Below are 204,048 nucleotides of genomic sequence, written 5' to 3' on the forward strand. Positions count from 1 at the left end.
CGCGCATTCCAAGCTGCGCGATTTCCGGAGCACGCTGTGGCGCTATCGCCGAAAATGCGCCTACAACAACGCCAATCGAACCAAAGTTAGCAAACCCGCACAGCGCAAACGAAATAATCGCAATGGTCTTCACATCCAGTGCCCCGCCAGTTTGCAAATACGGCGAGAAGTTGAGATAGGCGACAAACTCGTTGATTGCCAGCTTTTGACCAATCAGGCTACCTGCCAGCGTCGCATCGCTCCAGTCCACGCCCATAATCCACGCCAGCGGGGCTAACACATAGCCAAAGATCCCTTCTAGGGTGGCATGACCAAAACCAAACCAACCACCAATTCCGCCGATAATGCCGTTAATCAGCGCGATAATGGCAACAAATGCCATTACTACCGTCGCCACGCCTGCGGCAATTTTCAGCCCGGTCATCGCCCCGCTCGCCGCTGCTTCGATGATGCTTTTCGGCGGCGTTTCGGTAAATGAAAGGTTCTCAAAGGTGACGCGTGATTCTTCAGTTGCCGGACTCAGCATACGCGCGAACAAAATACCGCCAGGGATTGCCATCAACGATGCCGCCAGCAAATAGTCAATCGGAACGCCCATTCCAGCGTAACCAATCATCATTGAGCCAGCAATCGAGGCCATCCCGCTACAAATAGCGGTAAACAGCTCATTGCGATTCAGCCGGTCAATAAACGGTTTGACGATCGCCGGGATCTCGTTTTGCCCGAGGAAAATCGTCGTTACTGCGACAAATGACTCGATCTTACTGATGTTCAGCGCTTTCTGGAAAATACCGCCAAGGATGCGGATCAACAGCCCCATCACGCCAATGTAGTAGAGTAGACTGATCAGCGCGGTCACAAAAATGATGGCCGGGAGCACCCGAAAGGCGAAGATAAACCCGGCTCCGTCAAACAGCACATCCATTTTTGGCCCGACCAGGGAGCCAAAGATAAATGCACTACCCGCGTCACTGTATGACATCACCTTGTGGACACCGAGCGCGGCCTGTTCAACCAGCCATTTCCCCGGAGGGAAATAGAGCATAATGCCGCCGATTGCAATTTGCAGCACCAGTGCTGCCCCGACCGTACGCAGACTAATACGCTTTTTATTTACTGACAGCAGAAACGCGATAGTCAGTAATACCACCATACCCACAACACTTCTCATTATATCCATAATGAAATTCCCTTCATGCCAGGAAACCCGGCGTTACCGCCAGGTTTTGGTAGGTTTGATATTCGCGGGCGACCGCATTCTGCCCGGAAAATTTGGTCAGGCGAGGCGTTGATACTCCTTCGCAATTTCACAAGCCAGTACCGCGTTGTTGAACACCAGCTGAATATTTGATTTCAGGCTGTCACCACCGGTCAGCTCCGCAACGCGCGCCAGCAGGAACGGCGTACTCTCTTTGCCCACAACACCCTGCTCTTCCGCTTCTTTTACCGCCCGATCGATTGCCGCATTAATTTTCTCTTCAGCCATCGCAAACTGCTCTGGGATTGGGTTTGCAACAACCAGACCGCCATCGAGACCTGTCTGCCATTTCACCGCCATGGCACGGGCAATCTCTTTTGCGCTGTCCAAACGAATACTGACCTCAAACGGACTGGTTCGGCAGAAAAATGCCGGCAACGCGTTGGTCTGATATCCAATTAACGGCACGCCAAAGGTTTCTAAATATTCGGTCGTTAAACCGAGATCAAGAATAGATTTCGCGCCGGCACAAATTACCGTGACATTGGTATGCGCCAGTTCTTGCAGATCCGCGGAAATATCAAAGGTATGTTCAGCACCACGATGAACACCACCAATCCCGCCCGTTGCAAATACTTTAATTCCAGCCAGGGAGGCAATAATCATGGTTGAGGCAACTGTCGTCGCACCATTTTTTCCTGCAGCAACCACAAATGGTAAATCACGACGACTGACTTTAGTAACGCTATGTCCCTCTCTCCCAAGCAACTCAATTTCATCTTTGCTTAAACCAACTTTCATTACCCCGCCAATAATGGCAATGGTCGCAGGAACTGCCCCATGTTTACGAATAGTTTCTTCGACTTCAATAGCGGTCTGGGCATTCTGCGGAAATGGCATACCATGAGAAATAATGGTTGATTCGAGGGCAACAATCGGTTTTTTACCGTTTAATGCTTCCTGTACTTCTGGAGATATTTGTAATAATTCAGAGGAAAGAGTTAATTCAGACATTCTGTGTTCTCCACGATTGAGATAACATTCGCAACAGACAAATCAGGGTTATTGGTATATTCACAGGCTAACGCCATTGATGAACAACCCTGCGCAAATCGAACCGAATCAATAAAGGGCATGCCGTCTACCCAGCAGGAAGCCAGTCCCGCCATCATCGCATCGCCAGCCCCGGTAACATTAATGACGTGAGTTTTAATCGGCAGCGACCAACCGCAATCCCCCGCAATATCACTGTAATAAACTCCATCACCGCCCATACTGAGCACCAGGCGATTTAAGCCGCGATCGTGAAACCAGGCGGCAACTTTGCCAACATCATCACGCCCGGAAAGCGCAATACCGCTCAGCGTTTCGGCTTCAAGCCGGTTAGGTTTGAGGGTGTGAATTTGTCCAAGCCGCTCACGAATTTTGACGCACTTCCATGCCGATACCGGGTCGACAAACACCGGAACATCTCCGGCATTTTCCAGTACCCATGCCAGGGCATCTTCGCTGATATTGCAATCGGCGACGATAACTTTCGCCTGCCGAATAAAATCATGCTGCTGCGATAAAAAACCCGGTGAAATATGTTCAGTGATACTCATATCATTAATGGCAACCAGCATTTCACCGGTGTTATCAAGCAGAGATAAATAACTCGATGTATTCTCTCCGGGAACGATAAGACACTTATCAACATGTACTCCGGATAGATTAGTTTGCGCCAATAACGATTGACCATAAAAATCATTACCAACCGCAGTCAGTAACCACGAATTTTTACCCAGCAGCGCGAGATTATGTGCAATGTTGCGTCCAACTCCGCCGGGGGTGAATTTTATCTTTCCTGGATTCGAATCCGCATAATTTAGAGAAGCATGCGAATACCCAGCAACATCCATATTGGCAGAGCCAATAGTTACTATGTATTCCTTTTCACGCATAGCACGTCCCCTGGCAATTATCTTGCCACTAATGAGTTCGTTAAGAATAACCACCGCCACACACAAAATTATTAGAGCATATGTTCAATATCGAACATGTGTTTATAGTAAGCAGGTTTTTGACAAAGTAAACCCATCTGCAAGATCTAAAACCAATAGATATGAACAGAATCACAATTTTTTATAGATACAGTTTGTAAGGGAGAGAGGAAATGAGAGGCAGTACACAAATTAAGCAGACTAAAAAGTATAACTCCGGCATAACCGGAGATTTTTCAGATGCGCCTGGCAAGCTGGCGCGTCTCAGGTAAGCGAAACCAGGTCCTCTGGCATATGGTTGTACAAAATACGCCAGAAATGTTCAGCCGTTTTATTCAATCGCGTGTCCATCCGGTAAATATAGGCCTGAATTGGCACCATCAGCTCAGGTGTCTCCAGACGCACCAGACGCTTATCGCGCAGCTCGTTGACAATCGACCACGCTGGTAGCCAAGCGATGCCATGCCCATCCAGCGCCATGTTTTTCAACAACTCACTCATCGAAGACATAAACAACGTACGTGCTGAAATGCCGCCTACTTCCGCCAACTGACGGTTTACCAATCTTCCCATGTAGGATGTGCTGGTATAGTTCAGAATCGGCGCCTGCGGCTGATAGATATCAAACAACGCGTTCCCCTGACCATCGGTGGCACAGACGGGATAAAGCTCAGACTCAAAAACCTTCAAGCCACAGAAAGGTGACTGCATTAAATCTTCATCACGAAACGAGATAATAAAATCACTTTTCCCCTCGCGCAGGGTATTCACCGCTTGCACCACATCAATCGCCTCGACGTGCCAGACAAATTCTTCCCCCCAGGCCGCCATTGAATGCACTAACCGGGGCAACATGGTCAGCGACAAAGAATGCGCTGCCGCGATTTTTATATTGGGTACCCCAAGCAGATTGTGACCACTGAGTTCGTCCAGATTACATTCCAGCTGTTGTAGCAGGCTACGCGTTTGCGAATGGAATAACTTACCCTCCTCCGTGAGTTGTAGCGGTGTCGTCGTGCGATCAAACAGCTGCACCCCCACGGCTGATTCGAGCGCTTTGATCCTCCGGCTAAATGCCGGCTGAGATATATTGCGCTCCTCCGCAGCCTGGGAAAAATGACGGCATGCCTCCAGCGTCAGAAAATCATATAACCATTTTGTCTCAATATTTTTCATACCTGTCACACGGATGTTTAAATATGTTGATGAGCCTAAAAACATCATGCCTGAAGAATTCCAGAGATGATATTGACGATCAGCCCACGATGATTCGTTTTTTGCATCAAACCTTCGTTTTTGACATTAACATGTCAGCGTCACCCTTCAGCCACAACCCTACTCTGCTTGCAGAACTTCAGGCTTGCCACGCTATCCTAACCCCATAGGATGGCGTAAAAAACTACAGTCATGCAGTTTTTGCATTAAGACAAACATTATTGCATTTCTCCTCGCAACGCTCTGCTGTTAAACATTAGGGCAAGACAAAACACAGCCTGAATATTATTTAACGGTGAAATGAGGTATATATCGTGAAAGGTTTAATTGGCGTTCTTGGTGGTATGGGACCTGCTGCAACCGTCGATCTATTTAATAAATTCGTCACATTTACCGCAGCGCAACGCGATCAGGAACATATCCCATTAATTATTTCATCTATTCCTGATATACCAGACCGAACTGACGCATTAATGCGTCATGGTAATTCCCCTCTTCCGGCCATGCGCGATTATATGCATAAACTCGAAGATGCTGGCGCAGAGTGTATTGTGATCCCGTGTAATACCGCCCACTTTTGGTTTAAAGAGTTAAAAGAATCCTGTCATACAGAGTTGCTCAGTATTGTGGAGACAACCCTGAGTGAGGTTAGAAACTGCGGAAAATCGCGCATCGGATTGCTTGCCACCAACGCCACGTTGTACATGGGTCTCTACCAAAAAGGGATAGAATCTCTGGGGTTAACCTGCGTCAGCCCTGATTCCTCCAGCCAGGAAAAAGTAATGGAAAGCATTTATTGCCTGAAAGCTGGCGATGTTAAGCAAGCACAAAAATTAATGAATGAACAGGCTGAAGCACTTTTCTCACGCGGCGCGGAAGTCATCGTTCTGGGATGTACTGAAGTTCCCGTAATCCTTGCTGAAGCTATCAAGAAATCACCAGCCAAATATATTGATTCAACCGGTTCGTTAGTTCGTGCCGGAATCAAGTGGTATGAAAAACGCGTTGGAAAAAGCCACCTGCTGGCGCAATAAAAAAACAACCATTTAATCATCACATTTAATAAAAGCCATTCTTATAGCAAATTATTATCTGGCGGAGGCCATTATGCTTTGGTTGGAAATTATCGTAGTATTGGGCGCAATATTTTTCGGTATCCGCCTCGGCGGAATTGGTATCGGTTTATGCGGTGGGCTGGGGCTGGCTATTTTAACCCTGGGATTTGATCTAAAAATTGGCTCACCGCCTGTGGACGTCATTCTTATTATTATGACGGTGGTTGTGGCGGCATCAGCGCTACAGGCAGCCGGAGGCATGGATTATCTGGTACGCATTGCCGGCAATTTTATGCGTCGTAATCCTAAATATATCAATGTCATTGCACCGATTATCACCTGGTCGATGACCATAATGGCGGGAACAGGTTTCATTGTATTTTCAACCCTGCCGGTGATTGCAGAAGTTGCGAAAGAGTCGGGTATCCGCCCTTCTCGTACGCTCGCTGGTTCCGTAGTGGCATCCCAGGTAGCGATATCCGGCTCGCCGATCAGCGCCGCAATGGCCGCAATGCTGACCATCATGGAAGGTAACGGCATCAGCTTTATCCAGGTTATGGCCGTATGTCTGCCAGCCTCGTTTGTTGCCGCGATGGTTGGCGCATTCATCGCTTCGCGCCAGGGATGTGAGCTTGAAGACGATGAGGTCTATCTGGAACGCCTGCAGAAAGGGCTGGTGCGTAAATACGAAGGGCAAAACAGTATCACGCCGGGTGCAAGGCTTTCCGTCGCCCTGTTTATGCTGGCCACGGTGCTCATCGTTATTCTTGCCGCATTCCCTCAGTTACGTCCGGGGTTTGACGCTGGCAACCCAATGAATACGCGGGATATCATTATTATCTGCATGCTGGCTGCCGCTTGCCTGATGGTGGTGCTGTGCAAAACATCTACAGATGCCATTGTCCTGACGTCCACTTTTCGCGCCGGGATGAGTTCGCTGGCAGTCATTCTCGGTATTGTTACGCTGGGAACCACATTCATTGACGCGCACTTAGCGGAGATTAAGGACATCGCGGGGAATATTCTGCAGGCCTACCCGATGCTGTTGGCTCTGGTGTTATTTGGCACCTGCGCGCTGCTCTATTCGCAGGGGGCCACCACGCCGTTGATTATCCCGCTTGCCGTCGCACTTGGCGTTCCCACCTGGGCTATTCTGGCTTCCTATGTGGCTGTGACCGGCGTATTTGTTCTACCAACGTACCCGACCTCACTGGCGGCGATGGAGTTCGACACCACCGGGACAACGCGCGTAGGTAAGTATGTCTTAAACCACCCGTTTATGTTGCCGGGACTGGGTGGGATAGTCGCTGGCGTTGCTTTTGGTTTCATCATCGCGCCAATGATTGCCTGAGCCGTCTTATTCAGGGGCGCGACAGAGATATCGCCCCTGAATGATTCTCTACTCATCTGCCCCGACTCACCACATCAATACCGTCTTACCTTTATCTATTTGCTTCACATCGCTGCTTTTAATCACGCGGTGATAGCCATAGGCGTCAGCATATTTTGTCAGTCCTGTCTCGGGGTCTTGCTCAGGCTTGCCTTGCGTCTCTATTGTTGAACCTGACGTTGTTGTCATCACCCAGGTAGTTGAACACCCCGTCAGCAGCAGCGTAGCGAGTGACAGAACAGCAAAAATGGGCGCTTTTTTCATATTCGATTTCCGTGACCAGTTTGATTTAAAGGCACTTTATCGAATTTGCTTAAGGCAGGATGGATTATTGTGGCGATGCTGCAACGGTAAGGGTTAATGCATAAAAAAGGGCAGAGATTTCTCTGCCCTGGATTTCAGTTCTTAATCAGGCCGCCTTTGCCACAACCTCTGCTTCCGGGCGCTTCAGCACCGCGTAGGAGAGACCGGCGACCAGCGTACCGGCAATAATGGCCAGCAGATAGCCAACCACCGGCGTAATTGCGCCAGGGATTAACAGCACAAACAGACCGCCGTGTGGCGCCATCAGCTTCGCACCTACCGCCATGGAGAGAGCACCGGTAATCGCGCCGCCAACGATACAGCAAGGCAGAACGCGCATTGGGTCACGCGCGGCAAATGGGATTGCGCCTTCGGTGATAAAGCACAGACCCAGCACCAGCGCAGCTTTACCGCCCTCCTGCTGGGCTTTGTCGAACTTACGACGTGCAACCAGCGTTGCCAGACCCAGCGCCAGCGGAGGTACCATCCCCGCAGCCATAATGGCAGCCATCGGCGCATAAGTTTGCGTACTCAGCAGACCTACACCGAAAGCATACGCCGCTTTGTTAACCGGGCCGCCCATATCGGTACACATCATGCCGCCAAGAATCGCACCGAGCAGTACCGCATTCGCCGTACCCATGGTTTGCAGCCAGTGGGTCAGACCTTCCAGAATGCCCGCTACCGGTTTACCGATCAGGTAGATCATGGCCAGGCCCACCACCAGGCTTGAAAGCAGTGGAATGATCAGAATCGGTTTCAGCGCTTCCATGCTCTGCGGGAGTTTCAGCCTGGTACTAATGAGCTTCGCCACATAACCGGCAAGAAAACCGGCAATAATCCCGCCAATAAAGCCAGAACCAGTGCTCACTGCCAGCATACCGCCGATAAGACCTGGCGTCAGACCCGGACGGTCAGCAATGGAAAATGCAATATAACCCGCCAGAACCGGCACCATCAACGCAAAGGCTGAACCACCGCCAATCTGCATCAGCGCCGCCGCCAGCGTGCCCTGCTCTTTAAACGCTTCAATACCAAAGGCGAATGAGAGCGCAATACACAGACCGCCAGCGACCACCATCGGCAGCATATAAGACACACCCGTCAGCAGGTGACGATACGCGCCAGCGCTCTCTTTCTTACCTTCGGTTGCCGCAGACTGCGCCTTGCCGGTTGGCTGATACGGCGTAGCTTCTTCCAGCGCTTTGTCCAGCTCCTGCTTCGTTTTCTTCAGCGCCAGGCCAGTAGACGTGCGGTACATTGGTTTTCCGGCAAACTTAGCCAGATCAACTTCAATGTCAGCCGCCACAATCACCAGATCCGCTTGAGCTACCTCTTCCGGGGTAATGGCATTGCCTGCCCCGACCGAGCCACGGGTTTCAACCTTCACCCACCAGCCACGTTTTTTCGCTTCTGTTTCAATAGCTTCAGCAGCCATAAACGTATGGGCAACGCCGGTCGGACACGCCGTCACCGCCACCACACGTTTTGGACCACTGCTGGCCACAGGCGCTGTCGCAACCGGGGCGCTGTAAGGTTTTGCATGGCCTTTCGCTTCGCTGAGGAAGAGTTCAGGATGCGCAACCGCACGACCGATATCGCCGAGCCAGACTTTTTTGCCGTTCAGCGAGCTGTCGGCAGGAAGCGTGTCGCCCAGAACAATCGCCAGTTCTGCATCATTCGGATTATCAATAATTTCCAGATGCGCTTTTTGCGCCGCCGCTCCAAGCAGGGTTTTCGCCATGTAAGCGCGAGCCTGGCCGAGATTAGCGTCAATAATCAGCAGCGTTTTCATTATGCCTCTCCTGCTGTCAGTTAAACGGTTTTAAGTCGACACGCGCCATCATTGCGGCCAACTGAGGACGATCGGTAATGCCCACGTTACTTTGGCTTACCGCCAGGGCGGCAACAGCCGTCGCCAGACGCAGGGTATGTTCGCTGGACTCACGCATCAGCAGGCCGTAAATCAGACCGCCAACCATTGAATCACCTGCGCCTACGGTGCTTACCACCTCAACTGACGGCGGTTTAGCAATCCACTCACCCGAAGCGTTAACCCACAGCGCGCCTTCCGCACCGAGTGAAATCACCACATGAGCAATACCCTGCTCGCGCAGCGCATGCGCCGCATCAATCACATCTTTCATTTCAGGCAGTTTACGACCCGCCCAGATTTCCAGTTCACGACGGTTTGGCTTCACCAGCCACGGCGCCGCCTTCAGACCTGCCACCAACGCTTCACGACTACTATCAAAGATAATGCACGGACACTGACTGCGCAGACGCGTCATCCAGTCGGTGAAAGCTTCCGGGCTCACGCCGGTCGGCAAACTACCGCTAACGCACACCATGTCGAACTGGCCCAGCCAGCTCAGCGAATCGTTCACAAAGCGTTCCCAGTCAGCAGGGGTAACTTCAAAGCCGGAGAAATTGAAGTCGGTGACTTCACCGTCTTTTTCGGTCAGCTTGACGTTGATACGGGTACGCCCTTGTACAACCTGAAAGCGGTTGGCAATGCCCAGCTCGCTGAACAACTGCTGAAAACCATCCTGGTTGTCTTTACCCAGGAAACCGCCCACCGTGACATCGATACCTAAATCTTTCAGGACTTTAGCGACATTAATCCCTTTCCCCGCCGCATGCAGGCCGGTGGTTTTCACCAGATTCACTTCGCCGCGTTCAATTTCAGGGCAGAAACCCACCAGGTCGTAGGCCGGGTTAAGGGTGATAGTAGCAACACGTCTGCTCATTACGCGCCCTCCCCAAGACCTGCCGCGATGGCTTCGCCAATCGCTTTCAGCGCCTGTTCAGCATCCTCGCCCTGGGCGGTAAAGCGCAGGTGATGTCCTTTTTTCACGCCTAATGCCACAACTTTCATCAGACTGCGTCCATTTGCCGGTTTGCCGGTTCCATCAAGATTTGTCACGGTAATTTCACTGTTAAATTGTTTAATCGTATTCACCAGCATGGTGCCCGGACGGGCGTGCAAACCATGCTCATTGCGCACAACAAATTCGGCGCTCAGTACATCATCAGTTAAGGCGTCATCGCTGGTCAGCAGCGCCAGTACCGTTGCCGCATCCGCTTTCAACAAACGGTCAGCTTTATTGTTCAGCAGCAGATCGCCAAGGCGCTTCAGTACTGCAACCGGTTGATCGTCATTCATCGCGACAGTCACCAGCAGGGCTGCCACTTCCCCCTGGACATCAAACGCCGTTTCTGCCCGACTGACCGCAACGGCACTGCGCACGTTGCCTTCAGCACAGTCATTCAGCCAGATACCCTGACCGAGATTCATCGGCTGCTCATTGATGGCTCTGGCGACAAATGCGGCATCAACCGCGCCGACCTCTTTCAGCCGCGCGGCGTTGAGCGCCTGCAGCGTAACCAGCGAGCTGGCAACGACGTCCAGCGACAGCGTTTCGTTATCAAGCTTTAATTGTTCGCTCTGCTTTTCGCCCATCAGCAACGCGCGTAGCTCTTCCGCCGTGGTCGCTGATTTCAGCTGTTCAGCAACGGAGTCATCACTCAACACATGCGTCAGCTGACGCAGTAAACCGAGGTGCTCATCAGAGCTGGCGGCAATACCTATCGCCACATACGCGACCTGCCCTTCGCCCCAGGTCACGCCCTGCGGGAACTGAAACACCTGCACACCGGTTTTCAGCACCCGATCGCGCGTGTCCGTCGTCCCGTGAGGAATAGCAATACCGTTGCCAAGAAACGTGGACGTTTGTTGTTCACGCGCCAGCATGCCATCGACGTAGCCTTCCGTAACGTTACCCGCCTGCACTAAGGCCGCGGCAACCTGGCGAATAGCCTCTTCTTTATTCCCGGCCTGTTCGCCCGGGTGAATATCCTGAACAGATAACTGGAACATGGTTCTCCTCTCCCGCTGAATTGAAACGATTCAGCCAACATGAGAAAAAAGGCGTCACCTGACTCCATCAGTTATGGCAAGATGACGCTGAAACGTTTCAAGAAGTCTTGATCTTTTTTCTTCAGCACACAAGTAAAGTTGACAAATTACTTGCTGAATTTAGAGATAACGCACATTTTCTCCTGGGGAGAGATAAAATTGCTGAAGCAAAAATGGCATCAGCGTGTCAGATTCAGCAACATCAGCAAACAGCATTCTTTGACTGAAATGCTATTTTGATTTTTGATGCCGATTTTGATTTGGCTACCTGTTTATTTTCTGGCAAGCAGCGTAAACTCCGCGTCTCTTCACATCATTGATATCAAAACATGCATAACACCCCCGTAGCCGCCACACCTAAGGCGTTCGATTTAACGTCTGCGGCGTTCCTGCTTGTCGCATTTCTGACGGGTATCGCCGGCGCTTTGCAGACACCAACGCTGAGTCTTTTTCTGACCGATGAAGTCCATGCCCGTCCCGGTATGGTCGGGTTCTTTTTTACCGGCAGCGCAGTAATCGGTATCCTGGTGAGTCAGTTTCTGGCCGGGCGATCGGATAAAAAAGGCGACCGCAAAAACCTGATTGTCTTCTGTTGTGTGCTGGGCATGCTGGCCTGCGTGCTGTTTGCCTGGAACCGCAACTATTTTATTTTGCTGTTTGTCGGCGTCTTCCTCAGCAGCTTTGGTTCGACCGCCAACCCGCAAATGTTTGCTCTCGCCCGCGAGCATGCCGACCGTACAGGCCGGGAAGCGGTCATGTTCAGCTCAATTTTACGTGCGCAGGTATCGCTGGCCTGGGTAATTGGCCCGCCGCTGGCCTACGCACTGGCAATGGGATTTAGCTTCACGGTGATGTACCTCAGCGCGGCGGTTGCTTTTATTGTCTGCGGCGCAATGGTTTGGCTGTTCTTACCGTCGATGAGTAAAAATGTGCCTCTCGCCACTGGCGTGGTGGAGGCGCCACGGCGCAATCGTCGCGACACGCTGCTCCTTTTTGTTATCTGCACATTAATGTGGGGGACCAATAGCCTCTATATCATTAATATGCCGCTGTTTATTATCAATGAACTGCATCTGCCGGAAAAACTGGCGGGTATCATGATGGGAACCGCTGCCGGGCTGGAAATCCCGACCATGTTGATTGCCGGATACTTTGCGAAGCGTCTGGGCAAGCGACTGTTGATGCGAATTGCCGTCGTCGCCGGCTTTTTCTTTTATGCCGGTATGCTGTTGGCCCACTCTCCGGCGGTATTGCTTGGTTTACAGCTGCTGAACGCGATTTATATCGGCATCCTTGGCGGGATTGGCATGCTCTATTTCCAGGATTTGATGCCAGGACAAGCAGGTTCAGCCACGACCCTTTATACGAATACCATTCGCGTAGGCTGGATTATTGCCGGATCGTTGGCCGGTATTGCCGCTGAAATCTGGAATTATCACGCAGTGTTCTGGTTTGCGCTGGTGATGATCGTCGCCACCGTCGTGTGCCTGGCGCGCATAAAAGATGTTTAAGGCGCGGTCAGCGATTCAAGCTCAATAAGATACAGCATGGCCTGGTGCGTCGTCTTCCCACACATTTCCGCACTGGGCTGCAAACCGGCACATACTTTTGGCCGCAGCGGCGAAGCGAAAATTTTACAGCGCAATGATTCATCCAACTGAACGCATGGCGTATTAGCGGGCTTGCCATCAGGCATACCGGGGATGGGACTGGAGATTGAAGGCGCGGTGCAGCATGCACCACAATCCGGACGGCATTCCATACAGTATTCTCTTTATCGTGAACCATCGGATTGGGCGAGAAGCGCACAGTAACACCTTTTTTGCACCAGCAAAAGCATCAATTCCACTTGCCTGAATGCCCCGGCGCGAGTAGTTTTACGCGATATTTTAGACACTCCTCACTACAGGATTTTTTCGATGCCAAGAGCGAACGAAATTAAAAAAGGTATGGTACTGAATTACAACGGCAAGCTGCTGATTGTAAAAGATATTGATATTCAATCGCCAACCGCACGTGGTGCCGCCACGCTGTACAAAATGCGTTTTTCTGATGTCCGTACCGGCCTGAAAGTTGAAGAGCGTTTCAAGGGCGATGATATCGTTGATACTGTCACCCTGAGCCGTCGTGGCGTTGATTTTTCCTACGTCGATGGCAATGAATATGTCTTTATGGATAAAGAAGACTATACCCCGTATACCTTCACCAAAGACCAGATTGAAGAAGAACTGTTGTTCATGCCGGAAGGCGGAATGCCGGACATGCAGGTTCTGACCTGGGACGGCCAACTGCTGGCGCTGGAACTGCCGCAAACGGTAGACCTGGAGATTGTTGAAACAGCGCCGGGCATTAAAGGGGCATCAGCAAGTGCGCGTAACAAACCTGCGACCCTGACTACCGGTCTGGTGATCCTGGTTCCTGAGTATCTGAGTGCGGGCGAAAAAATCCGTATTCATATCGAAGAACGTCGCTATATGGGCCGGGCAGACTAATTTTCTGCTCCTCATTGACGAAAAGGGACAGCGCAGGCTGTAAGGCTGATCAGTAAAGCATGTATGGTGAACATGTGATTCTTGCTCAGGGTTCCGTTCACCTCAATGGTGTCATTTCTCTGAAGCGCTGATGCCCGTGAACGTGCAAGGAAGGCTCACCGCCGCCTCCCTTGCAACCCAGGCTCCCGGCGGGAAAATCGTCGCTACGCGAGCTATTCATCTTATTCCGCCTGCCTGTCGGGTCGTCAGCCGTCAACGCCTCATCGATTTTCAGCCGGACCGGAGTCATCGCTTCAACGCTCTGACTTCCAGTTAAATCTGTTTTGCTGTTTAAACAAAAAACGCAAATGGTCAGGTGTGGGCTGGTCCGGCTGAAAATTGCCGACGTGTTTCCGTAAGGCAGGGAGAGCCAGCATGGATGCTGGCTCAGGGCGCGCTTTGCAAGGACGCTACCTCGCGCCCGGCCCGGTAGCCTGAAGGAAAAAGCGGAGGGAACCACGAAGTGGCAATTTTCCCGCCGGGAGCCGGGATTGTAAAGGGCGTGGCGGAGAGCGCCCTTTACACGTTCACGGGTATCGGTGCTTCAGAGAAACGATGAACATGAGGTGAACGGAACGCTTTCTCCGAGATAGCATGTTCTTTACCTCCGCCAGTACAGGTTGATACTTTCTGAAACTGAGGCGCTGACTGGCTGGCATTACAGCACCAGCTGTCCCTTTTCATTTTCAGCGCTGGCTGCTGAGATAAAAATCATCCATTAACAGCGATTCCAGATACTGTTCATCCTCGCGCATAAAACTCACTATCAGGTTGACTGCCTGCGGGTAAAACCCCTGTTCATCTCGCGCCAGGCAGGCATCGCGTAGCAATGGCGCCCAGCACATCATATGGTGATGCAAAAAGTAATACTGTGCAGATACCGCCTCCTCTTTAGCAACCATCTTCGCCATCAATGCCAGTTGAATGGCGATATGATCGGATGGCTCATTTTCCCGCGCGGCCAGACCGTGTTCGATCAGCAGCACATTCATTTGCTGACGTTCTGCTGACGCGGTCGTATGCGGATAGTGCCCGGCATAGGGAGAAACTCCGCCAGGCGGTGCCAGCAGAAACAGCGAGGCAAAATCCGCGGCGAGTTCCAGCTGTCGGGAATCACGACGCAAAACCCGGGTCAGACTACGCTCAAAATGCTTAACCTTGCCAGACAATCCAGGAATCACCGCCAGTGAAATAATCCACGCCCGATTATCGCCGTTTTCAAGGCTGGCAAGTTGCTTTTCGTCCAGCTCACGGAATAGCAATTGCGAGAACCACTGGTACATGTCCGCCCGCTGCTGATGTATTTGGTTATGCTGCACTTCCCCCCTCCTCTTTTACTGTCTCCGGGCCACCGAATGCCGTTACCTGTGGGGCTTTCTGCTGATAACGTTCGACCTCCACCAGCACGGTATGCGCTGAAGGGCCTTGTGCCAGCTGTGAAGTACCAATATCGGCGCTCAGGACATTCGGGTCGCCATAGGTGCATAACGTCCCGGCTTTTCCACCTTCCTGCGGGGAATACCACGCCCCTTCATGAATGCGGATTACGCCTGGAGTGAAATCAGGGCTAATCACCACCCCAGCCAGCACCTGACCGCGGTCGTTGAAGACGCGTGCAATATCACCTGCTTTCAGGCCACGGGCGGCGGCATCCTGCGCGCTGATATAAAGTGGTTCTCTTCCGGCAACCGCATAGGTGTTGCGAAACGCCTCGCTTGAGCACAGCTGAGAGTGCAGACGTTTATCCGGATGGCAGGATTGCAGATGCAGCGGGTATTTATTTTTTTTAGCGGAATGATTACGTTCAAACGGTTCCATCCATACCGGATGACCCGGACAGTCCTCGTAGGCAAAGCCAGCAATGGTTTTACTGTAGATTTCAATCAGACCTGAAGGCGTTCCCAGAGGATTGAGGTCTGGCTGGTCGCGAAACTCACCGTGACGCACCCACGGCAGTCCGGCCGGATATTCAATATATCCTTCACCCTGCCAGAATGTCGCAAAGTCTGGTAAAGAGACGCCGAGCGACGCACCCATCTTCACGCCTTCGTCATAGAGCGCTTGTATCCACTGCATTTCGTCACGGTTCTCGCGGTACACCGCTTCTTTGTCAAAGCGCTTACATAATCCGGCAAAAACGTCAAAATCATGCCGGGCTTCATATTGCGGTTTAACGATCTGATGCAGCGCCATCAGCCCTTTATTCGAATGCGTACCAAACTGTTCAATATCGTTGCGTTCAAAACGGGTAGTCACGGGCAGGACGATATCGGCAAATCGACACGACGCGGTCCATTGATGATCCAATACCACCACGGTTTCCAGCTTCTTCCACGCCTCGATCATGCGATTACGATCCTGCTGCGCATGGAATGGATTCGCCGCGCTGTAGATCGCCATTTTGATATCAGGCCAGGTTAACGTTTCGCCGTTAAAGGCAACCTTTTTGCCCGGCTCAAGCAGACAGTCAACGATGCGTGAGGTGGGGATATGCTCCGATGCGCCGCGAAAATCCGCTTTATACTTCGCCGGTGGAGGATTCGCGATCCCTCCCAGCCCGGAGAGTACAGGTCCGGCGGATGTCACCGTACCACCGCCGTTGTAATGCCAGCCAAACCCTACGCCCCCGCCCGGCAAGCCAATTTGCCCAACCATACTGGCCAGCACCACCAGCATCCAGGGATACTGTTCGCCATGATGCATGCGTTGTACGCACCAACCGCCCATAAATTGGGTCCGGCCTTTGACCAGCAGGCGGGCGAAATCACGGATCTGCTCCGCCGTCAGGCCACAGATTTCCGCTGCCCATTCGGCATTTTTCGGCTGCTTATCACTCTCCCCAAGCAGATACGGTAAAAACTGCTCAAAACCGACGGTGTAATCGTTGATAAACGCCGTGTCATACAGTTTTTCTTCATACAGCGTATGAGCGAGTGCCAACATTAGCGCGACATCGGTTTGAGGCCGAAGCGTCAGTTGTTCGCAGCCAAGATAGTTTTGCGATTTGCTACGCACTGGATCGACGCTGATAACACGCATTTTACCCTGCGCAACCGCCTCTTTAATTTGTTGCCAATAGCCAAACGCATCGTGATCGGGGACCAGGAACTCGATCTGCAGGTTCTTGATCGGATCGCAACCCCACAGCACGATGGTGTTACTGTTCTGGATAACCAGGGGCAGCGACGTTTGCTGCTCATAAACTTCCAGCGAACCAATCACATGCGGCAAGATAACCTGCGCAGCGGCCGCAGAGTAGTCGCCGACGGTCGTCACATAGCTACCATGCAGGCCAAGTCCTCTGTCCATCGCCCCGCCCGCTTTATGGTATTTTCCCACCATTTGCCAGTCGGCCAGCCCGGTAAATACCCCCGATGAGCCGTAGGTTTTTTGGACCCGTTCCAGCTCTTCGTAAAACAGATCCAGCGCCTGATCCCAGCTTACCCGCACAAAACGATTATCTCCGCGCTGGCTGCGATCCGATTTCTCACGCTTGCGTAACCAGTCCAGACGAACCATTGGATAACGCACCCGCGACGGGTTATAGACCACTTCACGCACCGCGTTCAGCATATCGCAAGGGTATTTGTCATGTTTGAAAGGCCGGGTTTCCAGCCACTCGCCGTTGACCACTTTGGCTTCAAAAGCGCCATAATGCGAACCGGATTGAATCCACTTTTCGGGGTTTTCTCCCGCCGCCCATACTTTTGAGATCAGCGGATTCGGTGCCAGAGCACTGGCTGCGCCCACCGCCAACATACCGCTCAGAAAACGGCGGCGAGACGGGTTAAAATCATGAATATCCATACATTTTCCTTAATTTTTGTTAGATTCAGACACATCGCTGGCATGGGTCTGGAGGTATTTCAACAACGTACGTTCTTCCACCGGATTAAGTCGGTAATAGGTGGACATCGCTTTCAATCCGGCGATCCAGCCGTTGGCGGTATATCGGGTCGTAGGAGGAGTGCTATGACAGGCACTACAGGTGGATTGCAGCATTTGATCCGAATATTCCCAGATCGGTGCAATATCGCTGATAAGCCCCTGGGCAGAGGTCCAGGCGGTCACGCTCACCTGCTGCCATTGCTGATGTGAGTCAGGATCGACCTGAGTTTGCAGCACTTTGACGTTAGCCATCAGAGAGTCATCCAGCACGGCCGAGAACACACGCTTACCCATATACTGGGTTATCACCCGCCCGCGTCCTTTGCTTTCACGCCAGCCCGTCAGTTCAAGCTGCACGTTGCTGCCCTCTTTTTGCAGCACTTTGACCTCGGTGGCAGGAAATAACAGCGCTTTACCTGCGGGGCTTCCGGCCGTTGCCGTCAGTGCTTTTTCGCTTAACGAGAACAGCGTGCTCGCATTCGATAAAGACGCTCCCTGCTGCTGCAACTGCTTATAGCGATCGCGGAAACCGCTGCTCATATCGGGTTTGTGATGGGCAATACCTTTATGGCAATCAATACAGTTGCTGTCTTTTGCCGCCGCCGAGGTCATTTGCGCCGCCGCATTCGCAGATTGTTTGCCGTGATCCATCGCCTCATAGCTGTGGCAAGATTTACATGCCGCCGAATTGTTAGCGCTCATTCGCGCCCACTCTCGCTGGGCCAATTCTGCTCGTTTTGCGGCAAATTTTTCCGGGGTATCAATCGAAGGAGAGATAAAGGTGTGGTAGAGGTCGTTTAAGGCTTCCGTTTTACGAACCAGCGTCGGGACGATCCCTGGCGGAATATGACAATCCTTACACTCAGCACGTACGCCAGAAGCATTGCGAAAATGCACGCTGGTTTTATATTCCTCTCCTGGTGTACGCATCGAGTGACACGATAAACAAAATTCGGTGGTACTGGTGTAATGAACGCCTTGCCACGTTCCCCAAATTGTCAGGGCCATTGCTACTGCCCCGACGAATGCGCACCACAGTGCGTTCTTTTTTATCCACGACATGCTTGCCTCCATTTTTTTAATAGCGACACGCTAAGCGATCATAAAAATCAAAAATAGAGACAGCAAAAGCAGCTTATAGGAACAGCATCTACTCTATGAGGTGCATCAAAGCGGAAAGAAGAGAAGCTCGTAATATAGTGCGTATATATACATAAGGAATTTCTCATGCTAACACTGACTCTCGATCGAGAAAGCCGTACCCCGCTGCAATTGCAGATATTTCAATTTTATTTCCAGGCCATTCAGCACGGTGATTTGCTTTGTGGAGATAAACTTCCCTCTATTCGCGAGCAGGCGCAGGTATTAAACGTTGCCAAAATAACGGTCGTGATGGCCTATGATAAGCTCATGGCCGCGGGATTAATTAAGAGTCGACAAGGTATCGGCTACGAGGTCATCTTCACCACACCTGTACGCACAACGCCAGCAATCGTGCCCGTCGCGCAGGGTTCCCCGCCGATGAAACCTAAAGCGGCTGGGATCCCCACCGATGTTTATGTAGAGCCTGGACGAGAGTGCTATTGTCAAATGAGCGTTCCCGATCCCAATGCTTTTCCCTGGTCAAGCTGGCGCAAATGGAATAACGCCCCCAGCATCCTCAAGGAACAATTATTTACCCGATATCATTCACCAAATGGATTATTTTCACTGCGTGAACAATTGGTCAGATATCTTAATTTATCTCGCGGTATTAATACTCGAGCAGAGAACATCATTATTACTAACGGGATTCAGGAAGGACTATCACTGCTCACTCAACTCTTTATTAACCATCATACTTTCAGTCAGCAAGAAAAGTGCCATATTGTAACCGAGTCCCCTTGTTATTCGGGTGCCTGGCATCTGTTTAATTATTACGGCGCAGACATTACGCCAATTGCCGTCGATAACCACGGACTGCAAACAGATAATTTACCGGAATATGCCACCCAGCTTTGTTATGTTACTCCAGCGCATCAGTATCCGCTGGGTAGCGTCCTGTCACAGGAGCGGCGTCAGGCATTATTAACATGGGCGCAGCGCGTCGGCGCTTACATTATTGAAGACGATTACGATGCCGTTTTTACCTATGGAGAAAATCCCCTTCCCGCGCTGAAAGCCATGGATTATCACAACCGGGTTATCTATATGGGGACATTTTCCAAAACACTGGGACCAGGAGGACGTCTTGGCTATCTGATTTGCCCTGACGAACTGCTTCCGGCCGTACAGAATATGAAAGCGCTCAACAACAACGGGAGCCAGTGGTTGTTGCAGCAATTTTTGGCCGAATTAATGCAAAATCAGGTGTTTTATACGCATATCAGCAAGCTGGCCTGCAATTATGCGGCACGTCTTACGCTATTACGCGACGGCCTGTCCGCGTTGTTTCCGGAAGGGAAAATCGCTGGTGCAACGGCAGGTCTGCACCTCTCTTTACGCATTGCCTGGTCCCCCGAAACTATCGCCAGGCTGCAACAACGCTGCCTGCTGGCCGGGATTCGTTTTGATACCCTGCCAGATATAGAGAATGGATCAGAATCCGCATGGCGTAAGGAGAACAGCGATGGAGTCATGTTTTTTGGTTTTGGTGGATTGCAGATACAGCAGATAAAAAGAGTCCTGGCAGTACTGGAACATGCGCTATCGCAGCCTTGATGGATTACAGGGATCGAGCCTGCCGCTCAATCCCTGTTGTTCGCCTTACAGCAGATCGCGAAACTGCGTTTGTTTCAGCGCCAGCTCAACGCCACGGACTTCCGCCAGGCCTTTCAGACGACCAATCGCAGAGTAGCCCGGGTTGGTTTTCTTATGCAAATCATCAAGCATCTGGTGCCCGTGATCGGGGCGCATCGGGATTGGACGTAGATCGCCCGCCTGTTTACGACGCTGCTCTTCGCTCAGAATCGCCGCCACCACCGATACCATATCCACATCACCCTGCAAATGCGCACCTTCGTGGAAGGTTTTCGGGTTATCTTCACGGCAAGTTGAACGCAGATGCGTGAAGTGAATACGATCGCCAAAAGTTTCAATCATTTTCACCAGATCGTTATCGGCGCGTACGCCGTAGGAGCCGGTGCACATGGTGAAACCGTTATTGATGCTGTCGACGGTGTCTTTCAGCCACTGCATATCTTCAATGGTCGAAACGATGCGCGGCAGGCCGAGGATCGGACGCGGCGGATCGTCCGGGTGCACGGCAAGACGGACGCCGACTTCTTCTGCCACTGGCACTATCGCCCGCAGGAATACCGCCATATTATTGCGCAAATCGTCTTTACTGATGCCGTCATATTCAGCAAGGCGCGCACGGAACTGATCCAGGGTATATCCCTCTTCGGCACCGGGCAGACCTGCAATAATATTGCGCGTCAGTTTTTCAATATCGGCTTCGCTCATGGCATTGAAATAGTCCAGCGCCTGGCGTTGTTCTTCCGGGGTGTAATCTGCTTTGGCCCCAGAACGTTTGAGGATATGCAGCTCAAAGGCAGCAAAAGCGATCTGGTCAAAACGCAGCGCTTTGGAGCCGTCCGGCAACTGATATTCGAGGTCAGTACGCGTCCAGTCGAGGATCGGCATGAAGTTATAGCACACGGTATCGATGCCGCAGGTCGCCAGATTACGGATACTCTGCTGATAGTTAGCAATCCACGTTTGATACTGACCAGAGTGCGTTTTGATATCTTCGTGGACGGGGATACTTTCCACCACTGACCAGGTCAGCCCTTTTTCAGCCAGAATAGCCTGCCGCTTTTTAATCTCTTCTACCGGCCAGACTTCACCGTTGGCAATGTGGTGCAAGGCGGTCACAACACCCGTTGCGCCAGCCTGACGCACATCATCAAGCGATACTGGATCGTTAGGTCCGTACCAACGCCAGGTTTGTTCCATTGTTTCACCTCACAAGTTGTTATACCAAATTAAACTCACTTAATGACGACTACCATACAGGCATCTGGGCGAGGATCAACGAATCCGCGATGATTGGTTGATCCAGCTCACATTCCCCGGATAAATGAGGCACACCAATTCAATTTGCTGTCATATAACTTTATACTGCCATTGTTAATTAATGGTTAATCAGGTGTATTAAATGAAAACTATTGCCTCAGCGCCGCTCGCGAAAAATGTCATGATGCCGCAGTATGATCGCCAACAATTAAAAACGCAGATTGTGCATTTTGGTTTCGGTGCTTTTCACCGCGCCCATCAGGCATTACTGACCGACCGGGTACTGAATGCACAGGGTGGGGACTGGGGAATTTGCGAAATAAGTCTATTCAGCGGCGATAGGCTAATGAGTCAGCTTCGCGAGCAGGATCATTTATTTACCGTGTTAGAAAAAGGGGCGAATGGTAACCAACCGATTGTTATTGGCTCCGTCAAAGAATGCCTGAACGCCACGCTGGATTCACTGGCGGCCATTATCGAAAAATTCTGTGAACCTCAGGTGGCGATTGTCTCGTTAACCATTACGGAAAAAGGCTACTGCATCGATCCGGCAACAGGCTCGCTGGATCTTTCTCATCCACGCATTGTTCATGATCTACAGACTCCGGCTGAACCACACTCCGCACCCGGTATTATTGTTGAAGCGCTGCACCGCCGACGTGAACGCGGGCTGCAGCCTTTTACCGTCCTCTCCTGCGATAATATCCCGGACAATGGCCATGTGGTAAAAAACGCCGTACTGGGAATGGCGGAGAAACGCTCACTTGAGCTGGCACACTGGATCCAGGAACATGTCAGCTTCCCGGGTACCATGGTGGACAGGATTGTTCCTGCCGCTACCGAAGAGTCACTGGCTGAAATCGCCCGCGAGCTGGGAGTGGCCGATCCCTGCGCAATCAGCTGTGAGCCCTTTATCCAGTGGGTGATTGAAGACAATTTTGTGTGTGGTCGTCCGCAGTGGGAAACCGCCGGCGTACAAATGGTTGAAAACGTTCTGCCGTGGGAACAAATGAAACTGCGGATGCTGAACGGTAGTCATTCGTTTCTCGCGTATCTCGGCTATCTGGCCGGGTTTCAGCACATCAGCGACTGCATGCAGGACAGCGCATTTCGTGAAGCCGCCTACCGCCTGATGCTCAATGAACAGGCACCTACGCTGCAAATCACCGATGTTGATTTAGACCAGTATGCCGCTAACCTGCTGGAGCGCTTTGCCAACCCGGCGCTGAAGCATAAAACCTGGCAAATCGCAATGGATGGTAGCCAAAAATTACCCCAGCGTATGCTGGAAGGGATCCGCGTACATTTAGCACGGCGCAGCGAGTGGCCGCTGCTGGCGCTTGGCGTCGCAGGCTGGATGCGTTACGTGAGCGGAGTGGATGATTCAGGTGCGGCCATTGATATTCGCGATCCATTGAGCGAGAAAATCAGCGCGCTTGTGGAGCAGAGTACAGACTCAGAACGCGTCAGCGCCCTGCTTTCTCTGCATGAGATTTTCGCCACCGATCTCGTACAGAATCCGCAGTTTGTTGCGGCTATTCGGCTCGCCTGGCAACGTATTGCCCAATATGGTGCGCATCAGGCTGTCATTGAGACGTTAAAAAGTTAACGATTTCTGCCATTAATCAGGACGAAGCGCGTCTTCGTCCTCTCACCCCTTCTCTTTTTCCCCGTTTTTCGCCAGGATTGTTAAATGCCATTACGGCAATTTATGATTCTGGAGTAAATGTGACTAAAACCAATCTCATCACCGGTTTTCTCGGCAGTGGCAAAACCACCTCTATTCTTCATTTATTGGCAAACAAAGATCCCGCAGAGAAGTGGGCCGTACTGGTCAATGAGTTTGGCGAAGTAGGTATTGATGGCGCCCTGTTAGCCGACAGCGGCGCATTGCTGAAAGAGATCCCCGGCGGCTGTATGTGCTGTGTTAACGGCCTGCCAATGCAGGTTGGCCTCAATACGTTGTTGCGTCAGGGAAAACCCGACCGACTGCTCATTGAACCTACCGGCCTCGGACATCCCAAACAGATTCTGGATTTACTCACCGCGCCGGTTTACGAACCGTGGATTGATTTGCGCGCGACCCTTTGTATTCTTGATCCTCGCCAGCTACTGGATGAAAAAAGCGTCGCCAATGACAATTTCCGCGATCAGCTGGCTGCCGCCGATATCATCGTCGCCAACAAAGCCGACCGCGCCACATCGGAAAGCGAAAACGCCCTGCAAACCTGGTGGCAGCACTACGGCGGCAATCGCCAGCTGGTTCATGCCGACCATGGAAATATTGCTGGCCAATTACTGGATTTGCCCCGACTAAACCTGGCGCAGCTTCCCGCAAGCGCTGAGCACGCCCATAGTCATGCTGACAAAAAAGGGCTGGCGGCGTTAAGCTTGCCCGCACAACAGCGCTGGCGTCGCAGCCTGAACAGCGGTCAGGGTCATCAGGCCTGCGGCTGGATTTTTGACGCCGATACGGTGTTCGATACCATCGGCCTGCTGGAATGGTCGCGCCTTGCCCCTGTAGGGCGTGTAAAAGGAGTCATGCGTATAAAAGAGGGTCTGGTGCGCATTAACCGTCAGGGAGAGGACTGGCATATTGAGACGCAAAACGTCGCTCCGCCGGATAGCCGTATTGAACTCATCTCCGATACTGACACCGACTGGAATACGTTACAGAGCGCATTGTTGAGACTTCGTTTAGACGGTAGCGCGTAAGGTTGCCTTCGTTTTATAGCAATGGTAAACGACGATGAAAACCCGATACCCTCTTATTATACTGCTCAATATTGCAGGTATAGCGCTGTTTCTGTCCTGGTATATTCCCGCCGGGCACGGGTTCTGGTCCTCACTGGATACGGGCGTTTTCCGTTTCTTCAACCAGAAGCTGGTTGAAAGCCCGCTGTTCCTGTGGATTGTTGCGATCACTAATAACCGGGCATTTGATGGCTGCTCGTTGTTGGCGATGGGCGCACTGATGCTGCACTTTTGGCTGAAGGATACGACGGAAGGTCGTCGGCGTATTGTGGCTATAGGTCTGGTGATGCTGCTCACCGCAGTGGTATTAAATCAGTTGGGCCAGGCGCTTATTCCGGTTAAACGCGCCAGTCCTACGCTGATGCTGGATAATATTCATCGCGTCAGCGAACTGCTGCATATTCCAACCAAAGATGCCTCCAGAGACAGTTTTCCTGGCGATCACGGCATGATGCTGCTTATTTTTTCCGCATTTATGCTGCGTTATTTCGGAAAAGTTGCAGGTATAATCGGCCTTATTATCGCTGTGGTTTTTGCCTTTCCGCGTGTAATGATCGGCGCTCACTGGCTCACCGATATCGTGGTCGGCTCCATGACGGTTGTGCTGATTGGTTTGCCCTGGTGGCTAATGACGCCATTAAGCGATCGTCTGGTCACGCTGTTTGTGAATTATCTGCCCGGCAAAAACAAACAATTTTCAAACAAATAACGCAAAATAATTAACATCATCAGGGATACTTCTGATTCCCTGATGATGCCGACCAATATTCCATCATTCTGATTGTCATTCTCCTGTCATCTTATTCATGTTTAGAATGAATGACTTGCGTATTTTTTGCGCTAATTGTTCTTAATTTAGCCAATGCCGTTTATTCACTTTCTGTATCAATTTTTCTTATAAGAAATCACATAAAATCTCTCGCAATGACTGGGGCGATCGGGTAACCTCGAACTCGTTTTGCCTCGCGGGACAATTATTCCCTTTCTGAATAAATTTGTGCGTTCTGCCACAGATTTGACCTTAAGGAATTGTCTCATCGTGCGATGGTAATTAGTCTCGTCACGTTTGGCATTTTTTATAACGATATTTATCGTTAAGGACTTCAAGGGAAAACAAACAAAATGGTCAAATCTCAACCGATTTTGAGATATATCTTGCGGGGCATACCCGCGATAGCAGTTGCGGTTCTGCTTTCCGCATGTAGTACCACGAACACCGCCAGGAATATGCATTCTGAGACGCATGCTGTGGGCAATGGAGATAACTCTTCACTGCAAGCCTCTCAGGATGAATTTGAAAATATGGTCCGTAATATCGATGTTAAATCACGTATTATGGATCAGTATGCTGACTGGAAAGGCGTGCGTTACCGCCTTGGCGGCAGCACCAAAAAAGGTATTGATTGCTCCAGCTTCGTACAGCGTACGTTCCGTGAGCAGTTTGGTTTAGAGCTTCCGCGCTCAACCTACGAACAACAGGAAACAGGTAAATCCGTTTCGCGTACTAATCTGCGCACAGGCGATCTGGTTCTGTTCCGCGCTGGCTCCACAGGCCGTCACGTCGGTATCTATATCGGCAACAACCAGTTTGTTCATGCCTCGACCAGCAGTGGCGTTATCATTTCCAGCATGAACGAGCCTTACTGGAAAAAACGTTACAACGAAGCGCGCCGGGTTCTGAGCCGCAGTTAATTTCGTTTGGCAGCTATCCCTTGGCTATCCTGATGAGACATATTGAAAAGCACTGCTACGGCGGTGCTTTTTTTTTGTGTTGCCTTGAGACTAAGAAAAATCTCACATGGTGAGTCATTTCAGGTTATATTCATACAGAATAAGCGGTTAAATCAGGTAAAATAAGGATCTATGTTCAGACGCTCCTCTTCATCCGGTCGGAAAATCCTGCTTTCCTGTATGATAACGGGGCTTATCGTCGCAATCCTTGTGAGTACCCTGCAATTTTTGGTCACCTGGCATAAACGAGAGGTTAAGTACGAAACGCTGCTTGCCGATATCCAGAATTATGTCAGTAGTTACTTTGCAGATCTCAAAACCACCACCGATGCGCTTCAACCCCTGCTGGAAAAGAACTGCCAGCAAGTCGCTGCAAAACTTACCTCCAGTGCGGCTTTTAACCTCAACGTTCGTGCTTTTTTGTTGGTAAAAGACGGTATTGCTTTTTGCTCCTCCGCAACAGGCGCAATGAACGCCCCCATTTTGTCGCTGATCCCCAAGCTGAATATCAACAAAGATGTTGATGTGGAAATACTTTCCGGTACGCCCATGATGCCGGATAAACCCGCGATAATGATTTGGCACCGCAATCACTCACTCCATAACAGCGGCGTATTTTCTTCACTGAATATCAACCTGGCCCCCTATCTGCTTTATACCGCCCGCGAAGATAATTTTAATGGTATTGCCGTTATTGCTGGCGACACGGCTATTTCAACATTTTCATCCCGAATTATGGACGTCTCTGCGCTACCTAACACGCCATGGCGCCAGGCGACGCTTAAAGAGGTGCCGCTGAAGATTCGTTTGTATGCGCAAGAGTGGACGTACAACGACATCTGGTACGCGATTATGTTGGGATGTATGGCCGGGATTATCACCGGGGTTCTCCTCTGGTATTACATCTTCACTATCCGGTTACGCCCTGGTAAAGATATCCTCCACGCCATCAAACATAATCAATTTTATGTGGTGTACCAGCCCGTCGTAGAGATGCAAACGCTGGAGGTAAAAGGTGTTGAGGTGTTATTACGTTGGCATCATCCATCAACGGGTGAGATCCCCCCGGATGCCTTCATTCATTACGCAGAATCGCAGAAAATGATTGTCCCGCTGACCCAACATCTCTTTAAGTTGATAGCGCAGGACGCCCCGACGCTGCAAAAAGTGTTTCCTGCCGGCGCCAAACTGGGGATTAACATCGCACCAACGCACCTGCACGGCGAGAGTTTTAAAGATGACATTCGACGGCTGCGCGCCTCGCTTCCCGCGAACCATTTTCAGTTAGTGCTGGAAATCACTGAACGCGATATGCTCAATCAACACGAGGCGACACAGCTATTTGAATGGCTACACTCTGTTGGCTTTGAAATTGCTATTGATGATTTCGGCACCGGTCATAGCGCGCTTATCTATCTGGAACGCTTCACCGTTGACTACCTGAAAATCGATCGCGGGTTTATTAACGCCATCGGCACAGAAACCCTGACCTCTCCGGTTCTGGACGCCGTGTTGACACTCTCTAAGCGTCTTAATATGCTGACGGTTGCTGAAGGGGTAGAAACACCTGAGCAAGCTCGTTGGCTGCGCGATCGTGGAGTACATTTTTTCCAGGGATACTGGGTTAGCCGACCGTTAAAGCTTGCTGATTTCGTGCGTTGGATGGCGCAGCCCAATAAGCCAACGTGGTGATCGCAGTTTGCGATTCATATACTCTTACTCGCCGCCACACCCCTTATCTCTCAGGCATGATGCCCGTCGGGTTGTGACAGGAAAAGGAAAGCGCTTTTATATGATCCCTCGCCTACTGCTGCTGTTTATCGCCCTCATCGGGTTTAGCGTTCAGGCGCAATCCATCAAAGAAAGCTATGCGTTTGCCGTACTGGGCGAACCGAAGTACGCGTTTAACTTTAACCACTTTGATTACGTTAACCCAGCCGCTCCCAAAGGCGGGCAAATCACCCTCTCCGCGATTGGTACGTTCGATAACTTCAACCGCTATGCAATGCGTGGCAACCCCGGCGCGCGTACAGAAACGCTATACGATACGCTATTTACCACCTCTGACGACGAGCCTGGCAGCTATTACCCGCTCATTGCCGACAGCGCGCGCTATGCTGACGACTATTCCTGGGTAGAAATCGCTATTAATCCGCGGGCGCGTTTTCATGATGGATCCCCCATTACCGCCAGCGATGTCGCCTTTACCTTTCACAAATTTATGACTGAAGGCGTGCCGCAGTTTCGCCTCGTCTACAAAGGCACAACGGTAAAAGCCATTGCACCGTTAACCGTACGTATTGAATTAGCCAAACCGGGCAAAGAGGATATGCTCAGCCTGTTTTCATTACCCGTGATGCCTGAGAAATACTGGAAGGATCATAAACTCAGCGATCCCTTATCTTCCCCACCGCTTGCCAGTGGCCCGTACCGTATCACCCAGTGGAAAATGGGCCAGTATATTGTCTATTCGCGTGTCAAAGATTATTGGGCCGCGAACCTGCCCGTTAACCGCGGACGCTGGAACTTTGATACCATCCGCTACGATTACTATCTTGATGACAACGTCGCCTTTGAAGCGTTTAAAGCCGGTGCGTTTGATCTGCGTCTGGAGAACGATGCCAAAAACTGGGCGACACGTTATACCGGCAAAAATTTCGCAAATCATTACATCATCAAAGATGAGCAGAAAAACGAATCCGCACAGGATACGCGTTGGCTGGCCTTTAATATTCAGCGTCCGGTATTCAGCGATCGACGCGTACGTGAAGCCATCACGTTGGCCTTTGACTTTGAATGGATGAATAAAGCCCTGTTCTATAACGCCTGGAGCCGGACAAACAGCTATTTTCAGAATACCGAGTATGCCGCAAAAAATTACCCCGATGCGGATGAACTGGTGATCCTCGCGCCATTGAAAAAAGATCTCCCCCCTGAGGTCTTCAGCCAAATTTATCAGCCGCCGAAATCAACAGGTGATGGTTACGATCGGGACAACTTATTGAAAGCCAATACCTTACTGGAACAGGCTGGCTGGATACTAAAGGGACAGCAGCGCGTGAACAGCGCCAGCGGTAAACCTCTGAGCTTCGAACTGTTGCTCCCGGCGGGCAGTAACAGCCAGTGGGTACTGCCGTTCCAGCACAACCTGCAGCGCTTAGGCATCACCATGAACATCCGCCAGGTTGATAATTCGCAAATCACGAACCGTCTGCGCAGTCGCGACTATGACATGATGCCGAGGTTGTATCGCGCGATGCCGTGGCCGAGTTCAGACCTGCAAATTCTGTGGGCCTCTGAATACATTGACTCCAGCTACAATGCGCCCGGCGTGCAAAGCCCGGTGATTGATAAATTGATCAATCAAATCATCGCGGCGCAAGGTGATAAAGCCAAACTGATCCCGCTGGGACGGGCGCTGGACAGGGTATTAACCTGGAACTACTACATGTTGCCAATGTGGTACATGGCCGAGGATCGTATCGCCTGGTGGGATAAATTTTCACATCCTGCTATTCGCCCAATTTACACCATCGGCCTCGATAACTGGTGGTATGACGTCAACAAAGCTGCGAAGCTACCCGCAGCCAGACGGCAGGGAGAGTAAATGGGCGCTTATCTGATTCGACGTCTGCTACTGGTGATCCCGACGCTCTGGGCCATCATCACCATTAACTTTTTTATCGTGCAAATTGCCCCAGGCGGTCCCGTTGAGCAGGCCGTCGCCGCTATTGAGTTCGGGCAAAGTGGAGCCTTACCCGGCGCGGGCAGCGAAGGCGTTCGCGCCAGCCACGCGCAAACCGGCGTGGGTAACATCAGCGACAGCAATTATCGCGGAGGCCGCGGTCTTGACCCGGAAGTGATTGCAGAAATCACCCGCCGCTACGGGTTCGATAAGCCTATTCATGAGCGTTACTTCAAAATGCTCTGGGACTACATTCGTTTCGATTTCGGCGACAGCCTGTTCCGTAGCGCTTCGGTGCTGACGCTTATAAAAGACAGCCTGCCCGTTTCCGTCACGCTGGGGCTGTGGAGCACACTCATCATCTATCTGGTGTCGATACCGCTAGGTATCCGCAAAGCGGTTCACAATGGCAGTCGATTTGATGTGTGGAGCAGTGCATTCATTATTATTGGCTATGCCATCCCGGCCTTTCTGTTTGCGATTTTGCTGATCGTCTTTTTTGCCGGGGGAAGCTATTACGATCTGTTCCCGCTACGCGGGCTGGTTTCCGCTAATTTTGACGCTCTCCCCTGGTATCAAAAGATCACCGACTATCTCTGGCATATTACCCTGCCGGTGCTGGCGACGGTGGTTGGCGGGTTTGCCGCGCTGACCATGTTGACCAAAAACTCATTTCTGGATGAAGTCCGCAAACAGTATGTCGTCACCGCGCGCGCCAAAGGAGTAAGCGAGAAAAACATTCTATGGAAACATGTGTTTCGCAACGCGATGTTACTGGTGATAGCAGGTTTCCCGGCAACGTTTATCAGCATGTTTTTTACCGGCTCGCTGCTGATTGAAGTCATGTTCTCGCTTAACGGACTGGGGTTACTGGGGTATGAATCCACCGTATCACGCGACTACCCGGTGATGTTTGGCACGCTCTATATCTTCACCCTGATCGGACTGCTGCTGAATATTCTCAGTGATATCAGCTATACGCTGGTCGATCCCCGTATTGATTTTGAGGGACGCTAATGTCGCGATTAAGCCCCGTCAATCAAGCCCGCTGGGCGCGTTTTCGCCATAACCGCCGCGGCTACTGGTCGCTGTGGATTTTTCTGGTGTTGTTTGGCCTTAGCCTGTGTTCCGAACTGATTGCCAACGATAAGCCGCTGCTGGTGCGCTATGACAGCAGTTGGTATTTCCCTCTGTTCAAAAACTACAGTGAAAGCGACTTCGGCGGACCGCTGGCGACCAAAGCTGATTATCAGGATCCCTGGCTACAGCAACGCCTGGAAAACCAGGGCTGGATCCTGTGGGCACCAATCCGCTTTGGGGCCACCAGCATTAACTTTGCCACCGATAAGCCCTTCCCTTCCCCGCCTTCGGCACAAAACTGGCTGGGCACTGACGCCAATGGCGGTGACGTGCTGGCGCGGATCCTCTACGGCACACGTATTTCTGTCCTGTTTGGATTAATGCTAACCCTGTGCTCCAGCGTGATGGGCATCATGGCAGGTGCTATTCAGGGCTATTATGGCGGCAAGGTGGACCTGTGGGGACAGCGATTTATTGAGGTTTGGTCTGGTATGCCGACGCTGTTTCTAATCATTCTGCTGTCGAGCGTGGTTCAGCCCAACTTCTGGTGGCTGCTGGGCATTACCGTGCTGTTTGGCTGGATGAGTCTGGTTGGCGTGGTACGTGCGGAATTTTTACGTACCCGAAACTTTGATTACATTCGTGCCGCGCAGGCGCTCGGCGTCAGCGATCGCAGTATTATTCTGCGTCATATGCTACCCAACGCGATGGTCGCCGCCCTGACTTTTTTACCGTTTATATTATGCGCCTCGATCACTACCCTGACCTCGCTGGATTTTCTCGGATTCGGCTTACCGCTTGGCTCGCCATCGTTGGGAGAACTCCTGTTACAAGGTAAAAATAACCTGCAGGCGCCGTGGCTTGGGATCACTGCGTTCATCTCCGTTGCCCTGCTTTTATCGCTACTGATCTTTATTGGTGAAGCGGTACGCGACGCGTTTGATCCCAATAAGGCGATTTAAAATGACACAACCTCTGTTAGCTATTGAGAATTTATCGGTAGGTTTTCGCCAACAAGAGACCGTGCGCACCGTGGTCAACACTCTCTCATTGCGGGTTGATGCCGGGCAAACGCTGGCGCTGGTGGGCGAATCTGGCTCAGGGAAAAGTGTGACCGCGCTTTCTATTCTGCGCTTATTACCGTCCCCTCCCGCGGTTTATCTTGCCGGTGATATTCGTTTCCATGGTGAATCATTGCTTCACGCCAACGAGCAGACGCTTCGCAGCGTACGAGGGAACAAAATCGCCATGATTTTCCAGGAGCCGATGGTGTCACTAAACCCGCTTCACAACCTGGAAAAACAGCTTTACGAGGTGCTGTCGCTGCATCGGGGAATGCGTCGCGAGGCCGCCCGAGCAGAGATTCTGACCTGTCTGGACCGCGTCGGGATCCGTCAGGCGGCCAAACGTCTCGCAGATTACCCGCACCAGTTGTCTGGCGGTGAGCGCCAACGTGTAATGATCGCCATGGCGCTGTTAACGCGGCCAGAACTGCTGATTGCCGATGAACCCACCACCGCGCTGGATGTCTCCGTCCAGGCACAGATCCTGCAATTGTTACGGGAGTTACAGCGAGAGCTGAATATGGGATTACTGTTCATCACCCATAACCTCAGCATTGTGAAAAAGCTGGCCGATACCGTGGCGGTCATGCAAAACGGTCTGTGCGTAGAGCAAAATCGTGCCGCACAGCTGCTCTCTGCGCCCTCGCATCCGTACACGCAGAAATTGTTAAACAGCGAACCTTCCGGTGACCCGGTCCCCTTACCTATAGGGCAAGCTCCCTTGCTGGAAGTGGAAAAACTCCGCGTCGCCTTCCCTATCCGCAAAGGCATTCTGAAGCGCGTAGTAGACCATAACGTCGTGGTTAACGACGTCAGTTTTTCCCTGCGGCCCGGTGAAACGCTGGGGCTGGTCGGTGAGTCAGGTTCCGGAAAAAGCACCACCGGACTGGCGCTACTGAGGCTAATCACATCGCAGGGGAGTATTGTGTTCGATGGCCAGGCGTTGCATACCTTAAATCGTCGCCAACTGTTACCCGTACGTCACCGCATTCAGGTGGTATTTCAGGATCCTAACTCCTCGCTAAACCCACGCTTAAGCGTGCTACAAATTATTGAGGAGGGACTACGCGTTCATCAACCGACACTTACTGCCGAACAACGTGAAGCGCAGGTGAAAGCGGTAATGACAGAAGTGGGGCTGGATAGCGAAACGCGGCATCGTTATCCCGCAGAGTTTTCCGGTGGTCAACGTCAACGCATAGCCATTGCCCGGGCGTTGATTCTAAAACCTTCGCTGATCATTCTGGATGAGCCGACATCCTCACTCGACAGGACCGTACAGGCGCAAATCCTGATGTTGTTAAAGTCCTTACAGGAAAAGCATCGTCTGGCCTATATTTTTATCAGCCATGATTTGCATGTCGTACGCGCGTTATGCCATCAGGTTATTGTGCTAAGGCAGGGAGAAGTTGTAGAACAGGGGCAATGCGAGCACGTATTCAACGCGCCACAACAGGCCTATACGCGTCAGCTGCTCGCGCTAAGCTGACGCTCAAAACGGATTGTTATTTGAAAAAGGTTCTGCAATTGCTACGCCGAAATTTTTCAGTCTGCAGGTCGCAGCAAACTCATCCTGACGATTCACAAACAGGCACGGCTCCCCTTCGCATTCCAGCACGGAACAAGGAACCTCAATATCACTGAGGGCCTGGCTGAGTTTATGCATAACTGACCACGCGCTATCACCATCCGGGCTGAGCAATTTGAGCGCCACCAGGCTGTTCTCATTGCTCTGGCCGTTCTGCGGAATCGGTTCAACTTTCGAACCTGCGAAACCCACCGACCAACGATAGCACTGCGGCAGACGATGAACGATTGAGAGTTGTAATGTCATCACTTTCTTTCCCTGGAAGCACAATCACTTCACAATTATTTTACATCAATATTAACACATCATTGACAAAACGTCTTTAAACAGTTGGTAAACGTTTACACCCATGTCCATATGCTACTTTCCGAACCAGGTATTTAAATTTATTCAATGGTTCTGGCAAATTTCCGGGCTATATGTACTCGTTTCTGCGATCTAACTCAACCTTTTTAACTACAATGATGTGACTTTTTACATAAATTGATTTTACATAAAATAAACATAAGCAGGAGAATTGATAGATTTGCGGTTGATATACATCAACTCTGGAGGCCTTATGACCTCCATGTTGTGTATTAGATCACCGTTTTTTAGCGCGACTGGCGTAGAGATAGAAGAGAATAGAGCTGGTGGCGCAAAACGCTATCGACCAAATCATCGGCCAGGCCGAGTTAAAGGTCGCCAGTGACAACAGTGCCCCAACAATAGCGCCAATGCCAAAGCGGAACGTCCCCGCCAAAGATGATGCCGTTCCCGCCATATGCGGGAATTCATCCAGGATGACCGCCATCGCGTTAGATGACACCATCGACACGCAGCCGACAAATGCCGCCACGCCCACCACCAGCGCCCAAAAACCTACCCCGAACAGCGCACTGAAAACCATCCAGCCCGCCATCACAAACTGGATCCACAGCCCTGCACGGAACATATTCAATGCCCCTACCCGACGGACAAAGCGGCTGTTGATAATGGTCATCACGAACAGGAAAACAATATTCAGCGCGAAGTAGTAACCGAAATGCTGCGGTGAAACATGGTTAATCTCGATGTAGACAAAAGGCCCGGCGCTAAGGAAAGAAAACATGCCGGCAAAGCTGAACCCGCTGGCCAGCATATAGCTCAGTACGCGCTTATGACGAAACAGCGAGGCAAAGTTGCCCAGAGTCGTGCGCAAGCGAAATGGCTGGCGACGCTCTACGGGCAACGTTTCTTTGATCAGCGTAAAGATCATCACTGAAGCCAGAATAGCCGCCACAGCGAGGATCCAAAAGATATAGTGCCAGCTCAGCCATACCAGCACCCAGCCGCCCACAATGGGCGCCAGCAATGGCGCTATTGTGGTGACCAACATGACGAATGACATCATGCGCGAGAACTCTTCCTTCGGATAGATGTCGCGCATCAGGGCGTTGATAACCACGCTCGCTGCCGCAGCCGCCAGACCATGGAAGAAACGCATTATGATCAGTTGATCGATAGTTTGCGCCAGCGCACAGGCAACTGCCGCCGCCGCAAACACCAGCGTTCCGCCCAGTATTACCGGTTTACGCCCAATGCTGTCTGCCATTGGACCATACAGCAACTGCCCCACCGCAAAACCTAAAATATAGGTACTGAGGGTCATCTGCGCGCTACCGGCAGGCACCCCAAACTGCTCAGAGATAACAGGCAGCGCCGGAAGATACATATCAATCGACAACGGCATCAGCATGGCTAACAAGCCAAGGATAAAGACAATGGCAATTGACGAGTTCTGCCGGGTGGTCACATTTAGCTCCTGAGATTAACGCGGGGTTAAGTTAACGCTGGCAATTTCTTCTTCAGTTAATGGACGGTATTCACCTGGCTCAAGATCATCATCGAGCTTAATGGCGCCGATCCGTTCACGGTGCAGTTCTACAACGTGGTTCCCCACGGCGGCAAACATGCGTTTCACCTGATGATAGCGTCCTTCGCTGATGGTCAATCGCACCTGAGTTGGCGTAATGACCTCCAGCACGGCCGGCTTTGTCAGGTCTTTTTCGTTATGCAGTTGTACACCACGGGCAAACTGCTCGGCGGTATCATCCGCCACCGGCGATTCCAGTGTCACCAGATAGGTTTTCTCACAATGGTGACGTGGTGAAGTGATGCGATGCGACCACTGACCGTCATCGGTCATCAGCACCAGTCCGGTGGTGTCGATATCCAGACGCCCTGCCGCATGTAATTTGTGGGCGACGGGTTCATCAAGGAAATAAAGAACCGTCGGGTGATCCGGGTCATCCGTTGAACAAACATAGCCCTGAGGCTTATTCAGCATAAAATAGCGCGGGCCATTTTGTTGAATCAGGGAATTGCCGTCATATTCGACGTCATGTTCTGGCAGCAGCTTAAAGGCGCTATTTCTGACGATTTCACCGTCGACGGTAACGCGGTTAGCACGGATCTCACGCCCGGCAATAGCGCGGCTGACGCCGAGTTGCTGAGCGATAAATTTATCAAGTCGCATGAGTGTGATTTTTGCCTGTAAAAATACGAGAATCGGGTTTGCGCCCGAAAAGTGGGACTGTTATCCGCCCAGTATAGCGGTGTTACACCATCCCTCAAGGGAAATGATTCATGGCATACTATTCATTGTTACTGTTTACCTTAGTGAGCCCATGATTTTTACTCTTCGTCCGTACCAAAAAGAAGCCGTGGACGCCACGCTCAACCATTTTCGCCACCACCGCACACCGGCAGTTATCGTCCTGCCAACTGGCGCAGGCAAAAGCCTGGTGATAGCGGAACTGGCCCGCGTGGCGCGTGGTCGCGTGCTGGTACTGGCACACGTCAAAGAGCTGGTCGCGCAAAACCACGCCAAATATTGCGCGTTGGGGCTGGAGGCAGATATTTTTGCCGCCGGGCTGAAGCGTAAAGAGAGCCACGGGAAAGTGGTATTCGGCAGCGTACAGTCGGTGGCGCGCAATCTGGACGCCTTTCAGGGAGAGTTTTCCCTGCTTATCGTCGATGAATGCCACCGCATCAGTGATGATGAAGAGAGTCAGTATCAGCAAATCCTCACTCACCTGACCAACGTCAATCCCCACTTACGCCTGCTCGGGCTTACCGCCACGCCTTTTCGTCTGGGTAAAGGCTGGATTTACCACTTTCATTATCACGGAATGGTGCGCGGCGATGAAAAAGCGCTGTTTCGCGACTGCATTTATGAATTACCGCTGCGTTACATGATTAAACACGGCTATCTGACGCCGCCGGAACGCCTCGACATGCCGGTCGTGCAGTATGACTTCAGCCGTCTGCAGGCGCAGAGTAACGGCCTGTTCAGCGAGGCGGACCTTAATCGGGAATTAAAGAAGCAGCAGCGAATCACGCCGCATATCATCAGCCAGATTGTCGAGTTTGCCCAGTCGCGCAAAGGGGTGATGATTTTCGCCGCCACCGTTGAACACGCCAAAGAAATTCTGGGCCTGCTGCCTGCTGACGATGCCGCGCTTATCACCGGAGATACGCCAGGCGCGGAGCGTGACGTGCTGATTGAAGAGTTCAAAGCCCAGCGTTTTCGCTTTCTGGTGAATGTGTCGGTCCTGACTACCGGCTTCGATGCCCCGCACGTCGACCTTATCGCTATTCTACGCCCGACTGAATCAGTCAGCCTGTACCAACAAATTGTTGGTCGAGGACTGCGCCTGGCCCCAGGTAAAACCGACTGTCTGATCCTCGATTACGCGGGCAATCCCCACGATCTGTACGCCCCGGAAGTGGGCGCGCCGAAGGGAAAAAGCGACAACGTGCCGGTGCAGGTGTTCTGTCCTGCCTGCGGATTTGCCAACACCTTTTGGGGCAAAACAACGGCTGACGGTACGCTGATTGAACATTTTGGTCGCCGCTGCCAGGGATGGTTTGAAGATGATGACGGCCATCGCGAACAGTGCGACTTTCGTTTCCGTTTTAAAAATTGCCCGCAGTGCAACGCGGAAAATGACATTGCTGCCCGCCGCTGTCGTGAATGCGATACGGTGCTGGTCGATCCGGATGACATGCTAAAAGCGGCGTTGAGGCTAAAAGATGCGCTGGTCCTGCGCTGTAGCGGGATGGTGTTACAAAATGGCCAGGATGAGAAAGGCGAATGGCTAAAAATCACCTATTACGATGAAGACGGGGCCGACGTCAGCGAACGTTTTCGTCTACACACTCCTGCGCAGCGTACAGCATTCGAACAACTGTTTATTCGCCCACACACCCGAACTCCCGGTATTCCCTTACGCTGGATAACCGCCACCGATATCCTCGCCCAGCAGGCGCTATTGCGCCATCCTGATTTCGTGGTTGCGCGTATGAAAGGTCAGTACTGGCAGGTGCGTGAAAAGGTCTTCGATTATGAAGGTCGCTTTCGCCGGGCACATGAATTACGCGGTTAATTGTACTTTTGATTGATGTACCAGCCGTTTGAGTATAGAATCTCGCCCGCTTTTGCATACGCAAAGCAGATCACTTACCTGTTGCTGGGTCGCCTGTAGCAGGAATTATTAAAGAGAGATTTAAATGTTTACTATCAACGCTGAAGTACGTAAAGAGCAGGGTAAGGGTGCGAGCCGCCGCCTGCGTGCCGCTAACAAGTTCCCGGCAATCATCTACGGTGGCGCAGAAGCCCCGATTGCTATCGAACTGGATCACGATGCAGTTATGAACATGCAAGCTAAAGCTGAATTCTACAGCGAAGTTCTGACCATCGTTGTTGACGGTAAAGAAGTTAAAGTTAAAGCTCAGGCTGTACAGCGTCACGCTTTCAAGCCGAAGCTGACTCACATCGACTTCGTTCGCGCGTAATCGCCTGGAAGTTGAAGAAAACCCCGCCTCGGCGGGGTTTTTTTATGGGATTCTGTTGGCGCTAAAGATAGATCACGCAGGCCGGCTAAGGCGTTTCCTCCCCCACCCGGCAAACGGTTTTATTTCCCGCCCGATGTGCGGCGCTGGAGCTGGTCGCGCAGGTTCGGCGGCGTACCTTTGATGGTTAACGTGTCCGTCGCCGGATCCCAGAAAATACGCTCGCCCAGCAGCATGGCGTCAAAATTAATGGTTAACCCACCGCCGCTGCCGGCAAATTTGGTTAACTGGCGCAGCGTACTGCGATCCGCCGGGAAGCTCTCTTCCAGCTCATACCCTTTATCAGCAGCGAATTCGCTGAAGCTGACTTCACTGACGCCGGAAAGCTCTTTAGACAGCGACTCCAGCTCAATCTCTTCACCGGCCTGTAGCTGCTCGTTGCAGTAGCTGTAGACCTGCTGACGCACATTCTGGCGCTCGGCTTTATCCAGTTGCGCCTCATTGGTGAAGTCATCGACCGCCTGCAGCAGACCGCGGTTTTGCGCTTTGGCGTTCAGACCTTCGCTGGCGCCGAGAAAGTCCATGAAGAAATCGGCGACTTTGCGCCCTACCCGCCCTTTCAGGAACGTCAGATAGCGTGTGGACTCCGGATTGGTTTCCCACTCGGTTAAATCAATTCGCGCCACGATGTCCGCATGATTGATATCCAGATAGTGCGTCGGGTTGATATCCAGATTTTCATTGACGCGCATGCTGCTTAAATTGTTCAGCACGGCAACCAGCAGATACTCTACCGCCAGATAGCGGTAATGGCAGAACAGGACAATACCACCATCGGCAAAAGGATATTTCGCCAGCTCGTCCCGCAAACGCCCTGTCGCGGCACGGCTAAAAGCCAGAAAATCCTCTTCGCCCTGACGCTGTAAACGCAGCGTTTGCGCCAGCTCGCTCTCTTCGCTGAACAGGCCATAGGCTTTATTCTTGGCGCTATACACCCGATGCAGTTCAGCCATCATATCGACAACGGTCGCTGTCGGTTCCAGTAATGAATCGCGCAAGACCAGCTCAAGGTTTTGCTCATCACGTTTGATAAGCTGGTGCAGGGCAATCTGGTTGATATCCAGACTCATGATAAACTCTCCTTTTAGACCGGGCGGTATTCAACCACCTGCCGGGCAGTGACGCAATAGAAGATAAAAAAGCAGAAAAAAAACTGTCCGTACGGTAATATGTTGCCCTTTCATGAACAGACTGATTTCGATTTATGCCACAAATTTCCCGCTATAGTGACGAACACGTTGAACAACTGCTGAATGAGATGCTCAACGTACTGGAAAAACATAAGGCGCCGACCGATCTTTCCCTGATGGTACTGGGAAACATGGTGACTAACCTTATCAATACAAGCATCGCACCGGCCCAGCGCCAGGCGATTGCCAACTCTTTTGCCCGCGCATTGCAGTCTTCGGTAAACGACGACCAAGCGCATTAAGAGCCTGCTCCGGGGAAACGAACAACAGTTTATGGTAACTCATCGTCAGCGCTACCGTGAGAAAGTCTCCCAGATGGTTAGCTGGGGGCACTGGTTTGCTTTGTTCAACATTCTGTTGGCCATGGTACTCGGTAGCCGTTACCTGTTTGTCGCCGACTGGCCGACTACGCTTGCAGGGCGCGTTTATTCCTACCTGAGCGTTGTCGGGCATTTTAGCTTCCTGGTGTTTGCCACCTATCTGCTGATCCTGTTTCCCCTGACGTTTATCGTCATGTCCCAGAGGCTGATGCGATTCTTATCAGCTATCCTGGCGACGGCGGGCATGACGCTGTTGTTAATCGACAGCGAAGTTTTTACCCGCTTCCACCTGCACCTCAACCCGATCGTCTGGGAACTGGTCATTAACCCTGACCAGAATGAAGCGGCGCGTGACTGGCAACTGATGTTTATCAGCGTGCCGGTTATTCTGTTAATCGAAATGCTGTTTGCGACCTGGAGCTGGCAAAAGCTGCGCAGCCTGACGCGTCGTCGCCATTTTGCGAAACCCTTAGCAGCATTCTTCTTCGTTTCCTTTATCGCCTCGCATGTGGTGTACATCTGGGCAGACGCCAATTTCTATCGCCCTATTACCATGCAACGCGCGAACCTGCCGCTCTCCTACCCGATGACGGCGCGTAAGTTTCTGGAAAAACACGGTCTGTTGGATGCGCAAGAATATCAACGCCGCCTGATCGAGCAGGGAAACCCGGAAGCAGTTTCCGTACAATACCCGCTCAGCGACCTGCGCTACCGCGATATGGGAACCGGCCAGAACGTTCTGCTGATTACCGTAGACGGCCTGAACTACTCCCGTTTTGAAAAACAGATGCCAGCGCTGGCTGAATTCGCTGGGCAGAATATCTCCTTTACGCGTCACATGAGCACAGGCAACACCACAGATAACGGGATTTTTGGCCTGTTCTATGGCGTGTCCCCAAGCTACATGGACGGTATTTTGTCGACCCGAACGCCTGCGGCGCTGATCTCTGCACTGAACCAGCAGGGGTATCAGTTGGGGCTATTCTCCTCGGATGGCTTTACCAGCCCGCTTTATCGCCAGGCGCTACTGTCAGATTTCTCTATGCCGAGCGTGCAAACGCAGTCTGACGAGCAAACCGCAAGTCAGTGGATTAACTGGTTAGGCCGCTACGCACAGGAAGATAACCGCTGGTTCTCCTGGGTCTCCTTTAACGGAACGAACCTGGATGACAGCAACCAGAAGAACTTTGCCAAACGCTACGCCAATGCCGCTCAGGATGTGGATGCCAACATTAACCGGATCCTTAGCGCCCTGCGCGACTCCGGTAAACTGAACAACACGGTGGTGATTATTACTGCTGGTCGGGGCGTGCCGCTGACTCAGGAAGAGAACAGCTTTGCGTGGTCGCGCGGCCATCTGCAGGTTCCTCTGATTATTCACTGGCCGGGAACACCTGCTCAGCGCATCAATAGCCTGACCGATCATACAGACCTGATGACGACGCTTATGCAACGTCTGCTCCACGTCAGTACGCCAGCTAACGAGTACTCGCAGGGCCAGGATTTGTTTAATGCAACCCGCCGCCATTACTGGGTTACCGCCGCCGACGGCAGCACGCTGGCGATTACCACGCCAGAGATGACGCTGGTGCTTAACAACAACGGTAATTATCAGACGTATGATTTACACGGTGAGAAGATAAAAGATCAGAAACCGCAGCTGAGCCTGCTGCTGCAAGTTCTGACGGATGAGAAGCGATTCATTGCTAACTGATTAATTATAAATCAGTTAGCAAGCCATCCTCTTGCATTCGCGGTGGAAAGCAGTAGTATTATCAGCCATAGCGTCGGCACGTAGCGCAGCCTGGTAGCGCACCGTCATGGGGTGTCGGGGGTCGGAGGTTCAAATCCTCTCGTGCCGACCAAAAATCCTCAAAAAAAACCAACCCTTGTGGTTGGTTTTTTTATGCCTGCGATTCAATGTTCCGCGCCACCACGGCTTTCAGCACAGGTTTTACTACTTACCCATGCACAAATTGGGGTAAAATTTACCCTCTCATCAGCGCGATGAACCTGGACGATTGATGCGCTGAAAACAATAATGATACTAATAAAACTCAGGAGAATAGTATGCCTGAAGCAACGCCTTTTCGGGTGCTGATTGTCGACGACCACCCACTGATGCGGCGGGGAATTAGTCAATTATTGCAACTGGATCCCGCATTTAACGTGGTGGCTGAAGCAGGTGACGGCGCAAGTGCGATCGATCTGGCAAACCGTCTGGACCTTGACGTGATCCTGTTGGATCTCAATATGAAGGGTATGAGTGGGCTGGATACCCTGAATGCGCTGCGTCGGGACGGCGTTACCGCACAAATTATCATTCTGACCGTTTCGGATGCCGCCAGCGATGTATACGCCTTAATTGACGCGGGTGCGGATGGTTATTTGCTCAAAGACAGCGATCCTGAAGTCCTGCTGGAGGCCATTCGCAGCGGAGCCAAAGGCGGTAAAGCGTTTAGTACACGCGTCAGTGAATATCTGCGCGAACGCGACCTGTTCGGCGCACAAGAAGATCCGTTCAGCATTCTCACCGAACGCGAGCTGGATGTGTTACACGAACTGGCTCAGGGGCTGTCGAATAAACAGATTGCTTCGGTATTAAATATTTCCGAACAGACGGTGAAGGTGCATATTCGCAACCTGCTGCGCAAACTCAATGTGCGCTCTCGCGTTGCTGCCACTATTCTGTTTTTGCAAACGCGCGGAATGCAGTAATCAATGAGATGCCGGATGGCGACGCAGCAACGTCTTATCCGGCCTACAAAGCCCGCATAGGCCCGAAAGCAACACGCCTTCGGGCAATCTGGACTCTTACTTCTCCTGCGGCGTTAGCTGCTCCATCGCCTGTTTAATACTGCGTTCTATTACCGCCCGACGGGTATCGTTAGCGGGCAATAATTTCAGCATCATCTCCCACGCCGCAACCGCTTCGCCAAAGCGCTGCTGTTCGAAAGCGTTAAAAGCATACATGCTCAATACGCGCACGTTAGCATGCTCGCCTCTGATCAGCTGGCGCAACAACTCCCCTCCCCGACGGTTATCATCAGGATCGGAAGAACGGGTCAATGCTTCCGCATAACCCAGCGCCGCATCGCTGTTGTTAGGATCCAGTCGATAGGCATTGGCATAGGCTTCAGTAGCCGTACTGGCGTTACCGAGTACCATGCCAATACGTCCGAGCATGATCCAGCCTTCGACGTTTCCGGCATCGGCCTGTAAGCGAGTGCGCAGCCCCAGCGCCAGACGCGTCATGTCTTCTTCATTCAACGGGTCGGCTTTCGGATCCAATGCCCGCTCCAGCAGCGCTGGAGCCTGAGCGGTTGCCTGCTGCCAGACCTGCACCTGTTTATAGTTCCCGGTTTGATAATAGCTCACCACGCCAACCACCAGCGCCACCACGATGCCGGGCACAAAGAGTCCGAATCCACCGCGCTTGCCATCCGGGATAATGTCTTCAGGAAACTCTTCTTGTTTCACCCGCACGCGTCGGCGAGTACGGGCGAAAATAATCCAGCCCCCGAGACCAATCGCTACCACAGGCATCACCCACAGCAGCACGGTCAGCGGAGTTAACGGCGGATCGTAAGTGACGAAGTTGCCGTAGCGCGCCACCATGTAGTCAACAATCTCTTTCTGGCTTTTGCCTTCCTGCATCAGTTCGTACACTTTCTGACGCAGGTCGGTGGCGATCATTGAGTTAGAGTCGGCAATGCTGTTGTTCTGACATTTAGGACAACGCAGTTGCTCGGTAAGCTGGCGGAACTGCTGCTCCTGCGCTTCATCCTTAAACTGCATTACGTCGATAGTCGCAAGCGCGGATCCCGAGATAACCAGCATCAGCAGGCCCAATAAAAATCTCATTGCGCAGCCTCCTTACTGTACTTGTCCCACAACGGTTTGATCTCGCTTTCCCACACCCGGGCATTCAGATCGCCGGCATGGCGATAGCGAATAATACCTTTCCCGTCGATCAGGAACGTCTCCGGTGCGCCGTACACGCCAAGATCGAGGCCGAGCATACCGTCGCCGTCAAACAGACTTAATGAGTAAGGATTGCCCAGCTCTTTCAGCCAGACAATGGCTTTCTGACGATCGTCTTTATAGTTCAGGCCCACTACCCGCACGCCTTGCGCAGACAGTTGATTCAGATACTGATGCTCGGCGCGACAGGTCGGACACCAGGTCGCCCAGACGTTCAGCAACACTGGCTTCCCCTGCGTCAGCACATCGGCCTGATAATGCTGCCCCGGGTTTTCCAGCGATTCCAGGCGGAACGTCGGAACAGGTTTGCCGATCAACGCCGACTCCAGATTAGTAGGGTCGTCTCCTTGCGCGTTACGCGCTAACTGCCACAGTAGCGCCGCTGCAATGATGAGAAAAATAATAAACGGTATTAACAGTGCGTTGCGCTTCATACAGCCTCCGACGCATTTTTTTGCACCGCGACACGCGGGCGCGTGCGCTGGCGATAGCGTGGATCAAACAGGCAGAACACCCCGCCCAGCGCCATCAGCAACCCTCCGGCCCAAATCCAGCGAATAAACGGTTTGTAATACAAACGTACAGCCCATGCGCCGTTATCCAGCTCTTCACCCAGCGCAGCATACAGATCGCGCGTAAGCCCGCCGTCAATCGCCGCTTCGGTCATCATCGAACTGGTGCTGTTATAGAAGCGTTTCTCCGCATGCAGCGTGGCTTCCGGTTTACCATCACGCGTGACGCCAATAATGGCGACCCCGCCCCGGTAGTTTGGTCCGGTAATGTCTTTTACTTCACGGAAGGTGAACTGATAGTTATGGATACTGACGCTATCGCCCGCTTTCATGCGCACATCGCGTTCCACGCTGTAATTCTGGCTAAAGGCAATACCAACAATGGTAATCGCCAGCCCAACGTGACCTGATACCATCCCCCAGTAGCTTGGCGTCAGCTTTGTTCCACGAGAAATGCGCAGGTACGCTTCGGACATGGCCAGCACAAATATCCAGCACGCCATCGCCAGCCCCACCACCGTCATGGCGGCAATGCGATCCTCAAACAGCCACGGCAGCAGCAGCGACAGAATAAGCGTGGTGACAAACGCGATGATCAGTAACGTTTTCAGTTTACGTGGTCGGTCACGGCCCCAGCGCACTAATGGCCCAATGCCCAGCAGCAGCGCAAACGGCGCCATCAGCCAGGTGAACATGGTATTGAAGAACGGCTCGCCAATCGAAATACTGCCCAGCCCAAGCTGTTTGTGCACCAGCGGCAGCAGCGTGCCCAGTAACACCACCAGCATAGCGGCGATCAGCAGGACGTTGTTGCCCAACAGCAGCGATTCACGCGACCACAGCGCGTTGTTTACCCGCGAGCGAACCTTATGCCCACGCACTGCAAACAGCAGCAGGGAACCGCCAATCACCAGCACCATGAAGGCCAGTATAAACATCCCTCGCGACGGGTCTGAGGCGAAAGCATGCACCGAAACCAGTACGCCGGAGCGTACCAGGAAAGTACCCAACAGGCACAGCGAGAAGGCGCTGATTGACAGCAGCAGGGTCCAGGCTTTGAAGCTGGCGCGCTGTTCGGTTACCGACAGCGAGTGCATCAGGGCTGTGCCCACCAGCCATGGCATAAAGGAGGCGTTCTCAACCGGATCCCAGAACCACCAGCCGCCCCAGCCCAGCTCGTAATAGGCCCAGGCCGAACCGAGGACAATCCCCAGCGTCAGAAACACCCACGCCGCCAGCGTCCATGGACGCGAAAAGCGAGCGAAGGTGCTGTCCAGACGCCCGCTCATCAACGCGGCGATCGCAAACGCAAAAGCCACCGAGAAACCGACATACCCCATGTACAGCAACGGCGGATGGAAAATCAGTCCCGGATCCTGCAACAGCGGGTTGAGGTCGCGCCCTTCGATAGGGAAGTTGGGCAACGTACGGGCAAACGGATTAGAGGTAAACAGGATAAACAGCAGGAAGCCGACGCTGACCATCCCCATCACCGCCAACACGCGGGCGACGATATCCAGCGGCATGCGCTGGCTGAACACTGCGACGGCGAACGTCCAGCCGCTCATCAGCAACACCCACAGCAGCAGCGAGCCTTCATGCGCGCCCCAGGTCGCCGCGACCCGATACCAGACCGGAAGTTGGGTATTGGAGTTACTGGCGACGTAGGTCACGGTAAAGTCGTTAACCACAAAGGCATTAACCAGAATCAGGAACGCCCCCATCACGCAGATAAACAAGACCCAGGCAAAGGGCCGTGCTGAGGCCATCATCCGCACGTCGCCGCGCGCCACGCCCCACAGCGGATAGACCGACAGCAGTAATGCAACGCCAAGCGCAAGGCACAACAGCGCATTGCCAATTTCAGGCATCATGACGTTTTATCCTTATAAACACTTTCCGGGCGACGGTGGTTTTCCTGCATCGCTTTTTCGACTTCCGGCGGCGTGTAATTTTCATCATGTTTGGCAAGAACCTCTTTAGCCTGCACATGATTTCCCTTGTCCAGCTCGCCCTGAACGACGACGCCCTGCCCCTCACGGAACAGGTCCGGCAAAATGCCTTCATAGGTCACATCCACCACACCTTCGGCGTCATAGATGCTGAAATTTACTTTTAGCGATTGCGGATCGCGCTTCACGCTGCCCGGCATCACCATCCCACCCACGCGCAGACGTTGACCGACTTCAGGCATCTGCTGCGTTTCACGCTTACCGTAGAGTATCTCTCCCGGGGTGTAGAACAGATCGATATTGGAACGCAGCGCGTAGAGCACCAGCGAAATGGTCAACGCCAGACCTGCCAGTACCGCGCAGGCTATCCATAGCCGATTTTTACGTCGAATATTCACGCCGCCTCCCGTTGTACTTGCGCTGCGCGCATGCGCGCTTCCCTCGCCCGCTGCTGAGCCACACCGCGTAAAATTGCGCGATGCTGTAACGCAGAATGCAGCACCAGCACCAACAGCGGAATAACGCTCATGGCGACAGCCAGCCAGACATACAAGGCGTAACCGCCCATCGCGAAAAAATCACTCCATGATGCAAATGCAGGGGTCATTGGCGGCCTCTTTTTAAGATCAGTTCGCTCACCCACGGGCGGCGTTTTTCCATCATCAAAATCAGGTTACGCATGCGCATTAGCGCCAGCGTGACGAACAGCAACAGGTAGCCGACAATCGCCAGACGCAGCGGAGCGCGCATTGCCGGATCGATGCTCTGCTGCATACGGGTTGACCCCTGATGCAGCGTATTCCACCACTCGACCGAGTAGTGAATAATCGGTAAGTTGACCACGCCAATCAGCACCAGAATACCGGCGGCACGCCCTGCCAGGCGGCGATCATCAAACGCATGCCATAGCGCAATCGCGCCAACGTAGAGAAACAGCAGCACCAGTTCTGAGGTGAGTCGAGCATCCCAGACCCACCAGGTTCCCCACATCGGTTTGCCCCATGCGGACCCCGTCACCAGCGCAATAAAGGTAAACACTGCACCAATCGGCGCCATCGCAGCCAGCGCCAGATTAGCCATTTTCATCTGCCAGACCAGGCCGATAAACGCCGCAACAGCCATCGAGGCATAAATTCCCATCGACCAGATTGCCGCCGGAACGTGCAGATAAATGATGCGATAGCTCTGTCCCTGCTGATAATCAGCCGGCGCGAAGCCAAAGCCCCAGACCCATCCCGTTATGAGTACCACCGCGCTGGCAATCGCCAGCCACGGAATAAACCAGCCGCAGATCTGATAGAGCCGAGGGGGCATCGCCAATTGATGAAGTGTTTTCCACATAGTTCAGTCACCAGACTCCATTAATTAATATCCGTTTTGCCGGAGTACCTTGCCCGGCCTGCAAATCCTGTCCGCATTACTGCACGCTAATCCGTAACGCCGCAGCCGTGGCAAACGGGCTTAACGTGGCGCTGCCTACCAGCAACGCCCCCAGAATCGCCATGTACCCTTCAACCGGTAGGTGCATGGAAGCCGCATCCATCGCGGCGGTCGCAAAAATCAGTAGTGGTATGGTAAGCGGGAGAACCAGCACGCTTAACAGCACACCGCCGCGCTTTAAGCCCACCGTCAAACCCACACCCGGCGCGCCGAGAAAACCCAGCGTCGGCGTACCGAGCAGCAAGGTCAGCGCCATAATTTTCCAGCCGTACATATCCATGCCCAGCAGTAATGCCACCAGCGGCGAGAGGATTAACAGCGGCAAACCAGTTACGACCCAGTGCGCCATCACTTTCGCCAGCACGACCGCCGGAAGCGGCAGCGGCAGCAGCATCAGTTGCTCAAGGCTGCCGTCCTGTAAGTCATCACGAAACAAGCGCTCCAGCGCCAGCAATGACGCCAGCAGCGCCGCAACCCAGATGATGCCCGGCGCAATACGCGCCAGCAGCTGTGGCTCCGGCCCAATGCTCAGAGGGAACAGCGTGATAACAATCAGGAAGAACCATAAAGGATTGACGATTTCCGCACTATGACGAAACGCAACTCGCAGTTCTAAACGGAAGATTCGCCACATCATTGCGCTGCCCTCTCGCTGGTCAGCGCAATACGTCGCACTTTACTGGTCTCAACATTAAGCGGCTGGTGGGTGGTAAGAATAACAATACCGCCCTGCTCCGTGTGCTGTGCCATACGCTGAGTCAGTCGCTCAACGCCGTTCACATCAATGGCGGTAAAGGGTTCATCGAGGATCCACAGCCGGGCGCGGGTCAGCCACAAACGGGCCAGCGCCACGCGCCGCTGTTGTCCGGCGGAGAGCTGATTCACCGGAATATCTTCGTATCCGGCAAGTCCCGCCTGCGCCAGCGCGTCCAGACACTGTGCGATATCACCGTCGTGATGGAAAAAACGCAGGTTCTCCAACGCCGAAAGCCGGGTTTTTATCCCCGGCTGATGTCCGATCCACAGCAATTGCTGATGGTAGCTGTCCCGCACGTGATGCAGGGGTTGTTCTTGCCAGCAAACCTCCCCTGCGTCGGGACGCGCCAGCCCGGTAAGCAACCGCAGCAGAGTGGTTTTCCCCGCGCCGTTGCTGCCGGTAATTTGTACCCATTCCCCTGCGTTGACGCGAAATGACAGATCGCTGAACAGTATTCTGTCATCCCGCTCGCAAAGTAATTCTCTGGCTTCAAGCATACCTGGTTATCTACATCCTGTTAAAAGCCCGGTTTGACTTCGCGCATATCAGGCAGTTTGTGCGCTATCCCTTTATGACAGTCAATACAGGTTTGCCCGTCTTTCACGGCCTGGTCGTGCATTTTGGCCGCAACGCCTTTCTGGGCGGTTAAATCCATAAACTCGAAGTTGTGACAGTTGCGACACTCTTGCGAGTTATTGTCTTTCATACGCCGCCACTCATTTTGCGCCATCGTCAGACGATGGTCTTCAAATTTTTGCGGTGTATCTATTAACCCCAATGCTTTCGCGTACAGCTCTTTACTGGCCTTGATCTTACGGATCATTTTCGGGCCCCACTCATGCGGGACGTGGCAATCAGGGCAAGTCGCACGCACACCACTGCGGTTGTTGTAGTGTACGGTTTCCATGTATTCCTGGTACACCGTATTGCGCATTTCGTGACAGCTAATGCAGAACTCTTCCGTATTGGCCTTTTCCATACCGGTATTAAAGCCGCCCCAGAAAATAATGCCGCCCACAAAGCCGATTAACAACAGCGTGCCGAGCGCCAGACGGCTGGGGCGACGCCACCATTGCCAGACGCGCTTAATCCAGCCTGGTTTACGGTTAGAATTTTCCATAATGACCTCTTATTTCCCGTAACCTTTCGAGGGGGTGAAGGTATTTTCAACAATCGGCGCAGCGTCAGCCTGCGGGACGTGACATTGCAGACAGAAATAACGACGCGGCGCGACTTCAGCCAATACCTTGCCATCGCTGTCCATAAAGTGCGTCGGACTGATGCGCGGCGCGCCGGTAGTGCGATAGCTTTCCACACCGTGGCATTGCAGACAGCGGTTAGTATTGGTCGTCACCTGATACCCTTCAACGCTGTGCGGAACCATTGGCGGTTGATTCACATAGTTCAGCGGCATACGCTCCTGCTCTTTCGGCATGCGAATCGCCCCTTCCTGTGTCCCTGAGACTTCCGGTGACTGGCTTAGGTCCACTCCGTTTGCAGCCCAAACGGCCCCACTGACGACCAGGGCAAGCAGGGCCGTCCATTGACTCAGCTTTTTAATCAGGTCATGGCTTTTCATGATTTCGCTCCCGAACTCCATCGTGTTGTTATTGTAAAAACATCCTCAGAACAGACATCCACGCAGCGACCGCAGGCCATGCAATCGCGACTGGTTACCTGCACCGGGCTTTGCTCATCCAGCACCGGCGCACGTAGCACATGCGGTTCCGGGCAAACATGAAAACAATCCATACAGCGGTTACATCTGTTACGTTCTTTTGCCGAAACGGTTAATGCACCTTTACTTCCCACTACGCTATACAGTGCGCCCAGTGGACAGAGATGCCCGCACCAGCCATGCTCAACGACCAGTAGATCAAATAAAAACAGTGCCAGAATCAGCAGTGCACCACTGCCAAATCCCATTACCAGACTCCGTCCGAGCAGAGAGACGGGATTTATCCATTCCCACAGCAGCGTACCGGTCAAGGCGGAACCGACCAGGATAACCACCAGCAGGACGTACCGTATATAGCGCGGCAGGGTCGCGGACTGATTCAGGTCAAACCTTCTGCGTAACCAACTGGCTAAATCGGTGACCGGGTTCATCGGACAAACCCAGCTGCAAAACAGACGCTTACCCGCAAGGGCATACAGCACCGTGATGACGACCGCCCCCGTTAACGCAACCGTTGCCGGCAGGTGTCCGCTGGCCAGGCTTTGCAGCGTAATCAGCGGATCGGTGAATGGGACGGTATCCAACAGCAGACTGCCACTGTAGTTGCCATGCAGGATCCACACGCCAAGCCACGGGCCGCTGAGGAACATCGCCAGTATCAAAAACTGACTCAAACGACGCAGCAGCAGCCAGCGATGACTCTTCCACCATCCTTTTTTTGCCTGCGCTTCACGCCCGGCATCACGTTTACGATTTGCCATTGTTCCCCTCCAGCCAACCGAAGCGGTAATGGTGTCCTAACTCCCCTTTCGCCAGCGACAGCGGCAGCACTTTTATTGCTGGCTGTTCCAGTACGCAGACTTTTTCGCATTTCCCACAGCCGGTACAGGCATCGCTGTGCACGGTCGGAATAAACCGCGCATGCTTGCCGGTACGCATATTACGGTCCAGCTCAAGGGTGATAGCCTCATCGATTTTCGGGCACTCGCGGTAACAAACATCGCAGCGTAACCCTTGGTAGTTGAGGCAGTTTTCGTGATCCAGCAGTACCGCCAGCCCCATACGCGAATCGTCAATGGATTCAATTTCCCTGTCCAACGCGCCGCTGGGGCAGACTTTGGCACACGGAATGTCCTCACACATTTCGCAAGGAATATCGCGGGCGACAAAATAGGGCGTACCTGCTGCCAGCCCGGAGGCCAGCGTCGCCAGCTTCAGCGTGTCATATGGGCATGCCTGAACGCACTGACCGCAGCGCACACAGGCGCTGGCGAATGCCTCCTCGCTCAGTGCGCCTGGCGGGCGTAACCGCACGCCAGTTGCACGTGCGGTTTGTTGTTGCAACCCCAGCGCCACGCCAACGACGGCCAGCCCGCCCGCCGCGCGAACCATATCGCGCAGAAAACGGCGGCGGCCATTTTGGGGTTTTGCTGACCGGGACATAACGCGTTACACCTTCGCCAGTTTCACGGCGCACTTCTTGAAATCCGTCTCTTTGGAGAGCGGATCCGTCGCATCCAGCGTCAGATTATTCACCAGCTGTGCGGCATCGAAGAACGGCATGTATACCAGCCCCTGCGGCGGACGGTTACGCCCGCGCGTTTCAACAATCGAGATAACTTCACCACGGCGGGAAACCACTTTGACTTTATCGCCACGGCGCAGATCGCGCGCTTTTGCATCCAGCGGGTGGATAAACAGCACCGCTTCCGGGAAGGCGCGGTGCAGTTCAGGCACACGACGCGTCATGCTGCCGGTATGCCAGTGCTCCAGCACACGTCCGGTGGAGAGCCACAGGTCATACTCTTTATCCGGCGCTTCAGCGGCAGGTTCAAATGGCAGCGCGAAGATAACCGCTTTACCGTCCGGCTTACCGTAGAACTTGTAGCTTTCCCCCGCTTTCACGTACGGGTCGTTGCCTTCGCTGTAGCGCCACTGAGTCTCTTTGCCCTCAACGACCGGCCAGCGTAAACCGCGCGCTTTATGGTAATCGTCAAACGGTGCGAGATCGTGTCCGTGGCCACGGCCAAACCAGGCATACTCTTCGAACAGCCCTTTTTGCAGATAGAAGCCCAGCTCGCGGGATTCATCGTTGAGCTGATCTTCAGCCAGTTCAGCGACCGGGAATTTGGTCACGGCTGGCGTGGCAAACAGCACGTCATACAGCGTTTTACCGCGCAGTTCCGGTTTTTGTGCCAGCAGCTCTTCCGGCCATACTTCTTCTGTTTTGAAGCGACGAGAGAATTGCACCAGTTGCCACAGATCCGATTTCGATTCGCCCGGCGCTTTAATTTGCTGACGCCAGAACTGAGTGCGTCGTTCCGCGTTACCGTAGGCACCTTCTTTCTCTACCCACATTGCGGTCGGTAGGATCAGGTCGGCTGACAGGGCGCTGACCGTCGGGTACGGATCGGAAACGATGATGAAATTGCGCGGATCGCGCCAGCCCGGCATACGTTCTTCGTTGATGTTCGGACCGGCCTGCATGTTGTTGGTACACATCGTCCAGTAGACATTGAGTTTGCCATCTTTCAGCGCACGGTCTTGCGCCACAGCGTGCAGCCCGATTTTTGCCGGAATAGTCCCGGTCGGGATATTCCAGTGCTTCTCGCAGATATCGCGGTGTTTTTCGTTGGTGACCACCATGTCCGCAGGCAGACGGTGGGAGAACGTCCCGACTTCACGCGCGGTGCCGCACGCTGAAGGCTGGCCGGTCAGAGAGAACGGGCCACAGCCTGGCTGAGAAATTTTACCGGTCAGCAGGTGCAGGTTATAGACCAGGTTGTTGGCCCACACGCCACGGGTATGCTGGTTAAAGCCCATCGTCCAGTAGGAGATGACCTTTTTCTTCGGATCGGCATACAGCTGCGCCAACTGTTCCAGTTGATCTTTCGGTACGCCAGTCATTTCGGCGGTTTTATCCAGCGTGTACTCAGCAACGAAGGCTTTGTAATCTTCAAAGCTCATCGGTTCAGAAGCATCGGAACCTGGATTCTTCGCCGCTTTTTCCAGCGGATGGGTTGGACGCAGACCGTAGCCGATGTCCGTCACGCCTTTACGCAGGTTAACGTGCTTGCTAAAGAAATCCTGGTTGATCGCATTGTTTTGAATGATGTAGTTTGCGATGTAGTTGAGGATCACCAGATCGGTTTGCGGCGTGAAGACCATACCGTTATCCGCCAGCTCAAAGCTACGATGCTGGAAGGTGGAGAGCACCGCGACGGTAACATTCGGATCGGACAGACGACGGTTGGTGATGCGCGACCACAGAATTGGGTGCATCTCCGCCATATTCGCGCCCCACAAGACGAAAGCATCGGCATGCTCAATATCGTCATAGCAGCCCATCGGCTCATCCATACCGAAGGTACGCATAAAACCGACCACCGCTGACGCCATGCAGTGACGGGCGTTCGGGTCGATGTTATTAGAACGGAAGCCGGCTTTAAACAATTTGGCGGCAGCGTAACCTTCCCAAATCGTCCACTGACCCGAGCCGAACATGCCGATAGACTCTGGGCCTTTCTCTTTCATCGACGTTTTGAATTTCTCTTCCATCACGTCAAAGGCCTGATCCCAGCTAATCGGAGTGAATTCGCCTTCTTTGTGATACTTACCGTCCTTCATGCGCAGCATCGGCTGTGTTAAACGGTCTTTTCCGTACATGATTTTCGGCAGGAAGTAACCTTTGATGCAGTTAAGTCCACGGTTAACCGGCGCATCCGGGTCACCCTGGCATGCCACAACACGCCCTTGCTGCGTCCCGACCAATACGCCACAGCCCGTTCCGCAGAAACGGCACGGGGCTTTGTCCCATTTGATGGCTTCTTGCTGACCGACTACCGCGCGGGCTACGCCCGGCACGCTTAACCCGGCAGCCGCCGCAGCGGCCGCAACGGCGTTAGCTTTCATAAAGCTACGACGACTGAGTTTCATGGTGTTTCCTCACCTTGCTCATCCTGCTGGTGATAAACCAGCGACACCGCCAGCACGCCCGCAACGTTGCGCACTGACTCAATAGTTTTCATTAGCGTTTCACTTTGCTCTGCTTCCACCACCACAATGAGCTGGCCGCTTTCCACATCGCTAAGTGCAACTTCGCAACCCGGAAACGAACGCAACTGCGTGGCGATATCATTGATATGCTGACTTTTGGCCTGAACGACCAGGCTGCAGACCTGCCAGTTACTGTCCATGGTTGTACTCCGCATTAATGGCTGATACCGGGCAAATAGCGACACACGCGCCGCATCCGTTACAGGCCTGATTGTCGAGCTGTGGCTGATAAATACCGGACAGCGTGGGGCGAAAGGTTATGGCCGTGGGTTCACAGCTATCCTGACAGCGATGACACTCAACTGACTGGTGTGCGAGACAGTTTTCCCCGATCGTAAAACTCAGATCCCAGGCCCTGGTGTGGCGCGGAAGAAAAAGTGATTCGGGACAGGCTTCTGCGCAGGCATAACAAAAGCTGCACTCGCCGTGTTTGAAATTTACGCTCGGATAACCACCCTGGCCTCGCTGCAGGATGTCGGTTTCACACGCCTGGATGCAGGCGTCACAACGAAGGCAATGGGCCAGAAAGTGAGAATCTTCCTTGCTCCACGGCGGACGGATCCCTGCGTTGGCGTTACGCCAACTGCCTGTCAACATACCTCGACGGGATAAATCAACCATGACATTGTCCTTCCATAATGACGCTCTCCCCCGGCGGGTTGAACGACATAAAAAACTGCACTATTTATGAGTAGTTATTTTTAGTCGTAAGATATTTCAGGATGTGTAAGAGGAGCATACCCCGATCGGGGTAAATGCTGTTGCCGGATCAAAAGAGTGTTGAGTTGACGGGAAAAAATGCGCTTTTGCTCACATTTCAATGGGTTGTATAATGAAATACACAACGAAGAAGGCGACAAGAGAATAATCTTATAATTAAGATAGTTCTTAGAATATATCGCTACATTGATTATAAACCCCTTCCAAATACACTTTAAATATAAGTAAATCCAGATTAATAGATAACACAAATATGTTAACCTGCTCCAGGTTCGTTCATAAGACAGAAGAAAGGAAACACTGTGAACAATAAGATGAAGACAATTGTCCCTGCCGTACTTTTCGCCGCCTTTGCCAGCACCTCTGCCTGGGCTGCCAGTAACGATACCGGTGCTCAGCCGCTGGAAAAAGTCGCCCCTTATCCTAAAGCGGAAAAGGGTATGAAGCGCCAGGTTATCCAGCTTACCCCTGAGAAAGATGAATCTACTCTGAAAGTAGAACTGCTGATCGGACAAACGCTGGAAGTTGACTGTAACCAGCACCGCCTGGGTGGAGAGCTGGACAGTAAAACGCTGGAAGGTTGGGGATACGACTACTATGTTTTCGACAAAGTCACCTCTCCGGTTTCAACCATGATGGCCTGCCCGGACGGCAAGAAAGAGAAGAAATTTATTACCGCGTATCTGGGTGATGACGGTATGCTGCGCTACAACAGCAAGCTGCCGATTGTGGTCTACACCCCGGAAAACGTGGAAGTGAAATACCGAATCTGGAAAGCGGAAGAGAAGATTCAGGACGCAGTCGCGCGATAAGTGAGAATGTGCCGGATGGCGGCGTACCGCCGTATCCGACCTACAGACGCATGAACCATGCCGGATAAGCGCAGCGCTTATCCGGCATTTTATTTACAGCGCGATATCCGCCACAGCTTTCTGCTCAGGCTGCGGTTGAGCCTGAGGTTTCAACTGCGGTTTTGGCGCTTCATCGGCAACCTGCGGCTTGTCGTATTTCAGACCCAGAACTTCGCTGGTGTATTGCAGCTCTTGTTCAGTTGCTTCAACGTTTCCGTTCAGCTTAGTACCATAAGACGGAATAATCGTTTTCAGCTTCGCCTGCCACTCAGGGCTGGCGACTTTATCTTTAAACACTTTTTCCATCAGATGTAGCATGATCGGTGCCGCGGTTGATGCACCAGGCGAAGCGCCCAGCAGCGCAGCAATCGTACCTTCTTTATCGCTGACGACTTCGGTTCCCAGACGGAGAACGCCGCCCTTCTCTGCATCACTTTTAATGATCTGCACACGCTGACCCGCCTGCCATAAACGCCAGTCTTCTTTCTTCGCCTGCGGATAGTACTCTTGCAGTGCGGCAAAACGGTCGTCATCGCTCAGCATCACCTGGCTTACCAGATATTTCACCAGATCGAAGTTATCCAGGCCTACGTTGACCATCGGCATAAAGTTCGACGTCGTGGTCGAGCTGAGCAGATCCCACAACGAACCGTTTTTCAGGAACTTGGTGGAGAATGTCGCGAATGGCCCAAACAGCACGACACGTTTGCCATCCAGGATACGGGTATCGATGTGCGGTACGGACATCGGCGGCGCGCCCACAGACGCCTGACCATACACTTTCGCCAGGTGACGATTCACTACGTCCGGGTTTTCCGCCACCAGGAACTGGCCGCCAACCGGGAATCCGGCATAGCCTTTCGCTTCTGGAATGTTGGTTTCCTGCAACAGCTTCAGCGCAGCGCCACCGGCACCGATAAAGACAAACTTCGCCTTGATATCATGTTCCGCTTCGTTGTTTTTCAGATCGGCGACCGTAACGGTCCAGCTATTGTCTGCATTACGCTTAAAGCCTCGCACTTCGGTGCTCAGTTGCAGCGCAAAGTTGGGCTTTTTCTGCAACGAGGCAATCAGTTGGCGCGTGATTTCACCATAGTTAACGTCAGTACCAATCTCGGTGCGCGTTGCCGCGACTTTCTGTTTCGGATCGCGACCTTCCATGACCAGCGGTGCCCACTCTTTAATCTGCGCGTGATCTTCGGAATAACGCATACCACGGAATAAAGTGCTCTGCTGCAGGGCGGTGTAACGGGCGCGCAGGAAATTCACGTTCTCGTCGCCCCAGACAAAACTCATATGCGGGACGGTAGTGATAAATGAGCGCGGTTCATGCATCACGCCATTATTGACCTGATAAGCCCAAAACTGACGGGAAATCTGGAAGGCTTCGTTGATTTCGACTGCCTTTTCTATGCTGATGCTACCGTCGGCCTTTTTAGGCGTGTAGTTCAGCTCCATCAGTGCGGAGTGGCCGGTTCCGGCGTTGTTCCAGCCGTTCGAACTTTCCTGAGCGACGCCATCCAGTCGCTCAACCATGGTCATTGACCATTGCGGCTCCAGCTCCTGTAAATAGGTTCCCAGCGTGGCGCTCATGATGCCGCCGCCAATCAACAGTACATCCGTTTCCTGCTCTTCCGCCGCTTTCGCTTTTGCCGCCATCGAGACAACATTCAGCCCAACGGCCATGGTGAAGAGCATGGCAGTCACTTTTTTCATAATGTTAATGCCTTACTTTTAGTATCGCTTTTTTGCTTTTAATGCAGGTGAAAATCGAGCGGCACCAACGGTAACACTTAAGTAAAAATAATTAAATATTGTTTATAAATTATATTTTAATTTTAAAAATGTTATTAATACGTTGATAATTTATACGGTTATTGACAATCACGTCTGGAAACCTGCCCGCCAGACGCGTACTATGCTGCGCTTTGCTATTCACCGCACGGATGCCTGTCGGTCTGCTGTTATCAGGCCCTTTCTGACCTGAGAGTTACTATGTCTGCAAAACACTCCTCCCCTGCGGTGACAGAACAGGGCACCCGCGCCGTACTGCGACAACCCCGCCTGCTGGTACGTGAAACACTGGCGGGGGTGGTAACCGCCCTGGCGCTGATCCCGGAAGTGATCTCTTTTTCCGTTATTGCGGGCGTCGACCCTAAAGTCAGCCTGATAGCTTCCGTCGTGTTGTGCCTGGCAATGTCTTTTTTAGGTGGTCGTCCGGCAATGGTTACGGCTGCTGCAGGATCGGTTGCGCTGGTGATTGGTCCGATGGTGCATCAACACGGCGTGCAGTACATTCTGCCTGCAGTGGTGCTGGCCGGGATGATTCAGATCCTGTTTGGTGTATTGGGAATGGCGCGTCTGATGCGATTCATTCCTACAGCCGTCATGACCGGCTTTGTCAACGCCTTGGGCATTTTGATTTTCTTTGCTCAGGTCCCACATTTTTGGGGTAAAAGCCCACTAATCTGGGGACTGTTTGTCCTGACACTGCTGATTGTGCTGTGGGTTCCACGGTTTATTAAAACAATCCCCGCGCCGCTTATCGCCATCGTGCTGCTGACGGTATTTACTGTAAGCAGCGGACAACTGCTACCAACCGTCGGTGACGAAGGTTCAATGAGCGGCGGCCTGCCGGGATTAACGCAGCTACTCGTCCCACTCAACCTGCACACTCTGGCGATTATCTGGCCCTGCGCGTTGAGCATCGCTTTTGTTGGTTTGATGGAGTCATTGTTAACCGCCCGTCTGGTGGATGATCTGACGGTGACACAGTCGAATAAGAATCGAGAGAGCGCGGGACTGGGGATAGCCAATATTCTGGCCGGATTTTATGGTGGCATTGCCGGATGCGCGATGATTGGTCAAACCATCGTTAACGTCGAGATGGGCAAAGGACGCAGCCGCGTTTCGACGATTGCCGCCGGACTTGTGTTGCTGCTGTTAGTCACCGCATTGAGCGAAGTCATGGCGAAAATACCCATGTCGGTGCTGGCGGGAATTATGGTGATTGTGGCGGTGAAAACCTTCAGTTGGCAGAGTATCCAGCCCGCGACACTGACGAAAATCCCCGTTACTGAAACGCTGGTTATGCTGATAACTGTCGGCGCAACGGTCACTACCGGCAACCTGGCGATTGGCGTGGTTGCCGGGGTGATGACGATGCTCATCCTGCCGCGCATCGTGAGACGCAAACCCGCGGCTACATCAGAAACAGGGTTGCCAGGCCGAGAAAAATAAAGAAACCGCCGGTATCGGTGATGGCCGTAATCATGACGCTTGAGCCGACCGCCGGGTCGCGCCCGAGCTTCACCATGGTCATGGGAATAATCACCCCCATCAACGCCGCCATCAGCAGATTAAGCATCATCGCCAGGGTCATCACGCCGCCGAGCGCCATATCATCGTACAGCCACCAGGTAATGCCGCCCATAATCCCACCCCAGACGAGGCCATTTACCAGCGCCACGCCCATCTCACGCAGGATCAAAAACGTCAGGTTTCCCGGCTGAATATTTTGTAGCGCCAGCGCACGAACGATCATGGTGATAGTTTGATTTCCGGTATTGCCGCCGATCCCTGCCACAATCGGCATCAGCGAGGCCAGTGCCACCAGTTGCGAAATCGTATGTTCAAAGCCATCAATGACCCGCGAGGCGATAAAGGCGGTACAGAGATTAATGGCCAACCATGCCCAGCGGGTTTTTACCGCCTTGGTCACGGGAGCAAACACATCCTCTTCGGCGCTTAAGCCCCCCATTCGACGCAGATCGGTATCGGTCTCTTCGTATACCACATCAACGATCTCATCGATGGTCAAACGACCCATCAACTTACCGGCAGGATCAACCACCGCGGCACTGACCAGGTTGTCACGTTCGAACGTACGCGCGGCGTTTTCGGCAATGTCTTCCGGGGAAAAGGTGAGCGGGTCATCTTCCATCACCTCGCTGACTTTACGCTGCACATCATTGAGCAGGATACAGGTTAGCGTCAGTTCGCCGACCAGCACCTTATTGCGATCGGTCACGAAAAGTTTATCGGTGTTTTCCGGCATCCTGCCCAGCCGCCGTAAATAGCGCTGCACCACTTCCAGCGTCACGTCCGGGCGCACGGTGATGACTTCGAACTCCATAATCGCACCGACGCGATTCTTCTCGTAGTGCAGCACCTGGCGCACGCGCGCCCGCTCCTCTGCGGGTAACGTTGCCAGCAGACGGCCTGTGAGGTTACGCGGTAGATGCTGGACCAGGTAAATCTGTTCGTCGATATCAAGATATTGCAACGCATCCAGCAGCTCGCGGTCGCTCATCTCATCAATCAGGTCGTCCCAGACGTTTTCTGACGCCTCAAGCAGGACGTTACCGCGCTTTTCATTTTCGACCAGCCGCCACAGGGCGTGGCGCTCTTCAGAAGGTAATGCTTCGAGGGTATCGGCCAGATCCGGCGGCGGCAGATGCGCCACCAGCGCCCCTACCTCAGCAATATCGTCGGCTAAGGTACCGACGTCATATTGCTCAGCCAGGGTAAGCTTGCCCAACAGCGTGGAAATAATGGCTTTATCAGTGGTCAGCAACCAGATGAGGCGCGCACGCTCTTCATCACGCAGTCTGGCGCTGTTTTTGTTGAATGCGGACATTAATCATAAATCCATGATATGAAATATCATTAATCATGATGCCGATTTATGTAAATAACAATAAACGCAACCGCCGGGCGGATAAAAAACCGGCGGTTGCTGGGATTACGCAGTACGAGCGACGGCATCTCGCGAGGCGGCGTCACGCTCATCGCCCACGAGTTCACTTAACTGTCCGTTACGCATCTCCAACAGACGATCGGCGTGAATAAAATAGTGATCGTCATGGCTAATAGCGAAGATGGTTTTACCCATTTCCTGCATCAGCGGCAATAACACCTGATAGAACTCACGGCGGAAGTGCGGGTCCTGATCGGCAGCCCATTCATCCAGCAGAATAATGTCGCGCTCCTCCGCCAGCGCCAGCAGCAGCGCCACGCGTTTTTTCTGCCCTTTCGACAGCTTGAGATTGAGAATACGCCCATCGTTCAGCTCAAGCTTGTGACCCATCTTCAGATGTTCCAGCCACTTCGCCACCAGCGCCGGATCGGCCTCTTTACCTTCCGGACCGAGCAGTTTGTCGAACAGCCAGACGTCGGTAAACACGGCGGAGAACAGCTTGCGATAGTCCTCTGGTTTTTCGACAGCAACCGCTTTGCCGTCGAGCAGGATCTCGCCTGACTGCGGCTGATACAACCCGGTGAGTAACATAGCCAGTGTGGATTTCCCGCTACCATTGCCGCCAATCAGGAAGATCAGTTCCCCGCGACGAATAGTCAGATTTACCGGCCCGACAGAGAACGCATTATCCTGATAGTGGAAAACCACGTTACGTAATTCCAACGTTTGCCAGTCCGGAAACGCGGTTGGGCGCGGGAATTCGGCCTTAAAGGGCGCCAGTGAGAACTTATTCAGCTTGTTGAAAGCGACCTGTGCAGTGAGCAGCGTCGGCAATGCGCCAACAGCAGAAAGCAGTGGCGTACGCAGGAATAACAGCGTCAGCGAATAGGTCGCCGCCACGGCGGTATCCGCCCAGCCCAGACTGTTAGCCATCCAGAACACCAGACCAATGGCGCCCAGCATCATAATGTTCGACCAGTTCACCGCGCTGAGGTGGAAGGTATCGGCGCGGATAATATGGTGACGATACTCTTTGGCATCCGGGACGTATAACTGATTAAAGATATGCTCGGCGCGCTCGCGGTTGAGCGTCAACTCTTTGCGCCCTTCCAACACCGTCTGGTAATCATTGTACAATTTGTCTTCTGTTTCGCGCAGGGTCGCCATATGTTTATATACCCGCGCAACCAGCACAAATCCGCCCCAGATGGTGATTGCCACCCAGATTGCCGTCACCAGCAGCATTTTGGTTGATAGCATCGCCAGATACGCCGCCGACCCGATGGTCAGGATAATCCCCTGCACCAGCTCAGGCAGACGGACAAAAGCGATGGTGATGTTGCGGATATCGCTGGTTAAACCGGCCAGCAACGAGGCGCTGCCAAGCTGTTCGATACGCTCGACGTGGGTGTCCAGAATACGCTTGATAAATTCACTACGCAGGCGGTAAACAAAGTGGTGTCCCAGCGTGGTTAACGCCAGCTGTGAGCCGAGGGTGACAACCATCAACAGCAGCAGCAGGCCAAGAAACTCCGGTAGCACCATCAACGTGGTGTCGACCGTTTCAATCAGGCGCTGGTTAATAAACGCAATCAAACCAATTCCCAACGCAGCGCTGGCGAGGCTGAGCGCCATGACGCTGATAAATGGCCAGCGATACTGCCGCCAGACAAGAAGTAAAAGTTCCATGCAAACAACCCGGACAAGTAATAACAGCCCGCAGTTTAAACATCTCTTTGCCGACAGCAATAATAATTCTTATTTTTATTCTTTTTTACCAGCCTGGCGAAACGTCAGATTGTAACGACAGTCACCGGTTAACGGATGATACCCTGTCTTAAGTGGCTGGATCCCATGATAAAACAACCGTGAGTTCCCACCCCATACCACGACATCGCCATGCTCCAGCAGTAAACGTTTTAAAGGGTCATTACGGCGCAAACCGCCAAACTGAAAGATGGCTGGTAACCCCAGCGAGACAGAAACGATAGGCGCCCGCAGGTCAGGTTCGTCTTTATCCTGATGTAATGACAGTTTCGCCCCTGGCGTGTAGCGGTTAATCAGGCAGGCATCGGGTTGAAAATCAGCATAGCCCGCTGCGGTTGACGCCAACTGGCACAGGTCCGCGAAAGTATCCGGCATCGGCGGCCAGGGCGTACCGGATAGCGGGTCAAACGGTGAATAAAGGTAGCCATGTTGATCCGTCGTCCAGCCCAAATGACCGCAGTTGGTCATCGCCACCGACATCGTGTAACCGCCGGGCGTCACCATCTGGCGAAACGGCGACTGTCTGGCGACAGCCGCGATCGCCTGCAGTAAAGACGGTGCGGACTCAAAGGCAAAACGTCGCAAAATTACCGCGCCGGATGCCAGCGGTTCTTGCCAGGGTTTCTCATCCGCAAAGAGATCAAGCATTACGTTTCCTCCCCAGTGGTTTCTCGTTGCAGTAACTGCGCTTTGCGCGTAATACCCCAGCGGTAGCCCGAAAGCGCACCATCATTGCGGATCACCCGGTGACACGGGATGACAATCGCCAGTTTGTTAGCTCCGCAGGCGCTGGCCACTGCGCGTACCGCTTTCGGTTTGCCGATGGCGCTGGCTAACTGCTGGTAGCTAACCGTCTTACCACATGGGATTGCGCGCAGCGCTTGCCACACCTGCAGCTGGAATGCGGTCCCGCGAATATCCAGCGGCAGAGACAACGACGTATTGCGCGTATTAATCACGGCGATGACTTCACGCACATGCTGCTGGAAATCGGCATCGGCTGCTTCATCCTGAGCGGCGGGAAACAGCTCATGCAGTTCCGCAACCAATGTAGCATCATCATCACCCAACAAGATCGCGCAGATACCGCGTTCGCTTTCCGCCACCAGGCAACGACCCAGGGCGCAATCTGCCAGGGTATAGCGCACAGAAACGTTGTCGCCGCCTTTGCGAAATTGCCTGGCGGTCATCCCTAGTGCCTGATCCGCTTGCCGGTAATAGCTGCTGCTGTCGGGGAATCCGGCGTTCAGAATCGCCTGGGTTACTGGTGCCCCTTTTGCCAGGGCATCGCGCAGACGACGAGCGCGCCAGGACTGCTGCCACGCTTTCGGGGTCATGCCCGTCGTGGCTTTAAACAAGCGGTGTAAATGATACGGGCTCATCGCCACCTGCTGCGCCAGGTCATCCAACGTGAGAGGCGACTCCTGCTCCAGCAACTGACAGGCGTGGGCTATTTTGTCCAGCCGATGCTGCTGCGCACTGTCTTTATCCGGCTGGCAGCGTTTACAGGGCCGAAACCCGGCGGCCTGCGCCTGCTCGGCATCAGCAAAGAAACTGACATTTTTGCGCAGCGCATGCTTCGCCCGACAGGACGGACGGCAGAAAATACCGGTGGTGTGGACGGCGAAAACAAACTGACCGTCGGCGTCAGCATCACGATCCACAACAGACTGCCAGCGGTCATCATCAGTTATGCGTAAACGACTTTTCATTATGGACTCCTTTGTTAAGCATAGCGCTTAGCCTCAGTGTGTCCTGATAGCCAGGTATAAAAACCCGCAATCTTGCTTTTTAATTTTTTTCGCTGAGCAGAAAGCTTTTAAACTGCGGCGACATCCAGGTTTTAAACCCTTGCCCCTCTTTCACAATCATATACACCGCCAGCCCTTCACGACGCACCACTTCTTTGGCCTTTTCCGGGCCGAGCACCATCAAACCGGTATCCCAGCCGTCAGCCTCCAGCGCCGTAGGGGCTATCACCGTCACAGACACCAGATTATGTTCGATCGGACGACCAGTTTGCGGATCGATAACATGCGACAGGCGTTTACCGTCCAGCTCGTAATAGTTACGGTAGCTACCGGAGGTGCTGATGCCGTGCCCGTTAATGTCGACAACCGCTTGCACCGCGTTTTCACGATCGGTGGGTTTCTGGATCGCCACCCGCCATGGATGTCCTTCCGCATTCATACCACGACTGTTTAGCGCACCGCCAACGGAAACCAGATAACGGGCGATCCCCTCTTGCTCCATCAGTCGCGCCAGATGATCGGCGGCATAACCTTCACCAACGGTAGACAGATCCACATACAGATCCGGCAAGTCTTTTTGCAGGTAGTTGCGTTGCGCCTCATTCACTACCTTCAGATGTGAAAGTCCGGTTTGCGCTTTTGCGGCATCAATTTGCGCCTGAGTGGGAATGTGCACGGGTTGCTGATCCGGACCGAAACCCCACAGGTTGACCAACGGTCCCACGGTGATATCCATCGCCCCATCGGTTTTCGCGCCAATTCTCAGCGCCGACGTGACGATATCCGCCATAGCGTCATTGACCGGCCACGGCGACAGGCTTTTCGACAGATTAAAGCGCATCAGGGCAGAATCATTTTTATAGGTTGAAAGAAGCTGATCGTCAGCATCAAGCTGAGTCTGGATCTTCTCCTGCAACTCCCTGGCGCGTTTGGCATCCACGCCCACCGCGCTGACCCGCCAGAAGGTGCCCATCGTTTTACCTTCCAGAACGGTGGCGGATTGTGTGGTCTGAGCCGGTTTCGGGGCCTCATCGCACCCGACAAAAAAGATCGTCACAGCCAGCAGCGCTGCGCGATAAAAATTCATTTCCATACGTAATTATCCTCATGCGAACGGGCGCAAGAGTACACCAAAAATCGTTGTTTGTACGGCGAAAAAAAAGCATTAAAAAAGGCCCCGCAGGGCCTTTTAACAACATGAACGCAGATTAGAACTGGTAAACCAGGCCCAGTGCTACGATGTCATCGGTAGAGATACCGGCACGTTGGGTGAAGTTATTGTCATCCAGCAGGTTGATTTTGTAATCAACATAGGTGGACATGTTTTTGTTGAAGTAGTAGGTTGCGCCAACATCAACATATTTCACGATGTCCTGGTCACCATAACCATTGTTCAGGTCTTTACCTTTAGACTGCAGGTAAGCCACGGATGGACGCAGACCGAAGTCGAACTGGTACTGCGCAACGGCTTCGAAGTTCTGCGCTTTGTTAGCCCAGCCCAGGTTACCCGCACGCGTTGCGTTGTAGGTCTGGGTGTACTGTGCTGCCAGGTACACATTGTTCGCATCGTATTTCAGACCACCAGTGTAAGTTTCAGCACGATCGCCAGTACCGAAGTTCAGCTTGTTCTGCTCGTCAGTACGTTTAGAGCTGGTGACTGCAGTACCCAGGGAGAAGCCTTCACCGATATCATAAGTGATAGATCCGCCAACGCCGTCGCCGTTCTGATTCAGTGCATCACGACCGTTGCCGGTCACACCAGTCATACCTTCACCTTCCGGGCTACCGTTTTTACCCTGGTACTGAATGGCAAAGTTCAGGCCATCAACCAGACCGAAGAAATCGGTGTTACGGTAGGTCGCGAAGCCGTTACCACGCTGCTGCATGAAGTTGTCCGCACCATAGGTGTCGCCGCCGAATTCCGGCAGAACGTCGGTCCAGGACGTTACGTCGTAAACCACGCCGTAGTTACGACCGTAGTCGAAAGAACCTGCATCAGCGAATTTCAGACCAGCAAACGCCACACGGGTCCAGGCGTTGTTTTCGTTTTCAGAGGAGTTACCCTGAATCTGGTATTCCCACTGGCCGTAACCGGTCAGTTGGTCGTTAACCTGGGTTTCGCCTTTGAAGCCGATACGCATATAGGTCTGATCACCATCTTTAGAAGAGTCATCAGAGAAATAGTGCAGACCATCGACTTTACCGTACAGGTCTAATTTGTTGCCGTCTTTGTTGTAAATTTCAGCCGCATTTGCTGCGCCTGCTACCAGCAGAGCCGGTACCAGGAGGGACAGTACTTTAACTTTCATGTTATTAACCCTCTGTTATATGCCTTTATTGCTTTTTTATGCCACTGCTCACTGGCTAACCCTCATTAACCAGTCGGCAACTTCATTCTCCGCAAAAACACAGAATAATCCAACACGAATATGATACTAATACTTTAAAGATGTTTCATTTATCTATGTAGATGTTTCAAAATATTAACAAAAGGGAACTTTTTTTAATTAAGAAAATGGAGAGAATAAGCACAAATAGTCAAGAACTATTACAAAATACATATAAATCAATTAATTAAACAAAACACAACCATAGCACTGAATGATAAAAAAAAATCTTCACTCGCAACTAAAATAGACTCGCTATCATCATTAACTTTATTTATTACCGTCATTCATTCATGAATGTCTGTTTACCCCTATTTCAACCGAATGCTCTGCGTTCGGTTTTTTTTTACTCTTCTTTACACAAAGCTGACTGTTCTGTGCTACCGATGAACAACTATCACGTCTATTAACCATCCCGTCACGTTGAGATCAGAAATAAACCTTATTATTAATTTCTTGTTATTTAATGCTAAATGTATACATTCACTACAAAATATTTGTACCCGCTATTCTTCGCTGTACATCTTTGCATCATCGGGGGTTACAGCAAAATGCGGCGCAGACAATGCAAACTCTGTCGCATGCTCCAGGTATGGCAATTCATACATTACCCTTTATACTGCCCCTTCATGTTTCGCGTCGTTTAACAGGTCATAAACACGAATGAGTCAGTCTGACACAACGGCTTCTACCCGATTCTCTCTCCTACCGGGAAATATTACCCGTTACTTCTTATTACTGATCGTGGTGCTGTTGGTGATGATGGGCGTCATGGTCCAGAGCGCCGTCAATACCTGGCTAAAGGATAAGAGCTATCAGATTGTCGATATCACCCATGCCATTCATAAAAGGGTCGATACCTGGCGATACGTGACCTGGCAAATTTATGACAATATTGCTGCCACGCCCAGCTCGCCTGGCGCAGAAGGGCTGCAGGAAACTCGCCTGAAACAAGATGTCTACTATCTTGAAAAACCTCGCAGAAAAACCGAGGCGCTGATTTTCGGCTCGCATGACAGCTCTACGCTGGAGATGACCCAACGAATCTCAACCTATCTGGATACGCTATGGGGCGCGGAAAATATTCCATGGTCAATGTATTACCTCAATGGTCAGGACAATAGCCTGATCCTTATCTCAACATTGCCGCTGAAAGATCTGACTTCCGGCTTTAAGGAATCGACAATCGGTAATATTGTCGACTCCCGACGCGCTGAAATGCTGCAGCAGGCCAATGCGCTGGATGAGCGCGAAAGCTTCTCGTCGCTGCGCCGTCTGGTCTGGCAAAACGGACATTACTTCACGCTGCGCACGACCTTTAATCAGCCGGGACATCTGGCAACGGTTGTCGCCTTTGACCTGCCGATTAATGACCTGATCCCTGCCGGCATGCCGCTGGACAGTTTCCATCTGGTCCCTGATGCCAGTTCAACGACTGAACACGTCAATGAAAAAGAGTCGCCTGACAGCGTCAGTATTAGCTTCAACAACAGTAAAATTGAGATCTCATCGGCGCTGGACTCAACGGATATGCGGCTGGTCTGGCAGGTTCCGTTTGGCTCATTGTTACTTGATACGCTGCAAAACATTCTTCTGCCGCTGTTACTGAACATCGCGTTGCTGGCTCTGGCGCTGTTTGGTTATACCACCTTTCGTCACCTCCCTGCCCGTTCAACCGAAGTGGCGCCAAATCTTGCGGCAAATAATGAACTGCGGATCCTGCGTGCGATCAATGAAGAGATTGTTTCCCTGCTGCCGCTGGGATTACTGGTGCACGATCAAGAAGCCAACCGCACGGTAATTAGCAATAAAATTGCCGACCACCTGCTGCCGCATTTAAATCTGCAAAACATTACCAATATGGCGGAGCAGCATCAGGGCGTCATTCAGGCCACTATCAATAATGAGCTATATGAAATCAGGCTATTTCGCAGCCAGATCTCATCGCGAACCCAGATCTTTATCATTCGTGACCAGGACCGTGAAGTACTGGTTAATAAAAAGTTGAAGCAAGCGCAACGGCTGTATGAGAAAAACCAACAGGCTCGCGCAGCCTTTATGCAGAATATTGGTAATGCGCTGAAAGCCCCGGCTAAAACACTGGCTGCTAATGCCGCCGCGCTCAATACCCCCGACAGCCAAAAACTGGCCAATCAGGCTGACGTTTTGGTTCGCATGGTGGATGAAATCCAGTTGGCTAACTTGCTGGAAAGCGACGCCTGGAAAGGTGAATCAACGCTGTTTTCCGTACAGGCGTTGATTGACGACGTGGTCCCGGAGGTGTTGCCGGCCATTAAGCGTAAAGGGCTGCAGCTACTGATTAAAAATCACCTTAGCGCTCATGACGAACGCCGTGGCGACCGCGATGCCCTACGTCGTATTTTGCTGCTGCTGATTCAATATGCGGTAACCACCACGCAGATTGGTAAAATCACGCTGGAAGTCGACCAGGATGAATCGGAGGCTGAACGTCTGACCTTCCGCATTCTGGATACCGGGGAAGGCGTCACGTTACAGGAAGTTGATAACCTGCATTTCCCATTCATTAATGACACACAAGGCGATCGTTATGGCAAAGCCAACCCGTTGACGTTTTGGCTGTGCGATCAGTTAGCCCGTAAGCTGGGTGGACACCTGAACATTAAAGCGCGGGAAGAGCTTGGAACACGTTATATAGTCCATGTTAAAATGCCACTGCACGATCAACATGCTGATAGTGAAGAGCGCCTGTTAGATGACGTCTGCGTAATGGTTGATGTGACCTCTAATGACGTACGGAGCATCGTATTACGTCAACTGGAAAACTGGGGAGCAACCTGCATCACGCCCGACGAACGGTTGAATAGTCAAGAATATGATCTCTTTTTAACAGATAATCCGTCTAATCTTACTGCCTCGGGCTTGCTTTTAAGCGATGATGAGTCTGGCGTACGGAAAATTGGCCCCGGTCAGCTGCGCGTCAACTTTAATATGAGCAATGCTATGCAGGAAGCTGTCCTCGAGCTGATAGAAGAGCAGTTGGCACAAGAAGAGCTCCAGGAGCTCCCCCTCGGCGGAGATGAAAACGCCGAACTTCATGCCAGCGGTTACTATGCACTCTTTGTAGACACAGTACCGGATGATGTTAAGAGGTTGTATACTGAGGCAGCAATCAGTGATTTCGCTGCGTTAGCCCAAACGGCTCATCGCCTGAAAGGCGTGTTTGCCATGCTTAATCTGGTACCCGGCAAGCAGTTATGTGAAGCGCTGGAACATCTTATTCAAGAGAAAGATGCTCCAGGTATAGAAAAATACATCAGCGACATTGACGCATACGTCAAGAGCTTGCTGTAGCAAGGTAGCCCAATACATGAACACTATGAACGTAATTATTGCCGATGACCACCCGATTGTACTGTTCGGTATTCGTAAATCACTTGAACAGATCGAGTGGGTAAATGTTGTCGGCGAATTTGAAGACTCCACAGCACTGATCAACAATTTGCCTAAGTTAGATGCTCATGTGTTGATTACCGACCTCTCCATGCCGGGAGATAAATACGGTGATGGGATCACGTTAATTAAATACATCAAGCGCCATTTCCCGAGCCTGTCGATTATTGTTCTGACCATGAACAATAACCCGGCCATCCTGAGCGCGGTACTGGATCTCGATATTGAAGGGATTGTCCTGAAGCAAGGCGCGCCAACAGACCTGCCGAAAGCGCTGGCCGCGCTGCAAAAAGGGAAGAAATTTACTCCGGAAAGCGTTTCTCGTCTGCTGGAGAAAATCAGCGCCAGTGGCTATGGCGACAAACGCCTGTCACCGAAAGAGAGTGAAGTTCTGCGTCTGTTTGCCGAAGGTTTTCTGGTTACGGAAATTGCCAAAAAGCTCAACCGCAGTATTAAAACCATCAGCAGCCAGAAAAAATCGGCGATGATGAAACTCGGTGTGGAAAACGATATCGCGCTGTTAAATTACCTCTCTTCCGTGACGCTGAGTCCTTCAGATAAAGAGTAAGTCACTGCCGATGGCACTGCGTTTATCAGACCTACGAACAACTTGTTTCGTAGGTCTGATAAGAGATCTCTTATCCCCGCGCATTCCTCACTCTTTCCGCATAGACCGTCAGAGTTTGCTTCAATACATCCAATGTCACTGGCTTGGAAAGACAGCTATCCATACCGGATTCCAGACAACGCTGCTTCTCTTCAGCCAGCGCGTTTGCCGTCACGCCCACAACCGGCAACGTTAAACCTAACTGGCGGATGCGCTGAGTCAGGCGATAACCATCCATATTTGGCATGTTGACGTCGCTCAGCACGATGTCGATATGGTTTTTACTCAGTACATTGAGCGCATCGACACCGTCATTCGCCGTTTTACACTGATATCCCAACGATCCCAGTTGATCGGCCAGTAAACGCCGGTTGATAGGATGATCGTCGACCACCAGTATCATCATGTCATCATTGGTCGCGCCGACTTTATCCGGGGCGGGGAGCGCCGTGGAGAGTTCTTCACTCCCCAGATCAACGCTGTAAATATGCGCCAGCAACGCGGGCAGTTCGTGCGGCGACGCCACGCTGTGCACCCACTCCCCTAGCCCCCTTTCCAACGGAATCCCAATATGTCGACGGCAGAAAATCACCGCGGCACGTCCTTGCCACGCCTGTTCCAGCACATCGTCGGCAACCAACAAGTCATCAGCGTCCGGGTGCTGCCCCTCATAACGCAGCACCGTCACCCCGTTACGCGTCAGACTGGATTCGACAAAGCGATACAGCGATGCGTTACGCACCGCCAGCCAGCAACGGGTGCCAGCCAGTCCTTCTACGCCTTTTTTCTGCGGATACTGGGCGCCATAAAGAGGAATACGGAGCGTAAACTGGCTGCCCATTCCCGGTTCTGAATCAACGGAAATATCGCCATCCATCATGCTGATCAGTTTTTCACAGATAGCCAAACCGAGCCCGGTTCCCTGGAAATTACGCTGTACGCCAGTGCCCACCTGGAAGAAAGGATCGAACAAACGGACCACTTCTTTGGCGGGGATCCCCACCCCGGTATCACGCACACGGATACTGAGGTAATCACCGTCACACTGCACATGCAGCACAATGCAGCCGGTATCGGTAAACTTGATCGCGTTACTCAGCAGATTGGAGATCACCTGCTGTAAACGCATAGGATCGCCATTCAACGCGACGGGCACATCCGGGTCGATAAAACAGTACAATCCCAACTGCTTACGCACCACCAGCGGCAGATAGTTTGCCGTAATATGGCTCATCACTTCACGCGGTGAGAACTCGCGCGGTTCAATCTTCAACTGTTCAGATTCAATTTTCGAGAAATCGAGAATATCGCTGATAATTTTCAACAGCAGGCTGGAAGAGTTATTCATCGCCGTCACCAGGCGATCCACCCCGTTGGGTAACTCTTTGGTTTGCAACAAATCGAGGTTACCGATAATGCCATACAGCGGCGTGCGCAGCTCATGGCTCACTGTCGCAAGGAACATCGATTTGGACTGACTCGCCTGTTCCGCCGCCTGGGCCATCTCCTGCAACGACTCTTCCATTTTAACGCGCGCGCTGACGTCAACCAGGACGCAAATTGCCACGTTTTCATTGCGATAGCGCGAATGCACAAAGCTGATTTGAAGATTGGTATTGTTACTGGTCAGCACATCGACAAAATTGACCTGCTGGCCGCAGATGATTTGCGTTAACCGTTGCCGGTCTTCATGCGTCAGCATATTCAGATAGGTATGCGCCAGTTCATTACTCAGGATGTTAATGCCATCCAGCGTGCGCAAAATACAAATCCCCACCGGCGCGGAAGCCACGATTTTACGGTTAAATTGCTCGTGTTCCTCCAGGCGCTGAGCATCGCTTTCCGCAGGAATAAAAATGCGCCGCTCATACATACGCGTGAGCATAAATAATGCCGCGCCGACCAGCACATTCAGCAGGATAGCGTTCAGGATCATCATGCGGATCCGCTCCAGCACCAGATCCACCGGAACAGAGTACACAATGCTCAGCGATGACGGCGGCAGATTTTTCTTCAGCACCAGATCGCGAAAACCCGGCGTATAGCCAAACCAGGAACGCTCCTGCATCCAGCGTGGTTCAGCCTTAATATTCCCCTCAGGGCCGGTGAGCGAAATCAGCGCATGGCCATTTTCATCGAGAATGGTCACCCCCATCGGCAAACTGCCCGGCGTGAAGAAGTTCTCCATGCGAATAGGTTGTTCCACGCCCAGCAGCGCCTGCAGACGGTTGGCAAGATAAACCGGCGTCAGCGCATAGAAATAGCCCACTCCAGGACGCGGCCCCTGGCTAATCCAGAACAGGTTATTACCGTTTTCATCCTGCGGCGCATTGCGATACTTAATAATACGCTCATGCAGCGCTTTCAGGGCCTGGTCACGTTCGACGGGCATCTCACGCAGACCAAAATTCGCCATACAGAGATTATCGCTGCCGATCAGGAATACGCGATTCAAATCATAGGCTGCAGAAAAATTGTCGCGCCAGTAGCGCATAAACCACGCCAGCGACTCCAGAGAACCTCGCCAGGCGTTGCCCATCACCGAACAGTCGGAGTCGGCAAACAGCGGCTCAAAGTTAGGTACGACGGTTTTGTCATCCCGCGCCCGCAGCGACATCACGCCGTTTTCCGCCGTTAAGCGATTCTCAGCAATATATTTCAGCTCTTTGATAACATCTGATGTGCGCTGGATATAACGCTGGGCCTGATCGGAGCTGAGGTTAAGCTCCTGATGGATCTCAGACTCTCTCTGGTGCAGCGCGTTCACAATGTAGAACACGGAGGCAAAAGCGATCAGACACCAGATCAGGAGCGCCAACGCTCTGAACAGGTAGCGTGAGACTTTTAGGGTTGAATGAACGGAAGCAAGGTATTTCAAAGGGGCGAAGCTCCGCCTCAGGGCATTAATAGAGTGTGGTTAAGGTAGCGGTAAATGTCCGGCGTCGCAATGCCCTCTCTTTACGGGAATATGATACACCGCGCTGAAACCATTGTCCTAACCCGTGATAATCGTCGTTTGCCTGAAAAACACTGCATGGATGTCAGAATGCGCGACCTGAGATGGCTGGCTCGTCGGTTATATCCACGACGATTACGCAACCAAATGATCATGATGGCCATTCTGATGGTCATCATTCCGACGATATCCATAGGTTATATCGTAGAAACTGAAGGCCGTTCAGCAGTCTTATCTGAAAAAGAGAAAAAACTGTCATCAGTCATAGCCCTGCTAAACGATGCGCTGGGCGACAGCTTTAACAACTACGACAACCTGCCGCGCGAAGAGCGCATTCGGGCGCTTAATCATGAGTTAGCCCCCGTTACCGAGCGAATTACCCGGGCGTTTCCCGGCGTTGGCGCAGGGTATTACCACAAAGCGCTGGATGCCATTATCACCTACGCGCCCTCTGCGCTGTATCAGAGCAATGTAGGTATCACTATCACTGACGATCATCCGGGACGCGAAGTGATGAGTAGCAATGCGCCAGTGGTCTATTCAGGGCGACAGGTGCGCGGCGACATACTCAACTCTATGATCCCAATAGAGCGCCATGGAGAGGTTATTGGGTATATCTGGGCCAATGAGCTAACCCAAGATATCCGCCAGCAGGCCTGGAGAATGGACGTCAGGATAATTGCCGTGCTGGTTACCGGGCTCATCTTTAGTCTGCTGCTGATCGTGCATTTTTCACGCCGACTCAGTGCGAATATCGACATTATCACTGATGGGCTCTCAACGCTGGCACAAAAAACGCCCGCCCGACTGCCTGAACTCCCCGGCGAGCTGGGACAAATCAGCCGTAGTGTTAATGCACTGGCGCAAACGCTACGGGAAACCAAAACCCTCAACGATCTGATTATTGAAAATGCCGCAGATGGTGTGATCGCCATCGACAGACAAGGTGACGTCACCACCATGAACCCGGCGGCAGAGCAGATAACGGGCTACACGCTGCATGAACTGGTCGGACAGTCCTATGCTACGCTGTTTGCCAACACGCAGTTTCATAGCCCGGTACTGGATACTCTTGAGCACGGTACTGAGCACGTGGCTCAGGAGATTAGCTTTCCGGGACGTGAACGCACCATTGAGATAAGTGTTACCACCAGTCGGATCCATAACGCACACGGCGAACTGATTGGCGCGCTGGTTATTTTCTCCGATTTAACCGCCCGGAAAGAGACCCAGCGTCGGTTGGCGCAAACCGAAAGGCTCGCCACTCTGGGTGAACTGATGGCCGGGGTCGCGCATGAAGTGAGAAATCCGCTGACCGCAATCCGTGGCTACGTCCAGATCATCCGCCAGCAAACCTCCCTGCCGGAACATCAGGAGTATTTATCTGTTGTGCTTAACGAAATTGATTCCATCAATAAAGTTATTCAACAACTGTTAGATTTTTCACGCCCACGACAAAGCCAGTGGCAGCAGATTCAGCTCAATGCGTTGATTGAAGAGACGCTAATCCTGGTGCAAACCGCCGGCCTTCAGGCACGGATTGGTTTTACCACGGAATTAGATCCCAGCCTGCCGCCGATCGTCGCCGATCGCGAACTCCTCAAGCAGGTGATCCTCAACATTTTAATCAATGCAGTACAGGCGATCGCTGCGCGAGGCGAAATTCGCATTCGCACCTGGCAATACTCGGCCTCACAACAGGCCGTGATGATTGAAGATAATGGCAATGGTATCGATCTCGCCATCCAGAAGAAAATATTCGATCCCTTTTTTACGACAAAAGCATCCGGCACTGGTCTTGGACTGGCGCTGAGCCAGCGCATCATCAATGCGCATCAGGGGGATATCCACGTAACCAGCCAACCTGGCTGTGGGGCGATATTCACTCTGATTTTACCTCTTAACCCGCAGGGAAATCCGTCAGAATGAAAACGACATACCGTATTCTCATCGTTGATGATGAAGAAAATGTTCGCCGTATGCTTGCCACCGCATTTTCCCTGCAAGGGCATGAAACGCATTGCGCCAGCGACGGGAAAGCCGCGCTGAACCTGTTTAGCGAAATGCAGCCAGACGTCGTGCTGATGGATATTCGCATGCCGGAGATGGACGGCATCGACGCGCTGAAAGTGATGCGCGGGCAACAACCACGGATCCCCGTCATTCTGATGACCGCTTACGCCGAAGTCGAAACCGCAGTAGAAGCGCTACGTAGCGGCGCATTTGATTACGTGATTAAGCCCTTTGATCTCGACGAGCTAAGCATGGTGATTCAACGCGCATTGCAACTGCAGGAGATGAAACAGGAAATACGCAATCTACACAAAGCGTTGAGTACCAGCTGGCAGTGGGGGCATATTCTGACCAACAGTCCGCGTATGATGGATATCTGTAAAGACACGGCGAAAATCGCCCTCTCACAGGCAAATGTCCTGATAAGCGGTGAAAGCGGCACAGGAAAAGAGCTGATCGCCCGCGCCATTCACTACAACAGCAAACGCGCCAATGGCCCATTTATCAAAGTTAACTGCGCGGCTCTGCCGGAGTCGCTGCTGGAAAGCGAGCTATTTGGTCATGAAAAAGGCGCTTTCACCGGGGCGCAGACGTTGCGTCAAGGGTTGTTCGAGCGCGCTCATCAGGGAACGTTGTTGCTTGATGAAATTGGTGAGATGCCGCTGGTGTTGCAGGCCAAACTGCTGCGTATTTTGCAGGAGAGAGAGTTTGAACGCATCGGCGGGCACCAGACCATTCGCGTTGATATTCGCATCGTCGCCGCCACCAACCGCTGCCTGCAAACCATGGTGAAGGAAGGAACGTTTCGCGAAGACCTGTTTTACCGGCTCAACGTTATCCATTTGACTTTGCCTCCCTTACGCGAGCGTCGTGAAGACATTGCCTTACTCGCCAACCACTTTTTACAAAAATTCAGCACTGAAAATCAGCGCGATATCATCGAGATCGACCCGACGGCGATGTCGATGCTCACCGCCTGGTCCTGGCCGGGTAACATTCGTGAACTGTCAAACGTCATCGAACGTGCCGTCATTATGAATACTGGCGCGATAATTTTTGCCGACGATCTCCCCGACGCTTTCCGCAACCCGGTGAGCGCCACGACAGAGACAAAACCGACTCACTCCGGGGAGCGCAATCTGAAAGAAGAGATTAAGCGTGAGGAAAAACGCATTATCCTCGAAGTCCTCGACAGTCAGGACGGCAACCGCACCCACACGGCGTTGATGCTGGGGATTAGCCGACGTGCCCTGATGTATAAATTACAAGAGTACGGCATCGACCCTTCGGGTTCCTGATACGCAAATTTGCTATGCAGAATTTTGCACACTGCGCAAAATTCTGCATAGCCCCTCGCTTTCCCTCTCCGTTAGAAATATAGAAATACATTAATAAATTCAAACGACTAAAGATTAATACGTCTTTTAAAGCATCCTGGCATTCTGCTTGCACTTCCCTGAGCGTACCCAAAATGGAGTATGCAAAAGGGAAACATAATGAAAACAAAACTGATTACCTTACAAGACGCTGCAGGCTTCTTTCGTGACGGCATGACCATCATGGTCGGTGGTTTTATGGGGGTAGGCACACCGCCTCGCCTGGTTGAAGCCCTGCTGGAATCTGGCGTCAGAGATCTGACGCTGATTGCTAACGATACTGCATTTGTCGATACCGGTATCGGGCCACTGATCGTCAATGGGCGGGTGAGCAAAGTCATTGCCTCGCACATTGGCACCAACCCGGAAACCGGTCGTCGCATGATTGCCGGCGAGATGGACGTACAGTTGGTTCCGCAAGGTACCCTGATCGAGCAAATTCGCTGCGGCGGCGCGGGTCTTGGTGGTTTTCTGACGCCTACCGGCGTTGGCACCATCGTGGAGGATGGTAAGCAGACCATCACGCTCGAGGGCAAAACCTGGCTGCTTGAACGACCATTGCGCGCCGATTTAGCGCTTATTCGCGCCCATCGCTCTGACATGCTTGGCAACCTCACCTACCAGCTCAGCGCCCGAAACTTTAACCCTCTGATTGCTCTCGCCGCTGACATCACGCTGGTTGAACCGGATGAAATGGTTGAAACAGGCGAGCTGCAGCCTGACCAGATTGTTACCCCCGGCGCCGTTATCGACCATATCGTCATTCCACAGGAGAGCTAATCATGGATGCTAAACAACGTATTGCGCGCCGGGTGGCGCAAGAGCTTCGCGATGGCGATATCGTCAACTTAGGTATTGGCCTGCCAACCATGGTAGCCAACTACTTGCCTGCAGATATTCACATTACGCTGCAATCTGAGAATGGTTTTCTGGGACTGGGCCCAGTGACCACCGCGCATCCTGACCTGGTAAACGCGGGCGGCCAACCGTGCGGTATTTTGCCAGGCGCGGCGATGTTTGATAGCGCCATGTCGTTCGCGTTGATTCGCGGCGGTCACGTTGATGCCTGTGTATTGGGTGGGTTACAGGTCGATGAGCAGGCAAACCTTGCCAACTGGGTGGTTCCCGGCAAGATGGTGCCCGGCATGGGGGGCGCTATGGATCTGGTGACCGGTGCACGGAAAGTCATTATTGCCATGGAGCATTGCGCGAAAGACGGCTCAGCAAAAATCCTGCGGCAATGCACCATGCCGCTCACCGCGCAGCATGCTGTGCACATGCTGGTCACTGAACTTGCCGTATTCCGCTTTATTGACGGCAAAATGTGGCTGACTGAAATTGTTGAAGGATGTGATGTCGCCACGCTGCGTGAAAAAACCGAAGCGCAGTTTGCTATTGCCGACGATCTGCTCATCCTGCGAGGTGACGCATGATTGGCCGCATCGCTCGCTTTATGACACGGGTGGTCAGCCGCTGGCTGCCCGACCCGCTGATTTTCGCCATGTTGCTAACATTGCTGACCTTCGGCATCGCGCTATGGTTAACGCCACAGGCGCCCATCAGCATGGTGAAATTCTGGGGTGACGGTTTCTGGAACCTGCTGGCGTTTGGTATGCAGATGGCGCTAATCATCGTGACCGGCCATGCGTTAGCCAGTTCCGGGCCAGTGAAAAGCCTGCTGCGTACGGCGGCATCCGCTGCCAAAACCCCCGCTCAGGGCGTAATGCTGGTCACTTTTTTTGGTTCGGTTGCCTGCGTTATCAACTGGGGATTCGGTCTGGTAGTCGGGGCGATGTTCGCCCGTGAAGTCGCTCGTCGGGTACCGGGCTCCGATTATCCGTTACTGATTGCCTGCGCCTACATCGGCTTCCTGACCTGGGGCGGTGGTTTTTCCGGTTCAATGCCTTTGCTGGCGGCAACGCCTGGCAACCCGGTCGAGCATGTAGCGGGGTTAATTCCTGTCGCGGACACTCTGTTCACCGGCTTCAATATCTTCATCACCGTGGCGCTGATTGTGGTAATGCCGTTCATCACGCGCATGATGACGCCAAAACCTACAGATGTGGTGAGCATCGATCCGAAACTATTACTGGAAGAAGCTGATTTTCAGAAGAAGCTGCCGCCAGACGCGCCGCCTTCGGAAAAACTGGAAGAAAGCCGCATTCTGGCACTGATCATCGGTGCATTAGGTATTGCCTATCTGGGCATCTACTTTGCCGAGAAAGGTTTCAACATCACCATCAATACCGTCAATCTGATGTTTATGATTGCCGGTCTGCTGCTGCATAAAACACCGATGGCCTATATGCGTGCCGTCAGCGCTGCCGCACGTAGCACCGCCGGGATTCTGGTGCAATTCCCCTTCTACGCCGGTATTCAGTTGATGATGGAGCACTCTGGTCTCGGCGGGCTTATTACCGAGTTTTTCATTAACGTCGCCAACAAAGATACCTTCCCGCTGATGACCTTCTTCAGTTCAGCGCTGATTAACTTTGCCGTGCCGTCCGGCGGCGGCCATTGGGTTATTCAGGGACCGTTCGTCATGCCTGCGGCGCAGGCGCTGGGTGCCGATCTTGGCAAATCAGTGATGGCCATCGCCTACGGGGAGCAGTGGATGAACATGGCACAACCATTCTGGGCGCTACCGGCGCTGGCCATCGCCGGGCTGGGCGTGCGCGACATTATGGGGTACTGCATCACCGCCCTGCTCTTCTCCGGCGTCATTTTTGTTATTGGATTGACCCTGTTCTGACGGCAACAACTTATTAAAAGGAACTGAAAAATGAAAAACTGTGTCATCGTCAGCGCGGCACGTACCGCAATCGGCAGTTTTAACGGCGCACTGGCAACAACGGGGGCCGTCGAGCTTGGAGCCACCGTCATTAGAGCCGCCCTTGAGCGTGCTCACCTTGATCCACAGCGCGTGGACGAGGTGATTATGGGCAATGTGTTGCAGTCAGGACTCGGACAAAATCCGGCGCGTCAGGCATTGTTAAAAAGCGGCCTGTCCGACACCGTTTGCGGCTTTACCGTCAACAAAGTGTGCGGCTCGGGCCTGAAAAGCGTGGCGCTTGCCGCCCTCGCAATTAAGGCAGGACAAGCTCAGGCGATCGTGGCGGGAGGGATGGAAAACATGAGCCAGGCCCCCTATCTGTTAGACGCAAAAGCACGCTGGGGATATCGTCTTGGTGATGGGCAATTGTCAGACGTTATTCTGCGCGACGGTCTGATCTGCGCCGAGCATGGGTATCATATGGGGATCACCGCAGAAAATGTCGCCAAAGAGTACGGCATCAGCCGCGAAATGCAGGATGAACTGGCACTGCAGTCACAGCGTAAAGCCGTGGCTGCAATCGCGTCCGGCGCATTCGAGGCTGAAATCGTGCCCGTCAGCGTGTCGTCTCGTAAAAAAACCATCATCTTTGAGCGCGACGAGTTCCCCAAAGCTGACTCGACGGCGGAAGGGCTCGCCGCCTTGCGCCCAGCCTTCGATAAAACAGGAACCGTCACCGCAGGCAACGCTTCGGGGATCAACGACGGTGCGGCGGCATTAGTGGTAATGGAAGAGTCTGCGGCACTGGCGGCAGGGCTAAAACCACTGGCACGGATCAAAGCCTGGGCCAGCGGTGGCGTGGCACCGGCGATGATGGGGATGGGGCCGGTTCCGGCCACGCAAAAAGCGCTACAGCTGAGCGGGCTGCAGCTGTCCGATATCGATCTTATCGAAGCCAACGAGGCATTTGCCGCGCAGTTTCTTGCCGTCGGCAAAACGCTGGGGTTCGATCCGCAAAAGGTTAACGTCAACGGCGGGGCTATTGCCCTGGGACATCCTATTGGCGCCAGCGGCGCACGAATTCTGGTTACGCTGCTGCATGCGCTACAGGCACGCGATCAAACGCTTGGGCTTGCCACGCTGTGCATCGGCGGCGGTCAGGGAATCGCAATGATTGTGGAACGCATGAATTAAAAAAAGGGCCGGATTTCTCCGGCCCTTTTCATAACATCTCAATTACTCGTCAGCGTCATCCGCTGCATCATCATCAGTTTCTGCTTCAGGCGCGATATCATCGTCGCCCTCAGCGGCACTTCCGTCGATGGAGTCGAGTTCTTCATCATCAACCGGCTCAGCAACGCGTTGCAGACCCACGACGTTTTCATCTTCCGCAGTACGGATGAGGATCACGCCCTGGGTATTACGCCCTACTACGCTGATTTCCGACACGCGAGTACGCACCAGCGTACCTGCATCGGTGATCATCATGATCTGGTCGGTATCTTCAACCTGCACCGCGCCAACAACAGAGCCGTTGCGCTCGGTCACTTTGATGGAGATAACGCCCTGAGTCGCACGAGACTTGGTCGGATACTCTTCTGCCGCGGTACGCTTACCGTAGCCGTTTTGCGTCACGGTCAGGATAGCGCCTTCGCCGCGCGGAATAATCAGAGAAACGACTTTGTCTTCGCCTGCCAGTTTGATACCGCGTACGCCGGTCGCGGTACGCCCCATCGCACGAACGGCATCTTCTTTAAAGCGCACCACTTTACCCGCGGCAGAGAACAGCATGACTTCGTCACTACCGGACGTCAGGTCAACGCCAATCAGCTCGTCGCCTTCGTTCAGGTTAACTGCAATGATACCGGCGGAACGCGGACGGCTGAACTCAGTCAGCGCGGTTTTCTTCACCGTACCGCTGGCGGTCGCCATGAAGACGTTCACACCTTCTTCGTACTCGCGTACCGGCAGAATAGCGGTGATACGTTCGTTCGCTTCCAACGGCAGCAGGTTGACGATTGGACGTCCACGCGCGCCACGGCTGGCTTCCGGCAACTGATAAACCTTCATCCAGTACAAACGACCACGGCTGGAGAAGCAGAGGATCGTGTCATGGGTGTTAGCCACCAGCAGGCGGTCAATAAAGTCTTCTTCTTTAATACGTGCTGCTGATTTGCCTTTACCGCCACGACGCTGTGCTTCGTAATCGGTTAACGGCTGATATTTCACGTAGCCCTGATGAGACAAGGTTACGACAACATCTTCCTGGCTAATCAGATCTTCGATGTTGATGTCAGCACTGTTCGCGGTGATTTCGGTACGACGTTCGTCGCCGAACTGCTCGCGAATCAGCTCCATCTCTTCACGGATAACTTCCATCAGACGATCTGCGCTGCCCAGAATATGCAGCAGTTCAGCGATCTGCTCCAGCAGCTCTTTGTATTCGTCGAGCAGTTTTTCATGCTCAAGGCCAGTCAGTTTCTGCAAACGCAGATCCAGAATCGCCTGGGCCTGCTGTTCAGTCAGGTAGTACTGACCGTCACGCACGCCAAATTCCGGCTCCAGCCATTCAGGACGCGCGGCGTCATCACCGGCACGTTCCAGCATGGCGGACACGTTGCCCAGTTCCCACGAACGCGCAACCAACGCAGCTTTCGCTTCTGCCGGGGTCGGCGCGCGGCGGATCAGTTCGATGATGGGGTCAATGTTCGCCAGCGCAATCGCCAGCGCTTCAAGGATATGCGCGCGGTCGCGGGCTTTACGCAGTTCAAAGATAGTACGGCGCGTTACGACTTCACGACGGTGACGTACAAACGCGGCAATAATATCTTTCAGGTTCATGATCTTCGGCTGACCATGGTGCAGCGCAACCATGTTGATACCGAAAGAAACCTGCAGTTGGGTCTGGGAGTAAAGGTTGTTCAGAACCACTTCTCCGACCGCATCGCGTTTCACTTCAATCACGATGCGCATACCGTCTTTATCAGACTCGTCACGCAGCGCGCTGATGCCTTCAACGCGTTTGTCTTTTACCAGCTCGGCGATTTTCTCGATCAGGCGCGCTTTGTTCACCTGATACGGAATTTCATGGACGATGATGGTTTCACGGCCGGTTTTGGCGTCAGCTTCGACTTCCGCGCGGGCGCGAATGTACACTTTGCCACGACCAGTACGGTAGGCTTCTTCGATACCACGACGACCGTTAATGATCGCGGCGGTCGGGAAGTCCGGACCCGGAATATGTTCCATCAGCCCTTCAATGCTGATGTCTTCATCGTCAATGTATGCCAGACAGCCATTGATCACTTCCGTCAGGTTGTGCGGCGGAATGTTGGTTGCCATACCTACCGCGATACCGGACGAACCGTTCACCAGCAGGTTAGGAATTTTGGTCGGCATGACGTCAGGAATTTGTTCGGTGCCGTCGTAGTTATCGACGAAATCAACCGTTTCTTTTTCCAGGTCAGCCATCAGCTCATGGGCGATTTTCGACATACGGATTTCCGTATAACGCATCGCCGCTGCGGAGTCGCCATCGACAGAACCAAAGTTACCCTGACCATCTACCAGCATGTAACGCAAGGAGAATGGCTGCGCCATACGAACAATGGTGTCGTAAACGGCGGTATCACCATGAGGGTGGTATTTACCGATTACGTCACCAACGACACGGGCAGATTTTTTATAGGCTTTATTCCAGTCGTTGCCCAATACGTTCATGGCGTAAAGTACGCGACGGTGAACCGGTTTCAGGCCATCTCGGACGTCTGGCAGCGCACGGCCAACAATGACCGACATCGCATAATCCAGATATGAGCTCTTCAGCTCTTCCTCAATGTTGACCGGTGTAATTTCTCTCGCAAGGTCGCTCATCTAACCGCTATCCCTCTACTGTATCCCGGATTCAAAGGTCGCAAATTATAACACATTCGCACAGATTCAGGTAAATGGATTCCCCCTGACAGAGGCTTTATTCATCCCGTCAGGCTGATATACTCATTTGCATCGCAAATTTAGGAGTAGAAGCCCCAATGAATGCCGAAAAACCCCCGGTAAGCCACAACGTTGACCATGAAGAAATTGCCAAGTTTGAAGCAGTCGCGTCACGCTGGTGGGACCTTGAGGGTGAATTTAAGCCACTGCACCGCATTAACCCGCTGCGTCTGGGTTACATCACGGAGCGCTCAGGCGGCCTGTTTGGTAAAAAGGTACTCGACGTAGGCTGCGGCGGCGGCATTCTGGCAGAAAGTATGGCGCGCGAAGGCGCAACCGTCACGGGCCTGGATATGGGCTTTGAACCGTTACAGGTAGCAAAACTGCATGCGCTGGAGAGCGGTATCCAGGTCGAGTACGTCCAGGAAACCGTCGAAGAGCACGCGGAAAAACATGCGCACCAGTATGACGTGGTGACCTGCATGGAAATGCTGGAGCACGTGCCGGACCCGCAGTCGGTGGTCAGCGCCTGCGCCAGGCTGGTTAAACCGGGCGGCGAAGTGTTTTTCTCCACGCTTAACCGCAACGGCAAATCCTGGCTGATGGCCGTGGTCGGAGCGGAATATATTTTGCGCATGGTGCCGAAAGGCACGCATGATGTGAAAAAATTTATTAAGCCTGCAGAGTTATTACAGTGGGTAGATCAGACCGTGCTGAAAGAGCGTCATATGACCGGCTTGCATTACAACCCGATCACCAACAGCTTCAAACTCGGTCCGGGCGTTGATGTGAACTATATGGTCCATACCACCGCCAATGTTGATTAACCACTTTCTGTAGGCCGGATAAGGCGTCCAACGCGACTATTCGGCATGCTGACAGGAATAGGGCCTGATGGCGCTTCGCTTATCAGGCCTACAATTCCTGTGCCAGATCATAAGAACTTTCTTCGCCTTAGATGAAGAAATCAGCACTCGATCAAATTTTCTATTTTTTTTCTCAATTATTGACATCCCCGCCAGGCCTTATAAGACGCGCACTTAGCGATTCTTACCCTTTTGCAACCTCAATTTAACGTCAAAATCAACTCTTGTGCTGAAAAGAATCCCTACTAGAATACTCACCATATAGCGTCTATTTTATCAAACAACCCCTACATATAGTATTTATCCACAGACTTAGTCACAACATGACTCTGTGGATAATATGGGGGATATTTTTTCTTTCACGGACAGGTAAAAAACCACATGAATCAGAGTCTGCTGGTGACAAAGCGTGATGGTAGTACAGAGCGCATCAATCTCGACAAAATCCACCGAGTTCTGGATTGGGCGGCAGAAGGACTGAATAACGTATCGATTTCTCAGGTCGAGCTGCGCTCTCATATTCAGTTTTATGACGGTATCAAAACTTCCGATATCCATGAGACGATCATCAAAGCAGCCGCCGACCTGATCTCCCGCGAGGCGCCGGATTATCAGTACCTGGCTGCCCGCCTGGCTATTTTCCACCTGCGCAAAAAAGCCTACGGCGAGTTTGAACCGCCTGCACTTTACGACCATGTCGTGAAAATGGTTGAAATGGGCAAATACGACAATCATCTGCTGGAAGACTACACGGAAGAAGAGTTCAAGCAGATGGACTCGTTCATCGTACACGACCGTGATATGACCTTCTCCTACGCTGCGGTGAAGCAGTTAGAAGGTAAATATCTGGTGCAAAACCGTGTCACCGGTGAGATTTATGAAAGCGCGCAGTTCCTCTACATTCTGGTAGCGGCCTGCCTGTTCTCTAACTATCCGCGTGAAACGCGTCTGCAATATGTAAAACGTTTCTATGATGCCGTTTCAACGTTCAAAATTTCTCTGCCAACGCCAATTATGTCCGGCGTGCGAACCCCAACCCGTCAGTTCAGCTCCTGCGTACTGATCGAGTGCGGCGACAGCCTGGATTCCATCAACGCCACCTCCAGCGCGATTGTGAAATACGTTTCCCAGCGCGCCGGTATCGGTATCAACGCCGGCCGCATCCGTGCGCTGGGCAGCCCGATTCGCGGCGGTGAAGCGTTCCACACTGGATGTATTCCGTTTTACAAGCACTTCCAGACCGCGGTGAAATCCTGCTCGCAAGGAGGCGTGCGCGGCGGTGCGGCCACCCTGTTCTACCCAATGTGGCATCTGGAAGTCGAAAGCCTGCTGGTGTTGAAAAACAACCGTGGCGTTGAAGGCAACCGCGTGCGTCATATGGACTACGGCGTACAAATCAACAAGCTGATGTACACCCGTCTGCTGAAAGGCGGCGACATTACCCTGTTCAGCCCGTCCGACGTGCCGGGGCTGTACGACGCGTTCTTCGCCGATCAGGACGAGTTCGAACGTCTGTACACCCAATATGAAAACGACGACAGCATCCGTAAACAGCGCGTGAAAGCGGTCGAACTGTTCTCCCTGATGATGCAGGAACGTGCCTCTACAGGCCGTATCTATATCCAGAACGTGGACCACTGCAACACCCACAGCCCGTTCGATCCGGTAGTCGCTCCGGTGCGCCAGTCCAACCTGTGTCTGGAAATCGCCCTGCCGACCAAACCGCTGACCGACGTTAACGACGAAAACGGCGAAATCGCGCTGTGTACGCTGTCCGCTTTCAACCTTGGCGCGATTAAGAGCCTGGACGAGCTGGAAGAACTGGCCGTACTGGCGGTGCGCGCGCTGGATGCGTTGCTGGATTATCAGGATTATCCAATCCCGGCCGCCAAACGCGGCGCGATGGGCCGTCGTACGCTGGGTATTGGCGTCATCAACTACGCCTACTGGCTGGCGAAAAATGGTAAGCGTTATTCTGACGGTAGCGCCAATAACCTGACCCACAAAACCTTCGAAGCCATTCAGTATTACCTGCTGAAAGCTTCTAACGAGCTGGCAAAAGAGCAAGGCGCGTGCCCGTGGTTTAACGAAACAACTTACTCCCAGGGTATCTTGCCGATCGATACCTATAAGAAAGACCTTGATGCTATCTCTGACGAGCCGCTGCACCTGGACTGGGAAGCGTTGCGTGAGTCCATCAAAACTCACGGCCTGCGTAACTCCACGCTGTCTGCGCTGATGCCATCGGAAACCTCTTCGCAGATCTCTAACGCGACTAACGGTATTGAACCACCGCGCGGCTACGTGAGCATCAAAGCGTCTAAAGATGGGATTCTGCGTCAGGTCGTGCCGGACTACGAACACCTGCACGACGCCTACGAACTGCTGTGGGAAATGCCGAACAACGACGGCTATCTGCAACTGGTAGGTATCATGCAGAAGTTTATCGATCAGTCGATTTCTGCCAACACCAACTATGATCCGACGCGTTTCCCATCAGGAAAAGTGCCGATGCAGCAGTTGCTGAAAGACCTGCTCACCGCCTACAAATTTGGCGTCAAAACGCTGTATTATCAGAACACCCGCGATGGTGCGGAAGATACTCAGGACGATCTGGTACCGTCCATTCAGGACGATGGCTGCGAAAGCGGCGCATGTAAGATCTGATGAATGTTGCCGGGTAGCGCTACGCTTACCCGGCCTACGATTGCACGGTTTGTAGGCCGGATAAGGTGTTTATACCGCATCCGGCGCTCATCCCACAAAGGATTCACATCAATGGCATACACCACTTTTTCACAGACGAAAAATGATCAGCTTCTGGAACCGATGTTCTTCGGCCAGCCGGTGAACGTCGCCCGCTACGATCAGCAAAAATATGACATCTTCGAAAAACTGATCGAAAAGCAGCTCTCTTTCTTCTGGCGTCCGGAAGAGGTCGATGTTTCCCGCGATCGCATCGACTTCCAGGCGCTGCCGGAGCATGAAAAGCATATCTTCATCAGCAACCTGAAGTATCAGACGTTACTGGACTCCATTCAGGGTCGTAGCCCGAACGTCGCGCTGCTGCCGTTAATCTCGATTCCTGAACTGGAAACCTGGGTCGAAACGTGGGCGTTTTCTGAAACTATCCACTCGCGCTCTTACACCCATATTATCCGTAACATCGTGAACGATCCGGCGGTGGTGTTTGATGATATCGTTACCAACGAGCAGATCCAGAAGCGCGCGGAAGGCATTTCCAGCTACTATGACGAATTGATCGAGATGACCAGCTATTGGCATCTGCTAGGGGAAGGCACCCATACCGTTAATGGCAAAACGGTTGTCGTGAACCTGCGTGAGCTGAAGAAAAAGCTGTACCTGTGTCTGATGAGCGTGAACGCGCTGGAAGCCATTCGCTTCTACGTGAGCTTCGCCTGCTCCTTCGCATTCGCCGAACGTGAACTGATGGAAGGCAATGCGAAAATTATTCGTCTGATCGCCCGCGACGAAGCCCTGCACCTGACCGGTACGCAGCACATGCTGAACCTGCTGCGCAGCGGTGTAGACGACCCAGAGATGGCGGAAATCGCAGAAGAGTGTAAGCAAGAGTGCTACGACCTGTTCGTGCAGGCCGCGCTGCAAGAGAAAGAGTGGGCGGACTATCTGTTCCGTGACGGTTCGATGATCGGCCTGAACAAAGATATTCTGTGCCAGTACGTTGAGTACATCACCAACATTCGTATGCAGGCTGTTGGGCTGGATCTGCCGTTCCAGACGCGCTCTAACCCGATCCCGTGGATCAACACCTGGCTGGTGTCCGATAACGTACAGGTTGCGCCGCAGGAAGTGGAAGTCAGCTCCTATCTGGTCGGCCAGATCGATTCCGAAGTTGATACCGACGATCTGAGTAACTTCCAACTCTGATGAGCCGCGTTACTCTGCGCATCTCTGGCACACAGCTGCTGTGCCAGGATGAACACCCTTCCCTGCTGGTCGCACTCGAATCGCACAATGTTGAAGTCGAATACCAGTGTCGTGAGGGTTACTGCGGTTCCTGCCGTACCCGCCTGGTAGCGGGACAGGTGGACTGGATTGCAGAACCTCTGGCCTTTATTCAGCCGGGAGAAATATTGCCCTGCTGTTGCCGGGCAAAAGGCGATATTGAACTTGAGCTGTAACGGTTAGTGCACTTCATGTGCGCTAACCAGCGGCATCGCCCCGCGGCGTTTCATCTGCGCGATATACAGCGCCCCGGCTAAAACCACCAGCAGCGCCCCTACCAGATAAATCGCCCGATAGCCCACGCCCTCGACCATCATCCCCATAATGAACGCGCCAATCGCCATTCCCGCATCCATCGCATTAAAGAATAGCGAATTGGCGATGCCAATTTTATGCGGCTCCACCGAGCTAATAATTTGTGTCTGGAATACCGGCGTGACCGAACCGTAACCAATGCCGATTAATCCCCCGGCAATAATCATCATGATGCTGCCGTTGGTGTAGCCAAGCGCCACCAGTCCCACTGTAAAGGCCAGCAAACACGGATATACCACGTATTTCGGCCCTTTTTTATCACAAATGTTGCCGGTAAAGGTTCGACAGATCATCAGGCAAATAGCGTAGCACAACAGGAAATTACTGGCGGCGGCCATCAGATCCAACTCGCGCGCATACAGCGCGAGGAAAGCAGAAACGCCCGCATAGGAGAAGGTCATGAAAAACGTCACCATCGCGAAAGGCAGCGCGGCACGGTCAAACATTGCCGCAAATCCCAGCTTCGGTTTTGAGCCGTCGGCATGACGGATGACCGGCGGTACGGCGACGATCAATGACAGGATAATACCCAGCGCGGCAACCGCGCTACACAGCCAGAAAGCGGTGGTAAAAGCGCCCCAGCGTGCCATATTCAGCCCCACCCAGGGCCCCACAACCATTGCCAGTCCCATGGCCAACGAGAAAAAACTGATGCCCTCCCCACGTCGGGAGGCCGGTATCAGCCGCGCGGAAATCGTTCCTTTTACCGTGGTAATGACGCCAAACGTCACCCCATGAAGCACCCGAATAAACAGCAGCGATTCAATTGAGTGGCAAACAGGATACAGCGCAGTGACAACCAAAAAGGCCAGAGAAGAGAGCACCAGAATCGTTTTATTCGAATATTTTCCCACCCATTGCCCGGCGAACGGACGCACAACAATTGCGGCACCTAAAAAGAAGGTGACCAATAAGCCGGCTTTATCCGGCGTGGCGTGCAGGCGATCCGAAATATAGATCGGTAATAACGTAAGCAGGACATAAAACACAAAGAATATAATGAAGCTAATTATCGTGATTGCCCAAAAATCCTTCGTCCACAGTTTTTCTTTCATATTCGACAACCTGTCCAGACGGCGCACGCAGGCAACGCTCAGCTCAACTGAGCAACGGAGAGGTGCGTCAAAATGTGATTTATACGGTAGACCGCAAGTGTAAACAGGTTCATCATATTAGAGAAATTAATCGTTTTAATATTGTTAATTAGAGGGAACTAATGACATTAACCCAAATCCACGCCCTGCTTGCGGTGCTTGAATGCGGCGGTTTTACCGAAGCCAGTAAGCGGCTGTATATGACCCAATCCGCTGTAAGCCAGGCAATTTCGGCGCTTGAAGAAGAGCTGGGAGTCGAATGTCTTATCCGCGAGCGCCGCAAAGACATTCAGCTCACCCCCGTTGGAAGACGGATCGTACCGCACCTGCGCATGATCGTTTCAGAAACCAACGCGGTGAAAGAGATTGCCGAGCAGGAGCGAAAAAACCCAGCCCGAACCCTGCGCATCGGCTGCTTTCCCAGCGCCTGCGCCTGCATTTTACCGGGCATTATCCACCACTTCGAGCAGCACCATCCGCACATCAAAATCATTCCCTTCGAAGAGAACAGCACGGCGATCGTGGATTCCCTGCGCAGCGGGGATATTGATGCTGGATTTGTGCATTTTCCGGTGACTGGCATGTACTGCGTACCGATCTATCGCGACAAATTTACCGTCGTGGTTCCCGAAAACCATCCTCTGGCAGCCAATACCGCGGTTACGGTTGAACAGTTGGTGGGAGAACCGCTGATTATCAGTAAAGGGCGCTACGAATTAAGCATCATGACGCTATTTAAAGAGAAAGGTATCGAGCCGGTTATTAAATACGAATTTAACCATCCGGATACCGCGATGAGCTTTATTCGGCAGGGGCTGGGTATTGCATTATTACCGGAATTGACGCTGAAAGCCGCTGGCGGGGAGATTCGCTCGGTGGCGCTGGAGCCGACGTTCTATCGACAGATATCGTTACTGGCAAAAGAGCCGCCGGTGGACGGCAGCCCTTTATTTCTCCTGCAGGCTTGTATGGAAACATTGACAGCAGACGGCCTTATCTAACAGTTACTAACGTTATCCAATAAGGCCTGTGACCGGAGGTGCATCACAGGCCTTGTGCCATTACTCTTTATTCAGGAATTTCACTGCTTTGTCGGGGAAATCGGTGAACAACCCGTCAACGCCCGCCTTGTTATACAGAATGTCATACAGCTGGTTTACGTCAGTAGTGTAATCCGGTAGCTGATCGGCACGAACCGTATAAGGATGCACCACCATCTTGTTCTGATGCGCGTCCTGAACCATGCCAGTTAACGAGATATTGCCTTTTTTCGAGTTCTCATCAACCAGCATGTGGTAGTCCGGCCCAATGCCGTCCGCATACTGCGCCACCTGTTTCATGGCACCCGGTTTGAACATCCAATCGTAGTTGTAATTAACCCAACTACCGTCCGGCTTTTTCTCCTGGGTTTCATTCCAGTCAGTGTACGCAATTAACTGCACCAGATTGAGATCCATCCCCATCTTTGGTTCCAGTTCATTTTTAATGCGCTTTAACTCCGCAACATCAAAACACTGCAGATAAACCTTGTCGTTTTTGCTGGTATACCCGTACTTTTTCAGCACTTCCAGCGTTTTCGCTGCGATGTCCTTCCCTTCCTGGTGATGGAACCACGGCGCTTTCATTTCCGGATAAATACCGATGTTTTTACCGGTTGAGTGATTCAGTCCCTGAACGAACTCAATCTCTTCTTCGAAGGTGTGCACGCGGAAATCAGATTTACCCATTGGGAAGCGCCCAAGGTAGGTCTGTACCTTTTTGCCATTTTCGATATCAAAGCCTTCGGTAAATTTCAGCGATTTGATCTCATCCAGAGTAAAGTCGATAGCGTAATAACGTCCATCTTTACGCGCACGATCCGGAAAACGCTCAGCGACATCGGTGACGCGGTCCAGATAGTGGTCATGCAGGACGACCAGATGGTCATCCTTGGTCATCACCAAATCCTGCTCCAGATAATCCGCGCCCTGAGCATAGGCCATCGCTTTCGCGGGCAGCGTATGCTCAGGTAAATAACCGCTTGCCCCACGGTGCGCAATCACGATTTTATCGGCGGCGACCGCCGCGCTGCTAACAACCATACCAGCCAGCATCAGCGCCACGCTGAGACTTTTCAATGTGGTTTTCATAAATTAGCCCCCGTTACGTTTCAGCTGTACTTCTTCGTGGTGACGTTTTTCACCAATCATGACGACCACCAGCAGAATGACCGCCAGCACGCTACCGCCAATCATCACCATAAAGCCGCCGTCCCAGCCGAAGAAGTCAACGGTGTAGCCGACAATGGCGCTCGCCGCCACAGAACCGCCGAGATAACCGAACAGTCCGGTGAAGCCTGCCGCCGTGCCCGCCGCTTTTTTCGGCGCCAGTTCCAGCGCGTGCAGACCAATCAACATGACCGGGCCGTAGATCAGGAAGCCGATGATAATCATACAAGCCATATCAACGTTCGGGTTCCCTGCCGGGTTCATCCAGTAAACGATGGTCGCGATAGTCACCAGCGTCATAAAGAACACGCCGGTCGCGCCACGGTTGCCGCGGAAGACTTTATCCGACATCCAACCACACAGCAGCGTGCCCGGAATACCCGCGTATTCATACAGGAAGTAGGCCCAGGATGATTTATCGAGTGCGAAATGCTTCACTTCTTTCAGGTAGGTCGGTGACCAGTCCAGGATGCCGTAGCGCAGCAGATAAACAAACACGTTGGCGATAGCGATGTACCACAACAGTTTGTTTGGCAATACATACTGCATGAAGATCTGCTTCGCAGTCAGCTCTTCTTCCGCTTTCTCGTTGTAATCGTCCGGATAGTCGTTCTTATATTCTTCGATAGGCGGCAGGCCGCAGGACTGCGGCGTATCACGCATCATCGCAAAGGCGAACAGCGCAACCACAATCGCACCGAAAGCAGGCATATACAGCGCCGCTTTCCAGTCATTGAACCAGGCCATACCGAGCAGGAACAGCAGAGGAGGCAGACCGCCGCCCACGTTGTGCGCACAGTTCCAGACGGAAACAATACCGCCACGTTCTTTCTGCGACCACCAGTGCACCATGGTACGGCCACACGGCGGCCACCCCATCCCCTGGAACCATCCGCAGAGGAACAGCAGCACAAACATAATCGCAATGCTCGATGTCGCCCACGGCACAAAGCCCATAAACAACATCACTGCGGCAGCCAGAATCAAACCTGCTGGCAGGAAAACGCGCGGATTCGAGCGATCCGAAACGGACCCCATGATGAATTTCGAAAATCCGTAAGCGATGGAGATACCGGATAAGGCAAAACCCAGATCGCCGCGAGAGAAACCCTGCTCAACCAGATATGGCATCGCCAGGGCGAAGTTCTTACGTACCAGATAGTACGCGGCATAACCAAAGAAAATCCCCAGGAAAATCTGCCAACGCAATCGACGATATGTCGGATCGATCTCCGTAGCAGGCAAACGCGCCTTATGTGGCGCTGGTTTAAAAATACTCAACATAGTGTAGCCTCCGTGGCCGTCTTTCATTCGAAGTAAACACTGCAGTTCGTCATTACTACCCTACCGCTTCCAGTGTGGCCGCGATGTTAAGGAAAGATACCTAACAAAAATGTGAAACGCAGCACATATTGTTACAGATTTATGACAAATGTTCATAAAGGCGCACGGAATCACGTTTCATTTTCGAATAATGAGCGATTATGCGCGAAATCAAACAATCCATGTTTTTTATGTGGCTAAATGATAAAAAACGAACTGTGAGGAAAAACAATGAAAACTCGCGACTCGCAAACAAGTGACGTGATTATCATTGGTGGAGGAGCAACAGGTGCAGGGATCGCACGCGACTGTGCGCTGCGCGGGTTGCGCGTCATCTTAGTGGAACGCCACGATATCGCCACGGGCGCGACCGGACGTAACCACGGCCTGCTGCATAGCGGTGCGCGCTACGCCGTCACCGACGCTGAATCTGCCCGTGAGTGCATCAGCGAAAACCAAATTCTGAAACGTATCGCCCGTCATTGCGTTGAGCCGACGGACGGTCTGTTTATTACCCTGCCGGAGGATGAGCTCTCCTTCCAGGCTACCTTTATTCGCGCCTGTGAAGAGGCCGGTATTCGCGCAGAAGCGATTGACCCTAAGCAGGCGCGCATTATCGAACCCTCCGTCAACCCACTGTTGATTGGCGCAGTTAAAGTGCCGGACGGTACGGTCGATCCCTTCCGCTTAACCGCCGCCAACATGCTGGATGCGCGTGAGCATGGCGCGCTTATCTTAACGGCCCATGAAGTGACGGGGCTGATTCGCGAAGGGGCAACGGTTTGCGGCGTTAACGTGCGCAATCATCTGACGGGTGAGATGCAGTCCCTGCATGCGCCGGTGGTGGTGAATGCCGCCGGGATCTGGGGCCAGCGCATTGCAGAATATGCCGATCTGAGTATCCGGATGTTCCCGGCCAAAGGTTCGCTGCTGATTATGGATCATCGTATAAACCAGCATGTCATTAATCGCTGCCGTAAACCTTCTGACGCCGATATTCTGGTGCCTGGTGATACCATTTCGCTCATTGGTACCACCTCGCAGCACATTGATTACGACGATATTGACAGCAACCGCGTCACCGCAGAAGAGGTTGATATTCTGCTGCGCGAAGGCGAGAAACTGGCGCCGATTATGGCGAAAACACGCATTTTACGTGCCTACTCAGGTGTGCGACCGCTGGTCGCCAGCGACGACGATCCAAGCGGTCGTAACGTCAGCCGCGGTATTGTGCTGTTCGATCACGCTGAACGTGACGGACTGGATGGGTTTATCACCATTACCGGCGGTAAGCTGATGACCTACCGTCTGATGGCGGAATGGGCCACCGATGCCGTTTGCCGCAAGCTGGGCAATTCTCAACCTTGCACCACGGCAGACACCGCGCTGCCAGGCTCGCAGGAATCCACCGAGCACACGCTGAAACGCGTAATTTCATTGCCTGCGCCGTTGCGCGGTTCGGCGGTCTACCGTCACGGCGATCGCACCCCGGCGTGGCTTAGCGAAGGTCGTCAGCACCGTAGCCTGGTCTGTGAATGTGAAGCGGTCACCGCGGGCGAAGTGCAATACGCCGTCGAGAATTTAACCGTCAACAGCCTGCTCGATTTACGTCGCCGTACCCGCGTTGGTATGGGGACCTGCCAGGGCGAATTGTGCGCCTGCCGCGCCGCAGGTTTACTGCAACGTTTTAATGTCACCACTGCTGCGCAATCTATCACCCAGCTTTCCGATTTCCTCAATGAGCGCTGGAAAGGCGTGCAGCCTATCGCCTGGGGAGATGCGCTGCGCGAAAGCGAATTCACGCGCTGGGTCTATCAGGGATTGTGCGGTCTGGAAAAGGAGCACCAGGATGAAATTTGATACCGTCATTATCGGCGGCGGCCTGGCCGGACTGCTGTGCGGCCTGCAGCTGCAAAAAAGCGGGTTGCGCTGTACGATTGTCACGCGCGGCCAAAGCGCCTTGCATTTTTCCTCCGGCTCACTGGATTTGCTCAGCAACTTACCCGATGGTCAACCGGTGGTAGAGATAGAAGCAGGTCTGAATGCGCTGCGTACTCAGGCGCCCACGCATCCGTATAGCACCATCGGAACACAGAACGTCCTGGAGCTGGCCCAGCAGGCGCAGGATCTACTGGATGAATGCGGAACGCATTTGCAGGGCAAGGTACGCCAGTCACATCAACGCGTAACCCCGTTGGGAACTCTGCGCTCAACCTGGTTAAGTTCCCCAGAAGTTCCGGTGTGGCCACTGTCCGCACAGCGTATCTGCGTTGTCGGTATCAGCGGTTTACTGGATTTTCAGGCGCATCTCGCCGCGGCCTCACTGCGCCAGCGTAATCTCAGCGTCGAGACAGCCGAAATCGATCTGCCCGAGCTGGATGTCCTGCGTGACAACCCGACCGAGTTTCGCGCCGTCAATATTGCGCGCCTGCTGGACAACGAAGATAAATGGTCGCTGCTCTATGATGCTTTACTGCCACAGGCAAAAACCTGCGACATGATCATTATGCCAGCCTGTTTCGGCCTGGTGGATGAGCGCCTCTGGCACTGGCTTAACGAGCGCCTTCCCTGCTCGTTAACGTTGCTACCAACTCTACCGCCTTCAGTAATGGGTATGCGTCTGCACAACAAATTACAACGCCAGTTTGTGCGCCAGGGCGGCGTCTGGATGCCGGGTGATGAAGTGAAGAAAATCACCTGTCAGGACGGCGTAGTCAGTGCAATCTGGACCCGTAACCATGCCGATATCCCGTTGCGTCCACGCTTCGCCGTGCTCGCCAGCGGCAGCTTTTTCAGCAGCGGACTGATCGCCACGAGAGAGGCCATCCACGAACCGATCCTCGGGCTGGATGTACAGCAAACCGCCACCCGCGCCGAGTGGTATCAACGCGACGTCTTCGATCCGCAACCGTGGCAAAAGTTTGGCGTCATAACCGACGCTACGCTGCGCCCGTCACTGGCGGGTAAAACGGTAGAAAATATGTATGCCATCGGTTCTGTTCTCGGTGGTTTCGACCCTATTGCCGAGGGTTGCGGAGGCGGCGTATGCGCAGTCAGTGCCTTACACGCCGCACATGACATTGCGAAACGTGCAGGAGGACAGCAATGAGCGACACACGTTTTGAAAGTTGTATCAAATGCACGGTGTGCACCACCGCCTGCCCGGTAAGCCGCGTCAATCCGGGCTACCCTGGCCCAAAACAAGCCGGACCGGACGGCGAGCGTCTGCGCCTGAAAGATGGCGCGTTATACGACGACGCGCTGAAATACTGCATCAACTGTAAGCGCTGCGAAGTGGCGTGTCCGTCAGATGTGAAAATTGGCGATATCATCCAGCGTGCGCGCGCCAAATATGACACTACGCGTCCATCGCTGCGTAATTTTGTTTTAAGCCATACGGATTTAATGGGAAGTGTATCCACCCCGTTCGCGCCGATAGTGAATACCGCCACCTCGCTGAAACCGGTACGCCAGTTGCTGGACTACGCGCTGAAAATCGACCATCGCCGTACGCTGCCGAAATACTCCTTTGGTACGTTCCGCCGCTGGTATCGCAGCGTTGCTGCCCTGCAGGCACAGTATCCGGAGCAGGTCGCCTTTTTCCACGGCTGTTTTGTTAATTACAACCATCCGCAACTCGGCAAAGACCTGATCAAGGTCCTGAACGCCATGGGAACCGGCGTACAACTGCTGAGCAAAGAAAAATGCTGCGGCGTACCGCTGATCGCCAACGGCTTTACCGATAAAGCCCGCAAGCAGGCGGTGAGCAACGTGGCCTCGCTCAGGGAAGCGATTGACGGGAAAGGCATTCCGGTGATCGCCACCTCATCAACCTGTACCTTTGCACTCCGCGATGAGTACCCGGAAGTGCTGGACGTCGACAACACGGGCCTGCGCGAACATATTGAACTGGCGACCCGCTGGCTGTGGCGCAAGCTGGATGAAGGCAAAACGTTGCCGCTGAAGACGCTGCCGCTGAAAGTGGTCTATCACACGCCTTGCCATATGGAGAAAATGGGCTGGACGCTCTACACGCTGGAGCTGTTGCGCCAAATTCCGGGACTGGAGCTGACGGTGTTAGATTCTCAGTGTTGCGGAATCGCCGGGACATACGGCTTTAAAAAGGAAAACTACCCGACATCACAATCGATTGGCGCACCGTTATTCCGCCAAATTGAAGAAAGCGGTGCCGATATCGTTGTCACCGACTGTGAAACCTGTAAATGGCAGATAGAGATGTCTACAAGCAAACGCTGCGAACATCCTATCACCCTGCTTGCCAAAGCATTGGGTTAACTCTGTTGCCCGGTGGCGTTTGTTACCGGGCATTTTTGCGTACTCTGTTCCGCCTATCTGAATACGTTGCAATCGGGCGTATTTATCTCTGATTCACGCACACAAATAGCCAAATCCCCCAATGCAGCTCTGATTAAAAGTGAGTACCGTCATGCCATCTTCTCCTTCAGGTGACGGACTACCATGGATAAATCAACCACCGCTACACCGCATGATGCAGCGTGATTTGATGGGGCTGGTGGACCGTCTGGTCTCGCTTTTAGTTACAAGCACCGCTAATGACAGCCAGTTGTAAACGCTATTTAATTACCTGCTACGATACGGCAATGTTTCTCACGTCAGCGCATTTATCCATGAGGTTGCCGAACGTTCCACCCATCACAAGGAGAGGTTGATGACAATCGCAGAGAGGCTAAGACAAGAAGGCCACCACCATGGCCTACAAGAAGGGATACAGCAAGGATTAGAACAGGGAGTGCAAAAAGGTACGCAAGAAGAGGCCTTACGTATCGCTCGCATGATGCTGGAAAATGGAATTGATCATAATTTGGTTCAGTTAATTACCGGGCTATTGCCTGGCGATGTTACAGACTGAGTCAGGTTGGGAAGGTTTGCAGCCTTCCCAATCAATGCTTAAATCGTCAGCGATTCAACCACTTCAATCCAGCCGTGTTCGCTGGCAATATCCTGGCCGTTTAGCCAACGACGCAGCATATTGAGCGCCATCATCGCGCACACTTCCTGGCGAATCGGCAAGCTGTAGCGATTAGCGTTCAACCGTACGCGTAAGGCATGCGTCCCGTTAGGCGTGGCCAACGCAAAGTTAATATGTTCGTTTTCGAAAGCCGATATCGCCAGTGCCAGCCCGGCATAGTGTTTGCCGCGTCGCTCGGTAATCCAGTGCGCCGTTTGCGCCAGCGTTTCTTCCTGGGGAGGAACCACTTCACTTGCCAACAAAGGAGCATTTGCACGCGAAAGCTGTAGCGCCACCAAGCCACCGGTGAACTGTTCGCTCAGCGTCAGACTGTATTGCCGCTCCTGCAACGTGCGGGCGATTTGCGCAGGCAAACCTTCCGTACCTTCGAAAATCATATTCTGCCCGGCAACCCGCTTCACCTCAGGCCACAGCGCCAGCATGGCGTCTCGTTGGGAATCCGGCCCGGTCAGCTTCAGCTCAATAATCGGCATCGACGAGCGGTAGCCCATTGTTACTCCCGGCGGCAAAGGCAGCGGATCCAGACTCTGCGCCAGGTCACTTTCAGAACGGCCAAAGGTGGTTAATCGCAGGCAGAGAGGTGGTTGAGGCAGAGAAAAACGCTCACGCAAACGCGGCAGAATCTCATGCTCAACCATGACTTTAAATTCCGATGGCACGCCAGGCGTAAAGAACATCAGGCAACGGTTTAGCTTCACTGCGAATCCGCACGCGGTGCCGACAGGATTATTGATAAATTCAGCGCTGGCAGGAAGCTCAGCCTGTTTTCGGTTGCTCGGCGCCATCACGCGGCCACGGTCGCGGAAATAACGCTCCATCTCGGCCAGCCATGCTTCATGCAGTACCAGCCCTTCGCCTTTCGCCGTTGCCGCCGCCTGCGCGCTTAAATCATCGCTGGTTGGCCCCAGACCGCCATTAACGATCAGCACATCGGCGTGTTCGCTACGTTCACGTAGAATAGCGACCAAATCGTCAAGATTGTCCCCTACCGTATTGCGGCGGGTTAACGGTAATCCCTGATTAAAGAAAAAATCAGCCAGCCAGGCGGCATTGGTGTCGACGATTTGTCCGTGCAACACTTCATCCCCGGTGGATAGCATCTCCACGTTTAACATCGTGTTCTCCTGCTTTTATGATGAAAACACTATAGCGCATGGAGAGGGGAAGGCGCGACTGAACGCCGCGCCAGAAATATCAGAAGCTGGCGTTAACCCCAACGTACGGACCATCAGCAATCGCGTTATCGCGGTTGCCATCTTTACCCGCCAGGTTCAGGTAGCGATAACCGGCTTCAATGCTCAGCGGGCGCATAATTGTCAGACGCGCACCGGCATTGGCTTCTTCATAACTGTCGATACCGCTGGAAAGCGAATCAGGAGAGTAATAGTACTCACCAAACAGGCGGAAGCTATCGCCAATCGGCCACTGCAGACCGCCACCAACTGCCGCCGCGTAGCCTTCATCACCATCATTAGGATTAGTATAAATACCTTTTCCTCCAACGGTTGCCAGCAACGGACCAAGCGGAATATTCAGACCCAGTCCCAGACCGGCTGCATCGCCATCGTCATCGTTATGCATCCAGTTACCGCTGACCGCCAGTCCGGTAGACTCAGTTCCCATACCAAACCCAAGGTTGGTGTAATCTTCGCCCGCCTGGCCACTAATGCTAATTGCGCTCGCCGACGCGGAAACAAACAGCATTCCGGCAAAACCCAACATTAAACTTTTTTTCATTTTCTATCCTTTCCAGCAAGAATCAAAACATAGCCCCAAAACCGAGGAATTGTACTGCCAGATGACAAGGAATCAATGAGCTAAAAAAGCGATGCAATGGCATATTGTAACCAAATACTACTTACAAGTTTGAGTTAAGGTTACATTCTGCGGCTAATTGCAGAATCGAACGCGGCTGCCCCCGTTTTCAACAAACATCCCTTTCCCCCCTGATAAAGCAGGGTTAATCGTCACGGAAGCGTTTTTTCTGCCGCCAGCAAAAGGTAAGATGGGCACACGATGGAATTCTCAGTATTCCCCTACAAGGATCCGACTTATGCGCCAAAGAACGATTGTTTGTCCATTAATACAAAATAATGGCTGTTATTTACTGTGCAAAATGGCTGATGACCGTGGCGTGTTCCCCGGCCAGTGGGCGCTTTCTGGCGGCGGTGTTGAAGCGGGCGAACGCATCGAAGAAGCATTGCGTCGGGAAGTGAGGGAAGAACTGGGCGAACAGCTCGTGTTATCAGAAATTACCCCATGGACCTTCAGTGATGATATTCGCACCAAAACCTATGCCGATGGCAGCCAGGAAGAGATTTACATGATCTATCTTATCTTTGATTGTGTCGCGGAGAATCGTGAAGTGAACATTAACGAAGAGTTTCAGGCGTTCGCCTGGGTTAAACCGGAAGATCTTGGCACGTACGACTTAAATGTCGCCACGCGTAAGACGTTAACCCTGAAAGGATTACTCTAAGTTATCATTCTAATAGTGGCATAAAATAAACCCTCTGAATTGCGGCATTGCATTGACCTGTCTACGGTAAACAGCAATGCCGTTTACGCCACGCAATTTCTGTAAAATTCATTTGATTTCAAAACAATAAATTAAAAACACCGTTATTTTCCTTTATATCTCGAACCTTAAACTCTTAAGGATAAATTAACCTTCAGTCATTAACCTTTGAAGCCTGATAAATAATTAACGACGCCCCTGTTTATCGCTAAAAATAAAACGTCGGTGCGTTAAATGGCTTGAAGGAATAATGATGTCTGACTTTTTGCCTTTCTCTCGCCCGGCTATGGGAGCTGAAGAGCTTGCCGCAGTGAAGGCGGTTCTGGATTCTGGCTGGATAACCACCGGCCCGCAAAATCAACAGTTGGAAGAAGCCTTCTGCCAGCTCACGGGAAATAAGCATGCCGTTGCCGTCTGCTCCGCCACTGCTGGAATGCACATCACGCTGATGGCGCTGGGCATCGGTGCGGGCGATGAGGTCATCACGCCATCGATGACGTGGGTTTCTACCCTCAATATGATTGTCCTGCTGGGTGCCACACCAATCATGGTCGATGTTGATCGCGATACGCTCATGGTCACACCGGAGCAGATTGAAGCGGCCATCACGCCACGAACCAAAGCGATTATTCCGGTACATTACGCTGGCGCCCCTGCTGACCTTGACGCGATTTATGCCATTGGCGAACGCTATGGCATTCCGATCATCGAAGATGCGGCGCACGCCGTAGGGACGTTATATAAGGGTCGTCATGTTGGCGCGCGCGGCACCGCTATTTTCTCGTTTCATGCCATCAAAAATATCACCTGTGCGGAGGGTGGGCTGATTGTTACCGATGACGGCCAGCTTGCCCAGCGGCTTCGCAGTCTGAAGTTTCACGGCCTGGGCGTTGATGCTTTCGATCGACAAACCTACGGCCGTGCGCCGCAGGCCGAAGTGTTGGCGCCAGGATACAAATACAACCTCACAGATATCAATGCCGCCATCGCGCTGGTACAGCTGAAGAAGCTGGAACAACTGAACTCGCGCCGCGCACAAATTGCCCAGGAATATCAACAGGCGCTGGCCGATACGCCATTTCAACCGTTGAGCCTGCCCCAGTGGTCCCACGTTCACGCCTGGCACCTGTTTATCATTCGTGTTGACGAAGCGCGCTGCGGCCTGAACAGAGATGCCTTAATGGAAGCGCTGAAGGCCAGAAATATCGGCACCGGTCTGCATTTTCGTGCAGCCCATACGCAAAAATATTACCGCGAACGCTTCACCACGCTTTCGCTGCCAAATACAGAATGGAATAGCGCACGCATCTGCTCGCTGCCATTGTTCCCCGATATGACCGCCACCGACACCCAGCGGGTCATTACGGCGCTTCGCGAGATTGCAGGACAATAACTATGTTTGAAGCCACACCGATCAAGAAAGTCTCAGTGGTCATTCCTGTTTTTAACGAACAGGAAAGCCTGCCAGAATTAATCAGACGCACCAGCGCCGCCTGCGAAAAATTGGGCAAAGATTATGAAATCTTGCTGATCGATGACGGCAGCAGCGACCGTTCCGCGCAACTGATGATGGACGCTTCACAGGCGCCGAACAGCCATATCGTTTCTATTCTGCTGAACCGCAATTACGGCCAGCACTCGGCAATTATGGCCGGTTTCAGCCATGTCACCGGTGACTTGATCATCACGCTGGATGCCGATTTGCAAAACCCGCCGGAAGAGATCCCCCGGCTGGTCGCCACCGCAGATGAAGGTTTCGATGTGGTCGGAACGGTACGCCAGAACCGACAGGACAGCGTATTTCGTAAAACCGCCTCGCGTATGATCAACCACCTGATTCAGCGCACTACCGGTAAAGCGATGGGCGACTACGGCTGCATGCTACGCGCCTATCGTCGCCATATTGTCGATGCCATGCTGCATTGCCAGGAACGCAGCACCTTTATTCCGATTCTGGCCAACATTTTTGCCCGTCGCGCCACGGAGATCCCGGTGCACCATGCAGAGCGTGAATTTGGTGACTCTAAATACAGCTTCATGCGTCTGATCAACCTGATGTATGACCTGGTGACCTGTCTGACCACCACGCCGTTACGTATGTTGAGCCTGCTCGGCAGCGTGATTGCCGCCACGGGCTTTACGCTGTCCGTTCTGCTTGTTGTGTTACGCCTGACGCTCGGCCCGCAGTGGGCCGCGGAAGGGGTATTCATGCTGTTTGCCGTCCTGTTTACCTTTATCGGCGCACAGTTCATTGGCATGGGTTTACTCGGCGAATATATCGGTCGCATCTATAACGATGTCCGCGCCCGCCCCCGCTATTTTGTTCAACACGTTATCCGCCCACAAACCACGCAGTCAACCGAGGAAAACCGCGCATGAAAGCCGTCGTATTTGCCTATCACGATATGGGATGTCAGGGTGTCCAGGCCTTGTTGGATGCAGGTTATGAAATCGCCGCAATTTTTACGCACACCGACAACCCGGGTGAAAAAGCGTTTTTTGGCTCTGTTTCCCGCCTCGCCGCCAGCGCCGGTATTCCGGTTTACGCCCCGGACGAGGTTAATCATCCTTTGTGGATCGAGCGCATTAGCCAACTGGCACCCGATGTTATCTTCTCGTTCTACTATCGCCATTTACTGAGTGAGGAGATCCTCAGTCTTGCGCCTAAGGGGGCATTTAATCTGCACGGCTCGCTGCTGCCAAAATACCGCGGCCGCGCGCCGCTGAACTGGGTATTGGTCAATGGCGAAACCGAAACCGGGGTCACGCTTCATCGCATGGTCAAACGTGCAGACGCTGGCGCTATTATCGCCCAGCAGTCTGTCGCTATCTCTTCGGATGATGTGGCGTTAACGCTGCACCATAAATTGTGCCAGGCTGCGCGTCACCTGCTGGAACAGGCGCTGCCCGCGATTAAAACGGGCGATTACGCAGAACGCCCGCAACAGGAAGCAGAGGCTACCTGTTTTGGCCGCCGCACGCCGGAAGATAGCTTCCTGGACTGGAACAAACCCACCGCGGAGCTGCATAACCATGTCCGCGCCGTCAGCGATCCGTGGCCGGGTGCATTTAGCTATGTTGGCACGCAAAAGTTCACCGTCTGGTCGTCGCGTGTTTGCACAAATGACCTTGCAGCCCAACCGGGCACCGTCATCTCCGTGTCGCCTTTGCTGATCGCCTGTGCCGATGGCGCACTGGAGATTATTACCGGACAAGCTGGCGATGGTATTGCGATGCAAGGCTCACAGCTGGCGCAGGTTCTGGGCCTGGTACCCGGTTCTCGTCTGAACAGCCAGTCAGTTACCACCAGCAAACGTCGTACTCGCGTGCTGATCCTTGGCGTTAACGGCTTCATTGGTAACCACCTGACCGAGCGCCTGCTGCAAGAAGACAATTACGAAGTATATGGACTCGATATTGGCAGCGACGCAATTGGGCGTTTCCTGCAACATCCGCGTTTCCATTTCGTCGAAGGCGACATTAGCATTCACTCCGAATGGATTGAATATCATGTGAAAAAATGCGACGTCGTATTGCCGCTGGTGGCGATCGCCACGCCAATCGAATATACCCGCAACCCACTGCGCGTGTTTGAACTCGATTTTGAAGAAAACCTGAAAATCATTCGCTACTGCGTGAAGTACCGTAAGCGCATCATTTTCCCGTCAACCTCCGAAGTCTACGGCATGTGTACCGATAAAGTCTTCGATGAGGACAGCTCGAATCTGATCGTCGGCCCGGTGAATAAACCACGTTGGATCTACTCCGTTTCCAAGCAGTTGCTGGACCGCGTAATCTGGGCATACGGCGAAAAAGAGGGGTTGCGCTTCACCCTGTTCCGTCCGTTTAACTGGATGGGACCGCGTCTGGACAGTCTTAACGCCGCGCGTATCGGCAGCTCACGCGCCATCACCCAATTGATTCTCAATCTGGTGGAAGGCTCACCGATTAAGCTGATTGAAGGCGGCAAGCAAAAGCGCTGTTTTACCGATATTCGCGATGGTATCGAAGCCCTGTACCGCATTATTGAAAATGAAGGCGGACGCTGTGACGGCGAGATTATCAACATCGGTAACCCGGAAAACGAAGCGAGTATTCAGGAACTGGCAGAAATGCTGCTAACCTGCTTTGAAAAACATCCATTACGTCAGCATTTTCCGCCGTTTGCCGGTTTCCGCGACGTCGAAAGCAGCACCTACTATGGTAAAGGTTATCAGGACGTTGAGCACCGTAAGCCCAATATTCGCAACGCAAAACGTTGCCTGAACTGGGAACCCACCATTGAGATGCAGGAAACGGTAGAAGAGACGCTGGACTTCTTCTTACGCAGTGTGGATATCACGGAACACACATCATGACCAAAGTTGGCTTGCGCATTGATGTCGACACATTCAGGGGGACACGCGAAGGCGTGCCCCGCCTGCTGGAGACATTGAACCGACATAACGTTCGGGCAAGTTTTTTCTTTAGCATGGGACCTGACAACATGGGACGCCATCTCTGGCGTCTGGTGAAGCCACAATTTCTGTGGAAGATGCTGCGCTCAAACGCAGCATCGCTCTACGGGTGGGATATTTTGCTGGCGGGTACAGCATGGCCGGGAAAAGAGATCGGCCAGGCCAATGCGGCCATTATTGCGCAAACCGCCCTGCTTCATGAAACCGGTTTGCATGCCTGGGATCACCATGCCTGGCAGGCGCGAAGCGGAAACTGGAATGACAAAGAGCTAATTGATGATATTTCACGTGGCATTACCGCCCTTGAAGCTATCATCAATCAGCCCGTTACCTGCTCCGCCGTTGCCGGATGGCGTGCCGACGACCGCGTCGTCCATGCCAAAGAAACGTTCCATCTGCGCTATAACAGCGACTGTCGGGGAACGTCGTTATTCCGTCCTGTGCTGGCATCCGGGAAAACAGGTACGCCGCAAATTCCTGTCACATTACCCACATGGGATGAAGTGGTGGGTCAGGAGGTTCAGGCGGTGGACTTTAACGCTTATATTCTCTCCCACATCCAGATGAGCAGAGAGACACCGGTGTACACCATTCATGCAGAAGTGGAAGGTATTGCCTTTCAGCAGAATTTTGACGAACTGCTCACTCGTGCTGCCGACATGGGGATTACGTTTTGCCCGCTCGGGGATCTGCTACCGGACGATATCAGTACGCTGCCAACCGGGCGGATCGTGCGTGGGAAAATTCCCGGCAGAGAGGGATGGCTCGGCTGTCAGCAACCCGTGGATATGACACAATGAAATCGGTACGTAACGCCCTGGCATTTATCGCTTTTATCGCGCTGTATTTTATTTTACCTATTAATAGTCGTCTGCTGTGGCAGCCTGATGAAACGCGCTATGCCGAAATCAGTCGGGAGACGCTGACCTCTGGCGACTGGATCGTTCCGCACTTTTTAGGGCTGCGTTATTTTGAAAAACCGATTGCCGGATACTGGTTGAACAGCATCGGGCAATGGCTGTTTGGCGCCAATAATTTTGGCGTCAGAGCGGGGGCGATTTTTGCCACCTTGCTGACGGCGCTGCTGGTAGCCTGGCTTGCCATGCGGATGTGGCAGGATAAGCGTACCGCCGTACTCTCTTCAGTTATCTTTTTAACCTTTTTTTCGGTCTATAGCATCGGTACCTACGCGGTACTCGATCCTATGATCGCACTCTGGCTGATGGCGGGCATGTGCTGCTTTTGGGAGGGGATGCAGGCCACTACCAGAACACGCAAAATCGTTGCCTTTCTGCTGTTAGGGCTAACCTGCGGCATGGGCGTAATGACCAAGGGTTTCCTGGCGCTTGCCGTTCCTGTGCTCAGCGTACTGCCGTGGGTTTTCGTGCAAAAACGCTGGAAAGACCTGATCGTCTACGGCCTGCTGGCAGTCGTCGGCTGCGTCGTGATTGTGCTGCCTTGGGGAGTAGCGATTGCTCAGCGTGAGCCGGACTTCTGGCATTACTTTTTCTGGGTCGAACACATTCAACGCTTCGCCCAGGATGATGCCCAACATAAGGCCCCTGTCTGGTACTACATTCCCGTGCTTTTGGCTGGCGCGTTACCGTGGCTCGGGCTGCTTCCCGGCGCACTGCGTACGGGCTGGCGGGAACGAGATGTTCCGCGCAGCACACTATACCTGCTAAGCTGGATTATCATGCCGATCCTGTTTTTCAGCATCGCAAAAGGAAAACTGCCGACCTATATTCTTTCCTGCTTCGCGCCGCTGGCGATATTAACGGCGCGTTTTGGCCTGCAGGCTGCGCAAAAAGGTTCAGCCGCGCTGCGTGTGAATGGCTGGATCAACGTTCTGTTTGGTGTGGTAGGCATTATCGCCACGTTTATTGTTTCCACGCTGGGACCGTTGAAAATGCCTATCTGGTCGCATATCGAAACCTATAAGGTTTTTTGTGCATGGGGTATTTTTCTCATCTGGACGCTCTTTGGCTGGTATACGTTAAATAACCGCGAGAAGAACTGGCAATTTGCCGCGTTTTGCCCATTAGGACTGGCGCTGTTGTTTGGCTTCTCCATTCCCGATCGGGTCATGGAATCTAAACAACCGCAGTTTTTTGTCGAGATGACCAAAGAGTCGCTGGAATCCAGCCGCTATATTCTCACCGACAGCGTTGGCGTCGCTGCGGGGCTGGCCTGGAGCCTGAAGCGTGACGACATCATGCTATACGGACAAACAGGCGAGTTGAAATACGGCCTCAGCTATCCGGATGCCCAAGGGCGCTTTGTCAGTCGGATGGACTTTGTCGACTGGTTAGCCCAACACCGTCAGCAAGGAAATATTACCCTCGTGCTCTCGATTGATAAGAATGAAGATATTAATCAACTAGCCATTCCTCCCGCTGATTATATCGATAATCAGGGGCGTCTGGTCCTGATTCAGTATCGGCCGAAATGATCTGGATAGTATTAATTTTCGCCAGCCTGCTCAGCGTATGCGGACAGTTATGCCAGAAGCAAGCAACGCGTCCGGTACCTTCAGGCAGGCGAAAACGCCATATTACGCAATGGATTGGGCTGGCCCTGGCAAGCCTCGGCCTGGCTATGCTGCTCTGGCTGGTGGTGTTGCAGAATATCCCTGTTGGCATCGCCTATCCCATGCTGAGCCTGAATTTTGTCTGGGTGACGCTGGCCGCCTGGAAAATCTGGCGCGAACCGGTCGCAACGCGCCACTGGCTGGGTGTGGGGCTGATAATCGCCGGCATATTCATTCTTGGGAGCGCGGTGTAATGGGCATTTTTTGGGGATTATGTAGCGTTATTATCACCTCGGCTGCCCAACTGAGTCTCGGCTTTGCGATGGATAACCTGCCGCCGATGCTGCAACCGTTGAAATTTCTATCCGCCGTATTCGCCCTCAACGCTGGCGCATTGGCTCTTTTTAGTGGGCTGGCGGGATATTTACTGTCGGTAATTTGCTGGCATAAGGCCCTGCACCAGCTCGCCCTGAGCAAGGCTTATGCCTTGCTCAGCCTCAGCTATGTTCTGGTTTGGGTCGCATCAATGATTCTGCCCGGCTGGCAGGGAACATTTTCAGTGAAGGCGCTGGTTGGGGTACTGTGCATCATGGCGGGTTTAATGACGATTTTTCTGCCTGCTGACAAGCACCGGCGCTGAGCTCATTTATCTGCCGACAGTCGTAACAGGCGCTCCCATTCGTCACAAATGTACTGTCTGGCATCGATTATTTTAATCACACGGGATGCATCACGATTAACACAATACTGTGCGTCTTTCAGCGGTGAAAGGAGATCCCCGGGCTTAACCCGTTCGGAAGATTGCGCCTCAGCAAGCATCTTAAGCGAACCACCGCTATCGCAAAGTACGATATAGAGCCTCCCTGCTTTCTTGTGACAGCAAGACTTCTTCACATGCCATTCCATAGCGCACCTTTTGTTAATGAATTTCACATCAGGTTACACTTTAGCTGATAAACAAAACGACAATAGCGACGGAATGGCAAAAATGAGAAATGTAATTAATATTTTCTTAATGTTAATGATGAAGCACTTACCCAATCCGCCAACGCGCGACGAGAGATTTTAATCCCTCCGGCTTTCAGTTCAGGTGGCAACGTCAGCCAACATACCGGTTGCTGAAAACGGGCCAGCTTATCTTTAACCCACTCTGCAAGATTGGCGTCGCCAGCGTTGGTGTCATACTCAACGACCGCCACCGGACGATGACCAAACTCTTTATCTTCTAACGGGACAATAAAGGCCTGCAGAACCTGCGGATGCGCTGCAATCACGCGTTCCACTTCTTCTGGCTGTATGCCTTCCCCACCGCTAAAAAACAGATTGTCCATGCGACCGATAATGGTTAACTTGCCGTCCTTTAACACCCCACGATCGCGGGTAGCAAACCACCCTTCCGCGTTCACTAAAGGAATAAGCTGTCCGTTACGCCAGTAACCTTGCGCCATGCTGGCCGCACGCAGCCAGACTTCGTCATCCACGATTCTGACTTCTCTGCCCGCTAAGGCTGAACCGACATCAGCCAGACCATCCGCCTCTTTCGCACAAACGGTGGAAGCGAATTCCGTCAGTCCATAACCGCACCAGCAGCGAATCCCCTGATCGCGCGCCTGCTCCGTCAACTCAACAGGAATAGCTGCGCCGCCCAGCAGCACCGCTTTGAGCGTGACCGGCGTTTTATTGACCAACAAGCGCCACAACTGTGTGGGGACCAACGAGGCATGGGTGCAGCCGACCAGCATTTGCTCCAGCGGCTGCTTGTCGCGCACGGTCATTCGCGCCCCGGCAAACAACCAGCGCCATAAAATACCCTGGCCGGAAACATGAAACAGCGGCAATGAAAGCAGCCAGTCATCTTCAGCGCCAAACGGCATTAATGACAGCACGCCCTGCGCGCTTGCCAGATGTGCCTGACAGGTGTGAACCGCCGCTTTCGGCAATCCGGTGGAACCTGAGGTTAACGTCATTGTGCTCAAGCGCTGAGGCGACCACGCGGCGGCATGTGCGCCTGGCAGCGCCTGCATCTGCAACGGTTCCAGCCCGGGAAACGCGTTAGCGGCCTCCAGATCCAGGGCAAAACGTAGCGTTAAGTCCGGGACCAGCACATCAAGCAGCGATTGAGGCAACTGCGGGTTCACAGGTAAAACCCGCGCCCCACATTGCAGCAATGCCAGCCAGGTCAGTAAAGAACGCGGATGATTCCATGCGCGGAGCAGGACGCCATCGCCCTCTTTCACGCCCTGAGCGGCAAAGCCGCTGGCCAGATGATCGACGCGGGTACAGAGCTCACTCCAGCTTAATACTTCATCGTTGAGGCGCAGCGCTGGCGCCTGCGCACGAACCTGCCGCCAGTCGCGCCAGGGCCAGTCAGTGCCCGCTAAGCTTGCGCTAGCGGGCGTTTCCCATGAAGTCATAGCAGGCGTTCCAGCGCATCAACGGCAATACACGGCAACGCGCTACCCGGCCAGGTGCGTACCTGCTGGCACTGCATCAGACTCAGCGTGTCCAGACCCGGAATGGTCTGCGGCGTCAGCCAGGCGGCAATTCTCGCCAGTTGGGTTAAACCAAGACTCGACTCAATAGATGAACTGATAACGGCGGTGAGACCAAGCGCATGCGCCGCCGCAACCTGTTCACGCACTTTGTCGAGACTACCGGTCAGAGTAGGTTTGATAACCACAGCCTTGACGCCCTCTTCGGCTTCAAAGGTGAAATCCGCTTCGCGCAGACTTTCGTCCCAGGCGATAGCGATGCCGGTTTCACGTGCGAATGCGCGTGAGTCATCGCGCGTTTTACATGGTTCTTCAAGGAAGGCAATGCGTCCGCGATACTCTGGATTGACGTATTTCGCGAACTGTTGGGCTTTCAACGGCGTCCAGGCGCGGTTGGCGTCGAGTCGCAGATGCAGCTCCGGAATCGCCTCGAGCAGCAGATTGGCTACCATTCCGTCACGAACCGCTTCATACAGCCCAACCTTGATCTTGGCAACTTTTTCGCCCGGCATATCCGCCAGTTGCAGCACCAAATCGTCAGGATCGCCCGTACACAGAGGCGCAGCACGATAGTCTGCTGCCTCCGGCAGAGCGTCAGCCAGTTCGGCCAGCGCACAGCTTGCGCCAAAAGCGACAGAAGGCAGCCGTGGTAAAGAATCATCCCCTTGCAGCCAGCCTTGCACCCAGGACAGCAGCTCGGTTTGCGCCTCTTCCCAGCTTTCCTGACTGAAGCCCGGCAGCGGGGAGATCTCTCCCCACCCTTCATGCTCGCCGTCACGCAGACAAACATACAACCCGTCACGCGTTTTTAACCGCCTGTCGCGCAGAATCACCCCCGCGTCCATGGGGATCTGCCAGCGGTATACCTGCGCGCTACGCATTACGGATTCCGTTTGAATTTGCTGAAATCAGGCTGACGTTTCTGGTTAAAGGCGTTACGACCTTCCTGACCTTCTTCCGTCATGTAGAACAGCATGGTGGCGTTACCGGCCAGTTCTTGTAGACCTGCCTGCCCATCGCAGTCGGCGTTCAGTGCCGCTTTCAGGCAACGCAGCGCCATCGGGCTGTTTTGCAGCATCTCACGGCACCAGCGTACGGTCTCTTTCTCCAGATCCGCCAGCGGAACCACGGTGTTGACCAGGCCCATGTCCAGCGCCTGCTGCGCATCGTACTGACGGCACAGGAACCAGATTTCACGCGCTTTTTTCTGACCCACGATACGGGCCATGTAAGAGGCACCCCAACCACCGTCGAAGGAACCCACTTTCGGGCCGGTCTGACCAAAGATGGCGTTTTCCGCCGCAATGGTCAGGTCACACATCATGTGCAGCACGTGGCCGCCGCCGATGGAGTACCCTGCTACCATCGCCACGACCGGTTTCGGACAGGTACGAATCTGACGCTGGAAGTCCAGCACGTTCAGGTGATGCACACCGGAGTCATCCTGGTATCCGCCGTAATCGCCACGCACTTTCTGATCGCCGCCTGAGCAAAACGCTTTGTCACCCGCACCGGTCAGAATGATCACACCGATGTTGTCGTCATAGCGGGCATCCGCCAGCGCCTGGATCATCTCTTTTACGGTAACAGGACGGAAAGCATTGCGTACCTGTGGACGATTAATGGTGATTTTGGCGATACCGTCGGTGGATTTCTCGTAGAGAATGTCGGTATAGCCTGCAGAGCAATCGTGCCATTCTACCGGTGCGTAAAGCATTGTTTCATCAGGATAGATCATAAAGTGTCCTATAGTCAGCGACGTAGAATCTGAGCCAGACAGTCCACCACGCCAGCGGGATTGTCCCGATGCGCGTTGTGTCCGGCATTACGAATCACATGGTTTGGTACTGACATTTCCGTCGCCAGCGCGCGGAATTTATCGTCACGTTCACCACATAAATAATAAAACGGAAATGTGCGCGCAGTGAGTTGCGCACGTAAATCAGGTTGTACGGCAAGCGAGGTGGCCTCCAGCATCGCCGCCAGCGTATGCCCGTTATTCTGGCTACGCAGATCGACCAGCGCCTCTCTTTGCGCCGCATTCAGCGAGGAAAATACCGGCTGTTGATACCAGTCATAAAATACCTCACGCAGAGGCTCTGCGCGAAAACGCGCGGCCCAGCGGCCATCTGAAAGACGACGTTGAACGCGCGCCTCCTCGCTTTGCAAGCCAGGATGGCCACCTTCTACGACCAGACCGCAAAGTCCGGGCATCTCCTGACAGGCCGCCATCATCGCGACTCTGCCGCCAAGAGAGTATCCCACCAGCCAGTAGCTAGGTATGTTGTAACTAAGCAAGGTGTTACGCAATAACGCACAAACATCATTGAACCCGCTCACCTTGATCTCGGCGGAACCGCCGTGTCCCGGCAGGTCGATATATAGCCGTGAATAATCCTGAAACGCTTCGCCGACCGTGTGCCATTCCCGACAGTCGCCGGAGAACCCGTGCAGGAAAACCAGCCAGGGTGATCCACTCTGGCTAACGGTCGCCTGGGCGTGCAGGATCATAGATGGCTTACCTGCGCCAGCAGTTGCTGCAGGGTTTGCGCCCCGTCAGTTTCGTTCACCACCAGCTCAATAACCGTTGCCGCAGGAGTACGCCAGGCATTTGTCAACGCGTTCTCCAGTTGCTCCCAGTTTTCTGGGCGCTGATATTTAAGGTTAAACATGGCTGCGGCATGCTCAAAGTGCACGTTCTGCGGCATCAGATAGAACCGTTCACGTTCACTTGCCGGCGTCGGTAGCAGGGAAAATATCTGCCCACCGTTATTATTGACCACTATCAGGACAAACGGCGCGGAAACCTGACGCAATAACGCCAGCGCATTGAGATCATACAGTGCAGATAAATCGCCGACGATAGCCAACGTTGATTTTGCGCTGGCGCGCTGTACGCCCGCCGCCGTTGACAGCAGACCGTCAATGCCGCTCGCGCCACGGTTGCTATAGACCGGGAAACCAGCCGGAAGCTGCGACAGTGCATCAATCAGGCGCACCACCAGACTGTTACCCACGAACAGTTGCCCTTGTTCGGGCAGATATTCGTGAATACGATGGGCTAATTGAGCTTCACCAAACACGTTGCGACGGGCTTCCACCGCCTGCCATGCCAGTTGCGCCAGGCGCGGGATTTCCACGCACCAGGGTTGGCGTTTTTCCGCCGGATGCAGATCCAGCCAGTCACCAACCTTCGCCACCAGCCTGCGTCCACGATGATGCGCCGGATCGAGGCGACCTTCGATATTATCGACAATCCAGTATTCCTGCGGATCGCAACTGGCCTGCCATTGCAGGAGTCGTTTTCCGGTCAGGCTACTGCCAAGCTGCACCACTATCTGCGCCTGCTGTAACTCAGTCACCGCCTTCGCATTCCCCAACCACAGGTCAGCACACGGCAGGGGTTGTCCGGTTTGCGACAACACATCGCCAATCAGCGGCCAGCCAAGCATCTGCGCCCATTGCGCAACTTTCTTGCCCTCTTCCGCGCTCATACGGCCTGCAATGACTACGCCGCGCTTTTGTCGCCAGAAAAACCAGTCACGTTGTTTGTCGCTTTCCAGCCGACGCGCTTCACGTAGCCAGGGTTTATCATCCTGCCACCAGTCGCCGAGGCGCTGCTGCCAGGCGATCCCCGTTTCGTCCATGTCGCCATACAGCGGTTCGGCAAACGGACAATTAATATGAACCGCTCCGCTATGCAGCGCGGCCAGGGCATTATCAATGGTGGACACCAGCCAGCTTGCCGGAATGTCCTGAGTTGGACGCGGTAAGGAGAGCGTTTGCGACGGATGAGAAGCAAACATGCCGGCCTGACGAATCGCCTGATTAGCGCCACAGTCGATAAGTTCTGGCGGTCGGTCAGCCGTGAGTAAAATCAGTTTTTCACCGGTCAGGCCCGCTTCAATCAATGCGGGATACAGGTTCGCCACCGCCGTACCGGACGTGACAATCACGGCGACAGGCTGGCGACTCACTTTTGCCAGACCTAAGGCCAGATGCCCAAGACCACGCTCATCAAAATGGGTATGGTGGATGAAAGCAGGATTTTCCGCGGCTGCCAGCGTCAACGGTGTAGAACGAGAGCCAGGGGCAATGCAGATATGCCTGACGCCGTGGCGAGTGAGTGCTTCCAGTATGACCGCCGCCCAGCGTCGGTTAAATGCGCTTACTGACATGAGATTGTCCGGTATCAATATTGCGACACAGTATAAAGAATCGAATAAATGGATTTTTGATATGAGTCGGTAATATACAACTCATTACCCTTCCATCTGTAATAAAGTGCGCAGTCCTGCCGCTTTATTGTCTATTTCTTGCCATTCTTGCTCAGGATCTGAACCACGTACAATCCCCGCGCCGGCATACAGGCGGACCACGTTGGCGTTAATTTTCGCCGAACGCAATGATACGCAGAATTCACTTTGGCGCAGAGAAAGATAACCCGCAGAGCCGGCATACCACTCGCGTTCAAAGGGTTCATTTTGCTGGATGAATTCGCGCGCCAGCTCACGCGGAATGCCTGCAACGGCCGCCGTAGGCTGGAGTTGCATCAGGCAAAGCGTATCGTCGGCCTGATTCAGTTCCGTCCAGATACAACGGCGTAGATGCTGCACCTTACGCAGTCTGAGCACCTGCGGGGGGAGCACATCAAGGGTTTGCGTACAGCCTTGCAGCCGCTGGCAAATATCTTCGACCACCAGCATATTCTCGCGCTGGTTTTTATCATCTTTCATCAACCAGTCGCCTAACTGCCAGGCGCGATGATCCTCAGCGTGGTTGGCAACGGTTCCGGCCAGCGCTTCGGTGCGCAGCGCCGTATCACGCCGCCGATACAAACGTTCAGGGGAAGAACCAAGAAAAGCGGAGTCGGCAGAGAATGCCATAAAGAAATGGTAGCAGTTGAGGTTCAGGCGACGGCTGGAAGCCATCACCGCAGCGGCATTCACCGACTGTGAAAACTGTAAATCTGTCGCTCGCGCCAGCACAACTTTGTCGAGTTCTTCGCCATTGATGGTGTGCGTGGCAAGTTTTATCAGGTCTGTCCAGCCGGCCTTATCTGGCCAGTGTTGTTCTCCCGTCAAACTCAAACGCAACGCGGGCAACGGCTTAACGTTGGCCAGCGTGGAAATAAATTCGACCGCGCGTACGGCGTCTTCACGCAGCGAAACATCGCTGTACAGGTGTAGCCGTAAGCTTGCCACCCCGGCGCAGCGTCGCCATTCCAGTCGCGGTAACAACAAATTGCCGTGCCGGGGCTCGAACGCATTAAGGCCCCAGATACGCAGGTCAGGTTGGTTGTCGTGCTGACGTAAAAACTGTTGAGCGGATGCCAGCGAGGAAAACGTGGCAACGGCACCCAGCACAGCGGCTTCTTCGTCGCCGTTACGCTGCTGCCAGTAAAACTGGGGCCAGACGGGTTGACTGGCCAGCCATCCTAAAGCGTCAAACGCATCGTTCAGAGGGAAAGGTATGTCGTAAATACGAATTCCAGGTGCTGCCGGTATCTCTTGCGACAAATGACGCATCAGACCTTCCAGCGCAGTAGTGATTGATTGCACGCGGACCTCTCCCTGTTAAAAACCTCTTATTATACGGGGTACTGAACAGAAAAAGCAGTACCCCCAGTTAGGGAGTACGAACAAATGCGCTGACGGAGCGGAATTTATCGCCGTGCTAACAACAATCCCATCACTAAACCGACCGTGGCGCCAACGCCGATTCCACGCCAGGGTTTTTCATGCACATAGTCATCTGCACGGCAAACGGCCTTTTTCGCGCGGAAATAATAATTGTCAGAGGCATGGCTGACGCGATTTCTCACCTCTTCTAACGCCCGCTCTGCCCGCGCTTTTAACTCAAGATATTTTTGATCGGCCGGATCGCCGGAAGAACGCAGCACCTCTTCCAGCGTTTCGCTCAAGAGCTCCAGATCATCATCGATACGTGATTCATAAGATTGAAAAGACATTGTATTCTCCCTTTCTATTGACGTATCCGCTAACTATAGACAACCTGGACCGTTTGCGCCTGTTTATGCCTGATGTGCTTCTCGCGCCATCCCGATGTGCGGAATCCCGTCTTCGTCATAAATATCCGTCACCGGTATAAAACCAAAGCGCGCATAAAACGATTGCAGATGCGCCTGCGCCCCCAGATACAGCGCCTTGTGCGGCCAGTGTTGCGCACAGGATGCCAGCGTCTGGGTCATCAGCTGTTGCCCAAGTTTTGCGCCGCGTAGCGCTTCGCTGACAATCACCCGGCCAATGACCACCGGCTCCAGATCGTCATCGCTTTTCAGAATCCTCGCATACGCCACCAACTCATCATTGTGCCAGCCCAGAATGTGCCGATTTTCTCCAACCAGATCGTCGCCATCCACATCCTGATATGGACACTGTTGTTCAACAACAAACACCGCGCAGCGAAGCTGAAGAATGGCATACAGTTCTTGTGTACTCAGCTTTGCATGGTGGAGATCTTGCCAGTGAATCATTGTCTGCCCCTTTGTTGTGATAACCTGAACACCCTGCCTTATTGATGGCGAAAAGTGTAACGCAAAGATGGAATTACTATTTTTAGGCACGTCAGCGGGAGTTCCTACCCGCTCACGCAATGTAACGGCAATTTTACTCAATCTGCAACACCCGACTCAGCCGGGGCTGTGGCTTTTTGATTGCGGCGAAGGAACACAGCATCAGATGCTCGCCACGCCGTTCAATCCGGGAAAACTCGACCGTATTTTTATCAGCCACCTGCATGGCGACCACCTGTTTGGTTTACCTGGTCTGCTATGCAGTCGTTCGATGGCCGGGAACGTGAAGCCACTGACGCTTTACGGACCAAAAGGATTACGGGAATTTACCGAAACCGCATTGCGTCTGAGCGGTTCATGGACTGATTATCCTCTGGATATTGTGGAAATCACCGCAGGTGAAATCGTGGATGACGGCCTGCGTAAGGTAACGGCATATCCACTAGAACATCCGCTGGAATGCTATGGTTTTCGCATTGAAGAGCACGACAAACCCGGTGCACTTGACGCCAGTGCTCTGAAGGCGGCTGGTGTTAAATCCGGCCCGTGGTTTCAGGATTTGAAAGCCGGGAAAACCATCGTACTGGAAGATGGTCGCGCGATTAACGGTGCCGACTTTCTTGCCCCGGCCACCAGGGGAAAATCGGTGGCTATTTTCGGCGATACAGGCCCGTGCGCAAGCGCCCTCGAACTGGCAAAAGGTGTGGATGTGATGGTGCATGAAACTACGCTGGACTCGTCAATGGAGGAGAAGGCCAATAGTCGTGGACACAGCTCAACCCGACAAGCCGCGCTTCTGGCGCTTAAAGCAGGTGTCGGACGCTTGATCATGACCCACGTTAGCTCACGCTACGATGAAAAAGGCTGTCAGCGATTACTCGAAGAGTGCAGAACGCTGTTCCCGGCAACAGAACTGGCTCACGATTTCGCCATTTTCACCGTTTAATGCTCTATTTTTTCGCCTCAGTGCCGATAACAGTGAAAAGGCTGGCTTTCACACTGAGGACAGGATGAACAATTTCCAGAAAGATATTGATGACAGGACCAACCTAACCCTGTCTAACCGTTTTGAACTGCTACTGTTTCGCCTCGGCAAATCTGTTGAGGAGCAGAAATCAGAGCTGTTTGGCATCAACGTATTTAAACTACGTGAAATCGTGCCGATGCCGACGTTTACGCGTCCGGCGGGAATGAAAGCTCCGCTGTTAGGTATGGTAAACATTCGCGATCAAGTGATTCCGGTGATTGACCTGCCGGCGGTGGCGGGCTGTAAACCCGAGACCGGACTCAACATCCTGCTCATTACAGAATACGCCCGCAGCGTACAGGCGTTTGCGGTGGAATCAGTGGAAAACATTATGCGTCTGGACTGGCAACAGGTGCATACCGCCGAGAAAGCCGTCAACGGCCGCTACATCACCAGTATCGCCTGCCTGGATGACGATAAAGAGACCAACAACCTGGCGCTTGTGCTCGACGTTGAGCAAATCCTTTACGACATCGTACCGTCCAATCACGATTTACGCGCGACAGACCTGAAAACCAGTAAATTCAACATCACGCCGGGTGCGGTGGCGATTGTAGCAGAAGATTCGAAAGTCGCTCGCGCGATGCTGGAGAAAGGGCTTAATGCCATGGAAATCCCGCATCAGATGCATGTGACAGGTAAGGATGCATGGGAAAAAATCCAGCAGCTTTCCGCAGAAGCGCAGGCGGAAGGCAAGCCAATCACCGAGAAGATAGCCCTGGTGCTCACCGACCTGGAAATGCCGGAGATGGACGGTTTTACGCTTACCCGTAAGATCAAGACCGACGAACGCCTGAAGAAAATCCCGGTCGTTATCCACTCCTCGCTTTCCGGTAGTGCCAATGAAGATCACGTTCGCCGGGTTAAAGCTGATGGCTACGTGGCAAAATTTGAGGTCAATGAACTCTCTTCTGTCATTCAGGAAGTCATGGAGCGCGCAGCGAAAGACATTAGCGGTCCGCTGGTGAGCAGGCAGCTATTAAACTGACCGTATTTCACGCATAAAAAAACCCGCCAAGGCGGGTTTTTTTCGTTTTAGCGGGTCGCTTACATCAGCGGCGTCGCTAACTGCACAATGCTGATCAGCGGTTGCGGATAGATACCCAATACCAGCACCAAAAGAGCAGAAATCAGCACCACGATCCCGCCCGCGCTGTACTGCCAGTTAGACGGCGCATCGCGGTTCAGCTGTTGCGGCGCGCTCAGGTACAGGCTCACGGCAACACGCAGATAGTAGTACAAACCAATTGCGGAACCGACCACCACGGCAGCAACCAGCCACCAAAGGTTAGCCTGCACACCGACTGCCAGCACGTAGAACTTACCGATAAAGCCCAGCGTCATCGGGATACCCGCCAGAGACAGCATCATTACCGTCATCACTGCCGCGAGGATCGGACGATGCCAGAACAGACCACGGTAGGAGAACAGAGAATCGGCATCCGGGCCGCGGTACGGGCTGGACATCAGGCTGACCACACCGAACGCGCCGAGGCTGCTGAACAGATAACCGGCCAGGTAAACGCCAACCGCTTCCATCGACATTTCGCCACTCTGCAGGGCAATCAACGCCACCAACAGATAGCCGAGGTGAGAGATGGAGGAGTAACCGAGCAGACGCTTGATGTTGGTCTGGCTCAGCGCCATCAGGTTACCGAAGATGATGGAGGCAAAGGCAATCACACCCAGCACGGTACGTACCGCTTCGCTGTCGCCAACCGGTGCGTACAGGAACAGACGCATCACTACGCCGAAGATAGCGATTTTGCTCGCCGTCGCCAGGAAGGTGGAAACCGGAGCCGGAGCGCCCTGGTATACGTCTGGCGTCCACAGGTGGAACGGAACCAGCGAGAGTTTAAAGCCGAGGCCAACAATCATCAGACCGAAGCCCGCCAGCAGCAGCGGTTCGTGCAGCATGCCGTCGCCAAGACTCTTACCGAGCGCAACAAACGACAGGTTGCCAGACTGCGCGTACACCAGCGCCATACCGAACAGCAGGAAGGAAGACGCTGCGGCAGACAGAATGGTGTATTTGATACTGGCTTCCAGCGAACGTTTCTGACGGAACGCATAGCCAACCAGACCAAACAGAGGCAGAGAAATCAGTTCGATACCGAGGAACAGTGCCGCCAGATGGTTAGCATTTGCCAGCAGAATACCGCCAAGCGCGGCAATCAACACCAGCAGGTAAAACTCTTCCCGGTTGTCGTCGTAGCCTTCCAGCCACGGGTAAGCAAAGGTACAGGTGGCAAGACTCGCCAGCAGCACCAGCCCGGTGTAGAGCATGGCGAAACCGTCAACCCGCATCAGCGGGGTGACGTCCATGGCGCCCGCCTGGCCAACAAACCAGAGCGAAACCAGCGCGGCGTTAAGCCCAATGACCGACAGCGTGGCATTGAGGAAGTGATTGCGTCGCCACGCAATGGAGAGCATCACAACCACCACCGTCAAGCCGACGATCAGCAGCGGTAGCAGCGCAATCAGGTGTTGTGGAGTTATTGTCATGGCGATTTACGGCCTTGTAGTAGTAACGGAATTAACAAACCACTGCTGGATGTTGCTCATCGCAGAATGCGAGGTATCCAGAATCGGCTGCGGATAGAAGCCAAGCAGTACCAGAAGCACGACCAGCAACAGGATGATAAACAGCTCACGCAGCGACATCCCTGGCAGTTCTACGCTGGCAATCTGGCTCTTCGCCTTACCAAAGTAAGCGCGATGCAGCATCGCCAGCGAGTATACAGAGGCAAACACCAGACCAAAGGTCGAGATCACGGTAATGACCGGAACCACCTGGTAGCTGCCGAACAGAATCATAAATTCGCCAACGAAGTTACCTGTACCCGGCATACCCAGCGTACATACTGCGAAGAACATGGACAGCGCAGGCAACCATTTCATTTTGCCCCACAGACCACCCATCATACGCATGTCACGCGTGTGCAGACGTTCGTACAGCTGACCACACAGGATGAACAGACCGGCTGCGGACAGACCGTGCGCGATCATCTGGATAACCGCGCCCTGGTAAGCCAGTTGGCTGCCGGTATAAATAGCAATCAGCACGAAGCCCATGTGGGATACGGAGGTGTAGGCAATCAGACGTTTGATGTCGTACTGATTAAAGGCCATCCACGCGCCGTAGAAGATACCGATTACGCCAAGCCACATGGCGATAGGCGCAAACTCCGCCGACGCGTTCGGGAACAGCGGCAGAGAGAAACGCAGCAGACCGTAGGCTGCGGTTTTCAGCAGGATCCCCGCCAGGTCAACGGAACCCGCGGTCGGTGCCTGGGAGTGCGCATCCGGCAACCAGCCGTGCAGCGGAACCACCGGCATTTTCACCGCGAAGGCGATGAAGAAGCCGAGCATCAGCAGATATTCCACGCCGTGGGACATCGGGGTATTCAGCAGATCTTCATAATTGAAGGTCCACACGCCGGTCGCTTTATAGTGCACAAACACCAGCGCCAGGATGGCAATCAACATCACCAGACCACTCGCCTGGGTGTAAATGAAGAACTTGGTTGCCGCCGTGATACGCGTTTTACCGTCAGAAGCTTTATGCCCCCACAGCGCGATCAGGAAGTACATCGGCACCAGCATCATTTCCCAGAAGAAGAAGAACAGGAACATGTCGATGGCCAGGAACACGCCGATCACGCCGCCTAAGATCCACATCAGGTTCAGGTGGAAGAAGCCCTGGTATTTTTCGATTTCATTCCAGGAGCAAAGGACCGCCAGAACGCCGAGCAGACCGGTCAGCACTACCATTAGCAGCGACAAGCCGTCGATTGCTAAATGGATAGAGATGCCAAAACGTGGGATCCACGGCAGGACAAACTCAGACTGCCACTGCGGAATACCCGCGGATTGCGTCAGTGAATAGCCGCCCTGCAACCACAGTTGCAGGCCAAGCGCCAGCGTCAGTCCCATGGTAATCAGCGCGATCCAACGCGGCACCTTCACGCCAAAGCGTTCGGTCTGCCAGCACAGGAAGCCACCGATAAAGGGAATCAATATTAGCCAGGGTAGTAACATGGCGATTTTTATTCCTTTTTAAGGCCTCTGACAGAGGCCTGATTTTCAACGAATTTGGATAAAATTCACTTTACGATCAACGCAGTACCATCAACAGTGCCAGCACAACGACAGCGCCAATGCTCATTGATGCCACATACCAGCGCAGATAACCGTTCTCGCTTAACAGCAGGCCTTTACCTGCAAAGCGGGAAAGGACAGCCGGAATGTTCATCATTGAGTTCAGCGGGTCGCGCTTCAGCAGCCAGGCAATGCCCAGGAACGGCTTAACGAACACTTTGTCATACAGCCAGTCGAAGCCCCAGGCGTTATACCACCAGGTACCCAGCAGGCGGCCCGGCGCACTGTTGGCAATCGACGTAACAAGCGTACGTTTACCCAGCCACAGCCACGCTGCGATCAGGATGCCCGCAATCGCTACGATGCCGGAGGTAATTTCCAGCGTCATGACGCGACCATGCTCAAGTTCGGTCGTTGCAGGCAATACTCCCTGCAGCGGCGGCACAATCAGCGCGCCAACAAAGGTAGACAGGATCATCAGCACAATCAGCGGCAGATGATGGGTAATCCCCTTCCCGGCGTGAGCGTGAATTTGTTCTTTACCGTGGAACACGATGAAAATCATACGGAAGGTGTACAGCGAGGTCATAAACGCACCGACCAGACCTGCAACCATCAGATTAATATGACCGTTCGCCATCGCACCGGCCAGAATCTCATCCTTACTGAAGAAGCCCGCGGTAATCAGCGGCAGAGCCGACAGCGCCGCGCCACCAATCAGGAAGCAGACATACACCAGCGGAATCGACTTACGCAGGCCGCCCATCTTGAAGATGTTCTGTTCGTGGTGGCAAGCCAGGATAACCGAGCCGGATGCCAGGAAGAGCAGCGCTTTAAAGAAGGCGTGCGTCATCAGGTGGAAAATTGCCGCATCCCATGCCTGAACGCCGAGCGCCAGGAACATGTAGCCAATCTGGCTCATGGTGGAGTAAGCGAGAACGCGTTTGATGTCGGTCTGTACCAGCGCGGCAAAACCCGCCAGCACCAGCGTGATCGCACCGATAATCCCCACCAGATGCAGGATTTCCGGGGTCATCAGGAACAGACCATGGGTACGTGCAATCAGGTAGACACCAGCGGTAACCATCGTCGCGGCGTGGATCAGCGCGGAGACAGGCGTCGGGCCGGCCATCGCGTCAGCAAGCCAGGTCTGCAACGGCAGCTGCGCGGATTTACCCACCGCACCACCCAGCAGCATCAGGGTTGCCCACATCAGCATGTTATTACCCGCTTCAAAGTGCGCAGGCGCCAGTTCGACCATTTCGCGGAAGTTCAGCGTGCCCAGCTCGTTGTAGAGGATGAACAGCGCGAAGGCGAGGAACACATCACCGACACGGGTCACCACGAAGGCTTTCATTGCCGCAGCGCCATTCTTCGGATCGGTGTAATAGAAACCGATCAGAAGATAGGAGCACAGGCCCACGCCTTCCCAACCGAGGTACATCAGCAGCAGGTTATCCGCCAGTACCAGAACCACCATGCTGGCGATAAACAGGTTGGTGTAAGCGAAGAAACGAGAGTAGCCCTCTTCCCCACGCATATACCAGGAGGCGAACATATGGATCAGGAAACCGACGCCGGTCACCACGCTGAGCATAGTCAGCGACAGGCCGTCCAGCACCAGGTTGAAGCCGATGTTGAAGTCACCGACAGACATCCACGTCCACAGCGGCTGACTGTAGGCTTGTTGACCATTAGCAAAGAAGTCAACGCCAACAAACGCCGTCACCAGCGCAGCCAGGCCAATAGAGCCAACGCCCACGGTAGCGGACAGATTTTCTGACCAACGACCGCGAGAGAACGCCAGTAATACAAAGCCAATAAATGGCAGAATAATGGTTAAGGCAAGCATGTTCATCCACGCATCTCACTTACTGAATCGATGTTCAGGTTCTGGCGACGGCGATGAAGTTGCAGCAACAGTGCAAGTCCAATGCTCGCTTCCGCAGCCGCAAGGCTGATGGCGAGAATGTACATCACCTGACCATCGGTCTGGCCCCAGTAGCTTCCGGCGACCACAAAGGCCAACGCGGAGGCGTTAATCATGATTTCCAGCCCAATCAGCATAAACAGCAGATTGCGGCGGATAACCAGACCTGTTAAGCCCAGCACGAATAAGACAGCCGCGAGGATCAGTCCATGTTGTAAGGGGATCATGCGTGCTCCTCCGTTTTTCTTTTCGCACGGTCATCGGTGCGATTGCTCAGCACTTCACCTGAACGCTCTTCGCGACCAACGTGGAAGGCCACAACCAGGCCCGCCAGCAGCAGCATCGAAGCCAGTTCGACCGCCAGTACATACGGTCCGAACAGGGAAATACCGACCGCTTTCGCGCTAATTGGCGTACCGTCGATGCCCTGATCGTTAACGCCAAGAATGGCGTACACAATCACGACCAGCATGATGGCCGACAGAATCGCCGGACCAATCCACACCTGCGGTTTCAGCCACTGGCGTTCCTGTTCGATTTCAGAGCCACCGAGGTTGAGCATCATGACCACGAACACGAACAGCACCATGATGGCACCCGCGTAGACGATAATTTCCAGCGCACCGGCGAAATAAGCGCCTAACGAGAAGAACACCCCAGAAATCGCCAGCAGCGAAATAATCAGATACAGCAGCGCGTGTACCGGATTGGTGTGGGTGATCACCCGCAAGGTTGCGAGAATGGCTATCAGGCCACAGATATAAAAAGCGAACTCCATTGCCCCTCTCCTTACGGTAACAGGCTCTTGACGTCGATAGGCTTAGCTTCGTTCTCTGCTTCGCCCTTATCTTTGCCGTCGATTGCCATACCTGCCATCCGGTAGAAGTTATATTCCGGGTATTTGCCCGGACCGGAGATCAGCAGATCCTCTTTCTCGTAAACCAGGTCCTGGCGCTTGTACTCACCCAGCTCGAAATCTGGAGTCAGCTGAATAGCCGTTGTCGGACAGGCTTCTTCGCACAGGCCGCAGAAAATGCAGCGTGAGAAGTTAATGCGGAAAAACTCCGGATACCAGCGGCCGTCTTTGGTCTCTGCTTTTTGCAGAGAGATACAGCCTACCGGACATGCTACCGCGCACAGGTTACAGGCAACGCAGCGCTCTTCACCGTCCGGGTCGCGGGTCAGAACGATACGACCACGAAAACGGGGCGGGAGATAGACCGGCTCTTCCGGGTACATCTGCGTTTCACGTTTCGCGAACGCATGCAGGCCGATCATCCAGATACTGCGTACCTGGGTGCCGAAACCTACGAACAATTCTTTTAAGGTCATGGTCTTTGTGTCCCTTATTGCGCCTGCCACAGAATGACAGCCGCCGTTACCAACAAGTTGACGAGCGTCAGCGGCAGACAGACTTTCCAGCCGAAGGACATTACCTGGTCATAACGAGGACGCGGTAACGACGCACGAATCAAAATGAACATCATCATGAAGAACGCGGTTTTCAGCGCGAACCAGACGAATGGCGGTAAGAACGGGCCATGCCAGCCACCGAAGAACAAGGTAACCATCAGTGCAGAAATGGTGACGATACCGATGTACTCGCCCACGAAGAACAGACCGAATTTCATGCCGGAATATTCAATGTGGTAACCGTCGGCCAGTTCCTGCTCGGCTTCTGGCTGGTCAAACGGGTGACGGTGACATACCGCCACGCCCGCGATGGCAAAGGTGACAAAACCAAAGAACTGCGGAATAACGTTCCAGATATCAGCCTGGTTATTGACGATGTCGGTCATATTGAATGAACCGGCTTGCGCCACCACGCCCATCAGGGACAGCCCAAGGAACACTTCATAGCTCAGCGTCTGCGCAGAAGCACGCATCGCACCAAGCAGGGAGTATTTGTTGTTACTGGACCAGCCAGCGAACAGCACCGCGTATACCGCGAGGCCCGCCATCATCAGGAAGAACAGGATGCCGATGTTCAGGTCAGCAACCACCCAGTTTGGACTCACCGGCACGATGGCGAAAGCCAGCAGCAGTGACGTAAAGGCGATCATCGGTGCCAGGGTAAAGATGACGCGATCCGAGAATTTCGGGATCCAGTCTTCTTTAAAGAACATCTTGATCATGTCCGCAACCAGCTGGAGCGAACCGCCCCAGCCAACACGGTTCGGTCCGTAACGGTTCTGGAACAGACCCAGCAGACGACGTTCGCCAAAGCTCATGAATGCCCCGCAGGTGACCACCACCAGCAGAATCACCACCGCTTTGAGAATGCTCAGCAGGATCTCAATCAGATCGGGTGTAATCCAACTCATTGTTGTGCCTCCTGCAGATCTTCAAGACGCGCGCCTGCCAGAACCGGCGCGATGCCAGGCATACCCATCGGTAAACCAACCTGCCCTGCCGTTAATCCTTCAGCGATTTCAACCGGCAGCGTGACCGTATTGCCATCGTAGCTGAAAGAAACACGGGTACCGGCATTAACACCCAACTTCGCGGCGTCTGCCGGGTTAAGTTTGATGTACGGCTGTGGCATACGGGTCTGGAAGACCGGCGCACGCTGAGACAATTCGTCACTACCAAACAGATGGTAGTACGGCGCGATACGCCACTGACCATCCTGAGCCTCGAAGCTCGCCGGAACGGTAGTGAAGTAATCCATACCATCCGCAGAAGCTTCGATCAGACGCACGCCCGGATCGCCATGACGCAGTTTACCGCCCACTTCATCCTGGAACTTGTTCCACGCCTGTGGGGAGTTCCAGCCCGGAGCCCAGGCAAACGGAATTTGTGAACGCGGCGCAGACGGTTGGTTGTTCCCTTCCATCGAGAAGGCGAACATGGTGTCTTTATCCTGCGGCTGACGTGGTTCATGGACGCTAATGTTAGCGCGCATCGCGGTACGACCGCTGTAGCGGTGCGGCTCACGCGCCAGTTTCTGTCCACGGATACGGAAGCTTGCATCCGGCGCGGCATCTTTAATACCAGCCAGTTGCGGCAACTTCTCAACAACCGCGTCGATAACGTGGTCGAGTTGCGTCCAGTCCACTTCCCGGCTCTGCACGGTGCTGTGCAGCGAGTGCAGCCAGCGCCAGCTTTCCAGCATCACGGTGTTGCTGTCATAGTAGGACGGGTCATAGACCTGGAAGAAGCGCTGCGCGCGGCCTTCGTTGTTAATCACCGTCCCATCGCTTTCGGCAAAGCTCGCGGCGGAAAGCACCAGATGGGCGTTCTCCATAATTGCCGTACGCTGATGGTCAACAACCAGTACCAACGGCGCTTTCGCCAGCGCGGCATTAACGCGCGTTGCTGAAGCATGGCGATGCAGGTCATTTTCCAGCACCACAACGGCGTCAGCACGACCTGTTTCCAGCTCGGTCAGCGCATCGTCAAGGGAACCACCGCCAATCATACCCAGGCCCATGCTGTTAACAGAGCGCGCAATCATGGTGATGCCGACGTCAGCGCCACGACCTTTCAGCGCCTTCGCCACGTTGGCAGCAGCCTGAATCACTTCGGCGCTACCGGCGTTGGTGCCAGAAATAATCAGTGGTTTCTTCGCTCCGGCTAATGCCTGAACGATCACGTCAATTTTGTTCTGCAGGTCACGATCGATACCGTCAACCGCCGGGGCGTTGTTGTCCAGCGCATGAGCGATAGCGAAGCCTAAACGCGCCTGATCTTCTACCGGTGCGCGGTAGGTCCATGCAGCGATATCATCCAGACGGGTGTTATCGACGTTAGTTACAAACAGCGGGTGCTTAGCACGCTGGCCGATGTTAAGGATTGCCGCGATCTGCCAGTCAGCCACTTTCTGCGCCGCAGCCATTTCGCGTGCTTTACCTTTCACCGCCTGACGCACTGCCAGCGCAACGCGCGCGCCGGTCTGGGTGACATCTTCGCCCAGCACCAGAACCGCATCGTAAGACTCAATTTCGCGCAGTGCGGGGGTATGAATACCGCCGTCACGCAGAACGCTCAGCGCCAGTTGCAGACGTTCCTGCTCACCCTGGGCGATACCGGTATAGAAGTTATCCGCCCCGACCAGTTCACGCAGTGCGAAGTTGCTTTCAACGCTGGCACGCGGGGAGCCGATACCAATCACTTTCTTCGACTGGCGCAGAATATCTGCCGCGCCCTGCATCGCCTGTTCGGCGTTGAGCGTGATCAGGTCATCGCCACGACGCTGTACCGGCTGACGCGGACGGTCTTTCAGGTTCACGTAACCATAGCCAAAACGACCACGGTCGCAGAGGAAGTAGTGGTTAACGGTACCGTTGTAACGGTTTTCGATACGACGCAGTTCACCATAGCGTTCGCCCGGGCTGGTGTTACAGCCAATGGAACACTGCTGGCAGATGCTCGGCGCAAACTGCATGTCCCACTTACGGTTGTAGCGCTCGGAGTGCGTTTTATCGGTGAACACGCCGGTCGGGCAAATCTCGACCAGGTTACCGGAGAATTCGCTTTCCAGCGTACCGTCTTCCGGGCGACCGAAGTAGACGTTGTCATGCGCGCCATACACGCCCAGATCCGCGCCATCGGCGTAATCTTTGTAGTAACGTACGCAGCGATAGCAGGCGATGCAGCGGTTCATTTCGTGAGAGATGAACGGCCCCAGGTCCTGGTTGCGGTGCGTACGCTTCGTGAAGCGATAGCGACGGAAGCTATGACCGGTCATGACGGTCATATCCTGCAGGTGGCAGTTACCGCCCTCTTCGCAGACCGGACAGTCGTGCGGGTGGTTAGTCATCAACCACTCCACAACGCTTTCGCGGAACTGTTTCGCTTCTTCGTCATCAATAGAAATAAAGGTGCCTTCGGTGGCTGGTGTCATACAAGACATCACCAGGCGACCACGCGTATCTTCCGCGTTTTGATATTGCTTCACCGCACACTGGCGGCAAGCACCGACGCTGCCCAGCGCCGGGTGCCAGCAAAAGTACGGAATATCAAGGCCAAGAGACAGACAAGCTTCCAGCAGGTTGTCCGCTCCGTTGACCTCATATTCTTTGCCGTCTACATGAATCGTAGCCATAGTCAGCATGCTTCCAGTTGGCTTAGTCAGGGACTAAGCGTTAATCGAATTACTTATCGCGATGCAGGGGTAACCTGCAATTACCAGCGCTCTTTCAGCAGGTTCGGCTGAATACCACCAATAGCGTGGGTATTGCTGAAGGTCTGCTTGATGCCAGCTTCGAATTCTTCGCGGAAATATTTAATGGCGCTCTGTAACGGCTCCACCGCGCCCGGTGCGTGTGCACAGAAGGTTTTACCCGGGCCGAGGAAACGACACAGTTGCTCAAGTGTCTCGATATCCCCAGGCTGGCCTTCGCCACGCTCCAGCGCACGCAGAATTTTCACGCTCCACGGCAGACCGTCACGGCACGGCGTACACCAGCCGCAGGACTCGCGGGCGAAGAACTCTTCGAGGTTACGCACCAGCGGTACCATGCCAATCTCGTGATCGACAGCCATTGCCAGCGCGGTGCCCAGACGGCTGCCTGCTTTACCAATGCTTTCGAATTCCATCGGCAGATCGAGGTGTGCTTCGGTCAGGAAGTCAGTCCCCGCGCCGCCAGGCTGCCAGGCTTTGAACTTCAGACCATCGCGCATGCCGCCTGCGTAATCTTCGAGGATCTCACGCGCGGTAGTACCGAAAGGCAGTTCCCACAGGCCAGGGTTCTTCACGCGACCGGAGAAGCCCATCAGCTTGGTGCCCGCATCTTTGCTCTTCGAGATGTTCTGGTACCACTCCACGCCGTTGGCGAGGATGGCCGGTACGTTACACAGCGTTTCGACGTTGTTTACGCAGGTCGGCTTACCCCATGCGCCAGAGCTTGCCGGGAACGGCGGCTTGGAGCGCGGGTTAGCACGACGACCTTCGAGAGAGTTAATCAGCGCAGTTTCTTCACCGCAGATGTAACGCCCTGCCCCGGTGTGGACAAACAGTTCGAAATCGAAACCCGTGCCCATGATGTTTTTGCCAAGCAGACCGGCTTCGGTTGCTTCAGCGATCGCGCGGCGCAGATGCACAGCCGCCTCGATATATTCACCGCGCAGGAAGATGTAACCACGGTATGCTTTCAGCGCAAACGCGGAAATCAGCATGCCTTCCACCAGCAGGTGCGGCAGCTGTTCCATCAGCAGACGGTCTTTATAGGTACCCGGTTCCATTTCATCGGCGTTACACAGCAGGTAACGGATGTTCATGGATTCGTCTTTCGGCATCAGGCTCCACTTCAGGCCGGTAGAAAAGCCTGCGCCGCCGCGCCCTTTCAGGCCAGCGTCTTTTACCTGATTGACGATTTCGTCCGGTGACAGGCCGGTCAGGGCCTTACGCGCACCTTCGTAACCGTTTTTGCTACGGTATTCGTCCAGCCAGACCGGCTGTTTGTCATCACGCAGACGCCAGGTCAGCGGATGTGTTTCGGGAGTACGGATAATGTCTTTCATTTATACCGCTCCAGCAGTTCAGGAATGCCTTCCGGGGTCAGGTGAGCATGAGTGTCGTCATCGATCATCATGTTCGGCCCTTTATCACAGTTCCCCAGGCAGCAGGTCGGCAGCAGCGTAAAGCGACCATCAAAAGTCGTCTGCCCCGGCTTGATGTTGAGTTTTTTCTCCAGCGCAGCCTGGATCCCCTGATAACCATTGATATGGCACACCACGCTGTCGCAATAGCGGATCACGTGGCGACCTACCGGCTGGCGGAAGATCTGGCTGTAGAACGTGGCAACACCTTCTACGTCGCTCGCCGGGATACCCAGCACATCCGCGATCGCATAGATCGCGCCATCCGGCACCCAGCCACGCTGCTTCTGAACGATCTTCAGCGCTTCAATGGACGCCGCACGGGGGTCTTCGTAGTGGTGCTTCTCGTGCTCAATCGCTTCACGCTCAGCCGCACTCAGCTCAAAAGCCTCGGTTTGTGGTTGTTGATTCTCGTGCATAATTAGCGGTCCACATCTGACATAACAAAATCAATACTACCCAGATGGACGATAAGGTCGGACACCAGACTGCCACGTACCGCTACCGGGATCTGCTGCAGGTGCGCATAGCTCGGGGTACGGATACGAGTACGATAACTCATGGTGCTGCCATCGCTGGTCAGGTAGTAACTGTTGATACCCTTGGTCGCTTCCACCATCTGGAAGGACTCGTTTGCCGGCATAACCGGTCCCCACGAAACCTGCAGGAAGTGGGTGATCAGGGTTTCGATATGTTGCAGCGTGCGCTCTTTCGGCGGCGGCGTCGTCAGCGGGTGATCCGCTTTGAACGGGCCTTCCGGCATGTTGTTGAGGCACTGCTCAAGGATGCGCAGACTCTGGCGCAGCTCTTCAACTTTCAGCATTACGCGGGTATAGCAGTCGGATACGCCGCCGCCAACCGGAACTTCAAAGTCAAAGTTTTCATAGCCAGAGTATGGACGGGCTTTACGCACGTCGAAATCAATACCGGTCGCACGCAGCGCAGCACCGGTACAACCCCAGTCCAGCGCTTCTTTCTTGCCATAGGCGGCAACGCCCTGGGAACGACCTTTCAGGATGGTGTTACGCAGTGCGGCTTTCTCGTAGGAATCCAGACGTTTTGGCATCCAGTCGAGGAAGTCACGCAGCAGCTTGTCCCAACCGCGCGGCAGATCGTGTGCGACACCGCCGATACGGAACCAGGCCGGGTGCATACGGTAACCGGTGATCGCTTCCACCACGTCATAAATTTTCTGACGGTCGGTAAAGGCGAAGAAGACCGGCGTCATCGCGCCGACGTCCTGAATGAACGTGGAGATGTACAGCAGGTGGCTGTTGATACGGAACAGTTCAGACAGCATCACGCGAATCACGTTGACGCGATCCGGCGTGGTGATGCCCGCCAGTTTCTCAACCGCCAGTACGTAAGGCATTTCGTTGACGCAGCCGCCGAGGTATTCGATACGGTCAGTGTAAGGAATGTAGCTGTGCCAGGACTGACGTTCACCCATCTTTTCAGCGCCACGGTGGTGGTAGCCGATGTCAGGTACACAGTCGACGATTTCTTCGCCATCAAGCTGCAGCACAATACGGAACGCACCGTGAGAAGACGGGTGGTTAGGACCGAGGTTGAGGAACATAAAGTCCTCGTTTTCGGTGCTACGTTTCATGCCCCAGTCTTCGGGTTTGAAGGTCAGAGACTCCATCTCCAGATCCTGTTTGGCTTTGGTCAGCTCAAACGGATCGAATTCGGTCGCACGCGCCGGGTAGTCTTTACGCAGCGGGTGACCTTGCCAGGTATGCGGCATCAGCAGACGCGTCAGGTGCGGGTGACCTTCGATATCAATGCCAAACATTTCCCAGGTTTCACGCTCATACCAGTTGGCGTTCGGGAACAGTTTGGTAAACGTCGGTACACGCAGATCGTTTTCAGACAAAGCCACCTTGAGCATGATATCGCGATTGCGTTCAATGGAAATCAGGTGATAGAAAACGGAAAAATCCGCGGCAGGTAACCCTTCGCGGTGCGTACGCAGACGTTCGTCCATGCCGTGTAAGTCAAACAGCATGACGTAAGGTTTCGGCAGTTTCTTTAAGAAATCGCCAACTTCCAGTAATTGTTCACGCTTGACCCAAACAACGGGTACCCCGGTGCGAGTCGCCTGAACGGTAAAGGCATCCGGCCCAAAACGGTTGCGCAGTTCGCCAATGACTGGGTCATCAAGGTGATCCCGTGTTTGCCATACAGCGTCTTGCGCGGTTAAGTCGGTCATATTGTTCACCATTGCAAATGGTCCGTGGTAGTCGGCAGTGCTTCGCGCTATTTATGTAGTGATAAGCGAAGGAAGGGCTGCTGCCGACAGGCGCAAATTAAATCTCGTCTGGTGTACGAAGATTCGTTACAGCAATACGTTCGCCGCGTTTACGCTCGCGTTCTGACTGCATATTGGCGCGATAAACGCCCTGATCGCCAACCACCCAGGAGAGCGGACGGCGTTCTTTGCCAATGGAATCCTGCAGCAGCATTAGAGCCTGCATATACGCTTCTGGACGCGGCGGGCATCCCGGGATGTAAACATCGACCGGAATAAATTTATCAACGCCCTGCACCACAGAATAGATGTCGTACATACCGCCGGAGTTAGCGCATGCGCCCATGGAAATAACCCATTTTGGTTCCAGCATCTGATCGTAGAGGCGCTGAATAACCGGTGCCATTTTGGTAAAGCAGGTTCCAGCCACGACCATCAGGTCAGCCTGACGCGGCGAGGCACGCAGTACTTCCGCACCAAAACGGGCCACATCGTGCACGGCGGTAAACGAGGTCACCATCTCAACGTAGCAGCAGGAAAGGCCAAAGTTATATGGCCAAATTGAGTTTTTACGGCCCCAGTTAACCATGTCATGGAGCTTACCCATGAACACATTTTTATTAACTTCTTGCTCCAGGGGGTCGGTTACGATCTCCTGTTTTTGCAGGGGGTAACGGTCGTTCTCACCGTTAGGATCTATGCGGGTGAGCGTATAATCCATCTTAATGCCTCGCGGTTAGCGTTGACGATTAGCGATACTGTTCGTTTCCGGGTTCATACGCTCGCGGCGTGAACGCGCGGGCGTCCAGTCCAGCGCGCCAATACGCACCAGATAAACCAGACCAGCCAGTAACACAAAAATAAAAATTGCAGCTTCCACAAAGCCAATCCAACCGCTTTCACGGATAGATGTTGACCATGCGAACAGATACAGCGCTTCAACGTCGAAGATAACGAAGAACATGGCTACCAGATAAAACTTGGCAGACAGGCGCAAGCGGGCGGTGCCGACCGAGTCGATACCTGATTCAAACGGCACGTTTTTAGATCTCGCGCGCGCGCGACCACCTAAAAACCAGCCGCCGACGAGCATCAGGCAGCACAGGCCAATGGCGACAATAAGAAAGATAGCGAATGCCCAGTGATGAGCGATGATTTCAGTGGATGTTGACATACTCATTGCTTACTCATCAAAAGTAGCGCCAAATTCTCTGCTCTTTTCGGCAGATGAACGCCACATCGATTCATGGGGAGGAATAAAAAAAACCTTACAATCACTGTAGAAAACCATTTTATACAGCCAATTGATGGGGTTTTTTACTCCTTTCTATAACCTTTTGTCAACTTTAACAAAAGTTTCCTCACATTATTTTACACTGTTCCAACCTCATTAACATAAAGTGCTGTTTAGACCCATTTCGATCGCATCATCGGTCTTTTTTAATGTTGTTGAATCGTGTCCGTAGTGAAGTAAAAAAGATAATACACGTCTATTTTGACAGGAATTCACACTAATGCCTCCCCCTAAATGGGAGTATTTTCTTGATCTGTGACACGCTTTTGTTAATTCACCATAAAAAACAGCAACAATTTCTCTAGTTTTTTAACATGGAAACAATTAACACTTCTGCTGATTATTTTTCACCCTATTTGCAGGCTGTTTTTTTAGCCGCTGATTTTGTTAAGTTTTAGTATAGCAAATGACATAAACCAACGTTATTTGCATAAAAAAAGAGCCGCTGGATGTTTTTTCATCATTAGCGGCTCTTTTTTTACACTTACATTTTAAAACGTTTTTTGTGACGCGTTACTCGAAGTCCCCTTCAACAAGGAGCGAATCATCTCCCCCTTCGGGGGTAAACTGATTGTATTGCCAAGGATTTTGATAAGTCTGCATCGAGTTAAAGATAACCTGAGCTAAATCATTTTGCGTAGCCGGATCGCAGCACAACAGATACTCGGTATCAGGCAGTGGCGGTAATCCGTCCGCCGCGCCCAGTACGCGTAAATCAGGACTCATCATTTCAACGGGACGCGCAGTAACGCCCAGACCGGCTTTGACCGCAGCACGAACCGCAGGCAATGTTGAAGCAACATACGCTAAGCGCCACGGGATCTGTGCAGCATTCAGCGTTGCCAACACCATATCGCGGAACGGGCTCGGATCGTCCAGCAGAACCAACGGAACCGGCTCACCTTTTTGCAGGATATATTCAGCTGCACAATACCAGTGCGTCGGTGAAGTGCGCAGATTCAGGCATTCAAAATCGCCCGGACGGTTAGTCGTTACCACCAAATCCACTTCTTGCGACTTCAGCATATCCACCATATAGGCGTTGCGCTTGACCCTCACATCCAATGCAAGCTTCGGATAAACCGAACTTATACGGTTGAGCAGGAAAGGCAGTATAGTATCGGCAGATTCATCAGAAGCTCCGATAGTTAACACTCCCTGAAGATTGTTAAACATTAATGATGAGCATGCCTCATCATTAAAACGCAAGATTTTTCTGGCGTAACCCAACAGCTGTATACCATGTTCGGTCAGCAGTTTGTTGCGTCCATGGCGCGCGAACAACTCTTTCCCCACGAGTTGCTCAAGACGCTGCATTTGCTGACTCACCGCAGACTGAGTGCGACATACCGCAGCTGCCGCAGCCGCGAAGGTATTCAGGTCGGCAACAGCAACGAAGGTTCTCAGCAGATCGAGGTCGAGGTTAATTATCGGACGATTTGCATTTATCATAGTTTTTCACTTACTCGCGGGTCATACCGTGTTAATGCTGTGCATTCAGAATCAAACAACTCCATTTGTTATCTGCCTGCCTTCCTTGCAGTTTCGCTTAGTGTAACCAAGTGAAAATAAGGATGTATTTGGTTTAACAAACGAAACAATTCTCTTTCTACGCTATATAATAACCGTGACACTCATCGGAATATAGCAACGAGAAAGGGCCATATTTTTAGCTGCTGGATGATTCTGACTAATGGAAAACATGTAAATTTTGTAAATTTAAAAAAAGTTAACGAACAATAATTTACACATTAAAAACTAACTTTTCAGTATGTTAGGAACAACCAACAAACATTTGAATTATCGTAAAATTCTTACTACGCACCATTTCATGAGACTTATCTTAACCTAAAACCACTATATTTATAAGTGTTATCGCGAATAATTCGAGGCAACAAGGCGTTATGTCAGAACTGAGGTTTTCGTATTATTAGTCCATTCAAATTAATGCGATTTAAATATTAAATAATAATTAATTAAGAATCCCTCAATTCATTAATTATGCTTAACAATGAATTCACACCGTACCACGCGCGGATCAGGCCGATAACAGCCCTCGCAGATAAAACCTCAGTATTTTCGAATGACGTCATACAGCTTAAGTGTCGGTTACCTTTTGCTTTCCAGACTTAAGTTTTTTTGACCAGACAAACCACCACATCAAAACCGAAGACATAAAATATAAAACTAATAAAATACATTTTATTAGTTTATTATCCTAATATTTTGGATGCATTTAGATATTAACAGTCAATTATAACTTCATGGATTTTCAAAATCTTCTACTAAAGACCCTTCAAAACTTACCGTCGTGGGAGTACATTGTGCTGGGCTGACTTCCATGGCAGGGAGTGGCATTCACAGCTAAAAAGGTCAACGTTCATGTCCCCCATTGAAAAATCCAGCAAATTAGAAAACGTCTGTTATGACATTCGCGGCCCGGTTCTGAAGGAAGCAAAGCGCCTGGAAGAAGAAGGCAATAAAGTTCTGAAACTGAACATCGGCAACCCGGCGCCATTCGGGTTTGAAGCGCCAGATGAAATTCTGGTTGATGTGATCCGCAATTTGCCAACAGCGCAAGGATATTGCGACTCAAAAGGTCTCTATTCAGCCCGTAAAGCGATCATGCAGCATTATCAGGCCCGTGGGATGCGCGATGTGACCGTGGAAGATATCTATATCGGCAATGGCGTTTCCGAATTGATTGTGCAAGCCATGCAGGCATTGCTGAACAGTGGGGACGAGATGCTCGTTCCGGCACCTGATTACCCGCTGTGGACGGCGGCGGTATCGCTCTCCGGCGGTAATGCCGTGCACTACCTGTGTGACGAATCATCTGACTGGTTCCCGGACCTGGACGACATTCGCGCAAAAATTACCCCGCGCACGCGTGGGATCGTCATCATTAACCCCAACAACCCAACCGGCGCTGTTTACTCCAAAGAGCTGCTGATGGAGATTGTTGAAATTGCTCGCCAGAACAATCTCATCATTTTTGCGGACGAGATTTACGACAAAATTCTCTACGATGACGCTGAACACCACTCGATCGCCGCAATGGCGCCGGACCTGCTGACTATTACCTTCAACGGCCTGTCAAAAACCTATCGCGTTGCCGGTTTCCGTCAGGGCTGGATGGTGCTGAACGGGCCGAAGAAACATGCCAAGGGGTACATCGAAGGTCTTGAGATGCTGGCCTCTATGCGCTTATGTGCTAACGTTCCGGCGCAACATGCGATTCAGACCGCGCTGGGCGGATACCAGAGCATCAGTGAATTTATCATGCCTGGCGGGCGCCTGTATGAACAACGCAACCGCGCCTGGGAGTTACTCAATGATATTCCCGGCGTCTCCTGCGTGAAACCGCGCGGCGCGCTGTATATGTTCCCAAAAATCGACGCTAAACGCTTCAACATTCATGACGACCAGAAAATGGTGCTCGACTTCCTGTTGCAGGAAAAAGTGCTGCTGGTTCAGGGAACGGCGTTCAACTGGCCGTGGCCGGATCATTTCCGCATCGTCACGCTCCCGCGCATTGACGATATCGAAATGTCGCTGAGTAAATTTGAGCGCTTCCTGTCAGGGTATCACCAGCTGTAATAAAACACGGGCTGTTGGATCAGTATGACGAGTATTTGCATCTGACAGCCTTCTCTGCGCACAATGACTCTCAGGTTGCCATCATATAAGGGTCGTTATGAAGCAGAGCCACTTTTTTGCCCACCTCTCCCGCCTGAAGCTCATTAACCGCTGGCCGCTGATGCGCAACGTGCGCACCGAAAACGTATCCGAGCATAGTTTGCAAGTTGCCATGGTCGCTCATGCGTTGGCCGCGATTAAAAACCGTAAATTTGGTGGTCAGCTTAATGCAGAGCGCATTGCCCTGTTGGCAATGTACCATGATGCTTCAGAGGTGCTGACCGGTGACCTCCCTACCCCGGTAAAATACTTCAACTCACAAATAGCCCAGGAATATAAAGCGATAGAGAAAATTGCCCAGCAAAAGCTGGTCGATATGGTGCCCGACGAGCTGCGCGATATTTTTGCTCCGCTGATTGATGAACATGCTTACAGCGAAGAAGAGAAATCTATCGTCAAACAGGCCGATGCGCTGTGCGCCTATCTGAAGTGTCTGGAGGAACTTTCGGCGGGCAATAATGAGTTCCTATTGGCGAAAACGCGGCTGGAAAAAACGCTGGAGTCGCGGCGCAGCGAAGAGATGGACTATTTTATGGAGGTGTTTGTCCCGAGCTTTCACCTCTCATTAGATGAGATCAGCCAGGATTCACCGCTTTAAACGATTTTGCCGGATGGCGACGTCAACGTCTTATCCGGCACATAAAAATCAAAACGGGAACAGCATCGGGATCATCACCACGCACACCGCCATCACGATCACCGTAAACGGCACGCCAATTTTCACGAAATCGCTAAAGCTATAGTTACCCGGTCCCAGCACCAGCGTGTTTACCGGCGAAGAGACCGGTGTCATAAAGGCTGCGGATGCCGCCATTGCAATCACCATCGCAAAAGGATACGGCGAAACCCCCATCGACTTTGCCGCCGCCAGGGCGATTGGCGCCATGAGTACCGCCGTTGCAGTGTTAGAGATAAATAACCCAATGCTCGCGCACAGGACGAACAGGCAGCCCAGCATCATGTACGGGCCATACCCGCCGCCAACGTCCATCAGTCCTTTTACCACCAGATCGACACCGCCAGTTTTTTGTAGCGCCAATGCGAAGGGCATCATCCCGACGATCAAAATAATGCTTGGCCAGTGAATCGCTTTATAGGCGCTTTCGGCATCGATACAGCGGAATTTCCCCATCAGCAGGCAGGCGATAATTGCGGCAACCGTATTAGGAATTTCATCGGTAAGCATCAGGGCGACCATCAGCACCAGGCAGAAAATGGCATGCGGCGCCTGGCTGTGCGCCGGGGAAGCTTCACTGACCTCAGCTGGCATGTTCAACACCACGAAGTCGCGCCCTTTTTGTCCCAGCAGTGTGATGAGCTTCCAGTTACCCACCACCAGAATGATATCCCCCATCAGCAACGGTTCATCCACCACCGCGCCTGCCAGCGCCGTACCATCGCGTTTCAGGCCGACCACATTCAGACCGTAACGCGTACGAAAGGATATCTCCCGTACCGTTTTGCCAATCAGTTCCGATTCTGGGATCAGTGAGATCTCGGCCATGCCCACATCCAACGCCTGCTCGGAGAAGTATTCCCCGCGCAGCACCATCGGCTCCAGCAGTTGCTCACTGCAAAATTCTCGCAGATCGACATCCGCTGCAGACATATCAATCAGCAGCACGTCACGGGCGCGAAACTCAGAAACCCCGTTAACGTCAACAATCACGCGACGAAAGCGCCGCCAGCGCTCCACGCCAATCACGTTTGCTCCGTAACGCTCACGCAGTTTCAGGTCGTCCAGACGCTGGCCAATCATCGGTGAACCAGGGCGAATAGCCAGACGGCGGGCACGCCCCGTAAGGCGATACTCTTTGATTAAATCGCGAAAAGTCCTGCGTTTCCAACCGTCTCCTGGCTGCCCGGAGTCTTCGCCCTTCAGCATAAAGCGCATCAGCAGCATATAAACTATGCCAAGCACCAGAACCACCAGCCCCAGCGGAGTGACGCTAAAAAAGCTGAAACCGTTAAGTCCTTCGCGTAGCAACTCACTGTTGACGACCAGGTTTGGCGGTGTCGCCACCAGCGTCATCATGCCGCTTATCAATCCGGCAAAGCTCAGCGGCATCATCAGACGTGAGGGAGAAATTTGCATGCGCATGGAAACGCTTAAGACAACCGGTATAAAGATAGCAACCACGCCGGTCGAACTCATAAACGCACCGAGCCCGGCCACGGTTATCATCAGCAACACCAGCATTTTGACTTCACTGCTGCCGGCGACCTTCACCAGCCAGGCCCCCATCACCGTCGCCACCCCGGTACGCACCAGACCGTCGCCGATAATAAATAAAGCCGCGATCAAAATAACGTTAGGATCGCTGAACCCGGAAAAAGCTTCTGTGATGCTCAATGTTCCACTCAGAACAAAGGCAATAATGACCAGCAAAGCGATCGCGTCCATACGCACTCTGCCAGTTGCAAACAAGACGACGGCAATCGCCAGCAATGAGAGAACCCATATCAATTCACCGTTCACAACATATCCTTGTTAAATGAGAGGGATGGACCGATTCTGCCATAAAAAAGCCCCAACAATCTGGGGCTAAATCATGATCAGGTATTTCTTACAACGACCACATTTCCGTTGGGCTGTTTGGTCACAGAAATCTGTTCCAGACTGGTCAGCGAAAAATCGACCTCATCCAGACGCGGCGTGTCCGCTGGCGCATTTACCGCTATTACATGGCACCCTGCAGCCAGTCCCGAGAGCACCCCTGCGGGCGCATCCTCGACTACCGCGCATTCCTGTGGTGCCAGGCCCAGTAACTGAGCGCCTAACAGATAGGCGTCAGGCTCTGGTTTACCTCTTTTTACCCGTTCGGCAGTGACAAACACCTCAGGAGCAGGAAGTCCTGCGACACGATGGCGCGCCCGTGCGACCGGCATTGATCCTGAAGTCACAATCGCCCATGGAATGCCCGCTTTGTTGAGATGGTTGAGCAAGTCAACCGCCCCTGGCAGCGCGGTGATCCCCGCTGTTTCCGTCGCTTCGATCTGCTCCAGGCGGGTGAACTCCGCAGCGATCTCCGCCTCGGACTTGCCCACCATAAAGTGTCGCAGGGAGGTAATGGCCTGCTTACCATGAATAAAGCCGAGCACCTCGGCGTGATCGAGGCCAAAACGATCGGCCCAGTTGCACCACGCGCGTTCTACTGCGGGTAAGGAATCGACCAGCGTTCCATCCAGATCAAACAGAAAACCTTTGCACTGCACGCTCGCCCCCTCAGGCATTAATGATTTGGTTAATTTCATTCGCGCTCAGGTGATACTGGCGCGGGCAAGAGTGCCAGACATTCAGCATACGCTGATATTTTTCCCACATCGGGGTCTGGGCGTTGAAACCATGCGTACCCGCATCGAAGTGGGTATAACGCCCTTCCACATTGACCATAAAACGAACGTACCCGAGGAAACGGGCTTCCGTTGCGGCGTCAAAACCGAGGAAGGTCACGCGGCGCTCATCAATAGACTGCGCGTCTTTTAGATTGGTCCAGGAGACATGTAATGCGTGATACATCTCCATAATATCGATAATCGTACGACAGGTTTCTTCCGTCAGCTCACCAAACTCACGATCCAACTCACGCATCTGCAAGCCGTAACCGCGTTCAATAATCGTCTGCAAACGACGATAACGCTCGGCGTTAGTGGGATCGAGCATAGTCATCATTTTGTACTGGTTAGACAAAATCAGACGTTGAGCGTTGGTCATTTCCATTTGGGACTCCTGTATCACTGCTACTACGATGAAAAAAAGAAGGCATCTTGTGCCTTCTTTTATATGCGTAATCAGGGGTCAATTACAAATCATCGAGGAAAGTTTTATCCAGTTGTTTGAAGGCGCGCTTAAGCGTGTCAGCCAGCGCCTGATAATCAGGCTTTCCTTCTACCGGAGCGAGCGCCTGTCCGGCCTCTTGCAATTTACCCCGAACTTCGTAGAACCAGTTGAGTATTGAAGGCGGCAGCGGTGTGACGGAACGCTTACCCAGCCACCACATGCCCTGCATCGGCAGGCTGAGTGCAAACAGCGCTGTCGCCACGGCCGGTCCCAACTGCCCGCCTAAAGCAATTTGCCAGCATAAGGTGAAAACAGCGATGGGCGGCATAAAACGGATTGCGTAACGCGTCATGCGGATCACGCGGTTCTCAACAAACACGGGCGCGAGGCGCTTTTCCATTGGCCACGTCTTCGCATAGTGCTGCCCCCGGCGAAACAAACTAAAAAAATTGACGGAACGATTATCCGGTGTCGACATGGCGGTTACCTCAACTTCACATATAAAAATTAAAAAATTTGTGCAAAACAACAACTACAAGGGACATCGTTCAAAACATTTTGTCTTTGATACCCACATTCAGGTATCCTGTGCCGGCCTGTAAGGCCTTTAGTCCAAAATCATTGAGTCGTCAAATTGGCATACAGTATGCCACTGGCTGAAAAATACGCAAAATGACATAGACTCAAAGGTATTTATTCCATCGTGCCCAAAAAGACTCTGGCGCATGATGTTAATCATAAACGTCGGTGTCATCATGCGCTACGCTCTATGACTCCCTGACGTTTTTTTAGCCACGTATCATAAATAGGTACTTCCATGTCGAGTAAGTTAGTACTGGTTCTGAACTGCGGTAGCTCCTCACTGAAATTTGCCATCATCGATGCAGTAAACGGTGAAGAATACCTCTCTGGTTTAGCCGAATGTTTCCATCTCCCAGAAGCACGCATCAAGTGGAAAATGGACGGCGGTAAACAAGAAGCGGCTTTAGGTGCAGGCGCCGCTCACAGTGAAGCGCTGAACTTTATCGTTAACACTATTCTGGCACAAAAACCAGAATTGTCTGCGCAATTGACCGCTATCGGTCACCGTATCGTACACGGCGGCGAGAAGTATACCAGCTCTGTGGTTATCGATGATTCTGTTATCCAGGGCATCAAAGATTCTGCCTCTTTCGCACCGCTGCATAACCCTGCTCACCTGATCGGTATCGCAGAAGCGCTGAAATCCTTCCCAAGTCTGAAAGACAAAAACGTGGCTGTATTCGACACCGCGTTCCATCAGACTATGCCGGAAGAGTCTTACCTCTATGCTCTGCCGTACAGCCTGTACAAAGAACACGGCGTACGTCGTTACGGCGCGCACGGTACCAGCCACTTCTTTGTTACTCAGGAAGCGGCAAAAATGCTGAACAAACCGGTTGATGAACTGAACATCATCACTTGCCACCTGGGCAACGGCGGTTCTGTATCTGCTATCCGTAACGGTAAATGTGTTGATACCTCCATGGGTCTGACCCCACTGGAAGGTCTGGTGATGGGTACGCGTTCCGGTGACATCGACCCGGCGATCATCTTCCACCTGCACGACACCCTGGGCATGAGCGTTGACCAGATCAACAAAATGCTGACCAAAGAGTCCGGCCTGCTGGGTCTGACCGAAGTCACCAGCGACTGCCGTTATGTTGAAGATAACTACGCAACCAAAGAAGACGCTAAACGTGCAATGGACGTTTACTGCCACCGTCTGGCGAAGTACATCGGTTCTTACACTGCGCTGATGGATGGTCGTCTGGATGCGGTTGTCTTCACCGGTGGTATCGGTGAAAACGCAGCGATGGTTCGTGAACTGTCTCTGGGCAAACTGGGCGTTCTGGGCTTTGAAGTTGACCACGAACGTAACCTGGCCGCACGTTTCGGCAAATCTGGTTTCATCAACAAAGAAGGTACCCGTCCTGCGGTGGTTATCCCAACCAACGAAGAACTGGTTATCGCGCAAGACGCGAGCCGTCTGACTGCCTGATTTCACACCGCCAGCCTAGCTGGCGGTGCTGTTTTGTAACCCGCCTGAAATGGGCGGTAACGAAAGAGGATAAACCGTGTCCCGTATTATTATGCTGATCCCTACCGGAACCAGCGTCGGCCTGACCAGCGTCAGCCTCGGCGTGATCCGCGCTATGGAACGCAAAGGCGTTCGTCTGAGCGTCTTTAAGCCAATCGCTCAGCCTCGTGCCGGTGGCGATGCGCCAGACCAGACTACTACTATCGTTCGTGCGAACTCTAACCTGCCAGCTGCTGAGCCGCTGAAGATGAGCCACGTTGAATCTCTGCTGTCCAGCAATCAGAAAGATGTGCTGATGGAAGAGATCATCGCGAATTACCACGCGAACACCAAAGATGCTGAAGTCGTACTGGTTGAAGGCCTGGTCCCAACCCGTAAACATCAGTTCGCGCAGTCTCTGAACTACGAAATCGCGAAAACGCTGAATGCGGAAATCGTCTTCGTGATGTCTCAGGGCACCGATACTCCGGAACAGCTGAACGAGCGTATTGAACTGACTCGCAGCAGCTTCGGCGGCGCGAAAAACACCAACATCACTGGCGTCATCGTTAACAAACTGAACGCGCCGGTTGATGACCAGGGCCGTACTCGCCCGGATCTGTCCGAGATTTTCGACGACTCTTCCAAAGCGCAGGTGATCAAAGTTGATCCGGCTAAACTGCAAGAATCCAGCCCGCTGCCGGTTCTGGGCGCGGTGCCATGGAGCTTCGATCTGATCGCTACCCGTGCAATCGATATGGCGCGTCACCTGAACGCCACCATCGTTAACGAAGGCGATATCAACACCCGCCGCGTGAAGTCTGTGACTTTCTGCGCACGCAGCATTCCGCACATGCTGGAGCACTTCCGCGCAGGTTCTCTGCTGGTGACTTCTGCCGACCGTCCTGACGTGCTGGTTGCAGCATGTCTGGCAGCTATGAACGGCGTAGAAATCGGTGCTCTGCTGCTGACCGGCGGCTACGAAATGGACGCGCGCATCAACAAACTGTGCGAACGTGCATTCGCTACCGGCCTGCCGGTATTCATGGTGAACACCAATACCTGGCAGACCTCTCTGAGCCTGCAGAGCTTCAACCTGGAAGTTCCGGTTGACGATCACGAGCGCATCGAAAAAGTTCAGGAATACGTTGCTAACTACATCAACGCTGACTGGATTGAATCTCTGACCGCGACCTCTGAGCGCAGCCGTCGCCTGTCTCCGCCGGCGTTCCGTTATCAGCTGACCGAGCTGGCGCGTAAAGCGGGCAAACGCGTTGTTCTGCCGGAAGGCGACGAACCGCGCACCGTTAAAGCGGCTGCTATCTGTGCTGAACGCGGTATCGCTACCTGCGTTCTGTTGGGTAACCCGGACGAGATCACCCGCGTTGCGGCCTCTCAGGGCGTTGAGCTGGGCGCTGGCGTAGAAATCGTTGACCCGGATGTGGTTCGCGAAAGCTACGTTGCTCGCCTGGTTGAGCTGCGTAAGAACAAAGGCATGACCGAAACCGTTGCCCGCGAACAGCTGGAAGACAACGTGGTTCTCGGTACCCTGATGCTGGAGCAGGACGACGTTGACGGTCTGGTTTCTGGTGCCGTTCACACCACCGCAAACACCATTCGTCCGCCGCTGCAGTTGATCAAAACTGCGCCGGGTAGCTCTCTGGTGTCTTCCGTGTTCTTCATGCTGCTGCCGGAACAGGTTTACGTTTACGGTGACTGTGCGATCAACCCGGATCCAACTGCTGAACAGCTGGCAGAAATCGCCATTCAGTCCGCTGAATCCGCCATCGCCTTCGGTATCGAACCGCGCGTTGCGATGCTCTCCTACTCCACCGGTACCTCTGGTGCAGGTAGCGACGTAGAGAAAGTTCGCGAAGCGACTCGTCTGGCGCAGGAAAAACGTCCTGACCTGATGATCGACGGTCCGTTGCAGTACGACGCCGCGGTTATGGCTGACGTAGCGAAATCCAAAGCGCCGAACTCGCCGGTTGCAGGTCGCGCTACAGTGTTCATCTTCCCGGATCTGAACACCGGTAACACCACCTACAAAGCGGTACAGCGTTCTGCCGACCTGATCTCCATCGGGCCGATGCTGCAGGGTATGCGCAAGCCGGTGAACGACCTGTCCCGTGGCGCGCTGGTAGACGATATCGTCTATACCATCGCCCTGACCGCGATCCAGTCTTCCCAGCAGCAGTAATTTGCTGCAGTGTGCCGGATCTCTTATCCGGCAACACCTCTGCTTATCAAACCGGAAATAGCTGATATTTCCGGTTTTTTTATATCCGTTTTTTTCTTTTGTAAATTCTGAAACATTTGCCTGGATGCGCTGCATCAATGAATAACTATTCTTCTGTTTGCATACTTACTCTCTTTTGCATTGCAACAGGGATAGTCTTTCATGTCAGCAGTCACAGAATCACAGCCAGCCAAAAAATGGGCGATGCCCGATACGCTGGTGATTATTTTTTTCGTCGCCATTTTAACCAGCCTGGCGACATGGGTAGTTCCGGTCGGGATGTTCGACAGCCAGGAAGTGCAGTATCAGGTTGATGGGCAAACCAAAACCCGTAAAGTTGTTGACCCCCACTCTTTTCGTATTCTGACCAACGACGCGGGTGAAGAGCAGTATCACCGGGTGCAGTTTTTCACCACCGGAGATGAACGCCCCGGCCTGATGAATTTTCCGTTTGAAGGGTTAACCTCCGGCTCTAAGTTCGGCACGGCGGTTGGTATCATCATGTTTATGCTGGTGATTGGCGGCGCATTTGGCATCGTTATGCGTACCGGAACCATTGATAATGGCATTCTGGCGCTCATTCGTCATACGCGGGGTAACGAAGTTCTGTTTATCCCGGTGCTGTTTATTCTCTTCTCATTAGGCGGCGCGGTGTTTGGCATGGGCGAAGAGGCGGTTGCTTTTGCCATTATCATTGCGCCTTTGATGGTACGCTTAGGTTACGACAGTATCACCACCGTGCTGGTCACCTATATCGCTACCCAAATTGGTTTTGCTAGTTCATGGATGAACCCGTTCTGCGTGGTGGTCGCGCAGGGTATTGCAGGTGTCCCGGTGCTCTCTGGTTCCGGTCTGCGTATCGTAGTATGGGTCGTTGCGACCCTGATAGGGTTGACCTTCACCCTGGCCTACGCAGCGCGCATCAAAAAAAATCCGCTTCTCTCCCGGGTACATGAGTCCGACCGCTTCTTTCGTGAGCAGCAGGACGAGGTTGTAGAACGACGCTTCACGCTGGGCGACTGGCTGGTATTGCTGGTACTGACCGCGGTGATGATTTGGGTCGTCTGGGGCGTTATCGTCAACGCGTGGTTTATTCCTGAGATCGCCAGCCAGTTCTTCACGATGGGACTGGTGATTGGCATCATCGGTGTGGTGTTCCGTCTCAACGGTATGACGGTCAACGTCATGGCATCCTCCTTCACTGAAGGTGCGCGAATGATGATTGCTCCCGCCCTGCTGGTCGGTTTCGCCAAGGGCATATTACTGCTGGTCGGTAACGGAGAGGCGGGCGAAGCCAGCGTATTAAATACCCTGCTGCACAGCATTGCCAACGGTATCAGCGGACTGGATAACGCTATCGCTGCATGGTTTATGCTGCTGTTCCAGGCGGTATTTAATTTCTTCGTTACGTCCGGCTCTGGCCAGGCTGCATTGACCATGCCGCTATTAGCGCCGCTGGGCGATCTGGTTGGCGTAAACCGTCAGGTCACCGTACTGGCCTTCCAGTTTGGCGACGGATTCAGCCACATTATCTATCCGACGTCGGCATCGTTGATGGCAACGTTAGGCGTTTGTCGGGTGGATTTTCGTAACTGGCTGAAAGTAGGTGCCACGCTGTTAGGCCTGCTGTTTATTATGTCCAGCGTGGTGGTGATTGGTGCGCAGATAATGGGTTACCATTAAAAAATGATTGCCCGGCCTACATGATTTCTCGACGCTGTAGGCCGGATGAGCAGACGTTACTCGGCTTCTTCCTGCTTTTCGGCTTTTGCCCCTTCATTCTTGGCGTTGCGGGTCATCCACAGCGCCAGCGCTTTCAGAGAGTCCGGCGTAAATTCGTCGCAGCGTGCGGTAATTTCTTCCGGCGTAAGCCAGCAAACTTCACTGACCTCTTCTTCCTGTAACGCGAACGGTCCGTGGGACACACAGCTAAACAGCCCACCCCAGACGCGACAATTCTGGTCTTCAAAATAAAACTGACCGTGCTCGGCAAACGGCACACCCGCAATCCCCAACTCCTCTTCCGCTTCACGGCGCGCTGAGTCCAGTAGCTGCTCGTCAGCCTGAACAACACCGCCAGCGGTGGCATCCAGCATACCGGGCAAAAAATCTTTTGTCTCAGTCCTACGCTGAACCAGAATTTTGCCCATACCATCGTGCACCACGATATACGTCGCACGATGGCGTAAGCGCTGCGCCCGCATTTGTTCCCGGCTGGACTGTGCGATGACTTCGTTGTCTTCGTTCACAATATCCACCCATTCCGTACTTGCCAAATGACGCTGTTCCACCATCAGGAAACCTTCTTTTTTCTGGCGCTCTTACGGCGCGTTTATGTTTGTGGGGTAAATTACGGATTAATCTCGATCTGCGCAATAACACTTTGATCATTGAGTGCCATGACGCTGAGAACATTATCATCCAGAATCCCGTAGCTTGCCGCAAAGCCTCCTTTCGGGATGCTTACCGAGCCGGGGTTAAAGTGATAGACATCCCCTTGCAACTCGGCAACCGGCAGATGCGTATGGCCATAAACCAGTACATCTCCCGCGCTGAGCGCTGGCATATTTTGCGGGCCAAAAAGATGCCCGTGCGTCAAAAAGAGTCGCTGGTTTTCTGTCAGAATTTGCTGCCACGGCGCGGTTATCGGAAAATGCAGGAGCATCTGATCCACTTCGCTGTCGCAATTGCCACGCACCGCAATAATCCGCGCTGCCAGTTCATTCAACCGCTCTGCAACCTGCGTGGGCGCATAGCCTTCCGGCAACGCATTACGCGGTCCGTGATTTAAAACATCACCCAATATCACCAGCCATTGCGCTCCGCTTGCGGTAAACAGTTCGAGTACGCGTTCCGTGGCTGGCAACGAACCATGAATGTCCGATGCGAACATCAGTTTCATCACTCACTCCTCGTTGAAAAGTACCTTGTAATGATACTGGATTACGCTTCGATGGTCAGCAGGAACGCTTCGCTGAAAGCGCGATAAAACGCTGAACGGAAGCGCGCTGCCACTGGAAGGTGGCATATTCCGCAAGCGCTTCTGGCACCTCATCGCCGTTAAGGACCAGACGATTAAGCATTAGCGCTAAATCGCAATCAGCGATACACCATTCGCCAAATAAATTTTGTTTACCGTGGCTCAGTAAACTGCTCGCAGTGGCGAACAATTTTTCTGCACTGGCTTTTCCGGCTTCGCTCAACGCCGCTTTTTTCACGCCAGCAAAAACTACATCCGTTGAACGTTCTTCACGAATAGGCATCAGATCGCTGCGGATCCACGCCTGCACCTGGCGAGCCCGCGCGCGCTTTTGCACATCGTGTGGGTAGATGCGCTCCCACTGCGGCGGGGCAAAGCTCTCTTCCAGAAACTCAGTAATTGCTGATGATTCGCTCAGCTCGAAATCGTCAATCTCCAGGACCGGCACGCGGCGCGTCAACGCATAACCTTGCCATGAAGGTTGCAAGTGTTCACCGCTGTTGAGATCAACAGTTTTCAGCGTAAAAGGTAGTCCTTTCTCTTGCAGAGCGACATAAACAGACAGCACGTAAGGGGAGAAAAAATTGGCATCTGACCACAGCGTAATTGCAGGTTTGCTCATAACGTCCTCTGAAGTGTATTGGCTTGCCTTCAAAATATAGAGTCTTTCTCTCGCTGTCACTTGATGAAAACTCACGCACGCTAACAGCCTCTATACTTGTAATGACCCGGTTCATGACAAAACGGACGCTGAAAATGATCGATCTCTATTACACGCCATCGCCAAACGGTCACAAAATCACGCTGTTTCTTGAAGAGACGCAGCTGCAATACCGTCTGATTCATGTTGATATCAACAAAGGTAGCCAGTTTCGTCCTGATTTTCTGCAGATCTCGCCGAACAATAAAATCCCGGCCATTATCGACAATGCGCCACAGGACGGCGGAAACCCGATCAGCCTGTTTGAGTCCGGAGAAATTTTACTCTATCTGGCGGAAAAGAGCGGCAAGCTGCTGAGCGGTGAGTTACGTGAGCGCCACACCACGTTGCAATGGCTGTTCTGGCAGGTCAGCGGCCTGGGGCCCATGCTCGGTCAGAATCACCATTTCAGTCATTACGCCCCGCAGACGATCCCCTACGCCATTGAAAGATACCAGGTTGAAACTCAGCGCCTGTATAACGTGATGAATAAACGTCTGGAAACCTCCCCCTGGCTGGGGGGCGATCACTACAGCATTGCTGACATAGCCTGCTGGCCATGGATTCATGCCCACCAGCGTCAGCGTATCGACCTCGACAATTACCCGGCGGTTAATAACTGGCATGAGCGCATCCGTACGCGGCCTGCCACGGAACGCGCCATGCAGCAAGCGCAGAGTGAGAAGCGGTAACACGATTCGATTCTCGTGTATCATGAATAGGTTCATACATGGAGGAAACCTGCAATGTCACAACCTGACGCTATTATTCGTATAAAAAACCTTCGTCTGCGCACCTTTATCGGCATCAAAGAAGAGGAGATCCTTAACCGCCAGGATATCGTCATCAACATTGCCATTCATTATCCGGCAGACAAAGCCCGTATCAGCGAAGACATCAACGACGCACTGAATTATCGCACTATCACCAAAAGCATCATTGCGCACGTGGAGAGTAACCGCTTCTCACTATTAGAAAAATTAACTCAAGATGTGCTCGATATCGCACGCGAACATCACTGGGTCACTTATGCTGAAGTAGAGATCGATAAACTTCATGCATTGCGTTACGCCGACTCAGTATCCATGACGCTGAGCTGGCAGCGCTAAACGTAACCCGGGAGGCGACATGCAGATTCTGATTACCGGCGGTACTGGCCTGATTGGACGTCATCTGATCCCCCGCCTGTTCGAACTGGGGCATCAGGTAACCGTAGTGACACGTAACCCTGATAAGGCGCGTCAGATTCTCGGCTCTCGGGTCACGTTGTGGAAGGGGCTGACAGAGCAGCAAAATCTCAATGGCATTGATGCCGTGATTAATCTTGCCGGAGAGCCTATTGCAGATAAGCGCTGGAGCGCTGAGCAAAAGGAGCGCCTATGTCAGAGTCGCTGGGGCATCACGCAGAAACTGGTCGATTTAATCCACGCCAGCGAGACGCCGCCCGCGGTGTTAATATCCGGTTCCGCTACCGGTTACTACGGCGATCTGGGCGAAGTTGTGGTCACGGAAGAAGAGCCGCCGCATAACGAATTTACCCATAAACTGTGCGCCCGCTGGGAGCAAATTGCCAGCACAGCGCAAAGTGACAAAACCCGCGTGTGTATGTTGCGTACCGGCGTGGTATTGGCCTCTGCTGGCGGGATTCTGGGGAAAATGGTCCCACCATTTCGTCTTGGTTTAGGCGGCCCGATGGGTAACGGACGCCAGTATCTGGCCTGGATCCATATTGATGATATGGTCAACGGCATTATCTGGCTGCTGGATAACGATCTTCGTGGCCCCTTCAATATGGTTTCACCTTACCCGGTACACAATGAGCAGTTTGCCCACGCGCTGGGCCATGCCTTAAACCGCCCAGCCATTCTGCGCGTTCCCGCTGGCGTAATACGTCTACTGATGGGCGAGTCTTCCGTGCTGGTTCTCGGCGGACAGCGGGCGTTACCCAAACGTCTGGAAGCGTCCGGTTTCGCGTTTCGCTGGTACGATTTAGAAGAGGCGCTAGCGGATGTTATCCAATAGTTACTAAGCGCTATTCACATTCGCCGTTGCGATGGTAAGGTTATAGATCTGACTTCCGCAATGGCGACGTTATGGCAAAAATATCGACTCCCCGTCTTACCCTCTCTTTGTTTCAATTTTCTGACTGGTCATTTTTCCAGAGATTACGTGAAAGCCCTGAAGTCATGCGCTATATGGGCGACATCGCCCCAGCGAAGGATACGCGTCTGTTATTCGCCAGACGCCTTGCCGCACAGCACACATTTGTTATTCGCGAGCATAACAACCCGACGCCGCTCGGCGATATTGGTCTGCAAATAAGTCATCTTTATCCGCAGGAGGCCGACCTCGGTTACGCCATCATGCCACATGCGCAAGGGAAAGGTATTGCCAGCGAAGCCGTGCGCGCGGTGTGCCAGTATGCCTTTGAACATGCTGGCGTCACGGCGATAAATGCTTACGTGCTGGCTGAAAATAAGGGTTCGATACGTGTTCTGGAAAAGACAGGCTTTGTACGAACGCAGGTGCTGGAAAAAGCGTATGAGATTAATGGGATCGCGCACGACGACTGGGTTTATCGCCTGGAGTGCGATGCGTTAAAGCGGTAGGCCCGGAAAGCATGGCGCCTCCGGGCAACTGAATTACTTCAGCGATCCTTTGAGGAACTGCTGCAAGCGTGGGCTTTGTGGGTTGCCGAATACCTGCTCCGGGTCGCCCTCTTCTTCAATTTTCCCCTGATGCAGAAAAATCACGTGCGTGGAGACATTTCGGGCAAACCCCATTTCATGAGTCACGACCACCATGGTTTTCCCCTCTTCGGCCAGTTGCTGCATAATGCGTAGCACCTCGCCGACCAGCTCTGGGTCAAGCGCCGAGGTGGGTTCATCAAACAGCAACACCTCCGGTTCCATCGCCAGCGCACGCGCAATAGAAACGCGCTGCTGCTGACCACCAGACAAATGCACCGGATATTTGCCCTGCGCTCGCTCATCAATACCCACTTTAGCCAGATACTTCACCGCGCGTGCGCGGGCTTCCTGCTTGCTCAGTCCCAGTACCTGAATCGGCGCTTCCATGACGTTTTCCAGCACCGTCATGTGGCTCCACAGATTAAAGTGCTGAAAGACCATGGTTAGTCTTGTGCGCAGCAAACGCAGCTGATTTTTGTCCGCAACCTTGAGCTGGCCATCTTTGTCTCGCACCAGACCAATGTTCTGCCCACTGACGACAATGGAACCGGCGCTCGGTTTTTCAAGAAAGTTAATGCAGCGCAGAAAGGTACTTTTACCGGAACCTGACGAGCCGATAATACTGATAACATCACCCGCATTAGCCTGCAGAGATACCCCTTTCAGCACTTCATGTTCGCCGTAGTGCTTATGTAAATCGATAACGTTTAATTTATTCTCAGACATCGTGTTACTCGAATTATTTAGAGGATACATGCTGCAACCAGCGTTTTTCCGCTTTACGGAACAGACTGATCAGGACATACGAAATAATCAAATACAGCACCGCGGCAATACCGAAAGCGGTAAACGGTTGATACGTTGCCGAGTTGATATCGCGGGCGATTTTCAACAAATCAGGCACCGTGGCGGTAAACGCCAGCGCCGTGGAATGCAGCATTAAAATCACTTCATTGCTGTATGCCGGCAGCGCAATACGCAGCGCGGAAGGCAAAATTATGCAGCGATACAGTTTGAATGACGAGAAACCGTAAGCGCGCGCGGCTTCAATCTCACCGTGCGGCACAGAACGAATCGCCCCGGCGAAAATCTCCGTCGTATAGGCGCAGGTATTCAGCGTCAACGCCAGTACGGTGCAATTCAATCCGCTGCGGAAAAACGCGTTGAGGAAGTCCGTTCCTTTGACTATCTCCAGCGTATACATCCCGGAATAAAACACCAGCAGTTGTACATACAGCGGTGTCCCACGAAAAATATAGGTGAATAACCAGATGGGAAACTGAATAAATTTATTACTGGAAACGCGACCAATCGCCAAAAACAGCGCCAGTATCCCGCCCATCACCACCGAAGAAATTAGAAGCCACAGGGTAATAGCAACGCCGGTGTAGCGATATCCGTCGGTCCATAGCAGGGACTTCCAGTATTCCTGAATAATCTCAATCACAGGTCAGCCCTCTTCACACCCACGGAGTAGCGGCGCTCAAGGTACAGCAGCACACCATTAGAAACTGTGGTAAACACCAGATAGATGACCCCGCACACGACGGCAAAATAGAACGGCTCCCAGGTACTTTTCCCGGCAAGCTGAGTCGCTTTCACCACATCTTCCAGACCGAGCAGCGATACCAACGCAGTGGCTTTGAGAATAACCTGCCAGTTATTACCAATTCCCGGTAAGGCATAGCGCATCATTGCCGGGAACATAATGCGGCGAAAAATTTGTGAACTGGTAAAGCCGAATGCCGTCGCGGCTTCAATATGGCCTTTGGGCACAGCCATAAACGCGCCGCGGAACGTTTCCGTAAAGTAGGCCCCGTAGATAAATCCGAGCGTGATTATCCCCGCTACCATCGGATCGATATCAATCTGGCTGACCCCCATTGCATCGGTAATGGTATTCAGCGCGATTTGTAATCAATAGAAGATGAGCAACATTAAGACCAGATCGGGCACGCCGCGGATAAGCGTGGTGTACGCTTCGAAAATAAGCCCCAACGCCCGGCTTTGCGACAGTTTTGCTGCCGCGCCGACAAGACCTATCAGAACCGCCAGCACCACTGAGCTGAGAGCCAGCTCAAGCGTAACAATTGCGCCCTGTAAAATAACACCTGAAAAGCCATACAACATGCTGCCTGTCCTGTCGTGTGTGGTGGAGTAATAAGCCTCTTTTGATTTCAGACTCACCATTAAATGCCGGATGGCGGCGTTGCCTTATCCGGCCTACAAATCAACGTAGGCCGGATGAGCGCAGCGCCATCAGGCATAAATTCAACGCGTCAAAAATCTACGGGCTTTATCAGCACCTGCGGTGATTAACCGCCGTAAACATCAAAATCGAAGTACTTTTTAGCCAGCTTCTCGTAAGTGCCGTCGGCGCGCATCTCAGCAAAGGCTTTATTCAGTGCTTCGCGCAGTTCGTTATCGTCTTTACGCAGTCCCATACCGGTACCCACGCCAAACAATTTCTCGTCTTTCACAGACGGGCCGCCGAATTTGTAATCTTTACCAACTGGCTGTTTCAGGAAGCCTTCGCTGGCAGCAACTTCATCCTGGAATGCGGCGTCAATACGCCCGGCTGTCAGGTCAGAATAGATGTTGTCTTGCCCCTGATAGGAGACAATTTCAATGCCTTTTGGCGCCCAGTGTTCATTGCCGAACGTTTCCTGAGTGGTACCCTGCAGCACGCCGACACGTTTGCCTTTCAGCGACTCAATGGTCGGCTGAATAGCAGAATCCTTAGCGACAACCAGACGCGAGTCGGCTGCATAAAGCTTGTCGGTAAACGCGATTTCCTGCTGACGTTTTTCAGTAATGGAAAGCGAGGACATAATCGCATCGATTTTCTTCGCTTTTAGCGAAGGGATCAGCGCATCCAGCGGGTTTTCCACGAAGGTACATTGTGTATTAATACGTTTGCATAGCTCTTTAGCCAGATCGATATCAAAACCGACTAATTCACCCTGCGCATTTTTCGATTCGAACGGCGCATAAGTAGGATCGGTGCCGATACGAATTTTTTGCGGAATGGCTGCAAATGCTGCGGTAGCACTGGAGAAAGCCAGGACCAAAGAAAGAGACAACACCAGTTTTTTCATAACTATCCTCAACAGACTGTCTTTTATAGGGGATCTTTACAGGACCAGGTGCAGTTATCGTGCCATTAATCAGGCCGACAAGGCAAAGCATTCTACCTTGTCGGCGGTATTTATTTGCATGAAAAGCGCTTAAGTATGCACTCATGCTTATTAAGCCAGCGATAAAGGCACCAAAACAGTGCACTGAATTTATGATGCACCGTAATGGTTACCCGCAATGGTGCAGCCAACGCCCCCACGTCGATGAATTAATCGCCGTAGACATTAAAGTTAAAATACTTACTCGCCATTTTGTCGTAGGTGCCGTCTTTGCGCAGTTCACCCAGCGCTTTATCGAAAGCCGCTTTCAGCTCCGCATCATCTTTGCGCAAGCCAATCCCGGTTCCGTCGCCAAAGTATTTTTTATCTTTAACTGAAGGACCGGCAAAAGCGTAGTCTTTACCTGCCGGTTGTTTCAGGAAACCTTCGCTGGCCGCGACTTCATCCTGCAATGCCGCATCCAGACGTCCCGCCGTCAGGTCAGAATAGATCAGGTCCTGGTTCGCGTAGGCCACCACATCCACGCCTTTGCTGCGCCAGTTATCATTGGCATAGGCTTCCTGAGTAGAGCCTTGTAGTACGCCTACGTGTTTACCTTTGAGGGAGTCCAGAGTCGGTTGAATCGGCGAACCTTTCGCGGCGATCAAACGAGAATCTGCGGCGTAAAGCTTGTCTGAGAAGGCAATCTCTTGCTGACGCTTCTCGGTGATGGAAAGCGAGGAGATGATGGCATCAATTTTTTTCGCTTTCAGCGACGGGATCAGTGCATCAAAGTCGCTGGCAACCCAGGTACATTTGATCTGCATGCGCTTACACATCTCATTTCCCAGATCGATATCAAAACCGACGAAATCGCCTTTGGCATCTTTAGAGGAAAAAGGTGCATACGTGGTATCTGTACCAATACGAACTGTCTGCGGAAGTGCTGCGTAGCTGGCCGCGGTTGCGGAAAGTCCTACCAGCAAAGACAAAGCAAGAACCGTCTTCTTCATACATAACCCTCAAGTGGCGTAATTTTATTATGTTTTACGTTGTGTTGTGTGTTTGCAGACTTTTTCATGCAGGTCTTATGCCATTTTCGCGTCGTTGAGGATATTCGACGTTAAATATGTTAATAAAACGTTGCAATATTGTCCTGATTTTGAAGATAGCAGGTCTGACGGTTGAAACGCAGCGTTTCGTTGAGTTTTGACGAATTAAATGTTGAGGATATGATCGCGGTTACAAAATTGCCCTGAAACAGGGCAACGGATGTTTCTTTGCACCCTGATGGAACGGCTTACGCCCCTTGCCAGCGGGTGAAGAGGTCATGAGGAAGGGAGATATCAAACTGGTCAAGGACACGATTAACTGTTTGATTAATCACGTCATCGAGGGTTTGCGGGCGATGATAAAACGCCGGCACCGGTGGCATAATCACCGCCCCAATTTCTGCCGCCTGCGTCATTAGCCGCAGATGCCCCAGATGCAATGGCGTTTCACGCACGCACAGCACCAGCGGGCGACGTTCTTTTAACACCACGTCTGCCGCACGGGTAAGCAGTCCATCGGTGTAGCTGTGAACGATGCCAGAAAGCGTTTTGATTGAACACGGCAGAATAACCATTCCGGCGGTCTGAAAAGAGCCAGAGGAAATACTGGCGGCGATATCGCGCGTATCGTGAGTCACATTCGCCAGCGCCTGCACGTCGCGTACAGAGAGGTCCGTTTCCAGCGCCAGCGTCTGCCGGGCAGCGGCGCTCATCACCAGATGGGTTTCCACATCAGTAACGTCACGCAAAACCTGCAGCAGGCGCACGCCGTAAATAGCCCCACTTGCGCCAGAAATACCAATGATGAGTCGTTTCATGTTTAATCGCCCTTGCTTGCTTCAGGGCCGACTTTGCAGGAATTTATGGGGAGTTGCAAGCAAGGGTGCGGATTGCGCCCTTGCTTGCGAGCAAACATTAACCTTCGTTGTGCATCTCAAGGTTTTCCGCTTCATTCTGACGCAATATCGCTTTGGCATCGTCATTACGCAGGGAATCGAGGAAATCGAGATACTGCTGGTCGACGTCTTTAGTAACGTACACGCCGTTAAACACTGAACATTCAAACTGCTGAATATCCGGGTTCTCAGCGCGAACGGCTTCAATCAGATCGTTCAGGTCCTGGAAGATAAGCCCGTCTGCGCCGATTATCTGACGAATCTCGTCCACTTCGCGACCGTGGGCAATCAGCTCCGTCGCCGTCGGCATATCGATACCATACACGTTCGGGAAGCGAATTTCCGGTGCGGCAGAGGCCAGATACACCTTCTTCGCCCCGGCTTCACGCGCCATCTCGATAATCTGTTCTGAGGTGGTGCCACGTACGATAGAGTCATCCACCAGCAGCACGTTCTTATCACGGAACTCCGCACGGTTGGCGTTCAGTTTACGTCGCACGGATTTACGGCGCAGCTGCTGGCCCGGCATGATAAAGGTACGCCCCACGTAGCGGTTTTTCACAAACCCCTGACGGTACGGCTTGCCGAGAATACGGGCGATTTCCAGCGCGATATCACAAGAGGTTTCCGGAATCGGGATCACCACGTCGATATCCAGATCTTCCCACTCGCGGGCAATTTTTTCGCCGAGCTTAGTTCCCATATTCACACGGGCGCTGTAGACGGAAATCTTGTCGATAAAGGAATCAGGACGCGCAAAGTAAACGTATTCGAACAGGCACGGATTGCTGACCGGGTTATCGGCGCACTGGCGGGTAAACAGCTGGCCTTTTTCGGTGATGTACACCGCTTCGCCAGGTGCTACGTCGCGCAGAAATTCAAAGCCCAGCGTATCCAGCGCCACGCTCTCGGAAGCCACCATATACTCGGTGCGACCGTCGCCAATATCGCGTTTGCCCAGTACCAGCGGGCGAATACCGTTAGGATCGCGGAAGGCAACCATACCGTGGCCGATAATCATCGCCACGCAGGCGTAGGCGCCACGGATCTGGCGGTTAGTTGCCGCAATGGCCGCAAAAATATTGTCTGCTTCCAGCGGGTAATGGCGGAAGTTATCCAGCTCGCTGGCGAAAATATTCAGCAGGATTTCAGAATCTGAAGTGGTATTGATGTGGCGGCGCTTTTCTTCAAACAGCTTTTTACGCAGCTCATGCGCATTGGTCAGGTTGCCGTTGTGGGCAAGCGTGATGCCATACGGTGAGTTAACGTAAAAAGGTTGAGCTTCGGAGGCGCTGGAGCTGCCAGCCGTTGGGTAACGCACATGACCGATGCCCATATTGCCCTGCAAACGCTGCATATGGCGCGCTTCAAAAATATCGCTCACCATTCCGTTTGCTTTACGCAAGCGGAAGCAGTTGTTGGCATCAATAGTGATGATGCCCGCAGCATCCTGACCACGATGCTGGAGCACCGTTAACGCGTCATAAATCGACTGGTTTACCGGCATAACACCGGCGATACCGACAATACCGCACATACGTCTTTTCCTCGTTCAGCAACGACCCAAAGTTTATACTTTGGGCAAGAAACTTGACGAGCTTTGCAGATAGTCAAAGAACCATCTGATGATGAAACTGAACTGCGGGATCAGCTGCGACTTACTCCAGTCTTCACTTTTCGACAGACCGGTAAACGTATCGAGAAAGAACAGTATGGCGGCGACGATCAGCGCTCCTCGCAGAGCACCAAAGCAAACCCCCAACACCCTGTCGGTACCCGACAGACCTGTTTTCTCTACCAGTTGGCCTATCACAAAGTTAACGATAGCGCCGACGATAAGTGTCGCGATGAACAGTATCGCGATAGCAATCCCATTTCGAACCAGTTCGTCTTCAAAGCCCGTAAACCAGACAGACAGGTAAGTGTAGTAATGGCTGGCGACAAAGAAAGCACAACCCCAAGTCACCAACGATAATGCTTCACGAACAAAGCCACGGATCAGGCTAACCAGACAGGAAAAACCAATCACCGCGATAATGGCGTAATCAATCCAGACCATAAGTGTCCCACGATTTTACGCCCTGTCGTCCTGTTCGGGGCGCATTCTAACAGAAAAAGAAAACGTTTGCGTAGGGATTTCCTTTCCACGCGTAAATAAAAATGGCGCTGAAAAAATCTTCAACGCCATACGGTTTTATGCCTCTTCGGACACTGCCGGATAGCGGTGAAAACACCGTATCCGGCCGACATGAGACGGCCCCTTAATTAGGGGTATACCCCATCACAACCCCACTCAGACCAGAGATCTTCTGCAGCTCGCCCAGCGAGTTCTTCAGCTTATCTCTGGAGGCGTCAGGCCCTACGAGAATGCGGGTTATTTTACCCTGTACCGGCGTTGACGGGGAAGTATATACCCGGAAGCCCGCGCCACGAAGTTTACCCACGATCTCATTGACCTTATCCGCATTTTTCAGCGCGCCGAGCTGCACAACATACGCTTTGCCGGTCGGGGCTGGCGCTTCTTCCGCGACCGGTTTCGGTGCTGGAGCAGGCGCAGGGGTTGGTGCCGGTGTGGCTGCAACGGGTTGCGGCTTCGGTTTAGGTTTCGGCGGTTCAACAGGTGCGGGGACAGGATCTAACTCCGCGCTGTTTGCCGTTGCCATGCGCGATGGGTCCAGCGATGGCGCAGCGGCATCGCCCGCGCGCACCTCTTCTGCCGCCCCTTCAGGCGGTTGCGTCGGCAGCGCCTGCGTTGCCGCAGGCATCATGTCCGGTTCGTCGCGATCGCCCGGTTTGGGCACCAGAGGGATCGCAGCAAACTCATCCTGATAATGTTTTTTTTGCCCGTCAAGCAGCCCGGGGAGCACAATCACCCCAAGCGCGACCAGCACAATTGTGCCAACTAATCGATTCTGAAACTTACTCGCCACCGCTTCTCCCCACGTCTATCACTTCCATGACATGTGCGACAGTGTGAAACGATCCACACACCAACACGGTATCTTCTGGCTTCGCCTCGGCCAGTGCCGCAGACCATGCCTGCGCCACGCTGTCATAGGCTTCACCTTTGCCCAGATGTTCTAACAGCTGTTCTGCCGTTGCGCCACGCGGCCCTTCCAGTGGCGCGCAGTACCAGGCATCGACCACGCTTTTTAACCAGGCCAACGTACCGGCAATATCTTTATCATGTAGCATACCGATAACTGCAAGTACACGCCCGCTTTTCACTAACTTTTTCAGACGTCCGGTCAGATATTCCGCCGCATGCGGGTTATGGGCAACATCAAAAATCACCCGCGGCGACTCGCTCACAATCTGGAAGCGTCCCGGTAAAATCGCCTGTTTGATTCCGTCACGAATTGCCTGCTCGCTAACGTCAAGACCACTGGCACGCAGTGCAGCCAGTGCGGTCGCGGCGTTCGGTTGTGGAACCTGTGGCAATGGCAGATGCGCCAACGTGCCGTGAGCGTCCGTAAAGGACCAGTCGTTCTCCGTTACCGTATAGCGCCAGTCCACACCACAGCGTTGCAAAATCGCCCCGCACTCTTGCGCCACATCCGCAATAGTGTATGGCATTTCCGGTTCGCCAACGATGGCCGGTTTCTCTGCGCGGAAAATCCCCGCTTTCTCACGACCAATGCTCTCGCGATCCGGGCCCAGCCAGTCGGTATGATCAAGCGCAATACTGGTGACGACCGCAACATCGGCATCGACGATATTCGTCGCGTCAAGGCGACCGCCTAACCCCACTTCCAGAATGACTACGTCCAACTTAGCCTGTTTAAACAACCAGAGCGCCGATAGCGTACCGTATTCAAAGTAGGTCAGGGAAATATCGCCACGTGCGTCTTCAATCTCAGCAAACGAGGCGGTATGCGCGGATTCCGGCAGTTCACGCCCCTGCACGCGCACGCGTTCCGTGTAACGCACCAGATGCGGCGAACTGTATACTCCGACTTTATAACCTGCGGCGGTCAGCACCGATTCCAGCGTACGGCAGGTCGTGCCTTTTCCGTTGGTTCCCGCCACCGTAAAGACAAATGGTGCGGGTTTCAACACGCCCAGTTTGCGCGCCACCAGGCTTACGCGTTCGAGGCCCAGATCGATAGTTTTACTGTGCAGGTTTTCCAGATAAGAAAGCCACGACGCCAGAGGCGACGCGGCTTGAGGAATACGTTTATTGTCCATGATGCCTGTAGATTCTTTACGTTGAGAAAAGCAAAAGGCAGCGCCAACTGGCCCTGCCCTTTTGTACTCGTCGTCTTTCAAGCTGCAGGCTTGTTGGCTGCTCTCGTTCACCCGAATCACTTGCCTGTGCAAGCTCATCGGGATGAACTCTCTTGCCGCCTACCTGCAACTCGAAATCCATAGAGTAAATTATCAGGACTCTGATCCCTGATCGGGTACCGGAGGTACCACCTCGCCTTCACGCGGCTCATCCGGATTCGGCGCCGGAAGATTCATCAGCTTCGCCAGAATGCTTGCCAGTTTCAGGCGCATTTCCGGACGGCGGACGATCATATCGATAGCGCCTTTTTCAATCAGGAACTCGCTGCGCTGGAATCCCGGCGGCAGTTTCTCACGTACGGTTTGCTCGATAACACGCGGACCCGCAAAGCCGATCAACGCTTTCGGTTCGGCAATGTTGAGATCGCCCAGCATCGCGAAGCTTGCGGAAACACCGCCCATCGTTGGGTCGGTCAGTACAGAAATGTACGGTAAACCGCGTTCCTGCATTTTCGCCAGCGCAGCAGAGGTTTTCGCCATCTGCATCAGAGACATCAGCGCTTCCTGCATACGCGCCCCGCCAGAAGCGGAGAAGCAGATTAGCGGACAGTTGTCTTCCAGCGCCTGCTCAACGGCACGGACGAAACGCGCACCGACGACAGAACCCATGGAGCCGCCCATAAACGCGAACTCGAATGCAGCCGCAACGACCGGCATACCGTGAAGCGTGCCTTTCATCACCACCAGCGCATCTTTCTCGCCGGTTTCTTTCTGTGCTGAGGCCAGTCTGTCTTTGTACTTTTTGGAGTCACGAAACTTCAGCACGTCTTTCGGCTCAAGTTCGCTACCCAGTTCCACAAGAGTACCTTCATCTAACAGGCTATGCAGGCGATTGCGCGCCGACATGCGCATATGATGGTCACACTTCGGACAGACCTCAAGATTACGTTCCAGCTCAGCACGGTATAAAACCTGACCGCAGCTATCACACTTGGTCCACACCCCTTCAGGAATGCTTGCCTTGCGGGTGGGAGTAATGTTGCTTTTAATTCGTTCAATCCAGCTCATTGGTGACCTTTCTGCCTGAACCCTAGTCAGCTTTGTTATAAGGGGCGCATAATGCCATTTTTGCCCCTAACAGACCATGAATGTTGCACATTAAAACATAACAGCCCGAAACTTTGGATAAAAAAGTGGTCGAACCGCTGAGTTACTTTCTATTTTGCAGCCCGTGACGCAGCCCGTTTATGACGAATTACTTCAATCACACCCGGCAATACGGAAAGGACGATAATCGCCACAATCAATAATTTCAGGTTTTCCTGAACGATGGGCAGATCGCCAAACAGATAGCCTGCATAGGTGAACAGCAATACCCACAGCAGTGCGCCTACAACGTTATACATCGCAAAGTGGCGGTAGGACATGTGTCCCATACCGGCAACAAATGGCGCAAATGTCCGCACGATAGGCACGAAACGCGCCAGGATAATCGTTTTTCCGCCATGACGCTCGTAGAACGCATGGGTTTTATCCAGGTAGCTGCGACGAAAAATTTTGGAGTTCGGGTTACTAAAGAGTTTTTCACCGAACAACCGGCCAATCGTATAGTTCACCGCATCGCCGACAATCGCAGCCACAATCATCAACGCCACCATCAGATGAACATTGAGATCGTTAGTTGGCAGCGCAGAAAGCGCGCCAGCAACAAACAGCAGTGAGTCCCCCGGCAGGAACGGCGTCACTACCAGCCCGGTTTCGCAGAACAGAATCAGAAACAGAATCGCGTATACCCAGATACCGTATTCCGCGACCAGCTCTGCCAGGTGCACATCAATGTGCAGAATAAAATCGATAAGAAAGTAAATCAGGTCCATAGTTTTGCCTTTATACGACTCAAATTAGTCCGCCAGAAATAGCGGGCCCATTGGCGGTTTTGGCAGGTCGAACCGGTCAGGGTAATCTACCGCAACCAAATACAGTCCTTCCGCTTTCGCCGTTGCCGCTGCCAGCGTTCTGTCCTTCGCTGCTAACAGTTCTGCTATCCAGCTCTCCGGCTGGTTGTTGGCGCCTACTTCCATCAGGCTGCCGACAATATTCCTGACCATATGATGTACAAAGGCATTCGCTTTAATATCCACCACCACATATGCACCAAAACGTTCAACGTTAATGTGCATCACGTTACGCCACGGTGTGCGCGACTGGCACTGCACCGCACGAAACGAGGTAAAATCATTTTCGCCGATCAGACACTGGGCTGCACGATGCATACGTTCAGCATCCAGCGGCTCATAGTAATGGGTTACCCCTTTGCCCAAAACCGCAGGGCGCAACCGATGATTGTAGATGATGTAGCGATAACGGCGAGCCGTGGCGCTAAATCGGGCATGAAAATCATCAGGTACAGCTTTCACCCAGCGCACGGCGATGTCACCAGGTAAATTCGCATTTACGCCCAACGTCCAGGCGGCGTCTTTACGCACAGCGTGCGTTTCAAAATGCACGACCTGCCCTGTGCCATGAACGCCCGCATCCGTGCGCCCCGCACAAAAGACATTGATACGCTCATTCGCGACCTGAGAAAGCGCTTTTTCCAGCTTTTCCTGAACGCTACGCACTTCGTTCTGGCGCTGCCAGCCATAATATTTGCTGCCGTCATACTCAATGCCCAGCGCAATTTTATGGGTTAGCGGCTGTTGCAGGTCCGACATTAGTACAGATACTCCTGCACCAGTTTCTCCGCAATTTTCACCGCCATCAACGCGCCGCCAAAACGCACGTTGTCTGCCACGGACCAGAACTGAACCTGCTCCGGCATACCGTAATCGTTATGTACACAGCCGATGGAAAGATGTGGCGTACCTGACGCATCGCCAACCTGAGTCGGGAAATCGGTCTCTTCCGACAACGCCACGTCTTCAGCGCGAGAAAACGCATCGCGCGCTTCTTCCGCAGCTAATGGACGCAGAGCTTCAAAATTCACCATCTGCGCGTGACCGTAGAATACCGGTGACTGTACGATGCTAGCGGAGATAAGCAGACCGTCATCCTGCATAATTTTGCGCACTTCATCAACGATACGACGTTCTTCACGCACGCTACCTTCGCGATCTGGCAGCAGCGGCAGCATATTGAATGCCAGCTGGCGACCAAAGAAATCGTCTTCGTCAATCGGGATACCATTGAGCAGTTTCGCACTTTGCCCTGCCAACGCATCCACCGCTTTTTTACCGTGCGCAGAGGCCGACAGAATATTGGTCACCGTAATACGTGAAAGACCACCGTCATCAATCAGCGGTTTCAGCGCAGACAACAGTTGACTGGTCAGGCTATTAGGGACCGCAATCACATTGCGGTTGCGGTAATCTGCCAGCACGAACGGGTTAACGTCCGGAACCACCAGCGGAACGTCAGGCTCAAGTGCGAACAAACCACTGCTGTCGATAACCAGGCAACCGGCATTGGTTGCTTCTTCCACCCATGCAGCGGTGGCCTCAGCGCCCGCAACAAAAAATGCCAGTTGTGCCTGGGTCCAGTCAAAGTCTGCAACATCCTGAACAATGACCGATTTACCGTTAAAACGCAGGTGCTCACCAGCGCTTTCGTTACGCGCCAGCGCAAAAATTTCACCGACCGGGAACTGGCGTTCAGCCAGCGTATCGAGCAGGGCTTCGCCTACGGCGCCCGTTGCGCCCAGAATGGCAATGTTCCAGCCTTCAGACATGGTGATTTACTCCAGAAATACATAAGCGTCCCTGTCGCATTATTCGACAGGGAGCATTAAGAAGACATTAATGTGCCGGGTGATGAACAGCGTTAAAACCCAGCTTACACAGCAAGGCGGCTGCCGTCTCGTCGTCACACATCACGTATAAAGACGACCATTCACGGCGCTCAAGATAATTTTTACGCAGTTTATCAAATTCACCCGGAATTCCAGCGACTTTACGCAGCGGCGCATCATCGCGGCGCACATCATACACTAAATGCGCCAACCTTTTCAGCGTTGGCTGATCTAACGGGCCATGCAACGTGATACGACCGAATTCCGGCGCAGGTAACAGGGTGTTCAGCGCCACGTGCTGCTCGCGACCAATAAACTTGCTATAGGCCTCAAAGACCTGCGTGGTCCCACGAGCCTTTCCTTCCAGGGTATATCCGGCAATGTGCGCGGTGCCAATATCGGCTTTCTCCAGCAACGCCACATTGAGATCCGGCTCGCCTTCCCAGACATCCAGCACCACGCTCAGCGCCTGCCCGGCGTTAAGCCGGTTCAGTAATGCCGTATTGTCGATAACCGGCCCACGGCAGGCGTTGATCAGAATAGTGCCGGGCTTCAGTCGACTCATCAGCGCGTCATCCGCCAGGTGCAGTGTCTTATACGGGCCGTCTTTAAATAGCGGCGTATGGAACGTCAGCACATCGGCCTGCTGTACCAGTTCGTCCAGCGAACGGAAATCGCCCTCGTCACCGCGATCGGCTCTTGGCGGATCGCACAGCAAAGTACGGATCCCCAGCGCTTCCAGTCGCGCCTGCAAACGTCCACCTACGTTGCCAACACCGACGATACCCACGGTACGATCGCGTAACGCAAAACCGTCGCGTTCCGCCAGCATCAACAACGCTGAAAAAACATATTCTACGACCGCAATCGCATTACATCCGGGCGCTGCGGAAAAACCGATTCCCGACTGCGCAAGCCAGGCTTCATCCACATGGTCCGTGCCTGCGGTTGCCGTACCGACAAATTTAACCGGTTTTCCGCTGAGCAGTGATTCATTGACTTTCGTCACCGAGCGCACCATTAAAGCATCCGCATCATCCAGTTCAGCAACGGGAATCGGACGACCAGGAACCGCTTTGACCTCCCCCAAACGACTGAACAGTTCGCGGGCATAGGGCATATTTTCATCAACGAGGATTTTCACGTCTTTCGCACCTGTTTGAGAACGAGAGTTAACCGGGCAAGTGTGCCATAATCTCGCCGCCAGGCATACTGCGAGACCTGGTCAGCACAGATTTAAGGAACAGAGACGATGCAGCCCATTTCAGGTACGCCCGCTCGCCCTCCCGGCGAAGGCCAAAATGTCCCCTCCGTTGCAGGTGAGCAACCGTTATCCACGTTACAACGTACCGTGCTGGAACGGCTGATTACCCGTTTGATTTCGCTCACCCAACAGCAAAGCGCTGAGGTGTGGGCTGGAATGAAACACGATCTGGGCGTTAAAAGTGACACACCGTTGCAGTCACGTCACTTTCCTGCCGCAGAGCAAAACCTGAACCAGCGGCTGGAAGTCGCACAGCAGAACCATGCTAATCGTCAGGTGCTGTCGCAGCTTACTGAACTGTTAAGCCAGGGAAATAACCGTCAGGCGGTGAGTGATTTTATTCGCCAGCAGTATGGGCAGACGGCGCTTAGCCAACTCACGCCAGAACAATTGAAGAACGTGCTGACCCTGTTGCAACAAGGTCAGCTTTCAATACCGCAGCCGCAGCAGCGTCCGGCTACCGATCGCCCGTTATTACCCGCAGAGCACAATACGCTGAACCAGTTAGTTACCAAGCTGGCGGCGGCTACGGGAGAATCCGGTAAGATGATCTGGCAATCTATGCTGGAGCTGTCTGGGGTAAAAAGCGGAGAGCTAATCCCCGCCAAACAATTTACGCATCTGGTCACCTGGCTGCAGGCGCGCCAGACGCTCAGTCTGCAAAGTGCCCCGACGCTACAAACGCTGCAGGCGGCGCTGAAGCTGCCGTTAGAGCCCAATGAGCTGACGGCAATCAAAGAGTACGCGCAGCAGACATATCAGATCCAACCACAATCGATTCTGACCACGGTTCAGGTGCTGGACTTGCTGAATCAAATCTTCCTGCGCCGCGTGGAACGTGATCGGGAGCAGGAATTAAACGATCCGCGCCATCCCCAACCCATTTACAGCCCGTTCGCGCCGATGATTGAAACGGTTAAATCACTGTCGGCACGACCGGGACTGGTATTTATTGCCTTGATGATTGCGTTAGCCATTTTCTGGCTGGTCGCTTAGCCTTTTCGCAGAGTCAGCAACGTCACAACAATCCCCACCACGGCGGATATCGCCCCGGCAAGGAATACCGAGGGATAACCGTACGCGGTGGCCAGCACCCCGGCGACAGGGCCGCTTACGCCGTAGGAGATATCCTGAAATGCGGCGTAACCGCCTAACGCCGTACCACGAACCTGTGCTGGCACGCGCTTCACAACCTCAACGCCCAATGCCGGGAAGATAAGCGAACACCCGGCCCCGGTTAATGCCGCCCCGAGCAAAGCAACCCAGGCAGAGGGAGCCTGCCACAGCAGGATCAGGCCCGCAGTTTCAACCAGCAATGAAACAACGGCGACCTTCACGCCGCCGAACCGGTCCGGCATCCAGCCAAACAGAATGCGCATCAGCACAAATGCCCCGCCAAAAGCGGTCAGGGTGAATCCCGCCATCGTCCAGCCATTGCTGACAAAATAAAGCGAAATAAACGTACCGATGACAGCAAAACCCACGCCCTGCAATGCCAGACCCAGGCCCGGTTTCCAGATAAGCCCGACCACGCTCCACAGTGAAGGTCGCTCCCCGGCATGCGCAGGCACTTTGCGAACGGTGCCGTTGAATGCCCAGGCCAGCAGCGGTAATACCATCGTGGTTCCCGCCAGCGCCGCGAAGCCGAAGTGGCTATGGATCAGCAAGCCCAACGGCGCACCGGCAGCCAGCGCACCGTAAATCGCCATCCCGTTCCACGACATCACCTTACCTGAACGCGTTGGGCCAACCAGCCCCAATCCCCAGGTCAGGGTTCCGGTGAGCAACTGGCTTTCGCCAAAGCCGAGGATCAAACGCCCGACGATTAACAACGCAAATTTCACCGGGACAGAGACAGGCAATAGCGCGGCTAAAAGCCACGCCGCCCCCGCCAGCGCACAGGCAAACATCCCCTGTAGCGCCGAACGTTTAGCGCCATATTGATCGGCTAAGCGCCCGGCGTAGCCGCGGGTTAAGACCGTTGCCAGAAACTGTACGCCTACGGCGATACCAACCATGGTGTTGCCATAGCCCAGCTCGTGGTGCACAAACAGAGGAATGACGGGCAAAGGCAGACCGACCGTCATGTAGGTCAGAAAAACCGCAAAAGCGATACGAAACAGCGAAAAGTTCGCCGACGGTGTTTTTTCTTGTTGGGTTACTGCTGTCATGCGTTACTCCAAAATGCAGAGTAAGGCGAGGAATGCCCACGCCCCCTCTACCTGACTTTCAGGATTAAGGTGCGTTGGATAACGTTAAACGCTTACGCATTATCAAGAGGATAATGTTGAAGCTGGAGTCTGCCTGTGAGGGGCTAAACTTGTCAACCTCGAAATCACCGAAGGCATCCACAAAACAGAGGGTTATATTATTGAAGAAAAGCACTAACAATGAGGAAATAGTTTTCAATCAGGGGGACACTCAACGATCTTTTTTGCCGGAATATATTTTTAGGGACACGGTAATGAAAGCATTTTCGCTTATTGCTCTCATCCTGATGCTTTGCGGCTGCTATGCGCCTCATCAAGACAGCACACAGGCTGTAAAACAATTCTATCTCGCGTGGATGTCCGCCTACACACAAGATCGAGATACGTCCGCGCTCATGCAACTTTATGTGGCGAAAGACGTTATCGACCGTCTGGCGCTGATTGACAGCCTTTACGAGCAGGAAATAATAAATTCTGACTATTTTATGTACGTGCAGGATTACGACCCTGAATGGATCCCGCGGCTACGGGTTGGAGCGGCTCAGCCCTTTCTCGGTGGTGAAAAGGTGGAAGTACAATTAGGTGGGCCGGCAGGCGAAGCACCCATGCAACTGGAAGTGTATACGCGTTGGGAAGAAGGTCGCTGGAAAATTTATCGCGTGCGGGATCTGGATAATCAATTTGAACAGCCAATCTACAGCACTGGTGATATCACACGAGCCAAAGCCTGGTCGGCGGAAATCGCGCCGGAGTACGAAAAAATGAATAAATAAAAAAGGGAGCCATCGGGCTCCCTTCTACATCATCTTGCAGACTTACGCTTTCAGCTTACGCATGACCAGCGTCGCGTTAGTGCCGCCAAAGCCGAAGCTGTTGGACATCACGGTGGTCAGCGCCTGCTCAGTCGGTTTGGTCACGATGTTCAGACCTTCCGCCTGCTCGTCCAGCTCTTCAATGTTGATGCTCGGCGCGATAAAGCCGTGTTCCAGCATCAGCAGAGAGTAGATAGCTTCCTGCACGCCAGCCGCGCCCAGTGAGTGACCAGTCATCGCTTTGGTTGCAGAAATTGCCGGGCTGTTGTCGCCAAACACTTCACGGATTGCGCCCAGCTCTTTCACGTCGCCTACCGGAGTAGAAGTACCGTGAGAGTTCAGGTAGTCGATCGGGGTGTCTACACCGTGCATCGCCATCTGCATGCAACGTACTGCGCCTTCGCCAGACGGGGCAACCATGTCTGCGCCATCAGAGGTAGCGCCGTAACCGACGATTTCCGCGTAGATATGCGCGCCACGAGCCAGAGCGTGTTCCAGCTCTTCGACCACGACCATACCGCCGCCGCCTGCGATAACAAAACCGTCGCGGTTTGCATCATAGGTACGGGAAGCTTTAGACGGATCGTCGTTATATTTGGTAGACAGCGCGCCCATGGCGTCGAATTCACACGCCATTTCCCAGCACAGCTCTTCGCCGCCGCCAGCAAACACGATGTCTTGTTTACCCAGTTGAATTTGTTCTACTGCGTTGCCGATGCAGTGCGCAGATGTCGCACAGGCAGAGCTGATGGAGTAGTTTACGCCGTGAATTTTGAATGGCGTTGCGAGGCAGGCAGAAACGCCGGACGCCATCGCTTTGGTGACCACATACGGGCCAACCGCTTTCAGACCACGCGGGCTACGCATTGCGTCAGCGCCGAACACCTGAAAACGCGGGGAACCGCCGCCGGAACCTGCAATCAGGCCAACGCGCGGGTTATTCTGGTAATCTTCTGCAGCAAGACCGGCATCCGCCACAGCCTGCTCCATGGAAAGGAATGCATAGATGGATGCGTCGCTCATGAAGCGCACTACTTTGCGGTCAATGAGGCCAGTGGTATCCAGTTTTACGTTGCCCCATACGTGGCTACGCATGCCGGAGTCCTTCAGCTCCTGAGAGAAAGTGATCCCTGAACGTCCTTCACGCAGAGATGCCAGGACTTCCTGCTGGTTATTACCGATGCTGGAAACGATGCCCAAGCCAGTAATCACTGCACGTTTCATTCAATACCTCTGTAAGTCGCACTATTTTAAAGTTTCGAGTGGCACAATAGCGTACACTTGTACGCCGAACAAGTCCGATCAGCCATTTAATGTGGAAATTTGCGCAGCCAGGCACTCATCGCTAAGATCGGGGCACAGCCTGCCAGACGAGTAACTTACGTGAAACAATACGCTATACAACCTGCCAACCTTGAATTCAACGCTGAGGGTACACCTGTTTCCCGAGATTTTGATGATGTCTATTTTTCCAATGATAACGGGCTGGATGAGACACGTTACGTCTTCCTCGGCGGGAATCATCTCGCACAGCGATTCCCTGTGCATTCACGTCCCCTTTTCGTGGTGGCGGAAAGTGGGTTTGGCACCGGGCTTAATTTCCTGACTCTCTGGCAGGCATTTGCTGATTTTCGTGATACGCACCCTGACGCTACCCTGAAAAGATTACATTTCATCAGTTTTGAAAAATATCCGCTGACGCGTGAAGATCTAACCTTAGCCCATCAGCACTGGCCGGAGCTTGCCCCGTGGGCCACGGCGTTACAGGCGCAGTGGCCGCTGCCGCTGGCGGGCTTGATGATGGGCGCGTCACGCTGGATTTGTGGTTTGGCGATATTAACGAACTGACCAGCAAACTCGATGATTCCCTGAATCAAAAAGTGGACGCCTGGTTCCTGGACGGTTTCGCCCCGGCGAAGAATCCGGACATGTGGACGCCAACGCTGTTTAACGCGATGGCCCGACTGGCTCGCCCCGGCGGCACGCTGGCTACCTTCACATCGGCAGGCTTTGTGCGACGGGGGTTGCAGGAAGCCGGATTTACGATGCAAAAGCGCAAAGGCTTTGGCCGCAAACGCGAAATGCTTTGTGGCGTTATGGAACAGACTCTGGCACTCCCTTCATCGGCTCCGTGGTTCACGCGCACGGGCACAGATAAGCGCGAAGCCGCTATTATTGGCGGAGGCATCGCCAGCGCATTGCTGTCGCTGGCGCTACTGCGCCGCGGCTGGCAGGTCACGCTCTATTGCGCGGACGATAAACCTGCCGGGGGCGCATCCGGTAATCGCCAGGGCGCACTCTATCCGTTACTCAGCAAGCATGACGCGGCCATTAATCTCTTTTTCCCCACCGCGTTTACCTTCGCCCGCCGCCTGTATGATGCCCTTCCGGTAGAGTTCGCGCATGACTGGTGCGGCGTGACGCAGCTCGCATGGGATGAAAAAAGTCAGCAGAAAATCACTCAAATGCTGTCTCTTGAACTGCCCGATGCGCTTGCCGTCGGCGTTGACGCAGAGCAAGTTTTACAGACCACCGGCGTCGAAACCGGGTGCGGCGGGATTCAGTATCCTGCCGGTGGATGGCTGTGCCCGGCGCAGTTAACCGCTGCCGTACTGGACTATGCCACAACCCTGGGATTACGCACCCGCTACCAACATACTCTGGCCTCACTTTCACGCCAGACAGCAGGCTGGAAATTGCAGTTTGCCTGTGGAGAAACCGCCACTCACGCAGCGGTGGTTCTGGCTAACGGCCATCGCATTAACAGCTTTGAGCAGACGCAGACGTTACCGGTCTATTCCGTTGGCGGCCAGGTGAGTCATATCCCCACCACGCCCGCGCTGTCAGCGCTACGCCAGGTGTTGTGCTACGACGGTTACCTCACGCCGCATAACCCGCAAAACCAGCAACACTGCATTGGTGCCAGCTATCATCGTGGGAGTGAAGAGACTGAGTATCGCGAGGAGGACCAGCAGCAAAATCGTCAGCGCTTAATCGACTGCTTCCCGCACGCCGCATGGGCAAAAGAGGTGGACGTCAGTGCGCATGCTGCCCGCTGCGGGGTCCGCTGCGCTACGCGCGATCACATCCCGATGGTGGGTAATGTCGCGGACTATGACGCCACGCTCAGCCAGTACGCCACGCTTGCCGAAGACAAAGCGCACGCGGTGAACGCCCCGGTTTATGCTGATTTATTTATGCTGGGCGCGCTGGGTTCGCGCGGGTTGTGTACTGCCCCGCTATGTGCAGAAATTCTGGCATCACAAATGAGCGATGAACCTATCCCTATGGATGCCAGCACGCTGGCGGCGCTGAATCCGAATCGACTGTGGGTCAGGAAGTTATTGAAGGGTAAAGCGGTGAAATTGTAGGCCGGGTAAGCGTTAACGCCACCCGGTAAGGTGAGAATGCCGGATGGCGGTGCCTGTACCTTAATCCGGCCTACGGGCAATTAGTGTTTTGTCGCCTTCTGGAACAGCATGTCCCACATCTCTTTCACTAACGCCTGGTCACGCGGCGAAAGTTCGCCTGCGCTAATCGCTTTTTCCAGGCTGCTGGTCACATTGGCGTACAATGCCTCAGCGGAATGGTCCTCGCCAGCATCCAGCTCTGCTACGGCCAGCGTCAGGTGCCCACGCAAATAGCCACTGGCAAACAACTCATCATCGCTGGCGTGCTCTACCATATCGTCGATTAATGCCAGAATGCGTGATTCAAACTCCGCGATCATCTTCTTTCCTCATTGTAAACGTGGCGGCGGCTTCAGTTGAGCGCTTCGGGCCACGGGAATTGTTCCGCCTTAAGTTCAGGCGTGTGATAATAATTCTGTAACGCGTTAATAAAGCGCGCTGGACGCTCCGGGATCCCCTTTTCCAGATACTCCATCACCTGGGCATGCACACGACGCTGGAATACCACGCGATCCGGTTCAAAGTCTCCGTTCAGATTGTCGCAACTGACGTTAAACGGATAGCCCGCCGCCATGCAGAACAGCCAGTCAAACGCCTGCGGCTTCACTTCCACATCTTCAAACTGGCATTGCGTGTTCGCGTCGCGTCCATCCGGGCAGTACCAGTAACCAAAGTCAACCAGCTCACGACGCGCTTTACCCGCAATACACCAGTGCGAAATTTCATGTAAGGCGCTGGCGTAATAACCATGCGCAAAAACGATACGGTGATACGGTACTTCCGCATCAGCAGGAAGATAGATCGGTTCGTCATCGCCTTTAATCAGACGGGTATTAAATTCATCGGCAAAGCAGCCGTTAAAAATCTCAATTAACTGTTCGTAGTGATGGGTGTTATTCATTAGTTCATCCCCAGCCAGTGGAGAATCTCCTGTCCATGATTATCGTAAAGTAGCTTGGCGCTCATTACGGCGGAGACAATAACGATCATAGGCCGAATGAGTTTTTGTCCTTTGCTGAGCACCAGTCGCGATCCCATCCGTGCGCCAATAAACTGGCCAATGAGCATCACAAACCCGGTCGCCCAAATCACTTTGCCGCCGAGGGCAAACAGCAACAACCCACCGATATTCGAGGTGGCATTTAATACTTTGGCGTGGGCCGTCGATTTCGCCAGGTTATATCCGCACAGCATGACAAAAGCCAGCGCGTAGAACGATCCCGCTGCCGGACCAAAAAAGCCATCGTAAAAACCAACGCAGCCTCCGGCCACCAGCGCGAAAGGCAAACCGTGCAGTCGACGCTGCCGGTCTTCTTCGCCCACTCTGGGCATCAACAGAAAGTAGAGGCCAATACAGATAACCAGCACCGGCAGGATCTGGCGTAATATGTCGGACTGCACATGCTGGACCAACAATGCGCCGCTCATTGAACCGACAAAGGTCATGAAGATGTTGAGCTTCTGATCCGCCAGATTAACCACGCCCCGGCGAATAAAATAGATCGAGGAAGAGATAGATCCCCCGCAGGCCTGCAGCTTATTGGTGGCCAGTGCTTGCGCGGGCGGCATTCCGGCCGCCATCAATGCCGGGATGGTGAGTAAACCGCCGCCCCCGGCCAGAGAGTCAATAAAACCTGCCAGCATTGCCACAAAAAAAAGCACACCCAACAGCAGTGGCGACACCATAAACAGAGAGACAAAATGATCCATTAGAGTACATGCTCATCCAGTAGCGCCTGGCAGGAAGGCGGCAACGGCGGCGGTGTCTTCTTCTCAGGCTTGGTGGTTCCAGGTTTAGGAGGTTCGAACCAGCTTTGCAGCTCTGCGCCACAGCCGTCACCCGGTGGGGGCAAAGGTTGATCTTCGCACTCCAGGCTGTCAGCAGGACAACGTAATCGTACGTGCATATGCGCACGATGCTGGAACCACGGTCGCACTTTACGCAACCAGTCCCTGTCGGTCCCTGCATCCAGACACAGCTGCTGCTTAATCGCCGGATTCACAAAAATACGCGTGACTTCATTATCTTTTGCCGCCAGCCTAATCAGGCTGAAAATCTCCGGCTTCCACAGCGACGGCACGACATGTTTGCCATCCCGTGAGACCAAATCTAACGCCTGAGGACGCAGCAATTGTGACTGGGTCCAGCGCGTTTTCGGCAACTGCAGGAAAATATCCACATCCAGGCCCGTCTGGTGGCTGGCATGACCGCCATTGAAACGCCCACCGGCCGGCATCCCCATATCGCCGATTAACACCGTGCCCAGCCCCAGATTATTCGCCTGATTACTCAGACGCTGGATAAACATCACCAGATCCGGATGACCAAAATAACGTCGCTGATCGGTGCGCATCACCTGATAGTGTTCTGACTGTACAGGCAGCGTATCTGCACCAACAATGCAGCCATTGGAGAACGCGCCGATAGACTGCGCGCTGCCTGCCACCGGATGGGTAATTTTCTGCCAGGGCGTCGCCGCCAGACAGGCGGTACTGGCAAACAGAGCCAGCGCCGCAAGTGCCATTTTGTTCATCTCTTACCAGCGTGGAATATCGGTCTTCACGTCCGCGTTTTGCGCCCGCTGACGCAGCAGGTGATCCATCAATACGATCGCCAGCATCGCTTCGGCGATCGGCACAGCGCGGATCCCAACGCATGGATCGTGACGACCTTTAGTGATCATGTCGACTTCTTCACCGAAGCGGTTAATCGTGCGTCCGGGAACGGTAATACTGGACGTCGGTTTCAGCGCCATATGAGCAATGATTTGTTGCCCGCTGCTGATCCCACCCAGAATGCCGCCCGCATGGTTACTCTGGAAACCTTCTTTGGTGATTTCATCTCGGTTCTGGCTGCCGCGCAGCGCAACAACGTCAAATCCGTCGCCAATCTCAACGCCCTTAACGGCGTTAATGCTCATTAGCGCATGGGCGATGTCGGCATCCAGGCGGTCAAATACAGGTTCACCGAGACCCGCAGGTACGCCGCTTGCCACTACGGTGACCTTCGCTCCTATGGAGTCGCCCTCTTTTTTCAGGCCGCGCATCAGTTCATCGAGCGCCTCGATTTTATCCGGATCCGGGCAAAAGAACGGGTTAAGCTCCACCTGAGACCAGTCTTTAATCTCCAGCGGGATATCGCCCATCTGCGTCAGACAGCCGCGAATTTCAACGCCGAATTTTTCCGCCAGATATTTTTTGGCAATCGCCCCGGCCGCCACGCGCATCGCTGTTTCACGTGCGGATGAGCGTCCACCTCCACGATAGTCGCGCAGACCGTATTTTTGCTCATAGGTATAGTCGGCGTGACCAGGACGAAAAACATCCTTAATCGCGCTGTAATCCTGTGAACGCTGATCGGTATTTTCGATCAGCAGACCAATGCTGGTACCGGTGGTCACGCCTTCGAACACACCAGAGAGGATTTTCACCTGATCCGGTTCACGGCGCTGCGTAGTGTAACGCGACGTCCCCGGGCGACGTCTGTCGAGATCGTGCTGCAGGTCAGCTTCTGTCAGAGAAATGCCCGGCGGAACACCATCGACAATACAACCGAGCGCCAGCCCGTGTGATTCGCCGAATGTGGTTACGCGAAAGAGTTGCCCAATTGTGTTTCCTGCCATCACGGCTCCGTTATGAGTGTTGTGTTTGTGCGCGTGTATTTAGTCTTTATAAATGCTGAAATGCTCGCGAGCAGCAACTAACTGTTCTTTGGTCAGCATGAATACACCGTCACCGCCGTTGTCAAACTCCAGCCAGGTGAACGGTACATCCGGGTATTGCTCTATCAGATGTACCATGCTGTTTCCGACTTCACAAATCAGAATACCGTTATCTGCCAGGTAATCTGGAGCGTTCCCCAGAATGCGGCGAGTCAGTTTCAGCCCATCGCTACCTGACGCCAGACCCAGCTCAGGTTCATGACGATATTCGTTTGGCAGATCGGACATATCTTCCGCATCGACATACGGCGGGTTGGTCACAATCAGGTCATACTGCACTTTCAGCAGATCGCGGAACAGATCGGAGCGGATCGGCGTCACGTGATGGATCAGACCATGTTCCTCAATATTGTGTTCGGTCACGGCCAGCGCGTCAGTGGAAATATCCACCGCATCCACTTCGGCTTCCGGGAAAGCATACGCGCAGGCAATAGCGATGCAGCCGCTGCCGGTACACATATCAAGGATATGCTGCGGCTGCTCATTGATGAGGCCCGCAAAACGATTATTGATCAGTTCGCCAATCGGTGAGCGTGGAACCAGCACGCGTTCATCAACATAAAACTCATGCCCGCAGAACCAGGCTTTATTGGTCAGATAAGCAACCGGGATACGCTCGTTGACGCGGCGAATCACGCGTTCAACAATACGATGGCGCTCACTGGAGGTCAGACGCGCAGTGCGCATATCTTCAGGTATATCCAGCGGTAAATAGAGCGACGGCAGCACCAGCTGTACGGCCTCGTCCCATGGGTTATCCGTGCCATGGCCATACCAGATGTTCGCCGCGCTAAAACGGCTGACCGCCCAACGCAACATGTCCTGAATGGTATGCAGTTCACTCACTGCTTCATCGACGAAAATTTTATCCACGTATTCCTCCAGGGCATGCTCGTATTAATTTCGGCGGCTAGTTTGCCACGAAGACGGCGATAAATCAGCATCCACACCGGGCCTGAACGCGAAAATTGCGTTTTAAGCGATCGGATGCCCGTCGAGTCGGGTTAAACTAACGGAAAATAAAAGATGAGACTCTCGAATGAAAAAGAAAACATCGCTCAGCGAGGAGGATCAGACGCTGTTTCGCCAGCTGATGACCGGCACGCGTAAAATTAAGCAAGACACTATTGTTCACCGACCGCTACGTAAAAAAATCACCGAGGTCCCGGTTAAAAGGCTGTTGCAGGAACAGGCTGATGCCAGCCACTATTTTTCTGACGAATTTCAGCCGTTGCTGAACACGGACGGCCCGGTGAGATATCTGCGTGCTGACGTCAGCCATTTCGAACTGAAGAAAATGCGTCGTGGCGACTACTCCCCGGAGCTATTTCTCGATTTGCACGGACTGACCCAGCAACAGGCCAAACAGGAATTAGGCGCGCTAATCGCCGCCTGTCGTCGTGAGCACGTATTTTGCGCCTGCGTTATGCATGGCCACGGAAAGCATATTCTTAAACAGCAAACGCCTCTCTGGCTGGCACAGCATCCGCACGTGATGGCCTTTCATCAGGCGCCGAAAGAGTATGGGGGCGACGCCGCGCTGCTGGTGCTGATTGAAGTGGAAGAGTGGCTGCCGCCAGAACTTCCCTGATGCAGAAAAACAGAAAGAGCCGCGTTTGCGGCTCTTTTATTTTCCGGATGGTGGTTGTGCCTTATCCGGCCTACTTATATCGCTTTCGCCATTTTGAGGTTACACGGGCTCATCTGCCAGTTGAAAACCCCTTTTCCGCTTTCATCAAGCGTTACGCTGGCAATCGCTGACGTGGTAAACATCGGCGGAGTTTCGCCTGGGCAAAGCTCAGACACCAGATACCCCACTAAAGGCAAGTGAGAGATCACCAGCGCCGTGGCGATACCTTCATTGGCCAGAGCCTGTAAATAGGCGCTGACCAGACCGACATCGCCGCAGGGAGTCAGCTCCGGCAAAACATCCACGTCGGTTGGCAGGTTCATGCATTCCCCCACCACATCCAGCGTTTGTTCGGCTCGCAGGAACGGGCTCACCAGAACGCGTTCGATATCCACTTTTTGACCTTTCAGCCAGTTCGCCATCAGGCGAGATTCGTCACAACCACAAGAGGTTAAAGGACGAACCGAATCACTGGCGGCATCGAGGGCCGCGTCGCCGTGACGCATGATAAAAACTTGCATATTGCACCGCTTTTGTTAACCAGAATCACCAACACCAGTTAGTCACAGCCCCTATTGACCGTGGTAACGATATGGTGGCCGGCATTGTGCCTTATCCATTCACCGAATGAAACGCTGTTTTTTACCTCAACGGCGTAAGTATAGTCAATCTCTGTTTACATTTTGAGCATGGGCCATACATTCAGTGCGGATTCATCCTACCTTTGACCTCATGAATTCAGGTCAGTTTCCCTACTATTCCAGAATCTTTCACCACGTTCCGCCATCAGCAATAATTGCTCACACGGTGTAAACCGCGAGCCATATTGTGTTGATAGCCGTTGCAGAGCCGCAACTACTTCACCCGCGCCGAGGGAATCCATATACCGGAACGGGCCGCCGAGGAATGGCGGAAAACCAATACCAAATACAGCACCGATGTCGCCATCACGCGCGCTGCGGACGACCTTCTCGTCGAAGCAGCGTGCTGCTTCATTGAGCATTAACATGATGCACCGCTCAGCAATTTGCGTGGCGGGGAGTCGGGCCTGGCCCTGAGCGCCAATAAGCGTATAAATTGCAGGGTCGACCTGTTTTTTGCTTTTACGCCCTTTCGCCCCATAAAGATAGAAACCACGACCATTTTTTCTACCTTTGCGATCGTCATTCAAAATTGAAGCAACAACATTTGCAGGCGCGCTAAAACGTTCTCCATACGCGGCCTCAAGCACAGGTATAATTTTAGTGCCCGTATCAATTCCGACCTCATCCAAAAGTTGGATTGGCCCAACCGGAAAACCAAACTTAACCAGCGCGGCGTCAATGGCTTCAACCCGCTCGCCTTCGGTTAACAGGCGTATAGCTTCATTGATGTAAGGCGCTAAAATGCGGTTAACGTAAAACCCGGCCTTATCTCTGACGACTATCGGTGTTTTACCCTGTTTTTTCGCCAACTTGACGGTTGTTGCAATAGTTTGCTCAGAGGTCGTTGCATGCGGAATGACCTCAACCAGCGGCATTTTTTCAACCGGGCTAAAAAAGTGCAAACCAATCACTTGTTCAGGTCTGGCAGCCTTAGCCGCAATATCACTAATCGGTAAAGATGAGGTATTGGAAGCAAAAATAGTGTGAGGTGCGCAATTTTGTTCAACTTCTGCCACCATCTGTTGTTTTAACGCCAGATCTTCGAACACGGCTTCAATAACCAGATCGCGATGCGCAAAACCGCGATAATCGGTAGATCCCGAGATTAACGCCAGCTGTTTATCGCGCTCGCTGGCTTTGATAAGACGGCGACGAACCTTCGTTTCAAGCTGATCCCAACTGTACTTCAGCGCGTGGTTGATTCCCTTAGCACTAATATCTTTGATACGGACTGGCAAGCCACCTTTACAGGCCGTCACATAGGCGATACCACCGCCCATCAGACCGCCACCCAGAATACCGACGCTGCTTAGCGGCCCCGCCTTTGCATCACTACCAGGATCCTTTTTCACGTTGGTATTGGCAAAAAAGACGTGCCGCAGCGCCTGAGACTGAGGGGTCATCGCCAGCTCCCCAAATGCGCGGGCTTCTGCGTCATAACCGCTACTGCTTCCTTGTGCAAGGCCGGTTTCAATGACCTCAAGGATACGTTCCGTCGCGGGATAATTTCCCTGCGTTTTTTGCGCCGTCTTTTTACTGGCCATACGGAATAGCAGCGCTCGTCCCAGCGGTCCCGCTAACACCCGCTCACGTACGGGCAGGTCCCGGTGTGAAGAACTGTCTTTTTTAGCCAGTTCAACGGCAGCTTCCAGTAAAATAGACTGCGGCACGACCTCATCCACCAGACCCACTTTAAGTGCCTGTTTTGCGCGCAATTGTTTCCCTGTGAGGATCATATCCAGCGCAGTACTGACGCCAATAAGGCGTGGTAAGCGTTGCGTACCGCCGGAGCCGGGCAACAGGCCAAGCTGGACTTCCGGCAAACCCAGTACGGTTTTAGCATCATCCGTACAAATACGGTTATGGCAGGCCAACGCCATCTCCAGGCCACCGCCCAGACAAGCGCCATGAATCGCGGCGATAACCGGGATCGGTAACGCGTGAATTTCTGCCATAATCTGCTGGCCCTGGCGGGCCAGCGTTTCGGCTTCCTGCGCGCTGCGACAGCTACCAATCATGTTGATATCAGCTCCGGCGATGAAGTTATCGGGTTTCGCTGAAATGAACACCACACCGCGCAGCGCTTTGTTGTCGCGAATTTGTTTCAGGATGGCCCGAACCTGAGAAGCAAACTCCGCTTTCAGGGTATTCATTTTCTCTCCGGGTACATCAATGGTGACAACAGCGACGTTATCCAAACGCACATTAAGCGTAAAAGCCGATGTCATTTCCATTATTCCGCCTCCAGAACCATTGCCGCACCCAGACCACCTGCCGCACAGGCGGTCACTAAGCCAAAACCGCCGCCACGGCGGCGTAATTCATTGAGGGTTTGCGTAATCATTCGCGCACCAGTAGCGGCGAAGGGGTGTCCATAGGCAATCGATCCGCCCAGCACGTTAAATTTACTGTCATCAACCTCGCCAGTGGCATGTGCCCTCCCCAACACTTCGCGGGCAAAACGTTCGCTGCCCAGCAACTGAAGATTCGCCAGCGTTTGTGCGGCAAAGGCTTCATGCATATCGATCAAGGTTAAATCCGCCATCGTCAGTCCAGCTCGCTCCAGCGCAAGCGGCGTTGACCACGCCGGCCCCAGCAGCATGTCCTGCCAGACATCAATTGCGGTGAAAGCATAGCTGCGTAAATACCCCAGCGGCACCAGCCCCAGCTCTTTCGCTCGCGACTCTGTCATCAATATCACGGCGGCTGCGCCGTCCGTCAGCGGGGTACTGTTCGCCGCAGTCACTGTACCGTGCTTTCGGTCAAATGCCGGACGCAGTTTGGCGTAATCGGCCAGCGTAGAGTTGCCGCGAATGTTGTTATCTTCGGAAAGAGGGTCTTTAAACGGTGGCGCGTAGGTGGTCATCACCTCATCGGCGAGCTTTCCTTCAGCCCATGCCTGAGCGGCACGTTGGTGCGAACGATGCGCCAGGGCATCCTGCTGCTCGCGAGTAATGCCATAGGTTTTCGCCATCTGCTCGGCCGTATCCCCCATGCGCAAGCCGGTGGAATATTCAGCGACGGCTGGCGGCACAGGCATCAGGTCACGTAAACGCAGCCGGGAAAACAGTTTCAGGCGTTGCCCTGTCGTGCGGGCTTTATTGACATCCACCAGCACACGCGCCAGTTTTTTGCTGACGCCAATCGGCAGGACTGACGACGAGTCCGCCCCGCCGGCAATTCCGGCGCGAATCGTTCCCGCCATCAGGCTTTCCGCGACATTCGCTACTGCCTGGAAACTGGTGGCGCAGGCTCGGCTTACGCTGTAGGCGTCCGTGTGCACATTCATACCGGTTCCCAGCACGATTTCACGAGCAATATTGGGGGCTTCAGGCATTTGTACCACCTGGCCAAAGACCAGTTGCTCAATCACATCAGCGGGTATTTCGCTACGCGCCAGCAGTTCGCCAACAACCATTTTCCCCAAATCTACGGCGGGAATGCCATGAAATGCGGTTGCCTGACGGGCAAATGGCGTACGCAATCCGCTTACAATGGCGATGCGATCGCCCTGGCGGGTAACCAGCGGTAAAGCCTGACTCATAACACTCCCCTGTAAAAAATAAAAATAAGTGGTCTGACCTGATCACAGTCTTAACCAATTTTTTACATTTAGCCAAGCGGAGAGAAAAGAAAGTGGGAGCTAAGACACAGTGAATAATCACTGACTGTTACGAAAATGCCCTTGCCACCAGGTAGCAAGGGCATAAATAGAAGGGATTAACGCAGGCCCAGCTGGAAAATCAGCGTTTCTGCTTCACAAGCAAAAACAAAGTCAATATCCAGACGCACACCATCTGACTCTTCAGTAAAAGTAGAGGTGATTTGGCAAGGCTCAGATTCCACGCCACGCGCCTTTTCAGTCAGAGCGGCCAGCGTTTCTTCTGCCTCTGCGCGATTCGCGAACACACGGCTGTATGACGCGGTGCAATCGGAGTTGTCCATGATGGTGCCAACATCCATACAGCAGCAAACCGGGGTTTCATCAGCACTGCATTTACTCATTGTAGATTTCCTCTGTATTCGCACCTGAGGTGCCAGATAAACGATGGGGATATTTTACGCTCCCCTCTTTCGCCTCTCCAGTCGTTAATTGTATGAAATGCGATAAGTGACCGAAATCACACTTAAAAATGATCTAAAACAAAAATCACCCAAACAGGTGAGTGCGCATACCCGCAATTTTGCCAGCTGGATCGCGTTTCCGAGATCAGAATTGAAAATATTTATAAACATACTTGCAACATTTCAGCTGGTCAGACCTATACTCTCGGCACTGGTCTGATTTCTATGTCGTACCTCAGACCCTACACTTCGCGCTCCTGTTACGGTATGTAACATTGTTTGTATAAAAATAAATCTATGAGGTTATGGTCATGAGCCAGAAAACCCTGTTTACAAAGTCTGCTCTCGCAGTCGCAGTGGCAATTATCTCCACACAGGCCTGGTCTGCAGGCTTTCAGTTAAACGAATTTTCTTCCTCTGGCCTTGGCCGGGCATATTCGGGTGAAGGCGCTATTGCAGATGATGCAGGTAACGCCAGTCGTAACCCGGCACTGATTATGATGTTTGATCGCCCCACTTTTTCTGCGGGTGCAGTGTATATCGATCCAGACGTTAATATTTCCGGTAAATCGCCATTCACCGGACGTAGCACCGACGCAGATAACATCGCCCCGACGGCGTGGGTTCCTAACGCTCACTTCGTGATGCCTATCAACGAACAGTTTGGTTGGGGTGCATCTGTCACCTCTAACTATGGTCTGGCGACCGAGTTTAATGACAGCTATATCGTCGGTGAATACGGTGGGAAGACTGACCTTAAAACGGTCAACCTTAACCTGAGCGGTGCCTACCGTCTGAATGACAGTTGGAGCTTTGGTGTTGGTTTTAATGCCGTCTACGCCGATGCAAAAATTGAGCGTTATTCTGGTGAGCAGACGGCTGCATTACCGAAAGTCAGCAACAAAATTGCCAGCCTGAAGGGTGACGAATGGGGCTACGGCTGGAATGCCGGTATTTTGTACGAGCTGGATAAAAACAACCGTTACGGCTTGACGTACCGCTCTGAAGTTAAAATCGACTTCGATGGCGATTACAAAAGCGGCATTCGTTCTCAGGCCAATGCGTTACCTGGCGCAGGCACCGTGTTCCCATGGGGAACAACCAATGCCACCGTCCCAGGTTCTTTGACGCTGAACCTGCCGGAAATGTGGGAACTGTCGGGCTATAACCGCATCGCTCCGCAATGGGCTATTCACTACAGCATGGCTTATACCAGTTGGAGCCAGTTCCAGGAGCTGAAAGCCACCGGCACCAACGGCCAGACACTGTTCTATAAAGAAGAAGGCTTCAAGGATTCTTACCGCATCGCTCTGGGCACAACCTACTATATGGATAAAAGCTGGACCTTCCGTACCGGTATCGCCTATGACGACAGCCCGGTTCCTGCGAGCAAGCGTTCCATCTCCATTCCAGACCAGGACCGCCTGTGGCTGAGCGCGGGTACGACTTACGCATTCAATGATGACGCATCTATTGATGTCGGTGTTTCTTATATGCACGGACAGAAAGTGACCGTCAAAGAAGGCCCGTATACTTTCGATTCTGAAGGTAAAGCCTGGCTGTTCGGTACCAACTTCAACTACGCGTTCTGATTTTCTTCCGACGTAAAAAAGGTGAGCTTTTTTAGCTCACCTTTTTATTTGCATCAATTCCTTACTCGGAATCGATATCTTTTAAATCATCCTGAATGGCTTTCGCGTTCGGGTTTTCTTCTGGTTTAAGTTTCCCGCCGTTCGCGATGAAGTCATGACGCTGGAAGTAGGCTTCACGTACCATGATGTAAGGGTCGGAAGACTGACGCAGCAGACCGTCGGAATCAAGCAGCTGTGCGCGGGTTTCAATCCCTTCAACGGTCCATTTACCTATCGACAACGGCCAGGTCAGCCAGGACAATACCGGATACAGCGTATCCACCATATCGCCACCATCATCGCGCAACGTGAAGCTACCGTAGAACGGAAGCTGCATATACGGTCCGTAACCCACGTCATAGTGACCTAACGTACTGCCAAAGCGGTGTGGTTCAACGCGCTGTAGCTTCGGATTCGCCATACCCGCCACATCGATAAAGCCACCCATCCCCAATAGGGTGTTCAGGAAGAAACGGGTAAAATGCACCATCCCCTGATAAGGATCGCCTTGCAGGAAATAGTTGACCATGACGGCCGGCTCTTCAAGGTTGCCCGTAAAGTTGCTTAAACCATTACGCGCCGGCTGCGGGACATAATCACGCCAGGCTACTGCTACCGGTCGAACAATATAGGGATCTAAAACATTAAAGTTAAAGTTGTACATAGTGCGGTTGAACCCTTCAAATGGATCCGAACGCCCCTGCTGTTCAGTACCGGAGCTCGCACACCCCACCAAAAGTGTGGTTCCCAGCGCAAGCGCCGACAGGCGAAGCTTCATAAGTGTCTCCCTGTGTAATATGGCTATCGCTGATTGCCATCCATGACGGAACGATGACGTATCCGCCTGTTAAGATGTGAGCGATTGTAACAGCACGTCAAACGATGTCTATATACCCGGTCTTACTGATTTGATCATAGCCTGGTAATGCACACTACGCGGCGGTTCTATTTTAGCTAACCCGATAAAAACAAACGTTACCATTTTTGCTATCTCAGACTTTCTCCCGCTGATTTTCGGATAAAAACCGCTACGCTTTAGCAATACGTGCTTATTCAGGATTCGGCTATGAATGATATTGAGAAAGAAAAAATCGATCGGCACAGCGACGAAATCCAGGTCGAAAGTGATGAAAAGCTAGAAGGTAAAAAGATAGAGGTCGATGAGGACAGACTCCCTTCCCGGGCGATGGCGATCCATGAACATATCCGCCAGGATGGGGAGAAAGAGATGGAACGTGATGCGATGGCGCTGCTGTGGTCGGCCATCGCTGCCGGGCTATCGATGGGTGCCTCGTTACTGGCAAAAGGGATTTTTCACGTGCAATTAGAAGGCGTGCCTGGAGGTTTTTTACTCGAGAATCTTGGTTATACCTTCGGGTTTATCATCGTCATCATGGCCCGCCAGCAGCTTTTTACCGAAAATACCGTCACTGCCGTACTACCGGTTATGCAAAACCCCACCCTCGGCAATTTTGGCCTGTTAATGCGCCTGTGGGGAGTGGTTTTACTGGGCAATATTATCGGTACCGGCGTTGCGGCATGGGCCTTTGAATATATGCCGATTTTTGATGAACAGACCCGCGACGCCTTTGTCAAAATCGGCATGGACGTGATGAAAAACAGCCCAACAGAGATGTTTTCTAACGCGATTATTTCTGGCTGGCTGATTGCCACAATGGTCTGGATGTTTCCTGCGGCCGGTGCGGCGAAGATTGTGGTCATTATTCTGATGACCTGGCTAATTGCGCTAGGCGATACTACACATATCGTCGTCGGCTCAGTGGAAATTCTCTATCTGGTCTTTAATGGTACGCTGCACTGGGGTGATTTCTTCTGGCCCTTTGCGTTACCGACACTCGCCGGAAATATCTGCGGCGGTACGTTTATCTTTGCGCTGATGAGCCACGCGCAGATTCGCAATGATATGAGCAACAAACGCAAGGAAGAAGCCAGGCAGCAAGCCAAACGCGACGAGCAAAAGCAGAAAAACCAGAAAAAACAGGCTTGAATGGTGACTGTTTGAGCAGTCAGGCGGCTTGAGACTTACCGTTGAGGGTAAAAAACGCTATAATCGTGCCGCTTCGTCCCCTTAGTTAAATGGATATAACGAGCCCCTCCTAAGGGCTAGTTGCAGGTTCGATTCCTGCAGGGGACACCATTTATTCGTTACCCGCCATTTCCTCTCATTACCAAAAACCCTGATATTACTGTCACACAAACATTTCGACGTTACCGCACATTACTCAACATGAATTGACTGCGCCAAACTTTTGCGGGCATATTGTGGGCATACTGAAAAATGACCATGGATTTATGCCCACATGCTTACGGTAAAGCAAATCGACGCAGCAAAGCCTGCGGAAAAATCATATCGCCTTACAGATGCTGGAGGTCTATTTCTGTTCGTTCCCCCGTCAGGGAAAAAGGTGTGGCGCATGCGGTACCGGTTCGACGGAAAAGAAAAGACGCTGGTTATCGGACCATACCCTCAAATATCTCTCACAGAGGCCAGGTCAAAGCAGTCAGAAGCAAAAATGAAGTTGCTGGCAGGTGTTGATCCGGCAGAACAAAAGCAAGCTATAAAGAAGAAAGAGAAAGAGGCTGTAGCCGATTCGTTCGGTGACATTTTCCGCGAATGGCATGCTCACAAATCAAAAGTGTGGTCGAAAGGATATGCTGACGAGATGATGGGCATGTTCACGGATGACATACTTCCGATCATCGGCCATTTACGCATGGAAGAAGTAGAGCCAATGACTCTGCTGAAGGTCATCAGGCTATTCGAGGACAGGGGCGCAATGGAACGCGCTGATAAAGCGAGGCGCAGATGCGGTGAGGTATTCAGTTATGCGATAGTAACAGGCAGGGCTAAATACAATCCGTCTCCTGACCTTGCTGGGGCCATGAAAGGATATCGCAAGAATAACTACCCTTTTCTTCCCATGCATCGCATACATGAATTTCAGCGCGCATTGAACGCGTACGGCGGCTGGATAGTAATGAAGATTGCAGCGCAGGTATTGCACTATACAGCCATGAGAACCGTCGAGATGAGATCGCTGGTATGGTCAGGAATAGATTATGAGAACAGGATTATCAGCATAGACCCATCTGTAATGAAAGGCAGGAAGCTTCATATCGTCCCTATGTCAGATCAGGTCGTTGAGTTGTTTAAAGTATTGCAGCATATAACCGGTCAGTATTCGCTTTGCTTCCCAGGAAGAAACGACAGGAAGAAGCCAATCAGCGAGAACGCTGTTCTTGGCGTGATTCGTAGCATTGGCTATGAAGGGCAGACAAGCGGCCACGGGTTCAGGCACCAGTTCAGTACCGTACTAAACGAGAAACACTGGAACAGTGACGCGATAGAGATGCAACTAGCACACGTAAGCGGAGGAACCCGCTCAGTATACAACCACGCAGCTTATCTTGATACGCGCCGGGAAATGATGCAGTGGTGGGCAGACTGGATTGATGAGAAAGTATCATAGGAAAGCAGCACAAAGCCTTGCAAACCGATGCAAAGCTTTGCGTGTCCCGCTTTTGTCTCACCCACCAACTTCACTAGTCGATCGATCCGCTTTCAAATGCTAAACTTTCGGCCTCTAAGAATTCACTGATTTTTATAATGTTAAAGCTATTTAGTCGATATTTCTCCGTTGGCGTGCTTAACACAGCAATTCATTGGTTGTGCTTCTCTGCATTGTTTAGTTTGATGAGCATGAACCAGGCGATATCTAATCTGATCGCATTCTGCGTTGCAGTCACGTTCAGCTTTTTTGTCAATGCCAAATGGACGTTTAAATCCAAGGCAACAACGGGTAGGTATGTTGCTTTTGTCATCTTTATGGGTGGTGTGGCGACTCTTACCGGTTACATTGCAGATCGCCTTCATGCACCAGCACTAATCACACTGATTGCATTTTCTGGTTTCAGCCTGGTAGCAGGATTTATCTATTCAAAATTCATTGTCTTTAGGGATGCGAAATGAAAATTTCTTTAGTCGTTCCGGTCTTTAATGAAGAGGCCACGATACCCATATTTTATAAAACAGTACGCGAGTTTGAAGGCCTAAAAGAGCACGAAATTGAGATAGTCTTCATCAATGACGGAAGCAGCGATTCAACAGAGTCAATTATCAATGCACTCGCTGTATCTGATAAATTGGTAGTGCCCCTGTCGTTCACCCGTAACTTTGGTAAAGAGCCAGCCCTGTTTGCAGGGCTTGATAATGCTACCGGGGAAGCGGTCATTCCAATCGATGTTGATCTGCAAGACCCTATCGATGTCATCCCTAACCTCATTGAAAAATGGCAAGATGGCGCTGATATGGTTCTGGCTAAAAGAACAGACCGCTCTACCGATGGAAGGTTAAAGCGTAAATCTGCTGAGTGGTTCTACAAGCTACACAACAGAATTAGCAATCCGAAGATTGAGGAAAACGTCGGCGACTTTCGGCTTATGTCGCGTGAAGTGGTTGAGAGCATTAAATCAATGCCTGAACGCAACCTGTTTATGAAAGGCATCCTTAGCTGGGTTGGTGGAAAGACTGACGTCGTCGAGTATGCTCGCGCAGAACGCATAGCTGGTGACAGCAAGTTCAATGGCTGGAAGTTGTGGAATCTCGCGATTGAAGGAATCACCAGTTTCTCAACTTTCCCATTGCGCATGTGGACATATATTGGATTATTTGTTGCTGGAATTTCATTCCTGTATGGCATATGGATGATTTTAGATAAGGTTATATTTGGCAACAGCGTCCCAGGATACCCATCATTAATAGTATCAATTCTATTCCTAGGTGGAATTCAACTTATAGGAATAGGTGTTTTAGGTGAATACATAGGACGTATTTACATAGAAACAAAAAATCGACCAAAATACATACTAAAGAAATAGGCGACTTATGAGTTATTTTGTACGAGATAATGAAAAGAAAACGCTAGCGATAATGTTCTTTTTTTCGCTGGTTTTTATATATCCATTAATGCATTATGGGTTGTATTTTAGAGATGATCTACATAGATCAATTAATGGGTACTATGGGTGGGGTGTTCTAGGTAGACCATTGGCAGATATAGTAATAATGCTAGCATCATCAAGTGGGGATAAACTTCTAGACATATTCCCTTACAACCTTATCATTTCAGCTTTCTTCATTGCGCTTGCATGTCTTTATTTACAAAGATTTCTTTTACAAAAAGGTGTTCCATCAGCCACATTTTGTGCCTCGTTGATTATATTCAACCCTTACTTTCTTCAGAATTTTGCTTACAGATTTGATTCATTGGGTATGTCCCTAGCTCTTTTACTTAGTCTTTGCTCATACACTTACTCACATGCAAACATTTATATAAGCACAGCCTCAAAGATAGCGATGGGTGTTGCATCCCTATCTTTATATCAACCATGCGCCAATATATATATTGGCTTAATAGCCGTAGAGTCTGCATCATTACTTATTAATAGTAGATCTACTTTAAAGATATTTGCAAAAACAATTTTCCTTAGATGTGTGGTTTTTATATCTTATTACATAATTTATTACATTAGTGTAGCTAATATTTGGGGGGCTTCAAATAAAAGAGCACAATTAATATCACTTGACCACAAAGGAATAGATCAGGCTTTTGGTACATTTCATAGAATAAATTCACTAATAGAGCAATTTATAACAGGCCATACGATATATTATTTTCTAATTCCTTTATTTTTCGTCTTAATGGCTATCATTAAATCTCTTTACATTGATAGAGATTCTTTGTTTTTTAGGTTACTAACAATTGCAACTATTATTTTTTCATTGTACATATCATTACCAGGACCAACTATTTTATTGGCTGATGCTCCTGTATTCCCAAGAACATTTGTTAGTTTTTCGTGTTCTTTCGTAGTTTTAGCAATACTAATTTCTTATTTATCAGTTAAAATAAAGTTTATAGCTTTAATTCCAATAGTTACTGTTCTTTCATTTAGCGCTCAAATGTCAAACGCATTAAATGCGCAAAGGGAGTTTGAAGATTATGTTATTAGTATGGTAGCCCACGATTTAATCAACATTGAAGGAATTAAACAAATAAATACAGTGGGGAAAATCCGGCTTAATAAGAGAGCGGAGTTATTGGCAAATGATAGACCATTAATCTATCATTCAGTAAGCAGATCTAGTGAGTTTCTAATAACATACCAAATGGTGAATAAAGGACTCATCGGCGTTAGTGAGGGTTATGGCATAGAGTCAAAAAATAAGGATATGGCTCTGTCTTTCAAAAAAGAAGGTATTTTACCATTGATTAAAAATATTGAATATTCAATATATATTAAAGATGGGATCGCTGTAGTAGTTTTCGATAATGCTATTTAATTATTTCTAGTAAGGTTCCATTTATCATGCTTGTCACATATTATATGTGGCAAGCATGATCACTAATAACTGGTTAAAATAAAACCATCATCTAAATTTAAACAGTTTAGAGTAATCTCCGTTGTTGAACCTGCCAATAGATATCATAAATATGGCAGGAATAGCAGATGTTATTGTTGTAGAAGCCATGCTAAGTATAAGGGCCTGGCTTGTCAGACCTGAAATGTCCTTTTCTATGGTAAATCCAGCACTGACAGGCGATGTAATATCATAGTATGCTATTGGAGAACCATTTCCGTTTATAGTAAACTTACCTCCACTAGAAAAGTTTTCCATTATAAGAACATGAATTTTAATGTTTGTTGCTCCTGGTGGAAGATACACTGCATCATATAATGAACTAGTTGTATTTAGCATAAATTTAGCTCTAAAAACTGTATATGGTATTGCATACAGAGTTTGCGCCCAATTTGCCTCACTCTGATATTGTGTAATAATTTCAGAGTTTCCCCCTAGGATTCTAAATCCACCAGAACCAGAGAATACACTATTAAATGCATCAACCGCTTTCGAGAAGTTAGTAATGCATACTGGTTTTTCTGACTCGTTTATGAATTGCTCTCTTGAAAAGAGTGTTACTGAATTAATAACTGTGCTTTTGAAGCCTCCTATATCATCAGGGCTTAAAAATCCATACCCATTGGAACCATCAGATACGCCATTAAACTCAGTATAATAACTTCCAAATTCGTTTGAGGATCTCGGTGAGGTTTCTATCCATCCAAAACCAAAGTTTTGCTCTGACTGAATATTATTATATGTACACCCATTGCTACGCGTAATCAGGCCAGCGCCTTTATATCTTGTAGGTGAACCAGCATCAGGCACAAAGTCATGTGTCAGGCCATTAGTATGCGTCCTAATTCTGCTGAAGTTTACCGACTGAACTCCGAGATCTCCGGTTTCACCAACTATCGGGTAGCCTATCACAACTCCCTGCCCATAATTATCATGGGCGACAATGGTTCCAAATGAGCAGAACCATGATTGATAAATGGCAATACCACACTCCCTGGCTTTTATTGCTGTTATTTGGTCGCAATGTGATTCATTAGTAAAATATCTGAAATAAAATCCATGAGTCGCCTTATTGTCAGCGTCAACCATTAAGTTGGATATTCTTACTCCGTTTACTGGTTCTGTGGGAGTTTCACCTACTGGAGACCTAGAACATCTTATGACTGCTTTTTTTGTAGAAACCGGGCCTATCCACTTTATGACCGTACTATAGGCGTTTCCTGAGGCAAGAGAGTTTCCATATCCACATATTTCCAAGCCATCCGCTGGAATAAACTCATCAGAAACACCAACTATCCCGGATGGAAGGACTAGCCTTTTTTTATGGTAAGCAGCAAATGATGATGCTGAATTCAATTTAGATAAAACATCACTTCCACCTGTTAAATCTGGTCCCCACCACTTAAAATAAACATCACCTTCGAAATTTCTTTTCCATCGCCTACCGACGGAATCAATTAATGTTGTGCCATCATTGTCAGGTGATGTTGTATCGAAGGGGTCTACCTCAAAAAAACCACACCCTCCATCAAAGTTATTTTCTCTACCGTAACAATAACATTTAATCAATTCTCCTGAATATGATCGAATAAGACTATAATTAGCCCCTCCAATATATCCAAATCCCATTGCGCTAGATAACGATATTTTAAATTGGTCTGGATCATAATTAAGCACATTTGGATAGTAGAACTGCTGCGTATTATATGCGTCATACACAGCCATGGAATGCCCTTCAACGGTCACAAATTTCGCAATCTGTCCGTTATATACTGGGTACCCTCCAGCGTTGATGATAAGCGGCTGAGCTACTGGTACATGGCTACCATCCTCATTCTCAAGATAAACCTGAATCTGGTTCGCAGGACTTACCGGGTCAGTATCAATCTTACCGATATAAACTTTACCATTAGCGTTGGCTTTAAATGAACGAGCCAATGTGAATAACTGAGCTGGTTGGCTCACGACGATGTTAGGTACGATATCTGGCATTGCTGTTCTCCAGGCGCAGCAAATCCGCAGAAGCTAAAACTTGCGCGGCTTTGCGTTAAATTTGGGTTATAATTGATTAAAAATAAGGAGGCTTTATGGAACGTGATTTGCTTAACTTCGCTTTATTACTCTGCGGCATCGTAGTTGGTAGACTGCTATTCGCTTAATGCTTCAGATTTTGCACCTTGAGCAACAGAGTTAACCGCTCTCTCAACTTCAGCTAACGCTTTTTCAAATGCGGTAGAACCACGTGGCGTGTTAGCCAGACGAAGCATTGCGTTTCGTGCCGGTTCACTCTCATACATTCTCGCCAGCAATCCATAACCACCACCGGCTCCTACTAGAGCTGGGTTTGTTGCAGTTCCAATCCCTAAGATGAATGGGATTGTCTGCTGGCCTGTTGGCGTTGTTACCCCAGCCTGTCCTGCCCGCTTGGTTGACTCAAGATAGTTCTTCAGCCCTTTCAGATACGCAGCATCACGTCCCTTAAAAGCGATTCCAGTCTGGTTAGACATCAGATTAACCTGGCGCAGGAATTGGTCTGGAGATCCGCCTGATTTCTCCATTGCTTTTCCTATGATGCCGTTACGCATTTGTGCGCGCCCCACCTGACCGACTGATCGGTACAGATTTTGAACCTCCGATTTATTCTTGCTGAAAAGCATGTTGTTGACCACTTCAGGGGTTAGATCCCCTTTCTGAAGAACTGTCTTCAACCTGGTGTTTTTAAGCTTTTCAGCTTCATTAGCCCAAATTGCGTCAGCTTGTTTTAGCTTGTTTATTGTCTCATTACCAAGTGACTGTCCTACAGCCTGATGCATATCCTGAGTTAGAGCATTGTAGACACGGTTAACAGCAGCCTCTGACTTGTTCATGAACTTAACACGCTCACCTTTAACGTCCTGTCGGAACTGAGTTCTGAGGTCTCTAAGCAGCCTGAAATCCACATTTCCGCTATCGAGCTCATTGCGATACGCCTGCAATTTAGAAATGGTTTCAGCGTCGGATACGGTTCCAAGGCGCTGCATATTTGCTAACTCTTCATCAATCTGCTGAATTGCCCTGGATGGCTGCACATTAAGATTTCCTATTTGGCTTTCGACATTTTGAATACGGCTACCTGCCGCCTGTCTGATTCCGGATGCTTTGGATTTCAGGCTACCAACCACAATCGACGGATCATACTCACCAAACCGTGATGCAAATTCATCTACCAACTGACTACGCGCCTCTTGCTGGTTAGCTCGCATAGTGCTTGTTCCAGCAAATGGGATGTTTTCAGCGGTGGTCTGAGCCATGCGTCCTACGCGGGAATTTGGCTGCAAAACGTCAGTGGTATGCAGAGGAACATCAGCAGCGTTAGCGAACTGAATAGCCTGTTGCGCTTCTGGCGCGATCGTTCCGCGAACTCCACGATAAGCAGCACCGGCTGCACGTCCTAACTGGTTAATCGCCACGCCCAACACAACACCAGTCCCTAAGTCTGTTGCCAGAGCTTCTGGATTATCATGCTCACTATTTGCAGCCAATGAACCAACAGCGTTTTCGGCCAGCAAACGAGATGCTCCCTGAGCAACGCGACCAGCAATAGATGGCGCTTGCGCTGCAATTCTCTCTGCACCAACAGGCGTCAAATATGGAAGCGCTTCAGAGAATATTTTACCTTCCGTCGTCTGTGGAGTAAGCGCACCTTGTTGCAATCCAAAGTCCTGCTCAAGTCCTTGGGTCGTGACGCGTGGTGCTGGCTGATAAGTTCCGTCACCAATGCCAAGCTTCTTACCAGCCCATGCCCCGGCACTGGCGACAGCGTCAGCCATTGAAGCCGGTATATTTGCCAAGTTAACGCCAGCCTGAAGTAATCCACGTCCAGTCTCTGCTGCGGCATTGCCAAGATCAGACATGAAGCCACCTTGTTGCTGTGTCTGTGCCGGTTCCTGTGATTGTTGTGCGGGTTGTTGAGTCGTTGGAGGTGGATAAGCAGCATAGAAAGCCTGTTTAGCCTGTTCTGCATCGTTTCCGGCTTGCGGTGCTACAACTTCATTGAAGTATTGCTCCTGCGCCTGTGCTTTCTGCTCTGGTGCTAATGCCTGGTACTGTTGAGAGGCAATAACGTCTTTCCATGCCTTAGCCATTAATCACCCCATAGAGACTGGTAGCCATTTTGCTGTTGTGGTTGTTGCGCCGCCGGTGCTGCCGGTTCCTGGTAGTCAAACTGCTTCTTCACAGTCCCCAGCTTGCTTTCTAACTGAGTGCGAATTTTACCTATTGAAGATCTGAACGCGTCCTCACTCATTTTTGGACTAAGCGCACCAACAGCATCAGATAGTTTTTTACCTTCAGCATCAGACAAGGCCCCCATGCCTTTTAAGCTTGCTACCATAGGCAAGAACGTCTGTGCCTTGAAGGTATCAAGACGGGCCTCGAAGTTTGCAGCATCAGATCCTGGCACTGTTGGGAAGGCAGATCTGACCCCTACTGCCTTTGACAATCCTGGGCTTTTTTCAATCTCACCAAGAGAATCAAGCGCCGTACTGAACGTATCAACCGCACCCTGCGCTGCAGCCTGTCTGTCAGATTTTGCTATTTCTGCTTTCTGGCGAACATCGGCCTGCTTCTGCTTAAGCTCATCCAGTTTTATCTGGTTAGTCTCTCTGGCGATTTGACGATCGAGAACCTTATCCTGTAATTCGGCCCGCTGAATTTCACGCGATAGCGCCGCGTTCTGAGCGCTGATGTTTTGCCCGCGAACGGTGATATCTTGCCCGCGTTGCTGAAGAGCCTCTCCAGCCTGGTTGCTGCGAATAGTTTCGTTTAGCTTGTCACGATTTAAAGCCTGACCAACAATCTTGTCCTGGGCATTGAAGTAATCAACTGGCCCCAAGGCCGCCATGCCTAGGTGATCGGCAAACTCACTAAATCCTTGTGGGTTTTGCTGATAAAGTTGAGCTACATCCTGAGGATTTATTCCTGCACGAGATAAATCAGCAGCATTGTTCTGTAGCCACGCCCCCATTGCCTCTGGGGATGAGGATGCAAGGCGTGCACTTGCTGCAAGATTTCCAACAGTGTTCCTCTGATCCTCATCAACAAACTTCATGCCGTTCCTTACGGCATCAAACTGTTCAGGATATTGCGCAGCTAACTGCCTCATTGCATTGCGATCGCCGGTTGCAAATGCATTACCGTACGCTTGCTGAAACTCGCCCTGTCTTTTGTTTTGGTCATACTGCTTTAATCCCTGCAGGACATTAGTTGCACCCAAGACAGCCTGCAAGCCAATATTATTCCGCCCCGACCGCTCGTCATCATTATTCTGCCGAATGTATGCCAATGCCGTATCTGCATCACTTGCTCTTGGCGCATTAGAATTTAATCCGCCAAGACTTGCTAATAATGAGCCAGAATTACCCTGCCGCCACGTAGCCATTTATCACCTCAGAAAAGTAATGAACCAAGGCCACCAACAGCCCCACCAATTGCAGCACCCCATGGACCAGCAACAGAACCTGCCGCCGCTCCAGTTGCAGCTCCACCCAGGAACTTTTGTCCAGTGGATGGTCGATTAGCGTTTGCAGCTGCTGCGTTGGCCTGTTGCTGATACAACTGCCCCACATTATTCGCATATGACTGCCCGGCATTAGCCTGACCAGTTAAAGCACCCAGGCCGATATTTGCCAGGTTCTGGTAGTTGTTCATCTGGCCTGATAACCAGTTCTGTCCGAGAGTTGGAGCAATGGCTGCTAACTGGTTACCAGTTGCGGTAGAACCAAGGCCACCTGTCGCCTCTGCAGACATCAGGGATTGATAACGAGCCTGTCCCGCAAGGTCTTTGTACTGCTGCGAGTTGTAGTAATCATTGAGCGCCTGACCTTGCCCCTGAAGCGTAGATAGACCCTGGAGCTGTGAAACGTATTGCTGAGCAAGTGGCGTGAACGGAGCAAGGTTCTGCATGTTCGTTTGCCACATCTCGCGCTGCAGGTCGATTCCCTTCTGCGTTGCCTTTGCCTGTGCGCCGGCACCGCCATCACCACCCTTTTGATACACCGCTTTGTTGAGGTGCTTATTGGCAATCTGATGAATTAGCATTTAAGAGTTCCTCATATTTCGAGCGAGGTAATTGATAGAGAGTGATTCCGACGGGTTTACCATTGCTGATATAGGCATCATCGAGATGACCGACGCGCGTAGCACCAAGCAGACGGATAATCGCGCGACCGTATTTAGTGGTGTCAGGTACCATTGTGATGCTGTTCAGGAATGGGGAGTTCTGGAGAAGCCATTTGCAGAATAAGCGATGCCCGTTTAGTGCATACTCACCACGGAATCCGGGGTCATAAATTGCGTGACACTCAACAATGCTGTGCCAGAAGTTGCGAACTTCATGGACGCCAGCCAGCAGAACGCCTTCATAGATGCCGAGATATACCGCATCTGGTTTGATGTAGTATTTGTCACCGCTATCTACGATATTGCCTGTTGTTTCTGGATTATTGAGGAATTCTGCAAGCTTCACCGGGTTATCGATGAGCTTTATTTCCATTACTGTTCCGCAATGATTTTGATGGTTGTGGCCGTGAATGCGGCACCGTTGGACTGAATCGTCATGGTGCTGCCGTTAGTGGCAAGGAACCCGCCGACATCAACGCTAAAGAACGTCGCCAGCAATACGTTATCTGTGGTTGTGGCTACGTTTCTGCTGTTAACCAACGTGTCCGGAACCGCCCCGGAGAACGTTAACTGAATAGAGCGGTTTGTCGTTCCGCCAGGCCATGACCCAATCAATGACAACTTGAAATTGACAGTCTTGTTTTCGTTGTAAACAACAAGCTTATCTGTCGTTGTGTTGAAGAATGGCGCTAGCGTCCCACTGGTAGGAGTAAGAGCTTTAAGCAAAGTGACAAGGTTTGCGCCAGTAGTTGGAATGACAAGAGAAATGCCACTGTAAACCACCTCAGATTTCTTGCGCGTTGTAGCGTACTCAAGCGCGGTGATTCTTGTGGTGTGATTGGCTACGGTGGTTTGCAGCGTCGTGATGCTTCCTTCTGCTGCGGTTAGCCTCGTGTCGAGCCCATCGATATCAGTCGTGTTCTGGGTTATCCTCGTTTCGTGGTCTGCTAACTCAGCCTCATTAGCGGTAATCCTTGTCTCATGGTCGACCAATTCCGCTTCAGCAGCAGTTATTCTTGTTTCATGGTCTGCAAGAGTAGCCTCAGCTGCTGTGATGCGCTGCTCATGGTTAATGAGAGTTGCTTCAGCGGCTTCAATCCTTGATTCATGGTCTGCGAGGATGGCATCCTGCTCATCGTTCTTAACCTGAGCATCGTAAGCCCCCTGACCGGCCTCGTTAGCCTTGCCAGCAACGTTACCCAAGTCCGTACCTTGCGCGATTACATAGAGCAGATAGGACTGAGTGAATACGTTCCTTGGAAGTATGGAAGCATCGAGGCTAGTAGCCTGAATGATGACCGGTTCTTTTAATCCATCATCAGCCATTATTCTAACCTCACCTGACATCCGGATAGTGTTACTGGTGACTTAGTGATGATGCGCAGCTTGAAGCCGATGTTTTTCCTGATACGACCAACGCGCTTCCAGATTACTCGTTTATCGTAAATAAACGGCGCATTCTGTTCTATCATCTGCTCACGGCCATAATTGATGCCATCAGTTGTTGCGGACAGGAATAGTCGGTCAGCATACTGAGCAACACCGGTTGATGACTCAACTTCCAGGTCGAACACCCTTGCGTTATCTGCCTTGAATAGCGGGGTAAATAACAAGTGCTCCTGCTGTTTGTCGTACTGGCTGCTGATATCGAACTGTAGATGACCGGTTACCGCTTCAAGTTTGTCGCCGCAAGTAATCTGGTTACCTTCATACATGAAGTCGATGGCGCGATATACGTCATCGTATAAGCCAGTTTTCAGCACGCACCATTGCGGACCGTTCTGGCTTGCTGATGCGTCGTAAACCAGTACGTGGCGTGGCAGATGAATCATCAGAAGCTCATGAGCATCAAAACGCAGAGTCTCCATTACGCCAGTCGCGAGCTCATCGGCTGTGTAAGAGCGGATAATCTTCTCAATGCTGGCCGTGGCTATTGGCGATGCCTGCCCTGAACCGATGATGTACACCGATGGCGCACCTGATGCCGGGTGGCTGATGAATGCATATGAGTCTGCAAAAGGAGTTTTGCAGTAAGTGCCGGCGATACCCTTCTGAACCATCAGTGACGGTTGGGCTACGTAGATAGCCGCGCCGACAGTAGTTGTTCCGGTAAGAGAGAAATACTCAATCGTTGACGAACCGAAGCAAACAATAAAGTCTCGCCATGAACCAATGCCGATAATTCCGTCGGGCTGAGACTCAGCGCGATACTCAGCACTGTATCGGTCAGGATGTGATTCATCTTCAAGGTCAGTAATAAACCATGAATCTGAGTTATCCTTCGCCCAGGCATAGCGCCCACGAAGCCGGGTTACATCACGCGCAGAGCCAAGTTCATATTGCGTATACCCACTGCTTACAGGCCAGTTGGCGATCGTCTTCACTGTTCCGTCGTACCGGTACTCGACAACATTTCCGTTAACACAAACAGCCTGAGACGTGCGACCATGGGCCAGAGATACGCGAGACGAACCGGAAACACCACCCACCGCAGAATCCGACCGGTACAACTTACCACCCATGACGCGATATACGGCATTCTGAGATGTGTTGAACTCAGCGCCGCGAGATGTGCCAGCAACGTCTGATAACTTCGTTACACCGGGGAATGAGCGCAAATAACCGTTGCTGTTGAGCACTTCTTTAGGTGTCGCCAGCATGTTCACCGGGAGATAGTCGATGTAGTCGGCGGTTTTGAAGTTTTTACCAACGCCTTTTATCAATGGAAGCTGCTGAATCGGCATTAGTCGCTCCCGTTATCACATGGGCCTTTGCGGTGGAAATAGTTCCAGCCTTTGTATGTAGCTAGTCTGTTCCCGCTGCCGATAGGCATCCGGTTTGGATATCCGGACTTACATTTAGCGTCACGAGCGCGAGATATAGCAGAGAGCTTCACAAGTTGCTCTTTACCGTAACGCGCGGTCGTAATGAGTTTGCCGGATGCTTCCATCACGTAATCTGGCGCAATTCTGCATGCGAGATTGGTAATCACGGCATTGAGCGCATTGTTTGCCAGCCCGTGGTAATCACCAGTTGCAGGGGGAATATCTGGGTCAGCGAAGATATATCCCACGCTAATTCCTGGTGAGTCATCCCCTCCGAGCCACTCAGCCATCATCATCTCGAGGTCGTTAACTCCGTCCTCCATCGACTGAGGCTCGACATCGGTTAGCGTGGCGTTTGAAGCGACACCGAGTTTGCGCAGCGCGGCGAGAACGAGATCACCTTTCGTTGTGAGGTTCATCTGCTACCCCTTTGGTTTTGGCCCCGGCTTCTTGCGTTCTTTTACTTCTGGCTCTGGCTCTGGCTCTGCAGAATCTTTTAGCAGGTCATCAGGATGTGCAAACCAGCCAGCATCGAGATACTCCTGCAGGTCATCTTCGCTAATTATTTCAAAATCATAGCCAACGCCTTTCCACTTCTTGGTGCCACCGTGGCGAAAAACCATCTGTGTCATAACCTTCTCCAAAAAAGATGGGGCCGAAGCCCCATTCTCATTACGGTGCAGTCTGATTAGGCAGACCAACAACGATAGCTTCCGGACGAACAGCACACGCCGAATACCACACAGCGATACGGCACAGGCCGGTCAGAGTGTTGATATCACCCTGCGTTGCGAAGATGCCATTAATGCCGACGCCTGGAATGCTGAACGACTGAGTTTTCATGCCAGCAAACAGCTCATGCGTAACCGGAATTGGCTGAGAAAGCAGGCGAATGGAGTCGTCTGCCCAGCCAATGTTTGCAGTGGTAGAGGCTACGTTCAGCAGTGTTACCGGAGCGGATGCAGCCAGAGAGGTGTTAACGTTAGCGTACGCCTTCTCTTCTGCGGTCAGGGTTGCATCGTCCAACGCTACCGGCTTAGGAGTGATCTCGATATGAGTGCCGTCGATAACGCGAGTGATGGAGAAGGTCGCGTCATCGGTCAGTACGTTCTTCGCCATCTGAGACAGATATTTCACGCCAGCAAAGCTGATTTTGTCGCCGCGCTTCAGGCCGGTAGTTGAAGAAACAACAACCGTTGCCACACGGTTATCAACGTTTTCGTTATTACCGTCAGTGTCAGTAGTGAAAGCCTGTGGCTTAAACTTCTGAGCACCGGTAACAGTAACGCCGGTAACGGTAGAACCAACGACGGTAGGCAGTTTTGGTGATCGCAGAACGTCATCAAAACCAGCAACCTGACGCTGAATATTTCCGTTGTGGTACGCGTCCTCAGGAACCCGACCAAAGATGTCTCCAGCAGTCAGTTCACGACCTGCCTTGCGATAATCCGAAGGGTTCATGAAGTAGCTGATACCCATGTCGCGGTTGAGTTCGCGAGCAAACATCAGTTCTTCAGCAGATGCCAGGAAATCCCAGCCAGTCAGGCCAGTTGATGGACCGATTGAGCGAGCATCATGAACAACCAGAGAGCCCATCTCAGTTGCCTGCTTAGCAATTGCCGTCTCAATGTTGTTCGCCAATTTTTTGGCGGATGCGGCGATACGGCGGCGATAAGAGCGCTCGTCACGCATATCATCAGCTCGCAACTGGAAGAAGTCGTTATCTGGATCCCCCATGTTGCACTTAACTGACAACTCCAGAACATTGGTCTGCTTATTGGTCAGATCCCATCCTGTCTGGGTTGGCGCTTCCTGCTCAACCGGCATCCAGACAGTGTTGCTAGAACGCTGCATTGATGCCGCTGGAGGAGTGTATTTTGAGGTTTTAGACGCCATTGGCGTCAGGTTTTGCACAGTCTCGATGATTTCATCGATAGCGTAGGTGACCAGTTGGCCTTCTTTTAAGCTCATTTACGAGATCCTTTATTCAATTGCGCCTTGAGCTTGCGATATGTCTCTGTATCACCTCTTTCGGCTGCGGCATTCATCTGCTTTTCAAGTGCAGAAATGTTGGCTGCAACAGCTTGCCTCTGAATTGGTTCATCAGGGTTAGGGGCTTCTGAAACTGGCTTGCTACGAGGCTTGAGAGTTAAACGTTCTGATAGTCGAGTGAGTTCAATCAGCGCTTGCTGCCCGTCCATCGCCAATAACTGGCGAGCTTTCTCTGGGTTTGCCCCCAGGTGATACATGAGCGCTGCGGATTTCTCTGGGAAAAGGCGCATGATGTCAGTTGCTACCGGCGCTGGAACAACCTGCATGAATGCGTCTTCTTTCTCCTGATAATCAGGGATGTTGAGCTTTTCTGCTGCGTCATAGTGCTTACGTGCAGCATCGACGTATTGCGCTGATTGCTGGGTGTACTCCTGAGCACGACGCCCTTGCTCTGCTACAGCTGCGCTACGTGCATCTAGCGACTTCTCATTCCACTCATCCAAATCACTATTGAATTGGGCGAGGGCAAGAGTGCTGTCGTAGTTGTACTTAGCCAGCCCCTCATCTGACAAATAGTCATTGGGATTAGGGCGCTTTGGAATTTCAGGGATAACCCGTAAGTTCTCCGGTAACTCTCCGCGCTTAACTGCTTCAGCCTGTTGCTCGAGTTCACGCTGGCGCTTGCGCTCAATGCGACGCTGTGCAAATTTCGCGTTGGTTTCCGGGTCTTGCTTTGGCTTGTTCTCATCGTCTTTCAGGACAATCTCGAAGCCTTCTTCCTGTCCAGTTTCGCTATTGGCATTTAGCGAAGGATCGACTGCGGGTGCCGCCGCGTTATCGACGGGCAGGAGTTGTTCTTCAGTTGCCTGAATTTCGGTGGTTTGTTCCATGATTAACTCTCTCTTATTGAGGATTCTCGGCTACGCCGCCGGAGGGTGTTTGAACTTGTCGCAATAGATTCGCGAAATCCATGCGTTGTGAATGTGTTTGGTCTGCGTCTTTTAGAAGCAGGTCAGCGTTAGCGCGAGCATCATCACTACGCTGTTGTTGGAATTGGCCCATAAGCTTGAGGAATTCTCTGAACTCCGCTTGCTTATCGATATCCATGTTGTTGAATATTTCTGCAACCTTAGCTGCGTTAAGCTGGTTCTGGCCTTCAACCTTGGCTGCATCGACCTGAATCTGAGCCTGTTGGTTCTGTGCCTTAATCAACTCAGCCTGACCCATAAGCATCTGGCCTTGAGCAGCGATTTGCTCCGGCGTTGGCTCCTTGGGTTGTTGATGAGCTTGCTGAACCATCTGAATCTCTTCAGGCGTTTCAGGCTTCTTGAGACCCATCATGACGAGTTGCTTATTAGCGTACTCACGCATCATCTCGACACCTTTACCGTCAAGCAGCGTGAAGTATTGCAGCAACAGCATCTGCCACTCTGGAGTACCCTGTGGAACCTTAGTGAGCAACTCCTGAATCTCTGCGCGGTTCTGCTCCTTCATGCTCTGGAATGATGGACCGGTGTCGGTGTAGCACTCGTAACGACCACGAATGTCGTTGAGCGTTACGACGTCACCAGACTGCAGATCAACCACCTGAGTCATCACCTGCACATCTTTCTCGGTGCCGTCCTCAAGCGTCACAGTGACATTGCGCGGAACAACATCACTGCGTTCCACAGATGGAAAACTTCAGCAGGCGCACTAAGCCATTCAGAAGGAATCACCCTTAATTACCACGAGCCATATTACGAGGGATGGGCACCTAACTTAGAGATGCAACAAACATTCATCTCAGGCCCTGCTCTGGACCAAATACAACAACACCTGATCGCTGAGGAATGGGGAAACGGAACGATCGGCGGCTGTATGTATCGCCTTAAGGAGAACCAATGAGCGAACTTTGGCAACCGTGGGAAAACCTGTTCCTGCATGAAGTTGGAAGAACAATGCCTGTTCAGGTTATCGCAGAAAAACTTGAGCGTTCCGAATCGGCAATCACTCGCCAGGCATCGCGTATCGGCGCACCACTCATCAGCAAGATGACCGGCAGACCATGGACAGCAGCCGAGCTTCATCTCTTTGGCAGGTTCTCAGAGGAAGAGATAGCCACGGCAACCGGTCGTTCCATTTACTCAGTCAGAAGCAAGCGTGACG

181 protein-coding genes, 2 tRNA genes and 6 pseudogenes are annotated in these 204,048 nt (G+C 52.5%); 72 read left to right on the forward strand and 117 right to left on the reverse strand.

The annotated features are described in order from the left end of the window. The 4 genes from FDX14_RS18305 to hypT all read right to left on the reverse strand — a co-directional run. Positions 1–1,180 (reverse strand): NupC/NupG family nucleoside CNT transporter (locus tag FDX14_RS18305; protein WP_137350016.1); only part of this gene is annotated, 1,180 nt, incomplete at its 3' end. A 96-nt stretch (positions 1,181–1,276) separates the two neighbouring features. Next, positions 1,277–2,212 carry a pseudouridine-5'-phosphate glycosidase gene (locus FDX14_RS18310; protein WP_042307290.1) on the reverse strand — a complete coding sequence of 312 codons (936 nt, stop codon included), beginning with the start codon at positions 2,210–2,212 and terminating at the stop codon, positions 1,277–1,279. Then, positions 2,200–3,141, reverse strand: coding sequence for a pseudouridine kinase (locus FDX14_RS18315; protein ID WP_042307288.1), 942 nt, complete (start codon positions 3,139–3,141; stop codon positions 2,200–2,202). Before FDX14_RS18315 ends, FDX14_RS18310 begins: the two co-directional genes overlap by 13 nt. A 303-nt stretch (positions 3,142–3,444) precedes the next feature. Then, the gene (hypT, locus tag FDX14_RS18320; protein ID WP_079226151.1) at positions 3,445–4,356 is read right to left on the reverse strand and encodes a hypochlorite stress DNA-binding transcriptional regulator HypT; all 912 of its coding nucleotides are present in this window, start codon (positions 4,354–4,356) and stop codon (positions 3,445–3,447) included. Positions 4,357–4,709: 353 nt separating this feature from the next. On the opposite strand from hypT, the gene cuyB reads away from it, so the two are divergent. Both cuyB and FDX14_RS18330 read left to right on the forward strand, forming a co-directional pair. Further along, entirely contained in the window at positions 4,710–5,429 is a 720-nt protein-coding gene (cuyB, locus tag FDX14_RS18325) for a cysteate racemase (RefSeq protein WP_042307286.1), read from the forward strand. Positions 5,430–5,502: 73 nt separating this feature from the next. Beyond that, a complete protein-coding gene (locus FDX14_RS18330) occupies positions 5,503–6,801 on the forward strand; it encodes an anaerobic C4-dicarboxylate transporter (protein ID WP_079223422.1) in 1,299 nt (432 codons plus the stop codon). A 66-nt stretch (positions 6,802–6,867) separates the two neighbouring features. On the opposite strand, the gene FDX14_RS18335 is transcribed toward FDX14_RS18330, so the two are convergent. From FDX14_RS18335 to fruB, 4 genes are all read right to left on the reverse strand, one after another. After that, a complete protein-coding gene (locus FDX14_RS18335) occupies positions 6,868–7,104 on the reverse strand; it encodes a YgdI/YgdR family lipoprotein (RefSeq protein WP_042307282.1) in 237 nt (78 codons plus the stop codon). A gap of 145 nt (positions 7,105–7,249) precedes the next feature. Beyond that, positions 7,250–8,938: a PTS fructose transporter subunit IIBC gene (gene fruA, locus FDX14_RS18340; protein ID WP_137350017.1), complete on the reverse strand. Its 1,689-nt coding sequence runs from the start codon at positions 8,936–8,938 to the stop codon at positions 7,250–7,252. 16 nt (positions 8,939–8,954) lie between these two features. Next, entirely contained in the window at positions 8,955–9,893 is a 939-nt protein-coding gene (gene fruK, locus FDX14_RS18345) for a 1-phosphofructokinase (RefSeq protein WP_006683781.1), read from the reverse strand. After that, on the reverse strand, positions 9,893–11,023 hold the full coding sequence (gene fruB / locus FDX14_RS18350) for a fused PTS fructose transporter subunit IIA/HPr protein (protein WP_137350018.1): 1,131 nt from the start codon (positions 11,021–11,023) through the stop codon (positions 9,893–9,895). Before fruB ends, fruK begins: the two co-directional genes overlap by 1 nt. 368 nt (positions 11,024–11,391) lie before the next feature. Between fruB and setB the strand changes: the two genes are divergently transcribed. Continuing rightward, positions 11,392–12,573, forward strand: coding sequence for a sugar efflux transporter SetB (gene setB, locus FDX14_RS18360; RefSeq protein ID WP_137350019.1), 1,182 nt, complete (start codon positions 11,392–11,394; stop codon positions 12,571–12,573). On the opposite strand, the gene FDX14_RS18365 is transcribed toward setB, so the two are convergent. After that, on the reverse strand, positions 12,570–12,824 hold the full coding sequence (locus tag FDX14_RS18365) for a YkgJ family cysteine cluster protein (RefSeq protein WP_061382078.1): 255 nt from the start codon (positions 12,822–12,824) through the stop codon (positions 12,570–12,572). The genes setB and FDX14_RS18365 overlap by 4 nt on opposite strands. A 157-nt stretch (positions 12,825–12,981) precedes the next feature. Here FDX14_RS18365 and yeiP point away from each other — a divergent pair, with 157 nt between their 5' ends. Beyond that, on the forward strand, positions 12,982–13,554 hold the full coding sequence (gene yeiP / locus FDX14_RS18370; RefSeq protein WP_038642029.1) for an elongation factor P-like protein YeiP: 573 nt from the start codon (positions 12,982–12,984) through the stop codon (positions 13,552–13,554). Between the two features lie 130 nt (positions 13,555–13,684). After that, the gene (locus FDX14_RS25225) at positions 13,685–13,870 is read left to right on the forward strand and encodes a hypothetical protein (RefSeq protein WP_170973601.1); all 186 of its coding nucleotides are present in this window, start codon (positions 13,685–13,687) and stop codon (positions 13,868–13,870) included. Positions 13,871–14,279: 409 nt separating this feature from the next. On the opposite strand, the gene torD is transcribed toward FDX14_RS25225, so the two are convergent. The 3 genes from torD to torC are packed head-to-tail and all read right to left on the reverse strand — an operon-like array spanning position 14,280 to position 18,543. Next, positions 14,280–14,912 carry a molecular chaperone TorD gene (gene torD, locus FDX14_RS18380; protein ID WP_042307276.1) on the reverse strand — a complete coding sequence of 211 codons (633 nt, stop codon included), beginning with the start codon at positions 14,910–14,912 and terminating at the stop codon, positions 14,280–14,282. Next, the gene (gene torA, locus FDX14_RS18385; protein ID WP_137350020.1) at positions 14,902–17,400 is read right to left on the reverse strand and encodes a trimethylamine-N-oxide reductase TorA; all 2,499 of its coding nucleotides are present in this window, start codon (positions 17,398–17,400) and stop codon (positions 14,902–14,904) included. Before torA ends, torD begins: the two co-directional genes overlap by 11 nt. 9 nt (positions 17,401–17,409) lie before the next feature. After that, positions 17,410–18,543, reverse strand: coding sequence for a pentaheme c-type cytochrome TorC (gene torC, locus FDX14_RS18390; protein ID WP_137350021.1), 1,134 nt, complete (start codon positions 18,541–18,543; stop codon positions 17,410–17,412). 165 nt (positions 18,544–18,708) lie between these two features. Between torC and pdxR the strand changes: the two genes are divergently transcribed. Next, positions 18,709–20,181: a MocR-like pyridoxine biosynthesis transcription factor PdxR gene (gene pdxR / locus FDX14_RS18395; RefSeq protein ID WP_137350022.1), complete on the forward strand. Its 1,473-nt coding sequence runs from the start codon at positions 18,709–18,711 to the stop codon at positions 20,179–20,181. A 45-nt stretch (positions 20,182–20,226) separates the two neighbouring features. Here the strand turns inward: pdxR and uxuA are convergent, their stop codons facing one another. Further along, positions 20,227–21,417, reverse strand: coding sequence for a mannonate dehydratase (uxuA, locus tag FDX14_RS18400; RefSeq protein WP_079223395.1), 1,191 nt, complete (start codon positions 21,415–21,417; stop codon positions 20,227–20,229). Positions 21,418–21,619: 202 nt separating this feature from the next. Here uxuA and FDX14_RS18405 point away from each other — a divergent pair, with 202 nt between their 5' ends. The 9 genes from FDX14_RS18405 (at position 21,620) to yejF (ending at position 33,280) form a co-directional block, all read left to right on the forward strand. After that, positions 21,620–23,086, forward strand: a complete 1,467-nt coding sequence (locus FDX14_RS18405) for a mannitol dehydrogenase family protein (RefSeq protein WP_137350023.1) — start codon at positions 21,620–21,622, stop codon at positions 23,084–23,086. A gap of 119 nt (positions 23,087–23,205) precedes the next feature. Continuing rightward, positions 23,206–24,192, forward strand: a complete 987-nt coding sequence (locus tag FDX14_RS18410) for a CobW family GTP-binding protein (RefSeq protein ID WP_079223391.1) — start codon at positions 23,206–23,208, stop codon at positions 24,190–24,192. A gap of 34 nt (positions 24,193–24,226) precedes the next feature. Beyond that, positions 24,227–24,940 carry a phosphatase PAP2 family protein gene (locus FDX14_RS18415; RefSeq protein WP_079223388.1) on the forward strand — a complete coding sequence of 238 codons (714 nt, stop codon included), beginning with the start codon at positions 24,227–24,229 and terminating at the stop codon, positions 24,938–24,940. Positions 24,941–25,353: 413 nt separating this feature from the next. Then, entirely contained in the window at positions 25,354–25,923 is a 570-nt protein-coding gene (gene mepS, locus FDX14_RS18420) for a bifunctional murein DD-endopeptidase/murein LD-carboxypeptidase (protein ID WP_003027474.1), read from the forward strand. A gap of 171 nt (positions 25,924–26,094) precedes the next feature. After that, positions 26,095–27,654 carry a cyclic di-GMP phosphodiesterase gene (locus FDX14_RS18425; RefSeq protein ID WP_137350024.1) on the forward strand — a complete coding sequence of 520 codons (1,560 nt, stop codon included), beginning with the start codon at positions 26,095–26,097 and terminating at the stop codon, positions 27,652–27,654. 100 nt (positions 27,655–27,754) lie between these two features. Beyond that, on the forward strand, positions 27,755–29,569 hold the full coding sequence (locus tag FDX14_RS18430) for an extracellular solute-binding protein (protein ID WP_121529292.1): 1,815 nt from the start codon (positions 27,755–27,757) through the stop codon (positions 29,567–29,569). Continuing rightward, positions 29,570–30,664 carry a microcin C ABC transporter permease YejB gene (locus tag FDX14_RS18435; protein ID WP_040230596.1) on the forward strand — a complete coding sequence of 365 codons (1,095 nt, stop codon included), beginning with the start codon at positions 29,570–29,572 and terminating at the stop codon, positions 30,662–30,664. Next, entirely contained in the window at positions 30,664–31,689 is a 1,026-nt protein-coding gene (locus FDX14_RS18440; protein ID WP_137350025.1) for an ABC transporter permease, read from the forward strand. Before FDX14_RS18435 ends, FDX14_RS18440 begins: the two co-directional genes overlap by 1 nt. Position 31,690: 1 nt before the next feature. Next, a complete protein-coding gene (gene yejF / locus FDX14_RS18445; RefSeq protein ID WP_137350026.1) occupies positions 31,691–33,280 on the forward strand; it encodes a microcin C ABC transporter ATP-binding protein YejF in 1,590 nt (529 codons plus the stop codon). Between the two features lie 3 nt (positions 33,281–33,283). Here yejF and FDX14_RS18450 read toward each other — a convergent pair whose 3' ends face one another. The 3 genes from FDX14_RS18450 to rsuA all read right to left on the reverse strand — a co-directional run bounded on the left by FDX14_RS18450 (position 33,284) and on the right by rsuA (position 35,876). Continuing rightward, positions 33,284–33,628 (reverse strand): YejG family protein, encoded by a 345-nt coding sequence (locus FDX14_RS18450; protein WP_029139605.1) that lies wholly within the window; start codon positions 33,626–33,628, stop codon positions 33,284–33,286. 334 nt (positions 33,629–33,962) lie between these two features. Beyond that, positions 33,963–35,153 (reverse strand): Bcr/CflA family multidrug efflux MFS transporter, encoded by a 1,191-nt coding sequence (locus tag FDX14_RS18460; RefSeq protein WP_042307254.1) that lies wholly within the window; start codon positions 35,151–35,153, stop codon positions 33,963–33,965. 15 nt (positions 35,154–35,168) lie between these two features. Continuing rightward, positions 35,169–35,876: a 16S rRNA pseudouridine(516) synthase RsuA gene (gene rsuA / locus FDX14_RS18465; protein WP_061382086.1), complete on the reverse strand. Its 708-nt coding sequence runs from the start codon at positions 35,874–35,876 to the stop codon at positions 35,169–35,171. A gap of 151 nt (positions 35,877–36,027) precedes the next feature. Between rsuA and radD the strand changes: the two genes are divergently transcribed. Both radD and rplY read left to right on the forward strand, forming a co-directional pair. Next, positions 36,028–37,788, forward strand: coding sequence for a DNA repair helicase RadD (radD, locus tag FDX14_RS18470; protein ID WP_042307971.1), 1,761 nt, complete (start codon positions 36,028–36,030; stop codon positions 37,786–37,788). Between the two features lie 124 nt (positions 37,789–37,912). Further along, positions 37,913–38,197 (forward strand): 50S ribosomal protein L25, encoded by a 285-nt coding sequence (gene rplY / locus FDX14_RS18475; RefSeq protein ID WP_006683755.1) that lies wholly within the window; start codon positions 37,913–37,915, stop codon positions 38,195–38,197. A 119-nt stretch (positions 38,198–38,316) separates the two neighbouring features. Here the strand turns inward: rplY and yejK are convergent, their stop codons facing one another. Further along, the gene (gene yejK, locus FDX14_RS18480; protein ID WP_006683753.1) at positions 38,317–39,324 is read right to left on the reverse strand and encodes a nucleoid-associated protein YejK; all 1,008 of its coding nucleotides are present in this window, start codon (positions 39,322–39,324) and stop codon (positions 38,317–38,319) included. A gap of 134 nt (positions 39,325–39,458) precedes the next feature. Here yejK and FDX14_RS18485 point away from each other — a divergent pair, with 134 nt between their 5' ends. The 4 genes from FDX14_RS18485 (at position 39,459) to narP (ending at position 42,482) form a co-directional block, all read left to right on the forward strand. After that, a complete protein-coding gene (locus FDX14_RS18485; protein WP_003027506.1) occupies positions 39,459–39,686 on the forward strand; it encodes a YejL family protein in 228 nt (75 codons plus the stop codon). A 31-nt stretch (positions 39,687–39,717) separates the two neighbouring features. After that, positions 39,718–41,478, forward strand: a complete 1,761-nt coding sequence (yejM, locus tag FDX14_RS18490) for an LPS biosynthesis-modulating metalloenzyme YejM (RefSeq protein WP_042307247.1) — start codon at positions 39,718–39,720, stop codon at positions 41,476–41,478. A 74-nt stretch (positions 41,479–41,552) separates the two neighbouring features. Next, positions 41,553–41,629: transfer RNA gene (locus FDX14_RS18495), tRNA-Pro, on the forward strand. 205 nt (positions 41,630–41,834) lie between these two features. After that, the gene (narP, locus tag FDX14_RS18500; RefSeq protein ID WP_016153764.1) at positions 41,835–42,482 is read left to right on the forward strand and encodes a nitrate/nitrite response regulator protein NarP; all 648 of its coding nucleotides are present in this window, start codon (positions 41,835–41,837) and stop codon (positions 42,480–42,482) included. Between the two features lie 96 nt (positions 42,483–42,578). Here the strand turns inward: narP and FDX14_RS18505 are convergent, their stop codons facing one another. From FDX14_RS18505 to napF, 15 genes are all read right to left on the reverse strand, one after another. Next, entirely contained in the window at positions 42,579–43,628 is a 1,050-nt protein-coding gene (locus FDX14_RS18505) for a cytochrome c-type biogenesis protein CcmH (protein ID WP_137350027.1), read from the reverse strand. After that, positions 43,625–44,182, reverse strand: a complete 558-nt coding sequence (gene dsbE, locus FDX14_RS18510) for a thiol:disulfide interchange protein DsbE (protein WP_003834613.1) — start codon at positions 44,180–44,182, stop codon at positions 43,625–43,627. Before dsbE ends, FDX14_RS18505 begins: the two co-directional genes overlap by 4 nt. Then, the gene (locus FDX14_RS18515; RefSeq protein WP_137350028.1) at positions 44,179–46,134 is read right to left on the reverse strand and encodes a heme lyase CcmF/NrfE family subunit; all 1,956 of its coding nucleotides are present in this window, start codon (positions 46,132–46,134) and stop codon (positions 44,179–44,181) included. Before FDX14_RS18515 ends, dsbE begins: the two co-directional genes overlap by 4 nt. After that, positions 46,131–46,610, reverse strand: a complete 480-nt coding sequence (gene ccmE, locus FDX14_RS18520) for a cytochrome c maturation protein CcmE (protein WP_042307191.1) — start codon at positions 46,608–46,610, stop codon at positions 46,131–46,133. The genes FDX14_RS18515 and ccmE overlap by 4 nt, the downstream gene beginning before the upstream one ends. After that, positions 46,607–46,819: a heme exporter protein CcmD gene (gene ccmD / locus FDX14_RS18525; RefSeq protein WP_005129320.1), complete on the reverse strand. Its 213-nt coding sequence runs from the start codon at positions 46,817–46,819 to the stop codon at positions 46,607–46,609. Before ccmD ends, ccmE begins: the two co-directional genes overlap by 4 nt. Then, a complete protein-coding gene (locus FDX14_RS18530; RefSeq protein WP_006683732.1) occupies positions 46,816–47,553 on the reverse strand; it encodes a heme ABC transporter permease in 738 nt (245 codons plus the stop codon). The genes ccmD and FDX14_RS18530 overlap by 4 nt, the downstream gene beginning before the upstream one ends. A gap of 76 nt (positions 47,554–47,629) precedes the next feature. Then, positions 47,630–48,289, reverse strand: a complete 660-nt coding sequence (gene ccmB, locus FDX14_RS18535; protein WP_137350029.1) for a heme exporter protein CcmB — start codon at positions 48,287–48,289, stop codon at positions 47,630–47,632. After that, the gene (gene ccmA, locus FDX14_RS18540) at positions 48,286–48,906 is read right to left on the reverse strand and encodes a cytochrome c biogenesis heme-transporting ATPase CcmA (protein WP_042307189.1); all 621 of its coding nucleotides are present in this window, start codon (positions 48,904–48,906) and stop codon (positions 48,286–48,288) included. Before ccmA ends, ccmB begins: the two co-directional genes overlap by 4 nt. 20 nt (positions 48,907–48,926) lie before the next feature. Then, positions 48,927–49,529: a cytochrome c-type protein NapC gene (gene napC, locus FDX14_RS18545; protein ID WP_003027548.1), complete on the reverse strand. Its 603-nt coding sequence runs from the start codon at positions 49,527–49,529 to the stop codon at positions 48,927–48,929. Between the two features lie 9 nt (positions 49,530–49,538). Continuing rightward, positions 49,539–49,988 (reverse strand): nitrate reductase cytochrome c-type subunit, encoded by a 450-nt coding sequence (gene napB / locus FDX14_RS18550; protein ID WP_038642185.1) that lies wholly within the window; start codon positions 49,986–49,988, stop codon positions 49,539–49,541. Further along, a complete protein-coding gene (gene napH / locus FDX14_RS18555) occupies positions 49,985–50,848 on the reverse strand; it encodes a quinol dehydrogenase ferredoxin subunit NapH (RefSeq protein WP_042307187.1) in 864 nt (287 codons plus the stop codon). Before napH ends, napB begins: the two co-directional genes overlap by 4 nt. Beyond that, positions 50,835–51,530: a ferredoxin-type protein NapG gene (napG, locus tag FDX14_RS18560; protein ID WP_003834629.1), complete on the reverse strand. Its 696-nt coding sequence runs from the start codon at positions 51,528–51,530 to the stop codon at positions 50,835–50,837. Before napG ends, napH begins: the two co-directional genes overlap by 14 nt. Positions 51,531–51,536: 6 nt before the next feature. Then, complete coding sequence (napA, locus tag FDX14_RS18565) at positions 51,537–54,023, reverse strand: nitrate reductase catalytic subunit NapA (protein WP_137350030.1); 2,487 nt, start codon at positions 54,021–54,023, stop codon at positions 51,537–51,539. Beyond that, entirely contained in the window at positions 54,020–54,283 is a 264-nt protein-coding gene (gene napD / locus FDX14_RS18570) for a chaperone NapD (protein WP_038642193.1), read from the reverse strand. Before napD ends, napA begins: the two co-directional genes overlap by 4 nt. Then, positions 54,273–54,764, reverse strand: a complete 492-nt coding sequence (gene napF, locus FDX14_RS18575) for a ferredoxin-type protein NapF (RefSeq protein WP_137350031.1) — start codon at positions 54,762–54,764, stop codon at positions 54,273–54,275. Before napF ends, napD begins: the two co-directional genes overlap by 11 nt. Positions 54,765–55,177: 413 nt before the next feature. Between napF and eco the strand changes: the two genes are divergently transcribed. Beyond that, complete coding sequence (eco, locus tag FDX14_RS18580) at positions 55,178–55,675, forward strand: serine protease inhibitor ecotin (protein WP_061382229.1); 498 nt, start codon at positions 55,178–55,180, stop codon at positions 55,673–55,675. A 93-nt stretch (positions 55,676–55,768) separates the two neighbouring features. Here the strand turns inward: eco and mqo are convergent, their stop codons facing one another. Then, on the reverse strand, positions 55,769–57,430 hold the full coding sequence (mqo, locus tag FDX14_RS18585; protein WP_061382093.1) for a malate dehydrogenase (quinone): 1,662 nt from the start codon (positions 57,428–57,430) through the stop codon (positions 55,769–55,771). Between the two features lie 279 nt (positions 57,431–57,709). Between mqo and FDX14_RS18590 the strand changes: the two genes are divergently transcribed. After that, entirely contained in the window at positions 57,710–58,954 is a 1,245-nt protein-coding gene (locus FDX14_RS18590; protein ID WP_061388442.1) for a SulP family inorganic anion transporter, read from the forward strand. Here FDX14_RS18590 and mgtE read toward each other — a convergent pair. From mgtE to FDX14_RS18625, 6 genes are all read right to left on the reverse strand, one after another. Further along, the gene (gene mgtE / locus FDX14_RS18595) at positions 58,917–60,353 is read right to left on the reverse strand and encodes a magnesium transporter (RefSeq protein ID WP_038642202.1); all 1,437 of its coding nucleotides are present in this window, start codon (positions 60,351–60,353) and stop codon (positions 58,917–58,919) included. The genes FDX14_RS18590 and mgtE overlap by 38 nt on opposite strands. Before the next feature lie 105 nt (positions 60,354–60,458). After that, positions 60,459–62,102 (reverse strand): multidrug ABC transporter permease/ATP-binding protein, encoded by a 1,644-nt coding sequence (locus FDX14_RS18600; RefSeq protein ID WP_079223354.1) that lies wholly within the window; start codon positions 62,100–62,102, stop codon positions 60,459–60,461. 75 nt (positions 62,103–62,177) lie between these two features. Next, positions 62,178–62,828: a DNA oxidative demethylase AlkB gene (gene alkB / locus FDX14_RS18605; RefSeq protein WP_042307174.1), complete on the reverse strand. Its 651-nt coding sequence runs from the start codon at positions 62,826–62,828 to the stop codon at positions 62,178–62,180. Further along, on the reverse strand, positions 62,828–63,892 hold the full coding sequence (ada, locus tag FDX14_RS18610; RefSeq protein WP_137350032.1) for a bifunctional DNA-binding transcriptional regulator/O6-methylguanine-DNA methyltransferase Ada: 1,065 nt from the start codon (positions 63,890–63,892) through the stop codon (positions 62,828–62,830). The genes alkB and ada overlap by 1 nt, the downstream gene beginning before the upstream one ends. A 79-nt stretch (positions 63,893–63,971) precedes the next feature. Further along, positions 63,972–65,024, reverse strand: coding sequence for an FAD:protein FMN transferase ApbE (gene apbE, locus FDX14_RS18615; protein WP_042307169.1), 1,053 nt, complete (start codon positions 65,022–65,024; stop codon positions 63,972–63,974). A gap of 115 nt (positions 65,025–65,139) precedes the next feature. Further along, complete coding sequence (locus tag FDX14_RS18625) at positions 65,140–66,240, reverse strand: porin OmpC (RefSeq protein ID WP_061382097.1); 1,101 nt, start codon at positions 66,238–66,240, stop codon at positions 65,140–65,142. A 741-nt stretch (positions 66,241–66,981) separates the two neighbouring features. Here FDX14_RS18625 and rcsD point away from each other — a divergent pair. Both rcsD and rcsB read left to right on the forward strand, forming a co-directional pair. Then, positions 66,982–69,651, forward strand: coding sequence for a phosphotransferase RcsD (gene rcsD, locus FDX14_RS18630; protein WP_137350033.1), 2,670 nt, complete (start codon positions 66,982–66,984; stop codon positions 69,649–69,651). 16 nt (positions 69,652–69,667) lie between these two features. Beyond that, positions 69,668–70,318 carry a response regulator transcription factor RcsB gene (gene rcsB / locus FDX14_RS18635; RefSeq protein WP_003027592.1) on the forward strand — a complete coding sequence of 217 codons (651 nt, stop codon included), beginning with the start codon at positions 69,668–69,670 and terminating at the stop codon, positions 70,316–70,318. Between the two features lie 70 nt (positions 70,319–70,388). Here rcsB and rcsC read toward each other — a convergent pair whose 3' ends face one another. Then, positions 70,389–73,235 carry a two-component system sensor histidine kinase RcsC gene (gene rcsC / locus FDX14_RS18640; RefSeq protein WP_137350034.1) on the reverse strand — a complete coding sequence of 949 codons (2,847 nt, stop codon included), beginning with the start codon at positions 73,233–73,235 and terminating at the stop codon, positions 70,389–70,391. Between the two features lie 168 nt (positions 73,236–73,403). Here rcsC and atoS point away from each other — a divergent pair, with 168 nt between their 5' ends. The 6 genes from atoS to FDX14_RS18670 all read left to right on the forward strand — a co-directional run bounded on the left by atoS (position 73,404) and on the right by FDX14_RS18670 (position 80,669). After that, positions 73,404–75,242 carry a two-component system sensor histidine kinase AtoS gene (gene atoS / locus FDX14_RS18645; protein ID WP_042307221.1) on the forward strand — a complete coding sequence of 613 codons (1,839 nt, stop codon included), beginning with the start codon at positions 73,404–73,406 and terminating at the stop codon, positions 75,240–75,242. Continuing rightward, positions 75,239–76,624, forward strand: coding sequence for an acetoacetate metabolism transcriptional regulator AtoC (gene atoC, locus FDX14_RS18650; protein WP_137350035.1), 1,386 nt, complete (start codon positions 75,239–75,241; stop codon positions 76,622–76,624). Before atoS ends, atoC begins: the two co-directional genes overlap by 4 nt. Before the next feature lie 198 nt (positions 76,625–76,822). Next, the gene (atoD, locus tag FDX14_RS18655) at positions 76,823–77,482 is read left to right on the forward strand and encodes an acetate CoA-transferase subunit alpha (RefSeq protein WP_038642220.1); all 660 of its coding nucleotides are present in this window, start codon (positions 76,823–76,825) and stop codon (positions 77,480–77,482) included. A 2-nt stretch (positions 77,483–77,484) separates the two neighbouring features. Continuing rightward, the gene (locus FDX14_RS18660; protein ID WP_137350036.1) at positions 77,485–78,135 is read left to right on the forward strand and encodes a 3-oxoacid CoA-transferase subunit B; all 651 of its coding nucleotides are present in this window, start codon (positions 77,485–77,487) and stop codon (positions 78,133–78,135) included. Next, positions 78,132–79,454 carry a TIGR00366 family protein gene (locus FDX14_RS18665; protein ID WP_137350037.1) on the forward strand — a complete coding sequence of 441 codons (1,323 nt, stop codon included), beginning with the start codon at positions 78,132–78,134 and terminating at the stop codon, positions 79,452–79,454. The genes FDX14_RS18660 and FDX14_RS18665 overlap by 4 nt, the downstream gene beginning before the upstream one ends. A 30-nt stretch (positions 79,455–79,484) precedes the next feature. Then, positions 79,485–80,669 (forward strand): acetyl-CoA C-acetyltransferase, encoded by a 1,185-nt coding sequence (locus FDX14_RS18670; protein WP_042307156.1) that lies wholly within the window; start codon positions 79,485–79,487, stop codon positions 80,667–80,669. A 42-nt stretch (positions 80,670–80,711) separates the two neighbouring features. Here the strand turns inward: FDX14_RS18670 and gyrA are convergent, their stop codons facing one another. After that, on the reverse strand, positions 80,712–83,348 hold the full coding sequence (gene gyrA / locus FDX14_RS18675) for a DNA topoisomerase (ATP-hydrolyzing) subunit A (protein ID WP_079223335.1): 2,637 nt from the start codon (positions 83,346–83,348) through the stop codon (positions 80,712–80,714). A gap of 158 nt (positions 83,349–83,506) precedes the next feature. On the opposite strand from gyrA, the gene ubiG reads away from it, so the two are divergent. The 4 genes from ubiG (at position 83,507) to yfaE (ending at position 88,437) form a co-directional block, all read left to right on the forward strand. Beyond that, on the forward strand, positions 83,507–84,235 hold the full coding sequence (gene ubiG, locus FDX14_RS18680) for a bifunctional 2-polyprenyl-6-hydroxyphenol methylase/3-demethylubiquinol 3-O-methyltransferase UbiG (RefSeq protein ID WP_137350038.1): 729 nt from the start codon (positions 83,507–83,509) through the stop codon (positions 84,233–84,235). Between the two features lie 420 nt (positions 84,236–84,655). Beyond that, positions 84,656–86,941, forward strand: a complete 2,286-nt coding sequence (nrdA, locus tag FDX14_RS18685; RefSeq protein ID WP_137350039.1) for a class 1a ribonucleoside-diphosphate reductase subunit alpha — start codon at positions 84,656–84,658, stop codon at positions 86,939–86,941. A 111-nt stretch (positions 86,942–87,052) separates the two neighbouring features. Next, complete coding sequence (gene nrdB / locus FDX14_RS18690) at positions 87,053–88,183, forward strand: class Ia ribonucleoside-diphosphate reductase subunit beta (protein WP_003027605.1); 1,131 nt, start codon at positions 87,053–87,055, stop codon at positions 88,181–88,183. Continuing rightward, on the forward strand, positions 88,183–88,437 hold the full coding sequence (yfaE, locus tag FDX14_RS18695; RefSeq protein WP_042307150.1) for a class I ribonucleotide reductase maintenance protein YfaE: 255 nt from the start codon (positions 88,183–88,185) through the stop codon (positions 88,435–88,437). The genes nrdB and yfaE overlap by 1 nt, the downstream gene beginning before the upstream one ends. A gap of 3 nt (positions 88,438–88,440) precedes the next feature. On the opposite strand, the gene FDX14_RS18700 is transcribed toward yfaE, so the two are convergent. Beyond that, positions 88,441–89,631, reverse strand: coding sequence for an MFS transporter (locus tag FDX14_RS18700; RefSeq protein WP_042307149.1), 1,191 nt, complete (start codon positions 89,629–89,631; stop codon positions 88,441–88,443). 161 nt (positions 89,632–89,792) lie between these two features. Here FDX14_RS18700 and FDX14_RS18705 point away from each other — a divergent pair, with 161 nt between their 5' ends. Next, positions 89,793–90,671, forward strand: coding sequence for a LysR family transcriptional regulator (locus FDX14_RS18705; RefSeq protein ID WP_042307148.1), 879 nt, complete (start codon positions 89,793–89,795; stop codon positions 90,669–90,671). 60 nt (positions 90,672–90,731) lie between these two features. On the opposite strand, the gene glpQ is transcribed toward FDX14_RS18705, so the two are convergent. Together glpQ and glpT are read right to left on the reverse strand one after the other, a co-directional pair. Further along, complete coding sequence (gene glpQ, locus FDX14_RS18710) at positions 90,732–91,799, reverse strand: glycerophosphodiester phosphodiesterase (protein WP_137350040.1); 1,068 nt, start codon at positions 91,797–91,799, stop codon at positions 90,732–90,734. 3 nt (positions 91,800–91,802) lie between these two features. Further along, complete coding sequence (gene glpT, locus FDX14_RS18715; protein ID WP_038642244.1) at positions 91,803–93,161, reverse strand: glycerol-3-phosphate transporter; 1,359 nt, start codon at positions 93,159–93,161, stop codon at positions 91,803–91,805. 270 nt (positions 93,162–93,431) lie between these two features. On the opposite strand from glpT, the gene glpA reads away from it, so the two are divergent. The 5 genes from glpA to FDX14_RS18735 all read left to right on the forward strand — a co-directional run bounded on the left by glpA (position 93,432) and on the right by FDX14_RS18735 (position 98,091). Further along, complete coding sequence (glpA, locus tag FDX14_RS18720; protein ID WP_079223328.1) at positions 93,432–95,060, forward strand: anaerobic glycerol-3-phosphate dehydrogenase subunit A; 1,629 nt, start codon at positions 93,432–93,434, stop codon at positions 95,058–95,060. Continuing rightward, entirely contained in the window at positions 95,050–96,309 is a 1,260-nt protein-coding gene (gene glpB / locus FDX14_RS18725) for a glycerol-3-phosphate dehydrogenase subunit GlpB (RefSeq protein ID WP_137350041.1), read from the forward strand. Before glpA ends, glpB begins: the two co-directional genes overlap by 11 nt. After that, a complete protein-coding gene (glpC, locus tag FDX14_RS18730) occupies positions 96,306–97,496 on the forward strand; it encodes an anaerobic glycerol-3-phosphate dehydrogenase subunit GlpC (RefSeq protein WP_137350042.1) in 1,191 nt (396 codons plus the stop codon). Before glpB ends, glpC begins: the two co-directional genes overlap by 4 nt. 151 nt (positions 97,497–97,647) lie before the next feature. Continuing rightward, on the forward strand, positions 97,648–97,791 hold the full coding sequence (locus FDX14_RS25230) for a hypothetical protein (protein ID WP_170973602.1): 144 nt from the start codon (positions 97,648–97,650) through the stop codon (positions 97,789–97,791). Positions 97,792–97,890: 99 nt separating this feature from the next. Continuing rightward, positions 97,891–98,091: an Rpn/YhgA-type helix-turn-helix domain-containing protein gene (locus FDX14_RS18735; protein WP_137350043.1), complete on the forward strand. Its 201-nt coding sequence runs from the start codon at positions 97,891–97,893 to the stop codon at positions 98,089–98,091. A gap of 38 nt (positions 98,092–98,129) precedes the next feature. On the opposite strand, the gene FDX14_RS18740 is transcribed toward FDX14_RS18735, so the two are convergent. Continuing rightward, the gene (locus FDX14_RS18740; RefSeq protein ID WP_137350044.1) at positions 98,130–99,326 is read right to left on the reverse strand and encodes a nicotinamide mononucleotide deamidase-related protein YfaY; all 1,197 of its coding nucleotides are present in this window, start codon (positions 99,324–99,326) and stop codon (positions 98,130–98,132) included. Between the two features lie 79 nt (positions 99,327–99,405). Further along, complete coding sequence (locus FDX14_RS18745; protein WP_038642254.1) at positions 99,406–99,948, reverse strand: YfaZ family outer membrane protein; 543 nt, start codon at positions 99,946–99,948, stop codon at positions 99,406–99,408. Positions 99,949–100,264: 316 nt separating this feature from the next. Here FDX14_RS18745 and nudI point away from each other — a divergent pair, with 316 nt between their 5' ends. The 8 genes from nudI to arnF all read left to right on the forward strand — a co-directional run bounded on the left by nudI (position 100,265) and on the right by arnF (position 108,356). Next, complete coding sequence (nudI, locus tag FDX14_RS18750; RefSeq protein ID WP_042307139.1) at positions 100,265–100,690, forward strand: nucleoside triphosphatase NudI; 426 nt, start codon at positions 100,265–100,267, stop codon at positions 100,688–100,690. A 292-nt stretch (positions 100,691–100,982) separates the two neighbouring features. Then, positions 100,983–102,122, forward strand: coding sequence for a UDP-4-amino-4-deoxy-L-arabinose aminotransferase (gene arnB, locus FDX14_RS18755; RefSeq protein WP_042307136.1), 1,140 nt, complete (start codon positions 100,983–100,985; stop codon positions 102,120–102,122). Between the two features lie 2 nt (positions 102,123–102,124). Next, positions 102,125–103,108, forward strand: coding sequence for an undecaprenyl-phosphate 4-deoxy-4-formamido-L-arabinose transferase (arnC, locus tag FDX14_RS18760; RefSeq protein ID WP_042307134.1), 984 nt, complete (start codon positions 102,125–102,127; stop codon positions 103,106–103,108). Then, a complete protein-coding gene (gene arnA / locus FDX14_RS18765) occupies positions 103,105–105,087 on the forward strand; it encodes a bifunctional UDP-4-amino-4-deoxy-L-arabinose formyltransferase/UDP-glucuronic acid oxidase ArnA (protein WP_137350045.1) in 1,983 nt (660 codons plus the stop codon). Before arnC ends, arnA begins: the two co-directional genes overlap by 4 nt. Then, positions 105,084–105,986 (forward strand): 4-deoxy-4-formamido-L-arabinose-phosphoundecaprenol deformylase, encoded by a 903-nt coding sequence (gene arnD, locus FDX14_RS18770; RefSeq protein WP_137350046.1) that lies wholly within the window; start codon positions 105,084–105,086, stop codon positions 105,984–105,986. The genes arnA and arnD overlap by 4 nt, the downstream gene beginning before the upstream one ends. Continuing rightward, positions 105,983–107,638, forward strand: coding sequence for a lipid IV(A) 4-amino-4-deoxy-L-arabinosyltransferase (gene arnT / locus FDX14_RS18775; protein WP_137350047.1), 1,656 nt, complete (start codon positions 105,983–105,985; stop codon positions 107,636–107,638). Before arnD ends, arnT begins: the two co-directional genes overlap by 4 nt. Next, positions 107,635–107,970, forward strand: a complete 336-nt coding sequence (arnE, locus tag FDX14_RS18780; protein ID WP_042307126.1) for a 4-amino-4-deoxy-L-arabinose-phosphoundecaprenol flippase subunit ArnE — start codon at positions 107,635–107,637, stop codon at positions 107,968–107,970. Before arnT ends, arnE begins: the two co-directional genes overlap by 4 nt. After that, positions 107,970–108,356, forward strand: coding sequence for a 4-amino-4-deoxy-L-arabinose-phosphoundecaprenol flippase subunit ArnF (gene arnF, locus FDX14_RS18785; protein ID WP_042307124.1), 387 nt, complete (start codon positions 107,970–107,972; stop codon positions 108,354–108,356). Before arnE ends, arnF begins: the two co-directional genes overlap by 1 nt. A gap of 2 nt (positions 108,357–108,358) precedes the next feature. On the opposite strand, the gene pmrD is transcribed toward arnF, so the two are convergent. From pmrD to FDX14_RS18830, 9 genes are all read right to left on the reverse strand, one after another. Then, on the reverse strand, positions 108,359–108,622 hold the full coding sequence (gene pmrD, locus FDX14_RS18790) for a signal transduction protein PmrD (protein WP_042307121.1): 264 nt from the start codon (positions 108,620–108,622) through the stop codon (positions 108,359–108,361). Positions 108,623–108,717: 95 nt separating this feature from the next. Next, complete coding sequence (menE, locus tag FDX14_RS18795; RefSeq protein ID WP_042307119.1) at positions 108,718–110,130, reverse strand: o-succinylbenzoate--CoA ligase; 1,413 nt, start codon at positions 110,128–110,130, stop codon at positions 108,718–108,720. After that, the gene (gene menC, locus FDX14_RS18800; protein WP_137350048.1) at positions 110,127–111,089 is read right to left on the reverse strand and encodes an o-succinylbenzoate synthase; all 963 of its coding nucleotides are present in this window, start codon (positions 111,087–111,089) and stop codon (positions 110,127–110,129) included. The genes menE and menC overlap by 4 nt, the downstream gene beginning before the upstream one ends. Next, entirely contained in the window at positions 111,089–111,946 is an 858-nt protein-coding gene (menB, locus tag FDX14_RS18805) for a 1,4-dihydroxy-2-naphthoyl-CoA synthase (RefSeq protein ID WP_038642278.1), read from the reverse strand. Before menB ends, menC begins: the two co-directional genes overlap by 1 nt. A 14-nt stretch (positions 111,947–111,960) precedes the next feature. Continuing rightward, positions 111,961–112,719, reverse strand: a complete 759-nt coding sequence (menH, locus tag FDX14_RS18810; protein WP_042307114.1) for a 2-succinyl-6-hydroxy-2,4-cyclohexadiene-1-carboxylate synthase — start codon at positions 112,717–112,719, stop codon at positions 111,961–111,963. Beyond that, complete coding sequence (gene menD / locus FDX14_RS18815; protein ID WP_042307111.1) at positions 112,716–114,386, reverse strand: 2-succinyl-5-enolpyruvyl-6-hydroxy-3-cyclohexene-1-carboxylic-acid synthase; 1,671 nt, start codon at positions 114,384–114,386, stop codon at positions 112,716–112,718. The genes menH and menD overlap by 4 nt, the downstream gene beginning before the upstream one ends. A gap of 84 nt (positions 114,387–114,470) precedes the next feature. After that, positions 114,471–115,769 (reverse strand): isochorismate synthase MenF, encoded by a 1,299-nt coding sequence (gene menF / locus FDX14_RS18820; RefSeq protein WP_042307109.1) that lies wholly within the window; start codon positions 115,767–115,769, stop codon positions 114,471–114,473. A 104-nt stretch (positions 115,770–115,873) separates the two neighbouring features. Further along, positions 115,874–116,179 carry a stress response protein ElaB gene (gene elaB, locus FDX14_RS18825; protein ID WP_006683669.1) on the reverse strand — a complete coding sequence of 102 codons (306 nt, stop codon included), beginning with the start codon at positions 116,177–116,179 and terminating at the stop codon, positions 115,874–115,876. Positions 116,180–116,242: 63 nt separating this feature from the next. Further along, positions 116,243–116,704, reverse strand: coding sequence for a GNAT family N-acetyltransferase (locus FDX14_RS18830; protein ID WP_042307106.1), 462 nt, complete (start codon positions 116,702–116,704; stop codon positions 116,243–116,245). A gap of 67 nt (positions 116,705–116,771) precedes the next feature. On the opposite strand from FDX14_RS18830, the gene rbn reads away from it, so the two are divergent. Both rbn and FDX14_RS18840 read left to right on the forward strand, forming a co-directional pair. After that, a complete protein-coding gene (gene rbn, locus FDX14_RS18835; protein ID WP_042307104.1) occupies positions 116,772–117,689 on the forward strand; it encodes a ribonuclease BN in 918 nt (305 codons plus the stop codon). 64 nt (positions 117,690–117,753) lie between these two features. Next, entirely contained in the window at positions 117,754–118,758 is a 1,005-nt protein-coding gene (locus tag FDX14_RS18840) for a chemotaxis protein (RefSeq protein ID WP_042307102.1), read from the forward strand. Positions 118,759–118,817: 59 nt separating this feature from the next. Here FDX14_RS18840 and nuoN read toward each other — a convergent pair whose 3' ends face one another. From nuoN to lrhA, 14 genes are all read right to left on the reverse strand, one after another. Further along, positions 118,818–120,275, reverse strand: a complete 1,458-nt coding sequence (gene nuoN / locus FDX14_RS18845; protein ID WP_042307100.1) for an NADH-quinone oxidoreductase subunit NuoN — start codon at positions 120,273–120,275, stop codon at positions 118,818–118,820. 6 nt (positions 120,276–120,281) lie between these two features. Continuing rightward, positions 120,282–121,811, reverse strand: coding sequence for an NADH-quinone oxidoreductase subunit M (gene nuoM / locus FDX14_RS18850; protein WP_061382114.1), 1,530 nt, complete (start codon positions 121,809–121,811; stop codon positions 120,282–120,284). A 76-nt stretch (positions 121,812–121,887) separates the two neighbouring features. After that, positions 121,888–123,729: an NADH-quinone oxidoreductase subunit L gene (nuoL, locus tag FDX14_RS18855; protein WP_042307099.1), complete on the reverse strand. Its 1,842-nt coding sequence runs from the start codon at positions 123,727–123,729 to the stop codon at positions 121,888–121,890. Then, complete coding sequence (gene nuoK, locus FDX14_RS18860) at positions 123,726–124,028, reverse strand: NADH-quinone oxidoreductase subunit NuoK (RefSeq protein ID WP_006683663.1); 303 nt, start codon at positions 124,026–124,028, stop codon at positions 123,726–123,728. Before nuoK ends, nuoL begins: the two co-directional genes overlap by 4 nt. Then, positions 124,025–124,579 (reverse strand): NADH-quinone oxidoreductase subunit J, encoded by a 555-nt coding sequence (gene nuoJ, locus FDX14_RS18865; RefSeq protein WP_003028059.1) that lies wholly within the window; start codon positions 124,577–124,579, stop codon positions 124,025–124,027. Before nuoJ ends, nuoK begins: the two co-directional genes overlap by 4 nt. 11 nt (positions 124,580–124,590) lie before the next feature. After that, on the reverse strand, positions 124,591–125,133 hold the full coding sequence (gene nuoI / locus FDX14_RS18870; RefSeq protein ID WP_003028062.1) for an NADH-quinone oxidoreductase subunit NuoI: 543 nt from the start codon (positions 125,131–125,133) through the stop codon (positions 124,591–124,593). Positions 125,134–125,147: 14 nt separating this feature from the next. Continuing rightward, positions 125,148–126,125, reverse strand: coding sequence for an NADH-quinone oxidoreductase subunit NuoH (nuoH, locus tag FDX14_RS18875; RefSeq protein ID WP_003028063.1), 978 nt, complete (start codon positions 126,123–126,125; stop codon positions 125,148–125,150). Further along, entirely contained in the window at positions 126,122–128,848 is a 2,727-nt protein-coding gene (gene nuoG, locus FDX14_RS18880; protein ID WP_042307216.1) for an NADH-quinone oxidoreductase subunit NuoG, read from the reverse strand. The genes nuoH and nuoG overlap by 4 nt, the downstream gene beginning before the upstream one ends. Before the next feature lie 80 nt (positions 128,849–128,928). Further along, entirely contained in the window at positions 128,929–130,266 is a 1,338-nt protein-coding gene (gene nuoF / locus FDX14_RS18885) for an NADH-quinone oxidoreductase subunit NuoF (RefSeq protein WP_003839356.1), read from the reverse strand. Continuing rightward, positions 130,263–130,763: an NADH-quinone oxidoreductase subunit NuoE gene (gene nuoE, locus FDX14_RS18890; RefSeq protein ID WP_006683660.1), complete on the reverse strand. Its 501-nt coding sequence runs from the start codon at positions 130,761–130,763 to the stop codon at positions 130,263–130,265. Before nuoE ends, nuoF begins: the two co-directional genes overlap by 4 nt. Before the next feature lie 2 nt (positions 130,764–130,765). After that, entirely contained in the window at positions 130,766–132,568 is a 1,803-nt protein-coding gene (gene nuoC, locus FDX14_RS18895; RefSeq protein ID WP_072276965.1) for an NADH-quinone oxidoreductase subunit C/D, read from the reverse strand. Positions 132,569–132,653: 85 nt separating this feature from the next. Next, positions 132,654–133,316, reverse strand: a complete 663-nt coding sequence (gene nuoB / locus FDX14_RS18900) for an NADH-quinone oxidoreductase subunit NuoB (protein WP_003028075.1) — start codon at positions 133,314–133,316, stop codon at positions 132,654–132,656. A gap of 15 nt (positions 133,317–133,331) precedes the next feature. Next, positions 133,332–133,775: an NADH-quinone oxidoreductase subunit NuoA gene (gene nuoA, locus FDX14_RS18905; RefSeq protein WP_003028077.1), complete on the reverse strand. Its 444-nt coding sequence runs from the start codon at positions 133,773–133,775 to the stop codon at positions 133,332–133,334. Positions 133,776–134,402: 627 nt separating this feature from the next. Next, entirely contained in the window at positions 134,403–135,341 is a 939-nt protein-coding gene (gene lrhA / locus FDX14_RS18910) for a transcriptional regulator LrhA (RefSeq protein ID WP_042307095.1), read from the reverse strand. Positions 135,342–136,271: 930 nt separating this feature from the next. Between lrhA and alaA the strand changes: the two genes are divergently transcribed. Both alaA and yfbR read left to right on the forward strand, forming a co-directional pair. Then, positions 136,272–137,489 (forward strand): alanine transaminase AlaA, encoded by a 1,218-nt coding sequence (gene alaA, locus FDX14_RS18915; RefSeq protein WP_005129483.1) that lies wholly within the window; start codon positions 136,272–136,274, stop codon positions 137,487–137,489. 97 nt (positions 137,490–137,586) lie between these two features. After that, on the forward strand, positions 137,587–138,186 hold the full coding sequence (yfbR, locus tag FDX14_RS18920; protein ID WP_042307093.1) for a 5'-deoxynucleotidase: 600 nt from the start codon (positions 137,587–137,589) through the stop codon (positions 138,184–138,186). Positions 138,187–138,234: 48 nt separating this feature from the next. Here yfbR and FDX14_RS18925 read toward each other — a convergent pair whose 3' ends face one another. From FDX14_RS18925 to yfbV, 4 genes are all read right to left on the reverse strand, one after another. Further along, the gene (locus tag FDX14_RS18925) at positions 138,235–140,067 is read right to left on the reverse strand and encodes an SLC13 family permease (RefSeq protein WP_137350049.1); all 1,833 of its coding nucleotides are present in this window, start codon (positions 140,065–140,067) and stop codon (positions 138,235–138,237) included. A gap of 77 nt (positions 140,068–140,144) precedes the next feature. After that, a complete protein-coding gene (locus FDX14_RS18930; RefSeq protein ID WP_094301032.1) occupies positions 140,145–140,822 on the reverse strand; it encodes a sugar phosphatase in 678 nt (225 codons plus the stop codon). Then, on the reverse strand, positions 140,815–141,309 hold the full coding sequence (locus FDX14_RS18935) for a YfbU family protein (RefSeq protein WP_006683652.1): 495 nt from the start codon (positions 141,307–141,309) through the stop codon (positions 140,815–140,817). Before FDX14_RS18935 ends, FDX14_RS18930 begins: the two co-directional genes overlap by 8 nt. A gap of 82 nt (positions 141,310–141,391) precedes the next feature. Then, the gene (gene yfbV / locus FDX14_RS18940; RefSeq protein ID WP_038642312.1) at positions 141,392–141,847 is read right to left on the reverse strand and encodes a terminus macrodomain insulation protein YfbV; all 456 of its coding nucleotides are present in this window, start codon (positions 141,845–141,847) and stop codon (positions 141,392–141,394) included. Between the two features lie 339 nt (positions 141,848–142,186). Here yfbV and ackA point away from each other — a divergent pair, with 339 nt between their 5' ends. The 3 genes from ackA to yfcC all read left to right on the forward strand — a co-directional run bounded on the left by ackA (position 142,187) and on the right by yfcC (position 147,329). Next, positions 142,187–143,389 carry an acetate kinase gene (ackA, locus tag FDX14_RS18945; protein WP_042307090.1) on the forward strand — a complete coding sequence of 401 codons (1,203 nt, stop codon included), beginning with the start codon at positions 142,187–142,189 and terminating at the stop codon, positions 143,387–143,389. Positions 143,390–143,465: 76 nt separating this feature from the next. Beyond that, complete coding sequence (gene pta / locus FDX14_RS18950) at positions 143,466–145,607, forward strand: phosphate acetyltransferase (RefSeq protein ID WP_042307087.1); 2,142 nt, start codon at positions 143,466–143,468, stop codon at positions 145,605–145,607. A 201-nt stretch (positions 145,608–145,808) separates the two neighbouring features. Beyond that, the gene (yfcC, locus tag FDX14_RS18955; protein WP_042307085.1) at positions 145,809–147,329 is read left to right on the forward strand and encodes a putative basic amino acid antiporter YfcC; all 1,521 of its coding nucleotides are present in this window, start codon (positions 145,809–145,811) and stop codon (positions 147,327–147,329) included. A 56-nt stretch (positions 147,330–147,385) separates the two neighbouring features. Here yfcC and yfcD read toward each other — a convergent pair whose 3' ends face one another. From yfcD to yfcF, 3 genes are read right to left on the reverse strand one after another with little or no spacing between them, the layout of a single operon-like run. Then, positions 147,386–147,940, reverse strand: a complete 555-nt coding sequence (yfcD, locus tag FDX14_RS18960) for an NUDIX hydrolase YfcD (protein ID WP_042307083.1) — start codon at positions 147,938–147,940, stop codon at positions 147,386–147,388. A 56-nt stretch (positions 147,941–147,996) separates the two neighbouring features. Beyond that, positions 147,997–148,548 (reverse strand): phosphodiesterase, encoded by a 552-nt coding sequence (gene yfcE / locus FDX14_RS18965; protein ID WP_061382115.1) that lies wholly within the window; start codon positions 148,546–148,548, stop codon positions 147,997–147,999. 55 nt (positions 148,549–148,603) lie between these two features. Further along, positions 148,604–149,248 (reverse strand): glutathione transferase, encoded by a 645-nt coding sequence (gene yfcF / locus FDX14_RS18970; RefSeq protein ID WP_061382116.1) that lies wholly within the window; start codon positions 149,246–149,248, stop codon positions 148,604–148,606. A 134-nt stretch (positions 149,249–149,382) separates the two neighbouring features. Here yfcF and yfcG point away from each other — a divergent pair, with 134 nt between their 5' ends. The 4 genes from yfcG to FDX14_RS18990 all read left to right on the forward strand — a co-directional run bounded on the left by yfcG (position 149,383) and on the right by FDX14_RS18990 (position 151,935). Then, positions 149,383–150,018 carry a GSH-dependent disulfide bond oxidoreductase gene (gene yfcG, locus FDX14_RS18975; protein ID WP_137350068.1) on the forward strand — a complete coding sequence of 212 codons (636 nt, stop codon included), beginning with the start codon at positions 149,383–149,385 and terminating at the stop codon, positions 150,016–150,018. A 54-nt stretch (positions 150,019–150,072) separates the two neighbouring features. Continuing rightward, entirely contained in the window at positions 150,073–150,435 is a 363-nt protein-coding gene (gene folX / locus FDX14_RS18980; protein ID WP_038642324.1) for a dihydroneopterin triphosphate 2'-epimerase, read from the forward strand. 19 nt (positions 150,436–150,454) lie between these two features. Further along, the gene (locus tag FDX14_RS18985; RefSeq protein ID WP_137350050.1) at positions 150,455–151,348 is read left to right on the forward strand and encodes a TIGR01777 family oxidoreductase; all 894 of its coding nucleotides are present in this window, start codon (positions 150,455–150,457) and stop codon (positions 151,346–151,348) included. Between the two features lie 71 nt (positions 151,349–151,419). Then, on the forward strand, positions 151,420–151,935 hold the full coding sequence (locus FDX14_RS18990; RefSeq protein WP_072014720.1) for a GNAT family N-acetyltransferase: 516 nt from the start codon (positions 151,420–151,422) through the stop codon (positions 151,933–151,935). A gap of 33 nt (positions 151,936–151,968) precedes the next feature. Here the strand turns inward: FDX14_RS18990 and hisP are convergent, their stop codons facing one another. The 16 genes and pseudogenes from hisP to pdxB form a co-directional block, all read right to left on the reverse strand. Beyond that, positions 151,969–152,742 carry a histidine ABC transporter ATP-binding protein HisP gene (gene hisP / locus FDX14_RS18995; RefSeq protein ID WP_038642330.1) on the reverse strand — a complete coding sequence of 258 codons (774 nt, stop codon included), beginning with the start codon at positions 152,740–152,742 and terminating at the stop codon, positions 151,969–151,971. Between the two features lie 13 nt (positions 152,743–152,755). Beyond that, positions 152,756–153,463, reverse strand: a complete 708-nt coding sequence (hisM, locus tag FDX14_RS19000; RefSeq protein ID WP_003028116.1) for a histidine ABC transporter permease HisM — start codon at positions 153,461–153,463, stop codon at positions 152,756–152,758. Then, positions 153,460–154,146: pseudogene (locus FDX14_RS19005) on the reverse strand (histidine ABC transporter permease HisQ). Before FDX14_RS19005 ends, hisM begins: the two are co-directional and overlap by 4 nt. A 59-nt stretch (positions 154,147–154,205) precedes the next feature. Further along, positions 154,206–154,289, reverse strand: a pseudogene (locus tag FDX14_RS25775) (hypothetical protein); the annotation flags it as partial. A gap of 42 nt (positions 154,290–154,331) precedes the next feature. Further along, the gene (gene hisJ, locus FDX14_RS19010) at positions 154,332–155,114 is read right to left on the reverse strand and encodes a histidine ABC transporter substrate-binding protein HisJ (protein ID WP_003028120.1); all 783 of its coding nucleotides are present in this window, start codon (positions 155,112–155,114) and stop codon (positions 154,332–154,334) included. 248 nt (positions 155,115–155,362) lie between these two features. Beyond that, positions 155,363–156,145: a lysine/arginine/ornithine ABC transporter substrate-binding protein ArgT gene (gene argT, locus FDX14_RS19015; RefSeq protein ID WP_006683634.1), complete on the reverse strand. Its 783-nt coding sequence runs from the start codon at positions 156,143–156,145 to the stop codon at positions 155,363–155,365. Positions 156,146–156,432: 287 nt separating this feature from the next. Then, positions 156,433–157,002 carry a UbiX family flavin prenyltransferase gene (locus FDX14_RS19020; RefSeq protein WP_042307071.1) on the reverse strand — a complete coding sequence of 190 codons (570 nt, stop codon included), beginning with the start codon at positions 157,000–157,002 and terminating at the stop codon, positions 156,433–156,435. A gap of 97 nt (positions 157,003–157,099) precedes the next feature. Continuing rightward, on the reverse strand, positions 157,100–158,617 hold the full coding sequence (gene purF / locus FDX14_RS19025; RefSeq protein ID WP_005129677.1) for an amidophosphoribosyltransferase: 1,518 nt from the start codon (positions 158,615–158,617) through the stop codon (positions 157,100–157,102). 33 nt (positions 158,618–158,650) lie between these two features. After that, positions 158,651–159,139: a colicin V production protein gene (cvpA, locus tag FDX14_RS19030; RefSeq protein WP_006683632.1), complete on the reverse strand. Its 489-nt coding sequence runs from the start codon at positions 159,137–159,139 to the stop codon at positions 158,651–158,653. Between the two features lie 202 nt (positions 159,140–159,341). Beyond that, the gene (gene dedD, locus FDX14_RS19035) at positions 159,342–160,010 is read right to left on the reverse strand and encodes a cell division protein DedD (protein WP_061382124.1); all 669 of its coding nucleotides are present in this window, start codon (positions 160,008–160,010) and stop codon (positions 159,342–159,344) included. Further along, positions 160,000–161,268, reverse strand: a complete 1,269-nt coding sequence (folC, locus tag FDX14_RS19040) for a bifunctional tetrahydrofolate synthase/dihydrofolate synthase (protein WP_079223280.1) — start codon at positions 161,266–161,268, stop codon at positions 160,000–160,002. Before folC ends, dedD begins: the two co-directional genes overlap by 11 nt. Before the next feature lie 192 nt (positions 161,269–161,460). After that, on the reverse strand, positions 161,461–162,375 hold the full coding sequence (gene accD / locus FDX14_RS19045; RefSeq protein ID WP_042307064.1) for an acetyl-CoA carboxylase, carboxyltransferase subunit beta: 915 nt from the start codon (positions 162,373–162,375) through the stop codon (positions 161,461–161,463). A 149-nt stretch (positions 162,376–162,524) separates the two neighbouring features. Further along, entirely contained in the window at positions 162,525–163,184 is a 660-nt protein-coding gene (locus tag FDX14_RS19050; protein WP_003028140.1) for a DedA family protein, read from the reverse strand. A gap of 24 nt (positions 163,185–163,208) precedes the next feature. Next, a complete protein-coding gene (gene truA / locus FDX14_RS19055; RefSeq protein WP_042307062.1) occupies positions 163,209–164,021 on the reverse strand; it encodes a tRNA pseudouridine(38-40) synthase TruA in 813 nt (270 codons plus the stop codon). Further along, entirely contained in the window at positions 164,021–165,034 is a 1,014-nt protein-coding gene (locus FDX14_RS19060; RefSeq protein WP_042307061.1) for an aspartate-semialdehyde dehydrogenase, read from the reverse strand. The genes truA and FDX14_RS19060 overlap by 1 nt, the downstream gene beginning before the upstream one ends. 67 nt (positions 165,035–165,101) lie before the next feature. After that, on the reverse strand, positions 165,102–166,238 hold the full coding sequence (gene pdxB / locus FDX14_RS19065; protein WP_042307060.1) for a 4-phosphoerythronate dehydrogenase PdxB: 1,137 nt from the start codon (positions 166,236–166,238) through the stop codon (positions 165,102–165,104). Between the two features lie 108 nt (positions 166,239–166,346). On the opposite strand from pdxB, the gene flk reads away from it, so the two are divergent. Further along, entirely contained in the window at positions 166,347–167,354 is a 1,008-nt protein-coding gene (gene flk / locus FDX14_RS19070) for a flagella biosynthesis regulator Flk (RefSeq protein WP_079223276.1), read from the forward strand. Here flk and FDX14_RS19075 read toward each other — a convergent pair. Beyond that, positions 167,351–168,529, reverse strand: coding sequence for an MFS transporter (locus FDX14_RS19075; RefSeq protein WP_061382126.1), 1,179 nt, complete (start codon positions 168,527–168,529; stop codon positions 167,351–167,353). The two genes, flk and FDX14_RS19075, sit on opposite strands and share 4 nt — an antisense overlap. Before the next feature lie 293 nt (positions 168,530–168,822). On the opposite strand from FDX14_RS19075, the gene FDX14_RS19080 reads away from it, so the two are divergent. After that, positions 168,823–169,341 carry a YqhG/Tai3 family protein gene (locus FDX14_RS19080; RefSeq protein ID WP_061382231.1) on the forward strand — a complete coding sequence of 173 codons (519 nt, stop codon included), beginning with the start codon at positions 168,823–168,825 and terminating at the stop codon, positions 169,339–169,341. A 42-nt stretch (positions 169,342–169,383) separates the two neighbouring features. Here FDX14_RS19080 and fabB read toward each other — a convergent pair whose 3' ends face one another. Then, positions 169,384–170,604 (reverse strand): beta-ketoacyl-ACP synthase I, encoded by a 1,221-nt coding sequence (gene fabB, locus FDX14_RS19085; protein ID WP_042307055.1) that lies wholly within the window; start codon positions 170,602–170,604, stop codon positions 169,384–169,386. Positions 170,605–170,763: 159 nt separating this feature from the next. On the opposite strand from fabB, the pseudogene mnmC reads away from it, so the two are divergent. Continuing rightward, positions 170,764–172,751 (forward strand): annotated as a pseudogene (mnmC, locus tag FDX14_RS19090) (bifunctional tRNA (5-methylaminomethyl-2-thiouridine)(34)-methyltransferase MnmC2/FAD-dependent 5-carboxymethylaminomethyl-2-thiouridine(34) oxidoreductase MnmC1). A gap of 80 nt (positions 172,752–172,831) precedes the next feature. On the opposite strand, the gene FDX14_RS19095 reads toward mnmC, so the two are convergent. Genes FDX14_RS19095 through prmB form a run of 6 tightly spaced genes read right to left on the reverse strand, consistent with a single transcriptional unit; the run spans position 172,832 to position 177,385 of the window. Further along, positions 172,832–173,110: a YfcL family protein gene (locus FDX14_RS19095; protein WP_079223268.1), complete on the reverse strand. Its 279-nt coding sequence runs from the start codon at positions 173,108–173,110 to the stop codon at positions 172,832–172,834. A gap of 32 nt (positions 173,111–173,142) precedes the next feature. Then, positions 173,143–173,691 carry an elongation factor P hydroxylase gene (locus FDX14_RS19100; RefSeq protein ID WP_038642365.1) on the reverse strand — a complete coding sequence of 183 codons (549 nt, stop codon included), beginning with the start codon at positions 173,689–173,691 and terminating at the stop codon, positions 173,143–173,145. Next, the gene (locus FDX14_RS19105) at positions 173,691–174,500 is read right to left on the reverse strand and encodes a sulfite exporter TauE/SafE family protein (protein ID WP_038642367.1); all 810 of its coding nucleotides are present in this window, start codon (positions 174,498–174,500) and stop codon (positions 173,691–173,693) included. Before FDX14_RS19105 ends, FDX14_RS19100 begins: the two co-directional genes overlap by 1 nt. Further along, positions 174,500–175,324, reverse strand: a complete 825-nt coding sequence (gene mepA, locus FDX14_RS19110) for a penicillin-insensitive murein endopeptidase (RefSeq protein ID WP_042307048.1) — start codon at positions 175,322–175,324, stop codon at positions 174,500–174,502. The genes FDX14_RS19105 and mepA overlap by 1 nt, the downstream gene beginning before the upstream one ends. A 3-nt stretch (positions 175,325–175,327) precedes the next feature. Further along, on the reverse strand, positions 175,328–176,413 hold the full coding sequence (aroC, locus tag FDX14_RS19115; RefSeq protein WP_137350051.1) for a chorismate synthase: 1,086 nt from the start codon (positions 176,411–176,413) through the stop codon (positions 175,328–175,330). Positions 176,414–176,452: 39 nt separating this feature from the next. Further along, entirely contained in the window at positions 176,453–177,385 is a 933-nt protein-coding gene (prmB, locus tag FDX14_RS19120) for a 50S ribosomal protein L3 N(5)-glutamine methyltransferase (RefSeq protein ID WP_038642381.1), read from the reverse strand. A 166-nt stretch (positions 177,386–177,551) separates the two neighbouring features. On the opposite strand from prmB, the gene smrB reads away from it, so the two are divergent. Further along, the gene (gene smrB, locus FDX14_RS19125) at positions 177,552–178,103 is read left to right on the forward strand and encodes an endonuclease SmrB (protein ID WP_006683613.1); all 552 of its coding nucleotides are present in this window, start codon (positions 177,552–177,554) and stop codon (positions 178,101–178,103) included. A gap of 74 nt (positions 178,104–178,177) precedes the next feature. Here the strand turns inward: smrB and sixA are convergent, their stop codons facing one another. The 4 genes from sixA to FDX14_RS19145 all read right to left on the reverse strand — a co-directional run bounded on the left by sixA (position 178,178) and on the right by FDX14_RS19145 (position 182,791). After that, entirely contained in the window at positions 178,178–178,663 is a 486-nt protein-coding gene (gene sixA, locus FDX14_RS19130; protein WP_137350052.1) for a phosphohistidine phosphatase SixA, read from the reverse strand. A 209-nt stretch (positions 178,664–178,872) separates the two neighbouring features. Continuing rightward, the gene (fadJ, locus tag FDX14_RS19135) at positions 178,873–181,020 is read right to left on the reverse strand and encodes a fatty acid oxidation complex subunit alpha FadJ (protein WP_137350053.1); all 2,148 of its coding nucleotides are present in this window, start codon (positions 181,018–181,020) and stop codon (positions 178,873–178,875) included. Then, a complete protein-coding gene (fadI, locus tag FDX14_RS19140) occupies positions 181,020–182,330 on the reverse strand; it encodes an acetyl-CoA C-acyltransferase FadI (protein WP_038642387.1) in 1,311 nt (436 codons plus the stop codon). Before fadI ends, fadJ begins: the two co-directional genes overlap by 1 nt. 176 nt (positions 182,331–182,506) lie before the next feature. After that, on the reverse strand, positions 182,507–182,791 hold the full coding sequence (locus FDX14_RS19145) for a YfcZ/YiiS family protein (RefSeq protein ID WP_038642389.1): 285 nt from the start codon (positions 182,789–182,791) through the stop codon (positions 182,507–182,509). A 371-nt stretch (positions 182,792–183,162) separates the two neighbouring features. Here FDX14_RS19145 and fadL point away from each other — a divergent pair, with 371 nt between their 5' ends. Then, positions 183,163–184,443, forward strand: a complete 1,281-nt coding sequence (fadL, locus tag FDX14_RS19150; RefSeq protein ID WP_061382130.1) for a long-chain fatty acid transporter FadL — start codon at positions 183,163–183,165, stop codon at positions 184,441–184,443. A 61-nt stretch (positions 184,444–184,504) separates the two neighbouring features. On the opposite strand, the gene mlaA is transcribed toward fadL, so the two are convergent. Next, the gene (mlaA, locus tag FDX14_RS19155) at positions 184,505–185,260 is read right to left on the reverse strand and encodes a phospholipid-binding lipoprotein MlaA (protein ID WP_042307040.1); all 756 of its coding nucleotides are present in this window, start codon (positions 185,258–185,260) and stop codon (positions 184,505–184,507) included. Between the two features lie 297 nt (positions 185,261–185,557). Between mlaA and FDX14_RS19160 the strand changes: the two genes are divergently transcribed. The 6 genes from FDX14_RS19160 (at position 185,558) to FDX14_RS19185 (ending at position 190,846) form a co-directional block, all read left to right on the forward strand. Then, entirely contained in the window at positions 185,558–186,490 is a 933-nt protein-coding gene (locus FDX14_RS19160) for a formate/nitrite transporter family protein (protein ID WP_170973603.1), read from the forward strand. 75 nt (positions 186,491–186,565) lie between these two features. Further along, positions 186,566–186,640 (forward strand) — tRNA-Arg (locus tag FDX14_RS19165). A gap of 163 nt (positions 186,641–186,803) precedes the next feature. Then, positions 186,804–187,973: a tyrosine-type recombinase/integrase gene (locus tag FDX14_RS19170; protein WP_137350055.1), complete on the forward strand. Its 1,170-nt coding sequence runs from the start codon at positions 186,804–186,806 to the stop codon at positions 187,971–187,973. 137 nt (positions 187,974–188,110) lie between these two features. After that, a complete protein-coding gene (locus FDX14_RS19175) occupies positions 188,111–188,473 on the forward strand; it encodes a GtrA family protein (protein WP_137350056.1) in 363 nt (120 codons plus the stop codon). Then, complete coding sequence (locus tag FDX14_RS19180; RefSeq protein ID WP_137350057.1) at positions 188,470–189,381, forward strand: glycosyltransferase family 2 protein; 912 nt, start codon at positions 188,470–188,472, stop codon at positions 189,379–189,381. Before FDX14_RS19175 ends, FDX14_RS19180 begins: the two co-directional genes overlap by 4 nt. Before the next feature lie 7 nt (positions 189,382–189,388). After that, the gene (locus FDX14_RS19185; protein ID WP_137350058.1) at positions 189,389–190,846 is read left to right on the forward strand and encodes a glucosyltransferase domain-containing protein; all 1,458 of its coding nucleotides are present in this window, start codon (positions 189,389–189,391) and stop codon (positions 190,844–190,846) included. An 87-nt stretch (positions 190,847–190,933) separates the two neighbouring features. On the opposite strand, the gene FDX14_RS25505 is transcribed toward FDX14_RS19185, so the two are convergent. The 12 genes and pseudogenes from FDX14_RS25505 to FDX14_RS19245 form a co-directional block, all read right to left on the reverse strand. Then, entirely contained in the window at positions 190,934–192,916 is a 1,983-nt protein-coding gene (locus tag FDX14_RS25505; RefSeq protein ID WP_252182543.1) for a phage tailspike protein, read from the reverse strand. Between the two features lie 155 nt (positions 192,917–193,071). After that, the gene (locus FDX14_RS19195) at positions 193,072–195,048 is read right to left on the reverse strand and encodes a P22-gp16 family phage DNA ejection protein (RefSeq protein WP_137350059.1); all 1,977 of its coding nucleotides are present in this window, start codon (positions 195,046–195,048) and stop codon (positions 193,072–193,074) included. Next, positions 195,048–196,343 carry a phage DNA ejection protein gene (locus FDX14_RS19200; protein WP_137350060.1) on the reverse strand — a complete coding sequence of 432 codons (1,296 nt, stop codon included), beginning with the start codon at positions 196,341–196,343 and terminating at the stop codon, positions 195,048–195,050. The genes FDX14_RS19195 and FDX14_RS19200 overlap by 1 nt, the downstream gene beginning before the upstream one ends. Positions 196,344–196,351: 8 nt before the next feature. Further along, positions 196,352–197,002 (reverse strand): P22-gp17 family phage DNA ejection protein, encoded by a 651-nt coding sequence (locus FDX14_RS19205; protein ID WP_137350061.1) that lies wholly within the window; start codon positions 197,000–197,002, stop codon positions 196,352–196,354. Continuing rightward, complete coding sequence (locus FDX14_RS19210; RefSeq protein ID WP_137350062.1) at positions 196,977–197,456, reverse strand: DUF2824 family protein; 480 nt, start codon at positions 197,454–197,456, stop codon at positions 196,977–196,979. The genes FDX14_RS19205 and FDX14_RS19210 overlap by 26 nt, the downstream gene beginning before the upstream one ends. Beyond that, entirely contained in the window at positions 197,456–198,409 is a 954-nt protein-coding gene (locus FDX14_RS19215; protein WP_137350063.1) for a tail needle knob protein, read from the reverse strand. The genes FDX14_RS19210 and FDX14_RS19215 overlap by 1 nt, the downstream gene beginning before the upstream one ends. Continuing rightward, positions 198,409–199,827 carry a packaged DNA stabilization protein gene (locus tag FDX14_RS19220; protein WP_137350064.1) on the reverse strand — a complete coding sequence of 473 codons (1,419 nt, stop codon included), beginning with the start codon at positions 199,825–199,827 and terminating at the stop codon, positions 198,409–198,411. The genes FDX14_RS19215 and FDX14_RS19220 overlap by 1 nt, the downstream gene beginning before the upstream one ends. Then, positions 199,827–200,327, reverse strand: a complete 501-nt coding sequence (locus tag FDX14_RS19225) for a packaged DNA stabilization gp4 family protein (RefSeq protein WP_137350065.1) — start codon at positions 200,325–200,327, stop codon at positions 199,827–199,829. The genes FDX14_RS19220 and FDX14_RS19225 overlap by 1 nt, the downstream gene beginning before the upstream one ends. Next, positions 200,305–200,540, reverse strand: a pseudogene (locus FDX14_RS19230) (hypothetical protein). The gene FDX14_RS19225 and the pseudogene FDX14_RS19230 overlap by 23 nt, the downstream one beginning before the upstream one ends. Before the next feature lie 40 nt (positions 200,541–200,580). Beyond that, positions 200,581–201,879, reverse strand: coding sequence for a P22 phage major capsid protein family protein (locus FDX14_RS19235; RefSeq protein ID WP_137350066.1), 1,299 nt, complete (start codon positions 201,877–201,879; stop codon positions 200,581–200,583). Then, complete coding sequence (locus FDX14_RS19240; protein WP_137350067.1) at positions 201,876–202,790, reverse strand: scaffolding protein; 915 nt, start codon at positions 202,788–202,790, stop codon at positions 201,876–201,878. Before FDX14_RS19240 ends, FDX14_RS19235 begins: the two co-directional genes overlap by 4 nt. A 13-nt stretch (positions 202,791–202,803) precedes the next feature. Beyond that, positions 202,804–203,553: pseudogene (locus tag FDX14_RS19245) on the reverse strand (portal protein); the annotation flags it as partial. A 230-nt stretch (positions 203,554–203,783) separates the two neighbouring features. Between FDX14_RS19245 and FDX14_RS19255 the strand changes: the two are divergent. After that, positions 203,784–204,048, forward strand: a pseudogene (locus FDX14_RS19255) (hypothetical protein); the annotation flags it as partial.

Origin of the sequence: Citrobacter sp. wls710 (assembly GCF_005281115.1) — a bacterium.
Classification (GTDB): Bacteria; Pseudomonadota; Gammaproteobacteria; order Enterobacterales; family Enterobacteriaceae; genus Citrobacter; species Citrobacter werkmanii.

What these genes read in the sequence shown, in the direction of transcription:
- yeiP (WP_038642029.1), top strand. Translation starts at nt 12,982, where the DNA reads ATGCCAAGAGCGAACGAAATTAAAAAAGGTATGGTACTGAATTACAAC.
- ubiG (WP_137350038.1), top strand. Translation starts at nt 83,507, where the DNA reads ATGAATGCCGAAAAACCCCCGGTAAGCCACAACGTTGACCATGAAGAA.
- FDX14_RS18415 (WP_079223388.1), top strand. Translation starts at nt 24,227, where the DNA reads ATGAAAACCCGATACCCTCTTATTATACTGCTCAATATTGCAGGTATA.
- fruB (WP_137350018.1), bottom strand. Translation starts at nt 11,023, where the DNA reads ATGTTCCAGTTATCTGTTCAGGATATTCACCCGGGCGAACAGGCCGGG.
- nuoA (WP_003028077.1), bottom strand. Translation starts at nt 133,775, where the DNA reads ATGAGTATGTCAACATCCACTGAAATCATCGCTCATCACTGGGCATTC.
- yfcC (WP_042307085.1), top strand. Translation starts at nt 145,809, where the DNA reads ATGTCAGCAGTCACAGAATCACAGCCAGCCAAAAAATGGGCGATGCCC.
- mqo (WP_061382093.1), bottom strand. Translation starts at nt 57,430, where the DNA reads ATGAAAAAAGTGACTGCCATGCTCTTCACCATGGCCGTTGGGCTGAAT.
- FDX14_RS18830 (WP_042307106.1), bottom strand. Translation starts at nt 116,704, where the DNA reads ATGATTCACTGGCAAGATCTCCACCATGCAAAGCTGAGTACACAAGAA.
- FDX14_RS18935 (WP_006683652.1), bottom strand. Translation starts at nt 141,309, where the DNA reads ATGGAAATGACCAACGCTCAACGTCTGATTTTGTCTAACCAGTACAAA.
- FDX14_RS18515 (WP_137350028.1), bottom strand. Translation starts at nt 46,134, where the DNA reads ATGATGCCTGAAATTGGCAATGCGCTGTTGTGCCTTGCGCTTGGCGTT.
- arnC (WP_042307134.1), top strand. Translation starts at nt 102,125, where the DNA reads ATGTTTGAAGCCACACCGATCAAGAAAGTCTCAGTGGTCATTCCTGTT.
- nuoK (WP_006683663.1), bottom strand. Translation starts at nt 124,028, where the DNA reads ATGATCCCCTTACAACATGGACTGATCCTCGCGGCTGTCTTATTCGTG.
- nrdB (WP_003027605.1), top strand. Translation starts at nt 87,053, where the DNA reads ATGGCATACACCACTTTTTCACAGACGAAAAATGATCAGCTTCTGGAA.
- napB (WP_038642185.1), bottom strand. Translation starts at nt 49,988, where the DNA reads ATGAAAAGCCATGACCTGATTAAAAAGCTGAGTCAATGGACGGCCCTG.
- glpC (WP_137350042.1), top strand. Translation starts at nt 96,306, where the DNA reads ATGAGCGACACACGTTTTGAAAGTTGTATCAAATGCACGGTGTGCACC.
- arnA (WP_137350045.1), top strand. Translation starts at nt 103,105, where the DNA reads ATGAAAGCCGTCGTATTTGCCTATCACGATATGGGATGTCAGGGTGTC.
- apbE (WP_042307169.1), bottom strand. Translation starts at nt 65,024, where the DNA reads ATGGAAATGAATTTTTATCGCGCAGCGCTGCTGGCTGTGACGATCTTT.
- rcsB (WP_003027592.1), top strand. Translation starts at nt 69,668, where the DNA reads ATGAACACTATGAACGTAATTATTGCCGATGACCACCCGATTGTACTG.
- setB (WP_137350019.1), top strand. Translation starts at nt 11,392, where the DNA reads ATGCATAACACCCCCGTAGCCGCCACACCTAAGGCGTTCGATTTAACG.
- nuoF (WP_003839356.1), bottom strand. Translation starts at nt 130,266, where the DNA reads ATGAAAGACATTATCCGTACTCCCGAAACACATCCGCTGACCTGGCGT.
- nrdA (WP_137350039.1), top strand. Translation starts at nt 84,656, where the DNA reads ATGAATCAGAGTCTGCTGGTGACAAAGCGTGATGGTAGTACAGAGCGC.
- mgtE (WP_038642202.1), bottom strand. Translation starts at nt 60,353, where the DNA reads ATGTCCGCATTCAACAAAAACAGCGCCAGACTGCGTGATGAAGAGCGT.
- glpQ (WP_137350040.1), bottom strand. Translation starts at nt 91,799, where the DNA reads ATGAAAACCACATTGAAAAGTCTCAGCGTGGCGCTGATGCTGGCTGGT.
- folC (WP_079223280.1), bottom strand. Translation starts at nt 161,268, where the DNA reads ATGGACAATAAACGTATTCCTCAAGCCGCGTCGCCTCTGGCGTCGTGG.
- FDX14_RS18435 (WP_040230596.1), top strand. Translation starts at nt 29,570, where the DNA reads ATGGGCGCTTATCTGATTCGACGTCTGCTACTGGTGATCCCGACGCTC.
- FDX14_RS19185 (WP_137350058.1), top strand. Translation starts at nt 189,389, where the DNA reads ATGAGTTATTTTGTACGAGATAATGAAAAGAAAACGCTAGCGATAATG.
- lrhA (WP_042307095.1), bottom strand. Translation starts at nt 135,341, where the DNA reads ATGATAAATGCAAATCGTCCGATAATTAACCTCGACCTCGATCTGCTG.
- hisP (WP_038642330.1), bottom strand. Translation starts at nt 152,742, where the DNA reads ATGTCTGAGAATAAATTAAACGTTATCGATTTACATAAGCACTACGGC.
- nudI (WP_042307139.1), top strand. Translation starts at nt 100,265, where the DNA reads ATGCGCCAAAGAACGATTGTTTGTCCATTAATACAAAATAATGGCTGT.
- FDX14_RS18310 (WP_042307290.1), bottom strand. Translation starts at nt 2,212, where the DNA reads ATGTCTGAATTAACTCTTTCCTCTGAATTATTACAAATATCTCCAGAA.
- atoS (WP_042307221.1), top strand. Translation starts at nt 73,404, where the DNA reads ATGCGCGACCTGAGATGGCTGGCTCGTCGGTTATATCCACGACGATTA.
- menB (WP_038642278.1), bottom strand. Translation starts at nt 111,946, where the DNA reads ATGATCTATCCTGATGAAACAATGCTTTACGCACCGGTAGAATGGCAC.
- accD (WP_042307064.1), bottom strand. Translation starts at nt 162,375, where the DNA reads ATGAGCTGGATTGAACGAATTAAAAGCAACATTACTCCCACCCGCAAG.
- nuoB (WP_003028075.1), bottom strand. Translation starts at nt 133,316, where the DNA reads ATGGATTATACGCTCACCCGCATAGATCCTAACGGTGAGAACGACCGT.
- FDX14_RS25230 (WP_170973602.1), top strand. Translation starts at nt 97,648, where the DNA reads ATGCCATCTTCTCCTTCAGGTGACGGACTACCATGGATAAATCAACCA.
- yfcF (WP_061382116.1), bottom strand. Translation starts at nt 149,248, where the DNA reads ATGAGCAAACCTGCAATTACGCTGTGGTCAGATGCCAATTTTTTCTCC.
- rplY (WP_006683755.1), top strand. Translation starts at nt 37,913, where the DNA reads ATGTTTACTATCAACGCTGAAGTACGTAAAGAGCAGGGTAAGGGTGCG.
- atoC (WP_137350035.1), top strand. Translation starts at nt 75,239, where the DNA reads ATGAAAACGACATACCGTATTCTCATCGTTGATGATGAAGAAAATGTT.
- FDX14_RS18505 (WP_137350027.1), bottom strand. Translation starts at nt 43,628, where the DNA reads ATGAGATTTTTATTGGGCCTGCTGATGCTGGTTATCTCGGGATCCGCG.
- smrB (WP_006683613.1), top strand. Translation starts at nt 177,552, where the DNA reads ATGAAAAAGAAAACATCGCTCAGCGAGGAGGATCAGACGCTGTTTCGC.
- FDX14_RS18485 (WP_003027506.1), top strand. Translation starts at nt 39,459, where the DNA reads ATGCCACAAATTTCCCGCTATAGTGACGAACACGTTGAACAACTGCTG.
- hisJ (WP_003028120.1), bottom strand. Translation starts at nt 155,114, where the DNA reads ATGAAAAAACTGGTGTTGTCTCTTTCTTTGGTCCTGGCTTTCTCCAGT.
- menH (WP_042307114.1), bottom strand. Translation starts at nt 112,719, where the DNA reads ATGATCCTGCACGCCCAGGCGACCGTTAGCCAGAGTGGATCACCCTGG.
- rsuA (WP_061382086.1), bottom strand. Translation starts at nt 35,876, where the DNA reads ATGCGACTTGATAAATTTATCGCTCAGCAACTCGGCGTCAGCCGCGCT.
- ada (WP_137350032.1), bottom strand. Translation starts at nt 63,892, where the DNA reads ATGAAAAGTCGTTTACGCATAACTGATGATGACCGCTGGCAGTCTGTT.
- FDX14_RS18740 (WP_137350044.1), bottom strand. Translation starts at nt 99,326, where the DNA reads ATGTTAAACGTGGAGATGCTATCCACCGGGGATGAAGTGTTGCACGGA.
- uxuA (WP_079223395.1), bottom strand. Translation starts at nt 21,417, where the DNA reads ATGGAACAAACCTGGCGTTGGTACGGACCTAACGATCCAGTATCGCTT.
- ccmB (WP_137350029.1), bottom strand. Translation starts at nt 48,289, where the DNA reads ATGATGTGGCGAATCTTCCGTTTAGAACTGCGAGTTGCGTTTCGTCAT.
- flk (WP_079223276.1), top strand. Translation starts at nt 166,347, where the DNA reads ATGCAGCCCATTTCAGGTACGCCCGCTCGCCCTCCCGGCGAAGGCCAA.
- FDX14_RS18700 (WP_042307149.1), bottom strand. Translation starts at nt 89,631, where the DNA reads ATGAAAGAAAAACTGTGGACGAAGGATTTTTGGGCAATCACGATAATT.
- pmrD (WP_042307121.1), bottom strand. Translation starts at nt 108,622, where the DNA reads ATGGAATGGCATGTGAAGAAGTCTTGCTGTCACAAGAAAGCAGGGAGG.
- napG (WP_003834629.1), bottom strand. Translation starts at nt 51,530, where the DNA reads ATGTCCCGGTCAGCAAAACCCCAAAATGGCCGCCGCCGTTTTCTGCGC.
- FDX14_RS18335 (WP_042307282.1), bottom strand. Translation starts at nt 7,104, where the DNA reads ATGAAAAAAGCGCCCATTTTTGCTGTTCTGTCACTCGCTACGCTGCTG.
- elaB (WP_006683669.1), bottom strand. Translation starts at nt 116,179, where the DNA reads ATGTCTTTTCAATCTTATGAATCACGTATCGATGATGATCTGGAGCTC.
- FDX14_RS18705 (WP_042307148.1), top strand. Translation starts at nt 89,793, where the DNA reads ATGACATTAACCCAAATCCACGCCCTGCTTGCGGTGCTTGAATGCGGC.
- FDX14_RS18530 (WP_006683732.1), bottom strand. Translation starts at nt 47,553, where the DNA reads ATGTGGAAAACACTTCATCAATTGGCGATGCCCCCTCGGCTCTATCAG.
- mepS (WP_003027474.1), top strand. Translation starts at nt 25,354, where the DNA reads ATGGTCAAATCTCAACCGATTTTGAGATATATCTTGCGGGGCATACCC.
- FDX14_RS18315 (WP_042307288.1), bottom strand. Translation starts at nt 3,141, where the DNA reads ATGCGTGAAAAGGAATACATAGTAACTATTGGCTCTGCCAATATGGAT.
- FDX14_RS19175 (WP_137350056.1), top strand. Translation starts at nt 188,111, where the DNA reads ATGTTAAAGCTATTTAGTCGATATTTCTCCGTTGGCGTGCTTAACACA.
- FDX14_RS18600 (WP_079223354.1), bottom strand. Translation starts at nt 62,102, where the DNA reads ATGGAACTTTTACTTCTTGTCTGGCGGCAGTATCGCTGGCCATTTATC.
- napH (WP_042307187.1), bottom strand. Translation starts at nt 50,848, where the DNA reads ATGGCAAATCGTAAACGTGATGCCGGGCGTGAAGCGCAGGCAAAAAAA.
- FDX14_RS18430 (WP_121529292.1), top strand. Translation starts at nt 27,755, where the DNA reads ATGATCCCTCGCCTACTGCTGCTGTTTATCGCCCTCATCGGGTTTAGC.
- ccmD (WP_005129320.1), bottom strand. Translation starts at nt 46,819, where the DNA reads ATGACCCCTGCATTTGCATCATGGAGTGATTTTTTCGCGATGGGCGGT.
- nuoG (WP_042307216.1), bottom strand. Translation starts at nt 128,848, where the DNA reads ATGGCTACGATTCATGTAGACGGCAAAGAATATGAGGTCAACGGAGCG.
- napF (WP_137350031.1), bottom strand. Translation starts at nt 54,764, where the DNA reads ATGGTTGATTTATCCCGTCGAGGTATGTTGACAGGCAGTTGGCGTAAC.
- torA (WP_137350020.1), bottom strand. Translation starts at nt 17,400, where the DNA reads ATGGATATTCATGATTTTAACCCGTCTCGCCGCCGTTTTCTGAGCGGT.
- eco (WP_061382229.1), top strand. Translation starts at nt 55,178, where the DNA reads ATGAAGACAATTGTCCCTGCCGTACTTTTCGCCGCCTTTGCCAGCACC.
- radD (WP_042307971.1), top strand. Translation starts at nt 36,028, where the DNA reads ATGATTTTTACTCTTCGTCCGTACCAAAAAGAAGCCGTGGACGCCACG.
- yejM (WP_042307247.1), top strand. Translation starts at nt 39,718, where the DNA reads ATGGTAACTCATCGTCAGCGCTACCGTGAGAAAGTCTCCCAGATGGTT.
- menC (WP_137350048.1), bottom strand. Translation starts at nt 111,089, where the DNA reads ATGCGTAGCGCGCAGGTATACCGCTGGCAGATCCCCATGGACGCGGGG.
- mepA (WP_042307048.1), bottom strand. Translation starts at nt 175,324, where the DNA reads ATGAACAAAATGGCACTTGCGGCGCTGGCTCTGTTTGCCAGTACCGCC.
- nuoE (WP_006683660.1), bottom strand. Translation starts at nt 130,763, where the DNA reads ATGCACGAGAATCAACAACCACAAACCGAGGCTTTTGAGCTGAGTGCG.
- nuoI (WP_003028062.1), bottom strand. Translation starts at nt 125,133, where the DNA reads ATGACCTTAAAAGAATTGTTCGTAGGTTTCGGCACCCAGGTACGCAGT.
- glpB (WP_137350041.1), top strand. Translation starts at nt 95,050, where the DNA reads ATGAAATTTGATACCGTCATTATCGGCGGCGGCCTGGCCGGACTGCTG.
- gyrA (WP_079223335.1), bottom strand. Translation starts at nt 83,348, where the DNA reads ATGAGCGACCTTGCGAGAGAAATTACACCGGTCAACATTGAGGAAGAG.
- FDX14_RS19240 (WP_137350067.1), bottom strand. Translation starts at nt 202,790, where the DNA reads ATGGAACAAACCACCGAAATTCAGGCAACTGAAGAACAACTCCTGCCC.
- FDX14_RS18735 (WP_137350043.1), top strand. Translation starts at nt 97,891, where the DNA reads ATGACAATCGCAGAGAGGCTAAGACAAGAAGGCCACCACCATGGCCTA.
- FDX14_RS19225 (WP_137350065.1), bottom strand. Translation starts at nt 200,327, where the DNA reads ATGAACCTCACAACGAAAGGTGATCTCGTTCTCGCCGCGCTGCGCAAA.
- nuoH (WP_003028063.1), bottom strand. Translation starts at nt 126,125, where the DNA reads ATGAGTTGGATTACACCCGATCTGATTGAGATCCTGCTGAGCATTCTC.
- nuoC (WP_072276965.1), bottom strand. Translation starts at nt 132,568, where the DNA reads ATGGTGAACAATATGACCGACTTAACCGCGCAAGACGCTGTATGGCAA.
- FDX14_RS19180 (WP_137350057.1), top strand. Translation starts at nt 188,470, where the DNA reads ATGAAAATTTCTTTAGTCGTTCCGGTCTTTAATGAAGAGGCCACGATA.
- nuoJ (WP_003028059.1), bottom strand. Translation starts at nt 124,579, where the DNA reads ATGGAGTTCGCTTTTTATATCTGTGGCCTGATAGCCATTCTCGCAACC.
- arnF (WP_042307124.1), top strand. Translation starts at nt 107,970, where the DNA reads ATGGGCATTTTTTGGGGATTATGTAGCGTTATTATCACCTCGGCTGCC.
- FDX14_RS19080 (WP_061382231.1), top strand. Translation starts at nt 168,823, where the DNA reads ATGAAAGCATTTTCGCTTATTGCTCTCATCCTGATGCTTTGCGGCTGC.
- nuoL (WP_042307099.1), bottom strand. Translation starts at nt 123,729, where the DNA reads ATGAACATGCTTGCCTTAACCATTATTCTGCCATTTATTGGCTTTGTA.
- fruK (WP_006683781.1), bottom strand. Translation starts at nt 9,893, where the DNA reads ATGAGCAGACGTGTTGCTACTATCACCCTTAACCCGGCCTACGACCTG.
- ccmA (WP_042307189.1), bottom strand. Translation starts at nt 48,906, where the DNA reads ATGCTTGAAGCCAGAGAATTACTTTGCGAGCGGGATGACAGAATACTG.
- FDX14_RS18670 (WP_042307156.1), top strand. Translation starts at nt 79,485, where the DNA reads ATGAAAAACTGTGTCATCGTCAGCGCGGCACGTACCGCAATCGGCAGT.
- rbn (WP_042307104.1), top strand. Translation starts at nt 116,772, where the DNA reads ATGGAATTACTATTTTTAGGCACGTCAGCGGGAGTTCCTACCCGCTCA.
- FDX14_RS18930 (WP_094301032.1), bottom strand. Translation starts at nt 140,822, where the DNA reads ATGCCTGAGGGGGCGAGCGTGCAGTGCAAAGGTTTTCTGTTTGATCTG.
- purF (WP_005129677.1), bottom strand. Translation starts at nt 158,617, where the DNA reads ATGTGCGGTATTGTCGGTATCGCCGGTGTTATGCCGGTAAACCAGTCG.
- arnT (WP_137350047.1), top strand. Translation starts at nt 105,983, where the DNA reads ATGAAATCGGTACGTAACGCCCTGGCATTTATCGCTTTTATCGCGCTG.
- FDX14_RS18625 (WP_061382097.1), bottom strand. Translation starts at nt 66,240, where the DNA reads ATGAAAGTTAAAGTACTGTCCCTCCTGGTACCGGCTCTGCTGGTAGCA.
- FDX14_RS25225 (WP_170973601.1), top strand. Translation starts at nt 13,685, where the DNA reads ATGCCCGTGAACGTGCAAGGAAGGCTCACCGCCGCCTCCCTTGCAACC.
- rcsD (WP_137350033.1), top strand. Translation starts at nt 66,982, where the DNA reads ATGAGTCAGTCTGACACAACGGCTTCTACCCGATTCTCTCTCCTACCG.
- FDX14_RS19095 (WP_079223268.1), bottom strand. Translation starts at nt 173,110, where the DNA reads ATGATCGCGGAGTTTGAATCACGCATTCTGGCATTAATCGACGATATG.
- FDX14_RS19060 (WP_042307061.1), bottom strand. Translation starts at nt 165,034, where the DNA reads ATGTCTGAAGGCTGGAACATTGCCATTCTGGGCGCAACGGGCGCCGTA.
- FDX14_RS19195 (WP_137350059.1), bottom strand. Translation starts at nt 195,048, where the DNA reads ATGGCTAAGGCATGGAAAGACGTTATTGCCTCTCAACAGTACCAGGCA.
- FDX14_RS18365 (WP_061382078.1), bottom strand. Translation starts at nt 12,824, where the DNA reads ATGGAATGCCGTCCGGATTGTGGTGCATGCTGCACCGCGCCTTCAATC.
- hypT (WP_079226151.1), bottom strand. Translation starts at nt 4,356, where the DNA reads ATGAAAAATATTGAGACAAAATGGTTATATGATTTTCTGACGCTGGAG.
- FDX14_RS19100 (WP_038642365.1), bottom strand. Translation starts at nt 173,691, where the DNA reads ATGAATAACACCCATCACTACGAACAGTTAATTGAGATTTTTAACGGC.
- folX (WP_038642324.1), top strand. Translation starts at nt 150,073, where the DNA reads ATGTCACAACCTGACGCTATTATTCGTATAAAAAACCTTCGTCTGCGC.
- FDX14_RS18405 (WP_137350023.1), top strand. Translation starts at nt 21,620, where the DNA reads ATGAAAACTATTGCCTCAGCGCCGCTCGCGAAAAATGTCATGATGCCG.
- FDX14_RS25505 (WP_252182543.1), bottom strand. Translation starts at nt 192,916, where the DNA reads ATGCCAGATATCGTACCTAACATCGTCGTGAGCCAACCAGCTCAGTTA.
- fruA (WP_137350017.1), bottom strand. Translation starts at nt 8,938, where the DNA reads ATGAAAACGCTGCTGATTATTGACGCTAATCTCGGCCAGGCTCGCGCT.
- dsbE (WP_003834613.1), bottom strand. Translation starts at nt 44,182, where the DNA reads ATGAAGCGCAACGCACTGTTAATACCGTTTATTATTTTTCTCATCATT.
- yfbR (WP_042307093.1), top strand. Translation starts at nt 137,587, where the DNA reads ATGAAGCAGAGCCACTTTTTTGCCCACCTCTCCCGCCTGAAGCTCATT.
- cvpA (WP_006683632.1), bottom strand. Translation starts at nt 159,139, where the DNA reads ATGGTCTGGATTGATTACGCCATTATCGCGGTGATTGGTTTTTCCTGT.
- alaA (WP_005129483.1), top strand. Translation starts at nt 136,272, where the DNA reads ATGTCCCCCATTGAAAAATCCAGCAAATTAGAAAACGTCTGTTATGAC.
- napA (WP_137350030.1), bottom strand. Translation starts at nt 54,023, where the DNA reads ATGAAACTCAGTCGTCGTAGCTTTATGAAAGCTAACGCCGTTGCGGCC.
- torC (WP_137350021.1), bottom strand. Translation starts at nt 18,543, where the DNA reads ATGTCGTGGATAAAAAAGAACGCACTGTGGTGCGCATTCGTCGGGGCA.
- FDX14_RS19105 (WP_038642367.1), bottom strand. Translation starts at nt 174,500, where the DNA reads ATGGATCATTTTGTCTCTCTGTTTATGGTGTCGCCACTGCTGTTGGGT.
- yejF (WP_137350026.1), top strand. Translation starts at nt 31,691, where the DNA reads ATGACACAACCTCTGTTAGCTATTGAGAATTTATCGGTAGGTTTTCGC.
- FDX14_RS19075 (WP_061382126.1), bottom strand. Translation starts at nt 168,529, where the DNA reads ATGACAGCAGTAACCCAACAAGAAAAAACACCGTCGGCGAACTTTTCG.
- yejK (WP_006683753.1), bottom strand. Translation starts at nt 39,324, where the DNA reads ATGAGTCTGGATATCAACCAGATTGCCCTGCACCAGCTTATCAAACGT.
- menE (WP_042307119.1), bottom strand. Translation starts at nt 110,130, where the DNA reads ATGACTTCATGGGAAACGCCCGCTAGCGCAAGCTTAGCGGGCACTGAC.
- yfaE (WP_042307150.1), top strand. Translation starts at nt 88,183, where the DNA reads ATGAGCCGCGTTACTCTGCGCATCTCTGGCACACAGCTGCTGTGCCAG.
- FDX14_RS18745 (WP_038642254.1), bottom strand. Translation starts at nt 99,948, where the DNA reads ATGAAAAAAAGTTTAATGTTGGGTTTTGCCGGAATGCTGTTTGTTTCC.
- alkB (WP_042307174.1), bottom strand. Translation starts at nt 62,828, where the DNA reads ATGCTTGATCTCTTTGCGGATGAGAAACCCTGGCAAGAACCGCTGGCA.
- napD (WP_038642193.1), bottom strand. Translation starts at nt 54,283, where the DNA reads ATGGACAGTAACTGGCAGGTCTGCAGCCTGGTCGTTCAGGCCAAAAGT.
- FDX14_RS18990 (WP_072014720.1), top strand. Translation starts at nt 151,420, where the DNA reads ATGGCAAAAATATCGACTCCCCGTCTTACCCTCTCTTTGTTTCAATTT.
- FDX14_RS18665 (WP_137350037.1), top strand. Translation starts at nt 78,132, where the DNA reads ATGATTGGCCGCATCGCTCGCTTTATGACACGGGTGGTCAGCCGCTGG.
- yfcG (WP_137350068.1), top strand. Translation starts at nt 149,383, where the DNA reads ATGATCGATCTCTATTACACGCCATCGCCAAACGGTCACAAAATCACG.
- FDX14_RS19170 (WP_137350055.1), top strand. Translation starts at nt 186,804, where the DNA reads ATGCTTACGGTAAAGCAAATCGACGCAGCAAAGCCTGCGGAAAAATCA.
- arnE (WP_042307126.1), top strand. Translation starts at nt 107,635, where the DNA reads ATGATCTGGATAGTATTAATTTTCGCCAGCCTGCTCAGCGTATGCGGA.
- aroC (WP_137350051.1), bottom strand. Translation starts at nt 176,413, where the DNA reads ATGGCAGGAAACACAATTGGGCAACTCTTTCGCGTAACCACATTCGGC.
- FDX14_RS18660 (WP_137350036.1), top strand. Translation starts at nt 77,485, where the DNA reads ATGGATGCTAAACAACGTATTGCGCGCCGGGTGGCGCAAGAGCTTCGC.
- glpT (WP_038642244.1), bottom strand. Translation starts at nt 93,161, where the DNA reads ATGTTGAGTATTTTTAAACCAGCGCCACATAAGGCGCGTTTGCCTGCT.
- atoD (WP_038642220.1), top strand. Translation starts at nt 76,823, where the DNA reads ATGAAAACAAAACTGATTACCTTACAAGACGCTGCAGGCTTCTTTCGT.
- fadJ (WP_137350053.1), bottom strand. Translation starts at nt 181,020, where the DNA reads ATGGAAATGACATCGGCTTTTACGCTTAATGTGCGTTTGGATAACGTC.
- fabB (WP_042307055.1), bottom strand. Translation starts at nt 170,604, where the DNA reads ATGAAACGTGCAGTGATTACTGGCTTGGGCATCGTTTCCAGCATCGGT.
- FDX14_RS19200 (WP_137350060.1), bottom strand. Translation starts at nt 196,343, where the DNA reads ATGGCTACGTGGCGGCAGGGTAATTCTGGCTCATTATTAGCAAGTCTT.
- ackA (WP_042307090.1), top strand. Translation starts at nt 142,187, where the DNA reads ATGTCGAGTAAGTTAGTACTGGTTCTGAACTGCGGTAGCTCCTCACTG.
- FDX14_RS19220 (WP_137350064.1), bottom strand. Translation starts at nt 199,827, where the DNA reads ATGCCGATTCAGCAGCTTCCATTGATAAAAGGCGTTGGTAAAAACTTC.
- FDX14_RS18440 (WP_137350025.1), top strand. Translation starts at nt 30,664, where the DNA reads ATGTCGCGATTAAGCCCCGTCAATCAAGCCCGCTGGGCGCGTTTTCGC.
- FDX14_RS19210 (WP_137350062.1), bottom strand. Translation starts at nt 197,456, where the DNA reads ATGGAAATAAAGCTCATCGATAACCCGGTGAAGCTTGCAGAATTCCTC.
- FDX14_RS18840 (WP_042307102.1), top strand. Translation starts at nt 117,754, where the DNA reads ATGAACAATTTCCAGAAAGATATTGATGACAGGACCAACCTAACCCTG.
- FDX14_RS19235 (WP_137350066.1), bottom strand. Translation starts at nt 201,879, where the DNA reads ATGAGCTTAAAAGAAGGCCAACTGGTCACCTACGCTATCGATGAAATC.
- pdxR (WP_137350022.1), top strand. Translation starts at nt 18,709, where the DNA reads ATGCTAACACTGACTCTCGATCGAGAAAGCCGTACCCCGCTGCAATTG.
- nuoN (WP_042307100.1), bottom strand. Translation starts at nt 120,275, where the DNA reads ATGACAATAACTCCACAACACCTGATTGCGCTGCTACCGCTGCTGATC.
- mlaA (WP_042307040.1), bottom strand. Translation starts at nt 185,260, where the DNA reads ATGAAGCTTCGCCTGTCGGCGCTTGCGCTGGGAACCACACTTTTGGTG.
- fadL (WP_061382130.1), top strand. Translation starts at nt 183,163, where the DNA reads ATGAGCCAGAAAACCCTGTTTACAAAGTCTGCTCTCGCAGTCGCAGTG.
- FDX14_RS18590 (WP_061388442.1), top strand. Translation starts at nt 57,710, where the DNA reads ATGTCTGCAAAACACTCCTCCCCTGCGGTGACAGAACAGGGCACCCGC.
- narP (WP_016153764.1), top strand. Translation starts at nt 41,835, where the DNA reads ATGCCTGAAGCAACGCCTTTTCGGGTGCTGATTGTCGACGACCACCCA.
- sixA (WP_137350052.1), bottom strand. Translation starts at nt 178,663, where the DNA reads ATGCAAGTTTTTATCATGCGTCACGGCGACGCGGCCCTCGATGCCGCC.
- truA (WP_042307062.1), bottom strand. Translation starts at nt 164,021, where the DNA reads ATGTCGGACCTGCAACAGCCGCTAACCCATAAAATTGCGCTGGGCATT.
- yfbV (WP_038642312.1), bottom strand. Translation starts at nt 141,847, where the DNA reads ATGTCGACACCGGATAATCGTTCCGTCAATTTTTTTAGTTTGTTTCGC.
- yfcE (WP_061382115.1), bottom strand. Translation starts at nt 148,548, where the DNA reads ATGAAACTGATGTTCGCATCGGACATTCATGGTTCGTTGCCAGCCACG.
- glpA (WP_079223328.1), top strand. Translation starts at nt 93,432, where the DNA reads ATGAAAACTCGCGACTCGCAAACAAGTGACGTGATTATCATTGGTGGA.
- fadI (WP_038642387.1), bottom strand. Translation starts at nt 182,330, where the DNA reads ATGAGTCAGGCTTTACCGCTGGTTACCCGCCAGGGCGATCGCATCGCC.
- argT (WP_006683634.1), bottom strand. Translation starts at nt 156,145, where the DNA reads ATGAAGAAGACGGTTCTTGCTTTGTCTTTGCTGGTAGGACTTTCCGCA.
- FDX14_RS19205 (WP_137350061.1), bottom strand. Translation starts at nt 197,002, where the DNA reads ATGCTAATTCATCAGATTGCCAATAAGCACCTCAACAAAGCGGTGTAT.
- FDX14_RS19145 (WP_038642389.1), bottom strand. Translation starts at nt 182,791, where the DNA reads ATGAGTAAATGCAGTGCTGATGAAACCCCGGTTTGCTGCTGTATGGAT.
- menD (WP_042307111.1), bottom strand. Translation starts at nt 114,386, where the DNA reads ATGTCAGTAAGCGCATTTAACCGACGCTGGGCGGCGGTCATACTGGAA.
- napC (WP_003027548.1), bottom strand. Translation starts at nt 49,529, where the DNA reads ATGGAAAATTCTAACCGTAAACCAGGCTGGATTAAGCGCGTCTGGCAA.
- arnB (WP_042307136.1), top strand. Translation starts at nt 100,983, where the DNA reads ATGTCTGACTTTTTGCCTTTCTCTCGCCCGGCTATGGGAGCTGAAGAG.
- FDX14_RS19020 (WP_042307071.1), bottom strand. Translation starts at nt 157,002, where the DNA reads ATGAAACGACTCATCATTGGTATTTCTGGCGCAAGTGGGGCTATTTAC.
- FDX14_RS19050 (WP_003028140.1), bottom strand. Translation starts at nt 163,184, where the DNA reads ATGGACCTGATTTACTTTCTTATCGATTTTATTCTGCACATTGATGTG.
- FDX14_RS18330 (WP_079223422.1), top strand. Translation starts at nt 5,503, where the DNA reads ATGCTTTGGTTGGAAATTATCGTAGTATTGGGCGCAATATTTTTCGGT.
- FDX14_RS18425 (WP_137350024.1), top strand. Translation starts at nt 26,095, where the DNA reads ATGTTCAGACGCTCCTCTTCATCCGGTCGGAAAATCCTGCTTTCCTGT.
- FDX14_RS19215 (WP_137350063.1), bottom strand. Translation starts at nt 198,409, where the DNA reads ATGGCTGATGATGGATTAAAAGAACCGGTCATCATTCAGGCTACTAGC.
- nuoM (WP_061382114.1), bottom strand. Translation starts at nt 121,811, where the DNA reads ATGTTACTACCCTGGCTAATATTGATTCCCTTTATCGGTGGCTTCCTG.
- yfcD (WP_042307083.1), bottom strand. Translation starts at nt 147,940, where the DNA reads ATGGTGGAACAGCGTCATTTGGCAAGTACGGAATGGGTGGATATTGTG.
- arnD (WP_137350046.1), top strand. Translation starts at nt 105,084, where the DNA reads ATGACCAAAGTTGGCTTGCGCATTGATGTCGACACATTCAGGGGGACA.
- FDX14_RS18985 (WP_137350050.1), top strand. Translation starts at nt 150,455, where the DNA reads ATGCAGATTCTGATTACCGGCGGTACTGGCCTGATTGGACGTCATCTG.